Below are 230,686 nucleotides of genomic sequence, written 5' to 3' on the forward strand. Positions count from 1 at the left end.
ACAATCGCATGATCCATTATAACAGAGCCCATACCAATAAATGCTTTATCATGTATCGTGCATGCATGTAACACACAAAAATGTCCAACCGTCACCATACTACCAATAATCGTATCACCGCCTGGATTTCTATCTACATGAATTACGGTGCCATCTTGAATATTCGTTTCATCACCTATTTTGATTGATCCAACATCTCCTCTGATCACACAATTAAACCAGATACTCGCATTCCTTCCTATTTCAACGTTACCTATGATACGCACACCATCTGCGATAAAAGAACTTTCATCCATTTTTGGTTCATAATCTTTGTATTTTAAAATGTGATAGCTCATAATTTAAATAAGGTTTAATACATACTTGGATTCCAGTAGTCAAGTTACTCGGGTAAATATATTCTTGACTTATGATCCTTATGCTCCTAAAATCTTTATTTTTAGCTCTATTCATAATGTCAGTAACAGTACTTAGTGTACTTCAAATAATATTAGTTGTTGTATTGGTAATTTTAGTGCTCCTGCAGCCACCTGGAAGTAGTTCATTAAGTGGCTTTAGTAATTCACAACAGGGAATGAATTCAATAATTCCGATAAAGTCTTCTGAAAATCCACTCAGTAGAATAACTTCTATAGTTGCTGGGCTGTTCATTATAAATACACTGTTACTATCAGGATTATGTTCAAAAGATGTACATAAAAAATCAATTGCAGAGAAGATTATATCAGAAAAGAAGCAAGAAGGCCAATCAACTTCTGTTCCATTTGAAAATTAATGAAAGAAACCAAGTTTATCTTTGTTACAGGTGGAGTTGTTTCATCACTTGGTAAGGGTTTAGTTGCTTCAAGTGTGGGAGCACTTCTTCAAGCTCATGGATTCAATGTTCGCATCAGAAAGCTTGACCCATATCTCAACATTGATCCTGGAACAATGAGCCCAGCTCAGCACGGGGAAGTATTTGTTACTGAGGATGGTGCTGAAACTGATTTAGACCTTGGACATTACGAGCGTTTTACTAAAATTAAAGCAACCAAGGACGACAATATAACAACTGGTAAAGTATATAATAAATTATTAAAGAAGGAAAGGTGTGGTGATTATCTAGGCAAAACTGTGCAAATCATTCCTCATGTGACAGATTTAATCAAATCTTTCATTTTTAATGGTACAGAAGATTTAGATTTTGTAATATGCGAAATAGGCGGAACCGTAGGTGATATTGAAAGCCAACCGTTTTTGGAAGCTATACGCCAAGTTAATTATAAACTAGGAAAGCAAAAAGTTATCCTTATTCACTTAACTTTAATACCATATCTCACTGCAGCACAAGAATTAAAGACAAAACCGACACAGCATTCAGTTCGAGAGTTAAACTCTGCGGGGTTACAACCAGATATTATATTATGTCGCAGTGAAAAAGAAATTTCCGATAATCAAAAAGAAAAGATAGCCAATCTTTGCAATGTTTCTTTATCTAACGTAATACCTGCTCCTGATGTAAACCATATATACGAGTTACCGTCCTTGTATAATCAATGTGGGCTCGGGACACAAATTTTGGATCACTTTCACTTAAGTAAGCCAAAACCAAGCTTACCTGAATGGGACCAAATAGTACACTCTATGAAACATCCAACACAAGAAGTTATCGTTTCCATAGTAGGAAAATATACTGAATTTCCTGACGCATATAAATCACTGATTGAAGCATTAAACCATGGTGCAATTAGTAATAAAGCTAGAGTGAAGATAAATTGGGTCAACTCAAGAGAAGAGAATGGAAAATCTATAGATGCAAAGTTTATCAGAGAAAAATTACAAAGCTCTAATTCAGTCCTTGTTCCAGGAGGATTTGGTGATAATGGAATAGAAGGTAAAATATTAGCAATAAACTATGCCCGTGTAAATAACATTCCTTTTTTAGGAATATGTCTTGGTATGCAGCTTGCAGTGATTGAATTTGCTCGTAACGTTATTAAGCTTGAAGATGTACACTCTGAAGAATTTTATACTTGCAAACACCCAATCATCAAGCTCGCTGATGGTAAGAACGTTGATCTTGGTGGAACCATGAGACTTGGAACATACAAGTGTAATGTAAATCCAAATTCAAAAATGGCAAATGTGTATAGTAGTGTCACTATTTCAGAAAGACACAGACACAGATATATAGTTAATTTAGATTATAAAAATAACTTAGAAGAGAATGGAATGATATGCAGTGGTATATCAGAAGATAAAACATGCATAGAGGCAGTGGAGCTAAAAAATCACTCATGGTTTATTGGTGTGCAATTTCATCCAGAATTTCAATCAAGACCATTTTCTCCTCATCCTCTCTTTACATCATTTATTAAGGCAACTATTGACAATAGAGTTTAATAGAACTTAATAAACTCTATTCTAATAGAGAGGTAAAAATGTTACTAAGAAATAGTAAAGATAGCATTACATATGGATCTGCGACCTTCGAGGAATTGAATAGGCATGTAGAACAAATAATATATAAATTAGAGGAGGATCAAATTATAGAGGATATAATGGAAGAAGTAGTTGTAGCTATAAACGAACTAAAATCGGTAGAAGAAATAAAAAAATATTTAAAGCGAGAAATAGATAGCCTTGTAAAAAGGACAATAGTCCTTAGTGAATTCTATAACCTAGAAAAAATAGAAAAGCCAAGAAAAGAAAATTATATTTACCCAAGCACCTAATGTTTAAGTACCAATACATGGAACTTGCCATAGAGCAAGCAAAACTTGCTCAGAAAGATGGCGAAGTGCCAATAGGCGCTGTAATAGTTAATGGAAACAATATCATCTCCTCTGCACACAATATATCTAATGATCCAACTGCACATGCAGAAATGTTAACAATTAGACAAGCATTTTCAACTTCCACGCTTTATGAAGCTGAAATGTACGTAACGTTAGAGCCGTGCCCGATGTGCGCTCAAGCTATCTCTTTTGCAAAAATTAAACGTCTGTACTTCGGGGCTTACAATCCCAAAGGTGGAGGAGTTGAAAACGGCACTAGAATATTTCAATTCTGTAACCACATACCTGAAGTTTATGGTGGAATATTAGAAACAAAATGTTCTCTTTTGTTAAAAGATTTCTTTGAGAAATTGAGAACTTAGGGGAGTGGTTTAAGAAATGATAGATAGGAGATTATGAAAAGGGTTTAGCCGCATGGAAGTGGGATGAAAAGAAGCACTGGTTTCACATGCGTCTGAACAGACAGCATTTTAAATTTGTCCTGTGCAATGTTTGTACAGTTGCGATAAAAATTACTTGACAAATTTTGACAGCTTTGTTATTTTGATAGTGAAGATATTCTAGAGCTCGAAATCTATCTTCGTCTGCAGACTTTTCAACTTCATTAATTTATAATCTCTAGTTAAAGTATATTGGTATAGATAACTTCTATCATAGCTATATACATTTTTCTGAGTTTTTTTGTATTACTTAGGAGGATCATCATGTTTAAAATCATGGATTACGCATATCATTGACATAAATGCCTTAAAAGGACAAATGGTACCTACGTCCTCGTTATATAGATTATGTATTTGTTCAGATACGACTAAATTGTGTCTAGTGTAGAAAAAATTAGACAAATTCAGCCTTATATAGAACCAAATTCAACGAAAGTAGAATTATCCTCATTTTCATAATAATAAGGATTTGCTTCTTGCGTATTATTAACAGCAGTTTTTAATAGTACTTCCTTATCACTATCCCATGCAACTTTCTCCATAATTGCATTATAATCTTTACACTTTTGATCATTTCCACAGTCCCTGATTTTACCATTAAGCTTTAGATAAGGCTTTAATGAATTATAGTGTACTTGAGTATTATTGCCCTCTTTATCTATCATATTCCCTGCGTTATTAACAATTATCAATGGTGCAACTTGTTTCGCTTTCACAATATTTGCTCCACCGGGGTCTTTGATGAGATCAGGACATGATTCTCTAGAAAAAAAATTCTTGTTTAATTCTTTATTATCATAATCAGTGCCAAACTGGCAGAAACTCTTAACCTTCTCGTCCTGACAAGCTAACTCTAGTGGACTATCAATACATTTAAGACATTTCGTATTACTAAAGTTGGCTGCTGAACTAATATTATCAGTAAAGGCAAATTTAAAATTTACTGCACCATAAACACCCTCTGATCCCTTTTCTATATATGGCACAATTTTAGAATTACTATACATCTCAGGATAGAGTTCTTTTAATAAATCAGATGTATTAAAACCTTGACAACCTATCTTATTATTCGATTTATACAAAGTAGCCTTAGGCCCACAAATTCCTGGCAGGCTAAGATCTGGTGTTATTTCTCGAGATGTAATTTCTCCACTTTCATTCCCTACGGGAATGTTCAAAAAAGTGTGTCAAACCGAAAAAAAAGTAATAAATTGATATAAAAAATGGAGGTTTGATATGAGTCAAGCAAATAGAACTACTGGTTTGGTAGATTATAAAGAATTAGAAACAAATATCCTGTCATCTATACGAGAAGGAAGACCATTGACAGGAAGAGATGGAGCATTAACACCGTTTATAAAAAGGCTGCTAGAGGCAAGTCTGGAAGGTGAAATAGAAAGCCACATGTCAGCTAAAAGTGAAGAAAATAACCGAAGAAATGGAAGGAATGCAAAAACTTTACGTACAAGTTCAGGCTCATTTGAACTATTAACACCAAGAGACAGAGAAGGAAGCTTTGAACCGCAAATAGTCAAAAAAAGGCAAACAAGCCTACATCCAGAACTTGAAGCAAAGGTCTTAAGTACATACGCCAGTGGCATGGGATACAGAGACATAGCTTCACACGTTGAGGAAATATATGACCATAAAATATCAGCAGCAGAGATATCCAATATTACTGATAAACTGCTACCAATAATCAATGAATGGCGCAGCCGTCCATTGCAATCAGTGTATCCAATAGTGTTCATGGATGGCATGTTTTTTAAGGTCAAGGAGGACGGACATTGCGTAAGTAAATGCATGTATAATATATTGGGTATAAATCAAAATGGCAGAAAAGAAGTATTAGGTTTTTATCTGGCTGAAAGTGAGGGAGCTAACTTCTGGTTGGGAGTTTTAAATGACCTCAAAGAAAGAGGAGTAGAAGATATTCTGATTGCATGTGTAGATGGGCTAAAAAGCTTTCCTGCAGCCATCAACAGTGTATTTCCCAGTGCAGAAGTGCAGCTATGTATAGTACACCAAATAAGAAATTCTCTGAAATATGTATCCAGTAAAGATGTAAAAGTTTTCATGAATGATCTGAAAAAAATATATCGTGCTTCAAGTAAAGAAATTGCTGAGAATTATCTGCTTGAGCTGGAAGAAAAATGGGGAGAAAAGTATCCTTTAGTTATAAAATCCTGGCAGAACAATTGGGAAAACTTATCCAGTTATTTTAAGTATTCTGGGCCAGTTAGGAAGCTGATTTACACCACTAATCCAATTGAGGGGTTGCATAGACAAATCAGGAAATTTACTAAAACTAAGGGTTCATTTACTAGTACAAATGCCTTGTACAAACAGGTATATTGTGCTATAAAAAAGGTAGAGCAAAGGTGGATTATGGCTCTCCCTAATTGGGCTTTAACTATGTCTCAACTTGATATTTTCTTTCCAGATAGATTGAAAATTGAGTTGAACTAAAAATGCGGCTTGACACACTTTTTTGAACATTCCCAAAACTAAGGGTTCATTTACTAGTACAAATGCCTTGTACAAACAGGTATATTGTGCTATAAAAAAGGTAGAGCAAAGGTGGATTATGGCTCTCCCTAATTGGGCTTTAACTATGTCTCAACTTGATATTTTCTTTCCAGATAGATTGAAAATTGAGTTGAACTAAAAATGCGGCTTGACACACTTTTTTGAACGTTCCCTCCTCTTTTGCTAGTTTAGCTTCTAATTTTGCTTGTTCAGCTTCTGCTTTAATATCATCACATTTTTCCTGATTAATTGCCTGTCCACCGTTTTCTTTCATCTTCTCAGCATTTTTTTTACACTGTATTAACTCATTTTTTGTTGCCTCAGCTTCATTCTTAGTTTGTTCTACCTTCTCTCTTTCTTCTTGAAACTGTAATTTTAACTTATCAACTTCTGCTTTTGCTTCATTCTTAGTTTGTTCTACCTTCCCTTTCTCTTCTTGAATCTGTAATTTTAACTCATCAACTTCTGCTTTTGCTGCCTCAGCTTCATTCTTAGTTTGTTCTACCTTCCCTTTCTCTTCTTGAATCTGTAATTTTAACTCATCAACTTCTGCTTTTGCTGCCTCAGCTTCATTCTTAGTTTGTTCTACCTTCCCTTTCTCTTCTTGAATCTGTAATTTTAACTTATCAACTTCTGCTTTTGCTTCATTCTTAGTTTGTTCTACCTTCTCTCTTTCTTCTTGAACCTGTAATTTTAACTTATCAACTTTTGCCTCAGCTTCATTCTTAGTTTGTTCTACCTTCTCTCTTTCTTCTTGAACCTGTGACTTTAATTCACTAGCTTCTGCTTCTAATTTTGTAATTTCTCTTTGTGATTCCACAGCATCTTTTTTACACTGTATTAACTTATCTTTTGCCTTCTTAGTTTCATCTCTACAGTCACGAAGTAAATCTTCTTCTGATTTATCATCCTCTTTTTCCGCAACCTGATCTCCTAGATTTTCGACTTGCTCACCCTCTTCACCATAAAAAAGTTTGTTGGCATATAAATTACTATTATTAACTTGATCGCTATAGATATTGTTTGACATTGTGACCTCCTATATAGTCAAAACTGGAATTAAATTAGAGTATAAAAGCTAGGAATTCAACATGGGTAAAAGAAACCACAGCTCAGGAAATCTAAGGTTAACTCAGAAATTATTATAAGCCAAAATGATTAAAAATTTTATAACTTATATTGTAGATCTAGCATGATAACCAACAATTATTCAATTTCCACCTTACTCACCAGCTTGACACAGTCCATCTTTATTCATTAGAGAGCCGTGATTCCTCTACTCTCCAATGATTAATCACTTGTCAGTTTTGAGTGTAGTAGTTGATAGCCTGTACGTAAATACGTTGCTTTTGTCCTTTAGAAATTTTTAGTCTACTATCTTTATCCAGAAAAAAATTGTAAAATTTCTATAGTTATGGTATAATTGTAAATACCGCTTGCCAATAAGCTGAGTATAAAAATGCCGTTCGGACAAATCATTACATATAGCACGATATTACTTGCTATAATTGCAGTATCTCTCTTTTTGAGAAAAATATACAAAAATCATATTAGGAAAATTATATTTCCTCTAAAAGTTCTCAAAGAAGAGTGGGAAGAAAATAGAAGATTTAATGAATTGTATCAAAAAAATAAGCAAAAAGAGTTGATGAAACAACAGGAAATGCTAAGGGAGAAACAAAAGAATATGCAAGTTTACAAAGAAGATCTAGAAATAGTTGATATAGCAAAACCGTTAGGTAAATGGACAAAGATGGTTATGATGGGTAATAGTTTAATGAAACATTTTGCACAATTGATACACAGAGAAGGTGATAAGAAAGGATTTTGGGAGCTATTTATAAAAGCTCAGTCTTCAACTAAGGGTAAATATAAAGGAAAAGGCAGATAATCCATGCTTGAATGTAAAAATCTATCCTGTGCTCGTAATAACAAAGTATTATTTAAAAACCTCAATTTTAAAGCTGAGCCAAAATCAAAAATCTTAATCACTGGTCCAAATGGTAGCGGCAAAACCAGCTTAATCAGAAGTTTATCTGGACTCTTACCTCCAGTATCAGGCAATATAAGATACTACGGAAAAGACATATATGATGATCCAAAATCCTTTATATCTTCCATGGTTTACGTAGGACATAAAAACGCCTGTAAAGATAGCTTAACAATTGGTGAAAACATAGAATTCTGGGCAAGAATACGGAACACTAGAGAATCAGTTATGGCAGCTGCTTATTGTTTAGAGTTGCAACCTGTATTTAACATTAGATATGGTGAACTTTCTGCAGGCTGGAAAAGAAGAGTTGCGCTTGCCCGCCTTTTAATTTCTAATGCAAATATCTGGCTGATAGATGAACCTTTCTGTAATCTTGATAGCACAACATGTGAATTAGTATTGAACCTAATCTCAATACGCTCTGAGCAGAACGGTACAGTAATTATTACAGGACATAGCTCTACAGAACAATTGTGTGACTTCAAGACAATCGACATACGTGATTTTAACAGACCTCTTGTATAATTTTTGGCCTTATTGTACTTACATCAATAATTTATTATCACATTTAATATTACGCATTAAAATTAACTCATCTCTTTCAAAGGCTCTATATTAAAAATCGAAAGTCCAGAAGCAATGACGTGTGCTAAGGCTTGGACGAGAAACATTCTTGCAGCGGTGAGATTTAAGTTATTCTCCAGTATAAACCTCATATTTAAATCACTTTTGCCATATCCCCATAAAACGTGAAACGCTTCTGCAACTTCAAGTAAGTAGAAAGTAATTCTATGTGGCTCACAAAGCCTTGCAGATATTTCTACCACATCTGGCCACTTTGCTAAGGTTTTTATGAGGAATAGCTCCCCATCTGTCTTTAAAAGTGAAGGGTCTGCTGTTGGGAGCTCTTTTGGAGCATTACGCATTAACGAATGAGCACGGGCGTGCGCATATTGCACATAAAAAATAGGGTTGTCTTTTGACTGTTCTTTAACTTTAGCAAAATCAAAGTCCAAGACCATATCATTCTTGCGTGTTAACATTATAAAACGAGTTATATCCCTGCCAACCTCTTCCACTACATCCCTAGCTGTAAGAAAATTTCCTGATCTTTTGGACATCTTAACAGGTTTTTCATTCTCGAAAAAATTCACAATATTATGCAGTTTTACCTCTATTTTTGCTTGATCATCACTGAGCGCAGAGACGACTGCTTTTAGCCTTTTGACATAACCACCGTGGTCACTACCAAGCTCTACGATCATATTGTTAAAACCACGCGATATCTTATCAAAATGGTAAGCGATATCTGAGGCAAAATAAGTCCAACTGCCGTCCTCTTTCTTCAATGCGCGGTCAACATCATCGCCAAATTTTGTAGAGCGAAATAACATTTCTTTTCTGGAAGTCCAATTTTCACTTTCTTTGCCTTTTGGTTTCTCCAGGTACCCTTCATACACTAGACCCTTGTCAGATAATATCTTTATACTCTCTTCGATTTTGCCACGTAGCTCATACTCTGAAGTAAAGACATCATGATTTACTCCAAGCAAGCTCATGTCCTCCTTTATGAGTTCTAAAATAGAACTTAAAGTATATTCTCTAATTATCTGGTTATCTTCCTCTGCTCTAAGCTCCTTGCCATATTTTTTAGCTAATCCCTCTCCTATTGGCTTTAAATATTCACCTGGGTATAAACCCTTTTCAATGCTAATTTTTTCTCCCAGAGCTTCCTTATACCGCAAATATACTGACCGAATTAGCGTATCTATCTGTGCTCCAGCATCATTGATATAGTACTCCTTAGTAACATTATAGCCAACTTTCTTTAGTAAATTTGCCAGAACATCACCAAACACTGCTCCTCTTGCATGACCAATATGCAGAGGGCCTGTTGGATTTGCCGATACAAATTCAACATTGACAGCTTGATTATTTCCAATATTTAGAGTGCCAAACTCTGTTTTTAGCTCATTTATTTGTTTCAAAATCCCATGCCACACTTCTATTTTTAAGTGCATATTGATAAAACCGGGGCTTGCTATTTCCACTTCTGCAACTTCATCAAAAGGTTTAAATTCTCTTGCTAAGATCCCTGCAATCTCAATTGGATTCTTTTTTTCATGCTTTGCAAGCACCATAGCAACATTTGTGTAAATATCACCATGTGCTCTATTGCTTGGAGGTTCCACAATAAAATTTTCTGCACTTGTATTTATGACACCCCTTTGTTTCAACTCATTTAATTTGCTGGAAATTAGAGAGGAAATCTGCTTGAAAATGTTCATTCACTATACTGCTATAAAATCTATAGCAGTATAGCAAATAAGTGGGGCTAGTTGAAGTTATGATTTTCTCTCTACTCTTTGTTTGGTGTAAGGCAACCTTTTCTGGGTCTTTTGAAACCCAGAAAAATTATAGTTTACATTAAGTCGTTGCTGTCACTATAGTGACGGAAAGCCATACTTTCGCTTTCACTAAAATAAGCATTCCCTGTACCTCCATTTTTCTCTTTCTCCAGTTCATTCTTAATACTTTCTTTTAGCTCATTCTTAGTCTTACCACTAATCTCAAACTTAAGACCTTTTTCTAGTTCATTCTTAATATTTTCTATCAGTTCATTTTTAGTCTTATCATCAATCTCAAACTTAAGACTTTTCTCTAGTTCATTCTTAATACTTTCTTTTAGATCATTCTTAGTCTTATCACTAATCTCAAACTTAATACTTTTCTCTAGTTCATTCTTAATATTTTCTTTCAGTTCATTTTTAGTCTTATCATCAATCTCAAACTTAAAACATTTTTTCAGTTCATTCATAGTCCTGTCATTAATCTTACACTTAAGATCTTTACCACATTTATCATGAATCAACTTACTCTTATTGACTTTACAATCATCCAACTTTGTAAACAAATTAACTCTTACCATATCATTTACAAAACATGTATTAGTTGGCATTGGATGAGCATAGGCGCTTTTAAACATAAAATAACTCCATCAATAAATAAATTTATCAAACAATTAAACATAGAATAATGTGTGTACTAACAATACACACATTATATTGCTTTTATAGAAAATAAATATTCGAGTCTGCCGCTTGTGTATTGTGATCAGTAGCAAGAACCATGATTATGCTAGAGTTCAATGCATCCACACATTTATCACATTCAGTATTGTCGTAACATTTACCCACAATTTTGCCATCTGAAATCCTAAGGTCATTTCTAGTACTCGCAATAATTTCCCCACATTCCTTAGAACTCATACCTGTTTCATCAGAGGTTTTCAAATTGAGAATCTTATCCGTTCCTGGCAAGGTTGATATTGCAAGCTTTTTTATGTCAAATGGTATCGATTTATCATCATCTTTAGATTCAGGCTTAGGTTCAGGCTTAAGTTCCGGACAAGGTGGACAAGCAGGAGCAGGTGGACAATATGATATTATTATAAGTTAAAATAATTAAAGATTTAATAGTTTTAGTTATCAATCTAGCATAACAACCAACAAGTATGACTCAAATTTTCCTTCAGTTTTTACTATATCTTCACCAATTTTGCATACAGCCCATCTTTATTCATTAGAGAATCATGAGTACCAACTTCTTCCACTTTCCCGCAATTAATCACTATAATCTTGTCAGTTTTGAGTGCGGTTGATAGCCTGTGCGTAATTATAATTGTTGTTCTGTTTTGCATCAACTTGCTAAGTGCTTTTTGCACTAGGCTTTCACTTTTATAGTCGAGGGCGGAAGTTGCTTCATCCAGTATTAAAACCTGAGGATTTTTCAGTATTGCTCTTGCTATTATAATACGTTGCTTTTGTCCTTCGGAAAGCTTTAGTCCTCTTTTTCCTACAAATGTATCAAATTTATCCGGCAGCTTATCAATAAATTCCATTGCATACGCACTGATAGCTGCTTGCTTCACCTCTTCATATTCAGCATCTGGTTTACCATATAGTATATTTTCCATTATTGAGCAAGAAAATATCATGTGATCTTGTGGTACTAAGCCAAACAGCGATCTTAGATCATTTAGCGCAATTGTCTTAATATTCTGTCCATCGATAGTAATACTGCCTTCACTTGGATCGTGAAAACGGAGCAAAAGCTTTAAAATGGTGCTCTTGCCACTGCCAGATGGTCCAACAATTGATACTGATTGGCCTGCCTCTATAGAAAATGATACGTTATTTAATGCTGGCTTATCAGCATAAAAAAATGTTACATCGTTAAACGAAATTCCTTTTTGAACACTATTGATCCTTATAGGATTATCATTATCTAATATAGAGCTTTTCATGTTCATAAATTCAAATAAACGCTCTACAATTCCAAGACCTCGTTGCAAATCACTGATGTTATCGCTTAGATTGTTTACAGCCCCTGCAGCAAGTGCTGAATAAAACACAAATGAGGAGAGTTCTCCAATGGTCATATTATTACTTAAGACTTCTTTTATTCCCAAAAAAAGCAAAACAACTAGCGAACCTATCACACACGTGATAACTAGAGTTACTAAAATAGCACGCAAGAGTACTAATTTTACGTATGATTTTGATACTGAGTTTAGATGTTTCTGAAAATGGATTTTTTCATTTTCTTCGAGTACAAACGATTTGATAGTTACTATAGATCTAAAATTTTCCTCACTAAATGATGCAAGCTCACTTAATTTATCCTGAGCAAAGCGTGCATAATTGCGTACTTTTTTCCCAAGTGAAGTCATGACAATGAGCAGTATAGGTATTATTGCAGCTGCATATGCGGTTAAATGTAGATTTGTGTATAACAGCATTGCAACACTACCAGTTAGTACCACTGCATTCCTCAATATTGTCAATAAGCTGCTGTTTATTATCGATTGCAATGCAGAGGTATCAGTAATGAGTGCTGAGATAACATCTTGCACACCTGTATTCTCAAAGAAACTTGGTTGTAAATCAGTAATACTGCTATATAAGTCATATCTGATTCTTGCGATAACTTTTTCGCTTCCAATGCCAATGAAATATAACCGAATAAATGCAGTGAGAGAGATGCCTAAAACTATCAGTATTGCAACTAATAGATTAGTAGTAAAATTATGCTCTGCGCCAGAATCAATTATGTTGCTTAAGCCCCTACCAAAAAGAAGAATCGTTAAAGCTGAAAATAGAACTGCAATAAACGCTACGGTAAAATAATGTAAACTAGGTTTTATATAGTAAAATAACTGCTTAATGTTAGATTGCATTTTATTTTAAAGTTAAGTATTTAGCTTCAGGAAAAAGTTACAGCATTAGTCTACAGTGTACTTCCTTAGAACAATACGTTCAAGAAACTTTAGCTTCTGAAGGAAAAACGCTGCGAAATTACAGAAAGTTAGCAAAAAAACTACTGAATAGACCAGAGTTTATTTTGTTCCAATATGTAATGCTACTATTCCATAACTCATATTGTGGAACTCAACATTCTTAAAGCCTACCTCTTCAATTTCCATTTTAAAGTTAGTCTGAGTTGGAAATTCTCTTATGCTTTTTACTAGATATTCATAAGAACCCTTATCTTTAGCAACTATGCTGCCAATTTTAGGAATTACTTTAAATGAGTATAAGTCATAAAATTTGGTGAATATCTCATTTTGATAATGCATAGGGGCAAATTCCAAGCAGACAAATTGTCCATTTTGCTTCAATACCCTATATGCTTCACTTAAAGCCTTTTTACGGTCAGAAAAGTTTCGAATACCAAAAGCTACTGTATAATAATCAAATTCAGAATCTTCAAATGGTAAGCTCTCTGCATTTGCACATACCCAATTGAAATTTAGCTGATTTGAATTTATTGCTTTATCACGCCCTTTGTCCAGCATGTTTTGATTTATATCACATACTGTAACTTGAGCACTTGGTTCACCTCTTGCTATTCTTATAGCTATATCTCCGGTTCCTCCAGCAATATCCAAAACCTTGGAGTTCTTTTTAAAATGCACACTACTTACCATCTTCTCTTTCCATAGCCTGTGCATTCCAAGACTCATTATATCATTCATGATGTCGTAGCAATTTGCTACAGAATCGAAAACCTCTTTAACTAGTTGTGATTTATCCATATTTTATATAGAGATTGCTTACATAATTATTTTAAACTTTAGCAGTTAAATTAATATACTAATGAGAAAAATATACTACAATTAAACATATTTAATCCAGTAAATCATTAGTGTCGACAGCTTTTTCACAAAATATCATCTCTCTTATTATGATATTATCTGTAGCAGTTGTTGATATGGCAACAGACTTATACTCAGTTGCATTGCCAAGTATTGCCAACTATTTTAAGGTGAAAGGTAATATAGCGCAGCTTACGATCAGTTTAAATTTAGTAGGAGTTGCAATATCTGGATTAATTTATGGGCCACTGTCAGACTATTATGGTAGGCGCCTAATAATGCTGATTGGCATGGCAATTTTTACTTTGGCAAGTATTGTATGTTGCATAGCTGATAATATTATACTTTTAATATTAATCCGTTTTATACAAGGAGCAGGAGCTGGTGTTGCAGGCGTTGTCGGATATGCAGCAATCAGGGATATGTACTCAGGTAGTGAATACTCAAGAGTAATCTCAAAGTTAAATATGGTAGTAGCACTTTCACCTGGAATAGCTCCAGTGGTAGGCAGTTATATAATTTCACATGGTTATAGTTGGAAGTTTTTGTTTTTTATCATATCACTTGCCGCAATTATTATGCTCATTTTTATTTACTTGAAGCTACAAGAAACGCTGACCGTAAATAAAAGTAAAGCCAGTATTAATATCTTCAAGCAGTATATATTAATATTTAAGAATTATCGTTTCCTTGGGTTTTCAGCCATTCATGGATTAACTTTCATGTGGCTTTGGGCATACATTGCTAACTACCCGTTCATATTTGAATCAATGGGCGTTGAAGTACAATATTTTGGCTATCTCATATCAATCATAGTTATATTTTACATAATTGGAACTTTAATTAATAGAAGGTACGTACCAAAAATAGGAGTGAGCAAGATGTTAATAATAGGTTTGGTATTACCGATGATATCGGATGGTTTATTGGTATATTTTTATCTCACAAACAAGTTAAGTGTACTTATTCTTCAAGTTACTTGGATTCCGAGCAATATCGGGCTTGCACTCGTAATCAGCAATAACGTAACTTCTGCTTTAGAAACGGTCAAAAGTATAGGGCTTGGTAGTGCAGTTCTCTCATTTTGCAATATGATGTTTGGGGCTGTTGGAATATACATAGTAGGAAAATTCTTTTCTTATGGCATTTTACCAAATTTACTATTAACAGTTGTATGTTCTATAATTGCAATTCTTATATATAGTTTACTTAAATATACTGAAAAACACGAAGGATAATCATTATTTCTACAACCCAGATTTCATGAATTATTAATTACCTTACTATAGTAATGCAATTTTATAGAGAAGTGTTAAATGAATTATTCAATCAGAAATATAGATGCTGCTTTACTTGATGCTGCTTTACTTGATGCTGCTAAAAGAGGTGATCTTAATGAAGCAAAGCGCCTAATAATTGAAGAAGCTGATGTTAATGCATATGATGGATCTCAAGGTAATTCTCTATATTGGGCTGTTAAAAATAATCATTCTTATATAGCAAAAGTTCTATTAGATAATGGAGCAGATTTTATTGCTTATGACTCTTCTCGAGAACGCCACGTGTTAAATAAATACGAAGAAGTAAAAGCTGAGCATTGTAAGGTTTCTCTACATCTGGCTGCCAGACTTGGCGACTTGAAAGCAGTAGAAGACCTATTAAAGAAAGAAGCAAATGTTAATACAAAAAATGATAAAGGACAGACTCCTTTAGATTTAGCTAAGACAGAAGAAATAAAAAATCTATTACAAAGCATAAAAGATGCCAATGACAAATTGCTTGAAGCTGCTAAAAGCGGTAATATTGATGATGTAGAAAATCTGTTAAATAGAGAAGAAAAAGTACAGGTTAACGCAGAAAATGAATTTGAAGAGACCCCTCTACACTTATCTGCTCAAAATGGACATAAAGACGTAGTGGAATTTCTACTCAGCAAAGGAGCAAAAATTGATGCAAAAAATGAATTTGAAGAGACTCCTCTACATTTGGCTGCTCAAAATGGACATAAAGGTGTAGTAGAATTTCTATTCAGTAAAGGAGCAAAGGTTGATGCACAAAGTGATGATCTAAGCACCCCTTTACATTTTGCTGCTAAATATGGACATAAAGACGTAGTAGAATTTCTACTCAGCAAAGGAGCAAAGGTTGATGCACAAAGTGATGATCTAAGTACCCCTTTACATTTTGCTGCTAAAAGTAGATATAAAGATACAGAAAAGATAGTAAAATTTCTACTTGATAAAGGAGCAGACGTTAATGCACAAAATAATGCAGGAGAAACCCCTTTACATTTAATTCTTCAAAAAATAGACCTAGATATAGATACAGATAAATTCTATACTCTACTGAACAAAAAAGGCATCAATGTTAATCTAACAGATAAAAATAAAGAGACTCCTTTGCATTTTTTTTTAAAAAAGAAAGCGATGGAGATACCTGAATTGGACGATCTACTGAAAGTAGAAAGTATCAATGTTAATTTACAAAATATAGATGGAAAGACTCCTTTACACCTGGTAATTGAAAAAAACAACTGGAATACATTGCCTAATGTATCGTGGAGCCGTGAAAAGATGGTCGATATTCTAATAGGAATGAAGGCAAATGTTAATGCAGTAGATAAGGATGAGAGGACTCCTTTACATTGGGCTGCAGGATATGGTAGAAAAGAGATAGTAAAAGCTCTAATAAACGCAGAAGTAAATGTTAACGCAGTAGATAAGGATGAGAGGACTCCTTTACATTGGGCTGCAAACTATGATAGAAAAGAGATAGTAGAAGCTCTAATAAACGCAGAAGCAAATGTTAATGCACAAGATAAATATGGAAAGACTCCTTTAGATTTAGCTAGCACAGAAGAAATAAAAACTCTATTACTAAAACCCCCCAAAAAAATTGATGACAGTATAGCATCAAAAGATAATGAAGTAGGTCAAGAGGAAGATGCTGAGCAAGAAGGTAATGCCCAACTAAGTTTACAAGAACAAGAGGAAGAATCACAGGAGATCAGTGCAGAAGAAGAAAGTGAGGGAATGTTCAAAAAAGTGTGTCAAACCGAAAAAAAAGTAATAAATTGATATAAAAAATGGAGGTTTGATATGAGTCAAGCAAATAGAACTACTGGTTTGGTAGATTATAAAGAATTAGAAACAAATATCCTGTCATCTATACGAGAAGGAAGACCATTGACAGGAAGAGATGGAGCATTAACACCGTTTATAAAAAGGCTGCTAGAGGCAAGTCTGGAAGGTGAAATAGAAAGCCACATGTCAGCTAAAAGTGAAGAAAATAACCGAAGAAATGGAAGGAATGCAAAAACTTTACGTACAAGTTCAGGCTCATTTGAACTATTAACACCAAGAGACAGAGAAGGAAGCTTTGAACCGCAAATAGTCAAAAAAAGGCAAACAAGCCTACATCCAGAACTTGAAGCAAAGGTCTTAAGTACATACGCCAGTGGCATGGGATACAGAGACATAGCTTCACACGTTGAGGAAATATATGACCATAAAATATCAGCAGCAGAGATATCCAATATTACTGATAAACTGCTACCAATAATCAATGAATGGCGCAGCCGTCCATTGCAATCAGTGTATCCAATAGTGTTCATGGATGGCATGTTTTTTAAGGTCAAGGAGGACGGACATTGCGTAAGTAAATGCATGTATAATATATTGGGTATAAATCAAAATGGCAGAAAAGAAGTATTAGGTTTTTATCTGGCTGAAAGTGAGGGAGCTAACTTCTGGTTGGGAGTTTTAAATGACCTCAAAGAAAGAGGAGTAGAAGATATTCTGATTGCATGTGTAGATGGGCTAAAAAGCTTTCCTGCAGCCATCAACAGTGTATTTCCCAGTGCAGAAGTGCAGCTATGTATAGTACACCAAATAAGAAATTCTCTGAAATAGGGAACGTTCAAAAAAGTGTGTCAAGCCGCATTTTTAGTTCAACTCAGGGAACGTTCAAAAAAGTGTGTCAAGCCGCATTTTTAGTTCAACTCAATTTTCAATCTATCTGGAAAGAAAATATCAAGTTGAGACATAGTTAAAGCCCAATTAGGGAGAGCCATAATCCACCTTTGCTCTACCTTTTTTATAGCACAATATACCTGTTTGTACAAGGCATTTGTACTAGTAAATGAACCCTTAGTTTTAGTAAATTTCCTGATTTGTCTATGCAACCCCTCAATTGGATTAGTGGTGTAAATCAGCTTCCTAACTGGCCCAGAATACTTAAAATAACTGGATAAGTTTTCCCAATTGTTCTGCCAGGATTTTATAACTAAAGGATACTTTTCTCCCCATTTTTCTTCCAGCTCAAGCAGATAATTCTCAGCAATTTCTTTACTTGAAGCACGATATATTTTTTTCAGATCATTCATGAAAACTTTTACATCTTTACTGGATACATATTTCAGAGAATTTCTTATTTGGTGTACTATACATAGCTGCACTTCTGCACTGGGAAATACACTGTTGATGGCTGCAGGAAAGCTTTTTAGCCCATCTACACATGCAATCAGAATATCTTCTACTCCTCTTTCTTTGAGGTCATTTAAAACTCCCAACCAGAAGTTAGCTCCCTCACTTTCAGCCAGATAAAAACCTAATACTTCTTTTCTGCCATTTTGATTTATACCCAATATATTATACATGCATTTACTTACGCAATGTCCGTCCTCCTTGACCTTAAAAAACATGCCATCCATGAACACTATTGGATACACTGATTGCAATGGACGGCTGCGCCATTCATTGATTATTGGTAGCAGTTTATCAGTAATATTGGATATCTCTGCTGCTGATATTTTATGGTCATATATTTCCTCAACGTGTGAAGCTATGTCTCTGTATCCCATGCCACTGGCGTATGTACTTAAGACCTTTGCTTCAAGTTCTGGATGTAGGCTTGTTTGCCTTTTTTTGACTATTTGCGGTTCAAAGCTTCCTTCTCTGTCTCTTGGTGTTAATAGTTCAAATGAGCCTGAACTTGTACGTAAAGTTTTTGCATTCCTTCCATTTCTTCGGTTATTTTCTTCACTTTTAGCTGACATGTGGCTTTCTATTTCACCTTCCAGACTTGCCTCTAGCAGCCTTTTTATAAACGGTGTTAATGCTCCATCTCTTCCTGTCAATGGTCTTCCTTCTCGTATAGATGACAGGATATTTGTTTCTAATTCTTTATAATCTACCAAACCAGTAGTTCTATTTGCTTGACTCATATCAAACCTCCATTTTTTATATCAATTTATTACTTTTTTTTCGGTTTGACACACTTTTTTGAACATTCCCTCAACTCAATTTTCAATCTATCTGGAAAGAAAATATCAAGTTGAGACATAGTTAAAGCCCAATTAGGGAGAGCCATAATCCACCTTTGCTCTACCTTTTTTATAGCACAATATACCTGTTTGTACAAGGCATTTGTACTAGTAAATGAACCCTTAGTTTTAGTAAATTTCCTGATTTGTCTATGCAACCCCTCAATTGGATTAGTGGTGTAAATCAGCTTCCTAACTGGCCCAGAATACTTAAAATAACTGGATAAGTTTTCCCAATTGTTCTGCCAGGATTTTATAACTAAAGGATACTTTTCTCCCCATTTTTCTTCCAGCTCAAGCAGATAATTCTCAGCAATTTCTTTACTTGAAGCACGATATATTTTTTTCAGATCATTCATGAAAACTTTTACATCTTTACTGGATACATATTTCAGAGAATTTCTTATTTGGTGTACTATACATAGCTGCACTTCTGCACTGGGAAATACACTGTTGATGGCTGCAGGAAAGCTTTTTAGCCCATCTACACATGCAATCAGAATATCTTCTACTCCTCTTTCTTTGAGGTCATTTAAAACTCCCAACCAGAAGTTAGCTCCCTCACTTTCAGCCAGATAAAAACCTAATACTTCTTTTCTGCCATTTTGATTTATACCCAATATATTATACATGCATTTACTTACGCAATGTCCGTCCTCCTTGACCTTAAAAAACATGCCATCCATGAACACTATTGGATACACTGATTGCAATGGACGGCTGCGCCATTCATTGATTATTGGTAGCAGTTTATCAGTAATATTGGATATCTCTGCTGCTGATATTTTATGGTCATATATTTCCTCAACGTGTGAAGCTATGTCTCTGTATCCCATGCCACTGGCGTATGTACTTAAGACCTTTGCTTCAAGTTCTGGATGTAGGCTTGTTTGCCTTTTTTTGACTATTTGCGGTTCAAAGCTTCCTTCTCTGTCTCTTGGTGTTAATAGTTCAAATGAGCCTGAACTTGTACGTAAAGTTTTTGCATTCCTTCCATTTCTTCGGTTATTTTCTTCACTTTTAGCTGACATGTGGCTTTCTATTTCACCTTCCAGACTTGCCTCTAGCAGCCTTTTTATAAACGGTGTTAATGCTCCATCTCTTCCTGTCAATGGTCTTCCTTCTCGTATAGATGACAGGATATTTGTTTCTAATTCTTTATAATCTACCAAACCAGTAGTTCTATTTGCTTGACTCATATCAAACCTCCATTTTTTATATCAATTTATTACTTTTTTTTCGGTTTGACACACTTTTTTGAACATTCCCGTACAAACTAATGATAGCCTTCCTCCTTCAGATATAAGTAATGGAGATTTATCAGCACTACCAAATAAAGAGCTGGATGAAGCTTCATATTCAGAAGATTTTGGATATTCTAGTAGATGTTCTACTCCTAGATGTTCTACTCCTGTCTGATGCCACCTTGCATTTTGAGTTTAGTTAGAATATCAACTAAAGTTTATCACTGGTAAAATTGTGATAAGTGTTCTCCTCTACAGGTAAGACAATTTTAATCAATATATACAAGACTGCTGCAGTTTTGTGTATAGGTGATGAGCAATTTACTTAATAAATATAATACATTTTATTTTATAGCTAGTTCTCTGGCTACTCTCACGTTACTTACATCTTTAGCGCTTATTAATGTACCTAGTTCTTTAATTCTCGCTTTAGCTGTATTATCTGTTTTGGCTTTTATGATTTTGTATAAAATAATTATTGACACTAGTAAAGTGGAGAAGAAATTTGCTCACAAAGAGCGTGAGTTGACTCAAGAAAAGCACAATTTATACGAGGAAGAAAGAAAATTTGGTCAAAAAATAGAAACTGAGAGGAAATCTTTTCTTAAAGAAAAAAAATCTTTGGAGGAGAAATTAGAAGCAAAAATGATCCATATAATTGGAATAACAGACGAATTAGAAAAAGTAACGAAGGAGAAAGATGAGCTTGCTGCACAAGAAAAAGAACTACTCCATAAAATCTCATATTTGTGTAAACAGTTACAGGAAAAAGAAGCTAATCTAACTGAGAGGAAAAAACTTATAATCGAATTGAAAAGAAAAATAGACAATGATAAATATGAGGAATTATATAAGGAAGTAGAGAAATTATCTAAAGAAAAAGAGGAGTTATCTAAGGAAATAGACAAATTACGTAAAGAGAAACATATACTGTATATGAAAAAAGAAGAATTACATAAAAGAAAAGAAGAACTTTGTGTGAAATTAGATGAATTACAATGTAAATTTAAAGAAATTGATCAGAAAAATAAAAACTTATCTCAAGAGTTAAAAAGGAAATTTGAAGAGCTAGATAAAGCAGACGGTTTAATTAAAAATCAATCTTTTGAGTTAGACAGAATAAGACAAGATTGTAATAACGAAGTGAAAAATTTAAGAAATTCACTTTTAGAGCGAGACAGTCAAATAAAACAACTTCAATATGTGATAGATAAGATAGAAGAATCAATAAGAGAAAATGAAACAATTAAAGATTATAGCAAAAAAATAATATTAGGGGAGACTCAGAAAATAAAATTTATATTAGGGCAGCTTGTGCAATTCAAGCCAATGAAAGGTTCCAAAACATCGGAGGAAACGTCTGATTCTTTACAGGAAGATCTTGGATATGCCAGTCGTTCACCCACTCCGACCAGATTATCGTGTTCAGTGTCTGTACAAAGCATTGCAAGTGGACCAATCCCTGAATATGGATTGTAAAATGCAACAATTACTCTTATTATAAAAAAAATTATACAAGATAATGAACCCAATAATATGCGCACTGGATACACAAGATTTGAATGAAGCCATATCTTGGGCTAATGGTCTGCGTGATAAGGTTGGCATGGTAAAACTTGGGTTAGAATTTTTTGCTGCACATGGTCCTTCTGGAGTGAGAGAAGTTGCAAAATGCAATGTACCAATTTTTTTAGATCTAAAATTGTATGATATTCCAAACACTGTAGCTAGAACAGTTGAAGCAATAAAAGCTCTAGATGTTGAAATGCTAACATTGCATATCAGTGGTGGAACAAAAATGCTTAAAGAAGCACTAAGTATAGTGCAAGGAAAGAAAATAAAGCTAATTGGAGTAACAGTACTAACTAGTATGGGCAATGAAGATCTGAGTGAACTCGGAGTAGCAAGGGAGGCAAAATCACAGGTAATTTTGCTAGCAAAGCTTGCAAAAAAGATTGGACTACATGGAGTAGTTTGCTCTGCACTAGAAGCTCAAGAAGTGCGCCAAGAATGTGGTAAAGACTTTAAAATTATTACTCCAGGAATCCGTATGAATCGAGGTCATGATGATCAAAAAAGGACAGCAACACCAAAAGAAGCAATAAATTCAGGAGCTGATTATATCGTAATTGGCAGACCCATTACAGAGAGTAGCAATCCCGCAAGTAGTGCAGAGTTAATATTGAAATCCCTTACTGATTGAAGCAGGGCAGATAAGGTAGCATAGAGTAAAAGCAACAAACGGTATGTATCCGTTCAGCAGGGTGGCAAAACAAGGTAGACGAGAAAAGATAACTAAATGGGTCAGTGCTTGACCATTTTTCTTTTTTTTCTGGATTCCAGCGTCACGCACTGGAATGACAGGGCTGTGAGTGTCATCGAAGTAGCCGATACAGGCCTTTTTCTTCTGTCATCCCAGTGCCCTGAAACTGGGATCCAGTTAAATTTACAGGTATAAAAGTAATCAACGTTTCTGGTGATGATAGAAAAATGGATCCCAGCTTTATACGGCTACGTACTTTATTTGCACATTCTCCTACTCAGTGAAAAAAAGTGCTTGACACAAAAAAATGGATGCTGTATAGTACTGACAATTAAGTATAATACTTAGCGTGGTGTAATACTACACTGCTTTTTTTACTTCAACAAGTAATCATTATCATTTTTCTCCCGTTACCAAGCAGCTTACGTTCATTTGTATCTACCATGAAGCCAATGCTAGAATCCAGAAAAAAGACCGGTGAATGGCAGGTACGAGCATTATACGTCACAGTTGTATGAACGTTGTTTACCATGAGGGCGCCTCCCAGCACTGGTTGTAAACAAGCGTTTGAGTTATACTAAGCTGCCATTCACCGGTCTTTTTTCTGAATGCAGGTTGCATGACAACGCTGAGATTACTGATAAAGATTACCTTCAAATTACAATAACTATTCTAATTTTATTTTTAAAGGAGGCTATTATGTCACTTACTGATATCGCTCACCGTGTTAATGAACTTGCTTCATCATGGGAGCAATTTAAACTAATAAATGATCGTAAACTAAAAGAAATCGAAAGCAAAGGGCCTGAGCAGCTATGCAAGATAAATAGTAATATTGATAATTGCAAAGAGCGCTTAGATTTTATTGAAACCTCAGCTCAACGCCCAGAGATTAGCACAGATTTTAATACAGGTGATAAATATTTTTCTGATTATATTCGCAAAGGAATGGAAAACAGGTTATCACACAAAACCCTAAGTGGAGATGACAATGATATTGGAGGGTATTTAGTTACTCCTCATATTGTAAAACGCATAAACAAGCGTATAGCTGATTCATCTCCAATGCGGCAGATATGTTCCAAGCAAAAAATCTCTACTGAAACATTGGATTATATTATAGAAGATTGTGACCGTGCTGGTGCAGGTTGGAGTGGTGAAGTCGTAGAGGACGAAGATGGTGGCTATAAATCCAAGTATGATTTTGCACAAGACACAAGTACACCTAAAATTCAAAAGATTTCCATCACAACTTATGAGCTCTATGCTCAGCCGCAAATATCACAAAAATTGCTCGATGATGCATTTGTCAATGTTGAAAGTTGGCTTGTAGAAAAGGTTGCCGAAACTTTCAGTAAGAAGGAGAATGAAGCCTTTATTAAAGGTGATGGCACTTTTCAGCCTAAAGGAATTTTAACTTACGAAAATGGAAATGGTCATAATAAGATAGAGCAAATTAAAGCTGATAAGCTAGACAGCGACGCCATAATGATATTGTACTACTCTCTAAATGAACATTACTCTAAAAATGCATCATTTTTGATGAACAGGAGTACGTTAAAGGACGTGAGGCTACTAAAATCTGAAACAGGTCAGTATCTTTGGCAGCCGAGTTTATCGCTTGAAATACCAGATACTTTGATGGGAATACCAGTATATCAATCTGCTGATATGCCACCTACAATGATTGCAGTAGCGGATTTCAAACAAGCTTATAAGATCGTGGATAACAGAGGAATGAGAATATTGAGAGACCCTTATACAAACAAACCTTATGTTAGATTTTTTGTTACTAAGCGTGTTGGCGGGGAAGTTGTCAACACCAGCGCTATTAAATTGTTGAAAATTGCAAGCAAGTACTAAAATTTTTATGAAATAGTTGACATATTATACTTTTTATATAATAATTAAATTATTATTAATTTAAGGAGTAAAATATATTAAAAAAAATAAAAAACTTTTTTCAGTCGATTGCAGGAAAAATTTCATCAGGCTGGAATAGCATTAAAAACTTGTGGTCTAGTAAACCGCAAAAAAATAGTGTAATTGAACTAGTGAAGGGTGAATCCAATCATTGGGGTGTTATTAAAGAAAATGGTAATAAGCAGTTAGTACTGCATACAAACAAAAAGAATATACCAGGAATTATGGATTGGAGAAATATTAATTGTGAAGATCCATCAAAATATTGTGTATATGTCAAATATGACAAAGCTATATTCAAAATTGCTTACAGCCAACCTGTTGCCACGAACGATAATTCGGTATCCTTTATAGTGGACTCGGTAGATGATGGTAAAACTTCGTCTTGTGAATTAGAAGGAATGAAAAAGATGTTGGGTTTAAATAGTAAGCGTACAGTTGGTACTATAGATCAAATATCTCAGAAACCTGAAGTTGCAAGTTCTACATCTAAAGTGCCTGCAAGTGATAGCAAGGTACTAAGCTCAGAAGAACCTAGTAAGTTCATAAATAATCCATCTGAAAAACAACTTATGAAGTCAAAACTTAAAGAACAACTTATGAAGTCAAAACTTATTATACCAACTCTCTAAAGAGTATCTTTTCTTCACAAAAGAGCACCTCCTTTGGTGCTCTTGTTTTCTTTATAAGTTTTCTCCATAGGAGAAAATTGACAAGTTAAATTTTATATGTAATAATTAAGTAAATTCATTAAGGAGTAAAGTATGTGGAAAAGTATACAAAAGCTTTTTAAGTGGATTGCTGATCATACGGGAATTTCGTGGATTACAAAAAAAGTTTCATCAGGTTGGAATTGGTTGTTTAGTAGTAAAGCAAATGCTGCTCAAAAAAGTACATCACCAGAAAGACCTTTAGGTGAGAATGTAAATAAAAGTAATACGTTGCCAAAAACTCTAGATGGTAATCAACTAATACTGCCAAAGCAGATAGATAGACCCAAAGTTTGTCTTGAAGTTATCGATGGTGAACTACTATTAACTATGATAAATAAAAATTATAAAATCCTTGAAGAGAAACATAAGAATCCATGTCAATATAATGAATTTCATGCATTTGTAAGATGTGAAAGTGGAGATTTTCATATTACCGGCCCTTATCTCTCACAGAAAAGTATAGGTGGTGAGAGGAAGTCTGTGTCAATAACTTCAGTAAAGAAACAAATTGATGAAGGTTCTGTATTAAGTAATCCATTAGAAATGATACGTGTGTTGGGCTTAGGTGAAAACAAAGAGTTCGTTAAAGTGGATAAGATAAATTACAAGCCATTAAAAACAAAAAAAACATCAGTAGTAGGTGAACTTGAATTTGAAGGGAATAACTTTTGGTTAAATTTGGAAGAGTGTATAAACATTAAGGATTATAAAGATAGTTTAACCAAGGACGCATATCATCCTAAGTTTCTTGTATATCTAAAGTGTAATAAAGGAGAATATTGCATTACTGGTAGGAGTGTTAATTCTCCTGAGTATGTTAAACATTTAATTGTAGAATCAATAATAAAGAAGAACAAAGATGGGAAGTATATCGATGGCGATAAAATATTAGTTGAATATGATATTGAGCATGTGAAAAAAATGTTAGGATTGGAAAATGGTGTAACAAATGTTAAAGTAGATAGTATATCTAATCAGCCGTTTGGAGTTAAAACACCCACTACTATGGCACAACAAATGGTTAACAATACAACTATTGATCAACTAACACCATTGGCAGTAACAAGAGAATCTTCTACTATCAACATTTTTAACGGAAACTTAGAACTACGTCTTGCAGATGATATTCAACAAAATCTAGAGGATTATAAGCATCCAAGAAACAAAGGTAAATATCGTATGAAAATACACTGCAATAAAAATGATTTTAATATTAATTTTAGTAAAAGAGATAACGATGATGGTTCCGTATCTCTAATTATTAATATACTACAAAAAGATAAACTCCAACTTTTTCATGTATGGCAAATGAAAAAGTCCTTAGGCTTCAAGAAAGGTTCAACATTTGTTGTAATAGATTCTATTGAAAGTTTTAAAGCGCCAACAAATAATGGCGTGCCAAGTTCAGAAACTACTAGTCTGGAAGCAAAGAACGCTAACTGTAATAAATCTCTATTAGTTAATGCACATAAAGAAAAAGATGAGCATAATACTGATGCTAGTCACAAGATAATACAACAAGAGGTTAATAATGAGGATAATGAACAAGAGAAGTTTTATGATGCAGAAAAGGAATTAGATGGTGATTTTCATGATGCATTTTTTATTCCAGAAGAAGCAAGATTGAAGTTTTCTCAAGAATTATCTAACTACTTATCAAAAGCAAGAAGCTCAGAAATAAGAAGATTGCTTTGCGATGAAGTAGTACCAAATTCGTTACTTATTCGACTAATAGTTGAAGAAAAGCTTGCGAGTAATAATTGTTCTTGCTAGTTAATTTCATAAAAGAGCATCTTCTTTGTTGCTCTTTTTTTCTTTATAAGTTTTATTCATAGGGAAAATTGACAAATTAAATTTTATATATAATAATTAAATTATTAATTTAAGGAGTAAAGTATGTGGGAAAGTATAAAAAACTTTTTTCAGTCGATTGCTTATCGTACAGGAATCTCATGGATTACAAAAAAAGTTTCATCAGGTTGGAATTGGTTATTTAGCAGTAAAGCAAATGCTGCTCAAAAAAATATATCACCAAAGAGACCTTCAGATGAGAATGTAAATAAAAGTCCAACTGTTAGCACCCCTATGCAAAATGAGACTGAAGAATCTGTATCTAAAACAGATATAAACGTCGAGCCAGCAGAAAATTTTCCAGAAAGATTAAATGATGAACCTAAAGCGGTAGGTGAGATTAAATTTGAGGATAACCAATTCTTTCTTTCATTAAAGAAACCTTTAGCAGAAGGAGAGTATAAAAATCTCAATTGTCTCAGTGCTAAATCTAGTTTATTGAAAAAACTACTTGTATATGTAAAGTGCGGTAAAAATGAATATAAAATCGTTGGTAATGATACGGGCTTTAGTGAGATCAAAAATGTACTTATAGAAGAAGTAACAAAAAAGAATGAAAATGGCGAGTATTTAAATCTTAATAAAATTAAGAGTAAAAAAGATAACGCCTACAATATAAAAGAAATGTTAGGATTGAAAGATGATGTAACAGAGATTAAAGTAGATAGTATTATATCTAATCAGCCGTTTGAAGGTACAGCGTTGGATAAGCATAATCCTATTGCGGCACAACAAGATGAAAAAGGTACAAAACCAAGTCCAACAGTTGAAGTGCCAGAAGCACAAATATCTAATCCGATCAAAGTAAGAAACGGTTATTATTAAAACAAACCCTTCACAAAAGAGCACCTCCTTTGGTGCTCTTTTTTTCTTTATAAGTTTTCTCCATAGGAGAAAATTGACTAATTACAATTTTTCGTATCAATTTTCAATAGATTCATCGATGTATAGCTATAGTTTTATCAGTGTAAGGCTAAATATGCTAAGCTTATAAAGATGACAAAGCTTCAAAAAAAGCCTAACATAGTGGAAAAAGCTTTATGAAAATCAAAGTTGGAGTAATAGGCTGCTTAGGCAGAATGGGTAAGAAAATACTCAATGAATTAATTACGAATACCAAAGTGGAAATAGCAGGTGCTGTTGCTCGCTTGGGCAGTGAGTATATAGGCTTAGATATTGGGCCTATTGTAGGCAATAATTGCAATTTAGGAATCAAAATTACAAGTTCTATTAGTGAGGTATTTGAATCGTCCGATGTTGTAATAGATTTTACAACTAAAGAATGTATGCTAGAATGCCTTAAGGCGGCCGTGAAATTTAAAAAACCGCTAGTTAGTGGCACAACTGGAATAGAAGGTCTAAATTTAAAAGAATATGCTGCTAAAGTTCCAATATTATGGTCAGCAAATATGAGTATAGGAGTTAATGTGTTGCTGAAATTGGTAAAAGAAGCTGCCAAGCTTTTAGGTAATGAGTATGACGTTGAAATTTGGGAAATGCATCACAATTTAAAAAAGGATTCACCATCTGGAACAGCTATAGAGTTTGGTAAAGCAGTTGCTAACGCTGCAAAAGTGGATTTTGAGCTCAATCAATATTCACATAATAATTCAAATATAAGAGGGAAAGGAGGAATAGGCTTTGCAGTATCTCGTGGAGGTGGAGTAATAGGAGATCACAGTGTCATGTTTGTCAATTCCGATGAACGAGTAGAATTAAATCACAAGGCAATTGATCGTACAACGTTTGCTAGAGGGGCGGTTCAAGCAGCAATATGGTTGTGCGAGAATAAAACTCCAGGACTTTATTCAATGCAGGATTTAGTATGAGCGATAAATACGCTTTCGTTAAAAATTTAAATCTTTGGTATGGCTCTAAACAAGTTTTATTCGATATAAATTTGAATATTTGCAAAAAGAAAGTCACAACTTTGATCGGACCTTCTGGGTGCGGTAAATCGACATTTTTGCGTTGTTTCAATCGTATGAATGATTACGTACCTGGATGTAGAGCGACTGGTGAGCTGGTAATCGATGGGCTGGGTAATATATATTCACGTGATATGGATGTTGTATTGCTCAGAGCAAAAGTTGGTATGGTATTTCAAAAACCCAACCCTTTTCCAAAGTCAATATATGATAATGTTGCTTATGGGCCTAAATTGCATGGCATGGTGAAAAATAAGCAAAAATTAGATGAAATAGTAGAAAGTAGTTTAACTAAGGTTGGTTTATGGGAAGAGTTGAAAGATAGATTGCAAGATAGTGCACTAAATTTATCTGGTGGCCAGCAACAAAGATTATGCATTGCTCGTGCAATTGCAGTAAAGCCAACTATTTTATTAATGGATGAACCATGCTCTGCTCTTGATCCAATGGCAACCAACGCAATCGAAAACCTTATACAAGAGTTAAAATTGAGGTTCACCATAATTATGGTAACTCATTCGATGAAGCAAGCTAAAAAATTATCTGACAGCATAGTTTTCTTTTGCAATGGCAAGATTGTTGAATTCGGAAGTACTCAAGAAATCTTTGAAAATGCTCAGTCTCCTTTAACGAAGGAGTATATTCTGGATCATTAGCTTAATAATTGATATTTTAATTTTTTCTATGTATAATTTTATCAAGTTTATTGTGATAGGGGGTTAAAATGTTTAGTACAAGTGAAGCAACAAAAAAGTTGTTTAAAGCTATTGAATTTCAAAATGCTAGTGGTGAAAGAATAACACCTGAGGAAGCTTGGAATCATTTTCAACAAGCATTGAAAGAAGGAGCGAATGTTAACGCTTTTGAGGATGGGATGACACCTTTGATGTGCATTATTTCAGCTTTTGTTACTAGTAATAACGAGGAACATCAATATTTAGAGCTTATGGCTAAGTTGCTTGTACAGCATAAAAAAATTGATGTAAATATTAAAAGCAAGCAAGCTGTTATGGAGAGAAGACCAAAGGAACATGATGGTTATCCAGTTTACGAATTTGAGGAGAGAGAAGTAGTAGATAGGAGTCCATATCTTCGCTGCATATACCTTGACAATTCACAACCTGTTAATGAAGGATTTATACCTCAAAATTATGCTCGTGCAGAGGAGGAAATTAAGACCGGCAAGAAGGAAAAAAATACAGCTCTACACATTGCTTGCAAGTTGGGAAATGTAAACATGATAGAAATATTACTTACACATCCAAATATCAAACCTAATATTAAAAACTATGAAAACAAAAGTCCAAGAAATTGTATTGCAGGACATGTCAAGAAAGCAATAGAACCAGAATTCCTAAAGATAGAAGCAGTCGCTCAAAAAAGGAAACAAACTAATTATGCTTGTGCTTTTTTGTTATCTGGAGTATTTGCTGTTGGTCTATGTTTCGTAGTTGACAACCCAGTTCCACTTGCTGCAACTTCGTTGCTTTTTTTTGCAATAGGATGTGGTTTTCTGTATAGAGCAAATACAGTTATTAATGATGTAAGCTTCTCTCAAGTTATTGTGAACGAACGTGCTAGTGATTTATCTGTTCAGGTAAGGTGTCATTCCAGCACTTGATGCTGGTTTTCATTTAATCTCATTGAATTTAGCATAAGCTTTGTAAATTTTTCTGGATCCCAGTGTCAGCTACTAGGATGACAGGAGTATGAAATGGGTCTACTTGACCATTTAGTTGTCTTTTCTCGTCTACCTTATTTTATCACTCTGCTGAACGGATACCTTTACTTTTTATGATTTCATTGGCAAGAATACGGCTTTCAAAATCGACACTTATTATGTCAGATAGTGATTTAATATCAGAGTACTTGTCAAAATTTTCTATTGTTGATTTTACTACCTCTAATATTTCTAAGAAACCGATTCGTGACTTCAAAAATTCGTTAACAGCTATCTCATTTGCAGCGTTCAAAACAATACTATTTGTATGTGGAGAAGAAGAATTTAACACTTCCATGCTTAGCTTTAGTGAAGAAAAACATTTGTGGTCTGGTTCTTGAAAGGTCAATTTTTTTTGTTTTGTTAAGTCTAACTTGTAGTTCAAAGTTGATCTTTCTGGCCAAGACAAAGCATATGCAATGGGAATTTCCATATCAGTTTCTGCAAGCACAGCAAAGCTAAACCCATCCTGGTAAACTACAACTCCATGTACTATCGATTCAGGATGCACTACTGCTTCAATTCTATTTGGGCTAATTTTAAACAAATGATGTGCTTCTATTATTTCTAGTGCTTTATTCATCATTGTTGCACTATCAACTGATATTTTCTTTCCCATTTTCCAAGTAGGGTGACTTAGTGCCTGATTTACTGTGATATTTCTTAATTGTTCAAGGCTATAATTTAAAAATGGTCCACCAGAGGCAGTGAGTATAATCTTTTCTACACATTTATCATCATTTTGCAAAACTTGAAAAATTGCGTTGTGTTCAGAGTCGATGGGAATTATTTGTACGCTCCTTTCTTTAGCTTTTTTAAGTAGTAACTTACCACCGCAAACAATACTCTCTTTGTTTGCTAGAGCAATAACTTTAGTACCGCTTTCTATAACCTTTATAACTGGCTCAAGGCCTGCGATGCCAACTATTGCAATAACTGAGAGATCAACGTGTAGAGAAGCAACATTTGCTAGACCTGGAGCACCAACTTCTACTTTGACGTTTGTACCAAGTAGATCTTCTTTTAAATCTTTGTAGAACCTTTCATCAGAAATGGCAGCATATTTTGCATTAAGTAGATTTGCCTGTTGTGCTAGCAGAGCAAAGTTAGAATTGGCACTTAGTGCTTCCACCTGATATTCTTCCTTTCTCTTTAAGAGCAAATCTACAGTCTTTTTTCCAATGCTTCCTGTTGATCCTAAAACTGAAACTTTTTTCACTAATTACAATAAAATCTTCTTAGTTATTTAGTAACCAAGCTCATGATCATCACCAACAGATGGTGAAGGACCAGGTGAAAAAGATTGGCCATGATGATCACCTGCATCATGCATATCATGCAAACCATCAGCACTATGAGCCATTTCATTGCTAGCGTGGGGATAATCATCCGGATGATGCCCCTCATCACCGTAGTCCATACCCATTCCTTCTGATGGCATATCTTCTCCACCTCCACCTGAAAAATATTCAGCAAGACTTTCAAGAAATTTTATGCCAAACATATTACCTGATTTCCCAAATAACGTTACTAGACTGCTACCACTGACCAAACCTTCAAACACATTATTATAAGCAGCAATTGCTCCTTCATGAAAGTTGAACATCCACTTCATTCCATCCACAATTGTTGCAACAGAGTCACTATGACCAAGACCGAAACCACTTTTCTCACTAGCGGCTTCCTGGTGTTGCTGCTGTGCCTGCCATTCTGCAATATTTGGACCTTGTGCTTCACTCATAAACTTTTATTCTAAGCCTTAAGCTATTATTTTACCAAAAACACTGTAAAATATCAATTGTTTAAGAGAGGTTATTATAAAAATAGCTAACACTAAGCTATTTTTATGATTCTGAATACCAAAACATCGATAATGTGCTGTAGTAACAAAGTGATGACTTGAGGTTTAAAACAGCTTCTATTTCTTCTTAGAAGACTGCTCCTCTCTCTTTTCTTTTTATTTTATTATCTTAATATTAACTTACTCATAAATTATTGACAAGTACTAATAATTTAATTATCATTAATATTATATTAATAATGAGGAAGAAAAATGCTTACTAATGATTTATCTAATAGTAACACACCATCATCAGCTCCGCCACCGCCACCTCCTCCTTTACCATCCGGAGGTTTAAAGAATTGGAAACTTCCACAGGATAATAAAAAACCTTCTAATTTGGCTACATCAGGAATTAGCAGTCACACTGAACCAAAAAAAGGTCAATCTAAGAGTCCTGTTCAACAATCATCTCTTAATTTTGCAAACAATCCACTATTTAAGAAAAAACAAGAAGAACATAATGTAAATAGCGAAACTGCAGATGAAGGAAGCAAGAATAGTATTCATGTTAAGAATCCAGAAACCAAAAATAGCGCTCAGTCAAAAGAAGAAGATAATGCGAGTGACAAAACTAAAAATGATAGAAGCAATACTAAACAGGGTGTGCCGAAAAAACCTATGACTGAACAACATAATGGTGTACACTCTGATAGTGAAAATCAAAAGTCATCTGTAGCAGAACAAAAAAAGGCAACTGGCTTAAAATATTCAATTGCTATTTTGTTATTATTTACATCAGGTGCTGTAGCTGGAGTATGCACGTATTTTATGATTTCGGCTGTATCAAGTGGTGTTGCAGTACCAGTGCTTTTTGCAGTTATTGATTCTGTTTCTGCATTGGTTATGTTGAGCTCAGCTGTATATCTTATCAATTCACACATTTCTGCAATAAACAGCGAGAAAGGAGTTGATCCTGGTAGAAAACAATCACAAGATTTACAGAAAGCAAAAGGACTTGAACACAGCAATACTCATACATCATCACTTTCAGTAACGCTTGGAACATCCAGTGCACCAACATCACCTACTCTAAAGAATAATGCTAATAATAAATCCATACCCTCAGGAGGTGGCAAGCAACAAGGAAGTGGAGATTCGATGGCTGATGATTTGTACGAAAGGCTCAAAAAACAAAGAAAAGCAACTAATGGAGAGGACGACGTACAACAGCAAAACAACGAAGTATGTCAAAATCAATCACAAGATTTACAGAAAGCAAAAGAACTTGAACATAGCAATACTCCTACACCATCATTTCCAGTAATGTCTGGAACACCCAGTGCACCGCCACCACCACCTCCTCCATTGCCACAAAATGCTAATGAATCTGAGCATGATCGTTCTGCTCTGTTTGCGCAGATAAGAGAAGGACGTTTTAACTTGAAACATGTTAACAATAAGGACAACGTACAACAGCCAAGTAACCTGGACGGGGCATTCAATAAAATGTTAGCTATGATCCCACCACCACGGAGTCGTAGTAGTAGTGTATCGAGTAGCAGTAGTGAAGAGTCTGAACAAGATTGGAGCGATAATGAAAGTACATATTCAACACCTCTAAACCCTCAACTAGACAATAAAAAAAGAAGGGATAGTTCTGACAGTGGTCATGAATCTGATGATAATGTAAAACCTAAATCCACAACTCCACCACTCCACCACGTTCTACACTAAAGGCAGAGAAGCCACCGATATCGCCTAAGCCTGTTAATTCAAAAACGAAATCTGAAGCTTCTTCTCCAACAAAAACAAATACTGTGGAGCTAGCAAGTAGTGAGATGCAAGAATCGTCTACTGTTTCTGTTCAGGAAATCCGAAAGAGATTTGAATAATAAGGAAATGTCAAGAAAAGCACCATACACTTTCCTTCCTTTTTAAAATAAGTTTACCTAAAGGCCTGATTGTACTAAGATTGCTTAGTACAATCAGATTTATCAAATGCGTTTATCTCAATATTACCTACCAACTTTAAAAGAAACCCCGGCTGGTGCTGAAATTATTTCTCATCAATATTTGTTACGTGCGGGCTTAATCAAGCAGACAGCATCTGGAATTTATTCTTGGCTGCCGCTTGGTCTTTTGGTACTTAAAAATATTGAAAATATTATCAGAGATGAAATTGGTGCGATTGAAGTGTTGATGCCTTGTGTGCAGCCAGCAAGTCTTTGGCGAGAGTCAGGACGTTACGATGATTACGGCAAAGAAATGCTACGTATTAAAGATAGGCATGAAAGCGATATGCTTTTTGGTCCAACACATGAGGAGGTGGTAACTGATTTGATTAGAAATACGGTAAAAAGTTACAAAGATTTACCACTTTGTTTATATCAAATTCAGTGGAAGTTTCGTGACGAAGTAAGACCTCGTTATGGCGTTATGAGAGGCAGGGAATTTCTGATGAAGGATGCATACAGTTTTGATGTAGATTACGAAGGTGCACTGAATTCATATAATTTGATGTATAAAACTTACATAAAAATCTTCAAACGAATGGGGCTTACTCCAATTGGAGTGAGGGCAGATACAGGACCAATTGGAGGAAATTTAAGTCATGAATTTCATATATTGGCAAACACCGGTGAGAGCACTCTATATTATGACAATAAATTTTTTGAATTACTAGAAAGCGAAGATATTGAAAGCCTGAAGAGCATATATGCAGTTGCAGACGATATGCATGATCCTAAAATTTGTCCTATACCGCAAGAACAGTTAAATGTTAGTAAAGGTATTGAAATAGGGCATATTTTTTATTTTGGCGACAAATATTCAAAGCCTATGAAGGCAAGTGTTACTTCTCAAGATGGAAAAAATGTTAACATGCATATGGGTTCGTATGGTATTGGAGTTTCAAGGCTTGTTGGCGCAATAATAGAAGCTTTCCATGATGATAAAGGAATTATCTGGCCAGAGGCAGTAGCTCCTTTTAAAGTTGGTTTGATCAATTTACAAACAAAAGTAACGGAGGCTGCAGATAAAATATACAAAGCTTTGAAAAGCGATGAAGTGCTTTATGATGATACGGACGAAAGTGTAGGAGTGAAATTTGCCAGAATGGATCTGATAGGCTTGCCGTGGCAAATAATTATTGGAAAGAAAGCAGTAACTTCAAATATAGTTGAAGTAAAAAATAGGGCAACTGGAGAGGTACAGGAAATACAAGTTGAAGAAGCAATAAATCGTTTTAGCGCAAAATGATATACGGTATTGGCACTGACATAGTATATATACCCAGAATATTGAGAATATCACAAAAATACGGGGAAAAATTTCTCAATAAAGTCTATACTAAGAAGGAAATAGAGATAAGCAAAAAATATAATAGCCAAGAAGTAAGAGCAAAATATTTTGCTAAACGCTTTGCTGCAAAGGAAGCTTTTGTTAAAGCGCTAGGCACTGGATTCAGCCAAGGAATTATAATGAAAGATATAGAAATATACAGTAATATCAGGGGAAAACCACATCTTGCTATCACAAAGGATTTCATCTCGAAAGACTACAAGATACACCTTTCTCTAAGTGATGATCAAGATTATGCTACTGCGTTTGTTGTAATTTGCGTTGAGTAGATATTGTTTAGTACATATGATTTCAAAAATTTTTTTGAAATTATACTTTGACCTACACAGATCGACCTTTCTGTGAATCCTGGTTTCTGCTTTCTTCAACTTGTTTTGCAAAAGACGTCTCTTGTGTATTCATATGTTGAAGTGGTTTAGCAATTTCGCGCACAACAGCAGCAACTGCAGTTAAAAACGCCTTGAACAATCCACCTAAAACTCCACCAACTGCTTCTCTACCGTACATACGAGCTTGCTTTTCATTGTCATCAGCAGTTTCCCCTGCCCTCCTTCGTGGATCCATTCTATGAGCAATAACTGAAAACAACACCCCCCTAATTGAAGACTTCACTCGTGCTTTTGCCTTCTGAACATCCCCATCACTTGCTACTTCATGTTTTTCCCTACTATTCATTAGCTCCTTTTGTTGTTGAAAACTTAAGATCTCTTCCATCAGTTGTTTCTTTCTCTTTTCCAGAACTCTTTTCTTGGACTCTGATTTATCGCGAGTGTGTTTTGTGGTTTCAAGTTCTACATCAATATCCTCAGATGCTGCTTGGCTATATAAGGTTTCTATGAGCCTATCTATACTTCGCTTTACTTGCATAGTCCTTTCGTAACTATCTAAATTATCAACTCCTTCATCAATTTGACTTAAAATATCCTCGAAAGGTTTTAAATACTCTTTAAATTGCTCTTCGAGCTGATTTTCATTCTTCAAATTCCTTTCTCTTCTGTCATCGCTATTCTCTTCAACATTATCATCGCCTTCTTCGAAAAGATCCTCATCATTCATAATTTTTTTTAATTTATTCCCACTTATTATTATTGTATATGAAAAAATTAAATTAACACTAATGAAAAGTGTTCACAACTTCAGCACTGGCTAAAACTACAGTGAAGCTGTCAAAAGTGGCAGGATCATAATATCTCTCATACAATTCAACCGAACACCTGAGTTTTATCTTCTCCTTAGCATTAAAACTAATCTCATAATCATTATTAGAGTTTAACATTGCAGAATTACGCAATAATTCATCAGCCAATACTGAATTTAAAATGCCATTAATTTTTATTGTAATCTTTCTACTTCCAGCACAATCAAGCACTTTTCTCCAGCCAAAAGAGGAAATATCTTTCATCTCCTCTTTGTTATTACGCAAAGTAAACCTTAAGTTTCGTATATTATTCAGCACAACAAAATTATTGTCATGACCTTTAATTTTCAGCTGTAATTTGCTCATCGCTACCTCCTTGTATTAAAATATCAAAATTAATTGTTGAATGTAAAACTTCATCATGCTGATTTATAACACAATTACTTTCCAAAATGGTCTCACTACTAATGCTCTTTACCACCAAGCCAACATGCTTTATAGCAGCAAGCATGCTGCTTATATGATAAGTATATATGTCGCATGAAAATCTTACTTTTGTAGCAAAATTAGATAGCATATGCAGGTTAACATAATTTACTATGCGCAATCTCAGATAAGGAATAGTAACCTGCTTAGGCAGGTAATCATAGATGTTAGTAACATATTTCTTTAAATCAGAGTTTGCTTTTAATGCTGCATAAATACTATCATACAACTCATTTATAATTTGAATTTTTTCCATCTCACAGATACGTTTACGAAGATTGCAATTTGCAGGTACAACAGATGGTATCATCCTAGTGCTTACTGCACGAACATTATCTGTCAAGAAGATGTCATCCCATCCCCAGACACTGGTTCACTTTATAATGATGTCGTTCCAGTAGCTCTTTCTTGTAATCCCAGTACTGGGATCCAGGAATTTTATTAAGTTGGTAAGCATAAAAGTAGCCGTTTTATTTTAAAATACAACGTTTTGATGATCATGAAAAAACTGGATCCCAGTACTGGGATGACATCGAAGGGGCTACTCGGATGACACCATCTGTTGTATCTGCTATTGAATGACAAACAGGAACTACAAAACAACCTTTGGTTCGCGAAATGGAGAATACACCTTCTTTACCTCAGATAAATGGCTACTTACTTCTGATTCACGATTTTTATAGAGAGCAGAAACATGCTGTATAATACCTAGCTTTATTTGCTCAGGAACACTATCATAACCAGCTTCATATACAACATCAGCCCTTATTATGTTCAAATAATTGAAAAATTCAATATAGCTTCCTATATCACTAAAATAATAACTAAGTTTTCTATTCTTATCAGTAGCCAATATTATTTTATTCACAGGACCATAGCTTAAATATATTCTACGAGGTATATAACCTTCATATGAAACTTGCCACGTTTGCTTTACTAGAGACTTTTCCATATGCCACTGAGCATAATCAGTTGCCATAAAAATAAAACTTGAAATCAACTTATCATCTTGATCATTTTCAATTCGTAAAAAAGATTTAACCTCTCCTAAAGTTACTGGAAAAGATTTAGGCTTAGACTTACGTTGTATATTTATGATTGGATACTTTAGTCTTGTTGACATAACAACCCTCCTTTTCTATATATAGCTAAAATAAGTAAGACTTATCTATAAAAAATCTTACTTATTTTAGTTATCACTTAATATTAAATTGCAGCAGCAACTCTATCGTACAAGTATATTGAGAAGAGAACGTATTAACGCTGTTTCTCCTTTTTTTAGGCCGGATTTTAGTAGATTGACATTCTGAGAATGAATGTTATTGAAAGTGAAGTTTAGCTCTTTAGCAAGTAGACTGCGAAATTTCTGCACACTTTCATATGCGATATTTTCAAGTTCATGTGCAAACTTATCTTGAGCTACAGCTGATATGTCTTCAACTTTCTCATTGAACTCTTCTAGCCTTCTTTCCTTACCTTTAAAATTTTTCGTAAAAGTTTTCATATTAATTGGCCTCAACTATTCTTATAATTATAATGACAATAAAAAGACTACCGAAGTAAAAAATTAGCACTACAATACTGCAAACAACAGCAGCACACCAAACCGGTTCACTTTATAGCGTAAATTCAAGTATGTCATTCAAGTAGCCCTTTTTTGTCATCCCAGTGCCCAGACACTGGGATCCATGTTGCTCACAAGCAAACTAGCATAGAAAGGTGGTACAACGTTTTCGATGAGATTGCAGAAAGGCTGAATTCCAGCATCAAGTGCTATCTCTATAGGACTCCTCACTAATCCAAAATATTAATAAATTTACTAATTATAAAAAAGGCAAAAGGATCCCCACTTAGTGAGTTTGACCCTATAATAATTTAAACTGGCGCTGTAATAATGTGCTAACGCTTAAAATAAGCGCGTTTTGGCTGAATGTAGAAAAAATAAAAAAGACATGCAGCCGCTATAATTTTATGTAATCCGCCAATAAGTACCTTAAGTTTTTTACTGAATTTTTGTTATTGAGCCTGCAGGTCAAAAACAAGTTTTGAGTCATAAATACCCTCAGTGTCATAATAAGGAAAGTTGGCAATATTTGTCAAGTAGTTTTCTTATCTTTTACAGGCATAATTTACATGCTACAATCAAATTTTCATAACTGGTGAATAAAAATGCAAAGAGACAAAATTAAAGTAGAAATAAAAAAGTTATCACATGGCGAAAGCCTGCCTCTTCCCTGTTATGCAACTATGCAGAGTGCTGGCATGGATCTTTATGCTGCATTGAATGACTCTGCTGTTTTAAATCCACTTGAGAGATTACTTGTTCCAACTGGAATTGTGATTGCAATACCAAACGGTTTTGAGGGGCAAATCCGCCCACGTTCTGGGCTTGCTGCAAAACATGGAATCACTGTTTTAAATTCTCCGGGCACTATAGACTCCGATTATCGAGGTGAAGTTAAAGTTTGCCTAATCAATCTAAGTAATCAGCCATATGAAATAAAAAGAGGAGATAGAATTGCACAAATTCTTATCACTCCTGTACCTGAGATAATTTGGAACAACATAGAAGAATTCTATGCAAAAGAAACTGCTCGCAATGAAGGAGGCTTCGGCTCAAGTGGTAGATAATTTATTGTTTATAAGTTGACAATAATAATTCTTTACATACAACTTTAATTAATTTAAATGAGGCAATTATGTTAATTTTTAAAAACCACCGTGGCCAGCTCCACAAAACAAATACTGCACTTTTAGTACTTATACCAATTCCCACTATGCAAAGAACAGATAGACAATAATGGGAAAGAAGTGATAATAAAGTAGATAAAATAGAGAGGTATAAATGGCATTAAGGTCAAAACTATTAGACGAAAAAGTTGTAAATTTGGCGAAAGAAATGTTAAAAAAGGTCAGAAATAACGCATATGTTTCAAAAAAGTTACAAGCGGTGATAGCAGGAAAAGAAAGTAGTATAAGCGCTGTGGCAAGAATATGTAAAATTTCAAGGACTGCTTTGACTGAATGGATAAAGCATCTAAAATTTGGTAGAGTAGAAAGATTATTTGCCCCGTCTCAGCGGCGAAGAAAAAGCAAATTAAAGAAAAATCAACGTGAGCAAATTGAAATATGGGTAGAAAGAAATCCAAATATTACTATTAAGGAAGTGCAGATAAAAATCTCAGAGGAATTTGGCCTAAACATTAGCAAATCAACAGTGCACCGTGAGATACAAAGGATGAAATTTTCTTATATAACACCGAGGCCAATGCACCATAAACAAGATAAAAACAAGCAAGAAGAGTTTAAAAAATACTTCAATAAAATAGTCAATTCCCACCCTGAAAAAGAGGTGTTTTTTTGATGAATCACGATTTGGAACTCATTCAAAAATCGGACACGGATGGTTTAAAAAAGGGGTCAGAACGCAGGTTAAAATGAAAATTGGTAGACAAAATTTCTATATCTACAGTGCGGTAAATCCAAGAAGTGGTAAGAAAATCAGCCTACTTGCTCCATATGTAAACACTGATTGTATGAATATATTTCTGGAGCAGATGTCGAAAGATTTAGGCACGAAAAAAGCCTTTCTTGTAATGGATTGTGCAAGTTGGCATAGATCAAAAAGTTTGAAATTTCAGGAAAACATTACCATTATATACTTGCCTCCTTATTCACCGGAACTGAATCCTGTTGAGAGGTTGTGGCAATATATCAAATACAATACTTTACGTAACAGAGTCTACGATACCATAGGCTTACTTGCAGATGTTCTGTGTAATTTTATTGTCAGTATTTCCAGCACTACTATTAAACGAGTTTGTAATGTTTCTTATTTGTTCGATTAGTAATGGAATTTGGTATTACTTCTCTGTATGTTATAGGCGCAGCAGTAGCACTTTCATCACCATATTTGATGTCTTCAACTTATATACTTGCTCCACTTGCAGCTTTTGCAGCTACACCACTTGGAATGAGTGTTTTAGCATTTGTTACTGTTGCACTGATTAGTTTAGCAATATATTCCTTCATGAAAAATAATGAAATATCTGAACTTAAAGCTCCGAGAATTGTTGCTGGTAGCTCTCAAAGATACCTGATGTTGCAGGTAACAAATAAAGATCTTGAATTTATTGAAAAGAACTATAAGAACGAAAATGGTGAATATACTATAGATTTTACTAACTCAAAAGGCGAAGTATTCAAAGCTGAGAGTTATGGTCAGATCAGATATATTGATAATCCTGATCCAATCTTGCTTGGCAACACTAAACTCCTTGATATACATCAGCTATACAAGAAGAAAGGGGATAGTACATTTGAACAGATAAATTGTGGACAGGAGTTAAAAACGTTAGGTTTAAACGTTGAAGAAAATAATGTTCAAGAACTAACCATCGAATTTGTGCCAAGCTCAACTGTTAAATCATCAAAAGTTGAACAACAACAACAAGAGGAAGGAAAACCATTAAAAATTTTAGTATAAAATAGGCAGACTAAATAAGTCTGCCCTTCACTTTTTAGTGTTAGGTTACTTAAGCTTATTATAGAAGCTGTCTCAAAAAATAGATATTCACATACTTGTAAGAAATTTGCTAAGGATTTTTATTTAGTCTGACTGCATCCTTTACCTTATCTAACAACCCATTAATAAAGCCAATTTTGTTTGGAGCATCAAGTAAATCAGATGCAATGTTAGTATATTCATTAATAACAATTGGTGCTGGTGTATCAAAATCAATTAACTCACATACTGCAATACGCAAAATAGATAAGCTTATAAGATTTAATCGTGAAAGTGACCAGCTTGGGTGTAAATAAGACTCTATTATTTTATCATATTCTTCACTGCTTTTTATAACCTTACATAACAAGTTTTCTAAGAACTGATGTTCAAATTCTTCACATTCAAATATATCTTTCAACGTACTTATGTAGTCCTTAAGCTCACAATTTTCCAATTTAAAAGTGCTTTTGTTGTAACTTACAAAAATATTTGAATAAGCAATTTGTACAGCAAGAAATCTTGCCGTACTTCTTTTTATGCGCCACTTTTTATCTACTGGTTTTTCCTCCATTATTTTAATTTATTGTGTAGATCTATCATATGCAAAACAGTTGAGGCTGCATGGCCACCAACGTTCTTTTTATTTTTGTCAGCTCTAATTAGTGCTTTATCTTTACTATCTGCTGTGATTATTCCCATACCAAGAGGTATTGCATGATGCATAACAATTGCATTTAAGCCTTCGATTACTCCTTTACAAACGTATTTATAATGATCAGTTTCACCACGAATTACACATCCAAGAGCTAAATAACCATCATAATTAGTATTCTTGCCTTTGACCGCAAAAAGAATTGCAGCTGGTATCTCAAACGTACCAGGCGCTTTAATTATCTCGTAACCAATATTATTTCCTTTGAATTTATCAGTTGCACCCTCAAGCAAAAGGTTTGCTATTTCAGTATAATAAACTGAATTAACTATTAGTATTTTCGACATTCATTCCTACTTTTCTTGTTAAAAGCAACTTTATTAATGATTGTTGAACCAGAGTTATAATATTACTAAATATCCAATATATTACCAGGCCGGCAGGAAAAGAAGAAAAAATAAAGACAGAAATGTAAGGTAAAAACTTCATAACATTTACTTGAATATCATCTTTACTGGTTTGATCTTTCTCACTTAGCTTCTGCTGAATTATCATGGTAGCGCCGAAAATTATAGGTAAAATGCCTATAGAAATAGGAAAGTTATAATTAAACAACCCAAATAATGTAAAAATGTTTGTTGGATCAGAAGCTGAAAGATCCTTAATCCATAAATAAAAAGGGGCGTGTCTCATCTCTATAGTAACAAATAATACTTTATACAGAGCAAAAAATACTGGTATTTGTATGAGCATAGGGAAAATGCTCGACATTGGATTTACATTGTTTCTCTTGAACAACGCAATTGTCTCTTTGTGCTGCTTTAAGCTGTCATTTTTGTACAACTCTTTTATACGAGTTAATTCAGGCTGCAGGCTTTTCACCTTGAACATCGAAATATATGATCTATTAGATAAGGGAAGCATCAAAAGTTTGATTACTAAAGTTAGCAATAATATTGCTAAGCCAAAATTTTTCAAAACAAAGTTAAAATATTCAAGCAGTAAAAACACCGGCTTGGTTATAAAATAAAGAACACCAAAATCTACAGCCTTATCAAACAAAGGTATATTGAGAGTGTCTTTATAAGAATCAAGTAAATTCAATTTCTTTGCCCCAGCAAAAAAGTAGTTCAGAGTAGAAACACTTGCACCAGGGAGTATGTGTTTGTAAGGTTTAACAAAATCTACTTGAAACTTATCAATGTTATTAACATTCGTATGCTTAATACTTACATTTATTTGATCAGATTTTTCAGGTATGATAGCTGTAAACCAATATTTATCAGCAAAACCAAACCAACTTTTTTCACTTGTGCTGGCCTTTATTAAACGTTTCTTGGAAATATCCTTATATGTCCACTCCTCTAGTTTATTGTTAAATGCACCTAGTACTCCTTCATGTGATATCCAATAGGATTCGTTAATATTATCACGTTTACGATTGATTTTACCATAGGGAACCAAAACTACATTATCTTTTGTATTGTTTTCAATAATTTGCTCAACTTTAAACATGTAGTTATCGTCAAGGCTAATTTTCATTCTAAATAAAATGCCATTTTCATTATCCCAAAATAAATTGACCTCTTTTTGATTGAGTTTATCTGCTTGCCATACTGTTTTAGAATCTGGAACTTTAATCTTTTCATTCGGATCGAGCCACCCAAATTCTGCGAAATATACATCTTTTGATTCTGCAGGTGACAGTAACACCACTTGTGGAGAAGAAGAACTCGGTTCTAAGTGGTAGTTAGTTAAGATTAAGTCATCAAACCTTGCACCTTTCAGAGAAATTGATCCTTCAAGCATGTTATTGGTTAAATTAACTCTCTGTTCTCTAGTAGAATTAATAATTTCAGAACGATTTTGGTATATCATAGGAGCAAGGTCGTTAGAAGATTCGATATGTTCAATATTTTCAATCGATGGTTGGCTTTGGCTCGTGTTAAGAAAATTATCATAAATAATATGCCATAATACTATAATCAATATAGAAAGAATTGTTGCTAAAATTAAATTTTTTGCTTCTGACATGAAATTAAATCGAACATACCTCCTTAAAGTATATATTAAATATTGTACTAAAACAATAAAATTTACTTATTTTTAATAATAGCTTTTAACGCTAATCTTAAAAATTTACTCTTATGGCTTCAAATTTTAATAATATGAATGCAGCAAAAAATCTAGTTATTTGGCTACTGATAATAGTCATTACTGCAATGTTTATTGATTCACAAGGGGATAAACTAAGCAATAGGTTTCTGAGCACTTTTCTACCGTACAAAGGAAGGGTTCAAAATGGCGGAAGTATTGAATTTACAAAGTCATACGATGGACACTTTTATATTCAAGCTCAAGTCAATGATCGTAATATAACGTTTTTGCTTGATACCGGAGCAACTGATATTGTTCTATCGCAAAAAGATGCGTTACATGCTGGTATTAACTTACAAAACATTCAAGACTTTAAAATATATGAAACTGCAAAAGGTCAAATAAAAGCTGGTGTTGTTCACATCCCTCAAGTTAAAATAGGAAATTTTTTAATTAATGATGTACACGCTAGTGTTAATACTCACTCTATGTCCCATTCATTACTTGGTATGAGCTTTTTGAGATATTTTCATTTCACTATTAGGGATAATAAGCTAATATTATATCGTAGTTAAACGTTCTATACTCTACTTATCAACGCTCTGCAGGTCAATATAGGAGCAGAGATAAATATTGCGGAACAGGTGCCGATTGCAATGCCAAAAGAAATGATTAAGCAGAAGTCTCTGACCACACCTGTACAAATCAGCACTAAAGGAAGAGCAGCAAGAAGAGTAGTACCTGAAGTTAACATAGTACGAAATAGTGTAGAATTAATGCTAGCATCAACTATTTCATCCATTTCTACATCTTTTCTATTTTTTTTATACTCTCGAATCCGATCGTATATAACCACTGAATTATTGATTGAATAGCCAATCACGGTAAGTAGAGCTGCAACTGATGAAATATTAAACTCAATACTCGTTAAGCTGATAAAGCCAAGAGTTAAAATCACATCATGGATCAGTGCCATTATTCCACCAAGTCCACACTGCCAGCTAAATCTAAGCCAAACATAAAAAAATATTCCAATAATTGCAATTAACATGGCTGATATCCCTTCAAATATCTGCGTTGAGCCTATTTGTGGACCAACATAATCTATTTTACGATAAGTTACTAAATTACCTAATTTGCTTTCTAATATACTTTTAACCTTTTTAATTTTATCTTCATCTCCCTCATCTTTAAACCGCACAACTAAGTTATCACCAGCTTTTGAACTCTGTATCGTAAATCCACTCTCTTTTAATATACCGAGAATAGCATCATCCTTGCTTGAAGATTTTATCTCTATCAAAATTCCACCTGTAAAGTCTATACCCAAATTCATTCCACGCAGCATAAAAGTAAGCATTGAAAAAATGATAAGAATAACGCTAACAAGTGCTGTCAAATTTCTATATTTACTAAATCTTATATCAAGATTATCTGGAATAAGTCTAATTGCCATATTTCCTACTTAAATTGTGATTTTATATACTTTTTAAGCAATCGACTAGCTATTTTCTCTTAGCTTATACTAATAATGATCTTTGATTTACTTAATCTACTTGAACAAGATATTTGATCAAAAAAATGAAAACAGCCTGGTTGTCATTAATAAAGTGCTACTTAAACATCTTTTTTAATCGATTGATTTCATCAGCAAATTTTGGGTCAGTTCTTATGAAATTTTCCACTTGTTTGACTGCGTGTATAACAGTAGCATGATCTCTACCACCAAAATTTCTTCCAATATCTGGTAAACTTTTTTGCGTAAACTTCTTTGCGAAATACATAGCTATTTGTCTCGGCCTCGCAAGACTGCGGAGCCTTCTATTAGATTGCATATCTGCAATCTTTATATTGAAAAATTCAGCTATTTTTTTCTGTATTTCTTCTATTGTGATTGACCTATGATTTGACCTAAGAAGATCAATTAGGGTCTCACTAGCTGATTCTACTGTCATGCTTCTTCCAATTAAAGAGGTATGAGCAACCTTATTTAATGCTCCTTCTAGTTCTCTTATATTGGATTTTATATTCCTTGCCAAAAATTCTAGGACATCCTTTGGAACATACATATTCATTCGTTCCACTTTCGCCTGCAATATACCAAGTCTTAATTCAAAAGTTGTTTCATTAATATCTGCAACTAATCCCCAACCAAGTCGTGATTTTATTCTTTCTTCTACTCCATCAAGATCACTAGGAGACCTATCAGCTGATATAACCAATTGTTTATTTTGGTCTATCAATGCATTGAAAGTGTGAAAAAATTCTTCTTGTGTACTATCTTTACCACTGATAAATTGCACATCATCTACCATCAATACATCTACTGATCTAAATTGCTCTTTAAATAACATAATATCTTTGCTCCGCAGCGCCGTAATATATTGATACATAAATTTCTCTGCTGATAAATATACCACTTTTCTTTTTGCTGACGGAGAATTGACTATGTCCCAAGCTATAGCATGCATTAAATGTGTTTTACCAAGTCCCACTCCACCATATAGAAATAAAGGGTTGCTTCCTGATATTGGATCTATAGATTCCGCTACACGCTTTGCCGCTGTAAATGCTAACTCATTTGACTTTCCTACCACAAAATTATCAAAAGTGAATCTGGTATCTAGTGGTGAACCAAGATTATGATTATTTTCCTCTCTATTTTTTAGTATCGTATTAGAATTTGAATTTCTTTCTTCAATTAATTGAATATCAATAGAACATACACTTTGATCTTCGCTTTGCCATAATGACAATATTTTTTCCATGTAGTGAACTGTAATCCACTCCTTTATAAATCTTGTTGGTACAGACAACAAAACTTCTCCATTTCTGTTGCTGATAAATCTTAGTGAACTCAGCCAGCTGTTATATGTTGCTTCTCCATAGAGATTATGGAGATAATTTTGGATTTTTTCCCAAGTAACATTGTGGTCCGTTACTGTAATAATCTGATCAAAAAACATAGTAGAAACCTTAGGGTTAGTTAAGTTCATATACCACACCAAGAAAGAATAATAATCAGAAAGATGCAAGATAATCAATAGCTTACTGTAAGATAAAAAGCTAACACTACTTAATACATATCTAAAATTATGAGGATTTTTTGACGAGTTGTAAAGAGTATAAAAGCACTAAAATTGATCATTTTTTTGAAATAAAAACAATCAATTTGTAAATGTCGCTTGTACCGAGGATTAGAAGTATGTTATTAAAAAATAGTAATATATTATGTATAAATAAGATATTAAATTTACTGATAAATAAGTAAAGTACTTGTATAAATATAGCTGATTTAGTATAAATTTATTGAAGTAAATTTGTGATTATATTAAGTAATTTGAGTCATAATACTGTATTCGGTATTGAACTGGAGTTTTACACTGAGGGAATAAAAAAAGAATATTTATTTCTGAATAGCATCAAAAATAAAATAGCTTCTCTTGGATTTTTTTGTGAGAAAGAGAGTTCTTTAAACCAATACGAGATAAAAAGTAATTGTTATACGAGTCCTGATAATTTAATTATGCATTTTGAGTTAGTAAAAAAATTACTGATTGGAACAGCACAAGAGTTCGATGGTAATGTTTCTTTTAAAGCAAAACCTTATTTGGATAGAGCAGGCAGCGCACTAAATGTACATGTTAGCCTCATGGATTCAAATAATAATAACTTATTTTATGGCAATAAGCAAAAATATAGTGACCACCTGATTCACAGCATAGGTGGATTATGTGCAATGATGAAAAAACATATGTTGTTTTTTGCTCCAAATGATGATTCATATTTAAGATTTCAGTACCCAGATATTCATACTCCAACTACGATTAGTTGGGGAGTGAATAACAGAACTGCTGCGATAAGAATTCCCTATTTTGGCAACGATTCCAAAAGATGCCGCCTAGAGCACCGTGTTCCTGGAGCAGATTGTAACCTTGAAAAAGTACTCACAGCAATAACTGAAGGTATAGTTTTTGGTATAGAGAACAAAATTGCTCCGCCAAATAGAGTGTATGGCATTGCATCTGATCCTCAATATAAGATGGAGAGTTTGATATAGCAACTACCTGTTAAACCCTAACCCATTAAACTCCTTTGAGGTAATTGGCCATTCTAGCACTTTCCTCACATCATTATTTACATTCCCATACTGTAATAGCAAGTCTGCAGCAGATAGTTTCTGCGTACTTTTAGATGATCCAAGCCCTATATTGGTAAGGTTGCTCGGTGGCTGCTCAGGAAGTGGATTACCAAGTGCATCCATGTGTTTAGGTAAAGGTTCCATAACAATATTTGTAGCACTAGAAACGAAATGACTATCTGTAGTATCAGCACTTTTAGAAAGTGAATTACCTTTGAAATCCATATGTTTAGGTAGTCCATTTTTCATTTCTTCTTCTGCTCTTTTATTTTTTAATTCTTCTTCTAGCTCAGTTTCAGTTCTTTTTGGTTCTTTTACGGTATCTTTTTCTTCACCTTCATCAACACTGCTATACCCTTCATCTTCTGACATATCATCAGTTTTAACAGACTTAGGTCTTGCTTTATTAAGCAATGAAAGTAATGCGTAAGTAACTGCAGCAGCAGTAACTATAATGGCTATCTTTGCAGCAATGTGAATCACTGTCAAAAATACTAAGGTTGATGAAAGCCCAATCAACCCAGATACGATCACTTTATTCTTGCCTTCTGTCACACTTAAAACTGCTACCATAATAATCCCTCAAATACCATACTAAAGTCATATTATATAGAAATTTTCTTACGCTTGCAAAACTGTAAAAATTTTAATCATTTACATAAAGACATATAAGGATTAATTAATATATAATTTATCTTAGCTATAATATGATATAAATACGTATAATGTTTGGCATGAAAAGCTTACTTGTAGAGAGGAATAGAACAGTAATATTATTGCTTATCGTGATTTTTACCTTCGGCTCATACACTTATATAAAGATGCCAAGAGAAAGCAATCCTGATATACAGATTCCTATAATTAGTGTATTTGTCGGGTTTCCTGGTATTTCTGTCGAGGATAGTGAAAAGCTATTAGTGCTTCCTATAGAAAATGAACTAAGATCCATCGAAGGTGTAAAAGAATTGAGAGCTTTTGCAACTAATGATGGTGCTCACATGATACTCGAATTTAGAACAGAGTATGATAATAAAGAAGTGCTCGATAATGTCCGTTCAAAGCTTTTAAACATAAAATCAAAATTACCTATTGAAGCAGAATCTCCAATAATCAATGAAATAAACTTGAGCTTATTTCCGATACTAAACGTTGGCTTGATTGGTAATTTGCCGGAAAGAACTTTAACTGAAATAGCACGCAAACTAAAGAAAGAAATAGAATCTCTGCCAAATGTTCTTAAAGTTGAAGTAGCAGGTATGCGTAAAGAAACAGTGGAAGTTATAATTGAGCCCACAGTTCTAACAAAATATAACATTCAATCAAATGAGATATTTCAAGCTATATCAAACAACAACAGATTGGTAGGAGCCGGATCACTAGAAAATGATACCGGTAAATATTCGATTAAAATATCAGGGTTATTAAAAGACATAGAAGATATTATGAATATTCCTATTAGATCTCAAAGTGATGCAGTTTTGAGAATCAAAGATATAGCAAAAGTATACCTTGGGTTTGAGGATCACCAAGGATTTGCTCGTATTAATGGACTACCTAGCATTGTACTAGAAATTTCAAAACGTAATGGAAAAAACATAATAGACACGGTAAATCAAGTAAAATACTTAATAGACAAAGCAAAAGATCAATTACCTGAAAATTTAAAAGTAGTTTATTTGAATGACCAGTCAAAAAATGTACGTGATGTGCTTGACGACTTGGAAAATGGTATAATATTTGCCGTATTACTAATATTAACCATAATAATGCTCTTTATGGGAACAAGGGCTGCTATTCTTGTTGCACTATCAATACCTGGCTCCTTTCTAATAGGAATAATGGCTCTTTACCTCATGGGTATTACTCTAAATATAGTTGTGCTCTTCAGTTTAATTATGGCAGTTGGCATGCTGGTTGATGATGCAATTGTAATCAGCGAATATGCTGATAGAAAGATGATTTGTGGCATGGATAAAGTAGAAGCCTTTTGCACCTCAGTTCATGATATGTTTTATCCAGTTTTATCATCAACATTGACTAAATTAGCAGTGTTTTTCCCTCTGTTACTCTGGCCCGATACAGTCGGTAAATTTATGCAGTACATACCAATTACAATAATTCTAACTTTAACTGGATCGCTAATTATGGCTTTGGTTTTTATACCAACACTTGGTGCAATATTTGGTAAACCTTCAATAACTTCAAAAAAAGAAATAATAAGAATGAGTGCTATAGAAAGTGGTGAGGTAAAAAATACTGGGCTTATAATAAGAACTTATGTACGTATGTTAGAGAAAGTCTTAGATCACCCCAAAAAATTTGTATGTGTTGTTGTGTTTGTTTTATTTTTGTCTAGTATATTATATTTTACTTTTGGTCCTGGATTAAAGTTCTTTCCGAATGTAGATTCAGATAACATTTTAATCAGCGTTAAAGTAAAAGAAAGCTTATCAGCCAAAGAACGAGATTTGATACTTAAGAAAGTAGAAGAACGTATTTTGGGTGTTGAAAAGGAAATTTATGTTTTTTATGCTCGATCAGGAAAATTTTCAGACAACGTTATTGCCAAAATTCAATTGGAACTTGTAGATTGGCGCTGCAGGCGCAAAGCTACGCAAATACTAAATGATATAAGGAGTAGTGTACAAAACATAAAAGGAGTAATAATTGATGTACAGGAACAAAAGTCAGGACCATCAGCTGACAAGCCAATACAAATTAACTTAAGCGGAAGTGCATCCAACTTGAATTCAGTAGCAGAGAAAATCCTAAAAATTATGGACCAACCTTCATCTGGATTTATAAATATTCAAGATAGTAGATCAGCACCTGAAATAGAGTGGAATATGAGTATTGATAAGAGTAAGGCTACAAGCTCTGGAGTAAGTGTTGCAACCATCGGTGATTTTATAAAGATGGTTACAAATGGAGTATTAATTGGAAAATATAGACCAAATAACGCAGATGAAGAAATTGATATTGTACTACGCTTTCCCAGAAAGAATCGCAACATGAAAACTATAGATAACCTTTTTATTAATACAGCAAATGGACCATATTCTATGAGTAGCATAGTGAAATACGTTCCCGAAAAAAAGGCAAATAAACTAAGTAGGATTGATGGATCACGCACAGTAACAATCTCTGCTGACGTTGATACTGGCTATCTTGTTGATGAAAGAGTTAAGTTCATTCAAAATTCGATTACTCAAGACTGTAGTAAAGGAGTAAAGATTGATTTCAAAGGTGATAAGGAAGATCAACAAAAATCAGGAGCATTTTTATTAAAGGCTTTTATATTAGCAATTACATTGATGATATTGGTGCTAGTGGCACAGTTTAACAACATATACTATACATTTATCGTAATGACAGCAGTGTTTTTATCAACAACATGTGTATTTTTCATTTTCTTTCTTATTCAGAAAGTTTTTGTAGTTGTCATGTGTGGAGTGGGGATAATTGCTTTAGCAGGAATTATAGTGAATAATAATATACTATTGCTTGATGCCTTTCATCAGCAAATTAAGGTGCGCAAAAATAACATTAAGCAATGTATAATAAACGCTTCAATTTCTCGCATCAGGCCAATACTACTTACCGTTGCAACTACAGTTCTTGGTTTAATACCGATGATTACTAGGTTAAATATCAGTTTTTTTACGCTACAAATCACATATGATGCTCCATCAAGCCAGTGGTGGGTTGATATTTCAGCAACCATAGCAAGTGGAATATTGGCTGCAACGGTCTTAACTTTATTCTTTACTCCGGCATTGCTTATCATACAAAGACATGAAAAAACTTGACTTAAATTAGCAATCATTTAACATTTAAGATAGCGTTCTTTACCTGTTGAAGCTATAATTATAACTAATTAAATTGGATTTATTTATATGATTGCTAATCGTAAAAGCAGTGTTAAGCAGAAAAGCAACAAGAATAACATAGTTGGAAGCCTTGATGTAATAAAAACAGCGGGAGAGCTCTCACTTCAAAAAGGTTTGGATTTTAATATTATAATAAATGCACTTAAAAGTGCTATCGAAGCAGTAGCTCAACAAAAGTATGGTAGCAAAAGTAAAATTGTAGTTAATATAGATAGAAACACAGGCAAAGTTACCTCATATAGACAACTAAAAGTCATTAATGATGAATCAAATGAAAATGAGTGTGACTTAATTAAGTTGACACAAGCTAAGTTAATAAAAGAAGATGCAAAAGTTGGAGATACTATTAGTGAGTTGATTTCTCTTAACACTGATCTTGTTTCAGCAAGAATTGCCCAGCAAAAGATTTCTGAAATAATCAAAAATGAAGAGTTAAAAAAGCAATATGAGGAATTTAAAGATAAGGTAGGAGAAATGAGGTATGGCATCGTTAAACAAGTAGAATATTCAGATCTTATTATAGACATAAACGGAATTGGAGCATACCTCCCTTTACGAAACTTAATTGGTGGTGAGTCATTTCGTGAAGGCGACAAGGTTAAAGCTTACATACAGGCTGTTAAGCGCTCTGACGATGGACGTCAAATCATTCTTTCTAGGACTCATGAAGGCTTTTTAGAGGCATTGTTGAATCAAGAAGTACCAGAAGTTGCTGACGGATTGATAACAATTAAAGGTATAGCTAGAGACGCTGGTTCAAGATCTAAAGTTGCTGTTTTTTCATCTGATAAGAATATCGATCCAGTAGGTGCTTGCGTTGGAGTTAAAGGAGATAGAATAAAAACTATTATACACGAATTAAACGGTGAAAAAATCGACGTCATACATTACTCATCAGATTTGGGTCAATTTGTTATTAAAGCCATTACTCCTGCAGAAGTATCAAAGGTCATTATTGACGAAAATGAAAATTGTATAGAGTTAATAGTTGCTGAAGATCAATTGAGTTTAGCTATAGGAAAAAAGGGTCAGAATGTAAGATTAGCTTCAGAGCTTGTTGGATGGAAAATTGAGATATTAAGCACTCAGCAAGAATCAGAAAGAAGAAACAAAGAATTTAGTCAATGTTCAGTTTTATTTGCTGAAGCTTTAAACTTAGAAGAGATTATGGGCCAATTATTGGTAACAGAAGGTTTTTCAAGTGTAGAAGATATATCTAACACTTCAATTAAGGAACTTGCTTCAATAGAGGGCTTCAATGAAGATATTGCAAATGAACTTCATAATAGAGCAAATAATTACCTGAAAGCAGAGAATGATAGAAAAATAGAAGAGCTAAAAAATTTAGGTATGGAAGACGATGTAATCAACTTAGCCTTATCAATAGATAATAAAATTGCTCTTAGTAAACATAATATTAAAACTTTAGAGGACATAGCAGATTTATCAAATTATGAGTTTTATAGCATACTCTCTTCCTCAACTAATAATAAAGACAATCTAAAAGATACAGCAGATTTAATAATCATAGAAGCACGTAAAAAGCTTGGATTAATATAAAAACAATATGAATAATGAAGATATCAGTAATAAAAAATTAACCCTACAAGGCTTAAGCAAGCTTAAATTAGACATTAATTTAAACTCTTTAGATAGTCAAAGTACTGGTACTACAATAGTAAAAAAAAGAAGAAAAATTCATTCTGCAGAAGAATATAGTTTATTTGACGAGAGTAAATTAGGCTCTTTAACTGAAAAAGAACAAATTTCCCGCATTAATGCTGTACAGAATGCTACTTTGCTGAAAGAAAGGAATCAGAGAGAACAAGAAGAGAAAATAAAAAAAGAAGAAAGCAATCAAGAAGCTGAAGATAAAAATGAATCACACTCTGTACCTAAAGAAATAAATAAGGAAGTTTTAAGTAATACTAACTCAGTTGAACAAAAAGAAGATAGTATTGAATATGAGAACAATGATAAAAAGTCTTTTAAAGCTAGCAAAGATATATACTCTAAGCATTCTAAGCTAGTAATTACACAGGCAATAGATGAAAGAAATGAATACCTCCCTGTATTTAAGCAAAAATTTGGTATAAGAAGTAAACAATCAAAGTTTACTAAGGGTAAAAATATATCAAGAGAAGTTATTATACCAGACAAAATAACTATCAGGGAGTTATCTATTCGTATGGCAGAAGATAGCAAGAATGTGCTAAAAATGCTCAAAGAAGAAGTTGGGGAGAGCTATAGAGTAGATGATCTAGTAGATCCAGATATAGCATGCGAAATAGCAAAAAAATTTAATCATACGGCTAAACGAGTAAGTGATGCTGATAAAGAAAAGAATTTACTCTTCATAAGCAACAGAGAAAACTTACCTAAAAGACCAAAACCACCTATCGTTACTTTTATGGGACATGTGGATCATGGTAAAACATCATTGCTTGATGCATTTCGTGAATCCAATGTTGCAGAAAGAGAGTCAGGTGGCATCACTCAACATATAGGTGCTTATCAATTAACGACAAAAAATAAGCAAAAAATTACTTTCATTGATACACCAGGGCATGAGGCGTTTACTGCAATGCGTGCACGTGGTGCCAATATTACTAATATAGTTGTGATAGTAGTTGCAGCTGATGATGGAATCATGAAACAAACAGTTGAAGCAATAAACCATGCAAAAGCAGCAAATGTCTCTATTATAGTTGCCATTAATAAAATTGATAAATCACAACCTGGCGATGTAGAAAGAATAATTAATAGTTTGCCTCAGTACGACCTCATCCCCGAAGAACTTGGTGGTGATGTTATAATTGTGCCAGTATCAGCAAAAAAGAAAATCAACTTAGATAAACTAGAAGAGGCAATTTTATTAATTGCTGAATTAATGACGCTAGAAGGAATAGAGGATTGTCGAGCACTTGGATGGGTAATAGAGTCCAAAATAGATAAAGCTAAAGGAATATCAGCTACATTAATAGTTGAAGAAGGAACATTAAAGATTGGTGACATATTGATAGTTGGTACAACATACAGCAAAGTACGCAGTATGGTTAATCACCTTGGTCAAAGAGAAAAAGCGTCACTACCTTCTACTCCAGTTGAAGTTACTGGTTTAAATGGTGTACCAAATGCTGGAGATAAATTTGTTGTTGTAAACTCTGAAAGGCAGGCTCGTGAAATTGTTGAATACAGGTTAGAATTAATCAAGAAAAAGCAAGAAGATTTAGACGACAGTAATTTAGATATATTCAGTCGTAATGATAGTGAAACAGAAGAACTATCTGTAGTTTTAAAGTGCGATGTCACTGGTTCTATTGAAGCAATATCAAGCTCAATTGATAAGCTTGGTAAAGATCAAGTGAAATTAAATATTCTACACAAAGCAGTAGGAGGAGTAACAGATTCAGATGTGCTGCTTGCAGAAGCATCAAGCGCAGTAATTTTAGCTTTTAATGTAAAAGTGGATTCAAAAATCAGAGAATTAGCAAAACAAAAAGGTATAGAAATACATACTTACAATATAATATATGAGCTTATTGAAGACATGAGGATGTATCTAACTAAAATGTTAAAGCCTGTTACACGAGAGGTTCGTGTTGGTTCTGCATCTGTAAGGCAAATATTTAATTCATCCAAAGCCGGTAATATCATCGGATGTTATGTCACTGATGGAGTTATAAAAAAAGATTCTCTAATTAAGGTAGTACGTGGCAGCAAATTGGTGCATGAAGGAAAGTTAAAAGCACTACGTAGATTTAAAGATGACGTTAAAGAAGTGGGTGTAAATTTTGAATGCGGAATATCGCTAGAGGGTAATATCGATATTAAAGTTGGAGACATTTTGGAAGCTTATCAATTAGTGCAAGAAGAAAGGACGTTATAGTAGTTGAATATGAAAAAGGAAATTAGAAACCTAAAAGTAGCATCGGTATTACATAGGGCAATATCAAAAGTCTTAATGGAAGGTAATGTTCTTAATGAAAAAGTAGTAGTATCTGATGTAAAGCTAAGCAAAGATTTGAAGAAAGCAGATGTATATATTGTGTTATCTTCATTAAACATCCAAAATGATAATGATGATATCAGCACTGTTGTTAATGAAATGAACCAATCTGCATGGTCAATACGTAAATCTATATTGTGTTATGTTGATTTGCGATTTATACCTGAGTTAGTTTTTAAGCCTGATTTAGCATTCGATAATTTTGTCAATGTAAGCAAAATATTACATAATCACACTTAATTAATGTATTTCAACCATTATTTCTCATTAATGAGAATACACAGTTTAACAGGTTTGTGGCTTGTGCTATTTTCTAGCTTAAGCGGCATTCTTTTAGCCTCAACTTCTCTATCGTATCAGGCTCTTTTTCTCCTTGTTTTGTTTACTATAGGTGCATTTTTAATGAGACCCGCAGGGTGCATAATCAATGATATCTTCGATAGAGAAATAGATGCGCACGTTGAACGAACAAAATATAGGCCACTTGCAAGTGGTGCATTAAACATAAAGCAGGCTTTGGCTTTACTTTCACTGTTACTGTCTATTGCCCTGGTAATCTTATTATTAACCAATAAAACTACTCTTATACTTGGAATAATTTCAATGTGCATGATAGTTATCTACCCCTTGCTAAAGCGTTACGTTTGGTGGCCACAATTGTTTTTAGGGTTTACTTTCAACATGGGATCACTCATGGGTTCAGCAGCAATAACAAACCAGATTAGCATAGAATCCTTGCTATTTTATATAGGATGCGTCTTTTGGACGCTTAGTTATGATACTATATACGCTCATCAAGATAAAAAAGATGATGAGAAATTAGGAATGAAATCTACTGCATTATATTTTGGCAATACAACAAAATCTTGGTTGAAAAGATTTTATTTAATATCCTTAATGGCATGGTTGTACGCTGGTATACTATCATCATTAAATAACATCTTTTATATTGCTTTACTTGCCATAGGATTCATATTTCACCACCAACACAAAAATTTCAATCCAGACGATTCTAATCAATGCATGTCCATATTTAAAAATAATTCCCAGATAGGACTCCTGCTCTTTTTCGGTATCCTTTTAGATAGAATTCTAAATTCTACTTTTGTATCCGTTCAGATGCATGGCTAATGTGTAAATATCGAAGCAAAAATGGTGTCATTCCAGTGTCAAGTACTGGGATGACAGGGGATGACACCATTTATTTCTATGGCTGTCTTTTCTATCTTATTTTGTCACCCTGCTGAACGGATTCTACTTTTTATACCAAATTCCATTACTAATCGAACAAATAAGAAACATTACAAACTCGTTTAATAGTAGTGCTGGAAATACTGACAATAAAATTACACAGAACATCTGCAAGTAAGCCTATGGTATCGTAGACTCTGTTACGTAAAGTATTGTATTTGATATATTGCCACAACCTCTCAACAGGATTCAGTTCCGGTGAATAAGGAGGCAAGTATATAATGGTAATGTTTTCCTGAAATTTCAAACTTTTTGATCTATGCCAACTTGCACAATCCATTACAAGAAAGGCTTTTTTCGTGCCTAAATCTTTCGACATCTGCTCCAGAAATATATTCATACAATCAGTGTTTACATATGGAGCAAGTAGGCTGATTTTCTTACCACTTCTTGGATTTACCGCACTGTAGATATAGAAATTTTGTCTACCAATTTTCATTTTAACCTGCGTTCTGACCCCTTTTTTAAACCATCCGTGTCCGATTTTTGAATGAGTTCCAAATCGTGATTCATCAAAAAAACACCTCTTTTTCAGGGTGGGAATTGACTATTTTATTGAAGTATTTTTTAAACTCTTCTTGCTTGTTTTTATCTTGTTTATGGTGCATTGGCCTCGGTGTTATATAAGAAAATTTCATCCTTTGTATCTCACGGTGCACTGTTGATTTGCTAATGTTTAGGCCAAATTCCTCTGAGATTTTTATCTGCACTTCCTTAATAGTAATATTTGGATTTCTTTCTACCCATATTTCAATTTGCTGGGAACGTTCAAAAAAGTGTGTCAAGCCGCATTTTTAGTTCAACTCAATTTTCAATCTATCTGGAAAGAAAATATCAAGTTGAGACATAGTTAAAGCCCAATTAGGGAGAGCCATAATCCACCTTTGCTCTACCTTTTTTATAGCACAATATACCTGTTTGTACAAGGCATTTGTACTAGTAAATGAACCCTTAGTTTTAGTAAATTTCCTGATTTGTCTATGCAACCCCTCAATTGGATTAGTGGTGTAAATCAGCTTCCTAACTGGCCCAGAATACTTAAAATAACTGGATAAGTTTTCCCAATTGTTCTGCCAGGATTTTATAACTAAAGGATACTTTTCTCCCCATTTTTCTTCCAGCTCAAGCAGATAATTCTCAGCAATTTCTTTACTTGAAGCACGATATATTTTTTTCAGATCATTCATGAAAACTTTTACATCTTTACTGGATACATATTTCAGAGAATTTCTTATTTGGTGTACTATACATAGCTGCACTTCTGCACTGGGAAATACACTGTTGATGGCTGCAGGAAAGCTTTTTAGCCCATCTACACATGCAATCAGAATATCTTCTACTCCTCTTTCTTTGAGGTCATTTAAAACTCCCAACCAGAAGTTAGCTCCCTCACTTTCAGCCAGATAAAAACCTAATACTTCTTTTCTGCCATTTTGATTTATACCCAATATATTATACATGCATTTACTTACGCAATGTCCGTCCTCCTTGACCTTAAAAAACATGCCATCCATGAACACTATTGGATACACTGATTGCAATGGACGGCTGCGCCATTCATTGATTATTGGTAGCAGTTTATCAGTAATATTGGATATCTCTGCTGCTGATATTTTATGGTCATATATTTCCTCAACGTGTGAAGCTATGTCTCTGTATCCCATGCCACTGGCGTATGTACTTAAGACCTTTGCTTCAAGTTCTGGATGTAGGCTTGTTTGCCTTTTTTTGACTATTTGCGGTTCAAAGCTTCCTTCTCTGTCTCTTGGTGTTAATAGTTCAAATGAGCCTGAACTTGTACGTAAAGTTTTTGCATTCCTTCCATTTCTTCGGTTATTTTCTTCACTTTTAGCTGACATGTGGCTTTCTATTTCACCTTCCAGACTTGCCTCTAGCAGCCTTTTTATAAACGGTGTTAATGCTCCATCTCTTCCTGTCAATGGTCTTCCTTCTCGTATAGATGACAGGATATTTGTTTCTAATTCTTTATAATCTACCAAACCAGTAGTTCTATTTGCTTGACTCATATCAAACCTCCATTTTTTATATCAATTTATTACTTTTTTTTCGGTTTGACACACTTTTTTGAACATTCCCTTTCTCTTTGTTATTCTTCATATCCCTAGATAAAAATTTCTTCACTAATTCTTGCTCTTCAGTTTTTCTTAGTAAATTAAGTAGTTCACTATCTTCATTTGTTTTAGGTAGCAGAACTTTAATATTCACTGATAATCCTTCTGCTATTTGATATAATTTATCAAATGATATGGCAGTGTATCCTATTTCATACTCGTGTATTTCCTTGAGTGTTAAACCAACTTTGTTTGCTAAATCTTTCTGAGTATACCTTTTTATCAATCTCCATTCTCTTATTCTTTGCCCTACTCTGTAGTATATAGAATCAGTGCAGACTTCTTTCTCTGTATTATCATACTCGTAAATAGATAAACCCGTTGCCTGGGAAATAACATCAGTAGAAACTCCTTCTTTTACTAGATTTTTTGCTACCTCTAATCTTGCCTCTTCTTGATTAATTTTTTCGCTAATATGAACAAACCTGACTAATGAAGGTACTATTTTGCCTAACTTTTGATTCTCGTATATTTTTGTTAGATAGAGTATTTCCTCGTCTTCATAGCTGTCTTCCCTTACTATTACTGGTTCGGGTAATAAATCTATAGCATTAACTGACAATACTCTTGCTATTACATATAGTACTTCAATTGGAATAGGAATATACCCATTTTCATAGCTGTTTACTTCTTGGTATGTTAAACCTATTTCACTTGCCAATTCTACTTGAGTATGCCCTCGCATTAACCTGCTATCTTCTATTTTTTGTCCTATTTTGTAGCTTATAGAACTAATATCGCTTACAGAAACAAACATATATACCTTACTTAGAAATAAATTTTCATGCAATTTGATCAACGGATAAACCGATTATTTGCAAAATAATATCAATAGAAATTCCCCCTTTTACTAAATCCTTTGCAACTTTAATCCTTTCTATCTCTCTCACTTTCTCCTCACAAATCCGTATCCCTTCAAACAAAGACTTTATTAGTGCATGCCGTAGTTCTTGGCTCTCAATTTCTTTGTATTCTTTAATCAAATCAGGTAGCTCATTTTTCACTTTACTCCCTTCCTCTATTAGTAGATCCGTAATATTAATCGATAATGCTTCTGCCATTTCATATAATTTATCAAGTGGAACAGCAGTCCTTCCTTGCTCATAGTTGCTTATTTCGTCACGTGTTGTACTCATTTTTTCTACTAAATCTTTTTGAGTATACTCTCTCACTAGCCTCCATTCTTTTATCTTCTTTCCTATTTGGCAGTAAATAGAACCTCCTTTTTCTTCAACGCATTCATCAGCAGAGAGGCCAATTGTTTTTGCAACAACATCAACAGAAATTCCTGCTTTAACCAGACCCTTTGCAATTTTTATTTTTTCCGATTTTCTACTACTTTTTTCACTGACTTGGACAAATTTGGTTAGCAAACAAAACATTCTACGTAACTCCTGATCGTTAATCTTTTTATATTCTCTTACTAGATTTAATATTTCTCCTTCCTCATTTTTAAAGCCGATTTTCTCCTTTGATGCAGTAATGAGATCGGTAATACTTACTGACAATGCACCTGCTATAGCGTACAACCTTTCAATTGAAATTCTACGGTTCCCTTTTTCATATTGCAGTATTACCCAGTACTTTACACCAATTTTCTCCGCTAAATCCTTTTGAGTATACCCTCGCTCTAACCTCCAACTTTTTACTTTTTCCCCTACTTCACAGTCTAGACTTTTTTCCACAAAAATAACCATGCGTATAATATTTTCTACTATAGCTCAATTTTGTTAAGGCTCCAGATATAACGGTAAAAAAAACCTCTGGAACCTTAAAATTACCTGTAGACGCATTAAAGTTCCCTAAAGGTTTCTTTACTACCTCCACGTACCCTATTTACCCATGAAGACAATACCTCATCATTGCTAATCTCTTTTATAGCATACTTTTCGCTCCATATTCCGCACCTAGTGAAATTACCTCTTTCTACCACTTCCTTAAGCTTCACTCCCCCAAAGAGGCAATTTTTTCCTATTTCTTCGCCTCTTTTTTGTAACTCAGCCCACATTTCCTTGTTTTCTACTCTGACTTGTACTTGATCATATTTTTTTACATCGTGGTACAATATAACATTTAGCTTACCAATGCTTGTAGGAAATTCTAATATAATAGAGCTTTCATCTGACATATAGATATAGTTTCTTATACCTCCCTTCTCACTTTTAACCTCAACTGCATCATTGCCAATTTTTAAAATATTACTTCCTAGCTCTCTTTTTGCTTCCAGTATTTTGGCTACCTCTACCTTGCTATCCCCAGAAAATTCTATATACGATGTTGTATTATCTATTTCAACATCTATTAATTCTCCTTCTTGCACAGCACTTTCGCCAGCTTTCTCTAGTTCTTCTAGTCTCTCATCTATATGTGGCTGAACTTCTGGTTGTAGCTCATTATAGATTTCACCTATCAATTTATTCTCCAATAAAGTATCATGAAACTCTGCACCGTTTAGCATTAATTTACGTATTAGCTTTTTACGATCAGCCTTATCAAATTTATGAAAATGTGTGCCCAGTATCACATATTCCGCGAGGCTCCACTCTCCATCATTACATGCATTTAGCCTTGCTCCAGCAGCTAGTGCTTCGTCTACAACCTTGTGCAGTTCATTTGGACTTTTTGCTCTTACCACAGTACTCTTAAACCAGCTCAACTTTTCACTTTCACCTCTACTTGGCTTTATTTTTTGCAAGGCAGAGGTAAATGGATTTTTATCTTCTTGATCACTTATAGGTTTTGTGCCATATATATAATCAAGTCCTTTTCCGTAGTTGATTTTGTTTTCGCGAACGTTTTTGCTAGGAAAAGGCACCTCTCCAAGCCTTTTAGCCTTATTAATTTTACTTACAGAAGTAGACTGCTTTATATCAACGCCTTCAAGAGCACCAAACATTTTCTTCAATAACTCGTCCTTACTAGTCATATAACCCCCATATTAAAAATACTTTTTAAGTATATAAATCTTAGTTTATACATTCTATTACTCAGTATAAATTATAATGGGTAGATTTGCAAATACTTTCTACTATAACAATCCGTTTTCTCGAAAGCTGAAATAGCCTCCACTTGTGATGATAATATGGTCAAACAATTTTACGCTTACAGTACTACATGCTGCTGCTAAGCTCTTCGTTACTTCTTGATCTTCTTCTGATGGTTCTAAGCGTCCCCCAGGATGGTTGTGTGACATTATTACTAATGTTGCATTCTTTATTAATGCTTTTCTTATAATTTCCTTTATGTACACTGGTGCTTTTTCCATTTCACCAATATAGGATTCTTCTCCGATTAGTTGGCGCCTTTTATTCAAGTACAGTATTTTTACACATTCCCTCTCTGCATGACCTATACTTACGTTCAAATATTCTACTAGCCCTTGTAAGTCCATGATTGGTTCTCCCTTGAGCTTTTCTCTCAGTACCCTTTCTAGTGTTTCCTTAACGCACATAATCATTGCTACTGCAGAATCAGTTACTCCTTCTATAACTTTCAGGTCATCCATTTCTCTGCCTAAAATCCTTCCTACTCCTGTATAAGTATTCACCAGATTTTTAGCAATTTCTTGAGCTTGTGGCCTTTCATGTACTGCACTTAAAAATGTTTCCATTATTTCACGATCAAGTAGTGCTTTGCCTTTGCTTTCTAATATTCTGAATTCGATTTCTTCTTTACTTTTATTCATATAATTTACCTTTCACTAACAACAAACTTTTTTTAGATATTTACTGCTGTTTTTTATCAGCATTGGCATAGAGCCATAGCTTTCGAGTGAAGTCAAATCAATTTTTCAATCTTTTTTACTTATTTTTTCATCAAAAAGTGAAGATATTAATATATGATGATTTTTTATTGTTGAATTTCGCCTAAAGAGAGGCCTGTTATTTGCAAAATAATATCGGTAGAAATTCCTTCTTTTACTAAATCTTTTGCAATTTTGATTCTTTCTTCTTCTCTAATTTTCTCCTCACAAATTTGCATGCTTTTAAACATAGATTTTATTAGTACATTACGTAGTTCTTGGCTCTCAATTTTTTTGTATTCTTTTATTAAATCAGGTACCACTTTATCATCTGCATCTTCTGTTAGCTCAAGTAGGTCCATAATATTAATCGATAATGCCTTTGCTATCTCATATAATTTATCAAGTGGAACAGCAACCCTTCCTTGTTCATAATTGCTTATTTCATCACGTGTTGTAACCATTTTCTCTGCTAAATCCTTCTGAGTATACTCTCTCACTAGTCTCCATTCTTTTATCTTCTTTCCTATTTGGCAGTAAATAGAACCTCCTTTTTCTTCAATACATTCATCAGCAGAGAGACCAATTGTTTTTGAAACAGTATCAACAGAAACTCCTGCTTTAACCAGACCTTTTGCAATTTTTATTCTCTCCGTTTTTTTACTATTTTTCTCACTAACTTGAACAAATTTAGTTAGCAAACAAAACATCTTACGTAACTCTTGATCATTAATCTTTTTATATTCTCTTACTAGATCTAATATTTCTTCTCCCTCATCTTCAAGACAGATTTTTTCATTTGATACAGGAATTAGGTCTATAATATCAACCGATAACACCTTTGCTATAGCGTATAACTTCTCAATCGAAATTTTACGTGTTCCTTTTTCATATTGTAGTACTATTTGATACGTTACGCCGATTTTTCCTGCTAAATCTCTTTGAGTATATCCTCTCTTTAACCTCCAGCTCCTTACTTTTTGTGCTATCTGATACCTTGTTGAAATGTTTGCCATAAATATTATACAGGTTAATACTATCAAATAAAGATATACAAAATGTTTGCATTTTAGTTGAATATTTCTTCACAATTGTGTATAATTATTAATGCTTTTTATCTTACTTTCTCATGGCTCTTTCGAAGTTTCTCGATCCAAAAAATGATGTTGCGTTTCGGCGTATCTTTGGTACTGAAAAGAATAAAGATATCCTCATTCACTTCCTCAATGATATTCTGAGCTTTACTGGCAAAAACGCAATACAGGATATAGAGTTTTTAAGTACTATTCAAGATCCTGATATTGCCTCTAAAAAACAAAGTATTGTTGATGTCCTCTGTAGAGATTCTTCAGGTGTTCAGTACGTTTGCGAGATGCAGGTCGCTAAAACTAAGGGCTTTGAAAAACGTGCCCAATACTACGCTGCTAAAGCTTATTCGAGACAAGCTGATAAAGGTGATCAATACCATGACCTTAAGGAAATTATCTTTATTGCTATAGCAGATTGTATTTTATTTCCTGATAAGTCTGAGTACAAATCAAAGCATACTATTCGCGATGAAGATACTAATGAACATGATCTAAAAGATTTTTACTTTATATTTATTGAGTTGCCTAAATTTCCAAAAACCAAAGAAGATCAGCTTTCAAATATAGTTGAAAAATGGGTATACTTTTTCAGATATGCAGACGAAACTAGTGAAGAAGAGCTAGAGAGAATAATAGGAAGTGATCTAATAATTAAAAGAGCATATGAAGAACTCAATAGGTTCAACTGGTCAGAAAAAGAATTTATTGCCTATGAACAAGAGATCAAGCGTATTCGTGATGAACAGGCTGTCCTTGCTCAAAAACTCGATGATGCTAAACATGAAGGTAGACAAGAAGGCATCCTAATCGGCCATCAAAAAGGTAGGGAAGAGGGCGAAAAACAAGCTAAAATAGCTGTGGCCAAAAACCTACTTAAAGCTGGTGTCTCTACTGATATCATATCACAAACTACAGGTCTCTCTCATTCTGAAATTTTACAACTCAAAGAAAAAACATAATATTCCTACTTATCCACTTCAACATTGATGAAAATCTTTCCTAAGTTAGACATACCCCTTAATTAAGAGTCTAATGAACTATCTAAAACAGCTATAAAGACTGCACACAGAATTATATAAATTACTATCATAACGTTACTCAAACTTCTATATCAAAGCTACGTACTGTAAGTTCAATACATAATTTTTTAGTTGATATAATCTGCTAACAATACTATCATTAGCATTGTTAATATATGAGGTTAAAAATGAGCACTTCTAAAGCTTCGTCTCTATTAAAGTATTCTATTGCCACTTTCTTGCTATGTACATCTGCATTTACAACTGGAGTATTTATTTACCCTGTAAGTTTAGCAATTTTGAATGCTACTACGATACCACTGCTTTTTGTGGCAATTGCTTCTGTATCTGCAATAATTGCATTAAGTTCAACAGTATACCTTGTCAAATCAGCTATTTTTGCAATAAATAATAAAAATACGTGTAATATTCTTGAAGAGAAACCACATGGTAATGATACTAGCACACCATCTTTGCCTACTTTGAACTCTATTACTAATAATGACATTAGCACAAAAGCACCGGAAAAGATGTCTGCTCTTCAAGTACCACAAGTTAGTGTACCAGCTCCTCCACCTTTTCCAAATCAAGGTGTGAGTGTACCACCACCGCCTCCTTTACCAACTGAAGGTTTGAATAATTGGAAGCTACAAAAAGATAGCGCTATTAGTAAAAAACTTCTTGATAGTGGTTCATCAAAAAATTCCTCTTTTACTAAACCTAAGGACCACAGTGAAGGGTTACAGGAGGAATTAAAAAAATGTCTAGAGAATAGGAGAAAAAACAGTCAGCATCTATCGAATGTGGAAATAAAAGATAGTACTGAGCTCAAAACACAAGAAGAATATGCTATAAGAGTCGATAGCAAATTAGAGAAGAAAAAGAAGCATAATAGGGATGAAGGTACTCTTGCAGCTATTATTCGTGAAAAGGTGAATAGCATAAGGCAATGTGCTTCATTCTCAAGTAGTGAAAGCGAGCATTCTGGAAATGAATCTGGTTGGAGTGATGATAATCAAGATATTCAATCAAGCAAAAAAAAAGAAGGAAAAAAACTTATAGAGGCACAAAAATCTATGCCATCAACCACTACTTCCTCTAAAATAGAATCCAATAGCGCACCATTTATACCAGCTCCTCCACCTTTTCCAAATCAAGGTGTGAGTGTACCACCACCGCCTCCTTTACCAACTGAAGGTTTGAATAATTGGAAGCTACAAAAAGATAGCGCTATTAGTAAAAAACTTCTTGATAGTGGTTCATCAAAAAATTCCTCTTTTACTAAACCTAAGGACCACAGTGAAGGGTTACAGGAGGAATTAAAAAAATGTCTAGAGAATAGGAGAAAAAACAGTCAGCATCTATCGAATGTGGAAATAAAAGATAGTACTGAGCTCAAAACACAAGAAGAGTATATCGAAAGGGTAGAGAAACAACAAGAAGAGAAAAATCAGGTGGAAAGTCAGAATGATCATGACTTCATTCGTAGTATGATTTTAGAGTATATTTTGCCATCTATAAAGTTTACTGATACAAAAAAAGGGGAGAATAGCGAGCAGTCCTCTGGTTATGCATCTGATTTAGAAGAAGATCAACCTCCAAAATCAAAAAATCTACAACTATTGCCAACAACTGTAATGAAAATTGATAATGTGGATCCAATAAATAGTGAAGCAAAAAAATCATCTTTATGGAAAAATCTTTTTAAGAAACACAAAAAGAAAGCAGAGCAGAAAACACCGGAGTGCGTTAGTAAAGTATAAGGTAAAGGGAGAAGATTTTCCTCTTTTTGACTATAAAAGTTAAGTTAAGGGAAATCTTCCAATATAACAACATTTAAGAAAATGTACATGATATCAAAGAAGGAATAAAGTAGGAGATAATGCATATAAGTTAGATATATGAGAAGTGTATACCCAAGTGACATAAGTCGTGAAAAATTCAAGATAATTTTACCAGATCTAGAATCTTGTAGAAAAAAACAAAGCCAAGAAGACTTGATTTGTATGATGTATCTTGTGGAGTGCTGTATGTCCTCAAAAGCTGTTGCCAGTGGAGCACAAGAGTTTCCAAAATGGAGAAGTTGTTACGACTACTTTAAAAAATGGGAAGATAAAGAAAGTACTTTGGAGAGTGTTTAAAAAAAATTAGTTAGAAAGAACAATGGTAAGAAAGAGAAAACCAGTTTCTGTATAATTGATGCTCAAAGTGTTAAAAATACAGATAACGCTGAAAGTAAAGGCTATGATGCAGGTAAAAAGATTTCAGGTATAAAGCGTCATATCGTAGTTGATACACAAGGTCTTCCACACGCAATTCATATAAAACGGCAGAAGCAGCTGATCGTAGCAGTGCTATAAAAATGGTTAAAAATGCTAAAGCAAAACTCTCTGAAGTTAAAAATATACTAGTTGATGCTGGCTACACTGGAGAAAATTTTGCAACTCAAATAAAAGATACTATTGGTGCAACTGTTGAGGTGAAGTAAATTGCACAGGTTTTTCGTATTGCGCAAAAGATAGGTTGTGGAACGCTATTTTGCTTGGTTGGAAAAATGTAGAAGGTTATGGAAAAATTGCGAGCGTAAACTCAACACCACCTTACAAATGATCGTTCTGGCTTTTATTGCTTTGCTTCTCGAAAGATTATAAACAGGTTCTAAAACATGTCAATTAGTATTGTAGGATTTTTTCTAACCAAAAGTAATATTTTGATAAAAGGGTTTTAACAGGCTTAATATAAGGTTTTTTATTAACTATACACATTTTTAGAATTTGGTTTAATTTTTTTTAAACTATAAGTTCAACGTATATCAATAAATAGAGTAGAAGAGAATTAAAGTAACCTATATGATTAGGAAGAGATTTTTCTTATTTAATTTTATTTTGCAGATGTATAGTATTTCTTTATTTAGAATTTTGATCTTCGTTCTTTTTTTTAATTTGCAGCTTCTTGCACAGGAAAAACTAGATATGTTTTATGATCAAGAAAGTGATTTGCACCTACCACTACCTGGTAATATGATTATAGATGATGATAATACTGCCCTGATAGCTCATTACAAAAATGACTCTCTCATAAAAGACTCAAGAAAAGTTATCTCATTCGAAATTGATAAGTCTGATATCTACCACTATCGCATAAGAGGAGATGTGCTGATTAGCAAGGGTGATGTTTCAGAAGAAAGATGTTATAGTAGTTACCCAACATTCATGAATTTTAACAGTAAGGAAAAAGTGTTACCAGATAAAATATTGATAGATGGGTATCACTTTATATACCTTTATGCGGGTGAAGGTGCAGCAGGTACTGCTTATGATACATATATATACAGAGGTATGATTGATGGAAAGTGTGTTTTCTTTGACATTCACTCACGTATGCGAAATCCTTATCACTACTTCGTTGATGATAAAACTTCAGTAGAAAATGCATATCGCTCTTTTAATAATGATATTGAGACTGTAAATAATATTATAAGAAATGCAAAATTTAATATTAATAAATAAGTCCACTAAAAGGTAAAAATGGATTAATATCTATAAAAGATTTTACTACTTGTTGATTAAATTAAAGGGCCAGTAATATTATAGAAAATTTTAGACTTGCAATAATTTTCAATAAGAGCCTCTTGATAAGGTCAATCTGATCTTTCATTTTTTTTTAATTCTGTTTTTATCATACGCTTATTAATTCTTCCGCAAGTAAAATACTATTAATTTGGCAAGATATATGATTAAGATCTCAAGCAAATTAACCATTTCCAGTGCTCAAAATCAAGAGACGTGAGAAGAGTTTGTTTTGGAATGGATTGGTCTACCACTTGTTCTACGCGAATTTATATCAATTTATTACTTTATTTCTCTGTTTTTTTGAAATTCCCCTCATAAAATTAAATAGCTTACTGTAAAATTATAGTCTTAAGTCCTTGTTTGCAGGTTGTACAGAGACGCTGTTAAATGAAGATATAGGTGACCTATGAGTTAAGTTAACTGTGCTTTTATCTTCAAATTGCAATGCTTCACTTATATTTTTTAATTTTCTTTTTTTAGGTAGTGTATGTTCATCAAATGTCTCTAGGTTTCTTTTATGTGATTGTGTTTTTAAGTATGGAGCTGAGTACACAGTAGATTGAGGTTGATAGCAACAAATACTACTTGGGTAATAATTGTTAGTATAATGGTACAAATCATCGTTGAGTTCAAGTTTCACATTAGCTCCTTGTTCTAAAGAAAAAAGGGACCTAGCGCTGTCGTAGCAATGAAACTTAACATCGTAGTTCTGAGAAATATTATTACTAATATCCTCTAGATTCGTATTAACGTTATTCATTACAAGGTAGCGAACAGTGCTTGAGTGACCATATATATCAGCAAAGTGCAAAGGAGTCGTATGATCTTCATTCTGTAAATTTATATCAGCCCCATGCTCTACGAGGTAGCGAACAATTCCTAGGTAACCATACATAGCAGCAAAATGCAAAGGAGTCATACCATCCTCATCCTGTAAATTTATATCAGCCCCATGCTCTACGAGGTAGCGAACAATTCCTAGGTAACCATACATAGCAGCAAAATGCAAAGGAGTCATACCATCCTCATCCTGTAAATCTACTGTAGCCCCGTACGCTAGAAGGTACTCAAAAATCTCCAAGGAATTATGTTCAACAGCATAGTGCAAATAACCTTTACCTTCTCCATCTTGTAAATTTATACAAATCTCTTCTTCCTCTATAAAGTATCTAACGACCTCTAAGCAATTATTTTCAATAGCATAGTATAAAACAGTACTATCAAACTGAAAATGTTCGTTATCAATAAAATACCTAACTATTTCTAGTCGATTATGGAGAGCAGCACAGTCTAAAAGGGTAAGGCTCGGGTCATCACTTACCTTAAAATTAGCCCCTTTTCCTATAAAGTATTTAACTAACGCTAAATGACCATATATAACAGCATATTCTAAAGGAGTAGATCCATCTTTATCACCGATATTAACAATTTTACTTAATTTACTTAGATCTACATTCTCGAATATAAGCTTAATAACTTCTTCATTATCATCTATGGCCAGAAAATGTAAGATATTCATTCCATAATAATCAGATTCAATAAATTCATTAACTAACTTTTTATATTCACTTGCATAATTCCAAATGGATATGATATGGCTTACATTTTTACAGTTATTATTCATCAATGATGTCATTATTTTTCTTAAAAATTCTTCTTCTCTTTTTTCTTTTCTTTGCTCTAACCTTATAATTTTTTGTACTTCTTGATGAATTTTTGCTATCCCTTTCTCTAATCCAATCAATGAGAACTGATTAAGTAGATCAAGTGCATTCAAAACCCTTTGTTGATTTTCTTTTGATTCCCTCTTGAAAAAAATTTCTTTTGTATTAATTTGATTAGGGTCCAGGTAAGCCATGAATACTAAAATAACATATGCTTGCTGTCCAACATTTTTTTCTTCTTTTATTTTATCAATGTTAACCTTCAAAGCTTTAAAAGATTTTTTATTAACAACTTGTGTCTCCAAAAAATCAGTTTTTGATTGCTGAGCTACTCTATATTCCTCCAGATATTCTCTAATACTAAGACCTTTTTGTTTAATGCATGATGTTGCTGCTTTCAAATCTAATGGAAAACAATTAAACTCTTCTATTAACTCTGATATAGATTTACCTTGTGATTCATCTTCCCCTAAGGCTTTTCGAGTAAATTCCTCGGCTTCTTCTTTTTTTAAATTACCCAACTTTATTTCTTCTATATCTTCTATTTCTTCTTTCCAATTCTTGTTAGGAGAAGTAATTAAAACGTAAGGTTTTTCTCTATTAGAAAAAACAGGAAAGCTTGATGGCAAAAAATTTTCAATCTCCTTATAACTACTAGCATCATCGAAAACAAACAAACTTTTTGTGTCTTGAAGATACTCATATACATCCTCGACAATAGATTTAATGTTTCTCTCTCTCCTTTGCTCACTTTTTCTAGAAATCCCTAACCTTTCAGCCAACCCATGAAATGAATTTGAAAGCTTGTTATATGACGAGGCATCTATCCACATAATCCTTGCCCAAGTACCCTTACGCCTTTCACTAAACCCATAGCCTCTAGCAAGTTCGCTTTTCCCTATTCCAGACTTCCCACTAATTAAGACTACTCGTGACATTTTTACTTCTTGACTACTACTGTGTAACCTTAGGTTCAAATTTTTTACCACCTCTTTTCTTTCAATGAAATTTTCTGGTGTCTTGCCAAAACTATAGGAAAATTGACGCCTATCTTCATCTTGTTTTCTAAGATGTTCTTTTACATCTTCTATATCTTTCCTTTTCACAGGATCTTGTCCATTAATCTCCTTTAATATAAAACGAGCTAATTCTTCTTTTTTTTCATCATTTAAAATATACACATATCCTTCTATGGGTGCTTTAATGGATACATACTTTTGTTTTACCTCTTCCCACTTTCTTAACTCCCATTCAAAGGGAAGCCGATAGCCGTATTTTTCAGCACATCTATATTCCTCTAGATTATGTTCCTCAGAATTATATTGATAATAATTAACAGTTTCATCTTCTTCTTTTTTCTTTATTCCTACCCATTCATACAATTCTGAGGTTACTAAACTTTCACCACCTTGCTCATCTTTTATTTCATATCCAGGACGCGTAAAATATCCTTTCTTTTTTGACTTATCTAGAACAACACCTTGTGTTATAAGATCAACAGAAAAGTCTTGTTCCTCAGAAGTTAAAAGGTAATTCATTGTTCTATGTACAGCATCTATTGCTAACTTCTTAACTCTCCTATGATAAAAAGAGGGATTGATATCTACAACCTTTATGAATGGTTCCTCAAACCTGTGAAAAATTTCTAAGCCAGCTTTTACTAAAATCTCTCTCATTTCAGCTTTGTAGCAAGGTATAATTATTGTAAAAATATTTTTCGCTCTTTTCTTATGCTGTTTTCCTATAACACAATAATTGATACTCTCATTAACTTTAACACTAAATAATTTTAGTGGACTTGCTGGAATAGTATTATTCAAAATAGAATTAAAGCTGGCTGAAACTTTACTTATTTTTTGTATATTTGAATCTGGTTCTGCCTCCTCAAAATATTTAGATAATTTTTCCTCGAATTCTTTAACAAAAGTCTTAACAAAAAAAGTTGCTTTTTCCACTACTTCATTATCTGTAAGACTTATAACATTGGCTGTATCATTCGATGCGCTATACCATACACTACCGCTGCTTATAGATGAAGATCTTGTTACTCCAAGACTCTCTTGACTTGGTCCACACTGAAGTTCTCCACTAGATAATCTATCTTCATGATCAAGACCTCCTTTTGCTCCTATTGTTGACTCATCATCTACATAATCAATTCGATCATCTGCTACTTGTTCTCCTTTATTTCCTTTACCTAACATAAAACCCCCTATATTTTAATATTCATACTTGATTATTTTACCGTAAATCTCTTTTCTGAAGATTGGTTTTAATATCTAATTCATTTGATTCTTATACAGCTGTACTAAACTGCTCTACAAATTTACTGTAGAAACCTCACGGTAACCCCAGGTAACTTTAATTGCTGAGTAACAGTGTGCTTTTCTTTTGACTTCTGACTAAATTAGATATACTCTTAAAAAATCGAGAATTGCTTTCTGAGTGATATACATAATACAATGCATCTAACTCACACCTCATGTTTTCATTACGTTAGACTGCATTGTAGCTAAAAAGATCTAGCAAAGCAAGAATTTTTTTGCATACTTTAGCATCTTATTTTAGTTTTTATTTTAAAACTAAAGCAGCTCAGTTTCATGTACTTTTACTTCTTTATCGACTGTTATTTTTCTTCTTCAATGCACCTGTGAGTAATGATAACGTGGCAGTTAAAGCTTGTAAAGCAATTTTTATATAGCAAGATTCAGCTATTTAATAAAAAGATCGTGGCTAGACCAAAAAATATAAGAGCTGAGAGAATATCAGTTGTTGCTGATGTTAAGATTGAAGACGAAACAGCAGGATCGGATCTTAAACGATGAAGCATTATAGGAATAAAAGTGCCGATAAATGTTGCAATGATCGACATTGCAATCATGGAAACTACGAAAATGATCTCTACTTTTAAACTATGGAACCTTATTGCTAATACTACGAGCGAAATTGTAGATAAAATCACTCCATTTATAAGACCTATTAAAAATTCTTTCATCAGTATTCTTTTTGCATTTTGCTCAGTTAGATATTTTGTTGCGATTGCCCGGATAGTTAGTGTTACTGTTTGGGATCCTGCATTTCCGCTCATCGATGCAATGATTGGCATAATTATTGGCAGTACTATAAAACTTTGTATTACGTTATCGAAAAAGCCAACTACTATAGAACATATTGTTGCAGCTAAGAGGTTAAACAGTAACCAAGGTAGTCTTTTAATTATAGTTTTATGTATAGGGGCATTTATATCAGATTTAGAAGATACACCGCTTATTTTAAGCACATCCTCTTCTGCTTCTTGTTGAACAATTTTGATTACATCTTCAATAAGGATTACACCTATAATTTTACCATTCTTATTTACTACTGGAGCTGATAATAGAGAGTAATCTTTAAATATTCTTGCTACTTCTTCTTGGTCCATTCCAGTTTTAATTATTTTTATATCTTGACTCATTATCTCTTTTATTATTGTTTCTCCTGAGTGAGATATTACCTTATTTAAGTTGAAAATGCCTATGGGTTCTAATTTTGAGTTAATGATGAAAATTTGATAAAATGTTTCTGGTATTTTTTTATAGTTGCGCAAGAATTCCATTAGCTGATTTATCGTCCAATAATATGGAGCTATAACCATATTTTTATGTATCAACCTTCCTGCACTTTCTTCTGGGTATGATAACAATTCCTCTACTAATTTTTGAGTTGCATTGGGTAAGTAGTTAAGTATATTTTCTATAGACTTTCTATCTAAATCTTTCACTATAGCTACTATGTCTTCTATATCAAGAAGCATTAGTAACTTTGCTGTATTTTCTATTCCCAATATTTCTATGATCTCTACTTGTAAATCTGGTACTACATGTACTAAGGCATCACTTAACAAATGTTGATCGAGGATATTAACTAATTTCTCCCTGTGATCATTGATCGAAGTAGATAAAAAATAAGCTAACTGAACGCTATCTATCGTTTTTACAATATTACGAACATTCTCTAATTCTTGATTATCGAGAGACTCTATTAAATCATCAATAGCCTTTTTGTCTAAACCATAATGAGAACTTGTTTTAATATTCATTACTTTACCTTATTTTTTTAATAAATATACACACTTGATTTTATTGAACATTCAAGTATAATAAAATTATTTTGAATTAACTATTATATGGTTAAATTTCTATTTTGTTTGCTGTTATTGTTAGTGATAATAAATATATTAAAGTCTAAAGTATAATGAAAACCCATCCAGAAATCCTTGAATACTTTCAAGGCTTAAATAAAAGTATTTCTCTTATCAGGAGGTGTCTTTGACATAGAAAAATTGAAGTTGCGTCTTGAAGAGCTGGATTCTCAAGCGTCGAATGATAATCTGTGGCAAGATAATCAAAAAGCACAAGAGATTTTAAAAGAACGCTCTAAAATTAAGCATGAAATAGAATCGTTTTCAAAGCTAGAAAGCGATTACAACGATTCTATCAGCTTGATGAAATCTGCTATTGATGAGAATGATGAAGAATTTTTTTCTGAAGTTAAAGGTGAGTTAGTAAAGCTAGAGAAATTAATCAAACTTAAAGAGACAGAATCCTTATTTACTGGTGAAGCAGATAACAATAACTGCTTTTTAGAAATCCACTCAGGAGCCGGTGGAACAGAGAGCAATGATTGGACTGAGATGCTCATGCGCATGTATACAAGATGGGCAGAAATTTATCACAATTTTAAAGTTGAAGTTGTAGAAAAATTAGATGGTGATGCAGTTGGTATAAAATCTACAACAATAAAGATCATCGGAGAAAAAGCTTACGGGTGGGCAAAAAGCGAAAGTGGAGTTCATAGATTGGTTAGAATATCACCATTTGATGCAAATGGTAAACGTCATACCAGTTTTGCAAGTGTAGGAGTAACTCCAGTGATTGAAGATTCAATAGATATTGTTGTGGATGAAAAGGATTTAAAGATCGACACTTACCGTGCTTCTGGAGCAGGTGGTCAGCATGTCAATAAGACTGAAAGCGCGGTACGTATTACGCATATTCCAACAGGCGTTGTAGCTCAATGCCAAAATGGTCGTTCTCAACATAAAAATAAAGATGAAGCACTTAAACTACTTAAAGGACGTTTATATCAAATTGAATTGGAAAAAAAAGAACAGAAAATGGCCGAAGAATATGGCAAGAAATGCGATATAGGTTGGGGCAGTCAGATCAGATCGTATGTTATGCATCCATATCAAATGGTAAAGGATTTAAGGACTGGACATGAAGTTGGCAATATAAATTCCGTTTTTGATGGCAATATAGATTGTTTCATAGTTAGTGTATTGGAGTTAAAATGAGATTTATTAAAAAGCTAAGTTTTATGCTCTGCTAATAAGGGGAAAAGAAAACCAAAATCTATTGAGAAAAATGGAACAATTTTGTGAATATATCTATTATCCAAGTAGCTGATGAAAATGGCAACTCGTTTCTTATGGGCACAAAAATGTAATATGAAGAGAAATCTTCGTACATTAAGTTGTAGCCGCGCAACGTCTGCCATTGATGATTATTTCACCTACTGTAACTGCTGCTAAAATAAAGCAGTAATAAACTTGTGTTAACAAAGAAATAGGTGAGACAGAAGCAATGCTACCTGCTAGCAGCAGCTGGGAACCATAAGGCAAAATGCCTTTTGTAACGCAAGCAAAAATGTCTAACAAGTATGCACTACGGTATGACGGAATATTATGCTTTTGCGCGAGCCTTTTTGCAATATCGCCACTTAATAAAATAGCAATGGTATTATTAGCAACTAAAACAGTAAACATAGATGCTATGCCCGCTATTACAAATTCAGCTTTAGTTTTTGTGATATTGCTTTCATCGATAAGTTTGTGTAATGCCTTTTGACCCTGCTTGTACATTATATGACTCAATCCGCCAATAAATAGAGCAAATATCACTATCTCGTTTACTTTTTTGAAACCGTCATATATGTCATGAGAGAGTTGAATGATAGTATAGTCAAAAAAAGCCATCCCTAATACACTAGCAACAATTATATTTATAGTTATTGTTACTAAAGTAGTAACTTCAAATAACCCCATGATTATTAAAGAAATATAAGGAATAATCTTTATTACTGATAAATAATCTAAATTTGATGTAGGAATAATTTTTGTACTATCTGCCATAATTGCCAGATAGACAAGCGTTATAATGCTGGCAACAAATGCTACTTTAGAATTCACTTTAAGTTTATCCTTTATCGTGGCCCCCTGTGAAGAAACAGATGCAATAGTAGTGTCAGATATCATTGAAAGATTATCACCAAATACGGCACCTCCAACTACAGTTGCAGTTCCTATTTCAAGACCAAAAGCCCCATTTTTTGCTAAGTTAACAGCTATTGGTACCATTAATACAACAACTCCCATAGACGTACCAATTGCAGTTGATATAAAAGCGGAAGCCAAAAATACTCCAGGCAGTAGTAATCTTGCTGGAAGGAATTTGAGAATTAAATCAGCAACAGTATCTGCACTACCAATTGATTGAGTCACCACAGAAAATGCTCCAGAAAATAGAAAAGTTAAACACATAGTAAGGGTGTTTTTATCGCCCATACCCTCGATGACAGTATCGATGTGACGTTGAATTTTACCTGCACTGCATGCAACAGCAAAAAATAGCGCCGGTAGTAGGCAAATTACCGGTGAAACTTGGCGAAGCGGATTATCAATTCCAATAAAGAAAAAATAGACACCACTTCCAAGGTATAAGATTAAAAAAATAACCAAAGGAAAAAAAGCTGTCATTTTACTGCCTTAAAAGCTATGATTATAATCAATTAAGTGATTTCAGGCAAGCTTGGTTTTCTGTAAGTTAATAACAGTCCTTTTAGACTCTCAAGTTACGCTATGGAAAATGCGTTGACTATTCTACCATAATATATAGCATCAAAAAATACTCTATAGTATGAGGTAAAGCCATGGTAATGACATATGAACAGTGGAACATAATATTAGGTGTAATTGATCAAGAGGTAAATTTAAGTGAAGACAATGTAATTGAAAGAATAAAAGAGCTATTAAAGGAAGTAAAGATACTAGGGCAAGCAGAAATATTAAGAATGTTAGAAGAGATATCGCATGGATTAGAAGTACCAAGCAAGATTCCAAGAGTACAAGAGACACAAGAGCCATTAAAAAAGAGACTAAAGGTGGTAAATGTACCGCAGACAAAAGAAGAAGCAAAAAAGATACTAAAGGAGTCAAGGGTATCAAATGCTCAACAGATGGTAAAAAGAATGCTAAAAAGGTTAGGTGTACAAGAGACATCAGAAGAATCAAAAGCAGTGGCGCTAGAGGATGTGCTAAATGCACGAAAGATCTCAGAAAAGGTACCAGTGATGCTAGATGTAGGAAAGATATTAGAGACACTAAAGGCACTAAAGAGAGCAAGTAAAAATGTGTATAGAGAGTGGGAGAAAAATAAGTTTGATGTAAATCATTGGTTTAAAGTAGATTGTTTGCATGAACGCTTTTCATACACGTTATTGTATTTAGCTATTGATTTTAAGCTGAACAATTTAATAAATGCTATGCTTAAAGTAAAAGGAATCGATATTAATGCACCAAGTCCGTTTTCCGAATGGACTGCTTTACATTGGGCTGTTGAAGATAGGAACACAGAAGTAGCACGCAAGCTAATAGAAAAAGGGGCAAATGTTAATCAGTTGGATTCATCTCAACGAACTACTTTATATCAGCCAGCTGTAAATGGCGATATAGAAATAACAAAAATCTTAGTAAAAAATAATGCAGATGTTAATGCAGAGGATCTAGCGAGATTGACTGCTTTATATAAGGCTGCCGATAATGGCCATGAAGAAGTAGCAAAGTACTTAATGGAGAATGGAGCAGATGTTAAGAAGAATGGAGCGCTTAAACTTACTCCTTTACATATTGCTGTTGCAAATGTTGATGAAGCAATGGTGAATTGTATAATAAAAAATGATAAGAATATTGTTGAAAATATTGAGATAGTAGATGTATTTGGATGGAGTCCTTTATATTGGGCTGCTGCAAAGAATAATACATTAATATTAGAGATCCTATTACAGGCCACATCACGATATAGAGCAAGTGTTGATATAGAGGATAAGTTAATTGGGCGATCTCCCTTACATATTGCTGCTACGAATGATAATGTGGAAGCAGTAGAGCTCTTAATAAACTATGAAGCAAATGTTAACCATAAGGATGCATGGGGATGGACTCCTTTTAATTGTGCTGCCGCAAAAGGCAATAGAAAAGTAATGAATTATCTAATAGCCCATGGAGCAAGTATTGAGACAAATGATCCACAGAAAATATTACTTTCTATTTGTCCATATAATTATCTAGAAGCAGTAACTACTATAACACAACTTGGAATATGGAAGGATGTGATGAAATTGATGGTAGCTGAGTTTTTACGTTGTGCTGCCGGACATGGTGATACACTAATGGTACATGCTCTATTAGAATCTGGAATAAATGCTAATGCACGTGACGATTTAGAATCAACTGCTTTACATAAAGCTGCCAAAGGTGGCCATGCGGAAGTAGTAAGGACCTTAATTTTATATGGAGCAAATGTTAATGCACAGGATAGCTCAGGGCAATCTCCTTTAGCTTATGCTTTCGAACATAGACACTGGATAGTAGTAATGACTTTACTATGTTATGGCGCAAGTACTTTATTGCCTGATCACTGTGGTGAAACTGTAAGAGATTTAGCTGAACATCAAGGCATAAGTAATCTTCTAGTGGAAGCAGAACAAAGAGCACTAGATATACTTACGCGGCTTAACTTAGAATCAAGTATACTCAGAAACAAAAAATTAATGACAGTGCAACACATAGAATCACATATGTTGAGAGAAATAGAATCACATAATCTATCTATCAGCTTTGAACGTATGATAAGAGATCAAGCTAATCAAATTGAACAATTACAGTATAACGCTAAACTTAATGAAAAAGGAGTAGCATTTATAACTGACCACATTAAATGTGTGCAGTTAGAGACTAACACTAAAGCGTGTTCAGCTGAAATGGATGGAGTAAAAGAACAAATATTACATAGTCCTTGCAGGTGGTCATATCGCACTAAAAATGTTAATGTCAGAAGAGTAACATCTTTAGCTAACGGCATTGAGTGTATGAAGTTAGGGCCTAACACTGAAGCGTGTCAAGGCCCTAGTACTAAAGAGCCTAATACTCACCTCTCTATGATCGAGAAACTATCATTGTTACCACTTTACTCAGCTGTAGGAAAATATGAAGCCGTTATAAATAGTTAAATAATCCTCTAAATTCCAGCACGTAGCACTCGATGCAAGTAGCTGAAACTGAGAAGTACATTAGGTATGTTAGATTTTAGTTTACACAATAAAATTTTTATAAGTAAGATGTCAGAAGGTATCAAAACCATATTAGTAGAAGACAATAATGTTAGGCTCGATAGGTACATTAGAAGAATTTTTCCCAATTTGAAACAATCTGCAATTGAGAAGTCTTTAAGGAAAGGATTAATCAAGGTTGATAATTGCACGGCAAAATCCAGCGATAGGGTAAGCTCTGGGCAAACTATAATGATAAGATACTTAGACTATATTGAGAACACTAATTCTGACTGCAAATATAATGAAAAGTTAGTGAATCTACTAAGAGAGAACATATTATATGAAGACGAATATATACTAGCTATAAACAAACCCGCAGGGGTCATTGTTCAAGGCGGCATAAAGGTAAAAATTAGCATTAGTGATTTACTTGACCAAATAAGAGAGAGAGAAATATTTAAAATTGTTCACAGGCTGGATAGGGATACAAGCGGAGTAATAATATTCGCACGCAATGCCAGCGTTGCCAAATACCTTATGGAAGAATTTAAAGGACGGAGGATAAAAAAAACTTACCTAGCATTAACTTTTGGTATACCGAGCAAAGATAATGGAACAATAGACTATCCGTTGGTGAAAAAATATATTTCAGGGCAAGAAAAAGTAGTCGTTGAGGGAACGTTCAAAAAAGTGTGTCAAGCCGCATTTTTAGTTCAACTCAATTTTCAATCTATCTGGAAAGAAAATATCAAGTTGAGACATAGTTAAAGCCCAATTAGGGAGAGCCATAATCCACCTTTGCTCTACCTTTTTTATAGCACAATATACCTGTTTGTACAAGGCATTTGTACTAGTAAATGAACCCTTAGTTTTAGTAAATTTCCTGATTTGTCTATGCAACCCCTCAATTGGATTAGTGGTGTAAATCAGCTTCCTAACTGGCCCAGAATACTTAAAATAACTGGATAAGTTTTCCCAATTGTTCTGCCAGGATTTTATAACTAAAGGATACTTTTCTCCCCATTTTTCTTCCAGCTCAAGCAGATAATTCTCAGCAATTTCTTTACTTGAAGCACGATATATTTTTTTCAGATCATTCATGAAAACTTTTACATCTTTACTGGATACATATTTCAGAGAATTTCTTATTTGGTGTACTATACATAGCTGCACTTCTGCACTGGGAAATACACTGTTGATGGCTGCAGGAAAGCTTTTTAGCCCATCTACACATGCAATCAGAATATCTTCTACTCCTCTTTCTTTGAGGTCATTTAAAACTCCCAACCAGAAGTTAGCTCCCTCACTTTCAGCCAGATAAAAACCTAATACTTCTTTTCTGCCATTTTGATTTATACCCAATATATTATACATGCATTTACTTACGCAATGTCCGTCCTCCTTGACCTTAAAAAACATGCCATCCATGAACACTATTGGATACACTGATTGCAATGGACGGCTGCGCCATTCATTGATTATTGGTAGCAGTTTATCAGTAATATTGGATATCTCTGCTGCTGATATTTTATGGTCATATATTTCCTCAACGTGTGAAGCTATGTCTCTGTATCCCATGCCACTGGCGTATGTACTTAAGACCTTTGCTTCAAGTTCTGGATGTAGGCTTGTTTGCCTTTTTTTGACTATTTGCGGTTCAAAGCTTCCTTCTCTGTCTCTTGGTGTTAATAGTTCAAATGAGCCTGAACTTGTACGTAAAGTTTTTGCATTCCTTCCATTTCTTCGGTTATTTTCTTCACTTTTAGCTGACATGTGGCTTTCTATTTCACCTTCCAGACTTGCCTCTAGCAGCCTTTTTATAAACGGTGTTAATGCTCCATCTCTTCCTGTCAATGGTCTTCCTTCTCGTATAGATGACAGGATATTTGTTTCTAATTCTTTATAATCTACCAAACCAGTAGTTCTATTTGCTTGACTCATATCAAACCTCCATTTTTTATATCAATTTATTACTTTTTTTTCGGTTTGACACACTTTTTTGAACATTCCCGTCGTTGATGAAGATTCACCTCAAAATGCCACTACGCATTTTTTAATTATAGCAAGGTTAAAACATAATGTTGCTTATTTAAAATTACAACCAATTACTGGCAGAACTCATCAATTACGTGCACATTTAGCTCATATAAATTGTCCTATTCTTGGTGACGGTAAATATGGCGGTAAAAAAGCTTTTATTGATGGAGTAGCAAATCAGATTCACCTACATTCATATTCTTTGTCTTTAAAATTGCCAAATAATAAAGAAGTCACTATTACTGCTCCTGTCCCTAAACATATCGAAAAATCTATTGAAGCGCTATCTTTTGACTAAAGCGATTTCACCAATCAATTTTTTTGTCTTTGGCTTTAATTTGAAGTACAGATATTAGGCTAATCAATGCACAAACAGTAAGGTAAATCCCTGCGGCAAGTTTTGTTTCGGTTTTTTCTATAAGCCACATGCATATCGATGGAGAAAGGCCGCCAAAAATACCTGCAGATATGTTATGTGCGAGGCTAAAGCCGGTGCACCTAACTTTTGTTGGAAATAACTCGCAGGCAAGAGAATTATATATTCCAAAAGATGCACCTATCGGCACACTTATCAACAGAAAAGAGAGCGTGACAATATAGTGGTTATCATTTGATAATAGCGAAAGTACCGGCAAACCGGCGCAAGCTAGAGCTACTAATGTAGGAATCATTACATTTTTTCTTCCAACTTTATCAGACAGTATTGCAAATAGCACTGCGGACGTTCCAAATGTAATTTCAACTATAATCCTTACTACATTTTTAATATCAATACCTGACAGAGTAAGCGCTTTTACAGATATGTTATAAAACATTATTACCGAATAAACGATTGCATTTTGAGCGATACCAAGCCCAATTGCTAATATAAATGCTTTTTTGTAGGTTTTGATTAATTCTAAAAATGGAGAATCAGATAAGCTTCTATTTTGATCATGAATTTTATATGCTAAGCTCTCTTCCATTATATATCTTGTTAAAAAGCCTATTATGCCCATAATGAAGCAGAAATAGAAGGGCAACCTCCAGCCCCAAATTTCATAATTTTCACCTGTAAACTTTTTGCAAATAGCTATCATTACAAAGCATGTGATAGAACCGAGAGCACCACTAAACGCTTTCATGCTCCCTAAGAATCCTAGATTTTTTTTATCGCTTGAATGCTCTATTAAAAAAGCAGAGTTAACACTTGTTTCTCCACCTGCTGCCATTCCTTGTACTATCCTACAAAACAGAAGCAGTATAGGAGAAAATATTCCTATTTCTCTAAAGCTAGGTATAACCGCAATTGCAGTAGACGATATCGAAGCTAATATTACGGAAGTCAGTAAAATTTTCCTCCTGCCATACTTATCTCCAATGTAACCAAAAATAAACGCACCAAGTGGTCTAAATCCAAAGCCAATTGCAAAACTGCCAAGGAATTTGATTTTTTTTATGTAGTCGCTTTCTGATGAAAAAAAAACGTCACTTATTATATGCGTCAAAACTCCAAACAGAGTTATTTCATACCATATAATCATATTGCAGATTATACTTGATAGTATTGCTTTTTGAATATCGCTCATAATTTTTAACTCACTATAATTTAACTTACTAATAACAAGTATTTTTGTCTATAGATTGTAGTTTAGAACTTTGTAACTGTTTTAGTATAAAATTGTTTACAATATGCTCACAAGATATTCATTAAATTTTCACTATTATATTCTATATTCAACATTTATTGTAATTATGAGGTTAGTATGAGTGAAAAAGGTATAGACGTATCTCATTGGAATGGAGAGATTGATTGGTTGAAAGTTGCAAAGGATGAGGTAAGGTTTGCATTTGCCAAAGCAACTGAGGGAGAAACTTTTCAAGACACTAAATTTGGACAAAATTTTCAAAGTATGAAAGATAATAATGTGCAAGCTGGGGCATATCACGTATTTAGGATGACCTCAACACCTGAAGGTCAGTTGAATAACATAGTTAACGAACTTAAAAAAGCTAATTTTGAGCCAGGTACAAATAAGTTAGCTGTTAGTGCTACAACTGGTATTTGCGAAGGAAGAACAACAAAATGTGATGATCCTACAAAACACACTAACACACAGAGAGCCGAAAAACTTCATTCTTTATTGACTCAATTGAATGAAAAAGGATACAGTCCAATTGTATATGCTTCACCAAAAACGTGGAATGATTACTATACACAAGAAGAACATAATTTTTCTCACTACCCATTATGGGTTGCTGATTGGAGAGGAAGATCGGAGCCTGAATTACCTAAAGATTGGAAGGATGCGGGTAAAAACTATACTTATTGGAATTACACCTCTCAAGGAGAAGTAAACGGAATAGAGGGCCAAGTCCCGCTAGACCAAACTTTTTGATATCCTAAAACTATAAAGTAGTGCTAGGGCCTAGCACTACTTTAACAGAATTCAATATTCTTGTTTTTTCCCCACCTAAACTCAAGTTATATACAACTTTATTCAACAACCTTTAAAGACAACTCACGTAAATGCTTATCATCTACTTTAGAAGGAGCGCCCATTAGAACATCTTCTCCTTGCTGATTCATAGGAAAACAGATTACTTCACGAATATTCGGCTCATCTGCAAGTAGCATAACCATTCTATCAACCCCTGGCGCTATTCCACCATGAGGTGGCGCTCCAAACCTGAATGCACGCACAAGCGCGCCAAATTTTGTATCAACTTCCTCTTTACTGTAGCCTGCAATGGCAAAAGCTCTGTACATAATATTCAGTTTGTTATTACGAATTGCTCCACTTGACAGCTCTATTCCATTGCAAACAAGATCATATTGGTAAGCAAGGATATCCAGCGGATCTTTTTCTTCTAAATCTTTCAAGCCACCATGTGGCATAGAGAATGGGTTGTGAAAGAAATCTATTTTTTTGCTCTTATCGTCATATACAAAATATGGAAAATCAATAATCCAACAGAATTTGAAGATATCGTCATCTATTAATCCCAATTCTGAACCTAAAAGAGTGCGCACTTTCCCTGCAATTGTTGCTGCTTCATTTTCCTTATCAGAAGCAAAAAATACACTATCTCCGGGCTTTACATTCGTTATTTCTTTTATGGAATTTAGCCTATTGTCATCGAGGAATTTAGCAATTGGCCCTTTTGCGATGCCATCTTTATCAAACGTTATATATCCAAGACCTTTAGCACCGAATTCTTTTTGCGCATGTTCTATTTTTTTATCAAAAAAACTGCGTGGTTCCTCTGCTGTTTTAGGAGCAGGGATGGCTCTGACTACCATACCTCGCTCGATATTGCTTTTGAAAATATTGAACTCTGAATCACGGAAAATCTCTGTAACATCGCTGATTAATAATGGATTACGCAGATCTGGCTTATCAGATCCATATTTGAGCATTGCTTCTTTGTATGTAATACGTGGAAAATCTTTATCAACTGATTTGCGAGAAAATTTGGCAAACACTTTATATAAGGTAGATTCAATAACCTGAAATATATCTTCTTGAGTTACAAAAGACATTTCAAGATCTAGCTGATAAAACTCCCCAGGAGAACGGTCAGCCCTTGCGTCCTCATCACGAAAACAAGGTGCAATTTGAAAATATTTATCAAACCCTGAAACCATAAGCAACTGCTTAAAAATCTGTGGAGCTTGTGGTAATGCATAGAATTTACCAGGATTTAGTCTGCTTGGCACTAAATAATCACGTGCTCCTTCAGGAGAAGAGGCAGTAAGTATGGGAGTTTGAATATCTAAGAATCCTTGCTCTATCATGAGCCTCCTGAGCTCTGAAATGATCTGTGAACGTAGAATAATGTTATTACGAACCTTTTCACGTCTTAAATCAAGAAAACGATATTTAAATCTCATGTTTTCTGGGTATTCTTGCTCACCGGCGATACTTGCTAATATACTCCTTTCTTCTTTTGCTATTTCTTCATCACAGTGGAACTCAACTTCAGATTCAACTTGTAAATTACTAACTATAACTTCAATTTCTCCTGTGGAAATAGAGCTATTTACCGTATCTTCAGTTCTAGCTTTGACTATTCCTGTGACAGTAATCACACTTTCTGATTTTAAATTCGAAATTTCATCAAAAAAATCTTTATCGTTATTGAATACCAACTGAGTAATCCCATGAAAATCTCTTAAATCAACAAAGATTAGGTTACCATGGTCACGTTTACGGTACAGCCACCCAGAGAGAGTAACTTCCTTTTCTACATCATTCTTCCTTAATTCATTACACTCGTGAGTTTTATAACAGTTCATTTAATTGAAATTTCTAGAATACAAAAAGATTATAAAATAAATTAACCTTTGGGCAAGATAATATCTAAAGATCCTTTACAAGCAATTCTGATTTAGATATACTTTTTTATTATGTGTGTTGAGGTGTATTTATGAACCCTGAAGAATTAAAAGAAATTTTAGCTAAAAAAGAGAGGGTGAATGCTGTAATAAAAGATCTTGTTGATACTGTCACCAAAAATGATTTAGAAAAAGTAAAGTCAATTTTTGAGGAAAATAGTTCCATTATTCGAGATGTTGTCACTGAGGTTAATTCCCAAAGCGGTACAAATTTATTAAAGTGTTCTACTAATAACAAAATGGCCGAATATCTAATAGAAAAGGGTATAAGCTTTAGCGCTGCAGTCACAAAGGCAGTTAAAAGAAGAGATTTAGAGTCAGTAAAATCAATCTGTCAGATTAACAGCTTAATAGCTAAAGATGAGTTATCGCAAAATCCTGAGCCACTAGAATCTGCAACTTATGATCACAAATTTAATGATAAAATTGCAAGGTATTTGATTGAACAAGGTGCAAATCCTAATGCAACTGATCATCTTGGTCGTTACTTACTTCATCTGCAAACTGCACAAGGCAATTTCGAAGGAGCTAAGGCTTTAATAGAAAACGGTGCGGATGTTAACTTAATAAATCAAGAGGTAAAAAGCTATCAGAACTTAATTATTGGTGGTAGTGCGTTAAAGGGTCAAACTGCGTTGAATTTTGCAATTAGAATATATTACAGACATAAAGACATAGACGATCAAAAATCTGATAAAACCTTAAAATTTATAAGTTATTTAATAGAACACAAAGCAAACTTAAATATCAAAGATTTTAATGAGATGGTCCCTTTAGATATTGCTATATTTCATAATTCTCCAAAGATAGTAGAATTATTGATAAAAGCTGGTGCTGATCTTAATGTTGGAAGGAAAAAAGCAGAAGGTGTTTTAAAGTATGCAATTACTGAAGGGCATATAGATATAGGGAAAGCTACAATTCGATATATTTTGGAACATGACTCACACTGGTTAACAACTTCAAATAAACCAGATCTTCTCAATGACCAACAAGAGTTATCAAACTATTGGGATGAATATAAAGCTCAAGTTAAAGAGCTTCATGATATAGTGGGAGATAGAATTGACTTGACTGGTGACGGCTCTACCCGTCCTATAATGAGAACAGTGAGTGGCTTTTTAGATCATGAAAGTAGAAAAAATCTAGTAAAATCATCATTTATATCTAGTGCTGAGGCACCAGAAAATTTTTGTCCGAGAAAGCTGGCTGTTATAAGTGTAGCTGCAATAACTTGCGCTTTAGCATTATATTTTCTTGCTCCATTAATCATTGGGTCTTCTGCTGGAATTGGTACTCAACTAGCATTAGGAGCTGTAGGTGCAGTTGTAGGTGGTGGAATTGGAATCTTGACTAATGTGGCAATCGATCAATGCTACGTTAATTCAGTTACTCAGAAAGCTGACTAAAATTAAAGCGCCATAGATTGCTAAAATCCATAATTGTGGAGTAATATAATGTTACTTTCCTCAAGCCTTTAGCTCCTCAAATACTTCTCTTGCTCTGTTTAAAACAGAATCAGGAAAACCAGCAAGTTTTGCTACATGTATTCCATATGACTCATCTGCAATGCCTTCAATTACTTCATGTAAAAAGATGACTTCTCCTTTCCATTCTTTTATTTTCATACAAAAACATTTCACATTTTCTAAGTATTCACCTACTTTAGTCAATTCATGATAATGAGTTGCAAAAATGGCGCGGCACTTATTTACATTGTGAATATGTTCAATCACCGCCTGTGCAATAGATAATCCATCATACACCCCTGTGCCCCTACCAATTTCATCAAGTATCACCAAGGAACGGTCCGTTGCCTGATTTACTATCGTTGCTGTTTCGATCATCTCTACCATGAAGGTAGAATAACCAGCTGTTATATTATCCGTTGCGCCAACCCTGCTGAATATCTTGTCAATCACTCCTACATGCGCACTCTCTGCTGGCACAAATGACCCCATGTGAGCTAAAACTGCAATGAGAGCGTTTTGCCTCAAGAAAGTGCTTTTTCCAGCCATATTAGGACCAGTAATTAGATGTATACCAGCTAAATTGATGCTATTTGCAATGAATTTATCGTTAACTTCAACCACTGGGTGTCTTCCGCTACAGATATTGAACTCTTTGCTGTCATCAATAATGGGTTTTACGTAATTATTTTGCACTGCAAGCTCTGCAAATGCAGTTCTAATATCAAGTTTTGCCAAAGCATTTGCAGCAAGAGCAATTTTTTCAGATTCTTTAGCGACTTCACTACACAGTTCACTAAAAATTTTCATTTCTAAGCCGATTGCAGCATCACGTGCCGTAAGAATTTTATTTTCTAGTTCTTTCAATTCATTAGTAGTGTAGCGCATGCTATTTGCTAAGCTTTGTCTATGAATAAATATATCCGAAGTTATTTTGTGATTTGCCGACACTTCAACGTAATAACCAAGTATATTGTTGTGTAATATTTTGAGTGCAGCAATGCCAGTTAGGTCGCGATAAGATTCACGGAGCTTAGTTACCAACTTGTTACTGTTGTTCAATATATAAGATAACTCAGATAATTCTGAGTTGTATTTTGGATTGATAAATCCTCCTTCTTTTACGGAACTGAGGTTGTTATCAAGTATAGCGCTGTTTAGAAGCTCGAATAGATCTTTATGATTACCAAGACTTTTATGTATTGTGCTTAGTTCACTCTCGTCACTACTTATCACCTGAACTGGTTCCTTTTCTCTGGTCAAGCACTGGAATGACATCTGAGAGTTAATTTCTGATTTTTCACTTAAACAATAATTATGCAAGGTAGACAGAAACTCAGACAATTCTAAAGTCTTTCCTAGGCCTATTTTCAATAGGTTCATATCCTTTGGTGAACCACGCCCTAGTATTAAGCGCGATAAAGACCTTTCAATATCCGGAATGTTAGATAATATCTCTCGTATTTTTCTGCGTGAATCATGATTATTTACAAAAAATTGAGCGGTGCTGAGCCTCAAATTAATTGCCTTAGAGCAAGCAAGGGGTGAAGCGAGCATTTGTTTGAGCAGGCGTCCACCAGAAGCTGTAACTGTATGATCAATAACTGAAATTAGTGAACCTTTCTTTTCACCAAATTGAGTTGAAAACAACTCAAGATTTCTCCTTGCTGAAGCATCAATAAGCATGAAATTTTGTTGCTTATAGGTTTTTGGGAATTCAAGCCTTGGAATGGAGCCCCTTTGCGTTACTCTGACATATTCAAGCAGTGCACCACACGCCATGATTTCTACTTTGCTGAAATTTCCTATACTCCCAAGTTCCCTGATTTTATAAAACTCGCATAATGTTCTGTGAGATTTACTATACTCAAAAAAGCTCTGTGCGTGTTGCGTAATTGATATTTTATAATTTTTTAAAATCGATCTAATTTTTTCATCCTCAGTGAATTTTTCAGAAATTAATAATTCTCTTGGTGATATACGCAATAAATCACTATCTAGAGCTTTCAAACTCGTTAAAGTGTGAAAAAATTTTCCCGTCGATAATTCAAGCCAACTCATAGCATATTCGTCATTTTGTTCAACTATGGATGCGAGATAATTATTGCTTTTATCCTCCAGTAGTGAATCTTCTATAATTGTACCTGGAGTTACAACTCGCACTACATCACGCTTTACTATGGATTTATAGCCCCTCTTTTTTGCTTCATCAGCAGTTTCTAATTGGTCACAGATTGCTACTTTGAATCCTAAATCTATTAGCTTGTGTAGGTAAGATTCGCTACTGTGTGCTGGCACTCCACACATTGGTATTTCTTGCCCATTTGAATTGCCCCTCTTGGTTAGCACTATATTCAGCAATTTCGCAGCTTTAATAGCATCATCGAAAAACAATTCATAAAAATCGCCCAGTCTATAAAACAATAGATGATCCGTGTATTGAGCTTTCAAATTTAAATATTGCTCCATTACAGGGGTATTTTTTTCTCTTATTAAGTTCATAACATTTTTAAATATGTTAGCAGCAAACCACTTACTCTGGTGTTGGTTATTTTATTATGGATCAATAATTTTTTTTAGCTATAGTACAAAAACAAATAGTTTGAGGTAGAATTATGGAATATGAACGGTTGTTAAAAATATTAAGGACAATAAGTGACTTAAATGAGAACAATATAATCGAAAGGGTAAAAGAGGAATTGGAAAAAGAAGATCCAGACACGTATAAAAAGTGGCAAGATAATGGATTTAACATAAATTATACATTCGATGATCAAAGTACATTGTTACATATAGCTGCTAGAAATGATCTTGTAAAGATAGCAGAGCTTTTAATAAAAAAAGGGGGTAATGTTAATACAGCAGATCAAGATGGATGGAATACTTTACACTTTGCTGCTGCAAGTAGCAGTATAGGAGTGGTAGAGATTCTCATAGCAAACGGGGTTAATGTTAATGTAGCAGATCAAAATGGGTTTACTCCTTTGCATTGTGCTGCTCACAATGAAAATAAAGAGATAGTAGAACTCATATTAGACAAGGGGGCTAATGTTGATGCAGTAAATCAAAATGGGTGTACTCCTTTGCATTGTGCTACTATCAATGGACATGAAGAAATAGTAGAACTCCTATTAGAGAAAAGGGCTAATGTTGACGTAGCGGATGAATACGGGCGTACTCCGTTATGCTGGGCTATTAGAAATGGCTATTCAGAAATAGCAAGAATTCTACTTGAAAACAAAGCAGATCCTTTATTGGGACATAAAAGTTTTAACACATTAAAGCTTTTGATTGAATTAATAAAAAATGATTTTAAGCACTCTAAGAAAGCAGAAGAAACACAGCAACAAGAAGATGATGAATATGAATTGATTAAATACTCGTTGCTACTTCGCAATGACTGCTCCTTAACGGATGTTGTCGAAAGAAGTGCATTTGGCAAGCTGATATCTACGTGGCTTGTTGACATGTCCAACTTAACAGAGAGTCAGAAGGAATTGAATAAAAAATTCTTAAGTACTTTTAAAGACTTTCCACATGTTACTTATAAGGATTATAAGAACGATGTTGAAAAAATTAAAAAATTTTTACTAGATCATAAAAGTAATCAAGATCTAAAAACCATTCTCAACCTTAAAAGAGGAGAATCTAAACTGACAATACTGCATATTCTATCAAGTATGGAATGTAGCAATTCAGAAGAATGCATAGATTTACTGTTGAATTCAGGTGCTGATCCTAATGAAAAGGACGACACAGGAAGGACGCCTTTGCATTATGCTACTCGTTCTGGTCATTGTGATACAATTATCAAATTGCTTCTAAGGAAAGGAGCTAATCTTGATATAAAGGATAAAAAAGGTAAAACCCCAATAGAATTTGCAGTTAATAACCCCCACCTTAATATTAAAGAGTGCTTTTTAACTGATGATGTTATTTATGGAACTTTTCGTAAAAAAACACAAGCTGACTATAATGGAAAAAAGTATTTGCGCAAAAGTGTAAATCTATGGGGGAATGATTTTCTACTAGATGAGCAAGATCCAGATAAATATTTTTGTAAATTAGATGAAGTTCAAGACATAAATCAGCTAGAACAGGTTGTAAATGAAGCTATAAAATCTAGGGTAAGGTTCAATCTTACTTGTGAGGGAAATATATATGAAAATACTTATGAGAATAAGTATAATTTTACAGATTATGTAATAAGAAGAATTAGTGAATTAAAGATTTTTCAAGTTGAAAGGGACATAGAAGTTGCTAGTCGCATAGTATGTAATTTGGTAAAAAGAGGTGCAGTACTTGAAACTCTAAGTAGTATAATTGTAATTGATAAACTAGAGAAGTTTAAAGACCACAAAGCTAATCTGAAAGAAGCACGTAAAAGCTATATACATTATTCTCTAAGGTTTTTGGAAGCTGCAAAAAACGCAACTACTGGTAAGGTAAAAGAGGCAAAAATGGACAACTTCACTTTCTGCTTGAAATACTCAAAGAATAGTATAGTCGAGGTTGCAAAAATCATAAATGGAACAGATGAAAGCACAGAATTTCGAAGAGACGTGATAGCAATCGGTGAAAGCGAGATAGAAATTTTAACGGAAGGTGGGGTAAGAAATTATACTGACCTTATAGGTAATATAGTACTGACTTTTCATACTGATTTGGGAAAAGTAGATGCTAGATTGTATTCTGATGTGCAAGATGAAGGAAAAATTATAGTAGAAGTGAGTAACAAGGAGGAAATATTGGAAAAGTTTAAAAATTATAAAGAAGAGTTAGGTGAGAACTGCTTGCTTGGTGGTTCTTCTGTCTACGACGCTATTAAGCAGGGATATTTTAAAAGGCCTGAGGAAGTAGATTCCATATATCATGTAAGTTCTTCATTAGAAAATATATCTTTATTTCCTATTGTACAACAGAACACAGAGAAAATTCGCTAGCGAGGTTAGTGTTGCTTAGCTTAAGTTTAAATTGCCAAAAAATGCAAACTTTATGATACTGAAGGAACTACTTTTTTGGTAGAAGGCAAAGCAGCAAGGAGCGAGCCAAAAGCGATAAGAAAGGATCCTAGCCAGATTATAGACATTCCAGGTTTATAGTGCACTTTAGCTGCGATTTTGCTCTTACTCTTATCAATCTCTCCAATTACAACATAAATATCAGAAAATAAATTGTGGTAGATACTGCTTTCAACATTTTTCTGACCTTCCGCAAGGTAAAATCTATATTCAGGAGTTACTTCACCTAATATCTTATTATTCAGCAAATTCCTGATATCCATTGTACCCCTCACTGCATGGAAATTTTTTTCTTTTATTAGCTCAATATTTCGTAAAGTAACTTTAAATTTATTGACTGTTATGCTGTCTCCTATTCCCAAGTAGTTTTCTTTTTTCTCCTGCCAACCAACGGAATAAGATATACCAAGCACTAGAATTGCCACTCCAGCATGAGCAAGCATCATTCCATAGTAGGACTTAGAAACTCTTCTTGCTAATAAAATTGATTCACCAAATGCTACCTTAAATAAACAAATTCTTTTACTATATGCTTCTAAAACAAAGATTAATAATGCTATGGAGATGGTAATTGATAGCACAATCATTAGCTCCATGTGAAAGATAAACGGCAAAATAGCTGCAGCACTACAAAATGAAAATCTATATTCACGGAATATTGGCAATAGACTATTTCCCTGCCAACTGCAGTATTGCCCTATCATGGTGAGTACTAGAATAGCTAGTGCAATAGAGTTAAATAAAGAATTGTAATATGGTGCTCCAACTGAAATTAATTCACCGGTTAAATACTCAAGCACTGTAGGGTATAAAGTGCCAACGAACACGATGAAAAAGGCAGTGATGAATAATAAATTGTTCATCAGCATCATCGTAAGGCGTGAAAAGAATCTTCTACCTTCTGTCACTTGAGTAGCAGATTTCTTTTCAGATTCCAATATCGAATACTGGAAAGATGTGTGATTCTTTCTCGTAAACACTACAAATATTACTAAGCTACTGACTGTAATTACACCAAGTAGAGCTAATATATACAGTCCATATCTTGGGTCATCTGCAAACGTGTGCACTGAGGTAAGTATTCCTGAGCGGACTAGAAATGTTCCAGTCACACTCAATATAAAAGTTGTAAGCGTAAGTAAAATAGCGAAATTCCTTAAAGTATTGAAATTTCGTACAACGAGCAACAAATGTGTCAGCGCCACTGCAATTAGCCAAGGCATCAAAGAAACGTTTTCCACTGGATCCCAGAACCAAAATCCACCCCAACCGAGTTCACGATATGCCCACCAGCTACCCAAGCTGATGCCCAAAGTGAGCAGCGACCAAGAAATAAGTACCCAAGGCCTGACAATTTTAGCCCAAACATTTCCTTCAGTATTTAAAATTAATCCAGCTATAGAGAGCGAAAAAGGAATGCTAAATCCAAGGTACCCCAAATATAATACCGGTGGATGAATAGCAAGGCCTATATCCTGCAATATCGGATTAAAACCCAGTCCATCTGTTTCAATGCCTGGCATTTTAGTGAAGGGGCTGGATTCAAGTAAAGTGAACAGTAAAAAACAAAAGCAAATCAAGCCTTGGGTGATAAGAGATATTTTTTTTAATTTACTACCATTAGTTCGTTCTGGTGTCATTCCAGTGCTTGACACTGGAATCCAGTTTTTATTACACTGCCATTTGATGTACTCATTTGCAATTAAATTGTCTGGATCCAAGTAGTCAAGCACTGGGATGACAGAAGGTATATAAATATCCATTAGTAATAAATACATGACAAGCACTAAGGTCCAAAGCAACATAGACCCTTCTTTATTTCCCCAAACACCACAAATCTTATAGATTAAAGGTTTTGTTGTGTGTGAGTGGTAATATACGTTTTCAAGTGAGAAATCATTTTTAATGTGGCAGTAGATCAAAATAGCCATTGATGCTGACACACAAAAAAATATGGCAGAGGAGACGAATCGGTAAGAACTAAACGGTAGAAACAAATACGTTAAAGATAACAAACAGGCTACCAATAACAATATATTCCCAAATTCAGGCATAAGATTCATATAATGATATTACTAATAATAAATTGGGAGTTAAAGTTTTAATATAGGAACAAAGTTAATCTTCAATTATATTAATAGTAAGTAAAAATTAAGCATTAAGCTTTTATACTTTATATTATATAACATTAATATTGTGAGGTAATATTATGGGCACAACTAAGATTAGTGAATTTCTATTCAATATAAAAGGTAAAGTGGCAAAACAACATGCTGAACCAATAATTGAAAAAAATCTCTATACTATTTTAGGATTCAAAGATGTAGAAGATTTAGAACATAAGACAAGTAAGTCCGTTAACAAAAAAATTTGGCAGCTATTTATTGATTGCTTTACAAAGGAAATAGATTATGTAGCAACTAAGCAAGTTGTAAAAAACGTTGTTTGTAATATTGCCAAAAGTGCCCAAGGCAATGCTTTTACTGAAGCTGAAAGCTTAATCTTAAACGAAAAACAAGATAATAAAAAGAGAGAAAGAGCGATTAAAAAAGCTACTAGTATTTTAAAAAAAATCAATCCAGAAAAAGCCTTCAATGAACTTTCAGTAATAAAAAAACAAGCCGAAGATTTTTTACAAACCGATTTTTATAAGGCGCAGAGCAAACCACTGCCAGGATTTGCTACATCTGGTGCACAGCTTTTTGCGGAAACTTTGAAATATATAGAAACACTAGAAAAATTATCAGAAGTTAAAAAGGAAGATTTAACTAAGAGTTTCCTATTAAATTATATTAGTTCACTGAACAAAAAGTATCCTAAATCACAAGGTAAAAGGGAAGATGCTATACGAATACTATCAAGCGATGAGTTGAAGAATTTTTATAATAAAGGTGTAGAGGAAGGAATACTACAACCGCTGGTATCATATAAAGAATGCAGAAATCTGTATGATAAAATGAGCCAAACAAAGGATGAATGTATAATCAAAAAAGAAGAACATGAGAAAGCAAGTAAGTCAATAACCAGTATAATTAGTGACATAAAAAAATGTAGAGAAGCAGTCCTTAGTTGCAAAAATTTTCAGAGCTCCTACATAAAGGAAAAAGCAGAACACCCATTTAGAGGCACCTCATGTCAAAAAATGATTGATATATATCAAGAGAGAATTGCTGGATATCAGGAAAAAATTCGTCAAAACCTAAACCAAATAAGAGCAATATTAAAAGATACGCCGCAAGATGTGGAAAAATTTAAGGAAATAATCAATTGTGTGCATGAAGCAGAGCAGTATGATGAAATTTTTGATTCGGCTTTAATTTGTTTATCGAACATACAGAATAAGCTAGATATTCAACCAGAAAATCCCCTAACAGAACTCAGAGCTTCACAAATCAACGTTGAAATTGAGCTAACTAGGCTCTGTGAACAAAATATTAGAGTAAGCATGTGAGTGCTTCAACAAAATTCAAAAAACCAATAAAGACCTCATAAGTCTTATCAAAATAGGAGATTTCTAATAGTGGCAAATACCATGTATTTCTTTCAATTTGCCACTACCTAAATCACACATTGTCTTCCAGAAGGAAAATTTTTGTTCCACTGGCAACCACCTCATGTATAGCTTTACTTTCATAATAAGAAAAATGGCAAAAGCAATTTTAGATCTACTCTAATAAAAGCCTATTTTCCTTGAAACTAAAATAGCTACTAAATGTGATAATAATATGATCTATTAATTCTATTCCTATGCTTTTGCAAGCTTCTGCAAGCTGTCTAGTGAGAAACATATCGCTACTTGAAGGCTGTATATCTCCACTTGGGTGATTGTGGGATATTACAATCGATGTTGAGCCAATCAAAAGAGCGCGTCTTATGATCTCTCTAACGTAAATAGGAGTTTGATCTACTGTACCAAAGTTCTGCAGATCTTCCGCTATTAGACGATATCTTTTATTCATATAGATGACGCGAAAATTTTCTTTATTAAGGCTTCCTATACTTACTTTTAAATAATCAAGCAAATTTTCCCAGTTATTGATTATAGGTAGGTCCTTTATTTCTTCTCGTGCAGAACGAACAAAAGCCTGTTTCACACAAAAGATAGCAGATATGGCTGCATTATTAACTCCTTCAATATTTTGCAGTGCTTCTAAATCGGCATTAAAAACTTTATTTAAACTGCCCAAATTTTCTATCAAACTCTTTGCTACTGGCTTTACATCGATTCTACTATATGCTGAATATAAAATGTGTTCTAAAATCTCATAATCAAGCAATGATTGTCCGTTATCTAAAATAATTCTCTCTCTTAGGCGCTTTCTATGACCTTTTTTGTAATCTTTCATTATTCATGAATTGCTTATCTCTTATAATAAGAAATTGAATTTTTAAGTAAAATATTTAATAAAACACATGAAGCATAATTGTAAATTTTTGAAGACAGCAAATGAAAGTAGCCCCTCTCTTGTCATCCCCTGCTCCCTCCTTCTTGTCATTCAAGTAGCCTCATCCCAGTGTCCCTTCTATATATCATCCCAGTGCTCCTTCTATGTCATCCCAGTGCTTGACACTGGTTTCTTACCAACAAAAACCTAGCATAACTTTTGTGCTCAAAAAATTTCCAGTATCAAGTGCTGGCCTGAAGCTTTAGCTGTAAATGTTAAGAAATTTACCAAGCGAAAAAAAAAGGCAAAAAAATCCCCGTGTAACGAGTTTTGACCCTATAATAATGTAAATTGGCGCTGTAATAATGTGCTAACGCTTAAAATAAGCGCGTTTTGGCTGAATGTAGAAAAAATAAAAAAGACATGCAGCCGCTATAATTTTTATGTAATTTGCCAATAAATATCTGAGTTTTTTACTGAATTTTTGTTGTTGAACCCGCGCGGATCGAAAACAAGGATAAATACTCTTATTGTCATAATAAGGGGGCTGGCGCAGTTTGTCAAGGAAGTTTTATGCGAGAGATCTATTGAAATGCTCGTGCAAAATCATACTATTAATTAGTACACTATAAATTTAAAATTATAAATATGTTAAGCAAATTAGTAACTTTGCTATTAATTTTTATATTTCCTTTTTACTCATACTCATATCAGTTTAGAACCAAAGCAAAGCAAGCAATTGTCTTAGATTTAGCTTCAGACTCGTTCATTTTTGAACACAATTCCAGGGAAAAAATGGCCCCATCTTCAATGAGTAAGTTAATGACTTTATATGTAGCTTTTGACTATCTAAAAGCTGGAATAATAAAAATGGAAGATAAATTTCGAGTAAGTAGAAAAGCATGGGAAAGGAAAGGCTCTTCTATGTTTTTGAAAGAAGGTCAATTTGTTACGGTAAAAGAACTACTTGAAGGAATTACAATTGCCTCAGGTAATGATGCATGCATAGCGCTAGCCGAGGGTATCGCAGGATCAGAAGAGAATTTTGTTGCTGAAATGAATGAAGTTGCACAAGATTTAAATCTTAATGATAGTCATTTTGTTAACTCAAGCGGGTGGCCAGATGAAAACCATTTTATGAGCGCAAAAGACTTGGTAACACTGGCAAAAAGGATTTTTACTGATTTTCCTGAATACTATGATCTATTCTCTGAACAATATTTGACATATAACGATATTGTACAAAAAAATAAAAATCTTTTACTTTTCCATGATATTGGAGTTGATGGTCTAAAGACAGGTCATACAAGTGCTGGTGGTTATGGAATTATAGTATCTGCAAAACGGAACGATAGGAGAATTTTTGCTGTTGTGAATGGTTTGGACACCGAGAAAGAGCGAATAGAGGAAGCAAAAAGACTAATACAATATTCCTTAAATCATTTTAATACCAAGAAAATATTTGCTAAGGATAGCGTAGTTGAAGAAATAAATATTGTTTATGGAAAAGATAAAAAGGTGCCCGTTACAGTTGCAAACGATGTTACCATAACTTATAACCGCAGATTACATGATAAAATTAAAGTGCGTATTGAGTATAAAGATATGGTACCCGCACCAATTAAAAAAGGTCAAGAAGTGGGCAAAATTTTTGTAGAAATACCTGGTACTGAGCAACAAACTATACCTGTTTATACAGCAAATGATGTGCAGAAATTGAGCTATATAAAAAAAATTTTTAGAAAGTTGTTTTAATCAGCAAATGTAAGTTAAGGAGACCTGAAATACTAATCTACTTTCAACCTCTCAGCATGTAAACTGCGTGGTAAAGATTCCAACTCTTTTGCAGCAGTGAGTTCTTTATTTTTTGCATGTATACCAAGCTTATTGAATTCTCGGGCAGCAGGAAACACTCTTGCCTCAAGCGAACCAGCAGTTTTATTGTAATGATCAACAGCACTTTTTAAGCTTCTGCGTAAATTATCAAAATTTTCGCCCATTGTGCAGATTCGCTCATATAAAATATGGCCTAGTTCACTTATTTTCTTTGCATTTTCAGCTATCATCTCTTGCTTCCATCCATAGGCTACTGCCCTAAGTAGCGCGATTAAAGTGATTGGTGTTGCAATAATTACTTTTTTTTCTATTCCAATTTCTATCAAAGCTGGTTCACATTCTAGTGCTGCACTGAAAACCCCTTCTCCTGTTAAAAAAAGTACCACAAGCTCTGGCGTATTTTCAAATTGGTTCCAATATTCCTTTCTGCCTAGATCATTTATATGTTTTTTTATTGCCAGAGAATGATTCTTCAATTTTTCCTTTTGTATCTGTAAATCATTTTGCGACATAGCATCCATGTAAGAATCAAGTGGTACTTTAGCATCTATTATTATTTGCTTTCCTGATGGCATTTTTATTATCAAATCAGGACGCAACAAATTGTCCTCATTTTTATCAATTACTGAAGCTTGAGTCAAAAAATCGCAATATTCAATCATTCCCGCCATTTCTACTACTCTTTTTAGCTGCATTTCACCCCATTTTCCCCTAATGTGAGGCTTCCTCAGGGCGTTAGCAAGGCTAGAAGTTTGACTCATTAATGCTCCAATTTGCTCCCTTAAACCTTCATAGGCCCCTACCCTCTCCTTCTCTAGGTCACGTATTTCACTATCGAATTTTTCTAACTTTTCTTTTATTGGAGTGACAACTTCGTTGATCGTTGCTTGCCTTTTTTTGAAATCACTTTCTGTTTCTTTTAGCTTACTATCGATTACTTCCTTCGCTAAATTCAGAAAATTATTGTTGTTTACCTGCAAAGCATCAAGAGAGAGAGCTTTAAAAGTGTTTGTAAGCCTCTCCTCTGCTTTTGTTAGTAATTCTATTTCCTTTTTCTTTTCCTCACGCTCTTTTTGTAGAATTACTTCAAGCTCTGCTTTTTTGACTTTCAACCCAACTATCTCTTCATCCTTATTCAGTAAAGTTCGCTTTGCCTCTTGAAGCTCACGCTCTAATTTAAGTTCAAGATTTGCTTTCTCCTCACTTAGCTTTCTATTCTTTTTTACGACGAAAAAGAGAAATAACAGTAAAAAAAGAAAATTTAACCCGAGAACTATAGAATTGAGAAGCATCAGAATACAGAAAAAACCGCACTCACAATACTATCTAATTTTTCTATATATAAAAAAGAAAAAAGAGAATCAAATGAGGTACTCTTTTGTGAAGGATTTGGTTTACTAATTAATAATCGCCTACACTTGGATTAGTGACATAATGTCTTTTTATTAAAAATCTTATATAATAGTTATTTTTATCATATCAAATAGCACATATATTAACAACTCGATTTTACTCTCATTGCTTACTATTTACCACATTACAACACTTACAAACCGGTTATTTCATTAAAAACTTAGCTTCAGCCCAGCCAAAAGCACATACCCGGAGTTATTACTTTCGATTTCAGGTTCTTTGGTACTAAATTTTACAATATCGAAGTAGTATGAAGTGCCAAGAGCTAATGGATATTCAAGACTGAAAGCCTGTGATGTTAATTCGTTTGTACCTTTGCCTACAATATCCCTGCTACTACTAAAATATGTTAAGCTCACTTTACGAGAATCAGAATGATAAGCAACACCTGCATTTATATAATTCATATTACTTGTTTCAGGACTACGTTTCTCACCAGATTTACCGCCATTACCGTACGAAAAAATGCAATCAAGTTCAAAAAGTTTTAGCTTCAAGCCAAAATTCCAGTGTAGCAATTGATTACGGCATTTATAATTTTCAGAAGTACCATCCGAGCAATCAGTTAAATTTTCTCTTGCAAACTCACCAGTAAAAGCAGTAGTAAAATTTATTTCATCTGATAAGCCATTTTTATAGGAAAGACCAGCGGCTATTAGATTGTTATATTGCAAATTATTTTTTCCTGGAACATAACTGAGTCCAAGTTGAAAGTTATAGATTTCAGGAGAAATATAGTTTATCGTTGGTTGTTTTAACTTCAGCTCTAGTCCATTATAGTCGCTGTAAATATTGGGTTTTACCCAAAATACCTCATCTTTATCATACCCAGGATCATTATCTTTTTTTTCATTACCGTGCAAATTTGAGTAATTTGTCCAATGACCATTTATTCCTCCGGCAGCTGTGTAAATTTTTGAAGTGTTAATTAACATACTCTGACTAACTAAACTTCCTTTACCATATTCAATTGATCCAAATTCCTGGTTCTTTATGATAAAATACCACTTCTCCATTTCTAACTTTTCTATGTCTAGTGCCTTTAAGTTTGCAATACCAGAAACTCCTACCTTAACATTAAACCCCAGTTGTGTATTTGGATAAACTTGCTGCAAATAAAGAAAGCGCAGGTCTGAATAGCTTGAGGTCTTGTCTTTTGTAGAGCTAAAAGAATCTTTATTGAAAGCGTAGCCAAATCTTAAATCTACTTTTCCATCTAGTTCTACATAAAACATCTCCTTATCCAGAATTACCCTAGCGTTAGCACTTCCTCCCACAAGTAATGATAAAAATAGTGTGATTAGTAACCTCATAGGTAAGCTTAAATTCTTAATATAAGCTTAACAGAAATAAAAAACAATCCTTATATTGTGTAGAACTTAGATACTACAAACCAATTAATGACAAAAGCGTTTAAGCATTCTTCACACTATGTTTTTGAATTATATTTCCATAAATAATTGATATGCTTGATAGTTTTCGCTTTAATAACTGCTTGTTAATGGAAGAATGTATACGATTAACTATTTTAGATGTGTTATTTGCATCACAGTTCATCAAAATAAAAAGTACCTTATTCTCATCAATACATCCTAAAAAATCATCACTACGGCAATTTTTATAAAAATGTTCTATGATAATTTTTAGTGTATCATTTTCCTTATTACAACTGCTGTTTAAACCTATTATTCCTATAACTGCATTAATTTGATATTCAAAGGCAAAATTCAATATGACATATAACTCCAAAATCGTTGAATCATTGTCTGGTATATCAAACAAGTTGTGTTTTCTATATTTCTTACCCATCAGATATTTATCCCTAAACATTGCTAGCTTATGAAACAGGCTAATGTCACGTATCAATAGCTCATAATTAATCTTGCTATTAGTAAATTGCGTTGTGCGAAAAACTTTTACCTTTGTTTTTATATCTTCTCCTTTAGCGTCGATTAAAGAAAAGCCTATCACTTTTGGCAATATATCGGGCAAATCGCGCCCATCTTCAGTATACTCCAAATAGCTTTTCATATCTTCAGCTGCTCTTGCACTTAAAATATTGATTAACGGCTTATTAAGTAAATTCCCTTCTTCACATTTTAATAAATTCCTTGCTGCTTGATTGAGTCCCAAGATTAACACGTTTTTTTTCTCATTATCCTGAGAAACAGATATCACAGCATCATCTTTCCTTCTTGCCGTTATAAAATCTTCCATGCTTTCATTCTATAAAATGTATTTACCAGTATAATAAAGTTGTATTAAGATTTATTTACCTATTGATATACTTAATCAAGTATAGGCAAGCATAACATAACCAGCTATTTCTAAGTGATGATAAAGGAAGCAAAATTACAAATGTAATTTTGCTTGTTTTCTTTAATACCTTCATCACAACAACTGATTTTGCTGTATTGGATTAGATGGTTGAATATAACCTAAACTACTGTGACACGATTCTTCGTATGACGGTGGTGATGAACACGATTCCTCGTATGAAGGTAGTAGTTCCTCAAGCGGTGCTGAAGGTTGTACTTTTTCATAATTGTCAGAAGGAAAATTGTCTGATTCTTTATTATTAGTTGCTTTATCCATACATTTTACTGGTTGCTCTATATAGTCTTGTATTTCTTTTGTAAAACTATGATTTAGATAACAACTTGTTAAGTAAGCTACACCTGCTACTGTGAGTGCTAATGATGCAAAAACTAAAGGTGAAGCTCCTATACACCTAAAAACCTTTACTTTATACATACTCATATGAGCAGGTGGGTCAATGGTTGTTGCTAAAAAAATAAAAAAACCAAGTGAAAAAAATATTAACAAGCAAATTCCACACAATGAACAAGATCCTAACGCTACTTCTTTTAATGATTTTTCGTTTTTCTTTTTATTATTAAGGCTTCGATACATTTTATTAACGTTAGTATTGCTAATATAATCTTCTAGTTCTTTTAAAATTTGAGTCTTTAACTCTTCAATCTCATTATCTATTAACGAATAGTATTTTTTATACCGCTGCTTCAATTGAACGTCTAATACTGATTTACCACCATTGAGAAGATTTAAAATGTCTTTTTTGCATAACTCAATCTCCTGAGAAATTTTAGAATCGTTTTGTTCTTTTATATCTTGATCCATTTTAGCCTGTAGTTTTTGACCAAAATCTTTAAATACAGTTCTGCAAGAAAGGTATTTTAATATAATAGGTAAAGCCAGCTCATTTCCCTTACTAAGCAAAGATAAAAGATTCAAAGCGAAAGAATTAGGTACTGCTTCTCTTGGTAGAATTAAGTGAAATCTTGGAGAGTAGACCGGCGGAACTTCCCCAGTCAGTCTCTCGCAAAACTGTACGTAAATCTCTCGATTTATACAGCTTCCATTATTCAGCCTTTTGACCTAACCCTAATGTCCAGTGGTAGAAAGTCTTTGGATTCTCTTCTTTTATTGTCCCAAATTTGGGAGAAAAACCCTGGACTTGAAGTCCATCCTTTTAAGAATATAATTTTAAGGTGAAAAATCTGAAAGAATGTGGAATATTATAGAAAAAGCAGTCACTCTGTATATATATCACATAGTGTGGATAACAAAATATCGATATCCAGTACTAGTTGGAGATATTGGAAAGAAAGCTAAAGAAGTTGTACAAGAAGTATGTGCAAATAATCAAGTAGAAATTATCAGAGGTAGAGTTGCGTCAAGTCATGTACACGTATACGTTTCTGTACCCCCATACTTAAGTATTAGTAAGTTAGTGCAGTTAATAAAAGGAAAAAGTTCCAGAAAAATCCAGCAAAACTTTCCAGAGCTAAAAAAGAGATACTGGGTTGTGGGCAGTAGGCTACTTTGTCAGGACTAGCGGAAATGTAACTGACGAAATGATAAAAAATTATATTGAAAATCACTCTAAAAAAGAAGATAAATTTGGTGACTTTCAAGTCGAAAGTTAGCATTCTATGCTCTCTCTCAATCTTTGGATTTTAATCCATAGTGGTTGAATTTCTGGTGCAGAATACTTTTGTTGATATATTCCAGGAAGTACTACTCCTAAAGATAATTCTCCCAGCGGGGAAAGTATAACTACTTGCTCATCAATATCTGGCGGAGACCAATCGGGAATGTTCAAAAAAGTGTGTCAAACCGAAAAAAAAGTAATAAATTGATATAAAAAATGGAGGTTTGATATGAGTCAAGCAAATAGAACTACTGGTTTGGTAGATTATAAAGAATTAGAAACAAATATCCTGTCATCTATACGAGAAGGAAGACCATTGACAGGAAGAGATGGAGCATTAACACCGTTTATAAAAAGGCTGCTAGAGGCAAGTCTGGAAGGTGAAATAGAAAGCCACATGTCAGCTAAAAGTGAAGAAAATAACCGAAGAAATGGAAGGAATGCAAAAACTTTACGTACAAGTTCAGGCTCATTTGAACTATTAACACCAAGAGACAGAGAAGGAAGCTTTGAACCGCAAATAGTCAAAAAAAGGCAAACAAGCCTACATCCAGAACTTGAAGCAAAGGTCTTAAGTACATACGCCAGTGGCATGGGATACAGAGACATAGCTTCACACGTTGAGGAAATATATGACCATAAAATATCAGCAGCAGAGATATCCAATATTACTGATAAACTGCTACCAATAATCAATGAATGGCGCAGCCGTCCATTGCAATCAGTGTATCCAATAGTGTTCATGGATGGCATGTTTTTTAAGGTCAAGGAGGACGGACATTGCGTAAGTAAATGCATGTATAATATATTGGGTATAAATCAAAATGGCAGAAAAGAAGTATTAGGTTTTTATCTGGCTGAAAGTGAGGGAGCTAACTTCTGGTTGGGAGTTTTAAATGACCTCAAAGAAAGAGGAGTAGAAGATATTCTGATTGCATGTGTAGATGGGCTAAAAAGCTTTCCTGCAGCCATCAACAGTGTATTTCCCAGTGCAGAAGTGCAGCTATGTATAGTACACCAAATAAGAAATTCTCTGAAATATGTATCCAGTAAAGATGTAAAAGTTTTCATGAATGATCTGAAAAAAATATATCGTGCTTCAAGTAAAGAAATTGCTGAGAATTATCTGCTTGAGCTGGAAGAAAAATGGGGAGAAAAGTATCCTTTAGTTATAAAATCCTGGCAGAACAATTGGGAAAACTTATCCAGTTATTTTAAGTATTCTGGGCCAGTTAGGAAGCTGATTTACACCACTAATCCAATTGAGGGGTTGCATAGACAAATCAGGAAATTTACTAAAACTAAGGGTTCATTTACTAGTACAAATGCCTTGTACAAACAGGTATATTGTGCTATAAAAAAGGTAGAGCAAAGGTGGATTATGGCTCTCCCTAATTGGGCTTTAACTATGTCTCAACTTGATATTTTCTTTCCAGATAGATTGAAAATTGAGTTGAACTAAAAATGCGGCTTGACACACTTTTTTGAACGTTCCCGACCAATCTCTATCTTTTCCTGCTTTACTTGTTATCCATGGCAGATAATCTGTTACAATATCTCCTATTTTCACTCTTACTTTTGCTTTTTCACAATCTACTTCTTTTACAACTCCTATACGAATGATATTAGCTACTTTTCTCTGTAACTCTGCAATGGCAAAATTATTTTCTAACATGCATTTCTCCCACTGCTATTTTATGTGGTTTGATTTTCCCCTCTTCCCATACTGATTTACCTAAATGAAGCTGATGACTCCAATCAACCATCCACACCAAATATGCATCTAATTCGGGTCTAAATCCATCAGGCTCTGCAGAAAGAAATTCAGCCGGAGATACATTCTTTTCCCAGGTATTCTTGTTCACTACTCTTGCAACCTCAGCAGCGAATGTTCTGACAATAATAGGGGCATTTTCTATTGTGCTATCAATCACTATTCGTGCTTCAAATCTTGCTTTCAGCGCTAATTCCTCTGTTCCAGGATCTTTTCCCGATTCTAAACTCACAAACTCTACAAATAACGCTGGCGCTAATAATTCTTTTCTTATCGATGGATAAATTTCACAAGTTTGAATTGCTGATATTTCTCTCTTCAGCGTGGTACAAATTTTATCATGTAAATCTTTCAAATTCATCCTTTATAGCTCAATTCACGTTCAAAAAATTTTGTAAACACTTTCTCAACCTCATAATTAACAAGATTCCCTATGATCCTTGATGCTTCAGGTTCCAATGGCAATTTAACTTCCTTTATTGGCAATGCTGCTCTTCCTTCACGTTTAAACATACCGCTATTTCCTTTTGGCATAACTGCTGCAAATCCTCCTATAAACTCATGCTTTCCTACTTTCGATCCTCTTCTTGTTTTTTGTATTTTGCCAATTGTCGATGCTCTAATGTCATAGAGATTTGCTCTAATTAACACTTCTAATCTGTTAGTTTTTGCCTTAAAAATCCTTAATCTCTTTCTTATCAAACTTAATTTTATTCTCTTTTCCTCACTGATTTCCTTAGCTGCTTGCGCTTTTAACCATAGTGCCGTTTTGTTTAATGCCTTTACCGTTGCTAATTCTACTTTTCTTCTTTTAGCATTTACACTTTCTATTACCTCAACTTCTATATGAATAGACATTTTACACCCCAGACGCTTCGATTCGCCAGACCATTCCAGACTTGTCTCTAAGTGGCGGTGAGTGTACTTTATATCTTCGATCACCTATAACAAAAACATCTCCTACTATTGGCTTTAACACATCAAACGCACTTACTTCTAACGCTAAAGTTTCTTCCACAAATTGTCCTTCACCAATCTCGTATAATTTATCTGGCTGTTGCTTTAATACTTGTACCATGTATGAGTTATCCTTTGATTTATACAAAGCCACTTCTCCTAAATGGGCAAAACAATCTTCTAATAATCGCTTAATATTCTCTTGCATATTTCTTTTTGATATACTAACCTTTACATGCTAAGAAAGCGCATACCGGTAGAGTCGTTCTGTGCCTCACCAACTTGTAATTACTCTACCAGTATGTTATGCTATAGCGACTTTTACTAATACGCCAGGTCTGTGGCACATTGGCAGAGGATTTGACTGCGTATGTAAATCAGTCCCTCTATCAAACCTCCTTGGCTCTTGTTTTGCATAGAGTGGCTGTCCAAGAGTGTTTACTGTCTCATTAAAGTCTGCTGGTGCAAAATATGTTGTAAATGTGCTCGCTGTTCCTAGTGGAAAACAATGACCTGTATCTTTTTCTATAAATCTTCTCACGGTTCCTTCAGGATCAGTTGCTTGTCCTCTATATTCCTCAAATGTTATTCCACAGAACGTAAACCCTGACCTCATATCATTCCTTAGTGCTGCTCCTTCTTGCCATCTTTCATATGCTTCTTTCACTTTAGTATGAGAAGTGAGTGCATCAAAAAACTCAGGGCTTACCAAGGCATGAATTCCTGTCATATATTCACCACTTAGGTTATCTTCTATGTGCCGGAGTACTTCCAGACACTTACGCTTTACATCAGTTGTTGCTGTTCCAAGGGCAAAATTTACTACTTTTGGTGTGATTTCAAATTCATTGTACAGATTTAATAATTCTGACCCGTCAGCATCAAGAATGATTCCCTTTAGCGCTCCCATTCGTAAATGCTCTAATGTTATTGCATGTTTGTTTCTCATCAATTGCAAATGATCGGTTATTACATCTGCCAGCGCTTTAAGTTCACTCTCTGATCCAAATGCCCTTATTCCCTGTACTTCCTCTGGTAACACTACATCATCATGTGGAATATGTGGAATCGTAAATGTTCTTACCTTTCTTTTTCCTCTTTTTCCTACTGTTGCTGGCGCTCCGGGTAACTGAGTTGGTAGTAAACTTAATACTCCATTTTGCTCTTCTATGGTAATATGTCTAAATCTTACTGACCTACTTGGAAACAAATTTAAATTTTCAATTCGTCCATAATTTATCGGCAATATATTTATCGCATTTGTTAGTGCCGTCATGCTAAATGCTGTATTTGTAAATGGATTTTGCATTTTTTATTTCCCCCCTTTTGTGTTTTTAATAGTTTTTTTAAGCTCCCTTGCGGATGATGATCCCTCGTGCTTCAAGTTGCTTTATTGCTGCAGCTTTCTGCTCTTCAGTGATACCTGTTGGCCATACAATTGCATGATCTGCTAGTATTGCACCACGAGTAATAATTACTGCTTTGGCATTTTCTGTCGCATTTACATCACTTACTATTGCACCTATCGCTGTTTGTGTACCATCTGTGGCAGTTGGATTTATTATCTTAACCATGCTATCTTTATCGAGAGCCACTACTGTACCAAGCTTTAGGTTCTGCCCTTTTGCTACTGTTATTTGATCTCTTGAATACAGGCTTGATGCCTCATATTTTAATAGGTCACCTAGATTATTTTGTTCAGTTATACAATTCATAAAATTTCCTCATTTATTTTCTCCTTTAGTTCTACCGCCATGTTTGTAGTTATTGTACGCGGCGGTTATAAAGAAACTTAAATACTTGATTGCGCTCGAGTTTTAGCTACTTGTATAATCAAATCTTCTGATGAATTTTGTGGTAAAGCGCTGAAAATCTCAGCTTTTGCTGTTCGCTCTGCAAGTAACTCCATTAAAACTTCCCTTGCTTGCTCAACACTTACGCTTTGCTCAATAAATTCTCCTATCTTTTCTGGCATCTTTGATATATTACATAATCTTATTATCTCTAAAATTTCTCTACGACAGTTCTCGTAGCCTTCCTCAATAGTTGTCATACTAACACTCCTACTTTTATGATTGTTGATAAATTCAAAAAATGTTGTAACTCCATCTGCAAGACCTATTTCTACTGCTTTCTCGCCAAAATGTAGCCCTGCTTCCGTTGATTTGATTGCTTCTATAGAAAGGTTTCGATTACGTGCTATTAGCTCAACCAGCATTCCATACAAACGATTCACTTCGCTTTTCAGGTTTTCTAAACTTTCAGACGTTATTGGCTCATGCGGATTTAAATCATTTTTTCTACTTCCTGCAAATACTGTGGTATATTTTATTCCTTGCTTTTCATCAAACCCACTTTGATCTATATGACTTGCTATTACTCCTATACTTCCTACCCCTGAAGTTCTGCTCACAAATACCTTTTCAGCGCTAGAGGCTATAGCGTACGCAGCAGAATATGCATCATCATTTGCTATTGCAATAACTCTCTTTTTTGCTCTTGATTCATAAATAAAATCAGCCAAGTCGAAAATACCGTTTACTTCTCCTCCGGGGCTATCTATGTCCAAAAGTATTGTTTCAACTTCTTCATCCATTAAAGCTTTTTCTATCTCTTCTCGAATCTTCTCATATGAAGTCATCCCTAAAATATGATCAAAAGCTTCTGTTTTTTTAGTCAAAACTCCATAAATACGTATTATTGCTATTCCTTTTGGGTTTATATGAAAATGCTTTAAGTTCTTAAATATAGGCTGTTTTCCATTATATAGCGACAACAAGTCAAAGCTTTTTTGCTCTATCATCATCGGCTTGCACATCCAGTTGGTTTGTAAAATTTTCATAATGTAAATGAGATTTATTTTGTTTGTGTTCTGACATCAGAATCAAAGAGAAGGTTGAAAGAATCAGCACGCTTTTGATCTTCGGCAATCTCTTGATCAATTTCTTCTACATCGTAACCCATTTCTGATACTACTTCCGATCGACTCTTAAATCCATTCCTTACTGCCATTTGCTGTGCTTGCTGGTCTTTTAAAGGATCCACCCAATCAAATCCCTGTGGTATCCATTTTACTTCTTCTTTCGCTGCTTTTACTACTTTTTCATCTGTACTCAGTTCTCCAGAAAGTACTGCTAACTCTAGCCATCTACTCCATACTGGTCTGCAAAATTGAAATACCATAATGTTGTGTTGCAGCATAGCGCATCTACGACGAAACTCTATCATCCCTGCTCGAATGGATGAATAATTAACACCTGTTAAATCTCCTGTTAGCTGTTCATATGTTATCCCTGTACCAATCGCTATTGCCCTCAGTTGCTGTCTCATAAATGCTTCATAACTTCCCCCAACATCAGACGGCTCTGAAAATTTTATGTCTTCTCCTGGGTCTAAAAGCTGCATTGTTCCAGGTTCCAGTCCAGATAGTGCTACTCCTTGCTCATTACTTTCACCTTCTCCTAAAATATTTGCTTCTGGATCAAGTCTTGTAATAAACCCAGCAAACATCGCCGCTGTCTTTTTTCTCACTAATTCTGCATCATCGTATTGATCAAGCTCATAAAGCTTTAGCAGTATATTAGAAAGCCATGGTTCTCCTCTAATTTGCCCAGGTCTTAGTGGTCTATAGATATGTAAAACATCGTTTGCTGGTACTCTCACTGATTCTCCAAATGAGCCTTCTCCTGGATGTTCTCTAAATAAGTAATATGCTTCTCTTTGCCCAAGCTTGTTAAACTCAATCCCGTTTCTTATTACATTACCATTTGCTAAAGTTTGATTGCTCTTATTGTCTAAATGTTCAGACTCAAGTACTTGCAGTTGTAGTGGTACAGAAAATCTATCTTCCAGCTTTCTCGTTCTTAACCTTACAAAACATTCTCCTCCCTCTATCATACTTCTGCACACTAAAGCTTGTAATCCATAAAAATCACTTATTCCACAGCTATCTGCTTCATCTGTCCATTTTAGCCATAATTCTTGCACTTTCTTTCGAAATTCTCCATCTCTTGCTTTTGATTGTGGTTTTATTCCTGTTCCAATAGAGTTACTTACTATTGTATCAATGATATTTGCTGCATATGGATTTTTTCTCACCATATCACGTGATCGACTACGTAAGTGCTCAAGGCTTTGAGACAGCAAATTGTTTATGCTTCCTGTTTCTCCTTGCCAATACATTATCCTTCTTCCTGATCCTGCAGCGTCCCATGCAGAACTTTTTGGTTTTGGTTTATTGAATAGTTGCTTGAATGATTTGAGTAGCATTACTTTTCTTTATCTGAAACTTTGGATAACTCAGCCTCTAGCTCTTCTACTGTTGGTAAAGCTGCCTTTATATTCTTTGGTAGATTTTCAGTAATTTTATATTCTGCCAACCCTATCGGTTTATTTATGTCTTTCAGTGTATACTTAGCTAGTACGTTATCCTTTGACTTGCATAAAATTAATCCTATAGATGGTTGATCTGTTTCGTGCTTTAGTAAATCATCAACGGCTGAAAGATAAAAATTCATTTTACCTGCATACTCTGGCTTGAAATCTTTGTCTTTTAGCTCGATTACTACAAAGCAACGTAACTTTAAATGGTAAAACAATAAATCAATATAAAAGTCTTTATTTCCAACATCTAAGTGAAATTGCCTACCAACAAATGCAAATCCTTCCCCTAGCTCTAGCAGAAATTTTTCCACATGGCCTACAAGACCTTTTTCTACTTCTCTTTCGTGAGCATCGTCTCCTATACTCAAAAAATCAAAAATATATGGATCTTTTAATGTATAATGTGCTAAATCTGACTGCGGAGAAGGTAATTTATCTTTGAAGTTAGTAACAGCTTTTCCTTGACGTTTGTGCAATTCACGTTCGATTTGCATCACCATTATACTACGTGACCAACCGTGCTCTATAGCCTTTTGAAAATAGAATAGTCTTTCTTTTCGATCTTTTACTTTATCTAAAATAACTACAATATGAAACCAAGGCAATTGTGCAGCAACCTGCTGCGTAAATTCAGTATCTTGATATTCTGCAGCAAATTGGCGCATATACGTAAGATTCCTAGCACTAAACCCCTTCATTTCTGGAAATGCGCTTCTTAAATCCTTACTTAGCTGATCTATGATTTTAGCACCCCAACCATGTTCTTTTTGGCGCCTTAAGATCTCTGTACCAATATAGTGATAAAGCACAATGAGTTTGCTATTTACTGCTAATGCTGCTTTATAACGACTAGTAGCAATCTGCTCTTTTAGCTGCTCTAAAAATTCTGTGTATTCTTTTGCTATAACTTTTGTCATAAAATTCCTTTCAACGATTTTTATTATTATATGATCCCTTTACTCGTTGAAAAAATAATCTTTCTCTTCGGTTTCATTCCAACAATCTTTAGCTCAGCTTTAATACGTTGTCTTAAGTTTAGTAAATCATTTATCTGAACTTCAGCATATCTCACTACATGGTCACCATATGCAATTGATACTACTCGCTCTCCGTTTTGCAGCTTCTTTATCGCTTCTTCGACTTGAACTAAATACTCTTCGTTATACATTTTCCAGCCACTTACTCTGTCTTACTTTCTTAGGTTTTTTACTTCCTATTTTTCCACTCAAACTATTCCATTTACTCTCTGGCCAACGATCAATTCCAAGCGCAATAGATGCTGCTCTCGCATAAATTCGGCAATCTAGTACTTCATTTCTTTCTCTTACTTTTTGCCACTCTTGTTTGGTGTATCCTTTTACTACCTTGCTGACTAATTGCTCTGCCGTTAGTTGCTTAAAATATTCAGGTGCATACTCAGGAAAATGACAATATCCTGCTGGCACTTTTTCTTTTTCCCCGTTTTTTAAAACATTAAGTAATTGAAAAAGCTCTGACTTTAATATCGATACTCCTACTGGCCAGAGCTTTATTCCTCTCTTTAGCTTTTGACCACCAACTGTTATATCTACTCTACTTGGGCTACTAAGCGGCACTAGTGCTTTATTTACACCTTTCACTGCCATACTTCTCACCCAGTTGTAAACTTCCTGCGTTGCATACCCTGCATCAACTGCCATCATGCTTATCATATATTCAAGATCATTTTCACCGATAAAATGATGATTGATACCAAATTCCATTACTAATCGAACAAATAAGAAACATTACAAACTCGTTTAATAGTAGTGCTGGAAATACTGACAATAAAATTACACAGAACATCTGCAAGTAAGCCTATGGTATCGTAGACTCTGTTACGTAAAGTATTGTATTTGATATATTGCCACAACCTCTCAACAGGATTCAGTTCCGGTGAATAAGGAGGCAAGTATATAATGGTAATGTTTTCCTGAAATTTCAAACTTTTTGATCTATGCCAACTTGCACAATCCATTACAAGAAAGGCTTTTTTCGTGCCTAAATCTTTCGACATCTGCTCCAGAAATATATTCATACAATCAGTGTTTACATATGGAGCAAGTAGGCTGATTTTCTTACCACTTCTTGGATTTACCGCACTGTAGATATAGAAATTTTGTCTACCAATTTTCATTTTAACCTGCGTTCTGACCCCTTTTTTAAACCATCCGTGTCCGATTTTTGAATGAGTTCCAAATCGTGATTCATCAAAAAAACACCTCTTTTTCAGGGTGGGAATTGACTATTTTATTGAAGTATTTTTTAAACTCTTCTTGCTTGTTTTTATCTTGTTTATGGTGCATTGGCCTCGGTGTTATATAAGAAAATTTCATCCTTTGTATCTCACGGTGCACTGTTGATTTGCTAATGTTTAGGCCAAATTCCTCTGAGATTTTTATCTGCACTTCCTTAATAGTAATATTTGGATTTCTTTCTACCCATATTTCAATTTGCTCACGTTGATTTTTCTTTAATTTGCTTTTTCTTCGCCGCTGAGACGGGGCAAATAATCTTTCTACTCTACCAAATTTTAGATGCTTTATCCATTCAGTCAAAGCAGTCCTTGAAATTTTACATATTCTTGCCACAGCGCTTATACTACTTTCTTTTCCTGCTATCACCGCTTGTAACTTTTTTGAAACATATGCGTTATTTCTGACCTTTTTTAACATTTCTTTCGCCAAATTTACAACTTTTTCGTCTAATAGTTTTGACCTTAATGCCATTTATACCTCTCTATTTTATCTACTTTATTATCACTTCTTTCCCATTATTGTCTATCTGTTCTTTGCATAGTGGGAATTGGTATGAGTAACTCTGAAAGCTTTCCCCATACTTCTCCTCCTCCTGTATCTCCTTCAAATACTCGGTAGTCTATTGACCAACTTTCGCGGCTTTTTCCCCATGCTACAACTTCTACTTCTAAACGATCTTTTTGGACATCAACACCTGCTGTGAGAACCACTTCACCTTTTGGTACTGTGCCTACGGGAAAAAATTCTCTTCTGTTGAATAATTGCTTCCAGTCTGGTACTTCTCCCTTATCTACCCAGGTTTCTCCAAGCGTTGTGTTGATCCAAACTTTCAGTAATTGTTCACTTTCCTTTGCATGCAGAAAATCCTCTACTGCTTGTTGCCAACTATACCACCCAACTGGACTATAAAGACTTGAAAGATGAAATCCTTTTTTCTCCCCTTCTTTTGCCTCTGTAGCTCTCCATTCTCCACGTTCTAGCATCTCTGTCTTTTGATGATTTTCTATTTTGCCGCTACATTCAGTGCAGACATAATGTGCTGTTCTTGAGTCGTTGTTTTCCCATTTTATTTGTGACCATTTTAGAACTTGATAGTAATTACAATACGGACAGGGAACAAAAAAATATCTCTTATCTGTTGCTTCAAATTCTTTCTCAATTCTGCTTATTCCATAAATCGTTGGCGTTGATACTAAAAAAATCTTTCGTCGTGCAAATGTATTAGTACGGGCTATGCTGAGTAAAACTGGATCTCCTTCACCTCCCGAATCTCCTGGATAGGCATCTATCTCATCAAGAAAGAGGTATTTTACTGGCATAGATCGGAGGCCTACACTGCTGTTTGCTCCAGTTATTACTACTATTCCACCTGGAAATTCCTTACTTTGTACAGTATTGCCTGAATCTCTTGATCTTGGGTCTTTTACTTTACTCTTTAAACATGGCGTACTCTCTATTAACGGCGCAAATCTTCCCTTTGACCAACGTTTTCCCATTTCAACTGTTGGCTGTACTACCAGCATTGGACCTGGTGTCTGATCTATGATATAGCCTATCCAATTGTTACCAGCTTCTGTTCCTCCAATCTGCGCTCCTTTCATGAATACTATTTTTTCAGTTGGTGAAGAAGGAGATAGTGAATCCATGATTTCTTTAAGGTATGGCGTTCTCTCTGTTCTCCATTTTCCTGGCTCTGATGCTGCAGTTGGTGCTAGAACTCGATACTCATTCGCCCACTCTGATACTTTAAGCTCTGGATCTGGTTTTAAACCTTCAGAAAATGATGTGGCGTATATCATATTGCTAGCTCTTCACCATCATTAGATGATACTTCAACATCACTTAAATTAGGACTACTTGTTTTCTCACTTTCGAGTTCAATAAACATTTTCTTTTCAAGCGCTTCTTCTATATACTTCTGAATTAAATTACTCATTACTATTGCAGCTATGAGTGCAACTATTCCCACCATTACTGCAGCTATAATGTTAGGGTAAATTCCCACTATCGCTATTGCACATACTGTTATAGAAAAACAGATGATATTGATATATTTCTTTATTTTTTTGTCTGCTATTTTCCTTTCTTCAAAATATTTATTGCTCAATAAATGAAACGTTGGAAAGTTGTCATTTTTTCCAATTCAACCACTATGGATTAAAATCCAAAGATTGAGAGAGAGCATAGAATGCTAACTTTCGACTTGAAAGTCACCAAATTTATCTTCTTTTTTAGAGTGATTTTCAATATAATTTTTTATCATTTCGTCAGTTACATTTCCGCTAGTCCTGACAAAGTAGCCTACTGCCCACAACCCAATATCTCTTTTTTAGCTCTGGAAAGTTTTGCTGGATTTTTCTGGAACTTTTTCCTTTTATTAACTGCACTAACTTACTAATACTTAAGTATGGGGGTACAGAAACGTATACGTGTACATGACTTGACGCAACTCTACCTCTGATAATTTCTACTTGATTATTTGCACATACTTCTTGTACAACTTCTTTAGCTTTCTTTCCAATATCTCCAACTAGTACTGGATATCGATATTTTGTTATCCACACTATGTGATATATATACAGAGTGACTGCTTTTTCTATAATATTCCACATTCTTTCAGATTTTTCACCTTAAAATTATATTCTTAAAAGGATGGACTTCAAGTCCAGGGTTTTTCTCCCAAATTTGGGACAATAAAACTATATTTTCTTTGCTTAATAACTTTATCAGTTTTACGTTATTTGTTGTTATTGCGTACTGAAAAACATCTGTAGCATCTGCTCTTTTCTTTAGCAGTAATTTTACTATATTAAAATGTCTATTTATTGCTGCAAGATATATCGCTGATTCTCCTTTATTGTTTAAAATATCTACTTCAACTCCCTCTTCTAAAATCTCTTCTAGGAACTCCTCATATCCTTTTTTTGCAGCTAAATGAAGTAAACTGTTTTTATCTTCTCCATATTTACTACTCATTAAAATTTCCACTATATCTTGTTTATTCCTTTCTCTTGCATAACAAAATGGTGTTTTGCCTTTATCATCTCTAATCAAAGGATCTATATCTTCTCGCGTTAGTAAAACCTCTATTGTTTTAAGTCTTTCAGCATAATGTAATGGTGTTTTATTTTCATAATCTTGTAAGTTATAGCACTTCTCATAATAGTCCAAAAAAGGTAAGATATGGATTTATAGTAGTGATGGTAAGCATGCCAGCAGCATATAGTTATGACTTAAGGAAAAAGGTAATGGAAGCATTGGATGAAGGAGAGAGTGGAGAAACTGTTGCCAAGAGATTTAAGATTGGAAAAACAACTTTATATGAGTGGAAGAAAAGACGTGAGAAAACGGGAGATTTTCAATCAAAAAAGCTTGGAAGCGTGGCATAAAATTACCGACTGGAATGCATTTGCCGAATTTGCAAATGAGCAAGGTGGCAAAACTCAGTCAGAGATGCTGGGGCAATATTAGTAGACAAACAATTCATCGAGCACTTAAAAATATAGGATTCACAAGAAAAAAAAGACCTACGGATATAAAGAAAGAAATGAAGAAAAGCGAGCTCAATTTTCAAAGGTTATAGCAACAAAAGAACCTAAAGAATTAGTGTATATAGATGAGTCTGGCATTGATAACACTGAACCTATGGGTATTGCCAGAAAGGACAGCGGTTTTATGCCCTAAAATCTGGAAAGAAAACTCAACGAATTAGCATGGTTGCAGCCTTAAGTGGAAGAAAAATAATTGCTCCGTTAACCTTTAAAGGCCACTGCAATATGGATATCTTTAATAAATGGTTTGAGCAGTTTCTGACACCGATTTTGGAACCTGGACAAACTGTTATCCTTGATAATGCTACTTTTCATAAGTCTAATAAGATTTGCTAAAGGAGTTGGTGCAGAAATTTTATATCTTCCTCCATATTCTCCAGATTTCAACAAAATTGAGCATTATTGGTTTGCTATAAAAAACAGAGCCAGGAAAAACATTCCTCTATTCGAATCCTTTCGTCGTGCTGTTGATTCTGCCTTCCTATGACCTGTTCGGACTATATATGAGAAATGCTATAGATTTGGAAAATTTACTATGAACCCAGATAGAGGCAATATAAGATTAAGACATAAAGAAGAGCTACCTGACCTACCGCTCTATGTAGTTCAAGTTATTGAGAAAAATCCTCCTCCTGAATCAACACCACTAGAGTGGATGCTTTTAACGAATCTTTCAGTTAATACTTTTGATGAAGCTATTGAAAAAGTTATACCAAATTCCATTACTAATCGAACAAATAAGAAACATTACAAACTCGTTTAATAGTAGTGCTGGAAATACTGACAATAAAATTACACAGAACATCTGCAAGTAAGCCTATGGTATCGTAGACTCTGTTACGTAAAGTATTGTATTTGATATATTGCCACAACCTCTCAACAGGATTCAGTTCCGGTGAATAAGGAGGCAAGTATATAATGGTAATGTTTTCCTGAAATTTCAAACTTTTTGATCTATGCCAACTTGCACAATCCATTACAAGAAAGGCTTTTTTCGTGCCTAAATCTTTCGACATCTGCTCCAGAAATATATTCATACAATCAGTGTTTACATATGGAGCAAGTAGGCTGATTTTCTTACCACTTCTTGGATTTACCGCACTGTAGATATAGAAATTTTGTCTACCAATTTTCATTTTAACCTGCGTTCTGACCCCTTTTTTAAACCATCCGTGTCCGATTTTTGAATGAGTTCCAAATCGTGATTCATCAAAAAAACACCTCTTTTTCAGGGTGGGAATTGACTATTTTATTGAAGTATTTTTTAAACTCTTCTTGCTTGTTTTTATCTTGTTTATGGTGCATTGGCCTCGGTGTTATATAAGAAAATTTCATCCTTTGTATCTCACGGTGCACTGTTGATTTGCTAATGTTTAGGCCAAATTCCTCTGAGATTTTTATCTGCACTTCCTTAATAGTAATATTTGGATTTCTTTCTACCCATATTTCAATTTGCTCACGTTGATTTTTCTTTAATTTGCTTTTTCTTCGCCGCTGAGACGGGGCAAATAATCTTTCTACTCTACCAAATTTTAGATGCTTTATCCATTCAGTCAAAGCAGTCCTTGAAATTTTACATATTCTTGCCACAGCGCTTATACTACTTTCTTTTCCTGCTATCACCGCTTGTAACTTTTTTGAAACATATGCGTTATTTCTGACCTTTTTTAACATTTCTTTCGCCAAATTTACAACTTTTTCGTCTAATAGTTTTGACCTTAATGCCATTTATACCTCTCTATTTTATCTACTTTATTATCACTTCTTTCCCATTATTGTCTATCTGTTCTTTGCATAGTGGGAATTGGTATTAATTGGTATTGTCTTAGGTGGAAAATAGAAGTCTTACATAAAATTTTAAAATCTGGCCTTAAAGTTGAAGAATGTAGACTGGTAACAGCAGAAAGATTAATGCGATATCTAACAGTCATGAGTATTATTGCTTGGAGAATTTTCTTCATTACAACAATTGCAAGAACTGATTCAACACTACCATGTACTACATTATTAGCTGAAGAAGAATGGAAAGTTTTATACGTCAAAATACATAAAGTAAAGTCATACCCAAATATAACCCCTACTATAAAAGAAGCTGTTTCATGGATCGCCCAACTTGGAGGTCATTTAGCCAGGAAAAATGATCCAGAACCAGGTCCCATTACTCTTTGGAAAGGGTGGAGACGTCTTTTTGATTTAGCAGAAGGATGGAGACTTGCTACTGAACTTTATATTTGTGGGTAATAGTAAGCCCTATACCCCATGCCACTAGCGTATGTGCTTAAAACCTTTGCTTCAAGTTCCGGATGTAAGCTTGTTTGCCTTTTTTTCACTATTTGTGGTTCAAAACTTCCTTCTCTGTCTTTTGGTGTCAATAGTTCAAATGAACCTGCGCTTGTCTTCAAAGTCTTGCCATTCCTCCCGTTTCTACGATTGTTTTCTTCACTTCCAGCAGATAAATGATGTTCTATTTCACCCTCTAGACTAGCTTCAAGCAGCCTTTTTATAAATGGCGTTAATGCTCCCTCCTTTCCTGTCAACGGTCTTCCTTCTCGTATAGACGACAGGATATTTGTTTCCAACTCTTTATAATCTACCAATCCGTTAGTTCTGTTTACTATTTTCTGACTCATTTTCAAACCTCCATTTTTTTATATCAATTTATTACTTTTTTTCGATTTGACACACTTTTTTGAACATTACCTTGAAAATATTGGGTGTAAAATTTTGTTCTTACCTCCATACTCGCCAGATTTAAATCCTCACTTTTACCCACAATTTTGAGAGGTCATGATGTGAAGCATAACTATGCTCTCCTTAAGATTTTCATAGCCCCGCCATAGAGTCATAGCCCCTGGTAAATTATCACTTTTTCTATTCATAAATCCACCTAATTTTCCTAACCAAATAATAGCTTGTTTTATGTTTGGAGGTTCTTCTGGCAATATAGCTACTTTATGCTCACGTATGAAAAGGGCCTTCCACTCTTCATTGCTTAAAATTTTAGTACAGGTTTCCATGGGATTTGATAAAGCGACTTTTGTTAAATATAAAATTTTAAATGCAATAATGCTCTTTATAGCAATTAATTTCTGTAGCCTTTCCTTTGTAGTTAAACGAGAGCTTTCTATTTTACATCCTGATTTTAAAACCGTGAAATACTCCTCAATTTTCCATCTTAGCTTATACCAATTTATCCTTTCTATAGCATCTAAAGTGCTATTAACTGGTACATTAGTCAGCAAAGTCCAATCAATAGCTTCCAATCCTTCAGGAGGATTTGTTTCTTTTGCACTTACCACATATACAGGTATTTTATCACTTATTTTATGCACTGTGTCTTTTTATCCATAAATTGAAGAAGATCTGATAGGTATATAGCCTTTCATATACTTAACTTCAATATTAGTTTTCCTTGATCTTTGGTTTCTACCTTTATTAACTTCTAGAGAAATTTTCTTCTTTACTGGCAGTTGAGTGATGCGTGTTTGCAAATCTGTTTTTCCAATTTCAGTACAGATAAATCTTCTATTAGTTCGATTACGGATTACATAAAAACTACCTAATGTCTCAGTGATCCATAAAAATTTGAAGATATCTGCCTCTCTATCACCAAGGGTAACAAGTTATACATTTGCAGGAAGGTTGTTTATGCTTTCTTTGAGAGCTGTTATCCACTTATAACTTTCTTTTTCTTCTATGGAGGTACGGTATTTCCTGTTTGCTTTTTCTTGTGCCGTTTCTTTTTCCCTAATAGAACGTGCCCAACATTGTTGAGAGATAGACCTAAAGGTAATCCGTCTTTGCTGACTATTAAGACACTGTGCAACAGTAAACCCATTTTATGCTTCGTATAAGCTTTAGAAATACTACCTAGCCTCTTGGTTTTTATATGAGAGTCAAAATCCAAATAACTTGTATCTTGAACTGACAAAACAAACTGATTTCCTTTCATTCTCTCCATAGTTTCTTTGTAATGGGAAGAATAAATTTCCTTATCCTTAAGCTTTTCATTGCTAAATAATCTGTATGCACCCTTAGCTTCTTTCCATCCACTACAGCTTTGATTAATTGATCCAGACACCTTACCCTCTATACAATAGCCTGTTTTAATAAGTCTCTTATGAAGTCTTGTATCTCCTAAATTAACGTGTTTTAACTCTCTTTCCAGCCATTTATCCCCTAAGCCATCAGTATATTGCACATTTGTACTTACTTCACTCATTTTAATCCCAAATTTATTTGGTATCCATTTTACTCACTTTTTTATTTGTGGGTAAAAGTGAGATTTGAATCCGATTGAGAAGTTCTGATCAAGCACGCCATAAGAAAGTCTCTACAAACCTTTTGGCCCAATATTAATTCGGCTATTGATTTTGTCTTTCAGAGTGCTCGAGCAGATCTGACTTCGGTTAGCTATAGCAGCTATAATGTGCTTGCAACAACTAATTCACTACGGCAACTGCACCGTGACAGTGTTTGTATTTTTTTCCAGAGTTACAAGGGCACTTGTCATTTCTTGAAACTTTTGGAAGTCTGCTATTTTTAGTAGAGCGTGACCTATTGCCTATTTCTTGATTGTCTAGCAACTTAAAGTGCGCTAGGCGGTGAATGGTAAGCTCCCTCCACTTTTCAAGCATCGACTCAAACATTAAGAAAGCTTCGCGTTTAAATTCATTCAGTGGGTCTTTTTGCCCCATGGCACGCAAATTTATGCTTTGTCTTAGGCTCTCTAAGACCGAAAGGTGCTCCCTCCATAAATGATCAAGTGTCATGATCATCACTTGTTTCACTATCGTATTCCACAAATCTGTAGTTTGTTGACTATTGAAATATTTTTCTTTCTCAGTAAAAAATTCTTGTATTTTGTCATTTATATAATCCAAGGCTTCTTGTTTATTCAAAAACTCTGCTAGATTAAGCGTTATCCCGTATCTTATGTGGAATTCTTTTGCAATATCTTCAACATAATCTTCGTAATAACCACTTTGTACTATACCTTCTATTATATCCTCATTTACTTCACTATATACTTCAACTAAATCATTGATTTCATTGTTTAAAATATGATTTCTCTGCTTAAAAATAACCTTACGTTGATTGTTAATTACATCATCAAACTTTAGCAAAGACTTCCGCACATCATAATTTCTAACTTCAACTTTCTTCTGTGCTTTCTCAAGTGCTTTATTAATCCATGGGTGATGAATAGCTTCATTGTTCTTTAGTCCCACTTTTTGTAAAAAATTCCTCATTCTATCAGAGCCAAATATTCTCATTAAATCATCTTCAAGTGATAGAAAGAACTTAGAAAGTCCAGGGTCACCCTGACGACCAGAACGGCCACGCAGTTGATCATCTATTCTCCTGCTTTCATGCCTTTCGGTTCCGATAACACATAAGCCACCAGCTTTTATAGCAATTTCCTTATCTTTTTTTACTCTTTCGACTATTTCTTGATATTTTTTTTCTCTTTCATCAGCATTTTTTATTTTCTCGAGCTCTATTTTTGCAATCATTTCAACATTTCCACCAAGCTGAATATCAGTTCCACGTCCTGCCATGTTTGTTGCTATAGTAATGCTGCCTGGTATTCCAGCTTGCGCTATTATGTACGCTTCTTGTTCATGATAACGAGCATTTAGTACTGAATGCTTAAGAGAATAGCTTTGCAAAAGCGCAGAAAGTTTTTCAGAGTTTTCAATACTTAACGTACCAACAAGGATTGGTTGTAGGCGTTTGTGGCATTCTTCTATGAACTTCAATACAGCACTAAATTTTTCTTTTTCTGTGCCATAAATTTCATCGTCAACATCTATTCTTTTAACAGACACATTAGTTGGAATTTTTACTACATTTAATCTATATATATCATGAAACTCCTCTGCCTCTGTTACTGCTGTTCCTGTCATACCAGAAAGTTTGTTGTACATACGAAAGTAGTTCTGAAATGTGACTGATGCTAAAGTTTGACTTTCATGCTGAATTTCAAGATTCTCCTTTGCCTCCAATGCCTGGTGAAGACCATCAGAATATCTCCTACCTTCCATCATGCGCCCAGTAAACTCATCAATAATTACCACCTTACCGTTTTTCACTATATAATCTTTATCAGCAGTAAACAGCTTATGTGCACGAAGTGCTTGATCTATATAATGAGTCAGTATAATATTGCTAGTATCATAGAGCGAGGAATTTTCAGGAATGATGTTATACGATTTTAGTAATTCCTCCACTCGTGAAATGCCATTTTCAGTGAGGAACACTGCTCTACTCTTTTCATCGACTTCATAGTCAGAATCAACTAATTTGATTACTATTTTATTGATATGCTTATATATCTGATTATTTTCCTCAAGTGGGCCAGAAATAATGAGCGGAGTACGCGCTTCATCAATCAGTATAGAGTCTACTTCGTCTACTATCGCGTAATTGAAGCCTCTCTGAACCATATCTTCTTGAGAAAATTTCATATTATCTCGTAGATAATCAAAGGCAAGTTCATTATTTGTTGAGTATACGATATCTGCGCTATAAGCCTTTTTTCTCTCGTCGTCTGTCAAATTATTTGTAATAAATGCAACAGAAACTCCAAGAGAATTATATAATTTACTCATCCACTCTGTATCTCGTTTTGCAAGATAGTCGTTAACAGTTACGATGTGCACACCTTTTCCTTCTAAAGAATTTAGATATGCAGCTAAAGTTGCGACGAGTGTCTTTCCTTCTCCTGTTTTCATTTCTGATATCATGCCATTATGGAGAACCATGCCACCAATTAGCTGAACGTCGAAATGCCTCATGTTAAGGAATCTTCGTGATGCTTCTCGTACAACCGCAAATGCAGGTACGAGAAGGTCATTTAGTGTTTTTCCATTTTTCAGTTCTTGTTTTAATTCCGCAGTTTTACTAGCAAGATCCTCATCAGATAAGCTCTGCATTTCTTGCTCTAGCGCATTAATCTGCTGAGCAATTTTTCTGAAGGATTTTATTATCTTCTTGTTCGTTGATCCAAATATCCTTTTTATAAAAAAAAGTGACAACGTAAAGATGAAGAATATAAGAATAGTTGTTAAAACTAACGTAGAGTCTGGCATAAACTTAGGTAAAGTTTTATTTAATATGAGATTATATTACTAAACGTAACCTGCGGCAATTAGATTCAGAAAATCTTTATTTACAAACTAAGGAAAAGATTCTTGCAGATGAAATGTAAAAGAGTCTATTTATTTTATTAAATATTATAATTAATAATTAAACTTTCTTGATAAATTATTAAAATAGTCTTAAGCTACATGTATAAAACGGTTAGTGGAGTTACAATGTTAAGCAATATTATAAAAGTAAAATTAGAGAAAAATAGTTGTCCTTTTGAAGAATTAGAAGAATTTTTTGCTTCATTAAAATTTGGTACAAAAGGGTTTAAAGATTCTTCATTCAACCACTATGGATTAAAATCCAAAGATTGAGAGAGAGCATAGAATGCTAACTTTCGACTTGAAAGTCACCAAATTTATCTTCTTTTTTAGAGTGATTTTCAATATAATTTTTTATCATTTCGTCAGTTACATTTCCGCTAGTCCTGACAAAGTAGCCTACTGCCCACAACCCAGTATCTCTTTTTTAGCTCTGGAAAGTTTTGCTGGATTTTTCTGGAACTTTTTCCTTTTATTAACTGCACTAACTTACTAATACTTAAGTATGGGGGTACAGAAACGTATACGTGTACATGACTTGACGCAACTCTACCTCTGATAATTTCTACTTGATTATTTGCACATACTTCTTGTACAACTTCTTTAGCTTTCTTTCCAATATCTCCAACTAGTACTGGATATCGATATTTTGTTATCCACACTATGTGATATATATACAGAGTGACTGCTTTTTCTATAATATTCCACATTCTTTCAGATTTTTCACCTTAAAATTATATTCTTAAAAGGATGGACTTCAAGTCCAGGGTTTTTCTCCCAAATTTGGGACAATAAAATTAGTTTGCCAAGGATGGGGTGTGCCGTAGAGACACAAAGAAAGATCAGAAATGAGCAAACTAATACCAAATTCCATTACTAATCGAACAAATAAGAAACATTACAAACTCGTTTAATAGTAGTGCTGGAAATACTGACAATAAAATTACACAGAACATCTGCAAGTAAGCCTATGGTATCGTAGACTCTGTTACGTAAAGTATTGTATTTGATATATTGCCACAACCTCTCAACAGGATTCAGTTCCGGTGAATAAGGAGGCAAGTATATAATGGTAATGTTTTCCTGAAATTTCAAACTTTTTGATCTATGCCAACTTGCACAATCCATTACAAGAAAGGCTTTTTTCGTGCCTAAATCTTTCGACATCTGCTCCAGAAATATATTCATACAATCAGTGTTTACATATGGAGCAAGTAGGCTGATTTTCTTACCACTTCTTGGATTTACCGCACTGTAGATATAGAAATTTTGTCTACCAATTTTCATTTTAACCTGCGTTCTGACCCCTTTTTTAAACCATCCGTGTCCGATTTTTGAATGAGTTCCAAATCGTGATTCATCAAAAAAACACCTCTTTTTCAGGGTGGGAATTGACTATTTTATTGAAGTATTTTTTAAACTCTTCTTGCTTGTTTTTATCTTGTTTATGGTGCATTGGCCTCGGTGTTATATAAGAAAATTTCATCCTTTGTATCTCACGGTGCACTGTTGATTTGCTAATGTTTAGGCCAAATTCCTCTGAGATTTTTATCTGCACTTCCTTAATAGTAATATTTGGATTTCTTTCTACCCATATTTCAATTTGCTCACGTTGATTTTTCTTTAATTTGCTTTTTCTTCGCCGCTGAGACGGGGCAAATAATCTTTCTACTCTACCAAATTTTAGATGCTTTATCCATTCAGTCAAAGCAGTCCTTGAAATTTTACATATTCTTGCCACAGCGCTTATACTACTTTCTTTTCCTGCTATCACCGCTTGTAACTTTTTTGAAACATATGCGTTATTTCTGACCTTTTTTAACATTTCTTTCGCCAAATTTACAACTTTTTCGTCTAATAGTTTTGACCTTAATGCCATTTATACCTCTCTATTTTATCTACTTTATTATCACTTCTTTCCCATTATTGTCTATCTGTTCTTTGCATAGTGGGAATTGGTATAAGTGCTTAAGCTGCACAATAGATGAGGGAAAGGTCCCTCACAGTCGGCTTGCAAGAGCAGGCTTTAAACAACCATAAGCTGCTTTGATAAAGAGTCAAGGTAGTGAGAGTTATGGATAAAGGCACAAATACGTGTCATGTACGAAATAGAGAGGCGAATGAAAATGAACCACTGATGAAGTGTCGAAAGGGCTGAAACGACGTCAAAACCAGGAGCTCCCATCTCTCCTGGGATAGATCTACAAAGAACTTGCTTACTGGGTAGGTGGCGTGAAACTATGTAATAGTTTAGACTTAATCTGACAGGCATAAATTAACTGACAGAAGAATCGACGAAGTCAAAACCGATATCAGAATCTGTTTTAATGTTATCAATATTTTTTTGGTAAGCAATATGCATACTATCAAAAAAGGTCTGCATAGGAGTCTTACCATAGCAATATTTACCGGAATGAGGTCTAGCTCTATTGTAAGAATGCAACCAATGATCGATATCTAACTGGAGTTCTTCCAAAGTACTATAAATCTTTTTCCTAAAAATAATATTATAACATTCATCTTGCATAGTTCTATGAAGCCTTTCACATATACCATTAGTCTGTGGAGAGTAAGCTTTGGTTCTAGAATGATCAATATTTTCTACTCCCAAATATAACTGGTACGCATGATTTCCTGGCTTGCCACAATACTCTGTACCACGATCGGGAATGTTCAAAAAAGTGTGTCAAGCCGCATTTTTAGTTCAACTCAATTTTCAATCTGTTGGGAAAGAAGATGTCAAGTTGAGACATAGTTAAAGCCCAATTAGGGAGAGCCATAATCCACTTTTGCTCCACTTTTTTTATAGCACAATATACCAACTTATACAAGGCATTTGTACTGGTAAATGAGCCCTTGGTTTTAATGAATTTCCTGATTCATCTATGCAACCCCTCAATTGGATTGGTGGTATAAATTAGCCTTCTAACAGGGCCAGAATACTTAAAATAACCAGACAAATTTTCCCAATTGTTTTGCCACGATTTTATGACCAAAGGATATTTTTCACCCCATTTTTCTTCCAGCTCAAGCAAATAATTTTCAGCGATTTCTTTACTTGAAGCACGATATATTTTTTTCAAATCATTCATGAAAATTTTCACATCTTTGCTGGATACATATTTCAATGAATTTCTTATCTGATGCACTATACATATTTGTACTTCTGCTTTGGGAAATACACTATTTATAGCCGCAGGAAAACTTTTTAGACCATCAACACATGCAATCAGAATATCCTCTACCCCTCTCTCTTTTAGGTCATTTAACACTCCTAACCAGAACTTCACTTTCGGCTAAATAAAAGCCTAGTACTTCTTTTCTGCCATTTTGATCTATGCCTAATATATTATACATGCATTTACTTACGCAATGCCCGTCCTCCTTGACTTTGAAAAACATGCCATCCATGAATACTATTGGATATACAGATTGCAGTGGACGACTGCGCCATTCATTGATTAACGGCAGTAATTTGTCGGTGATATTGGATATTTCTGCTGCAGATATTTTGTGGTCATAAATTTCCTCAACGTGTGACGCTATATCTCTATAGCTCATACCACTGGCAAATGTGCTCAAAATCTTCGTTTCAAGCTCTGGATGTAAGCTTGTTTGCCTTTTTTTCACTATTTGTGGTTCAAAACTTCCTTCTCTGTCTCTTGGTGTCAATAGTTCAAATGAACCTGCGCTTGTCTTCAAAGTCTTGCCATTCCTCCCGTTTCTACGATTGTTTTCTTCACTTCCAGCAGATAAATGATGTTCTATTTCACCCTCTAGACTAGCTTCAAGCAGCCTTTTTATAAATGGCGTTAATGCTCCCTCCTTTCCTGTCAACGGTCTTCCTTCTCGTATAGACGACAGGATATTTGTTTCCAACTCTTTATAATCTACCAATCCGTTAGTTCTGTTTACTATTTTCTGACTCATTTTCAAACCTCCATTTTTTTATATCAATTTATTACTTTTTTTCGATTTGACACACTTTTTTGAACATTCCCAGTGAGAACTTTAATCTTTAATCCTCTTTAAAAAGTTATCTGAAGAAACGACTTTCACACCTCTAGCTTTTTCAAATGCCTCTCTTGCTGTGCCTGCGTTCTTACCTCCTTCCTTTGCCGCTTCTAAATTTTTATTATAGCCCTGTGCATCTTTATCTTTTATTTCATCAATGGTAGCCTGTTCTCCTAGCATGTTAAAAGTGTCATATGGTCTCTTAGTGGTTGTTTCCTCAAGCCTTTTATTTCCTTATGATGCTTTGTTTTTACTCCAAACGTTCCCTCAGAAATTACGTCTGTCAATATTGCGTATTCCCTACCTTCAATATACTTATTATTGTGGTCAGATATATTTCTGTTACCCCATTCTTTTGTTAGTTGATTTCTGACAGCTATCGATTCTATTCTCTTTTGTATCCATTCCTGAGGGTACCCTTTTGCAGCATAATCGGCATAGATTCGTTTGAGTGCAAGCTCAGGATTTTCATATTCTTGTAGCCTTTCATACCCGACTTTTGCAAGCCAACGTTTAAATTGTTCAACTCTTTTGGAAGGAATAGACTGCAAAATACGAAACAACCCCTCAACATTTGTACAATTAACATTCTGTTTACCACCTTTTGTTTTAATTTCAAGGGGGGTGACAAATTGTCCCCATCCTTCAGAAAGCCCTATATCTCTGCTTTTTATCTTTTTTAGATAGTCAGATGGGTTCTTACTACCTGTCAGAAAAGCTATTACTTCTGTTATTACGTACCACCATTCTCCATCGTGTAATACTCTAGTAAAATTGCTATTATCAAAAGCAGTAGTTTCAATATCTCCCTCTTTTAAAGTTAAAGTATCAGTCATAAGCAACCTCTATAAGTTAAGAATAAACATAAAAACTAAAAAGACACTATTTTAAAGTCAGAAAAACCATGACTTACAATTTAATAATTTTCCAAAATCAATTATGTGTGAAAAGTAACCACTATCTATAACATCATCACTTACATCATTAACGTGGATAAGGACTGGACGACATGAAAAGCCTTTTGGACGATTTAGTGCATCTATTTTCTTTTGTACCTCTTGTATTATTGAATGACCAATTTTATCTTTTGAAAATTTGATTTCGCAAATGTAGAGAGTGTTAAACTTCGTTTGAATCATATAATCAATTTGACAACCTGCACTATTACGTGTTCTTTTCTGAAAAAATGGATTCTCGCTTATTATTCTATCAATTCCTAAGATATTATGTATACTCTTTCTATTGTTCAGCACCAAATTTTCAAATTGAAGCCCAATAATTGTATACCACTCTGGTAAGAACCCTATAGAATAGGTGTCACGACTAATTTTTCCTAGATCTTTTTCGATATATTTTAGATAAAACCTTAAATAATTATCTTGAAGTCTGTACCTCCTGAGTCGTGAATCAGTACCAGTTTTTATACTCCAAGTATGATCCTTTGCAATAAAACCAGCAAGCTCAAGTTCATATAGATACTCAGAAATGCGTCCATGTCTTACGATATTTAAAGTAGCACAAATTTCTTCTTGTTCTTTAGCTCCAGTAGAAAGAGCTCTGACTATTTGCTTATAAAAAGCCGTTTTTCGCATGAATAAATCTGAGAATATTTGATTAAATTCTTCAACTAAAAACCCACCTTTTGTAAAACAAAGCCTTTTAATATTTTCTTCAGCGCTATGTTTAAAATTTACCTCCTCTAAATACTTTGGAATTCCGCCAGTTACTGCAAGCACCTTAAATTTTTCATATGCTGAAATATTTTTCGGCCAAAATTCATTGCAATCAGAAAGTGATAATTCTCCGAGTGTTAAAGTTAACGATATTCTCCCTACGAAACCAGTGCTGCTAAGTATATTTTTCTCGATCCAGGATGAAGCTGATCCACAAACAACGAAAATTAACTTGTTATTATTTTTTAGCTGCGTATCCCAAAAATTTTTTATTTTGCCTAAAAAGGTTGGATCTTTTGAGCCCATCCAAGAAATTTCATCAAACAGCAATAATGTTTTTCCTGATAGTAGACGTTCACCAACTGCCCATAGTAAATCGCTCCAGTCATCATACCTAGCAAAAGATGTATTAAATTGTCTAGCAACTTGTCTAGAAAATTCATTAAGTTGGTAGGACATTGTAGTATGCTTTTCTGGTGGCAAACCTATAAAGGAGTAATATTGCTCGAAGTATTTACCAAACTCTTGAATTAAACGACTTTTTCCTATACGACGCCTTCCTTTGACTACTACAAAAGATGCAGTATTTTTTTCTGTAAGCTCCAGTAGTTGTTTTAACTCAGTTTTTCTACCAATAAATAATGGAGACATAAAACACAAAATATAAATCTTTGTCTCCATTATACGAGATAAAATTAGAGACGTAAATAAATAAATTTAGATCTTTGTCTCCATCTTGAATTATTGAGAGGGTTTTGTAGCTTATGTTTATGGCAAAACTTTTTTCCTTTAGCTTCATCTACAAATTATTTATACAGATTACCTAAAAACTCAACTTAAGAATTTTAGATAAAAGTCGTTATATTTCAATAAGACCTCCAAAACCAGCTCTTGTTTCACCGAAATTACAAAAACTGTTCACTTTTTTGAAAAAATATTTTACAAGGAATAAAAAACATAATAAAATTGAACAGGGCTCTTTCTAGTAAGTGAAAGTTTAAGGTAAAAGATAATTTAGAAGTACCTCATAATCGAGTTTTAAGCTACCCTATGTGAGTAACTTAGGTCTTGGTGGTATAGTTGTACCCTGAGGTTGTAGAATCGCTTTAAAACCCAATTACGGGTATCCGTTCAGAGGTGCGGCTTAAGAGACAATAGATAAAAGGTTTTGAAATGGATTTAACTTTTTTTTGTCTCCAAGTGAGATACAGAGAAATTATCCGCTCAAGGAATCTATTCCCTCGCTCTGACTGTGCAAAATATGAATTCTTACGATAGACAACATAACGCCGTATTTGTCGTTCAACATGATTATTCGTTAATGGAATATTCTTTGGGTCATCCAAAAATGTCCACATCATTGGCTCGGATTTTATAATACCCTTTACCGTTCGTGAAGCTCCTTTTGCTTCAAGTATATAAGATATTTTTATCATGCAGTACTGCATAAATCTTCGCAACTCTTTAGATTGCTTAGTGAACTTTGAAATACTAATTTCATTTTCTGACAAAGCATTTTTTAATGCAAATAATCCATTAGCTGCATCTTTTAAACAATTGCCAAGTCTCATTACTTCACTATTCCAGCTATGAGATAACCTCTCGAAATTTCTCAACAAGTGAGCCCAACAAATTTGTCGTTTTTCATCACTGAAGTAGTTGTAAACTGCATATCTGTCGGTAATTACACGATTTTTGTAATCACAAAATGCACTATTCTTTAAAAACCTCATTCCTCTTGTATCTGCTAACTTCATAAGACTTGCGTTATTGTTGGCAAACATCCAGCACCATCCCAACTTGCCTTTGTTGTAGTGACTGATTTCATCAATATGCAAAATTTCGCTTGCTTTCATTTCTTCCTCTATTTGTTCATAGACTTCTTTACATTTTGATGAGACCCTTGCTTCGCTGTTGGACACACTACCAACACTTATACTCATGTTAATGCTGGGGTTATAACATTTCTCATACCAATTCCCACTATGCAAAGAACAGATAGACAATAATGGGAAAGAAGTGATAATAAAGTAGATAAAATAGAGAGGTATAAATGGCATTAAGGTCAAAACTATTAGACGAAAAAGTTGTAAATTTGGCGAAAGAAATGTTAAAAAAGGTCAGAAATAACGCATATGTTTCAAAAAAGTTACAAGCGGTGATAGCAGGAAAAGAAAGTAGTATAAGCGCTGTGGCAAGAATATGTAAAATTTCAAGGACTGCTTTGACTGAATGGATAAAGCATCTAAAATTTGGTAGAGTAGAAAGATTATTTGCCCCGTCTCAGCGGCGAAGAAAAAGCAAATTAAAGAAAAATCAACGTGAGCAAATTGAAATATGGGTAGAAAGAAATCCAAATATTACTATTAAGGAAGTGCAGATAAAAATCTCAGAGGAATTTGGCCTAAACATTAGCAAATCAACAGTGCACCGTGAGATACAAAGGATGAAATTTTCTTATATAACACCGAGGCCAATGCACCATAAACAAGATAAAAACAAGCAAGAAGAGTTTAAAAAATACTTCAATAAAATAGTCAATTCCCACCCTGAAAAAGAGGTGTTTTTTTGATGAATCACGATTTGGAACTCATTCAAAAATCGGACACGGATGGTTTAAAAAAGGGGTCAGAACGCAGGTTAAAATGAAAATTGGTAGACAAAATTTCTATATCTACAGTGCGGTAAATCCAAGAAGTGGTAAGAAAATCAGCCTACTTGCTCCATATGTAAACACTGATTGTATGAATATATTTCTGGAGCAGATGTCGAAAGATTTAGGCACGAAAAAAGCCTTTCTTGTAATGGATTGTGCAAGTTGGCATAGATCAAAAAGTTTGAAATTTCAGGAAAACATTACCATTATATACTTGCCTCCTTATTCACCGGAACTGAATCCTGTTGAGAGGTTGTGGCAATATATCAAATACAATACTTTACGTAACAGAGTCTACGATACCATAGGCTTACTTGCAGATGTTCTGTGTAATTTTATTGTCAGTATTTCCAGCACTACTATTAAACGAGTTTGTAATGTTTCTTATTTGTTCGATTAGTAATGGAATTTGGTATCATAATAGTCCGAACAGGTCATAGGAAGGCAGAATCAACAGCACGACGAAAGGATTCGAATAGAGGAATGTTTTTCCTGGCTCTGTTTTTTATAGCAAACCAATAATGCTCAATTTTGTTGAAATCTGGAGAATATGGAGGAAGATATAAAATTTCTGCACCAACTCCTTTAGCAAATCTTATTAGACTTATGAAAAGTAGCATTATCAAGGATAACAGTTTGTCCAGGTTCCAAAATCGGTGTCAGAAACTGCTCAAACCATTTATTAAAGATATCCATATTGCAGTGGCCTTTAAAGGTTAACGGAGCAATTATTTTTCTTCCACTTAAGGCTGCAACCATGCTAATTCGTTGAGTTTTCTTTCCAGATTTTAGGGCATAAAACCGCTGTCCTTTCTGGCAATACCCATAGGTTCAGTGTTATCAATGCCAGACTCATCTATATACACTAATTCTTTAGGTTCTTTTGTTGCTATAACCTTTGAAAATTGAGCTCGCTTTTCTTCATTTCTTTCTTTATATCCGTAGGTCTTTTTTTTCTTGTGAATCCTATATTTTTAAGTGCTCGATGAATTGTTTGTCTACTAATATTGCCCCAGCATCTCTGACTGAGTTTTGCCACCTTGCTCATTTGCAAATTCGGCAAATGCATTCCAGTCGGTAATTTTATGCCACGCTTCCAAGCTTTTTTGATTGAAAATCTCCCGTTTTCTCACGTCTTTTCTTCCACTCATATAAAGTTGTTTTTCCAATCTTAAATCTCTTGGCAACAGTTTCTCCACTCTCTCCTTCATCCAATGCTTCCATTACCTTTTTCCTTAAGTCATAACTATATGCTGCTGGCATGCTTACCATCACTACTATAAATCCATATCTTACCTTTTTTGGACTATTATGAGAAGTGCTATAACTTCTAAAGATGCTATCCTTTTTGGCTTGTTATCTCTAGCCGGAATTTCAACTTCTACTTTTCCAGTACAAGGAACCCTTTCTATAAATTGCCATAATTTTTCTTCTCGAGAATACCTAGATGTTTTATTTACGTTTCGGTTTCTACAAGCTCTTATCAAAACCGCTGAATTAAGACGGTAAGCAAGCTCAAAAAAATCATAAATATCTGCTTCTCTATCACATACCGTTATAGTTTCTGTTTGAGTTGAATCTATAATTTCATTTGTTTTCTTTAAACTTTCTAGCCACTTTATGCTTTCTTTATCTTCAATACTAACGTTTCTACAACGTCTTCTTTTTTCTAGCTCTTGGTCTTCTTTAGATATAGATGGTCTCGAGTAAAGCTTTTGGTCTAGTATTCCTAATGTCAAGCCTTCTGTACTAATCGCAAAAGCTGTGTGCATCATAATACCTTTACTTTGTTTTTTTGAAACAACTGCCAATCCTCTTATTTTTTCATGTCCCATATATGAAATGCAACTTGTATCCTGAATCACAAGAATCCTTTTATGAGTTTTTGTTCTTTCAACAGTTTTTGCAATATGCGATGTTAAGATATCACTTCCTTTTACATTCTCATTTTGAAAAAAACGATAAGCTGCTTTTGCTTCTGACCAACTTCCACATGCTTGATTGATTGAACTTTCAGGTAAACTTATTAAACTATCAGCAATATTTACTAATCGATCTGTCAGTCTTTTATCTCCAAGTGCAGCATCCCCCAATTCATTTCTAGCCCATTCATTACCCTTGTTTGCCATTTTTATACCCTCAATATTCACAAACTTTAATATTCTAATCCTTTATTTATAAGTCCATTTACATTTGTGGGTAATAGTAAGGGTATAGGGACATAGCATCGCATGTAGAGGAGATGTATGACCAAAAAATATCTGCAGCAGAAATATCCAATATCACCGACAAATTACTGCCGTTAATCAATGAATGGCGCAGTCGTCCACTGCAATCTGTATATCCAATAGTATTCATGGATGGCATGTTTTTCAAAGTCAAGGAGGACGGGCATTGCGTAAGTAAATGCATGTATAATATATTAGGCATAGATCAAAATGGCAGAAAAGAAGTACTAGGCTTTTATTTAGCCGAAAGTGAAGTTCTGGTTAGGAGTGTTAAATGACCTAAAAGAGAGAGGGGTAGAGGATATTCTGATTGCATGTGTTGATGGTCTAAAAAGTTTTCCTGCGGCTATAAATAGTGTATTTCCCAAAGCAGAAGTACAAATATGTATAGTGCATCAGATAAGAAATTCATTGAAATATGTATCCAGCAAAGATGTGAAAATTTTCATGAATGATTTGAAAAAAATATATCGTGCTTCAAGTAAAGAAATCGCTGAAAATTATTTGCTTGAGCTGGAAGAAAAATGGGGTGAAAAATATCCTTTGGTCATAAAATCGTGGCAAAACAATTGGGAAAATTTGTCTGGTTATTTTAAGTATTCTGGCCCTGTTAGAAGGCTAATTTATACCACCAATCCAATTGAGGGGTTGCATAGATGAATCAGGAAATTCATTAAAACCAAGGGCTCATTTACCAGTACAAATGCCTTGTATAAGTTGGTATATTGTGCTATAAAAAAAGTGGAGCAAAAGTGGATTATGGCTCTCCCTAATTGGGCTTTAACTATGTCTCAACTTGACATCTTCTTTCCCAACAGATTGAAAATTGAGTTGAACTAAAAATGCGGCTTGACACGCTTTTTTGAACATTCCCGCCTATTCGAATTTGCCTCGTAAATCCCTTACATCACACCTTCTCATTGGTAGCCATGCAACAAAGCCATCCAATATCTCCAACTAATACTGGATATCGATATTTTGTTATCCACACTATGTGATATATATACAGAGTGACTGCTTTTTCTATAATATTCCACATTCTTTGAGATTTTTCACCTTAAAATTATATTCTTAAAAGGATGGACTTTAAGTCCAGTGTTTTTCTCCTAAATTTGGGACAATAAAATCTAACGTGACTTCGCGCCAAATGTGATGCTGCTCAGCAGGTAAGCCAATTAACGGGCTACATTTATATACTGCACGCATTGCATTATCTGCTGCTGATCTAAAAAGAGGATTATTTTGATAAGAACTACTATCTGCTACGTTGGCTACAACGATCTCGCCTTTACTGGATAATAATAAGTTAATTTTTATACTAAAATTTTCTTTATAAACTATGCTCTCAGGAATGCTCCAACACTCTGTCAGTTTATCCCTTATAGAATTAATAATTTCTGTTACAGCCAATTCATCATCTTTGTTCTCAATATTTTTCTTATCTCTTATTTCATTTTTCACCTCTTTGATGTCTTCTCTTAGTTTTCTTTCTACACCCTTTTTTCTTTTGGGAATTGGAATACCCTCATCAATTTCCTGTATTTCAATAATTTGCCTCGGTTGTACTAACTCAACTAATTCTTTTTTTCTTTGTGGTATAGGAATAACTGACGAATCATCCGTTTGGGCTTTCATTGAAAAAAGCAAAAAACAACATAGAAACAAAAGAAGAGTATGATTAAAATAGAGAGGGCGCATATGTTAAGCAGCTTGTTTTACTGGTTTAAAGCTAATATTGCACATAAAGTCAATATATTTCAGTTGACTTAAACTCAAATTTGCTACACTAATTTTATTATCTCTATAATATCACATGGTCAATATACTCTGAATGAGATGGAAAGATGAAGGTGTTATTATAGCTGTTAAAAAATACGGTGATAAAAATTTAATTCTTTCTCTATTTACAAAAAATCATGGAAAGTGCAGAGGATTAACTAGGTTAACAAACAATAGCAATTATAAGTTTCAAATAAGTAATCTATTACATGCAGAATGGAGTGCTAAGCTACCTGAAAATCTAGGTTTTTTAAAGTGCGAATTGATTGAATCTCCATTTCATCATTTCTTTCAAGATAGGTTAAAAAGCATTGCTATTGTTTCTTTCTCGTCTATATTAGAAAAAGTGCTTCCAGAAAGTGAATCCTGCATCAAGTTATATGATAATTTTAGACACTTCATCGATGTAATAAAACATAATAGCCAGTTTTGGCAAAGTCATTACCTTAACTTAGAGCTTCTGCTTCTTACGCAACTTGGATTTAAGTTAGACCTATCAAAATGTGCTGTAACAGGTGTGAAAGAAAATCTACAATTTATTTCTCCAAAAACTGGTAGAGCAGTGTCAAAAAAAGTAGGTGACTGTTATGCAGATAAATTACTACCTTTTCCACAGATGTTGCATGATGTATACAATAACAACCTACAAAATAGCTACTCATATCAAGAATTCAGACTAGGGTTAAAAATTACAGGGTATTTTTTAAATAAATATCTATTTCTGCAGTTAAATGCGAAATTTCCGGAGTTGAGAAATTTTATGCTATCATTTGAATCTTAGTTACTACTTATTTGAAAGAACTTCAACCAGTAACCACTCTATTTCTACCACTGTTTTTTGCTTTATATAAATATTTGTCAGCACGTACTATAAATTTTTTAACATCATCAAGGTCAGATCTTTGCATTGCTGAAATTCCAATGCTCACAGTTACATTATGGGTTGTATTTTTACCCACAAGTATAAAAGGTTCTTTGGCAATAATTTTCCTTATTCTCTCTGCAATAGTATACGCATCTGATACATTGGTATCTGGCATTACAACAACAAATTCCTCACCACCAAACCTAGCTAATAAATCTGTCACTCTGATATTTTCAGAAATTCTTTTCTGTATTTCCTTTAAAAGTTCATCTCCAGCATTATGCCCAAAGTTATCATTCACCATCTTAAAATAATCTATATCAAGTATCATAAGAGATAAACTTCTATCTTTTTCCACAGAATCCTTAACAATATTTCTTAAGTGTGCATCAAAATATCTTCTATTATAACAGTTAGTTAATGGATCCTTTATAGACATTTCTACATTATTAAATAAATTCATTCTCAAGGCATCTTGATACCTTTTGCGTTTCACTTGCAAATTAACCCTAGCTATTAATTCACTCTCATCTAAAGGTACTGTTAAATAATCATTAGCACCTACATCAAGTGCCTTTACTAAATTGCTTTTATCATAATCTTCAGAAAGGATCAGAATTGGTGTATAACGTGTTTCTACTTTACTACGAAACTTAGAACACAACCGTAGGCCGTCAGTTTTTGAAAACTGCATGTCAGAAATAATCAGGTCGTAATTATCCTTAATACCAACCTTTAATGCTTCTTTTGGATCGTGCAGTATTTTAATTGATCTGAAGCGTTGCTTTAGAACATTGTGTATCTGCTCTGCTTGAAAGGTGTCCTCATCTACAACAAGTATGTTAGCATCAAAAATCTGATTAGAATAATCCATAATACTGCTTTCTGCTACTCCACCAATCTCAGCATTAGTTTCTCCTCTCAAGCACAACTCATCTATTATCATCTTTAAGCGCACAAGAGACTTAATTCTTGCAGATAAAGCAGTTTCATCTATCGGCTTAGTTAGAAAGTCATCCGCACCAGCATTAATTCCTTCCACTCTATCATGAGTGTCATGCAGCGCAGTTACCATAATGATTGGAATATAAGTCGTTAAGGGATCATTCTTTAGCTTCTTACAAACCTCAAAACCACTCATTTTTGGCATCATGACATCAAGTAAGATAATATCTGGCTGCTGTTCCGCTACTAAATCTATCGCCTCCTCGCCATCATAAGCTACAATAACTGTATAGTACTCTGCTTTTAGCTGAGCCTCCAAAAGCTTAACATTAGATGGTATATCATCTACTACTAGGATTTTTGCTGTCATTTTTTGTACTATCTACATTGTAAGTAGGATAAAGCTTGCCATCTTCACCAATTATGTAATTGACTTTTTCAACGTTATGCCCTTCATATAATTCTTTAATTCCGGTATCCTTCAACAATTTCCTAACTCTTGATTTTACAACCCAGAAATACCTATATATATTTTTAATAAGATTAAGAAATACAGGTACTTTACTTTTATCAAAAACAATTATACTCACTAAAGCTACAACTAAAATTTCTGAAAGACCTATATTAAACATTTTTCCTATGAAGCAAGTACTTTAATTCTCCTGATTATGAGTATTAATTTACTTAAATCAAGTTTAGAAGCAACCATCTCATCTAAAAAGCTATTGTAACGCTCTATATAATCCTTATCATTAAGAGCCCAAGTTTGAACCTTATCTATATGATTATCAGTAGCTTTTATAACTTTAACAGCTAGCTTATGATGATAATTGCTTAAATCATCTAATAAATCATTAATTAAGCTGCGATCCCAATAAGAAGAATGGCTTTTAATCTTGACAGCAATTGTTCTAATCATATCAAACCTTAGCAGCGACTTTAATTTAAAGTATATTCTACCAGCTTCAAAGATTGATAAAGATGTCTGTTCAGCAATAGATATAACGTCCAGCGCATAAATAAGAATACGTAAATCAGCAACCTTTTTTGCTAGATCTTTATTTATGTTAAGCTCTACCAAAGAGGTTAATCCATGATTATAGATCTTTAACAGGCGATCATCTAAAATATCATGGCCTAAAGTTTCAATTGCACCCCTAAATTTTGTAACACCATCTAGTTCTACAAGATTAAGCTTACCAAGATTTTTTACTAACCAAAATGATACCCTACCAATAAATTTTTGCACACTTCTCACTACTTGCAAATATGAATCAACATCAATTTTTCCATCCAATTCATCAATTTTCTGCCAAAGGCTACTTAAATTATATAGGTGATTAACAACGATATATATGTTAACTGCTTCATGTACTTTAATTCCAGTACTCTCAACCAAATTATTAATAAATATACAGCCCATCCTATTTACTACATCGTTTGTAATGCAAGTAGAAATAATTTCCCTACAAAGTTGGTGTTTCAATATGGAATCCTTGAACTCTGTTACCATCCTTTGTGGAAAGTAATTTAGTAAGTAATCACGGCACAAAAAATCTTTTTCAGGTAGCTCAGAGTGTATAACTTCATTTTTTATTGCTGTTCTTGCATAAGACATCAGAACAGAAAGCTGAGGAGAACAGAAACCTTCTCCATCAGTTAACATTCTTGCTACCTCTTCTTCAGCTGGAAGAAATTCTACATCTCGGTTTAGCAGCCCAAATTTCTCTAAACTGAGTAATAATTTATGGTGCTGCTCCAACTTTTCTTTAGCTTGCAAGCACTCAAGAAGCAATGCTTTTGTTTCAATCCTGTTATGGTTTTCAAGTACCTTAGATGCAACTTCATCTATCATGCTAGCCAGTATTTCATTCCTTTTTTCCAAGAAAATTCCCCCTTCTTTCATAATTGCAACAAAAGCAATCTTGATGTTAACTTCAAGATCAGAACATATTACTCCTGCTGAATTATCAATAAAATCTGCATTGATATACCCACCTATTTTAGCGTATTCTACCCTTCCAAGCTGCGTGCAACCAAGGTTGCCACCCTCTATAAACATAGAAGCTCTAATATCATGACCGTTTACTCTTAATTCATCATTTGCTTTATCGCCAACCATGCCATGGCTTTCACTTTTTGCCTTAACAAAGGTGCCAATTCCTCCATTCCATATGAAATCCACTTTTGCCTTGAGCAAATATCGAATCAAATCATTTGGAGATAATGTATCTTCCGTTATATCAAAGCACTTTTTCATTTCTTGAGAAATTTCTACTTGTTTGCTACTACGTTCAAATACCCCGCCACCATGAGAAATCAAATCTCTATTGTAATCCATCCAAGTGGAAAACGGTAATTCAAAGAGCCGTTTACGCTCCACGAAACTCTTTTCCGCATCAGGATTTGGATCAACAAAAATATGCATATGATTAAATGCTCCAATTAAACTCATATTTCTTGAAAGCAGCATGCCGTTCCCAAATAGATCGCCAGCCATATCTCCAATTCCAATAACAGTTGTATCCTGGTAAATATCCTTATTCATTCTCCAAAAATGGCGTTGTGCTGCAATCCATGCACCTCTTGCTGTAATACCCATCTTTTTGTGGTCATAACCTGCTGATCCACCAGATGCAAATGCATCTTCGAGCCAAAAGTTACATTCAGAGGATATTTCGTTTGCATAATCAGAAAATGAAGCAGTGCCTTTATCTGCTGCAACTACCAAATATGGATCATCTTCGTCATACCTAATCACATTTTCTGGTGGAGTTATTTTGCCATCAACTACATTATCAGTAATATCAAGCATTCCTCTGATGAAATTCTTATAGCATTCAACACCTTTCTCCCTTAAAATGTTTTTGTCTTTATAAACTTGCTTTATTACAAACCCACCCTTTGCGCCAACAGGTACAATGACCGCATTTTTTGTCATCTGGGCTTTCATGAGTCCCAAAACTTCAGTGCGAAAATCTTCCGTTCTATCCGACCATCTCAAACCACCACGAGCCAACTTCCCTCCTCTTAGATGTATTCCCTCAAAAAGGTTTGAATAAACATACAATTCACGGTATGGGCGCGGGTCAGGTAAACCATTTATTTTACTTGAATCAAATTTGATAGATAAGTATGGCTTATCATCTTGATAATAACTGGTTCTCAAAATTGCCATTATCAAGTTAAATATCGAACGCAAAACGTAATCATTTGAAACGTTGCTGATCTCTTTTAGTAGTTCTTCAATTTTTTCTATCAAAATGCTAGTAGTTTCTGCCCTATCAATATCTATTTTAGTATCAAATCTTGAATGAAATAATTCTACTAAATACCTTACTACTTTTGGATACTCTGATACTACTTTCTGGATATATTCTGGGTTATAGCTAAATGATGTCTGCTTTAGGTAGGCGCTTAGCGCTCTAATCAGAAGCACTTCCTTCCACTTGAGCCCAGCAATAATGATCAAGCTGTTAAAATAGTCATTTTTTATTTCCTTGCTGAACACTTTTACAAGTGTTACCTCAAACTGCTCTTTTAAAGTAATGTTGTCTATTAATTCATCAACTCTTGACAACACAAAATGATGTATCCATATTCCACCGTTGATTTCTATATAATAACCATTATGAGATAGAATCTTAGCCCCTAAATTCTTAGTAACCTTTAATATCTTTGACAATTCAAGGCCTCCGTTGCTTGGAGTGTAAACCTTCAATTGATAGTTGAGATTGTCACGAGTAAGCCTCAAATCAACTTCGCTGACTTTTTTCTTTCTCACTATCTCCAATTTTTTCATATCATAATACGCATCATGAGGTTCAAAATTCTCTTGATAACTTATCGGAAATGCCTTGCAATAGCGGATAAATATATCCTCAACAGTGCTAAAAGTATTATATAAATTGTCTATAAAACGATCTTCCCACTTTTCTGTAATGTTTCTTAACTTGTTTTCGATACGCAAAACTTCATCATCAAAAATGCTAGCGCTTTTGGTTCTTAGCACCACGTGTAATTTCATCAAATCATATTCATTGATAATGTGATTGTTATAAATATCTGAACTTTCTGCATTCGTTTCATCTTTCAATATATCGCGTATCTTAAACATTAGTCTTGCACTAGCATAACGCATCGGTATCAATACTATGCAACTAATAAAGTTCCCTACCTTTCTCAAAAATAATTTGACTCTTGGTCTAATCGCAAGAGACATGATCGAGGTGCAAATTTCAAATAACTCGTCTTCATTTGATTGGAATAATTCGTCACAAGAAAATGCCTGTAAAATGGAAATTAAAGCTTTATTGTTATGGCCACCAGGAACAAATCCTGCCTTTTTTTCTATTGTTGTAACCTTATCCTTTATTACCGGAATAGTTCGAATATCTTGCACTTCTGCTATAGAAGTAAATAGCCCAAAAAAATGCTGTTCCCTTATTACATCACCCTGATCATTAAATTCTTTCACTCCTATACAATTCATATAGGTACGCCGATGAACTATTGAGATTAGGTCTGATCTTAGTATGTATAAAGAATTCAAGCTTTCAGAAAAAATTGATGAATTTTGGTACTCTTCACTTGCTCTCATTAACCCGAGGCTCTCCTTACCACTTAGAGCAAGCTTCCCTTCTTTATTAGTAATGTATTCTTGATAACCTAAAAATACAAAATTGTTATTTTTCAACCAAGCTAGAAAATCTCTGCCTCCAGCATCCAATGCCGGATGCTCAAGAAGCTTCTTGAGCATCAATTGCCAGTCCTTTACAACGCAGTTAACTGCTTTTAGCGTCTTTCGTAGAGATTCTTCTAGTGTATCAACAAAGCTACCGCTTATGCCTTTAATAATTACATATATTACTGACTCTTTGATTCCATTACTTTCTTCTAAAAGATGAATTTTATCTATTAGGCTATTTTTTCTTTGAACATTAATTATGCTGTTACTATAATAGCATATAGTTAAACCGTTTGACTTAATAGTGGAAATGACAGAATCCACTAAAAAGGGCATGTCATAATTTGTGATTTTAATTATAGTGAAATTGCCTTCTATTCCTGAAATATCATTTACATTACTTACTGCCAATTTACTTTCTTCTTTTTCTTTTTTAAGAATGAAGTTGTATGCATCTTCTGCAATGTATAAAAGAAATTTATCGTTGACTTTTAGGTCACTATTATAAACAAAATTATAAAAGTACTGTATAAACTCTTTAATTTTTTCTTTCTCTTTTTTATTCCCTTGATCAACTAGCTTAAATAAAGACTCAACATTAACATTATGATTTATACACATTTTTCAAAACAAAAATACACAGCGAATCTAGATCTTTTTAACTAAGATTTCGTTACCAGAAGTATACACTATTAGCTCATCTCCTTCTACTATTTCCCCAGATAAAACTAACTTAGCTAGATTATTTTGAATGCATTCTTGTATTACCCTTTTCAGAGGCCGCGCTCCATATTCAGGGTCATATCCAGTTTGTGCTATTAGTCCTTTAGCTTCTTGCGATAAACTAATACTCAGTTTACGCTTAGCAAGCATCTTTTGTAAATAAGAGAATTGAACATCTATAATTTTATCAATGTCATCTTTGGTTAAGCTGTGGAATATAATAATTTCATCCAGTCTATTTAAAAATTCTGGACGAAACGCTGACTTAACTATTTTCATCACCTCATCTTTCACAGATTCGGTAGCTCCTCTTAGCATCATCTCAGCTCCAAGGTTAGAAGTTAAAATTAGTATGGTATTACGAAAATCAATTAATTTGCCATGGCTATCGGTTAGTCTACCTTCATCCAAAATCTGCAGTAGTATATTAAATATATCTGGATTTGCCTTTTCTATCTCATCAAACAAAATTACCTGATATGGTCTTCTCCTTACTGCTTCGGTTAATCTGCCACCTTGTTCATAACCAACATATCCTGGAGGCGCACCAATTAACTTTGAAACGGAGTGTTTTTCCATATACTCTGACATATCAAAGCGTAGAAGTGCTGATTGATCATCAAACAAAAATTCGGCAAGAGATTTTGCTAACTCTGTTTTTCCAACTCCGGTTGGACCTAAGAATAAAAATGAACCAAAAGGTCGATTAGTATCCTGAACACCAGAACGGGAGCGCCTTACTGCATTACTTATCGCTTCAATTGCATCTCTCTGCCCTATTACTCTTTTTCCTATTTCATTTTCCATGTTAAGGAGCTTTTCCTTTTCACTATGCATCATGTTATCAACTGGAATGCCTGTCCATTTTGAAACAATATTTGCAATATCACTCTCAGTAACTTCTTTCTTTAGGAAACTATCAGTAACTTTTTCCTGATTTTTTAACTCATTTTCAAGTTGAGGAATCACACCATACATCAATTCCCCTGCCCTTCCTAAATTTCCATTCCGCTGAGCCAATTCTAGCTCTTTCCTCGCATTATCCAATTTTTCAGCAGTTTCTTGTATTTTAGCTATTTTATTCTTTTCCATCTGCCATTTACTGCTTAAGTCAGCAAATTTACTGTTTAGACTCTCAATTTCCTCATTTATCTTTTTTAAACGTTGCTTAGAGTTTTCATCACTTTCTTTTTTCAAAGCCTCTGACTCAATTTTCAGCTGTATAATCTTTCTTTCAAGCTCATCAACAACCTCAGGCTTGCTGTCCATTTCAATTCTAACCCTACTTGCTGCTTCATCAATTAAATCGATCGCTTTATCAGGTAAAAACCTATCTGTTATATATCTATTAGAAAGCGTTGCAGCAGCGATTATTGCACCATCTGTGATTCTAATACCATGGTGCACCTCATACCTCTCCTTCAAACCCCTCAGTATTGAAATAGTATCAGTCTCAGTCGGTTGAGAAATAAACACAGGCTGAAAACGCCTTGCAAGCGCAGGGTCTTTCTCTATATGTTGACGATACTCATCCAAAGTTGTAGCCCCTATACAGCGAATTTCTCCACGCGCAAGAGCAGGCTTGAGCAAATTTGAAGCATCCATCGCACCACTTGTCGCTCCTGCTCCCACTAAAGTATGAAGCTCATCTATAAACAAAATAACTTTGCCCTCTGCTTTTAAAATCTCATTAATCACTGCTTTTAGTCTCTCTTCAAACTCCCCTCTAAATTTTGTTCCAGCAATTAATGCACCAAGATCCAAAGCTAAAACTTTTGCATCACGCAAACCAAGTGGTACATCATTTGCAACAATTCTGTTTGCTAAACCTTCAACTATTGCAGTTTTTCCAACACCAGGTTCACCTATCAGTACTGGATTATTTTTTGTTCGCCTCAACGATACCTGCATAGTTCTTCTGATTTCCTCATCACGACCAATTACAGGATCAAGCTTACCTTGCATAGCAAGCTCTGTAATATCTTTTGTATACCTCTTTGCCGCATTTAATTTTTCCTCGCTATTTGGAGAGTCTGCACTGCCACCTTTTCTCATTTCTGCAATAACTGAATTTAATTTTTGCGGTGTTACACCACCTTCTGCTAAAATTTTACCTACAATTTCATCTTTTTGTGCAGCAAGGCCCTGCAACAACCGCTCAACAGTAACAAATGTGTCTTTATTTCTCCTCGCAATACCAATTGAATCATCAAAAACTTTTGCTACCTCTCTTGAAAGCTGAAGTCCAACACTACCTGGTCCTCCAACCACTGGAAACTTTTTAATTGTACTACTCACAGCATCAGAAATATTCTGAACATTTCCACCACAGGTGCCTATCAAATCCTGAACTAAACCTGACTCATCTTCAAGCATTACTTTAAGTAAATGTTCAGGCATAAAAATCTGATGCCCAGCTCCCAATGCTTTCATTTGAGCTCTCTGGATTAGGCTTTTTGCTTTTTCGGTAAATTTATTCAAGTCCATAATACAAATTTAACTCATACTTGCTGATATATATAACAACTACTTTCTCAATTTTAAACTTAAAGTCATTCAGCATTCAACCACTATGGATTAAAATCCATAGTGGTTGAATATTTGATCGTAGGGCTTATCTTTGTTATGCCTTGACCTTAACACAGCTACATTTCTAGGTTTTTCCATCATCGTTTATAATGTTAGGATTAGCGCCTTTTTCTAGCAAAAATTTGATAATCCTTAAATCACTATAATATGCAACATTATGTAGTGCTGTGCTTACATACTTGTTAATAATGTTTACGTTAACTCCCTCATCTATTAAAAACCTAACTATCTCTAAATATCCCCTTCTGCAGCATAATGTAACGCAGTTAACTTAGGCATGTGTGTATCAGTATCTAATAAATTTTTTACTGAGAATTTTACAGTTTCTAAGTTACAATTTTGAGAAGCAATGCGTAATATCGTTTTATAATTATCTGCAGCTTTTGACTTCATGTAGTAATAGGTAGCAATAATACATACTATTAATGTTATAAGCCACCAAAAATGCAGCTTTTTTTTTGTATCTTGACTCAATTTATCCATATTCAACATCTTTTTAATATTAAATAGATCATTTACTCATTTTTTATTAACATTACTTACTCAAAGATGATGACAACATAGTAAGGTAACCTGAGTTGGCTTTGTTGCATAGCGAGTAGAGATGGGAGAAAAAAGGGAGAAAATCTAAAGAAAGTGGTTACTTTATTAAGAAATGAACATTGTGTAGAGTATATGCCAAAGAAGATGAAGGTCAGTAATCATTAAAGAGTATAATCAATTTTTAGAAAAAAGAGGAAATGTCTTTCATTTTATCGATGAAGCTATAGAAAACTGGTACGAAAGTTCAGAAAAAATTCCTGGAGATTTATAGCGATAAGGTTGTTATTGCAGTACGTATAGTCGTTAATCTATTTGGAATAGGCTTAAGGCAAGCAGTTGGATTTATAAAAGGATATTTACAAAGTATAGTGAAGAATCTCCAAGTATTCACAAGCTTCTCGTCAAACTTAATTTGAAACTATGTGACCACAGAACAGATAAAAATGACATAGAGAATATTGAAATTGCTATAGATAGTACTGTAATGCATATTTATAGTAACAGTACTCAACATAACAAAGATAACGCCAAGATAAGGAAGTATAATGGTACAGATCAAATAAGAAAGCTATATGTTGCTTTGGACGTAAACAGCAAAAAGGCAATAGCAGTTCGATATACTAATTTTCTTTCACATGATAGCATCTAAAATACTAAAGGAAATGGGTGATATCTATAAGATTAAGTCTCTGCGTGCAGATGGAACTTATGATACAGATAATTTATATAAGTTGTGCAATCAATACAATTTGAAACCCATCATAAAGCCAAGAAAAAATGCAAAAATCTGCAGCAATATAGATTATCTATCAGAAAGAAACAACAACATTAGTATAAGGAAAACTTACCCACTGGAAAAAGAAGACAAGGTATGAAATACGTTCACGTATCGAGAGTTTTTTCCTGAGGCTCAAAAAAACATTTGGATTTAGTTTTAAGAATAAATCTGAGGTAAATCGCTCTCAAGAGGTGCTTTTAAAATGCTATTTTATTAATAACTTTACTGATATAGGTATGCCTATTTTCAAATTTGCCTCGTAAATTCCTTTCATTACTCCTCCTTATTCCTTGCCATTCAACAAAACCTGGGAAGGGCTATACTTGGCAGTGGCTACACTTCTTACGGCAGAGCGATAAATGATTGCTGGTTAACCAAATGCTAGGAGAGGGTATGGGTAGTTTGATTTTTTATGTTGTTCTGAAAAGAAGATGTACTATATTTAGTATAAAATTCATAGTTACATGTTAATATTATACTAGTTTTTTAATTAAGGAGAATATTATGAAAAGTAATACAAAAAGTGCTGCTGCGTATAATACTAGAGAAGAAGCGTATGAACAATATTACCATTGCATACGCGCATGTCCTAAAAGTCATCAGGATAATAACGAACTACGTAGTGCATGCATTAGTAAATGTAGGGAAAGTGATTGGAGCTTTGAACAGGATGTAAAATTTAGTGATCAATTAAATTCTATTACGTCTCAGCTCCAGGAAGGGCTGAACGATTTATCTGAGTTGTCATCAGATCTAAATCTAATGAAACTATAAAAAAGAAGATACTTAGTATCTTCTTTGCTATGCAAGCTACTCTTATAGTTGAGTGTCACTAATTAGAGAAGTTTAAGCAGCGCATAACCTTGCTTATATTTTGCATAATATACATTTACGTATATTATAATAGGTATATAGATATTTTTTATTAAAAAGGAAGGGGAGGTGCCTTCGTGTGTTGACATCCTCCCCGCCCTAAAGGGCAAGGATTCCTACCACGTTCAGACCGAAGTCTGAATCATCTCGGTGGGTTCCTGCTTCATCGGGAGGCTAAATGCACTATCCCCTCCACAGGCACAACATGGCATGCCCTGCCGCTAAATCTATTATGCTTTTGTGCATATTCGGTGTCAACACCCGCTTCCGCCTTATATCCCCGCCCTGAAGGATGGGGTTTTACGGTGTTTTTTTGATAAGAAAAAGTCTTTTTCGGTGGTTACACCTATATTCTTTATTTCAGCTTTAAAACTGTTAAAATATAGCCCTTCCCATAATAGTCCAAAAAAATCATAAGAAGTAAGAATCGACAGCATGACGAAAAGATGTGAATAGAGGAATGTTTTTCCTAATTCTATTTTCTATAGCAAACCAATTATGCTCAATTTTGTTAAAATCTGGAGAATAAGGAGGTAGATATAAAATTTCTGCACCAACTCCTTTAGCAAGTTCAGTAATCTTATTAACCCCAGTTATGGATTAGAAAGTAGAATTAATAAAGAGAGGAATAGGGTAAACTCAGGTATTTTAGCAAAAATTAAGAGGTTATCCATGAAGAAAGATATTTTACTGTTTTATAGAAGATTTTTGTCACATTGCTGATGAAAAACTTTCAGAAAAGCTTCTATCAAGTGGCAAAAAAACAAAAAGAATACCTGAAATTACCGTGCCAGAAATACTTACTATAATCTTACTTTACCACAATCGCTGTGCAAAAATTTCAAGTTTTTTTACTTGAGTTATCTTAAATTATTGTACAGTTCTGAGTTTTCAAAACTCCCTTCGTATCATAGATTTGTTGCTCTAAAACTCAGGGTTTTATGGTATTTGGCAATGCTTTTGCAGTGGTTCTGCGAGCAAGCAAAAATCACTCTATATTGATACAACTGCAATCGCTGTTTGCCACACAAAAAGGATCGCAAAAAATAAAGTTTTCAAAGAGTTGGCAAATATAGGAAAGACTACCTATGTTCGGTTTTAAATTGCATCTGGTAATCAATGAAATAGTCGAAGTTCAAGTTATTACGCTAACTAAAGGCAGCGTTGACGACAGAAAACCTACACCAAATTTGACTAAAAAATTGACAGGACTTTTGTTCAGAGATAAAGAAGAAGGACCTCTTTGAGAAACTCTTCGATAGAGGTCTAAAACTCGTCACTCAAGTGAAAAAAGGCATGAAAAACGCACTGATTTCTTTAAAAGAGAAGATTCTATTGAGAAAAATTGATTATTGAGACAGTTTTTGGTTGTTTGAAAAATAAATTTGAGCTTCGGCACAGATCCCCCATAAATTTTTTGGTACATACTTTTTCAACATTAGTTTCGTATTCCATGCAGTCGAAAAAGTCCTCTATTTCTAAGCTTTATTGACTCGGATAATCCATAACTGGGGTTTGTAGCTTTTTGTCCACTGTTGTGTTATTAAAATAGCTTCTAGGTTTATTATCAGCAATGTCATTAGGTTGATATCCACCATTAACTATCTGCTGCTTATCAAACATCTTTTCAATATTGCCTTTTAAAATACTCAAAAACTTCTCATTTTCCGGATAGGCTTCTTCTGCGGCTGAATATAATGTACTTGGTATTTTAGAATATCTTTCGTTCCTTACATGACCTGCTATATCTGAATACACTTTAAAAAAGTCAAAACCTTTCACTGATACACCAGATTGTTTAGCTGTTTTTTTAAGTGTCTTTTTAAATTCTTCCATTATATTAAGTGTATCAGCCAGCACTTCTTCATGAGTAGCAGAACAAAACTTAGGAAGAGGATATTTTTTATCTAGGAAACTTTGTAATAAGAAGAATCCTAAACCAAAATTGTTACTGATACAAACTTCACTACTAAATTGGCTAGTACCAGATGTATTAGAATAATTTGCTGAAGTTTCAGGTAGAGCAGCTCTCGAATCTAATAACCCACTCACAGAGCTTTTTACCCAACCAAATAAATGATTTATCCACGAAGATGGTTTTGCACTGCTACTCACCATTCTACGGTTTCTAATGTGCTGCCTATGTCTATGAGGTTGATCAGATAACATGACTTCTGTAAACACATCATCGTACACTTGATCCTTATATTCTTTTTTCACAACATTAACGTCTCTTGCTGTACTTATTTCTTTCTCATAATCTTTTAACACTATCTCTTTATCAGTAAATTTTATTGATAACGTTTTCATCTTAGGTGTTTTATAGAATTTACTAAGTGTAATACTGCAAAAATCATCTTTAGTAATAGTCGAATCAAAAGCATTAGTTATTATTAGATCATGACCATTACTACGAACAAACGTATTGTTTCCTCCTTTTCTAGGCGTGATAAGCTCAGCATCTTTCTCCACATCTTGACCCGTTACCACAATAATTTCTTTATCCTTTTCAAAGATCAAAGGTAGTGGCTTTAATTCTAATTCAGAACTTATTTTCATAGGCGCACTATCTGAGATAATATGAAGATTTTCATACCAATCCAAACCGTCTTTTAATCTTACTGTTAGCACTTCTAATAAAAAACTTTGTCCCATTTCTGCTTCTAACCTAACTAGCAAATCATTTCCATCTTGAAAAATTCTTGGCAGATTAATATGTATTTTCAAATCATCTTGTATTATTTTTATCACGTTACGTAAATCTAACGTATCTATAGAACTTGCTTGATCAGGATTGTAGATGTTTATTTGTGGCATAGAAAAAATATTATGTTCATATCTTTGCTCACCTGAGGCTATAGTAATTACGTATATGTTTTTACCACCATTTCCAATTAAGTGACTGTTATAGATTGGATTATTGTAAATTACCTCACACTTCCCATAGCCAACAAGTATAGATTCATCACCATCTTGAACAGCGATAGTCATATTGAGTTTATTTGCTATAGCTGGGTAACTTTCTATAATTTCATCAATAGTTTTATTAGTATTCTGTATTGCATACAAGTTTCTTTCCTTACCTACTTTTATTTCAGCACTGTCTTTTAATTGATAGATTATATTGTTCATTATGTTATATGAGATAGATATACTAAAGTTACTATTTGCAACTTTTGAGGAAAAATCGAACTTTATACTATTGTGATCTTTAATATCAATACTCTGAATATCAGCAAGCAAGTAGTCGAATATAAACCTATGGTTATTTTCGAAATTAGCAAGTAATTTAACAGATGGACTACCTTTTTGAAATGGTACAATATAGTTAAAGTTACCTTTGAGTGCTAGATTATTTACTTCAGTGTAATTTCTAACTATTACTTGTATATCATAGACACAGTTATTATCTTTTATTTCCAAATAATCAAGTTGATCTTCCTTACCACCATTACCATCCAAGAATTTAGTTTCACATGCACTAAATATATGATCTGCCTTAGCTTTTCTACCAAGCACTCTTTCTACTGAATTAATTTGAAATCCAGAATAACCATATCTGTTGTACACAATAGTGCCAATATTTGTATTTAAATACACATTCACACTCACAGCTTCTTGAGCAAATCCAGTCAGATCTAAGGTATCAATTCCATCTTCTCCGTACAAGGACCCTTCTATCAGATCTCCCTGTAAAACAAAGATATCATTCTTATTTCCCCCATAATATTCTTTAGACCCATCATTCACTACAAATACGTTCGGACTATCCTTAAATCCCCTGGCATAATCTTCACCTTCTCCTAAATTAATTAGATTATATCCTTCTATCTTGTTATTAGATAAACCAATCGCATTTTCGCATAAATATGACCCATAATTTGGAGCAGGTTCGTCATTTCCCTGCGAGAAACAAAACAATTTTCCACCACTTGGATTATTCGGCCTTGCTCTACTCCATTTTATATCGATTCCTTTTCCATCAAGCAGTACTTTACTGTCTAAGTCTATCTTAAACTTAACTTTGCATTCTTCAGTGTAAAGTGTAACATTAATTCTTCTCATGCATAATTCTCCAAATCCAGCACCACCACACTGCCTTACTTGGTGTGGCACTGTACGACAAGAATTCACAACTGATTTACCAGTAGGGAATACATAGCTTTGAATATCACTATACTCCTTTAAATACTCAAATCCTTGCTTAACTAATTGGTTATAAAGTTGTTTTTCTTCCATTAACTCTTCTATATATTGTTCAGGTTGCATACCTATAAATACACGTAAACCTTCAATAAATTTTTCTCCTCTAGTTAAGTGAATAATTTCATCAGTTTTATCAACTCTCTTTACTGCCATATAAATATCAGTGTAAATAAATACTGCAGTGCCGACTCCTGCTCCAATAGGTCCAGTAATAGATGAAACTCCTTCTAATACTTTAAAACCTTCAGCAACTTCAATCCCAATCTCTGCAGCGTCAACTCCCAGGTAAATGCTATCTCCTACTACGCCAACCAATGCTCCTTCTGTACCATTTTTAAATGCTTTTACCTGATTTACTAAATCATAAATAATAAAGGCAGAAGTACCTCGAGCAAGAAAAGGTGATGCAACTCTTAAAGACCTACCAAGTAATACCTTTTCTTCTGAGAGCAAATTTAATCCTTTACGAGATGCAACTTCAGCAACTTTAGCAAACCCTTGACCACCGGCAATAAAGCCAACATTAATCGCTACACCTTGATAATCTCTGTTTAAAAAGTCAGCTAAAATATTTTTAGCTATCATTCCATGCATAGTTATGCTAGAGATTTTCTTTACTCTATTTAAATGATTCATGACCTTCTGATTACTGGTAAGCCTATTGACCAAATTGCTAAACCTACCCTTAACTTGCACTTTATCTGCTAGCTCAATTAGCTGAGAACGTTTTTCTTCTGGTATATCTTTTATATAGTCAATAAACTTTTTACTATCTATTTTAATTTTACTAAAATCTCTTTTCTCATCTTTTTCTGTATTGAATTCATCTACGTCTTCCCAAGACAGTTCACATTTCCCAATTTTTGCTTCTCTTCTGTTCCTTAATGAACTCGTACTCGGCAAACATTCTTCAACTTTACTCCTTTGATATATTGCAGAAGCCCTTTCTAGTAAATCTTTTGCTCTCTGAACATTACCTAAAGCTCCATCGGCAATAGCTAAATCTTCTAAGGTTATAGCTACTTCAAAATGATTTTCTCCATAATGCTTCTCTAAAATAGGTAAAGCCCTTTCTAGCAACTTTTTTACTCCCTGAGTATCACCTAAACCTCTATAGGCGATACTCAAATTTACTAATATTTTACTTACTTCAACATGATCTCTTTCATGATATTTCTCTAAAATAGATAAAGCTCTTTCTAGCACCTCTTTTGCTTCCTGATTATCACCTAAGGCTATATAATCAGTGCCTAAACTTTCCAGAATCATACCTATTTCAAAATGCTCTTCCCCATAGTGCTTCTCTAAAATAGGTAAAGCTCTCTCTAGCAACTCTTTTGCTCCTTGATAATTATCAAAGTATCTATAGATGGTACTTAAATTTACTAATATTTTAGCTACTTCAACATGATTTTCTCCATAATGCTTCTCTAAAATAGGCAAAGCTCTTTCTAGCAACTCTTCTGCTCTTCCATAATCATCTAAAGCTATATAAGTGATACCTTGATTTGTTTTAGCTATAGCTACCTGAAAATGATCTTCTCCATAATAATTTTCTAAAATAGGTAGTGCCCTTTCTAGTAACTCTTTTGCTGTCTGATAATCACCAAAACCTCTACAAGCAATACTAAGATTTACTAACATTTTAGCTGACTCAAAGTGCTCTTCTTCATAATTGTCACCTAAAATAGAGAATACTCTTTCTATTGACTTTTTCGCTCTTTCATAATCACCTAAAGATCCATAAGCAATACTCAGGTTTATTAGTACTTGAGCTAATGAAGAATGATCCTCCCGATAATGATTCCCTAAAATGGGAAAGGCCCTTTCTAGTAACTCTTTCGCTGTCTGATAATCATCTAAAGCTCGATAGCTGATACTCAGATTTACCAGTGTTCTAACTAATTGAAAACGCTCTTCTTCATAATCTTGCTTTTCAATTTTTAAAGCTCTTTCTAGCAAATCTTTTGCTCTTTGGTAATCACCTAAAACTAGATAACTGTTGCTTAGATTTACTAGTCTTTTAAATACTTCAAAATGATCTTCTCCGTAATGCTTTTCTAAAATAGGCAAAACCCTTTCTAGCAACTCCTTTTCTCTTTTGGGATTACCCAAATTAAAATACCCATCACTCATCCATGTCAACAAATTTTCAAGATAATCCTTTTCTATTTTTTCTTTATCTTGAGGGTTCTTTTTTAACCAACTATCTATACGTGATAAAAATGCCTCTAAGTGCGGTAATAATTCTCGTTTTTTTAAATAGTCTTCTAGTTTATCACTACCATAAGGGAAACTTGCTCTGAGTAGCTCGAAAGTCTCTTTCATAACTTCTTCGCTTTTACCCTCTTCTTCTAACGCTATTTTTGTCACTTCTTGAACTAATTTATGAATACTCAACACACCTTGCTCTTGTTCACCATTAACCATAGAATATTTTATAAGTAAACGAACAGCAGACCTTAATTCCTCTTCATTATTTCCTGTCAAATCTAAAAAGAATTCTCTACTAATATTGTCAGGTGCAAGATAAGAGATAACATCAAGAATCCTTAAAGCTAAATTTCCATGCTTTTCATTGCTTGCTATCTTATCGGTTATAATCTTCCAAGTTGTGAAAGTTGTTTTTGCATAGTTATTATCAATTCCTCTAAATCCTTCATAATTAAGCAAATCTTTCGCTTTTTTCTCATATTCCTTTAGGTAATCATCTATATCAAATTTTCTAGTAACTCTTTGATCTTCAATATATGATATTGCTTGCTGTATAGCTAAAGGAAAGTGTTGTAATTTCTCTACCAAAGCTTTTATCTTTTCATTTTGAGATTCATCTTCTATAATCAAGCCCTTTTTTACAAATTCTATCGCTTCTTCTGACTTTAATTCGTTCAGATTAATAACTTCTATCCCCCTTTCCCACTCTCGATTATGAGAAGTAATTAAAATATAAGGTCCATTACCACCCGGTAATGAATCATGAATTGGTAAAAACTTATTCAAATAATTACTTTTCTCGGCATCATCAAAAATAAACAAGCTTTTACTATTACTAAAAAAATTGTAAACTTCTTCTACGATAGATCTTATATCCTTTTCTTTTCCATTTGCATCTTTTGTATCAATTTTTAGCTTATCCTTCGCTAATCGAGTAAATGATTCAACAAGAGCTATCTCACTTTCAGCATTGATCCATATAACGTTGTCATAACAATCTTTACTATATTCTTGAACATATTGTCTAGCTAACTCAGTTTTTCCTATTCCTCCTAAACCGCTAATTGAGGTTATTTGTGATATTACTGTTACTTTTTCTGAATTAAGTTGTATCTTATTATGTAGGTCAATTAACTCTTCCCTTCTTCCAGCAAACAAAATTACTGGCTTTTTCACATTAAACCAAATAGGCTTTCTTACTTGCTCTCTTGCTACAACTGCATCATATATCTTATCAAGCTTTTTATCTATTTTCTCGAAACTTTTTTCACTTTCTTTCCTTCCTTCTACAATAGAATCTGCTATCTTGTGACGTTGCCTACTGGCTTCCTGATATTGACTCATTAATTCATCAAAGACTCCCTTAATCTCATTTTGATTACTTTCTATGTAACCTGATAACTCATTAAAATTCTTACCTATATAATCCTCTAATTCATTGAAGTTTTTTTCAGCTTCCTGTTCCATTTCTCCTTTGAATTTGCTTAGTAACCTCTCTTCGACTAACTTCGGATCTTGCTTATTAATCTCATTCAATAATTCATCTTCCCATTCTTCATTTGTTTTCCCATCTGACTTTAAAACATACCTATACTCTTCTCTGGGAGGATTTTCTTCACTGTATTCTTTCATGAATTTTTTTATTTTATTTTCCAACTCCCACTTCAAAAGAAGACGATAGCCATATTTGCTAGTATCACTCTTTCCGTCTATTCTCCTATAGTATTTATCAGCACGACCATCGCTCTTTATCGTTACTAATCCCGCTTTATCAAATATTTCTGCAGTATTCCATGAATTTTTACTTTCTAAAGTATGTCCTAGCTTAATATGAGGAACACCAGTGTAGGTTTGTTTATATCTTTTTGATTTTCCAAAAATAATACCCTCAGTAATTGAGGAAGCACAAAGCTCTTTTTCAGTATTTTTTCTATAGTAATCAACCACTCTATTCACAGCATCTTCTGCTAATTTTGTCATTGCTCTCCGCCAACTTCCTTCTGCTGTTACTTGTATAAATTGGCTCTCAAAACTTTGAAAGATTTCAATACCAGATTTTACTAACTCTTCCCTGACTTTGATTGGATCCTTTTTAAATATATACAATTGATCTATCAGCTTTTTAAGCTCTGCTCTATTATAACTACTACCAATGCTGGATATTGTTGCTCGAAGAATGTTAATTCCAATAAGAGGAATTACTTTTGATTCCGCTTCTCCTTGTTCTGTTCCACCTTTTCCTATATATATTATCATATTAACAAAATCAGCCCATTTACCTTGCTTTCCTCTTTGATTTTCTAGTCTCTTATAGTACTCTGATAAAGAGCGTTCATAAATAAAAACAAAATCTTCAACAAACTTTCTTAGCTTTTCATGTACTTCCTCCTCCTGTGCAGAAAGTCCTTTTACTTGATCAGAAAATTTTTTTAAATGTTCTTCTAGAGTCCTAATAATCTCTCCCTTATTTTGTTGCTTAGCAATATCTAGTGGAGTTTTACCTTGATTATTTTTAATATTTGGGTCTATACCAGACACATTCAAAAGAAGTTCAACAATGTCTTGATGATTTTTGCTTACAGCAACATGTAGTGGTGTATTACCACCATCATTGAGATCAATATCATTAATATTTTCTACTTGAGTAAGTAACCCTTCAATTTCACTAATCTTATTTAGCTGAGGATTATCCGTTCTATGCTCACGTATCGCAAGAAACAACTTGGCAATATTAATATCATTAGGGTTATATTGACGTCTTATTCTATTTTTAAATTGAAAAGATTTTTCTTCCCTATCTAACTTAACTGCTTGTGAATCTGTCCTGAGATAATCTATTACCTTCACCATAAAGTTAATTACTTATTTTATATTTAAATTTAAGATCATATTAGATTTTATTATATATTAGTAAATGAAATCGATAATACAAGTAACTTTTATAGATATTGTATCTTTAGGCTATTTTATTGTCCCAAGTTTGGGACAATAAAATAACCATTTCCAGCGCTCAAAATCAAGAGACGTGAGAAGTGTTTTTCTTGGAATGTGTTGATCTAGCGCCATTCTGTTAAATGAAGGTACGGATACCTTATCACTTATGCTCCTTCATTTTATTGCATGCACCAGTACCTATTGTCAACTAACTGCTGTGAGTCACTATTTTCCAATTGACTATTAACTTTTTCCTCTAACTTATTACAAATGTCACCTTGCATTCTATGATCAAGATCTTCAAATTGCATTGATGTGTCTGATACGTTATCTTGAAGCAGTTGTATATTCGGCGTATTTTCCTTAGATATTGCACTTGTATTTTCTAATCTTCTTTTCTTAGACTTACCTAAATGTATAGTTGTCTTCTGTTGTTTTCTATGTGATTGCACTTTTAAGTCTGAAGAACAAGGGCCTGAGGACATAATTGATTGCGCTTTAACATTTTGGTCATGAATAGCAATACAATAACGCAAAAGATCTTTGTATTCTAGATTCATAGTAGCCCCTTGCTCTAAAAGGTATTCAATAATATCTAAGCGACCAGCGATAACAGCGTATTCTAGAGGACTAACACCATTTCTATCCTGTAGATTTACATTAGCTCCTTTTTCTACAAAGTATTTAACAATATTTAGGTGACCAGCAATAACAGCATAGTGCAGAACCCCCCTACCACGCTTATCTTGTAGATTTATGCAAGCTCCTCGCTCTAAAAGGCTAGGAATAATATTTAAGAGACTACTGAATTTTAGATTCATATTAGCCCATTTATCTGTAAGGTATTCAATAATATCTGAGCTAGCAGTGACAACATAGTGTAAAAAGCTTATACTGTTTCTACAATATAGATTTACACTATCTTCATATAAAGTATTACCAACAGCAAAATCAATTACTTTGGATTGTGGAAGAAATGATTTTTTCTCTATTTCCTTTTCTAAACATTTTTTTCTTTCACTTTCAGTAGACATTTTTTGTGTAGTACCAAGATGATTTAACCCTATTCTTCTCTCCTGTAACTCTTGCATGTTTTTAAGTTCTTGTGATGCCCCTTTTTTTCCAAGATAGGCATACCCAACAGATAATTGTATAAGATTTTTATAAAAACCTATATGATTGCTTTCATACAACTCATACCAAATTCCATTACTAATCGAACAAATAAGAAACATTACAAACTCGTTTAATAGTAGTGCTGGAAATACTGACAATAAAATTACACAGAACATCTGCAAGTAAGCCTATGGTATCGTAGACTCTGTTACGTAAAGTATTGTATTTGATATATTGCCACAACCTCTCAACAGGATTCAGTTCCGGTGAATAAGGAGGCAAGTATATAATGGTAATGTTTTCCTGAAATTTCAAACTTTTTGATCTATGCCAACTTGCACAATCCATTACAAGAAAGGCTTTTTTCGTGCCTAAATCTTTCGACATCTGCTCCAGAAATATATTCATACAATCAGTGTTTACATATGGAGCAAGTAGGCTGATTTTCTTACCACTTCTTGGATTTACCGCACTGTAGATATAGAAATTTTGTCTACCAATTTTCATTTTAACCTGCGTTCTGACCCCTTTTTTAAACCATCCGTGTCCGATTTTTGAATGAGTTCCAAATCGTGATTCATCAAAAAAACACCTCTTTTTCAGGGTGGGAATTGACTATTTTATTGAAGTATTTTTTAAACTCTTCTTGCTTGTTTTTATCTTGTTTATGGTGCATTGGCCTCGGTGTTATATAAGAAAATTTCATCCTTTGTATCTCACGGTGCACTGTTGATTTGCTAATGTTTAGGCCAAATTCCTCTGAGATTTTTATCTGCACTTCCTTAATAGTAATATTTGGATTTCTTTCTACCCATATTTCAATTTGCTCACGTTGATTTTTCTTTAATTTGCTTTTTCTTCGCCGCTGAGACGGGGCAAATAATCTTTCTACTCTACCAAATTTTAGATGCTTTATCCATTCAGTCAAAGCAGTCCTTGAAATTTTACATATTCTTGCCACAGCGCTTATACTACTTTCTTTTCCTGCTATCACCGCTTGTAACTTTTTTGAAACATATGCGTTATTTCTGACCTTTTTTAACATTTCTTTCGCCAAATTTACAACTTTTTCGTCTAATAGTTTTGACCTTAATGCCATTTATACCTCTCTATTTTATCTACTTTATTATCACTTCTTTCCCATTATTGTCTATCTGTTCTTTGCATAGTGGGAATTGGTATCACCTGAGCTAATCAAGTTGTTGAACTCCGTTAACACTTCATCTAATAGATTTCTTTTATCTTTCATACTTATCATTTTTTCAATAAAAGGACTTCTAAGTATGAAAGGACTTTGCTTTTGGTATTTTAGAATATCAATTCAACCACTATGGATTAAAATCCAAAGATTGAGAGAGAGCATAGAATGCTAACTTTCGACTTGAAAGTCACCAAATTTATCTTCTTTTTTAGAGTGATTTTCAATATAATTTTTTATCATTTCGTCAGTTACATTTCCGCTAGTCCTGACAAAGTAGCCTACTGCCCACAACCCAATATCTCTTTTTTAGCTCTGGAAAGTTTTGCTGGATTTTTCTGGAACTTTTTCCTTTTATTAACTGCACTAACTTACTAATACTTAAGTATGGGGGTACAGAAACGTATACGTGTACATGACTTGACGCAACTCTACCTCTGATAATTTCTACTTGATTATTTGCACATACTTCTTGTACAACTTCTTTAGCTTTCTTTCCAATATCTCCAACTAGTACTGGATATCGATATTTTGTTATCCACACTATGTGATATATATACAGAGTGACTGCTTTTTCTATAATATTCCACATTCTTTCAGATTTTTCACCTTAAAATTATATTCTTAAAAGGATGGACTTCAAGTCCAGGGTTTTTCTCCCAAATTTGGGACAATAAAACTATATTTTCTTTGCTTAATAACTTTATCAGTTTTACGTTATTTGTTGTTATTGCGTACTGAAAAACATCTGTAGCATCTGCTCTTTTCTTTAGCAGTAATTTTACTATATTAAAATGTCTATTTATTGCTGCAAGATATATCGCTGATTCTCCTTTATTGTTTAAAATATCTACTTCAACTCCCTCTTCTAAAATCTCTTCTAGGAACTCCTCATATCCTTTTTTTGCAGCTAAATGAAGTAAACTGTTTTTATCTTCTCCATATTTACTACTCATTAAAATTTCCACTATATCTTGTTTATTCCTTTCTCTTGCATAACAAAATGGTGTTTTGCCTTTATCATCTCTAATCAAAGGATCTATATCTTCTCGCGTTAGTAAAACCTCTATTGTTTTAAGTCTTTCAGCATAATGTAATGGTGTTTTATTTTCATAATCTTGTAAGTTATAGCACTTCTCATAATAGTCCAAAAAAGGTAAGATATGGATTTATAGTAGTGATGGTAAGCATGCCAGCAGCATATAGTTATGACTTAAGGAAAAAGGTAATGGAAGCATTGGATGAAGGAGAGAGTGGAGAAACTGTTGCCAAGAGATTTAAGATTGGAAAAACAACTTTATATGAGTGGAAGAAAAGACGTGAGAAAACGGGAGATTTTCAATCAAAAAAGCTTGGAAGCGTGGCATAAAATTACCGACTGGAATGCATTTGCCGAATTTGCAAATGAGCAAGGTGGCAAAACTCAGTCAGAGATGCTGGGGCAATATTAGTAGACAAACAATTCATCGAGCACTTAAAAATATAGGATTCACAAGAAAAAAAAGACCTACGGATATAAAGAAAGAAATGAAGAAAAGCGAGCTCAATTTTCAAAGGTTATAGCAACAAAAGAACCTAAAGAATTAGTGTATATAGATGAGTCTGGCATTGATAACACTGAACCTATGGGTATTGCCAGAAAGGACAGCGGTTTTATGCCCTAAAATCTGGAAAGAAAACTCAACGAATTAGCATGGTTGCAGCCTTAAGTGGAAGAAAAATAATTGCTCCGTTAACCTTTAAAGGCCACTGCAATATGGATATCTTTAATAAATGGTTTGAGCAGTTTCTGACACCGATTTTGGAACCTGGACAAACTGTTATCCTTGATAATGCTACTTTTCATAAGTCTAATAAGATTTGCTAAAGGAGTTGGTGCAGAAATTTTATATCTTCCTCCATATTCTCCAGATTTCAACAAAATTGAGCATTATTGGTTTGCTATAAAAAACAGAGCCAGGAAAAACATTCCTCTATTCGAATCCTTTCGTCGTGCTGTTGATTCTGCCTTCCTATGACCTGTTCGGACTATATATGAGAAATGCTATAGATTTGGAAAATTTACTATGAACCCAGATAGAGGCAATATAAGATTAAGACATAAAGAAGAGCTACCTGACCTACCGCTCTATGTAGTTCAAGTTATTGAGAAAAATCCTCCTCCTGAATCAACACCACTAGAGTGGATGCTTTTAACGAATCTTTCAGTTAATACTTTTGATGAAGCTATTGAAAAAGTTAATTGGTATTGTCTTAGGTGGAAAATAGAAGTCTTACATAAAATTTTAAAATCTGGCCTTAAAGTTGAAGAATGTAGACTGGTAACAGCAGAAAGATTAATGCGATATCTAACAGTCATGAGTATTATTGCTTGGAGAATTTTCTTCATTACAACAATTGCAAGAACTGATTCAACACTACCATGTACTACATTATTAGCTGAAGAAGAATGGAAAGTTTTATACGTCAAAATACATAAAGTAAAGTCATACCCAAATATAACCCCTACTATAAAAGAAGCTGTTTCATGGATCGCCCAACTTGGAGGTCATTTAGCCAGGAAAAATGATCCAGAACCAGGTCCCATTACTCTTTGGAAAGGGTGGAGACGTCTTTTTGATTTAGCAGAAGGATGGAGACTTGCTACTGAACTTTATATTTGTGGGTAATAGTAAGCCCTATACCCCATGCCACTAGCGTATGTGCTTAAAACCTTTGCTTCAAGTTCCGGATGTAAGCTTGTTTGCCTTTTTTTCACTATTTGTGGTTCAAAACTTCCTTCTCTGTCTTTTGGTGTCAATAGTTCAAATGAACCTGCGCTTGTCTTCAAAGTCTTGCCATTCCTCCCGTTTCTACGATTGTTTTCTTCACTTCCAGCAGATAAATGATGTTCTATTTCACCCTCTAGACTAGCTTCAAGCAGCCTTTTTATAAATGGCGTTAATGCTCCCTCCTTTCCTGTCAACGGTCTTCCTTCTCGTATAGACGACAGGATATTTGTTTCCAACTCTTTATAATCTACCAATCCGTTAGTTCTGTTTACTATTTTCTGACTCATTTTCAAACCTCCATTTTTTTATATCAATTTATTACTTTTTTTCGATTTGACACACTTTTTTGAACATTACCTAGTGCATCAAATAAGGAACTCTCTGAAATACGTATCGAGCAAAAGTTTTCATGAATGATTTGAAAAAAATATACCGTGCTACAAGTAAAGAAATTGCAGAAAATTATTTGCTTGAGCTAGAGGAAAAATGGAGCGAAAAGTATCCATTAGTTGTGAAATCTTGGCAGAACAATTGGGAAAGTTTATCCGGTTACTTCAAGTATTCAGGTCCTGTTAGAAGGCTAATTTATACCACTAATCCCATCGAGGGGCTACACAGGCAAATTAGGAAATTTACCAAGAACAAGGGCGCATTCACCAGCATAAATGCCTTGTACAAGCTGGTATATTGTGCTATAAGAAAGGTGGAGGAAAAATGGACGATGCCTGTACATGATTGGGCATTATCTATATCTCAACTCTATATTTTTTTCCCTAGTAGATTAAAAATTGAGTTGAACTAAAAATTCGGTTTGACACACTTTTTTGAACATTCCCTTTTTCTATCAAATTTTTCGTCCTTGCAGATTTATAAAAGCTCGCATTGTCGAGAACAATAGTCTGTCCAGGTTTAAATACAGGAACAAGTACATTTATCTACATAAGCATCAAAAATCTCGCTGTTGCAGTAGCCATCAATTATCCATGGTGCTTTAACTTTTCCTTCATTCAGTGCTCCAATCATGCTTACCCTCTTTCTTTTAAACCCTGGGCAAATAACCTCTTGACTCTTTGAGACTACCCATATTCATAAAATTCATTGTCCTCTATTCCAGACTCATCTATGTATATCAAGTTTTCTTTCTTCTACTTTTTTTATGAACTCTTTGCGTTTCTCTTTCTCGATAAAGAAAAGTTTTTTTATATGTATAGTTTACTTTGCTAAGGTAGTTATATACTGTGCTTCTACACATATTACCAAATTCTTCAATTATCTTTTCAATTCTAATATCCATCCAGAAATTTGATAAATCTATCCATATCTTTAATCTTATGGCCATATCCTTTGTGATAGCCTGAAGATGGTTTCTGTTTCTTCTTTCCTTTTCCTCCACAAATATATTGTTTTTATGCTCACTTTGAATATTTGACTGATTTTTTTATCGTCATTGTTTTTTTATCGACTACTTTGAAAACACGTTCTTTCAGATCCTCACTATATGGACTTGGCATCTTCTTCTTTCTCATTACTTATTATACCATTATAACCAATTTTGCCATATAGCTAAACCTTTCTTGGGTTAGCTATAGATGATAAAATATTTGATTCTAGTTCTTTATAGTCTACTAATCCGGTAGTTCTATTTGCTTGACTCATTTCAAACCTTCATTTTTTATATCAATTTATTACTTTTCTTTTCGGCTTGACACACTTTTTTGAACGTTCCCCACTTTTTCTATCAACTTTTCAAATTCTTCTACAGTTAAGCCTGTTATATTACGAAAATTTCTTGGGTGTTTCTTTATATTGTAGTAACTAAAGCTCATTTTTTTACCTTACTCTATCTGCTTATTCCTCTTCTACCTCTCTCCCATCATTTTATCATTACCTTTTGCAGCAGGTCTATTGATGCATGAGTCTGGAATCTAGGAATTCTGATTATATATTAAGTTAGTAAGTATAAAAGTTATGTAAAAATACAACGTTTTTAGTGAGATTACGGAAAGCCAGCGTCACACGCTGGAATGACATCTTTCTTGGTGGACTCAAACCATAATGTTTGTACGGTTGTGGACTTATAACTAAAGCAATCTAGAAAATTAATGATATTTTATTCCCCGGAGAACGCTCTATTTTGTTTTCCAACTCTAGTTCTAAAAGAGCCATTAGAGCTATGTTGGCAGAAAGTCCGCTTGCTAATATAAGTTCATCTATATCAACAGGTACAGAGTTAATATGATCAACTATAACATATTTTGCCTGTTGCAATTTTTCTTGTTTTTGGTTAACAGCATAGTGCTCAACATTAAATAGGTTTTTTTGCTGCGGAGGTAAACTAAACCTAATACTCTCTATTATGTCATCAGCGGATTCGATAAGCTTAGCACCGTTTTTAATTAAATAATTACTACCACTACAGCGTGAATCTAGAGGGAAACCAGAAACTGCAAATACCTCTCTCCCTTGATTTAAAGCAAAATCTGCTGTTATTAGAGAGCCAGAACGTTTCGATGCTTCAATCACTACAACACCCAGCGATAGACCAGATATAATTCGATTCCTTTGAGGAAAATACTGAGGTTTTGGTTTAGTAGCAAATGGAAGCTCAGTCATTACTAATCCGCCATTTTCAGTAATTTTTTTGTATAGATCAAAATTTTCTCTTGGGTATACTACGTCAATTCCGCTTGCTGTAACAGCAATAGTGGGGTAATTTTTGTATATTACACTGTTTGCTGCAGTATCAATCCCTCTTGCAAGCCCAGAAATTATGATGAAACCAGCTTGGCTTAAATCGAGTGCCAACTTATTGGCAAAATTTCTTCCATTCATTGAAGAATTACGTCCACCGATTATTGCAATTATCTCACGACTTAATAATGATACATCACCAAGTGTAGTTATTACAGGAGGAAAACCAGAGATATTCCTTAAAATGTCAGGGTAATCTGGATCACATGCTGGTGTTATTTTAGCTCCAATTTTTTCTGCATTCTTAATTTCTTCTCGTGCATTTTGAATTCCATAATCCTTGTTAGTCAACTTATTAAGATATTTAAGCACTTCATATAGCGACCCACATGCTCTAAGTATACTAAAGAACTTTACTGGTCCCACAGTTCTAGCCAAGCTTAGCCATATTTCTAATTCTTCGTTATTTAATTTATTTATCTTCATAAAAGGCTTGAATTTCTTATCAATTTAGTGTACCCAAGATAATGTAAATATACAGTGTTTTATGACGCATTTTGTTACAGATAAATGCATAAAATGTAAATATACAGACTGTGTGGAAGTATGTCCCGTTGACTGCTTTTATGAAGGTAAAAATATGCTCGTGATTAACCCAGATGAGTGTATTGATTGTGGAGTGTGTATACCTGAATGTCCAGTAGATGCAATTGTAACTGATGATTCCATAAAAGATATTCTAGAGCTAGATGAAGGCTTACTGAATAATGAACAAAAAATCTTTAAATCATTTTACAATATAAACGTAGAATATTCGCAAAAATGGCCAAACATTACAGCTAAAAAGCAACCCCTAGATACAGCAGAAGAGTATAAAGAAAAAAAGGATAAGACAGCTTATTTTGATGAAAATTTAGGGTCATAGAGTACAAAAATAGACTTACATTTTTTTGATTAAATAGACATTGAATTGTAAGCGTCTATTTCATCTGCCATAGACGATAATTGTGCACTCTCAAAACGGAGATTGTTTGCAATATCTATTAATTTCTCACTAATTTGTGAACGAGGTTCAGGCACTGGAAAGAAAACGTCACATCTAGCCTTGCATAGAGGTTTGTCTGTTTCATTGAACGCCTCTTCACAGTTTTTGTGGCAAATATGAGATAGGTTACGTGCCTGAAACGTTAATGAATTCGAGTTTTGTGTAGGTATAACCATAATATACTCCTAAATTAAAAAACTAACGCCACGGTAGCATTTATGTGTTAATAAAATTGTAATATTTATATCAGCATAATTACTTTCCAGATAAGTTTACTTTATTGAAAATTTCAGGAAAATATTGTACAATTACTCATGAACTTTGGTAAAACTTACGGCAAACGCTAATGTATCTTTCAGTAAAAAAACCTTACAGCATTTTGCTAAGCTAGTTGAGTTTACTAAGCAGCCCACTCAAGAATTAGCAGAAAGACTATTTAATAGATCATGAAATGGAACTATCTGTAGTTGCTGATCAATATGACATTGAAGGTGTAGAAACAGTTGATTACAAAGATGTAAAGTGGAAATCAAGTGGATTACAAAATTAAATTTTTAAAGAATATTACTGAAAAAGATCTTCCAGTTTTACTTGCAATCTGGTGTCTGATCATAAAGGAACCAGTTTGCATGACACCATCTGCAAGTTTCAATATCTGTACAGCTGTGGAATTTTTCAAAGCGTTTTTTCTATTGAAGATAAAAGTATCTTTTATATATGATATATAGCAAAATATTAGGGTGCTTATGGTTCCAAATATAGCAATTTTAAGTGGTGGATTTTCTTGCGAAAGAGAAATATCGCTTATGAGCGGAAAAGCAGTAAAGAAGGCGCTTGATAGCCTTTCATATAATGCAATAGAAATAGATGTTGATAGCAATATTGCTCAAAAGCTTAAAAAAACTAATCCCGCTCTTGCTTTTATTGCTCTACATGGACCTTATGGTGAAGATGGCTGTATTCAAGGTTTACTGGAGATTTTAGGTATAAAATATACACACTCAGAAGTTATGGCTTCGGCTGTTGCTATGAATAAAGTGATGTCAAAGCATATATTCCATTCTCTTAATATCGACACTCCAAGAGGTTATGTAATTAGTCGAGAAGATGTGCTAAAAAATAATATTAAAGTTGATTATCCGTACGTCTTAAAACCGATTAACGAAGGCTCAAGCATTGGAGTACACATGATTTTCTCACATGAGGATTACTTAGAGCTGAAAAATAACAGTTCTACTATAATGGAAAAGATGATCATAGAAGAATACATACCGGGTATAGAGTTACATACTGCTGTGTTGCTGAATGAAGCAATTGGCACTATGGAAATACGACCAAAAAATAAATTCTATGATTATGAAGCAAAGTATACAGATGGATTTGCAGAACATATATTTCCTGCTAAAATTCCTGACAACATATATAGAATGACCTTGGAACACGCACTAAAAGTTCATCAATTTTTAGGATGCAAAACTGTTTCCCGCTCAGACTTCCGTTATAATCCCCAAAATAACACTTTAAAAATGCTTGAGATTAATACACATCCTGGCTTTACTGAATTATCGTTAGTACCAGAAATTGCAAAATTGACAAAAGGAATTGATTTTAATGAATTAATTAAAATTATTGTCAAAGACAGTTTACACCACAAGAATATTAGAGATCAAGCCGATGTTGAACAATGTTACTAGAAGCCAAAGGAGTTTTTTGCGCAAGTGTGCTTTCATGATTATAACTGCACTTTTCCTTACACTAGTACTTTATAGTTCACTTGATAAAATAACAAATCGATTCAATTACTACTTTACTTGGTGTAACGATCGCTTATCGAGCTTATTAATTAGCAATGGATTTTCAATCGACAAAGTAACCGTTACTGGAAACAAATTTACAAATGAACAGGACATTCTAAGTTTAGTAGATAGAACACAACCTATCATGTATGTATCACTCTCAAAACTAACAGATAATATACAATCTGTAAGCGAATGGATAAAACATGTAAGAATTTATAGGATTTTACCCAACACCTTACGCATTGATGTAAATGAACACAAACCTTTTGCTCTTTGGAAAGATGATAACAGGACTTCAGTAATTGACTCTGAAGGTAAAGTAATCGTAGATGATTACCAGATAGATAACCTCGTTATAATCAAAGGACAAAATTCGTTATCAAATCTAAAATTCATTAAAGATATACTAGAGAGAAAAACTCAATTAAGTGATCATATTTCTTCTTGTATTTATGTAGGAAATAGAAGATGGAATATCATACTCGATGACAGTTCCACAGTAAAATTGCCTGAAGATAATCCTTATAGCGCATGGGATTATTTAAGCCACTTGCAAAATACAACCGACTTTACTTTTAGCAATTGGAGCATAATTGATATGCGTGTTGCTGATAAGATCTTTGTGAAGAAGTGATCTGCTCGGTGCTCCTTTTCATTTCATGCAAGTAGCCCTTTCTCTGTCATCCGAGTAGCTTAAAACTGGAATCCAGATTGCAAGTAATTGATTGGGTTGGGTGAGTATGGGTTTTGCATTATAGAAGGAAGCATTAACCATTACTAAACAAAAAGCCTTGATCTGGAGTAGAATGTTTTAAAACAGAAACATCACAAAGATCTCTCTTAGACTGAGAGTTTTCTTTAGCATGTTTGAGTCGTTTAAATATTTCAGTGTCTGTACCTATATTCTTCTTAGCATAAGCATATAAAAGATCTAATAACTTTCCACCAGCTTGAATAGCAATTTCAATAGTCGTATTTTCATTATTACCATCTGGAGAGTAGTTTAAGCTTGGTTTGAAACCATGTTTATTTTTTGATTCCAGTAATTCTTCTATCTCTACAAGCAATTCATCTAGCTTACCCTTATCCTTTTCATTTGATGCTTCTTTTACCTTTTGAAACAAATTATAATCCTGTCGCAATTTTTGAGAAAATTTTTCTTTGCCTTCTTTATTTTCCTTGTTAATAGATGCAGCTTTTATAGAACCAACATTAATATTTGGGTCAGCAAGCAGAAGATCAACTATATCTGTGTGACCCTTTTCTGCTGCACAATGTAAAGAAGTAAGACCTTTTTGAGTCATAGCATTAACATCAGCTCCATGATTCAGAAGCAGTTTAACTACATTCCTCTTACCTCCATACGATGCAATATGTAAAGAAGTCATATTGTTCATGCACTTAGCGTTGACATCAGCTTTCTTGGACTCTAGAAGATCTTTTACTATCTCAGCTCGACCATTTGCTGCTGCCAAATATAAAGGAGTCATCTTTGCCAGATCCTTAGCGTTAACATCAGTTTTATCGAAATCTAGAAGAATTGTAATTATAGTTTGATGATTTTCTCGCACCGCCAAATGTAAAGGAGTATACTCCATATCATTCCGAGTATTAACATCAGCTCCATGCTTTAGAAGAAATTTTACTAGACTTGTACAACCTTTTTCTACTGCTTGTAAGAAAATAATATTTTCCTTTCCAGCCAAAAAGTTAGAGTTTTTCGAAGCATCTTTATTTTTGATTAATAACTCAATTATTTTAAAACTATTTTTTTCTAAAGCTAAAATGAATATTTCTTCTTCACTATATTGGGATATATCCATTCTTTTAAATTGTGTTATATTATCTTTACATATTACATTCAGTAACTCCTTATTTTTCTTTAATGGTTCCTTCTCCTGATCATTACCTTGGTTCTGTTCACGCTTTTCATTATGAGGCTTTTTGCTATTGTGTTTTCTATTAGTACTATCTTCTAAAGAAAGCTGTGGTTTTACCCCTTGAACTTGATGATATTTTTTAGCTTTCTTCTTTTTATTTTGATTATTTTCATTCTGAAGCTTGATAATATCATCATCTTTTCCTTCATGTTCTGAGCTTTGTGAAGACCTAGAACTTATATCACTCTCTAACACTGAATTTGTATACTTGTTCTTATCTAATACCAATTCCCACTATGCAAAGAACAGATAGACAATAATGGGAAAGAAGTGATAATAAAGTAGATAAAATAGAGAGGTATAAATGGCATTAAGGTCAAAACTATTAGACGAAAAAGTTGTAAATTTGGCGAAAGAAATGTTAAAAAAGGTCAGAAATAACGCATATGTTTCAAAAAAGTTACAAGCGGTGATAGCAGGAAAAGAAAGTAGTATAAGCGCTGTGGCAAGAATATGTAAAATTTCAAGGACTGCTTTGACTGAATGGATAAAGCATCTAAAATTTGGTAGAGTAGAAAGATTATTTGCCCCGTCTCAGCGGCGAAGAAAAAGCAAATTAAAGAAAAATCAACGTGAGCAAATTGAAATATGGGTAGAAAGAAATCCAAATATTACTATTAAGGAAGTGCAGATAAAAATCTCAGAGGAATTTGGCCTAAACATTAGCAAATCAACAGTGCACCGTGAGATACAAAGGATGAAATTTTCTTATATAACACCGAGGCCAATGCACCATAAACAAGATAAAAACAAGCAAGAAGAGTTTAAAAAATACTTCAATAAAATAGTCAATTCCCACCCTGAAAAAGAGGTGTTTTTTTGATGAATCACGATTTGGAACTCATTCAAAAATCGGACACGGATGGTTTAAAAAAGGGGTCAGAACGCAGGTTAAAATGAAAATTGGTAGACAAAATTTCTATATCTACAGTGCGGTAAATCCAAGAAGTGGTAAGAAAATCAGCCTACTTGCTCCATATGTAAACACTGATTGTATGAATATATTTCTGGAGCAGATGTCGAAAGATTTAGGCACGAAAAAAGCCTTTCTTGTAATGGATTGTGCAAGTTGGCATAGATCAAAAAGTTTGAAATTTCAGGAAAACATTACCATTATATACTTGCCTCCTTATTCACCGGAACTGAATCCTGTTGAGAGGTTGTGGCAATATATCAAATACAATACTTTACGTAACAGAGTCTACGATACCATAGGCTTACTTGCAGATGTTCTGTGTAATTTTATTGTCAGTATTTCCAGCACTACTATTAAACGAGTTTGTAATGTTTCTTATTTGTTCGATTAGTAATGGAATTTGGTATAAGATCTGATTCTCTTCATGATACCCCTTAGCTCTCAATACATTCATAATCTCTTCAGCATACTCTTTTTTTCCTTCGTTTTGCAATTTTCTTGCTATAAGTTCTGCTTGTTGCTCTATGTTTCCTTTCTCTATTAACTCTAGTGCCTTATTTCTCCATTCTTCAGGACTAGATTCTTCTTGCTCAATATTTACATTACCTTCTTCCCTTGGCTCTATTATTTTCAATAAATTACTCTCATCATCTATAATATATACACTATCAACAGCACGAGTAACTCCAACATACAGAGCGTTCATATAAAATTTATATTTCTCCAAAGACTTATCTTTCTTATCCTTATTTCTTGAAGTGTTAACTTCCCTTTCGTTATATGAATCACGAATTCTATTAATAGTATTATCTATCTCCCCCTCACTTTTATTTGGACATGCTATATTCCATATTTCATTATAAGCTTTACATGATGTAAACTTGTAAAGAATCACATTTTCAAATTCCAAGCCTTTGGCTTCATGTATATTAAACACAAGTGGAGTATCAAATAACTGACGTGCACTTTTTTTACTTTCATCATCCAGAGCTAAAACAGCACAATTTATAGATTCATTTACTTTTTTTGCTATTTCTTCTTTTTTATCATCAATAATAAAGCCAACGTTCCCTTTGTTCTTAGTCTCACTCTTCATGAGAAAAGCGTTGTCTACTGTTATTTTATCTTCTGAAGCAAAACAATAATTCTTAAGATGTAGTATACGATTGGCAAATTCAATAACTTGCTCGCTATTACGATAATTTTTCTCAAGGGTATAAAAAACTTCTGACCCTTGGTCAACTATATATCTATTTTGACAAAGAAAAGATTTTAACTTGGATAAAGAGAAAAAACTAGGATGTATTACTTGATTAACATCACCACATAGTAAAAAGTTACTCTTATTCTCATCTTTTAAACTCTTTAACACCAGATCTAATGTGCTCTCAGTTAAATCCTGAACTTCATCTACAACAATCGCATCATACATTCCTTCTGTAATGCACTTATTAGTAACAAGATTAGGATCATAATACTCTGAATCTTTTTCTATAAACTTCCTGTACTCTTTAAAAAAATCATAAACACTGTTCCTTTCGTCTACAGAAAACATAGATTGTCTGTCTCCTAATTTAGCATACCTATCTTTTCCATCTTCTCCTAATAAGCTTCTTCCACCTATCACAGCTGTAAATTCTTCGAATATTTTATCTCCGTCTTTTTTATACTTTTTAAATTTATCTTTTTTGCATATTTCGTTGAACCATAAAAAAAACTTATACCAAATTCCATTACTAATCGAACAAATAAGAAACATTACAAACTCGTTTAATAGTAGTGCTGGAAATACTGACAATAAAATTACACAGAACATCTGCAAGTAAGCCTATGGTATCGTAGACTCTGTTACGTAAAGTATTGTATTTGATATATTGCCACAACCTCTCAACAGGATTCAGTTCCGGTGAATAAGGAGGCAAGTATATAATGGTAATGTTTTCCTGAAATTTCAAACTTTTTGATCTATGCCAACTTGCACAATCCATTACAAGAAAGGCTTTTTTCGTGCCTAAATCTTTCGACATCTGCTCCAGAAATATATTCATACAATCAGTGTTTACATATGGAGCAAGTAGGCTGATTTTCTTACCACTTCTTGGATTTACCGCACTGTAGATATAGAAATTTTGTCTACCAATTTTCATTTTAACCTGCGTTCTGACCCCTTTTTTAAACCATCCGTGTCCGATTTTTGAATGAGTTCCAAATCGTGATTCATCAAAAAAACACCTCTTTTTCAGGGTGGGAATTGACTATTTTATTGAAGTATTTTTTAAACTCTTCTTGCTTGTTTTTATCTTGTTTATGGTGCATTGGCCTCGGTGTTATATAAGAAAATTTCATCCTTTGTATCTCACGGTGCACTGTTGATTTGCTAATGTTTAGGCCAAATTCCTCTGAGATTTTTATCTGCACTTCCTTAATAGTAATATTTGGATTTCTTTCTACCCATATTTCAATTTGCTCACGTTGATTTTTCTTTAATTTGCTTTTTCTTCGCCGCTGAGACGGGGCAAATAATCTTTCTACTCTACCAAATTTTAGATGCTTTATCCATTCAGTCAAAGCAGTCCTTGAAATTTTACATATTCTTGCCACAGCGCTTATACTACTTTCTTTTCCTGCTATCACCGCTTGTAACTTTTTTGAAACATATGCGTTATTTCTGACCTTTTTTAACATTTCTTTCGCCAAATTTACAACTTTTTCGTCTAATAGTTTTGACCTTAATGCCATTTATACCTCTCTATTTTATCTACTTTATTATCACTTCTTTCCCATTATTGTCTATCTGTTCTTTGCATAGTGGGAATTGGTATTACTTCTATTGATTGGCTTCTTTCTTTTTATATCTTCTGCTTGCTTTTCAAGAAACTCATGAAGAGATAAGAAATCAATTTCTTCTGGAGCAGCAATCTTGAACTCATCATCGTAGTATTCGTATTCAAGTAACTTTTTCGATTCTTTTACAAGATTTTCGGATTTGGTAATATATAGAATTTTTCCTCCCTCAAACTTCTCTTTTATCCTTTTTAGGCTCTCTAAAGCCACTGATGTCTTTCCACTTCCAGCAGCTCCATTGATAACTAAAGGTAATTTAACCCTTTCAACTATATCTTCTTGCTTTGCACTAAAAGTAATAAATTTACCGAGATAACTAACTTGTGGAGCATCTTCAATCTCCAATGTACTTACATTATCAGAAATTTCTTCATTGTTTTTATCTACTATTTCTATGTTTTTTATTTTTTCTCTATTTGTTAAAAATTTAGACTTATGATAATCATGATTCAGAATTACTTCTAAAATAACAAAAGCATCTTTGTTATCAATCTTTATACCTGTAAAGAGTAATCTGTCACTATCACTTAATTTAGCTCGAAAATATTCAATATTCCCATCACCTTTTATTAACTTTATATTCCCTTGGCTTGTACTGTTATTTTCCTCTAAATCTTTAATTATTTCATTAAACTTTCCCCTTAAAGGAGTTTTACCATTATCTAAAGCCTCATCATTAAACTTCTCATAAAACAATACAATACTCATAACTTCTCTTAATTACTTAATTATATTAAGAGTATAATAATATTATTAATATGTCAATATTTCTATTATTATATTAACCTATATTACTTATTAATACGTAATTCTTATCTCATCATTAAATAAGTAATACTGCAAAGTTGTGGAATAAAAGTTAATGAATTTACTTTTTAGGCAGAGCTCTAATATTATAGATCTTTAATAGTATAATCTTCCCATTTGTCCACTCTGGGCCATGTACGATTAGTAGAAGAAAATAAATTTATACTCATTCAGTATTAAACAACTTAAGTAATTTGGTCACTTCCAGCACCCAAAACCAGTTAGTGTGAAAACATTTTTTTTAGAATCAATTGGTGTACCATATAAACTTTTCAATATAGTGATTTTGCTATACCATGAAATCAGCTATATTGGTTTACTTTCACTAAATTTACATATGAACCAATTTGCCTAACTTTGTTGCAATGATTTTAGGCTTCCATTTTTACAACCATATTTTTATAGGCTTGTTTTCATAAAGGTAGGTACTTTTTTTGCGTTTTTGGAAAAATGAACATTAAAGATTTTTATGATTCTAATTTGCAGTATGTTTCTGAAACTAAAGTGAATATTAATAATCCTATATAAAATATAAAAAAATACATAATTCTTGATTTTCTCATAGATATAGTTAATAATTAAGCTATATTATTTTATTCAACCACTATGGATTAAAATCCAAAGATTGAGAGAGAGCATAGAATGCTAACTTTCGACTTGAAAGTCACCAAATTTATCTTCTTTTTTAGAGTGATTTTCAATATAATTTTTTATCATTTCGTCAGTTACATTTCCGCTAGTCCTGACAAAGTAGCCTACTGCCCACAACCCAATATCTCTTTTTTAGCTCTGGAAAGTTTTGCTGGATTTTTCTGGAACTTTTTCCTTTTATTAACTGCACTAACTTACTAATACTTAAGTATGGGGGTACAGAAACGTATACGTGTACATGACTTGACGCAACTCTACCTCTGATAATTTCTACTTGATTATTTGCACATACTTCTTGTACAACTTCTTTAGCTTTCTTTCCAATATCTCCAACTAGTACTGGATATCGATATTTTGTTATCCACACTATGTGATATATATACAGAGTGACTGCTTTTTCTATAATATTCCACATTCTTTCAGATTTTTCACCTTAAAATTATATTCTTAAAAGGATGGACTTCAAGTCCAGGGTTTTTCTCCCAAATTTGGGACAATAAAATAGAAAAACAAGAAAAATCTGCTAAATATAAGTGGTGGGTGGAGCTGAAAAAATATCTTGCAAAGCTGAACAAGCATTATCCAGAAGAAAGAATTATTCAATATTCCAATCAAGAGCTAAATGATTTACAAAAATTAAAAGAAATAGTAAATAAGTTTATTGAAGCTTCTGATTATCAGAATAAGCTGTGCCAAGATGAAAATTATCCAGCTCTTTCTTATTATAATACAGAAATAGACTTGGAAAGGTTAGAGCAAATAACACGTAAGTTTATTAACGATTCTGGTCACATATCAGAAAAGGAGGTGTTAAAGCAAAAAAAGCTTCAAATACCTTTACCAGGGGAAAAGCAATTGGTAGAAAATTTGAGAAAATTAGAAAAAAGAATATCTACTTTCATTCAATCTGTTTATGAAAAAACTGCACATGATGAGCAATATCCAGGCTTTGTTCGGTCCCCTAAAAAGAAAGACTTTATGATACTAGCACAAATAATACATGAGTTGTTTCTTGAGAAAGATGATTTCGAATCTGTAGATAAGGAAGAATTACCTAGTCCATATTTAGAAAAAGTTAAAGAGAAATCATATATTAGAGGGGTGCTTAGCTATTTAACTTGCTTTGTTGCATAACTGTTTATAAAGAGCAAGGAGTGTTCAATTGTATTAAATAAGAGTCTGATATTAGTTTTCAATTCTTCTATCAGTTAATTCATTCCCGTCAGATTAAGTTGTGTTTAGCACAATCTGTTCCACTGTTCTTCATCTAAAATTTCCACACCCAATTCCATTGCTTTTTTATATTTTGAACCTGGATCTTCTCCTGCAATTAAATAGTCAGTTTTAGTAGAAAGGCTTGAACTGATCTTTGCCCCTAAAACTTTAGCTCTTACTTTTGCCTCCCCTCTACTCATAGCACGTAGCTTACCAGTAAACACTATAATTTTGTTATTCAAAAAAGAATCGCTAGAGTTGGAGCTCACGGGAAGAATTTGCAGATATGCAGTAAGATCATTTAACATTTTAATGTTACGTTCCTGAGAAAAAAACGATTTTAAAGATTCAGCTACTTTTTCTCCTATACCATCTATACCTACCAACTCAACATCATTTGATGACATCGAATTATACCAGTTATCATAAGATACATAATAATTTGCGAGCAATTCTGCTACAACTTGGCCGATAAATCTGATACCCAAAGAAAATATGAACCTATCTAGAGAGATTACTCTTCTGCTTTGTATAGCACTTAATAGATTAGCTATTGACTTCTCGCCCCAACCATGATGCTCTTTTAAGGAAAACTCTTTTAATCTTTCCTCTAAAATAAAAATGTCTGGAATTTGTCTTATTAGTTCCAGATCATAAAAAAACTTTATTTGTTTTTCACCAAGGCCAACAATGTCAAATGCATCTTTTGACACAAAATGTTTTAGTTTTTCTACTATTTGAGCCTTGCAATTAAATTCTTCAGGACATCTTACTGCCACTCCTTCAATCTGCACTTTACTACCACATTCAGGACATATGTCAGGAAAAACAAATTCAGGCATATTTGTATGACGAGAACCTTCATCTACTTTGACAATTTGAGGAATTACATCTCCAGCTCTTTTAATTGTTACAACATCTCCTTCTCTTATATCTTTACGTTTTATCTCATCTTGGTTATGTAGACTTGCTCTGCTAACTAGCACTCCGCCAATATTAACTGGTACCAAATCTGCAACTGGAGTTAAAACCCCCGTTCTACCCACCTGTATAAATATTTTATTTAACTTTGTCTTCGCATAAATCGCAGAAAACTTATATGCAAGCGCTGAGCGTGGCGCTTTGTGTGTACTTCCCAGACGACTTTGTAGCACCAAATCATTCACTTTATAGACTATCCCATCGATATCATAATCCAAGTTATAACGACAATCATAGATCTCGTTATAGAACTTTAGCATTCCATTCAAACTACTTGTTAAGGAACGATGCTCATTTACGCAAAAACCAAGTTTCTCAAGTTTTTCTAGTACTTCACTTTGACTTTTCTCTATTCCACCAATTAAAGAATAAGCAAAATATCTAAGAGGCCTTTTTGCTGTAATGTTCGCATTCAATTGCTTTAAAGAACCAGCAGCTGCATTTCGAGGATTAGCGAATTCATTATTTTCATTTAACTTTAAAAAGTCGCTGTTACTGATATATATTTCACCCCTTACTTCTAGTCTTCCTTGCACATCTTGTAAAAACTTAGGAAAGCCTTTTATTGTTGCAACATTGTGAGTTACATCCTCTCCTACAAAACCGTCACCTCGAGTTGCAGCTTTAACAAATTTCCCATCTTCATAAATTGCAGAAAATGACAATCCATCAATTTTTGGCTCACATAATATCTCTATTTCATCTGCAATTAAAAATCTCTTTATTTTAGACAAAAATTTTTCTACACCTTGTTCATCATAAGCATTCTCAAGAGAAAGCATAGGTTCTTGATGTTCCACCTTAGAAAATCTCTCATCAGGCGGAGCACCAACACTATCTTGTGTTGCATAAGCTTCTGGCTCTATTGCAGCTAACTTTTTTTTCAGTTCATCATATTCAGCATCACTTATCTCTGGCTTACTTTTTTGATAATATAAGATATTATGATAATTAATTTGATTTTGCAGTTTTTCTCTCATCTTTTCCAAGTCAGTCATGATACCAATATAATGCTCTTTGCCGTCAAGTCATGAATTTTTTCAAAAGGTACTATAAATTTATACTACTGCCCTGAAAAGCAATACTAATATTAATATAATTTTTGTACTTGTATATTAATGTTAGTATAGTTTTTAAATTAAGGAGTACATTATGAAAGAATACAATTACAAAAATTTGGCTGACGAATCAAACTTCGGCTCTCAAGTGTATCGTGCAGGAATGTTTGATAAAATTCTTGGTATAAGCAAAACAGCAAAAGAAGCTGCGAATCAAGTAATATCTAAAATGGGTAACGATTTAAAACTAGAAGCTAGAAAAGCAGCTCAAGATGAAGTAAAAAAAATAGAAGGAAAAATGCTAACTTTAGCTGAAGAGAAAGCTATTCAACCACTATGGATTAAAATCCAAAGATTGAGAGAGAGCATAGAATGCTAACTTTCGACTTGAAAGTCACCAAATTTATCTTCTTTTTTAGAGTGATTTTCAATATAATTTTTTATCATTTCGTCAGTTACATTTCCGCTAGTCCTGACAAAGTAGCCTACTGCCCACAACCCAGTATCTCTTTTTTAGCTCTGGAAAGTTTTGCTGGATTTTTCTGGAACTTTTTCCTTTTATTAACTGCACTAACTTACTAATACTTAAGTATGGGGGTACAGAAACGTATACGTGTACATGACTTGACGCAACTCTACCTCTGATAATTTCTACTTGATTATTTGCACATACTTCTTGTACAACTTCTTTAGCTTTCTTTCCAATATCTCCAACTAGTACTGGATATCGATATTTTGTTATCCACACTATGTGATATATATACAGAGTGACTGCTTTTTCTATAATATTCCACATTCTTTCAGATTTTTCACCTTAAAATTATATTCTTAAAAGGATGGACTTCAAGTCCAGGGTTTTTCTCCCAAATTTGGGACAATAAATGCACTCCATTGCACCTTGCATGTATGGTGGGGAAAGTGGAAATAGTGGAAGAGCTAGTGAAAGCTGGAGGAGAAATAGAGCAAGCGGATAAATTTGGAATGACAGCGATGGATTATGCGAAAAATAGCAAAAAGATAACCGAGGTATTAAAGAAAGAAACAGACAGAATTGAAAAGCTATTTATGAAGGGCTAAAAATATGGAGGAAGAAGTAGAAAAGAAAGTAATGAATTTAGAGAAAAAACCTTTGGGTGAACTGAGAAAAATATGGAAGAAGGTATATGGGGAAGAGGCGCCTAGGTATTCAAAGAAATATCTGATACCAAGATTAGCTTATAGAATGCAGGAAAAAGCGTATGGAGAAATGTCAAGAAAGGGGACAAAAAGACTAGAGTATCTGGCAGATCGGCTAGAGAAGGGAAAAAGAATAAGTAGTGACAAACTTCCAGTAGCAGGAACAGAGCTAATATTAGAGAGAGGGGAAGAAACGCATGCGGTAATGGTAACAGACAAGGGTTTAATCTACAAAGAAGAGTTTTATACATCATTGTCAGCAGTGGCAGGAAAAATAATGGGAATGAGCTACAACGGACCTTTATTATTTGGAATGCGTGATAAAAGTGGAAATTGAGAATGCTAAAAGAGGTGAGATGTGCGATATATACAAGAAAATCAAATGAGGATGGGCTAGAACAAAAGTTTAATAGCCTTGATGCCCAGCGAGTAGCATGTGAAAAGTACATAAAGAGCAAAGAAGGCTGGGTAGCATTGGCAAAAAGGTACGATGATGGAGGCTTCTCAGGAAAGAATTTAGAAAGACCAGCAATAAAGGAATTATTTGAAGATGTTAAAGGAGGAGAAGTAGATTGTGTAGTAGTATATACGCTAGATAGGCTCTCAAGGGAAACAAAAGACAGCATCGAAGTAACGTCATTTTTTAGAAGGCACCGAGTAAATTTTGTAGCAGTAACGCAGATATTTGATAATAATACGCCAATGGGAAAGTTTGTACAAACGGTATTGTCAGGAGCAGCACAACTAGAAAGAGAAATGATTGTAGAAAGAGTAAAAAATAAAATAGCAACATCAAAGGAGCAGGGGTTATGGATGGGTGGAACTTTACCGCTTGGATATGATGTAAAGGATAAAGAATTAATAATAAATGAGAAAGAAGCAAAAGTGGTAAGTTATATATTTGAAAGATATTTGGAGCTGAAGTTAATGGCAGAATTGGCAAGGGAGTTAAATAGCCAAGGTTACAGAACAAAATCAGATATCTTTAAAAAAGCGACGGTGAGAAGAATAATAACAAATCCAATATATATGGGAAAAATAAGGCATTATGAGAAAGAGTATGAAGGAAAGCATGAAGCAATAATAGAAGAAGAAAAATGGCAAAAAGCACAGGAATTGATAAGGAATCAGCCATATAGAAAAGCAAAATATGAAGAAGCATTGCTAAAGGGAATAATAAAGTGCAAGAGCTGTGATGTAAATATGACTTTGACCTATGCAAAAAAGGAAAGTAAAAGGTATCGATATTATGTATGCAACAATCATTTAAGAGGAAAAAATTGTGAATCAATAAACAGAACTATAGTAGCCGGAGAAGTAGAAAAAGAAGTGATGAAGAAAGCTGAACAGCTATATGAAAAATGGAGAGAAAAGACCGAAGAAAAAATTGAAAAGTTATGGGAAAATTTAAGCTTTGGAAAGCAGAAAGAAGTAGTGAAAAAGTTAATAAAAGCAGTATTGGTGAGAGAGGATGGAATAGAGTTATATTCTGAATTAGAGGAAAAATTTATATCAATAAAGAAGAAGGGAAAGAAATGCACAGTAATTGAGCCAGAAGGAAAAACAAATAATGCGTTACTCAAAGCAGTAGTAAGAGCCTACCTGTGGAAACGGGAACTAGAAGAGGGAAAATATGGAAGTGTGAAAGAGCTGAGTGCCAAAATTAATATAGGTACAAGACGCATACAACAAATTTTAAGATTAAATTATTTAGCTCCAAAAATTAAAGAAGACATAGTAAATGGTAAACAATCGAAAGATTTAAAATTAGTTGATTTGAGAGAAATACCAATGTTATGGAGTGAGCAGATGGAGAAGTTTTATGTGTAACGCTTGATTGAGTAATTAATAAGTTATTAATGTAACTAATATATAAAAGCAAACATTGTAGAGGAATAGATATAATGTGTGTGATTCATATAGGTCATAACAACTGATTTGTCAGATTAAGTCTGAATTTTAAATAGTGTGTGATTCATATAGGTTATTACAATAAAAATGTAAGATCAAATAGAAATTTGTACTTGTGATAGTTTATATACCTTATTACAATTATGGTGGGAAGTATATCAACAATAAAAGCCGCAAGTAAATGGACTCTAAAGTTAAGCTACGCCTGAATTGGGTAAACCTATATAAAAAATTAGGTCATGCAGGAAGAGTATGTCAGCACTATAATATTTCACGCTTTACCTTACGCAAATGGTGTAAACGTTACAAGGAGTTTGGTGAAAAAGGATTAGAAAATCTTAGTAGCAGGCCTAAAACCTCACCTTTACAAAAAACCAATATATCTAGTGATCAACTTATTCTCCACTTAAGAAAAACTAGAAAATTAGGAGCAAGACGTATTCAAACTGAATTGAAACGTTTACATGATCTCTCTTTTTCATTGGCTACTATACACAAAGTTTTCAAAAAATATGATGTAAGTCTTTTACGTATTAAACGTCATTACCGCAAACAAATAAAGCGTTACAACTGTAAAGTACCAGGAGAACGTATACAGATGGATGTATGCAAAATAGCTTCTGGACTTTATCAGGGAACGTTCAAAAAAGTGTGTCAAGCCGCATTTTTAGTTCAACTCAATTTTCAATCTATCTGGAAAGAAAATATCAAGTTGAGACATAGTTAAAGCCCAATTAGGGAGAGCCATAATCCACCTTTGCTCTACCTTTTTTATAGCACAATATACCTGTTTGTACAAGGCATTTGTACTAGTAAATGAACCCTTAGTTTTAGTAAATTTCCTGATTTGTCTATGCAACCCCTCAATTGGATTAGTGGTGTAAATCAGCTTCCTAACTGGCCCAGAATACTTAAAATAACTGGATAAGTTTTCCCAATTGTTCTGCCAGGATTTTATAACTAAAGGATACTTTTCTCCCCATTTTTCTTCCAGCTCAAGCAGATAATTCTCAGCAATTTCTTTACTTGAAGCACGATATATTTTTTTCAGATCATTCATGAAAACTTTTACATCTTTACTGGATACATATTTCAGAGAATTTCTTATTTGGTGTACTATACATAGCTGCACTTCTGCACTGGGAAATACACTGTTGATGGCTGCAGGAAAGCTTTTTAGCCCATCTACACATGCAATCAGAATATCTTCTACTCCTCTTTCTTTGAGGTCATTTAAAACTCCCAACCAGAAGTTAGCTCCCTCACTTTCAGCCAGATAAAAACCTAATACTTCTTTTCTGCCATTTTGATTTATACCCAATATATTATACATGCATTTACTTACGCAATGTCCGTCCTCCTTGACCTTAAAAAACATGCCATCCATGAACACTATTGGATACACTGATTGCAATGGACGGCTGCGCCATTCATTGATTATTGGTAGCAGTTTATCAGTAATATTGGATATCTCTGCTGCTGATATTTTATGGTCATATATTTCCTCAACGTGTGAAGCTATGTCTCTGTATCCCATGCCACTGGCGTATGTACTTAAGACCTTTGCTTCAAGTTCTGGATGTAGGCTTGTTTGCCTTTTTTTGACTATTTGCGGTTCAAAGCTTCCTTCTCTGTCTCTTGGTGTTAATAGTTCAAATGAGCCTGAACTTGTACGTAAAGTTTTTGCATTCCTTCCATTTCTTCGGTTATTTTCTTCACTTTTAGCTGACATGTGGCTTTCTATTTCACCTTCCAGACTTGCCTCTAGCAGCCTTTTTATAAACGGTGTTAATGCTCCATCTCTTCCTGTCAATGGTCTTCCTTCTCGTATAGATGACAGGATATTTGTTTCTAATTCTTTATAATCTACCAAACCAGTAGTTCTATTTGCTTGACTCATATCAAACCTCCATTTTTTATATCAATTTATTACTTTTTTTTCGGTTTGACACACTTTTTTGAACATTCCCCTTTATCAGTATACCGCTATAGATGATTGTACACGTTATAAAGTTGTTACATTGTACCCAAGACGTACTGCAGAAAACACTCTAGATTTTCTTGAACAACTAAGAGAAAAAATGCCATTTCATTGTCAAAGAATTCAAACCGATAGAGGACAGGAATTTTTTGCTTATGGGGTGCAAGAATATTTGAAAAAATGGAAAATCAAATTTCGTCCTATCAAGCCATTTTCCCCGCATTTAAACGGTAAAGTGGAAAGAGCTCAGCGTACAGATTTAGATGAATTTTACAGTAGTGTTAACATCAAGGATCCTGACCTACAAATTAAACTCAGAGATTGGGAAAACCATTATAATAGACAACGTCCTCATAGCTCTCTTCAAGGGAAAACTCCATGGGAAAAATATAAAGAGCTAGAAAGTACAATTCCTTGTTTAAGTGAAGTGCAAAAAAATTACATTCCGTCAAAGGAGCCTTTTGTCATGCAAAATTACAAGCATGATCAAAGATTAAAGTCAATTCAAAAACACAACGTTACTTAACTATTTAAAATTCAGACTTAATCTGACAAATCAGTTGTTATGACCTATATGAATCACACAGATAAAATTAAGCAACTTGACCAGCAGAAGTAACTCCTCTCAGGCTCTTATTATCCGTAGGTTCTATAGTAATGCTGTTAAGTGAAGATATTGGCCGCTGTGACTTTTTCAAATTGCTATTTTCCCATTGTATAAATCTTTGTATTTGATCGTCATAATGATTCAGTTTATATTTCAGCTCAATGAGTGACCCTTCTCTGTCTAGTGATAGATTTACAGTCTTCTGAACACCTAGAGATGTCACTCTCATATTTTCCAAATTTCTTCTTTTAGGTGATATACACTGACCCTTCACTGAGCCTGATAAAGTACAATCTTGCAACTCTGAGACTTGCTGCTGATTATCCATTTTTCTCCTTTTAGTTTTTGTACTCTCTGTGTCTAGAAAACTTTTGTTTTCTAGCAGTAATTCTTCACTTGATACTGAAGAAGAACTTTCGCTATTTTTTTCTACATAAAGCTCTTTTAAAATTGAGACACCCTTAGCATTCAAATCAGATTTTTCAAATTGTAAGAGCGATTCTCTATAAAGCTCTTTTAAAATTGAGACACCCTTAGCATTCAAATCAGATTTTTCAAATTGTAAGAGCGATTCTCTTTTTTCTATCTCATTTCTTAAATATGTTAACTTGTCTTCACCTTCAGTAAATAATTCTTGTATAGCATTTACAGTTCCTAAAGTGTCAGGATGATTTACTCCTATCACTTTCTCCTGTAATTCTTGCAATTGTTGGAGTTCTTGTAATGCTTTTTCCTTATCCCCTAAGCAGCTATGTAAAACAGCTATATAAAACTTCACAGATAGTACGTTAGGATGATTATCTAAAAATCCATAATTTTTTTGTAGCTTCAGTACTTCCTCAAAATATCGCAATGTTTTTTCTCTTAATTCCCTCTGAATGACTTTTTCTACTTCTATTTCAACAAAATAAGGAGCAGGTTGTAAGTACTGACTACCTTCTTGATTTATTAGAACATCTTGTAGATTCCTAAATAAAGCTTGTATACTCAATTCACGAGGTAAATCCTCTTTATGTGATAACTCTCCTTCATTTATAGTTACTTTTTTTCTTTCTTGAACCATAAAGAAATATGCTAGGGCATAGATATATTTTGTATCTAAATTATAAAGTTCATATATCTCGGAAGGATAAAGATAAGGATCATCATCGGAGTAAAAATCACCTAGTTTAAGGAAAATTTCATCTCTCAGTCGTCTTACATAGTACAAAGTTGTAAATGCATCAGTATATCTTTTTTGCATCACAAATACTTCAGCTATAATAACTGCTATATCTAGATGTTCTTCCATAAGTTCCATGATGTCTTCTCCATATAAACTATTGACTATAAAGTTATTGTATTTAACGTATGACAATGCTTCTTTATAATTTTTTTGTTTGAGATAAGTAGAAAGTATTTTTTTATCCAAAGTAAGAGAAGGAAATGTATCATTTACCTTCTCGAGTTTTTTTAAATCCAGAAAGATTTTTAACGCTCTATCATATAGTCCCAAACCAGCTTGCGCGCAGGCAAACTCATATTTAATTAATCTTGAATATCTATCATCTACAGCAAGTAATTGATATAATTGTGACGTGAGATTGATAACTTTTTTATACTCATGTAACTCATTTAAGCTACTCAAAACTAAACAAGGAAAATTCTTATTTTCTTCTATTAGATAGTCATATTTTTGACTATGATCAAACAAAGATAAGAGATGAACTACATCTAAAAATCCTCCTTCAGCTTCAGATACCAGTTCTATGACACAACTTAATATGTGTTTTTCCTCATCTATGCTAAGCCATGAACGCACTACTTTTTTGACCGATTCATGCATAATGTAAACCTTGTATTTATCTGATCCTTCTACATAAATTATGGAATACTGCTCTAGCAATTCGAAAATGGAGTATAGTCCATCCTCATATCTAATCCAGGTAAGAAATAAACTGGGATCAATTGCACTATGATCAAAATAAGCCATAATACTTAAAATTTTTAGAATTTTCTCTCCAGAACTCATCTTTTCTATTGTTTCCATCGAGATTAGTAATGTTATTTGCAATATTCTATCGTATTCATTTTGTCCAGTGTTTCGTGGAAATTTCTGATTAAACCTTTCGTATTCTATTAAATATTCAAAAATTCCAAATGCTTCGCTCAAAGAGCTTGATCCTTTGTTTTTAATACATGCTGCTGCTAGATTTATAGCCAATGGAAAACATTTTAGTTTTCTTATGAGCGCTTTTATTTGTTCATCTTGCGATCTATCTGCCATCTCTAAAATTATTTTGACAAGTTGTACAGCTTCTTTTTCTTCAAGACTATCTAAAGATACTTCTGCTATATCTTGATAATCTTGATCAGAAGAAGTAAACAGGCAATCAAAACCACCTCTTTGACCTCTGATCTTTAAAATCCTCTCTAGATCTTCTTTTTTAACTCCCTGAAAAAGGAATAGGCATTTTTTCTTTTCTTTATTTCCTACTCCTCCTTCCATAAACATGGCTAACCTATCTCGGGTAAAGGAAGCAAAAGAACTTTCTATGGATAATATATCTTGAGTACTCACCTCATAGGCATGAAGATAAGCTCCTTTGTTTTCTTCAACAAACTTTCTAGCTAATTGAGTTTTACCAATACCAGATGGACCTACTATTACTACCGCTCCCCCCTGCAATTTTGTATATATCTCATCTATTTGTTCTTGCCTTCCAGTGAATTCTTCTACTGGATCACATACATCCTGAAAATTCATTTTACCAAATAGAAATCCTAATTTTTTTACATTTGATAATCTTTTTATACTAGACCGAAAACTCCTAGATCTTGCTGCATTATCATGCTCTGATTCAAGTAGGTTGCTATAGTCTTGAGCGACTGTTTCAGCATGCTTTACAAATGCTTCTTTTACTTTTAGATAATAAGATAAATTTGGAATTGTTTTTAAATTGTTTTCCATCGAATATATAACATCACTATTTTTTCCAGCCCTTTCTATTATCTTTTTGCCTTTCCTTATTCCTTCTCCTTCAACTAAGTATCTCATATTCATATCTAAACTTTGTTTGCATCCTTGACAGAAAAGTAAGATATACTCGCTTAAAACGCTTACCTCTTGTTCAATATGAGATTTAATTTTTACTATAAGATCCTCAATTACCTTTTTGCTTGGCATTTGGATTTCTTTATTGACAATATAAAATACCTGCTCCACTTTAGCCTTAAACTCTTGTATATTTAAGGCATCTAAAGTATACACATAATTTTCAAGTTCTACGTTTGTAGTTTCTACTCTAATATATCTTGTCTCATATGTTCTTTTCGACTTTTCACCCATAAGGGAACGGCGATAACCATACTGACTAGATTTATCTTCACTTCTTTTTCTATAATATATAAAAGAGCCTTCACTTCCTTCTGCAATTCCGATATTTTCATATAAATCTTTAAGGTTATAACTTATTTCTCCATACTGCGCAGACACCTCTTGCAAATATGTATTGAGAACAAGGGTTTCAGCTATCCCTAGCTTGCTCAAATCTCCCTTGTATTCTTTCTGAATATAATATTCGATGATCTTATCTACAATGTCATCTGCTATCTTTGAAACATGATCAAAGCCTATTTTCTCAAACTGCATTTCAAAACTTTGAAAAATATTGCATCCAGCATCTACTAATATTTTTCTAAAGCCCAGTTTATATTCATTAAATGTTTCTATTAAGTCTGATAGATTAATAAAATTTTTTGTCGCTTTTATTACATTACCTGTTCTCAAAGATGCCCTCATACCAAACATTGCCAAGTCATCTGTATGTATTGAACATCCAAAAATACTCCGCACAGATCTATTAGTGTTCATTCCATCAAAAAATATTCTGTTCCCCTCTCTCAGCATACTCGCAAGCACATCATATATAATGATCCTCGTTTCAAATGATTGAATGAAACTCAGAACAAACTTCATCAAATTTGAATACTCTACTTGATAAAATTGATAATGATTACCTCCTTTGTAGGATAAGTGTATTTTATTACAGTATTTTTTCTCTTCATTGTATATAAGATCTTTTGAATCTTTCTGAGACACTATTATCGCTGTATTTAGTAGATCAGACATTGAATTTATTTCATGCTTTCCACCCCAAACTCCAGTAAGTTCCATGCACTTTAAGTATGTGTCAAATACAAATTCTTGAACTTGATTACGTTTTTTTATCTTATTAAGTTCAGTACAAATTTCCTTTACTGCATTTTCGTCAAAAAAATTGGGTTGGAGTTTACTAATATCAATATTATACTGCTTAATTTTTTCAGCACCGAATTCATGTTCAAACTCTTTTTTAAAGGTACCTCCTGTAAAATAACTTCCACTGTGACTCTCAAAAAGATCCATAATTTCAACCTTATTTTCAAATCTTCTTTGGCTGAAATATACTGCATCAGCAACCTCACAACGAAATGTCTTCGTTACTAATTGCTTCATTACACTATCTTCATAAATATTTGCATTACTTTGCATTAGCCTTTGAATTGAATGTACATCATGGTCGCTCGCAAATAATTCTTTAAACCTTTCATGGAAGGCATAATCATCAAATTTTACGGGAGCTAAGTAAGCTAAAGCAACAGACCAAAATAAGCAGCTGCCATCTCCCGGTACATCAACTTCTTCATATGAAATAAGTGGTTGCAGTATCTTAGCGATATCTTTTCTGTTATTATCTTTAGCAATATCTATAGGAGTCTTTCCCTCTCCATCTAAAACATCAACTTGCGCTCCTATCTTTAGCAAAAATCTGACAATTGTTAACTCTCCCAGGCAAACAGCAATATGCAGCGGTGTATCACTGCATTGATTCACTCGAAAATTAACGTTTAGACTCGGATATACCTTAAAAAAACTTTTCAGCTTTTCAAGCTTTCTATCTTCTAGAATACTAGAATCCTCTATAATATTAGTAAACTCTCTTATTAATAGTGTCTCGCTCAAGATTGGCTCAAAATGGAAACCTCCTTTATTTATTATATGTATAGTATTTTTTTCATTATAATCTGTACTTACAGGTTTGGATGTTAACTCATCAATAAGATACCCTGACCATCCACATATATGAAGATCTTCAATAACATGCAGCTTAATATTATATTCATTACAAATCATACTTCCCTCAATTTCAGGCCTACCCCATATAGGAATCTGCAACGTACTTCCATACTTTAAATCAGTTAACAATAAAAACACGTCTTTATTGTCCCTCTGCATTTTTTCTATATCTTCAATACTGTATTCTATACCAATCAAATAAGTCTTCCATAATTCATCATCATTAATACCAGGCTCTGGGAGTATTACTGTAGAATCTTCACGGTTTCTAGCATCTGCTATAATCTTTTCTTTCATTTCTTGACTAATTAAAGCTTGCTTCCTACAAACTTCTCTCAAAGATTTCACAGTAAAGTTTGTTCCAGGATTTAATTGCTTAAGTCCCTGTGCAACTGCATCAAAGAAACAATCTCCTCCTCCAATTGCTTTTCCTATTGTAAAACCTTCTGGCAGCTTTAATATTTGCTGACTGCTAGATAGTAGTGTGTCTTCTTTTTGCATTCTTATTAACCTAGATTGATTATCTATTACTTGTTCCTTTGTATTTTCTTTACCTAACATAAAGCCCCCTATATTTTAATATTCATATTTTGATGATTTTGTCGTAAACCTCTTTTCTAAAGATTGGTTTCAACATTTGATTCTTATACAGCTGTACCAAAACAATTTGCTGTAGAAACCTTAAGTTAATTTCAAGTAACTTTGATTGCTGAGTAACAGTGTGCTTTTCTTTTGATTTCTTACTAAACTAGATATATTCTTAAAAAAGCCAGGATTGCTTTCTGAATGATGTACATAATACAATGCATCTGACTCAATACCCCATGTATTTATTATGTTAAACTCGACTATAGCTAAAGAAATCTAGCAGAACAAGAACTTTTTTCATGTTTTAATATTTTTTTAAAACTAAAGCCAGTGCTTGCAAAAATACTTCTATTTTTTTACTACAATGTACTTTTTCTATTTCTAAATACTAATTTAACAAAAACTAAAACAATTTCACATATCACTACAACCATTTCCAGCAACCAATACTGCTACCCGTGAGAAGACTTTTCTTTGGGATGGATTGGTCTACCAAACGATACATACGAACTTTTCTAGATAATAATTTCATTATACGCTGAAATCAGCTATATTGGCTCACTTTTACTAAACCTACGTACGAACTGTTTTGCCTAAGCTTATGAAAATAATTTAAACCTTCTATTTTTATAACCTTATTTCTATGCGGCTTGTTCTCGCAAATATACGACCTTTTTTGCAATTTTAGAAAGAGTCAATAATTCAAATTTTTGCAGCACTAAAATAGACGTTTCTTTAGTTACAACAAGGTCTATTTTTTCGTAAATAAAAATGTTTTATAATAATTAATTATTAGAATGAAAATATCATACTTGGCTCTCAAGAAATTTCCTGTTGTGCAGTGGTAAGGTTTGGAGAAAAAGATTGACTTGGCAACGATAATTTACTAGACTAAAGTTTATATTAAAATACAAAATGGGGTTGCGGGTATGGAATCTGGTTTGGATCACAATTACAATAAAATACTTGATATATTAAAAGGTGCTATTAAAGGCGACGATAATCAAGTTAAAGCAAGAAAACACCTTAGAGTAGAAAGATGGTTGAGGGCTTATATTCAATTAATTGAAGATTTTGATGAGGAAAAACTAATTTTTTTTTCTGATATATTCTCTGATAATTCTTGTTGGGATGGAATAAAATTAAAGAATAAAGCTGTTGGTGAAAGGCTAACTGAAGAAAAAAATAAAAATGGAAAAGAAAATCCGCTTGATCTTGCAGATAGATATTACTTGGCATGTAAATATTGTCTAGAAGATAAGATTCCTGGATTATTTGAACAAGTATTTATGAGATTTAAGAGAAGTGCCTTTGAAGAAGATGGATCTGATGATGATCTGAGAAGAGAATTATTGGAAAATATCGAAGAAACTAGCCCTATAGAAGCTTTCTGGTCTTTTCTTATTGATAAGCAGATTGGAAAACTAAACGAATATAAATCAGTTGAAGGTTTGCAAAAATCCATACAGATAAATTCTAATAAAAACTGGGAAGAAGGTATAGAGTTCTTCTATAATAAATTACACAATGATTCCAGTATTTCTAGTCAAGATAAAGATGATCTGTTAATTGAAGCAGCTTTATCTGCAGTAAAGGGTTACAAAGAAGTAGACACCATAGAGTTTTGCCTGTCTAAAATGGATGATGAGCAAAAGAAAAAATTACTAGATAGAGATTATAAGGAAAATACTTATTATGCAGTGTTGAATGTGCTAGTAGGTCAGTATTACTTTGATTCTTTTATGGAATTAATCCGATTGTGTAGTCAGATTGAATGTGAACGTTACACAACTTTTTTATCTTCATTATCAGATCAAGTACTGAAGAATCCAGATCTGTCTGAAGAAACAAAAAAATGTATGATGAATGTTTGGGAACGTATAATAAAATTAAAAACTCAAGACCGCGGGGAGCAATCTATTTCCTCTATTTTTGTAGACTATTCAGTTACATATACAATAGCAAATTTAATTGTGGATCCAAGTAGACAAGGGGTAAGTAAAGAAGAAATATTAGGGAAGATATTAAAGCACGTAAAAGAAATGAGTGGTGAAGAGATGATAAAGGTTAAAGATTCTGTATTAAGTAAAATTCAGTTATTTCATGGGGGTAAAAAATTGCAGTTAGGAGAACAAGTATTTTCTAAATTAGCTCAAGAAGCTTCTAAAGAATCAATTTTGCGTGAAGCTGGTGATACTTTGCCACAGTCAAGTCTCAGTACGACTGATACCCCATATAATATAAAATCTTTAAGCCATAGCAAATAGGAGTAATATGCCAAGTAATGTCAAGCCGCTTGAGTTGGTACAGCTTCTGTTAATGAGAAATAAATCAAAAGACGAGTTCCTAGATTTTCAAAAAAGGTTCCAATCGTTTATCAATCAATCTCCTTCTTTTTTGCATTCAGTTGGAAAGCCAGGCTTTTTCCCTAGTTTCTTTTTTGGTATGTTTGCTACTGTATTAGACTTGGAAAGCCAGGCTTTTTCCCTAGTTTCTTTTTTGGTATGTTTGCTACTGTATTAGACACAGAACTTGCTACTAAAATTGGTATTAAAAAACTTCATTTTCGTTTTGATGATAATAGAACTTTAAAAATAGCTATATTAACTAATGAGGGACTTAAGTGTATAACGATGTCTGATCAAGTTGATGGTAACATGCATCTAAAGTTCTCTCAAGGAGAGTTAGAAAAAATAGCACAGAAATGGAAAATGGGAGCAGAGTTTGATAAACTAGAAAAAGAAGAGCATGAAATAACAATTACAGGAAAAGAAGTAAAGTACGGAAAGGTTGATCCAGCTTTTAGTAAAAAGACTGATTATTCACAAAAAGGTTTTACAGAAATAGAAAAAGATCGTGACCAACAAGACCTAGAGAGCTTAATTTCAAAATTGAGTAATCAAGATTTCGAAGAAGTAAAAAAGAACGCTAGAAGAATGTTTAATTATATTACAAATGTCTATAAGAAATATGAAAAAGAAACTCTATTTAGCGGTAAAGAATCAAGTCATCATGGGTTTTTAGCTGGGTTTTTGATAAATTTTAAGTATCGTTTTCACCTAAAACTTTATCTCGAATTATTTGCTGGAAAAGGTTACGCAGACATTATTTTACTTGTGCGCGGTTCTGATAAGTCGCTAAGCTCTATTCCTATTATTATTGAGCTTAAAGCAGGTACTGGTGAGATAAGTACAGTGATAAAAGCATTGAAGCAAGCACAAGATTATGTTAAGGGCTCTTTTTCTAACTCTATAAGAATGATTACTATAGCTAATGAAGCTATTTGTGTAGGATTAAATTTTGACATGGTTCATCACGAAAATGTTAAAATTGATGTAGAAAATTTTCTTAGTCGAGAAGGTAATTCTGTAATAGAAAAGTTACTTGGCACTGAAGCAGCGAATGCTGAGGTGATAAGAACACAGCTAGAGTATCTTTACTATGGAATTGTTTGGAGCAATGGTGGAAGTGATAATATTAATTATGTCAGCAGAATGATCTTAGGTCAGCTAGTACTTATTTCTAATATTATTAAGCGTGAAAAGTTAGGTAAACATATTTTTATTTATGATCAAAATGATAAAATGGTTACTGGATCACAGAAACGCCCAGAAGCAGCAAAAGAAAGTATTGAGGATTGTGTTACAACTATAGTGCTAACTTTAGGTAAGAAGGTGCTTATACTCAACATAAATGAAAAAAATGAATTTGCATTGAGAGTGCCAGATAATAAAGGAATTCCTATTGAAAATATTAGGAGAATTCAAAACGTCAATGACATAAAGATACAAGAAATAACCTGTAACTTATACAGTACGCCTAGTAATAAGAATCCATTTGATCAGTACTGTAATAAGAATAAGGGAATTACAGTAAATACGTATGACTCATTGGACAAATACAAAAGAGGTAAAGAAATTTTACAAGGTAATTTTACTCGAATTGTGGAAAATAAAAAATTTAAAGCAGCTTTGAGCAAAGCTATAGAATCTGGTAAATATGATGATTACAAAAAACTATTTGAAGAAATTTCTCATATACTACATCCTTTCAAATCATTAATAAGCAATGAGGCTACATTTCAAGCTGTATTGCATGGTTTATTTAGTAGCTACGGAGAAGATAATATAAAAGTTATTACTGAATTTCAAATAGGTGGTGGAGAGAAGTTGGATGTTATTTTGGTTATAAATGCTACTGATCAAAAAAAAGAATACCCCCCAGTTGGAATAGAGCTAAAATTTGCTAAGAAAGGAGAATTGGATAAAAAAGAAAAAGATGCTAAGGACCAGTTGAAAAGATATAAAGAAGGTGAAGCGTATAAGGTAATTACTGATGCTGGCAAAGTGAAACTGATATATGCTGTTTTTAATAAAGGTGCAACAGATGAAGGTTCCCTTATAAAAATTGGTAATGAGTTTGTAGAGGTAGATGTAAGACATAGCTCTGTGGTTGCTTTTGGTCAACAGCCAGGTAGTCTCCAACAACCTTATGTTAAACAAGCAGGTCTATCTCGAGCAGTTAATCAGTGATCTAGTCTTAAGAAATAGTCATCTTAAGTAGGTTATGCTGTCGGGAAGTTTTGTGACAAAGTTATAGAAGGAAAACAAAATGATCCTGATACGAGTACATGGAGTGCTGTTAAAAGTTCGTTTTCCGATACATTTATTACTAAGCATAATATGAATTACATTTATAGTAATCAATCTCCAGTGAATTCCTTAGATAGCTAAGAGCTAAAAGTATGTATTGTGTAAATAGTTACCAAGGCTGGAAGGTTTTGAACTTTTTTTCACAACACTGATGTTCTTGCTAAAATATTTTTGAAAAAGTTAGTTGACTTATAAATAATTCTCTACTAATACTGGCATGTGTTTGTTTATTCTGCTGAAGTGGCTCCGCAGGTTACTGTATAAGCTTCAGCAGTTTCCGTGCTCCTTTAAAGCATCATGCTCTTATAGTAGTGATATCAAGTATAGGTCTTAACCATGTTGATTTATAGTAAAATTAGCTCAAATTTGGAGTCATAAGCAACTTTTAACCTCTCTATATACTCCATTGTTACTCACCATAAAAACTTAACAAAAGCTTAACGACGTGAGCAGTAAAAAGATTATGGTTATTGACTTAATGTTACATATCGCATACAATATATCATATATCTTAGCTTAAGGGGTAAGTATGAGTGAGTCTACTGGGATGGTAAAATCTATCATCAATCTACTAAAGCCAAAATCCAAATCAGAACTATATGATTTCGAATATGAGTCCATTATAGAACATCTATCATCTAAAGAGCATTTATTAAATGAGCTGATGAATGATATGTGGTACTCAGGAGACTTACCATCAGTCAGAAACTATAATGAACCATTATCTTTGATAGATAGCAAACTTGGATTAAGTGAACAAATTTGTGTTTGGTTTGCTCTGGACCATGATCTTACGCCAAGTCAAAAAATTTTAAACAAAAAGTTACTTAGTGCTCTAAAATGTTTAGCTTCTAACTGTGGTTCATTTGATAATACTGAGCCCCTTGAAGAATTTTTACATGATAATAAAAACAATAAAGATTTAAAAGTGATTCTTAACCTAAGAAGAGGAGAATCTCAATCAACAGTATTGCATGCGATTGCAGGAGCAAATATTGGTGGATTTCGTCGCATAGGAAATCAGGCTATAGATTTACTCTTAGAAGCAGGCGCAGATCCTAACATACAAGATAATAAAGGAAAAACACCATTATGCCTTGCTGCTGCCAAAGGTCATTACGATAATACAAACTCTCTCCTCTCAAAAGGAGCTAACCCTAATATAACAAGTAGAAAGGGTAAAACTCCACAACAAATAGCAACTAATAAACTCTGCTATAATATAGAAGAATTATTTTTAACTGATAAACAGAAAAAGATGAATAAGGAATTGTATGACTTACTTGCACTAGATTCAGACTGCACTAAAAATTTAAAGGAGTTTTTAAGTAAGCATAAAAGAGACTCAGACCTAAAAGTGGTGCTAAATATTCGGCACGGAATGGGTGAGTCAAAAGTGTTCTCATATGTTGAACGTTTTGCTTGGGACAATGAAGATCTTGCTCAAGAGTTAAGAAAAATATTTCTAGAAGCAGGAGCATTAGATTATGATAAAAATATTATTTATCGTCAGCAAAAGAAAGGACAGGTCAGCAAATTACTCGTTAATTTAACCTCAAATCAAAAGGAGAAGTTAAATAAGTTTTCTGATAAGATGTTTCAAGCTCAAAATATGGCTGAACTTGAAGAGATTGTAAACGATGCTATAAAGTCTGGTGTACGATTAAACTATTCTCTTTCACAAGATTTCTTTTCAGGTAATGAATACACTTTTACCGATTATGTGATGAAAAAAATCAGTGAGTTGGAAAAAAATCCTAAAGTTGCTAGTAATATAATATGTCAATTAGTATCAAAAGGGGCAGTGTTTGGTAATACAGTTGATGCTAACACACTGACACCAGAATTTAAAGAGCATAAAACTAACCTAAAAAAAGCTTATATAGATTATGTTAGCAATTCTCATAAGTTTATTGAAATCGCAAAAAATGCAACCAATAGCGAGCTAAAAGATGTAAGAGTAGACAACTCCGTTTTTTACTTAGAATATTCTAAAGATAGTAAAATAGACATTATAAAGATAACAGATGGGGTAAGGGATTTAGGTCTCACAGATGGGGATGTAAAGTGTGGAAGAAATATAGTAAGGATTGGTAATAGTGAAGTAGAAATTAAAACTGAAGATGGCATAAGGAATTATACAGATCTTACAGAAGGCAGCAGTATAGTATTAACTTTCTATACTAGTTTGGGAGAATTGGAAGTTAGATTATATCCTGATGAGAACAATAAAAAATTGATAAGAGTAGAAGTGAGCGATGAAGATCTATTTGAAGAAATAGCAAGTCATGAAGAAATAGGGCAAAATTGCTTATTGGGAGGTTTATCGGTTATTGAAGCTATAGATCAAGGTGTTTTTGCTAGATCTGGTGGATTAATGCATCCTGAAGTAATAAGCGAGTCTAACAACAAATGGACAGAACGTGAAGAGTTAAGAAGAGTTTCTGACTCTAGGGGAGAAATTGCTAGGTAAATTATGCAGCTAACCACTTTTGCATCTAGAGTGATTATGCTTTAGTATATAATCAAGTTCTGTAACACTGTTCTAACCCCAACTATGAATTAGATTGTAGGTAAATTATTGAAAATCACTACTTTTTTAGTTAAGTTTGATCAAATTTAAAAGTAGCGTATGCATCATGCAGCTAATACCAACACTCATTGTTGGGAACGCAAATGATAAATTTGTTTAACTTCTCAATTATAGGCAAAAACAGCTCTTTTTCATGTGTTTCATAACTAACGGAAATTGGTATTAGAAAAATTATACTTGCATTAGCTTTTATTCATGCTAATTATGTACATAATATATCTATAGATTGAGGGATTATGATATTAGAATATATTTTAGGAACTAAGCAAGTTCATGCAAATGGTGGATTAGCTACTGAAGAACAGCACATGGAACGTTTTGGTCAGCAAACTCTGGAGCCTAGTCCATCATTGTTAGATCAAGAACAAACTGATGACTGGCATGAGTCCGTTGTTGAAGACAACAATACTGTTGTTGAAAGTTCTTTTATTCCAGAGAACTCAATTTTAATGAATTTAGCAAATCTGTTAACTGAAAGCGAAAAAGTTTCGATTGATGAATTTCATGACAAGATGGAAAGTATAATGAAAGAGTTTCATGAAAATAGATACGAAAGTTCTGCAAAGGTCACTCTAGAAAAGATGGAACGTTTAATAGATGAACATTTGAAAAGAAAAATAAAGCTAAATTTACGCTGTGATCACTATGAACGTAGTGTGTCGAATTTTATATTTAAAAAAATAATTGACATTGCTAATGCTAGCAGTGTTATGCGTATAACTCCTACTACTATATCACGTTATAAGGACAATGGGGAAGAGGCAATAGATGAGTGGGAAGAGGCTTTAGAACCTTTATTCAATATTGTCAATAAGCTACTATTAGCAGGTGCAAAAATAGAGTCTGATTTTTACAATGATAGAATGATAGGTGAAACTATGTGGAGAAGTGATGAGCCTATTTTTACAGAGTGTAAAAAAATTAAGGACAAACTGAAAAGTATCGCATATGAAGGTTTAATAAATAAGAATGAACAAGTTCAAGATGATGATCTGCAAGTAGAAGTAGATAACAATCTTGTTCTTTTTAGGTGGCCAAAAAACAGTATTGTTGAAGTTGGAAAGGTTATGAATAGTAAGGTGAATGAAAACTTTAGTATAGAAAGTAGCATCCTACAGATTGGAGAGAGTATAGTAAGAGTTGAAAATATAGGAGGAAAAAGAAATTATACAGATGTCTTAGGAGATAGCATTGAAATGTCCTTTACCACTGAAGTAGGCGAGATTAGTATTCATCTGTATCCTAGTGATAGTAATATAATAAAAGTAAAGCTTGATGGAGAGAACCAGGAGAAGTTTAACAAATTAAAAGATAAATCAAGTCTAGGAGAAAGCTGCTTTTTAGGAGGAAAAAGTGTTCTACAAGCTGTTAACGATAAAGGTTTTGAAAGAAACGGTAGAATACTTATAGAGTCAGCTGAAACTATTAAACAATCAAATTTTGTAGTGAAAGAATCAGGTGTCCCATCTACTCTTATGAGGCCAATCGATAGTTTAGACCAGCTGCAAAAGGTGGGAGCTTCGAAAGAAATAGTAGTGTGTTAATGAAGTCAACTAAAATTAGTAAACAAAAGAAAGGTCTTGGAGGGTAAAAAAATTGATGTATCTTCAAAGTAAGATTTTCTTAGGTATAAACTATACTCTCAAGGTGAGAAGAAATAGTAGGGGGATAAGTGTTGACTTAATAATTTAGAGATTCTTCTAAAGAAATTATTTTTCTCTCTTGATGTTTATTCTTTTATAGGTATAGCCTTTTGTGTTTGATTGAATTGACTTTTGTGATACCTACAGAATTTCCTTTATCACCCCAACTATGGATTAAATAAAGAGATAAAAGTGCAGCTAAGAAGAGGAAAACAGGGTAAGCTCAAGTATTTTATCAATAATTAAGAGGTTACCCATGAAGAAAGATATTACAGAACTTTACTGTTGCGTCGAGGATTTTTGTCGCACAGTCGATGATAATTTTGCTAATATGCTCCTATCAAAAGGAAGAAAACCCACTAGAATAACGGACTTCGGAAATTCTCACCATAATTCTATTATATCATCAATCCCCTTGCAAAAGTTTCAAAGCTTTTTACCTACTTTATCTGCCACTTTATAAATCTGAGTTTTCTAAATTGCCAACATATGACCGATTTATCGCCCTTAAATCACGGGTTTTATGGATTACTTTTGCAATGGTTCTGCAAACAAGCAAAAATGACAGGTATTGCCTACATAGACACTTCTACAATCGCTGTTTGCCACAAAAAAAGAATCTCCAAGAACAAAGTTTTTGATGGTTTGGCAGAAATTAGTAAGAGCACATATGGTTGGTTTTTTGGCTTTAAATTGCACTTGGTAATTAATGAAATTGGAATCACTTACTCTAACCAAAGGTAACGTTGATGACAGAAAACCTGTGCCAACTCTCACTAAAAGACTGACCGGACTTTTGTTTGGAGATAAGGGCTATATAAAGAAAGAGCTCTTTGAGAAACTCTTTGATAGAGGCCTAAAACTCGTCACTAAAGTAAAAAAAGGTATGAAAAACGTACTCATTTCACTTAAAGAGAAGATTTTACTAAGGAAAAGATCGATTGTTGAGACTGTTTTCGACTCCTTGAAAAACAAATTTGAGATTGAGCACACAAGACACAGATCGCCAACAAATTTCCTAATTCATGTTTTTTCTGTTCTGATTTCCTATTCCATGCAGTCGAAAAAGCCCTCTATTTCTATGCCTTTCTTTGCTGGCTAATCCATAGTTGGGGTTTTATCAGACCCACCACATGATTCAGCGGGAGAAGGGCTATCAGGTTCTTACGCAATAACTTTGGAGTTCTGGAATCGTTTCATATGTATGTTTAAGATTATCACTATTTTTATTACATAGTTAAGTATCAGTTCCTGTAAAACTAGTTTACCTTAATTCTTTGTTTTAAAGTATTGGTTTTCTGGCACATAGTCTTTTCCATTGCCTATTGCTTTTGTAAATTGAGATTCTAAGCCGTAAAACTTCTCCAATTGGTCACTCCATAACATTGGTACTTCTCTTAAATAAGCTAGCTTCAAATCTCTTGGCTGTCTCCCATTTACTATGTCTTCCTTTATTTTTGGAGCTAAATAATTTAATCTCAAAATTTGCTGTATACGTCTTGTACCTATATTAATTTTGGCACTCATCTCTTTAACACTTCTATACTTTCCCTCTTCTAGCTGACGTTTCCATAGGTGAGCTCTCACCACTGCTTTCAGTAGTGCATTATTTGTGGGAACGTTCAAAAAAGTGTGTCAAGCCGCATTTTTAGTTCAACTCAATTTTCAATCTATCTGGAAAGAAAATATCAAGTTGAGACATAGTTAAAGCCCAATTAGGGAGAGCCATAATCCACCTTTGCTCTACCTTTTTTATAGCACAATATACCTGTTTGTACAAGGCATTTGTACTAGTAAATGAACCCTTAGTTTTAGTAAATTTCCTGATTTGTCTATGCAACCCCTCAATTGGATTAGTGGTGTAAATCAGCTTCCTAACTGGCCCAGAATACTTAAAATAACTGGATAAGTTTTCCCAATTGTTCTGCCAGGATGGGAATGTTCAAAAAAGTGTGTCAAACCGAAAAAAAAGTAATAAATTGATATAAAAAATGGAGGTTTGATATGAGTCAAGCAAATAGAACTACTGGTTTGGTAGATTATAAAGAATTAGAAACAAATATCCTGTCATCTATACGAGAAGGAAGACCATTGACAGGAAGAGATGGAGCATTAACACCGTTTATAAAAAGGCTGCTAGAGGCAAGTCTGGAAGGTGAAATAGAAAGCCACATGTCAGCTAAAAGTGAAGAAAATAACCGAAGAAATGGAAGGAATGCAAAAACTTTACGTACAAGTTCAGGCTCATTTGAACTATTAACACCAAGAGACAGAGAAGGAAGCTTTGAACCGCAAATAGTCAAAAAAAGGCAAACAAGCCTACATCCAGAACTTGAAGCAAAGGTCTTAAGTACATACGCCAGTGGCATGGGATACAGAGACATAGCTTCACACGTTGAGGAAATATATGACCATAAAATATCAGCAGCAGAGATATCCAATATTACTGATAAACTGCTACCAATAATCAATGAATGGCGCAGCCGTCCATTGCAATCAGTGTATCCAATAGTGTTCATGGATGGCATGTTTTTTAAGGTCAAGGAGGACGGACATTGCGTAAGTAAATGCATGTATAATATATTGGGTATAAATCAAAATGGCAGAAAAGAAGTATTAGGTTTTTATCTGGCTGAAAGTGAGGGAGCTAACTTCTGGTTGGGAGTTTTAAATGACCTCAAAGAAAGAGGAGTAGAAGATATTCTGATTGCATGTGTAGATGGGCTAAAAAGCTTTCCTGCAGCCATCAACAGTGTATTTCCCAGTGCAGAAGTGCAGCTATGTATAGTACACCAAATAAGAAATTCTCTGAAATATGTATCCAGTAAAGATGTAAAAGTTTTCATGAATGATCTGAAAAAAATATATCGTGCTTCAAGTAAAGAAATTGCTGAGAATTATCTGCTTGAGCTGGAAGAAAAATGGGGAGAAAAGTATCCTTTAGTTATAAAATCCTGGCAGAACAATTGGGAAAACTTATCCAGTTATTTTAAGTATTCTGGGCCAGTTAGGAAGCTGATTTACACCACTAATCCAATTGAGGGGTTGCATAGACAAATCAGGAAATTTACTAAAACTAAGGGTTCATTTACTAGTACAAATGCCTTGTACAAACAGGTATATTGTGCTATAAAAAAGGTAGAGCAAAGGTGGATTATGGCTCTCCCTAATTGGGCTTTAACTATGTCTCAACTTGATATTTTCTTTCCAGATAGATTGAAAATTGAGTTGAACTAAAAATGCGGCTTGACACACTTTTTTGAACGTTCCCGCCAGGATTTTATAACTAAAGGATACTTTTCTCCCCATTTTTCTTCCAGCTCAAGCAGATAATTCTCAGCAATTTCTTTACTTGAAGCACGATATATTTTTTTCAGATCATTCATGAAAACTTTTACATCTTTACTGGATACATATTTCAGAGAATTTCTTATTTGGTGTACTATACATAGCTGCACTTCTGCACTGGGAAATACACTGTTGATGGCTGCAGGAAAGCTTTTTAGCCCATCTACACATGCAATCAGAATATCTTCTACTCCTCTTTCTTTGAGGTCATTTAAAACTCCCAACCAGAAGTTAGCTCCCTCACTTTCAGCCAGATAAAAACCTAATACTTCTTTTCTGCCATTTTGATTTATACCCAATATATTATACATGCATTTACTTACGCAATGTCCGTCCTCCTTGACCTTAAAAAACATGCCATCCATGAACACTATTGGATACACTGATTGCAATGGACGGCTGCGCCATTCATTGATTATTGGTAGCAGTTTATCAGTAATATTGGATATCTCTGCTGCTGATATTTTATGGTCATATATTTCCTCAACGTGTGAAGCTATGTCTCTGTATCCCATGCCACTGGCGTATGTACTTAAGACCTTTGCTTCAAGTTCTGGATGTAGGCTTGTTTGCCTTTTTTTGACTATTTGCGGTTCAAAGCTTCCTTCTCTGTCTCTTGGTGTTAATAGTTCAAATGAGCCTGAACTTGTACGTAAAGTTTTTGCATTCCTTCCATTTCTTCGGTTATTTTCTTCACTTTTAGCTGACATGTGGCTTTCTATTTCACCTTCCAGACTTGCCTCTAGCAGCCTTTTTATAAACGGTGTTAATGCTCCATCTCTTCCTGTCAATGGTCTTCCTTCTCGTATAGATGACAGGATATTTGTTTCTAATTCTTTATAATCTACCAAACCAGTAGTTCTATTTGCTTGACTCATATCAAACCTCCATTTTTTATATCAATTTATTACTTTTTTTTCGGTTTGACACACTTTTTTGAACATTCCCTTATTTTTTTCCCTTCTGGCTCTACTACTGTGCATTTATTTCCTTTCTTTTTTATTGGTATAAATGTTTCCTCTGACTCAGAATGTACCTCTATTCCATCTTCTCTTATCATTACTCCCTTTATTAACTTTTTCACTACTTCTTTCTGCTTTCCAAAACTTAAATTTTCCCATTTTTCTTCGGTCTTTTCTCTCCAATTTTCATATATCTGCTCCGCTTTCCTCATCACTTCTTTTTCTACTTCTCCTGCTATTACATTTCGGTTTTCTGATTCACAACCTTTTCCCCTTAAATGATTGTTGCATACGTAATATCGATATCTCTTATTCTCCTTTTTTGCATATGTCAGTGTCATATTCACATCACAGCTCTTGCACTTAATTATTCCCCTAAGCAGTGCTTCCTCATATTTTGCTTTTCTATATGGTTGATTCCTTATCAATTCCTGCGCTTTTTGCCACTTTTCTTCTTCTATTATTGCTTCATGCTTTCCCTCATACTCTTTTTCATAATGTTTGATTTTTCCCATATATATTGGATTTGTTATTATTCTCCTTACCGTCGCTTTTTTAAAGATATCTGATTTTGTCCGGTATCCTTGACTATTTAACTCCCTTGCCAATTCTGCCATTGATTTTAGCTCCAAATATCTTTCAAATATGTGCCCTACTATTTTTGCTTCTTTTTCATTTATTATTAATTCTTTATCTTTTACATCATACCCAAGCGGTAAAGTTCCACCCATCCATAATCCCTGCTCTTTTGATGTTGCTATTTTATTTTTTACCCTTTCTACAATCATCTCTCTTTCTAGCTGTGCTGCTCCTGATAACACTGTTTGTACAAACTTTCCCATTGGCGTATTATTATCAAATATCTGCGTTACTGCTACAAAATTTACTCGGTGCCTTCTAAAAAATGATGTTACTTCAATGCTGTCTTTTGTCTCCCTTGATAGCCTATCCAGAGTATACACTACCACACAATCTACTTCTCCTCCTTTAACATCTTCAAATAATTCCTTTATTGCTGGTCTTTCTAAATTCTTTCCTGAGAAACCTCCATCATCGTACCTTTTGGCCAATACTACCCAACCCTCTCTGCTCTTTATGTACTTTTCACATGCTACTCGCTGCGCATCTAAACTGTTAAACTTTTGTTCTAGACCGTCTTCATTTGACTTTCTCGTATATATCGTGCATCTTACTTCTTTTAGCATTTTCAACTTCCATTTTTATCACGCATTCCAAATAATAAAGGTCCGTTGTAACTCATTCCCATTATTTTTCCGGCTACTGCTGACAATGATGTGAAAAATTCTTCTCGGTAGATTAAACCCTTGTCTGTTACCATTACCGCATGTGTTTCTTCCCCTCTCTCTAATATTAGCTCTGTTCCTGCTACTGGCAATTTGTCACTACTTATTCTTTTTCCCTTCTCTAGTCGATCTGCCAGATACTCTAGTCTTTTTGACCCTTTTCTTGACATTTTTCCATATGCTTCCTCCTGCATTCTATATGATAGTCTTGGTATCAGATATTTCTTTGAATGTTTAGGTGCCTCTTCCCCATATACCTTCTTCCATATTTTTCTCAGTTCTGATAACGATTTTCTCTCTAATAACAACACTTCCTTTTCTACCATTTTCTTCCTTTTCTCAATCAACTTCCATAACCTTCTACTAATTCTCTCATGATCTCTTCGCTATTTCCCATATATGCCAAATCTATCGGTGTATATCCTTTATCATCTTTCTCATTTACATCTCCCCTGGCTTCTAATATTGCTCTTACGTTCTTTATCTCCCTCATAAATACTGCTCCGTGTAGTGGCGTCCTTCCTATATAATTTCTAGTATTTACATCTGATCCTGCTTTTATTAGCTCCCTTACCGTTTTTTCACAGCTCATCATGCTTGCACAATGTAATGCCGTATATCCTCCATCATTTTTAGCATTTACTTCTCCTCCTCCTTTTATCAGTGCCTTAATATTTTCTACCTTTCCCAGAAATGCTGCTAGGTGTAACGGTGTATCTCCGCTATTATTTTCTATATTTATTTCTGCTCCCCTTTCTATCAGTAACTTGACTACTTTTTCATCAGAGAATTGTGCTGCTAGATGCAATACTGTATTACCACCTTCGTCTTTTTCATTTATTACATAAAATGAATTCTTCTTTAATTTTTCCAATCTCTTATTTAAATTGAACATCTTAGTTACCCCACCCATTTACCACCTTAAGTCTGTCTCATTAATCATTTCATTCACTTGGCTTATTATCTTGCTTGCTAAATTTTGACATTCCTCCTTTATTAGTGATTTGTCTCTTTTCCTTATTTCTCCTATCTCTATTATTTTTAGCTCCGGCATGTAGCTTCCATTCAACATGTCTGCTATTTCTCCCACTAGCCCCTCTATTCCATAGCAGGTCAGTTCTCTACTTTTTGTTATTCCTCCTTTTTCTCTCAAAAATTTACTCGCCTTTTCACTCTCTTTGCTATCACATAGACGATACTTTTCACTTTCCCATATGTAATACATTGGCGTTGCTCCGTACTTATTCAGTTGATTAACTTCAGCTCCAGCCTTTACCAGCTCTTTTATTATTTCAACTCCTGCTCCTCCTATTTTGCACGCAGAGTGCAGTGGCGTACATCCAGTGACATATTGAGTGGCATTTACTTCTGCTCCCGACCTTAGCAGCACTTTTACATTTTCTAAACTTTTTGCGAATACTGCACAGTGCAGAGGTGTATAACCATTTTTGTCTCTTGCATTAACCTCTGCTCCTTTTTTTATTAATAACCTTACTGTTTTGTAATCAGAGATTTCTACTGCTTGATGCAAGATCGTCTCTCCTTCTTCATTTCTTTTATTAATGTTTTTAAACCCGTTACTTGATACTTCTTTAAAAAACTTACTCTTGCTAAAACTCATTTCATACCTCACAAAATTAGCTTTTCTAGCGCCAGACAAATTTCTTATATTTACCTGCTGCTATTCAAGTCATGTCCTTTTTAGCATGAGAAAGCAAGTCCTTTTCTTTTTATTTCATACATTTTAACCTATTATTAATATAATATATGAGGATCTAAATATAAGTACTTAACTTATTATAGATACAACTTGACTACTTTTCCAACTTCTGTGCAAATGTCGATGTTCGTGCCATTTCAGTACTCCTGGGTAAAATACTAAAACCCCAGTTATGGATTAACCAAGGCAATAAAACTTAGAAATAGAAGGCTTTTTTGACTGCATGGAATATGAAATTAATGTAGAAAAAATATGTACCAGAAAATTTATTGGCGATCTGTGCCGAAGCTCAAATTTATTTTTTAAACAACCAAAGACTGTCTCAATAATCGACCTTTTTCTCAATAAAATCTTCTCTTTTAGTGAGACTAGTGCGTTTTTCATGCCTTTTTTCACTTTAGTGACAAGCTTTAAACCTCTATCGAAGAGTTCCTCAAAGAGCTCCTTCTTGATATAGCCTTTATCTCCGAACAAAAGTCCTGTCAGTCTTTTAGTTATAGTTGGCACAGGTTTTCTGTCATCAACGTTACCTTTGGTTAGAGTAAGTGATTCCAATTTCGTTAATCACCAAGTGCAATTTAAAGCCAAAAAACCAACCACACGTGCTCTTACCAATTTCTGCTAAACCATCAAAAACTTTGTTCCTAGAGATTCTTTTTTTGTGGCAAACGGCAATCGTAGAAGTGTCAATGTAGGAAGATTTTCGCTTGTTCGCAGAACCATTGAAGAAGTAATCCGTAAAACTCTCGGCTTTAAGGCAATAAATCTGTGATATGAAGGCATCTTTGAAAATTCTGATCTATAGAGTAACTTAAGGTAACAAAGATAAAAAGCCTTGAAGTTTTTACATGGCGATTGGTGGTATAACAGGATTATGGTTAGTATTTCTGAGTGCGCTATTTCTGGTTGGTTTTTTGCCATTTGATAAGAACTTATTTGCAAAATTTTCATCTACTACACGACAAAAATCCTCGACGCAGCAGTAAAATATCTTTCTTCATGGGTAACCTCTTAAATTATTGCTAAAATACTTGAGTTTACCCTATTTCCCTCTTTATTAATTCTACTTTTATCTGTTTTCTAATCCATAACTGGGGTTCTTAGAGCAATACAAGATAGTATAGCAAAACTCTCTAAACACTATAACCTCAACTCCAAAACTATTGTTAAGTGGAAAAAACGCTCATTCACTAAAGATGCTCAAACCATTCAATGCACCATAATTATGCTTTCAAACATATATTTGATCATGTTTATGAAGAAAATAATATCGAACATCGCTTAACAAAAGTCAGCCACCAGTCAACTAATGGGCAGGTTGAGCTTATTGAATAGAACACAATTCAACAGTCAAGAAATATTACTATAAGTCACATCAACAACTTAAAGAGCATCTCTATAACTTCGTTATAGCCTATCACTATGCGAAAAGACTTAAAACTCTCAAGGGTTTAAACACCTTTTGAATTCATATGTACAAAGTGGACAAAATCTCCAGAGTTGTTTATAGTTAATCCATGCCATCATATTCTGGGGCCATACATCTAAAAGGTTTAATATATTTTGCTCTATGGTTATCTTTTTAGATTCCTTGTCTATCCTATTCTGCCAATCTCCTGAACGGATACAAAAATAGTAATATCCTACATGCCTTGAAGCAGTTAATACATGTAAAGAGGCAAGCTCATCATGCAACTCAACCCACATAGACAAGGTTAACTGAAAAAATCAAGAACAGAAACAACAAGACCTCTCTTCACAATAAGTGATATTTTACCGCGCAAGATCCTTCTTAGATTCTTGACAACATTGTGCGTCCTGTAACATACCAGAGGGAACGTTATCAGAAAGAGAGGATATAGAATCAACATTACTTACACTAGCAACAGGTGATACATTTTCATCAGAATCAATATTACTTATACTAGTAGTAGAGCTAGCAAGAGGGGATACATTTCTAGAGCAAGAACTACTACCGTACAAGAAAGAAGTACTACCATGAACAATATCTGAAACAGGAGGAGAAGTAGGAAAAACATTAGGACGTCTAGAAAGATTAGGCATGCTATGGTAACTAGGCAAGAACTGGTGACGTGACATGGGAAATGGGAAGCCTTGAAAAGGTGGACGAAAACGATTAGGAAAGGGGTGAAAGGGCCTAAAAAATGGATGTAATGCAGGTGGACGGTTGAAATAAAGCGGGGGCTGGTACACTGAAAAGTGATCTCTATCCGCAAAACCTTGACGGCCACTTCTGCCTCCTACTCTATCATATGGCTTGCCAACATCAGAAAAACTCTCACATCTTTTATTTCTCACCTTTCCACGACTTTCATTACCACTCGAAGAGTCTTGTCGTGTAAAAAGCACTGTCCCATGTTCATCACTATCAGCCGCTCTGGACGAAGATGATTTACTTTCTGAACTTGGTTTCTCTTCGGAAATAGCACCCACACCATTAGAGACTGCCTTACAGTTTTCAGAACCCAACCTTTCACGATAGCTTTCACTCCTACTTGAAGAGTCTTGTCGTGTAAGAGACGCTGTCCTATATTTATCGCTATCAGCTGTTCTAGAGGAAGATGGCCTGCCTTCTGAACTTAGTTTCTCCCTAGAAATAGCACCTGTGTCCTTAGAGACTGACTTATGGTTTTCAGAATCCAACCTTTTACGGTAACTTTTACTCCTACTTGAAGAGTCTTGTCGTGTAAGAGAGGCTGTCCTACATTTATCGCTATCAGCTGTTCTAGACGAAGATAGTCTGCCTTCTGATCTTAGTTTCTCCCTAGAAATAGCACCTGTGTCCTTAGAGACTGACTTATAGTTTTCAGAATCCAACCTTTTACGGTAACTTTCACTCCTACTTGAAGAGTCTTGTCGTGTAAAACGTACTGTCCTATATTCATCGCTACCAGCTGTTTTGGAAGAGAATGGTCTACTTTCTGAACTTGATTTCTCTCTAGAAGTAGCACCCATGTCCCTAGGTACTTTTCTTCCTTCCATCTCCAGGAAACACAGATCAATTGCACGACGAAAGACTTGTTCCTTACTTTCCGATTTGGCAAATCTGAGCAGATTAGAAACATCTGACGAAGCATCACGGACAGAATGGATTAGCTTTTTGAAGGAAGAGTACAAGCGATCCCCTTTCTCAATGGAAGTCTCCAAACCCTCTACCATAGAAGAAAAAGTACTGATAGATTGAGAAAAGCTTTCCAAAAGACTAACAAAATCCTGCTTATTAGAATCAAATCGTGGTATTGATCCTAATGCTTCACCAGAGGAAACAAGCCTATAAAAATCCTCAGCATTGAAAGACACAAGCCCGGAGGATTCTTTCAGATTGTAGCACAAACTCCATAAAGCTCTAAAATCATTATCACTGGAACACTTTTGAATAAATTCATCTTTTGTCGCTAGCGCTACAGATTGCAATTGATCCACCTGTTCATTCAAACTTCTACTAACATCGAACAACGACTTAAGCTTGTTCTTCAAACAATTTAACAAGAAGAGAACTATACTATTGTCCATTTCTTTATACCTAATAACATACGTGCTCAGCTCATTGTAAGCCAATATCATAAGTACTTCAACAATTATTTTAAATTAACAATGTTTTATACCAAACATTCACTATTGGAAAAAAATGGAACAAGTTATAAATTTGCTTAACTCTCCAAATTAGAGGGAAAAAGAGCTCTTTTTCATTTGTTCTACTACCAATGAAACTTGGTATGAAACAGCTATATGCAGGTTTGCTGTAAAACTTCAGCAGTTTTCCACTCCTTTAAAGCATCATGCTCTTATAATAGTGATATCAAATATAGGTCTTAACTATTTTCATCTCAAGACCTTCTGCAAAAGGTGATTGAAAAAGTGATGTAAGAGAGGTAGAAGAAGAATAAGCAGATCAAGTAAGGTAAAAAATGAGCTTTAGTTACTATAAAATGAAGAAGCACCCAAGAAACTTTCGTAATATAACAGGTTTAACTATAGAGGAGTTTGAAAAGGTGGTGGAAAAAGTGAGGTCTGAGTGGAAAAAACTTGAAAAACAGAAAAAGTGCCATGGTAGAAGATCACAACTACCAACTCTGGAAGATAAGTTATTTTGCGTAATTTTGTACTGACCTTACCCAGAAAAAGTAGACAGGTAGTTAAGACGTTTTTTTCATGAAAATGATGAATCAAATTTTTCAGGAATGCAATAGTTAATAGTAGAATGTCTACGTTGTTTGTTATAAAAAATTGACCTTACCCAGAAAAAGTAGACAGGTAGTTAAGACGTTTTTGAAGTAAAATAAAACGTTTTTTCAAAGAGGTGTAGTATGACAAAAAGAAAAGAATATACAGCAGAATTCAAAATTGAAGCTATAAGACTAGTAAAAGAAACAGGTCAATCATCAGCAAAAATAGCAAGAGATTTGGGTATTAGCGGTGATTCATTAAGCAGATGGGTAAAAACATACAATGATAGAATGTCTGGAGTAGATGCGTTTCCAGGAAAAGGGAAAGTAGCTCATTGCGACAAAGAAAAGTTTGATTTAAAGAAAGAACTGGCAAGAGTAACTAGAGAAAGAGATATTTTAAAAAAAGCCCTGGGATATTTTGCAAACCAAAAAGAGTGAAATATTCTTTTATAAAAGAGCATGAAAACTGCTGTAAAATAAGAGAGCTATGCAGGTTTTTGAACGTATCTGCTTGTGGTTATTATAAATGGATTTCTAAGGAAAAAAGTAATAAAAAATCAACAAGAGAAGAGCTCATAAAAGATATTCAAAAGATATATCAAGCGTCACAATGCAGATACGGAGCTCCACGCTGAATTAAAGGTTTTAGGTAAAAATTATAACATCAAAACAGTGCAAAATGTTATGCAGGAAAATGGCATTCAAGCCCAACTTAGACGAAGGTTTAAGACTAAGAAACTTCAAACAGACAATAGAGTTATAACTCCTAACATATTGGATCAGAATTTCACCACTGATCAGCCAAACAAGATATGGGATTACATACATAAACACCAACGAAGGATGGCTATATTTGGCAGCAATAATAGATTTATATTCACGCATGGTAGTTGGTTGGTCAATGAGTAATTCAATAAATAAGCAATTAGTTATAGATGCTTTATTGATGGCTGTTGATAGGCGCAAACCCGTTAAAAATCTACTATTTCATAGCGATCAAGGATCACAGTACACCTCTAAAAATTAGAGATTTTTACTGAATACAAAAAGTATTATTTCTAGCATGAGTCACAAAGTTACGATAATGCTGTTTCGGAGAGCTTTTTTAGTTCACTAAAGAGGGAATTACTCATTGATACCTCACAACACTCCGCACAACAAGCTAGAACCGCAATATTTGAATACATAGAAATTTTTTATAACAAACAACGTAGACATTCTACTATTAACTATTGCATTCCTGAAAAATTTGATTCATCATTTTCATGAAAAAAACGTCTTAACTACCTGTCTACTTTTTCTGGGTAAGGTCAATTTCTTCATGTCCAGCTCCTGATGCTAAGTGTAACGGTGTATGTAGTAAAGCATTCTGCTCATTAACATTAACTCCTTTGTTGAGTAAAAACCTTACAGCATTTGCTTCATTCAACATCGCAGCTAAATGAAGTAAGCTATCTTTTCTTGCACAAGAGAGCGCACTTTTACCATCATCATCAGTGATCAGTGGATTAATATTTTTCCTATTGAGTAAGAGCGCAACCATACTAAGCTCGTTAATTTCTACTGCATAATGTAGCGGTGTCTTTCCATTTAATCCTCTGACATTAACATCTAATCCAGGTTAGACACTTTATTAATTCTAAACTTAAGTTAGCAGACATTATTTAAAACTTAATATTAGATAATTCTTGTAATGAGTTTGTAATCTCTTCGGTTAGCGCCATATGAATCTTTTCAGTGTCACTCAGTGATGCAAGTAGTGCTGACACTCTATTTGGAATATTAAGCAGATTATTACGGACAACTCTTGCTACATTAAATGCTTCAGTTTTTACTTCCTCTACTGCTACAAGTTCACCAATCTCAGCCCTAGCTTTTGCCTCAAGCAGTTTACCACGTTCCATTTCATTTTTTATTCTAGTTTTTAGCAACATCGTGGAAAGGTTACTTGTATTTTCGTTTTCTGGATTTTTCCTCCTCAGTGGCTGACTTGGATCTCTTATTGCCGCTACTGCTTCATTTGCTTGTTCTCTATTGATCAAACCATCCTCCAACTCAACTATTCCTTTCTTTACTAAATAACAGACATATTGCTTTGATACTCCTATCTCTCTTGCCCATTCTGTTTGTGTAATTTTCACTTTTTTCCTACTGTTTTTCTCCTTGAATTTCTGCAAAAGTTTTACCAGTACCGGCTAAAATGGCATCTCTTCCGGTATATATTTGCCAACGTTTTATGGTTACATCTACAAATTTTGAATCTAGCTCTATTGTTCTGCAAATTCTTCCTGTTCTCTCACATGCAATCAGTGTACTTCCAGAACCGCTAAATGGATCAAGTACTATGTCTCCTGGTCTGCTGCTGTTTACTATTGCTCTCTCCATTAGCTCTACTGGCTTCATCGTTGGATGTAGTGTATTATGCGTTGGCTTATCATAAAACCACAGATCACTTTGATTTCTACCACCATGCCACTCACGTTTATTGCCGCTTTTCCATCCATAGAGCATTGCTTCGTATTGTCTTTGATAATCAGACCTGCCTAGCGTAAAATGATTCTTTGCCCAAATGATAAATGTTGACCATTTTCCTCCTGCCTCTTCAAATGCTTTTTGCAACGTTGAAAACTCTGATGATGATATGCAGATGTAAATTGCACCTTTCGTATATGCTAAAATATGGGAACAGATGTCATAGAGAAAAAGTTCGTACTTTTCACCTTGATTATCATTTAATATCTTTTTGTCTTGGCTATTACCATAATCAACGTTATATGGAGGATCACAAACAGTAATGTCTGCCATTTTATCATCTAACAGCGCTTTATATGATTCAACTACAGAGCTATCACCACAATAGATTCGATGATCACCTAAAATCCATAAATCACCTGGTTTTGTTATTTCTACCTTTTTGTCATCAACAACTAAGTCAGAAAGATCTTCTTTTTCACTATCTAAATCATCAAGGAAATGTTGAACTTTTTCTAATTCAAACCCTGTCATTTTTAAGTCAAACTGTAAATCTTCTAACTCTTGAATTTCTACTTTCAAAAGCTCATCATCCCACTTTGCCCAATTAGCTGATTGATTTGCCAGCAATCGAAAAGCTTTGGTTTGTGGTTCATTTAGATTATCACTGAGGACTACTGGAATACTTTCCATACCAAGTTTTCTTGCTGCTTTAAGTCTTAAATGACCATCAACCACAGTTCCATCGCTTTTTGCAACTATTGGTATACGAAAGCCGAATTCCCTGATTGAAGCACACATTCTATTTACTACGTCATCATTTTTACGAGGATTACGCTTATATTCGACGAGGTTTTCAACAGGATAGTAGTGGATTGCTAAATTCATATAATTTAAATTCTTAATAATTAAAAGGTTAATATTCAAAATATGTCTGACGCTAAAGAAGGCCTGAGGTCTAACCCACCAAACCCGCCATTATGGCCGAAAGGACCCACTTTTTATGGGTTTTTGTCTTATTAATATCTTTACTAATATAGAACATTAATGCCAAAGCATCGGCCTCATTATCATCTCTAGGTGAAAAACTTTTTTCACGTATCGCTTCAATAACTTCACTCTTACTTGCATTGCCTTTGCCTGTTATAAAGCGTTTTATAGTTTTAACATTAACACCTTGGTAAGGAATATTGTTCTCTTCACACCAAGCAGACAGCACTGCAAGAAAACCACCATAGCAATGAGCTGCATCAGTTCCTAGATGTCTTCTCACTTCTTCAAAATACACTGCAGTGAACTCATGTTTCAAAGAATTAAGCCAATTACGAAAGTTTAAGAAACACATTCCACCTCCACTGAAACGGCTACCATGAAAGCTTTTGCTGCCACTTTCAATTACTCCATCTGTTAGAATTGCCCAGCCTGTCTGTTTACCGAGGTCCAGTGTTAGGATTGACATTATTTAAAACTATAAGTAGCACTGATTCCAAAATATCGTTTGGTTCCTCGAACGTACTATCAAAAAGCGGTTTATAGTTTTTTTGTTGGCCAACAACGGAAATTCGAGAATCATGTGCTACTGCAGAAAGTTGTTTTCTTGTTATATATATTCACCAAAATTACGAAAACTGTTCACTTTTTTTTTGCAAAGGATAAAAATCGTGTTAGACTTAAACGGAGATTTGTTCTGCAGTAGTAAGATTACCGACAATGCCATTTAATTAAATTTTAGAGGGTACTACGTGCGTTCTTTGGTGAATTGCTGTTGTTAATTATCTATAAAATCACATCTAGCTTTAAAACGAAGTTTTTACCTTATCTAAAAAAATACAAATCTACTCAATGTTTGTTTGCCGAGTTTCGGATTGACACTTAAAGTTTTTGTATTTGAAGCGCATCCACAAACTGCATCAATGCCCTTCTATAATATATATATACCGGATTTCTTACTACTTTTTCCGGGATTTTTTGAAAAAAAGTTAAAATAATTTCAAAACTGCTTACCAGCTAAAGAATAAAGTAGATAGTTCTCTATTTTTAGAGTTTTACAGTTGCTTGTCTTTTTTACAAATAACCTATATGCTATTTGAAGTAAGGTAGAGTAGATATGATAATAAATGAAAACGAAATTTTATTATATACAACTCCAGATGGAGATGTGAGAATTGATGTTTTGTATCGAGATGAAAACATTTGGCTTACACAAAAAAGAATGGCGGAGTTGTTTGATGTTAATATTAGAACAATTAGTGAGCATTTACAGAACATATTTGCTAGTCAAGAGTTAGATAAAGATTCAGTTATCCGGATTTTCCGGAATACTGCTGAGGATGGTAAACAGTACCCTACACAATTTTATAATTTGGATAGCTATTGGTTATCGAGTTAATTCTAAAAAGGCTACATCTTTTAGAGTATGGGCTACGAAAATTTTAAAGATCAAAGGATTTGCATTAGATAGCGAACGGCTAAAAAACGGCCCAAAGTTTGGTAAAGACTACTTCAATGAATTACTTGAAAAAATCAGGAGCATCCGAACGTAGGTTTTACCAGAAGATTACTGACATTTATGCTGAATGCTCTGCAGACTATGATCCAAATTCAGAAATAACAAAACAATTTTATGCAAAAGTACAGAATAAATTATATTGATGGCCTAACTGCAGCAGAGCTCTCGAGTTGACCACAAAAAACCAAATATTGGGCTAACTACATGGAAAGATGGTTCTGGCAACAAAATTCATAAGAGTGATGTGAGTACTGCAAAAAACTACTTGACTGAAAAAGAGTTGAGTGCATATTGTTTCCTAGATTATGCGGAACTTCAAGCAAGAAAGCATCGGCTAATAAAAATGCAGAATTGGGTTGAAAAGTTGGATGCATTTCTATTGTTCAATGATTATGAAGTACTTAAAGATGCTGAGTGCTGAAGTTGCAAAAGCTCTAGCTGAAGGAGAATACGAAAAGTATAGAGTTATACAAGATAAATTACATGAATCTGACTTTGATGAATTAATTAAAGCAAGTAAAGAAAGTGAGAAAATAACTACAACAAAAACCAGCTTGTAGTTGAGCTATCTGTGTTTGACATCTTGCTTTTGTTTTAATTTCAAGGGGGGTGAACCACCCTTTAGAAAGCCCTATCTGCCAATAAATAGTGAAAACATAAATCTTTGTCTCCATTATACTAGATAAACCTGGAGACGTAAATAAATAAATTTTGATCTTTGTCTCCATTTTAAGGTAGCTTCTGTTTCTTCTTTTATAGCAGCAACTCCAAACTTTTTTCCTTTAGATTCATCTACAAATTATTTATAGAGATTACCTAAAAATTCAACTTAAGAGTTTTAGATGAAAATAGTTATATTTCAATAAGACCTCCAAAATAACCAGCTCTGGTGATATATATTCACCGAAATTACAAAAACTGTTCACTTTTTTGAAAAAGTATTTTACAATAAATAAGAAATATGATAGAATAAGCTGAGGTTTTTTGTAGCAAGTAAAAGTTTAAGGTAAAAGATAATTTAGAAATGCCTCATAATCGAGTTTTAAGCTGCCTTACATAAGTAACTTAGTTCTTGGTAGTATAATTGTACCCTGGAGTCGTATAATCACTTTAAATTCGCACTAAATGCAATTGCCTCAAGGTTGTATTTTTTTCATTAAATTTAAGTAATGTTTTGTGGTAATCTCTCTAGGTCTTCTTCATTTCTATTTATCCAATATATTTTATATTTATTATTACTGTTATTATTTATTACTATTATATATATATAATATATAAGGGTTTTAGGAAGCTAGAATCCGCCTCACTGGCTGACTTTAGACATGTGGTTTCTAGGAACGCTTTTAGGAACGTAGGCAAAAAAGCTAGCTCTCACGCAGAATTTAGATTCCTGATTTCTAATTACTGATTTAGGAACCTAGGAATTAGGAATGTAATACAATCATTGATGGTGCTATTTCTTAAGTGCTAAGTTCTAGTTGAGTGGATGTAAATTGATAGTAGCTATATAGATTGAAATGGCAATAGAGAAAACTGGGTAAACTCTAAAATATTTTTACCCATAAAAAAAGACTTATCCTAACATTAAATTTTCCCTATAGCTAAAATCTTCAGCTCCAAGAGTGAATTTTCCTATACCACAAGCAAATGGTCCAGTTGGAATGTCAAGCCACTTATCCTCTCTTGAACCTGTAGACATCACTTTAACTAACTGCTTTACCTGCAAAAGTTCCTGTACCATACGCTCTAGTCTATCCCTTCCCATGCTGTGAAAAACTTCAGGTAGTCTATGGCGTTGCTTATACCAATTCCCACTATGCAAAGAACAGATAGACAATAATGGGAAAGAAGTGATAATAAAGTAGATAAAATAGAGAGGTATAAATGGCATTAAGGTCAAAACTATTAGACGAAAAAGTTGTAAATTTGGCGAAAGAAATGTTAAAAAAGGTCAGAAATAACGCATATGTTTCAAAAAAGTTACAAGCGGTGATAGCAGGAAAAGAAAGTAGTATAAGCGCTGTGGCAAGAATATGTAAAATTTCAAGGACTGCTTTGACTGAATGGATAAAGCATCTAAAATTTGGTAGAGTAGAAAGATTATTTGCCCCGTCTCAGCGGCGAAGAAAAAGCAAATTAAAGAAAAATCAACGTGAGCAAATTGAAATATGGGTAGAAAGAAATCCAAATATTACTATTAAGGAAGTGCAGATAAAAATCTCAGAGGAATTTGGCCTAAACATTAGCAAATCAACAGTGCACCGTGAGATACAAAGGATGAAATTTTCTTATATAACACCGAGGCCAATGCACCATAAACAAGATAAAAACAAGCAAGAAGAGTTTAAAAAATACTTCAATAAAATAGTCAATTCCCACCCTGAAAAAGAGGTGTTTTTTTGATGAATCACGATTTGGAACTCATTCAAAAATCGGACACGGATGGTTTAAAAAAGGGGTCAGAACGCAGGTTAAAATGAAAATTGGTAGACAAAATTTCTATATCTACAGTGCGGTAAATCCAAGAAGTGGTAAGAAAATCAGCCTACTTGCTCCATATGTAAACACTGATTGTATGAATATATTTCTGGAGCAGATGTCGAAAGATTTAGGCACGAAAAAAGCCTTTCTTGTAATGGATTGTGCAAGTTGGCATAGATCAAAAAGTTTGAAATTTCAGGAAAACATTACCATTATATACTTGCCTCCTTATTCACCGGAACTGAATCCTGTTGAGAGGTTGTGGCAATATATCAAATACAATACTTTACGTAACAGAGTCTACGATACCATAGGCTTACTTGCAGATGTTCTGTGTAATTTTATTGTCAGTATTTCCAGCACTACTATTAAACGAGTTTGTAATGTTTCTTATTTGTTCGATTAGTAATGGAATTTGGTATTATATACTCCTGTGCTTCCTGTGTGAGTAAATGGATGCCCTGAAGCAGCAGATCGTGTAACTGCATCGATAAGACATATTTTAAGGTCTTTTTCACTAGTATTTTTAACTGTTAGTTGTATTGTTATATCTTCTAGTAGCCCTGTTTCCTGATTTCTTAGGTAAGTTCTTACAGTACGATCAGCTAACCCATTGGCCTTCACAACTGCCCCATGAAATAAAGCATTCTGTCTTGGTGTTTCTCCTACTGCCTTAAAGATCTCTAGCCTAGCTGTATTTTCTATTGGCCAAAAAGCGTATGAGCATCTAACACCATTAACAAGAGCAGAGGTACCTCTTATTGCATCTCTTGCTTGTTCAACAGTTAGTATAGGTTTTTCTCCTTTTGGTTTTCTCATGTGGTGAGCAGTAACAATTGAAGCTCCAGTACTATTTGCTAGATCAGACAATAGACACATCAGATAATCCCCTACAGCTGGGTCAGCATTTATATCTGCATGGATAAATTAAGCAAGTGGATCAAATACTATCAATTTCAGATCTTTAATTTTCTCGAGCTGTTTTATTATAGATTCGAATTCAGGAGAAACTTCGACAACTTTACCACGAACGTTTCTTAGTATTGTAAGTGATCCTCTGACGTTTGGCAGTGGTACAATAAATAGTTTGTCTTTATATTTTAATCTTTCACATTTAGGGTCAAGTCGTTCTAAGCGGCGATGTACTTCACCTGCATCATCTTCTGCTAAAAAGACTACCACTGATCCATGTTCAGTCACAAGCGAACCAAAACCACATATTTGATCTGTATCATTTACAACTTTGAGAGCCAAATCAAGTAGCAGCATTCCTTTTCCTGTGTCTCCCATAGCAGCAACTATTGAAGTAACGCCCAAAGGAAATATCCCTTCAACAAGAAATTTTTGCTCTGGTACTGGACCTACAAAGCGCTCTGCACTCCAATCTAAAATATTAAGTGGCTGTTTTATGGGTCTTTCTAAACTTTTCATATTTGAAGTATCAGTAGTTGGAATATCAGTAGCAGGTAAATTTATACATGGAGTTGAAGTTAAAAACTCTTTGACATCTATACCTTCCTCTACACAATCAGCAGCATCCCAGCCTTTTGTTTTATTTTGTGGAATATTAAGAACAACAAGTGATTCAACTCCGATTTCTAAAAGCTTTTTTTCAGCATTTTTAGCATATTTCTTACCTGCTTCATCATTATCTGGCCATATAATAATGTGTTTACCTTTTAGCGGAGTCCAATCAGTTTTCTCAATAGGTGCATTTGCTCCAGACATCGCTGTTGTTGCAGTTATTCCCTTCTCTATCAGCGCTTCTGCACATTTTTCCCCTTCCACCAGAACAATTTTATCAGACTTTAAGATTTCTGGAATATTATATAGAGGCCTTATTTCTGGTGATGCAAACTTAGATTGTTTGATATCAAAAGGCTTGTATACTTTTTTCTTTCCAGGAGGATCAGAACGATAAACTTTTACAATCACCTGACCATTTTCATCATAATAATTCCAACTTTGGGTAATGAATTTCTCAAAGTCTTCATCAACATATTGTTTCTCTCTGTATTTTTTATTATTTCCGAGCCATTCACTTATTGAAGCTATTACCTCAGGAAACTCTGTCCTTGCATTCTTTCTATGTACAGCTGCCCAAAGGTCGATAATGTCACCACCTTCTCCAGTTGCAAAATCATTCCATAACCCGGCTCTACTGCCACTTAGTTCTACTCTTAAACTTTTTCCTTTATTACCCCATATATCACCTACTTGAAACTCATTTTTGTGAAAAGTTCCGTTAGGTAGCAAGTACAAAAGACAAGATCTTAAGTTTAATAGAAGTTGTGCTTTAAGTTCTTGAACATTGTATGAATCACTCATGAAATTACCTGTAAGTTGAAAGTCTTGTTCTATATATTCACTGGATTTACAAAAACTGTTCAGTTCGTAGGTGCATTGTCTGATCAAAGTTTTGAGTGTCTGAGGTTTGAAAAAAGATTCCAGGTTTTCAGAGGGTAAAAAACTCACGATTGTCTGAGGTATTTTTTTCATGTCCTACAATATTTACTAAGAAAGTTTCATCCTTAAGTCTTTCATTTAAGGACACATCTTATGAAATCTCGAAACTCTTATTCAGGTATTGATCCTAAAGTTGTTAATTTAATAAAATTTTACGCAAAATATTATAAATCGCTTACTGATCAAGATATTGAAGACATAGAACAAGACCTCTTCTGTGAGTTTCTTTCATGCATAGATCAGTATGATAAAACTAAGGGCAGTCTTTCAACCTTTGCTAAGCAAGTTGTTAAAAATCGTATTAATAATCTAGTCCGTAAACACTCACGTACTACTCCTAAGCTTGAAAATAATGTGCAACAAGAAAGTTACTGCTTTGAAGATGAAACGATACTACGTATTGATGTTGAGCAAATTATTTCAAAATTACCAAAGAAGTGGCAAGTTTTATGTGAACAACTTAAACATCACAGCATTGCTGAAGTTGCAGACATGAACAATATGTCACGGACTACTTTGTACAACATTTTCAAGAAAATGCGATCTAAATTTGCACCTGTTTACGGAAAAAAGCATAAGAAAAATTGAACAGTTTTTTGAAATTTGGTGAATTTATATATAAGTGCATATAGGTAAAAACATGAAAATAATAAACAGCGAAGAAAGAGCAAAAATAGTCACAGGTGTGAAGATAGTAATCTTTGGCCCTTATGGAATTGGTAAAACTAGCTTACTCAAAACTCTCGATGAATCAACAACACTTTGCCTTGATTTTGAAGCAGGACTTCTAGCTGTACAAGACTGGAAAGGAGATTCAATCAATATGCGCACTTGGAATGAGGCCAGAGACATTGCTTGTCTTATTGGTGGTCCTAATCCTGCATTAAGGTCTGATCAAGCGTATAGTCAAAAACACTATGAGCATGTCTGTAGCAAGCACAAAGATCTTCTTTCTAAAGTTTCTAAATACCGATGCATCTTTGTGGATAGTATAACCGTTGCCTCACGTTTATGTCTATTATGGGCAAGAATGCAACCTGAAGCTTTTTCAGATAGATCAGGGAGAGAAGATAAAAGAGCTGCTTATGGCACACTTGCTCAAGAGATGATGGCTTGGCTCAATCAATTTCAACACATCAGAGATAAAGACATTATCATAGTTGGCACATTAGGTCAATATCTTGATGACTGCAATCGTCCAACTTGGTTACCTCAATGTGAAGGGGCTAAAACTGCTAGTGAAATTCCAGGTATTGTTGATGAAGTAATTAGTATGGTTGGAATCAAGAAAGATGATGGCACAGAGAAACGTTCATTTGTCTGTCAGACTATTAACTCTTGGGGATATCCAGCTAAAGACCGCAGTGGCTGCCTGAATATGGTTGAAGAACCGCATCTGGGTAAATTACTTGCGAAAATTAAAGCCAAAACTTTGGCTCCTATTGCTTAATTAAAAATTGGAGAATAATTATTATGGAACAAAGCTTTTTCAATATCGGTCAAAAAGTTCCCTTTTTCAGTGTGAAAGAATATTTGGATGATCAATCACCGATACCAGAAGATATAATCTCACCAAGGATTCTGACAAAAAGAGGTCTATTAGTACTGGGTGGCCCTCCTAAAATTGGCAAAAGCGATTTTCTAATTTCATGGCTCGTCCACATGGCTGCTGGTAGATCATTTCTCGGTATGACACCAAATAAACCTTTGAAAATTTTCTACATGCAAACTGAAATTGAATATGAATATATGAAAGAACGGTTGCAACAACTTCAACTGAATAAAGAGCTTTTGGACATAGCTGCCAATAACTTAATTATCACGCCAAGAGTGCAATTATCATTTAGCAGTGAAGAAATAGATGAAATCAAAAATGTTGTCAAAGAGCGTTTTAAACCTGATATTATTGCGATTGACCCTCTTCGTAACATTTTTAACTCAAGTGAATATGGCAATGAAAACGACAATAGCGCTATGTTATTCTTCTTGCAAAAAACACTTGAAAGACTGAGAAATGTTATCAATCCAGATTCAGGCATAATACTCACCCACCATACAAAAAAACTATCCAAAAAAATGTTAGAAGAAGATCCATTTCAGGGTTTAAGCGGTGCTGGATCTTTAAGAGGATTCTACAGTACTGGCATGGTGATGTTTTCTCATGATGAAGAAAGCACTACCCGTCAAATAGTATTTGAGCTTCGTAATGGTGAACGTGTACCAAACAAACTTGTCGATAAGATAAATGGCAATTGGCAACTCGTAGACCAATGGAGTTGATTCTTTTTTTACTTAATTTATAGGAGACAATATGCTAGCAGATTTTTTAACTGATTTTAATAACGCAAAACTGCAAAGCAGTTTAATACCGAAAGGTACAATAGTCAAGGTAAAAATGGCAATAAAGCCTGGAGGTTATGAGAATTGGTTCACGAAAAGCTACACTACTGGTAGCATCTATTTAAACGCTGAATTTACTGTCACTGAAGGTCCATATGCAAAACGTAAGATTTATCAAGTAATTGGTATTAAAAGTGGCAAAGCAAGCGTTGAAGGAGAAGATACTTGGGGAGAAATGGGTCGTTCTATGCTTAGAAGTATTTTAGAGTCAGCACGGAACATTCATTCAAATGACACTTCAGAAAAAGCAGTTATTGCTAGAAAAGTCAACTCTATAGCTGATTTTAATGGGTTAGAGTTTACTGCAAAAGTTGGTATTGAGGCTGATCGATATGGAGAGAAAAACAAGATTGCTACGGTTATTACTCAAGAGCAACATCAAAATACTGAGCGTGATTGGATACCTTTCTAAAGCTGCTGTGTTTATTTGAAACAATTTTTATAGATGAATAAATCCCAAAAAACACTATTGATTTAAAGAATGTCTGTCTTATTTATCGCCTGGTATTAGTGATATGAATGCTGAACAACAGGTTTCTAAAGATAAAAACGGGGATATAGCTGAATTTTTGAGTTCAATTATAAGTGACATAAACCTTGTTAAAGAATTACTTATACCAAATTCCATTACTAATCGAACAAATAAGAAACATTACAAACTCGTTTAATAGTAGTGCTGGAAATACTGACAATAAAATTACACAGAACATCTGCAAGTAAGCCTATGGTATCGTAGACTCTGTTACGTAAAGTATTGTATTTGATATATTGCCACAACCTCTCAACAGGATTCAGTTCCGGTGAATAAGGAGGCAAGTATATAATGGTAATGTTTTCCTGAAATTTCAAACTTTTTGATCTATGCCAACTTGCACAATCCATTACAAGAAAGGCTTTTTTCGTGCCTAAATCTTTCGACATCTGCTCCAGAAATATATTCATACAATCAGTGTTTACATATGGAGCAAGTAGGCTGATTTTCTTACCACTTCTTGGATTTACCGCACTGTAGATATAGAAATTTTGTCTACCAATTTTCATTTTAACCTGCGTTCTGACCCCTTTTTTAAACCATCCGTGTCCGATTTTTGAATGAGTTCCAAATCGTGATTCATCAAAAAAACACCTCTTTTTCAGGGTGGGAATTGACTATTTTATTGAAGTATTTTTTAAACTCTTCTTGCTTGTTTTTATCTTGTTTATGGTGCATTGGCCTCGGTGTTATATAAGAAAATTTCATCCTTTGTATCTCACGGTGCACTGTTGATTTGCTAATGTTTAGGCCAAATTCCTCTGAGATTTTTATCTGCACTTCCTTAATAGTAATATTTGGATTTCTTTCTACCCATATTTCAATTTGCTCACGTTGATTTTTCTTTAATTTGCTTTTTCTTCGCCGCTGAGACGGGGCAAATAATCTTTCTACTCTACCAAATTTTAGATGCTTTATCCATTCAGTCAAAGCAGTCCTTGAAATTTTACATATTCTTGCCACAGCGCTTATACTACTTTCTTTTCCTGCTATCACCGCTTGTAACTTTTTTGAAACATATGCGTTATTTCTGACCTTTTTTAACATTTCTTTCGCCAAATTTACAACTTTTTCGTCTAATAGTTTTGACCTTAATGCCATTTATACCTCTCTATTTTATCTACTTTATTATCACTTCTTTCCCATTATTGTCTATCTGTTCTTTGCATAGTGGGAATTGGTATTACTAAACATAAAGGAACCATACGCTGGAAGAGAGAATATGATACTGTTTTACAGTTAATTAATGAGGAAGCGAGTAAGGGACGCTTTTTTACTAAAACCCAATTTTGCTATTTTTTTGAATGGTCTTAAGAGTCATCATTCTATTCTTAGATATATTAATGCCTTAGTTACTGAAGGTTATATAAAATTTCGTGAAAAAGAAGTACCAAGAAATAACAGACGCGTTAAAGTTATGTTACCATTAGACTGTTTTTAGCAATAGGGCTAGCTAGCACTTAAGTTAATGGTAGATGGATTAAGCCGATAGCCTGACCAGTTACACGCTTGTATCACATCATCGCGTTTTATATTTAGTCCCAAGGTGCTAGCTAGCTTTTCTGCTATTGTTTTTTGCATTCTGTTAAGAGGTCTGCGTACTTGCTGTTCTGGGTCTTCAATACCTAAACTATCTGCTATTTGAATGATACTAAGAAATTTATATTCTTTAACTGCTTCCAAGTCACGCAAAAATTGTTTAAGTAATACTCTAAAGATGCGGATGCTCGAAATTGCTTGTTTGCCTATAATTTCAATGTCATTAACATAAATAGTATTATCTTCAACTTTTAATCGCAGTATCTTTTTTTCTGGAAGAGTTGTTTCTTGCAGTGGAACATAAGGGAATGCTTGAAAAGAAACATTAGGTAATAGCTCTGGTACTCCTTTTTCAACTGCTTCGCTTAGTATTTGATTTAGAGTTTGATGTTTACAAATTAAATCAGCCATGGAAACAGTGTATAGGCTTAACAATATTTTTAAGTCTGCCTTTCCAAAAGTTATAAGAACAGCAACATTAGTTCTTAACCTATCTACAGTTAAATATGACTTATCAGTACATAAAGTTGGTATAATAACGCTTACTATTTTACTTTTAAAGCTTATATGATATATCCCATTTGCCGCCTTTTCCCATATGAGCCCTATTAATAGTTTTTCAAACCAACTTATAATTTTTTCCGTATTAAGTTTAATTGAAAGCACAAGATAACGCTGTTTTTTATAAGTATCAGGAAAAATATCACGACCACAATCCTCGCAAGCTAGATCATCACACTCTTCATCAAAATCATGAGAAATGATAACCTCGTTTTTGCAATAAGGATTTTGTATATTTGGAAAATCAAGATCTAAATCATTAGCGCAAATAACGAAGTAATGCTTCTCAAGTTTAACAAAATCAATCTGGTTGAGATACTCTGCAGCATCTATATAGTTCTCATCAGGATCTACCCAGGACCTATTTACTAACATAGTATCAATATCTTGAGAGTGTTTTCGACAAAACGGTAATTCCATAGCTATCTCTAATTAAAGACTTAAAATCATCTCGTTCTTTTCTATTGAGAACATATTCTGAGTAATCAATTTCTATATAATTTGCGTATTGCGTGTCTGTCTGAAAGGATAAAGTAACTTTTTTACTTTTGAACAATACTTTGATATGCTGAACAAGCGAAACATCATGCAGTACACTACCAACCGAAGGCTCTATCTTCTGCAACCACTCTTCAATATTATCCGTGTTTAACGTAAGATTAGTTTTAGATTTAGATGGACCAAATTTCAATTCAAATAGGCGAATATCAGGTACATGTTGTTTTACACAGTCATTCAAAAAAGTACTCACTTGTGCTGTTGTATTTTGGTGGCGCATGTTAGTAAATGAACATTCTCGTTGAAAATAACAGCTTACTATTTTATTTGCTATTTTTAATCCTTGATCAAAACTTTGAATAGATAGATTTACTTGGTTAGCATTTAAAGCAAAGTCAATAATAATTCTACTAGGTTTATAACCGTGTATTACCTTATTTGAACTCATTACCAAATCTTCATCTTTACTAGCACGTCGTATAAATAAGTAAATACTATTTTGGTAGTAAAAGAGTTCTTGAAACTGACTTTCAAAACTATCATTTTCGAATAGATCATGCTGTTTTAATATTTCCTGTATCGTACTTTTTGATAAAAAATCCTTAAATGAAGTGGACTTTTGTCTTGGAGGATTTTTTAATACGAAAGGTAAAAAACCTTTTTTCTGCACTTGATTAAAGCAGAAAATTTGTTTCAGTAAGTTATGATTAATTATAAAGAGAGTAAACAACAAGGACTTTTTGTCATATTTGTTATTTTGCAACAGAAATGATTTCAGAAGATCTTGGCTTAATACAGACTGTGCTACTTCAGCTATAGTTGTTTCTGATTTTGCACGACTAAAACGATTGACTAAGTAATAATCAAACAGAGATTCAGAAATTTTAATAAGCATCTTACGCTTTTGCTGAGTTGAAATATCATCGGATTTTTCGTAGTCTTTAAATAATTGCCTATTTTGCTTATTCTGAAAATAGTGGTTAAAAATCACACTTAATTGTCTACCAGAAAGAGAATTAAGCCAACTTTCACGTAAACTTGGATTTTGAAAGTCCTTAAGCAAAAAGGATACTGGCATTTCTAAATTATTTTCCCAAAATTCCTCACTAGCTATCATATATCTAAAAGTAAATATATTATGTCTAAAATAGATTAAAGATTAGTCAACAAAAATTTATTATGAAATAAAAGAAGAATTTTCCTAAAAAAACTGAACAGTTTTTGTAATTTTGGTGAATATATATACAGGAGTCAAATTTTCAAATGTCAATTCTTACACAGTCAGGAAGAGCAGCAATAGCAGCAAGCATAAAAGAGCAACCAATACATCTTGCTTGGGGCAGTGGTGATGCCAATTGGGAAAGTAGTCATCAAGTCGAAAAAGTTTTTGTTGAGGATGAAATAGCTCTAGATCACCATACTATTAAAGATGTAAGGGTTTTTACAGGACAAACAGTGTATCAATCCAGTATTGACTATATAGTTGAGAGCAGTAGTGGTATAATAAAACGTACGAAAAACAGCTCTATTGTAGAGAATAGTACAGTAACTATAGAATACATTCAAGACACACCACCAGAGTCCATTACATCTCAAAAACTGCTCAATGAGCTTGGCAGACGTACTGCAGATGAAGTGCTATTCTGCACAGGTGATGAAAACGGCGAACTTATAACTCCTTCTGGAAGGTTTAGGCCCTCAAATGTACCAACTAATAATCTTTTTCTCAAATTTACTTTCGATTTCACGGACGCAGCAAATCAAGTTATCAGGGAACTCGGGGTTATGGTTGGTACAAAGGTAAAGGAGAAAGCACCTCCTGGACAGAGATATTTTGAGCCAAAAGACGTGGAAAATCCTGGAATTTTGTTAGTTTTAGAACACACGGTACCACTGATCAGAACCGCAGCAACCCGGGAAACTTTTGCCTTTGTCGTTACATTCTGAAGAGGGGAAAAGAATGACTTTGAATAGCTATTATAATCGCTTTAATCCTGACAAAGAATACGAAAAAAGCTTATTTCTTGCAGGAAGAGGTCTACAGTCTGCAGAACTAAACGAGACTCAGGAATATGCTCTCTCTAAGCTTAAAGGTATAGGCGATGCAATATTTCGTGATGGCGATGTTATAACAAGAAGCAATTGTATTATAGATGGGGAAGCTGGTAAAGTTACACTTGAGTCAGGAAAAATCTATCTTCGTGGAGCAGTTAGAAAAGTAGAAGCAAAAGAGTTTGTTATTCCACTGAGTACCACAGTGCGTATCGGTGTTTATTATCTAGAATCTACGATTACAGAACTTGAGGACGAAAATCTTCGTGATCCTGCTGTTGGTACACGTAATTATCAAGAAGTAGGGGCAGCAAGGCTTAAAGTTTCCACCATTTGGGGATACCAAGTAGAAAGTGTTACTGTTAACTCTACAAATGGCGAATTTTACCCAATTTACAATATTGAAAATGGAGTATTGATAGAACATTCACCACCACCACAAGCAAATATAGTAACTACTGCTCTTGCTCGTTATGACAAAGAGGCAAATGGTTCCTACGTCGTAAATGGTCTTGAAGTAATGTTCCTGCAAAAGGAAGAGGGAGAAGGAGGAAAAAAAATATTTGTGATTAATGAGGGTAAAGCTCATGTTGATGGCTATGAGATTGAACTTCCTCACAGTATTCGTGTTTCTTTTGATGAAGATCCGGATATAAAATCAGTTGAATCAGAACCACATACTTTTCAGCCAAATAGCCAAAGAGTAATGGAACTTAAAGTTAATGATTTTCCAATAAGTGAAATCAAAAAAGTAGATATAACCGTTCAAAAAACCATTACCATTACTCATGGTTCATATTCAGGAGCTGTTGATCCAATACCTGACTCTGCGGTACTTGAGATTATTCAAATTAAACAAGGCAATGTTATTTATGAAAATAGTACAGACTATAAGTTAAATGCAGGAAACGTTGATTGGTCATTACCCAGCAAAGAACCAGCTCCTGGAAGTAGTTACCTAATAACCTATCGCTGTCGCACTCATGTAAGCCCTGAAGATATAAGTGAAGAGGGATGTAAAGTAAAAGGAGCAGTTGATAACAGTCTGGTTTTGATTGATTACACCTGGAAAATGCCCCGCTTTGATTTAATTACTATCGATAGCAAAGGAGTGGTAAGAAGAATAAAAGGAATTTCTCACCCTTGGCGACCATCAATGCCTAGAGCGCCTAGTGGACAACTTTTGCTCTGCTACATTCATCAGACGTGGAAAAAAGGCGAAGGGGTAAAAATAGTGAATAATGCTATTCATGCTGTACCGATGAATGAGCTTGA

The 230,686-nt window shown here is 33.9% G+C and carries 164 protein-coding genes and 50 pseudogenes (2 of these 214 only partly in view); 93 read left to right on the forward strand and 121 right to left on the reverse strand.

Annotated features, from left to right (window positions below; genetic code table 11):
- A protein-coding gene (locus tag OPR35_RS04105) for a gamma carbonic anhydrase family protein (protein WP_015588396.1) crosses the window boundary here: on the reverse strand, positions 1-338 show its 5' portion. Its footprint begins 187 nt before the window's first position; 338 of the gene's 525 nt are visible here — the first part of the coding sequence; its start codon is at positions 336-338; its stop codon lies off the left edge, out of view.
- 116 nt (positions 339-454) lie between these two features.
- Between OPR35_RS04105 and secG the strand changes: the two genes are divergently transcribed.
- The 4 genes from secG to OPR35_RS04125 are packed head-to-tail and all read left to right on the forward strand — an operon-like array spanning position 455 to position 3,139.
- The gene (gene secG, locus OPR35_RS04110; protein ID WP_214303352.1) at positions 455-775 is read left to right on the forward strand and encodes a preprotein translocase subunit SecG; all 321 of its coding nucleotides are present in this window, start codon (positions 455-457) and stop codon (positions 773-775) included.
- Positions 775-2,382: a CTP synthase gene (locus OPR35_RS04115; protein ID WP_052265041.1), complete on the forward strand. Its 1,608-nt coding sequence runs from the start codon at positions 775-777 to the stop codon at positions 2,380-2,382. The genes secG and OPR35_RS04115 overlap by 1 nt, the downstream gene beginning before the upstream one ends.
- Before the next feature lie 38 nt (positions 2,383-2,420).
- Positions 2,421-2,714 (forward strand): hypothetical protein, encoded by a 294-nt coding sequence (locus OPR35_RS04120; RefSeq protein WP_007302591.1) that lies wholly within the window; start codon positions 2,421-2,423, stop codon positions 2,712-2,714.
- Between the two features lie 17 nt (positions 2,715-2,731).
- The gene (locus OPR35_RS04125) at positions 2,732-3,139 is read left to right on the forward strand and encodes a nucleoside deaminase (RefSeq protein WP_010404879.1); all 408 of its coding nucleotides are present in this window, start codon (positions 2,732-2,734) and stop codon (positions 3,137-3,139) included.
- Positions 3,140-3,627: 488 nt separating this feature from the next.
- Here the strand turns inward: OPR35_RS04125 and OPR35_RS04130 are convergent, their stop codons facing one another.
- Complete coding sequence (locus OPR35_RS04130) at positions 3,628-4,395, reverse strand: hypothetical protein (protein ID WP_265024710.1); 768 nt, start codon at positions 4,393-4,395, stop codon at positions 3,628-3,630.
- Positions 4,396-4,453: 58 nt separating this feature from the next.
- Here OPR35_RS04130 and OPR35_RS04135 point away from each other — a divergent pair, with 58 nt between their 5' ends.
- Both OPR35_RS04135 and OPR35_RS04140 read left to right on the forward strand, forming a co-directional pair.
- The gene (locus OPR35_RS04135) at positions 4,454-5,686 is read left to right on the forward strand and encodes an IS256 family transposase (RefSeq protein ID WP_265024688.1); all 1,233 of its coding nucleotides are present in this window, start codon (positions 4,454-4,456) and stop codon (positions 5,684-5,686) included.
- Positions 5,687-5,708: 22 nt separating this feature from the next.
- The gene (locus tag OPR35_RS04140) at positions 5,709-5,885 is read left to right on the forward strand and encodes a hypothetical protein (protein ID WP_406848668.1); all 177 of its coding nucleotides are present in this window, start codon (positions 5,709-5,711) and stop codon (positions 5,883-5,885) included.
- On the opposite strand, the gene OPR35_RS04145 is transcribed toward OPR35_RS04140, so the two are convergent.
- Positions 5,826-6,776, reverse strand: coding sequence for a coiled-coil domain-containing protein (locus OPR35_RS04145; protein ID WP_265024711.1), 951 nt, complete (start codon positions 6,774-6,776; stop codon positions 5,826-5,828). The two genes, OPR35_RS04140 and OPR35_RS04145, sit on opposite strands and share 60 nt — an antisense overlap.
- Positions 6,777-7,205: 429 nt before the next feature.
- Here OPR35_RS04145 and OPR35_RS04150 point away from each other — a divergent pair, with 429 nt between their 5' ends.
- Together OPR35_RS04150 and ccmA are read left to right on the forward strand one after the other, a co-directional pair.
- Positions 7,206-7,637 carry a hypothetical protein gene (locus tag OPR35_RS04150; protein ID WP_052265043.1) on the forward strand — a complete coding sequence of 144 codons (432 nt, stop codon included), beginning with the start codon at positions 7,206-7,208 and terminating at the stop codon, positions 7,635-7,637.
- Positions 7,638-7,640: 3 nt separating this feature from the next.
- Positions 7,641-8,264: a heme ABC exporter ATP-binding protein CcmA gene (gene ccmA / locus OPR35_RS04155; protein ID WP_007302587.1), complete on the forward strand. Its 624-nt coding sequence runs from the start codon at positions 7,641-7,643 to the stop codon at positions 8,262-8,264.
- A 62-nt stretch (positions 8,265-8,326) separates the two neighbouring features.
- Here ccmA and argS read toward each other — a convergent pair whose 3' ends face one another.
- From argS to ubiE, 5 genes are all read right to left on the reverse strand, one after another.
- Complete coding sequence (gene argS, locus OPR35_RS04160) at positions 8,327-10,027, reverse strand: arginine--tRNA ligase (RefSeq protein ID WP_096097177.1); 1,701 nt, start codon at positions 10,025-10,027, stop codon at positions 8,327-8,329.
- 134 nt (positions 10,028-10,161) lie between these two features.
- A complete protein-coding gene (locus OPR35_RS04165) occupies positions 10,162-10,725 on the reverse strand; it encodes a hypothetical protein (RefSeq protein WP_006012452.1) in 564 nt (187 codons plus the stop codon).
- Between the two features lie 85 nt (positions 10,726-10,810).
- Complete coding sequence (locus tag OPR35_RS04170; protein WP_230609140.1) at positions 10,811-11,008, reverse strand: hypothetical protein; 198 nt, start codon at positions 11,006-11,008, stop codon at positions 10,811-10,813.
- Positions 11,009-11,280: 272 nt separating this feature from the next.
- Positions 11,281-12,978, reverse strand: a complete 1,698-nt coding sequence (locus OPR35_RS04175; protein WP_149168815.1) for an ABC transporter ATP-binding protein — start codon at positions 12,976-12,978, stop codon at positions 11,281-11,283.
- 159 nt (positions 12,979-13,137) lie between these two features.
- Positions 13,138-13,836 carry a bifunctional demethylmenaquinone methyltransferase/2-methoxy-6-polyprenyl-1,4-benzoquinol methylase UbiE gene (ubiE, locus tag OPR35_RS04180; RefSeq protein WP_006012444.1) on the reverse strand — a complete coding sequence of 233 codons (699 nt, stop codon included), beginning with the start codon at positions 13,834-13,836 and terminating at the stop codon, positions 13,138-13,140.
- 149 nt (positions 13,837-13,985) lie between these two features.
- Here ubiE and OPR35_RS04185 point away from each other — a divergent pair, with 149 nt between their 5' ends.
- The 3 genes and pseudogenes from OPR35_RS04185 to OPR35_RS04195 form a co-directional block, all read left to right on the forward strand.
- The gene (locus tag OPR35_RS04185) at positions 13,986-15,134 is read left to right on the forward strand and encodes a Bcr/CflA family efflux MFS transporter (protein ID WP_213863931.1); all 1,149 of its coding nucleotides are present in this window, start codon (positions 13,986-13,988) and stop codon (positions 15,132-15,134) included.
- Positions 15,135-15,212: 78 nt separating this feature from the next.
- The gene (locus tag OPR35_RS04190; protein WP_265024712.1) at positions 15,213-16,973 is read left to right on the forward strand and encodes an ankyrin repeat domain-containing protein; all 1,761 of its coding nucleotides are present in this window, start codon (positions 15,213-15,215) and stop codon (positions 16,971-16,973) included.
- Positions 16,974-16,994: 21 nt separating this feature from the next.
- A pseudogene (locus OPR35_RS04195) lies at positions 16,995-17,804 on the forward strand (IS256 family transposase); the annotation flags it as partial.
- Between the two features lie 83 nt (positions 17,805-17,887).
- Here OPR35_RS04195 and OPR35_RS04200 read toward each other — a convergent pair.
- Together OPR35_RS04200 and OPR35_RS04205 are read right to left on the reverse strand one after the other, a co-directional pair.
- The gene (locus OPR35_RS04200; RefSeq protein WP_265024688.1) at positions 17,888-19,120 is read right to left on the reverse strand and encodes an IS256 family transposase; all 1,233 of its coding nucleotides are present in this window, start codon (positions 19,118-19,120) and stop codon (positions 17,888-17,890) included.
- Positions 19,121-19,149: 29 nt separating this feature from the next.
- Complete coding sequence (locus OPR35_RS04205) at positions 19,150-20,418, reverse strand: IS256 family transposase (RefSeq protein WP_265024713.1); 1,269 nt, start codon at positions 20,416-20,418, stop codon at positions 19,150-19,152.
- Positions 20,419-20,476: 58 nt separating this feature from the next.
- On the opposite strand from OPR35_RS04205, the gene OPR35_RS04210 reads away from it, so the two are divergent.
- From OPR35_RS04210 to pyrF, 3 genes are all read left to right on the forward strand, one after another.
- A complete protein-coding gene (locus OPR35_RS04210; RefSeq protein WP_265024714.1) occupies positions 20,477-20,638 on the forward strand; it encodes a hypothetical protein in 162 nt (53 codons plus the stop codon).
- 137 nt (positions 20,639-20,775) lie between these two features.
- The gene (locus tag OPR35_RS04215) at positions 20,776-21,942 is read left to right on the forward strand and encodes a hypothetical protein (protein WP_214303371.1); all 1,167 of its coding nucleotides are present in this window, start codon (positions 20,776-20,778) and stop codon (positions 21,940-21,942) included.
- A gap of 43 nt (positions 21,943-21,985) precedes the next feature.
- Positions 21,986-22,666: an orotidine-5'-phosphate decarboxylase gene (gene pyrF, locus OPR35_RS04220; RefSeq protein ID WP_012481735.1), complete on the forward strand. Its 681-nt coding sequence runs from the start codon at positions 21,986-21,988 to the stop codon at positions 22,664-22,666.
- A 439-nt stretch (positions 22,667-23,105) separates the two neighbouring features.
- On the opposite strand, the gene OPR35_RS04225 is transcribed toward pyrF, so the two are convergent.
- Positions 23,106-23,258, reverse strand: a complete 153-nt coding sequence (locus tag OPR35_RS04225) for a hypothetical protein (RefSeq protein ID WP_156220886.1) — start codon at positions 23,256-23,258, stop codon at positions 23,106-23,108.
- A 167-nt stretch (positions 23,259-23,425) separates the two neighbouring features.
- Here OPR35_RS04225 and OPR35_RS04230 point away from each other — a divergent pair, with 167 nt between their 5' ends.
- The 7 genes from OPR35_RS04230 (at position 23,426) to OPR35_RS04260 (ending at position 30,762) form a co-directional block, all read left to right on the forward strand.
- The gene (locus OPR35_RS04230; RefSeq protein ID WP_265024715.1) at positions 23,426-24,589 is read left to right on the forward strand and encodes a phage major capsid protein; all 1,164 of its coding nucleotides are present in this window, start codon (positions 23,426-23,428) and stop codon (positions 24,587-24,589) included.
- A 149-nt stretch (positions 24,590-24,738) separates the two neighbouring features.
- Positions 24,739-25,281, forward strand: coding sequence for a hypothetical protein (locus OPR35_RS04235; RefSeq protein ID WP_265024716.1), 543 nt, complete (start codon positions 24,739-24,741; stop codon positions 25,279-25,281).
- Positions 25,282-25,413: 132 nt separating this feature from the next.
- Entirely contained in the window at positions 25,414-27,135 is a 1,722-nt protein-coding gene (locus tag OPR35_RS04240) for a hypothetical protein (protein ID WP_265024717.1), read from the forward strand.
- A gap of 123 nt (positions 27,136-27,258) precedes the next feature.
- Entirely contained in the window at positions 27,259-28,038 is a 780-nt protein-coding gene (locus tag OPR35_RS04245; protein ID WP_019236315.1) for a hypothetical protein, read from the forward strand.
- A gap of 215 nt (positions 28,039-28,253) precedes the next feature.
- On the forward strand, positions 28,254-29,042 hold the full coding sequence (gene dapB / locus OPR35_RS04250) for a 4-hydroxy-tetrahydrodipicolinate reductase (RefSeq protein ID WP_052264993.1): 789 nt from the start codon (positions 28,254-28,256) through the stop codon (positions 29,040-29,042).
- The gene (pstB, locus tag OPR35_RS04255) at positions 29,039-29,797 is read left to right on the forward strand and encodes a phosphate ABC transporter ATP-binding protein PstB (protein ID WP_265024718.1); all 759 of its coding nucleotides are present in this window, start codon (positions 29,039-29,041) and stop codon (positions 29,795-29,797) included. The genes dapB and pstB overlap by 4 nt, the downstream gene beginning before the upstream one ends.
- A 68-nt stretch (positions 29,798-29,865) precedes the next feature.
- On the forward strand, positions 29,866-30,762 hold the full coding sequence (locus OPR35_RS04260) for an ankyrin repeat domain-containing protein (RefSeq protein WP_019236312.1): 897 nt from the start codon (positions 29,866-29,868) through the stop codon (positions 30,760-30,762).
- A gap of 142 nt (positions 30,763-30,904) precedes the next feature.
- On the opposite strand, the gene dxr is transcribed toward OPR35_RS04260, so the two are convergent.
- Complete coding sequence (dxr, locus tag OPR35_RS04265; protein WP_265024719.1) at positions 30,905-32,080, reverse strand: 1-deoxy-D-xylulose-5-phosphate reductoisomerase; 1,176 nt, start codon at positions 32,078-32,080, stop codon at positions 30,905-30,907.
- 27 nt (positions 32,081-32,107) lie between these two features.
- The gene (locus OPR35_RS04270; protein WP_007302735.1) at positions 32,108-32,602 is read right to left on the reverse strand and encodes a hypothetical protein; all 495 of its coding nucleotides are present in this window, start codon (positions 32,600-32,602) and stop codon (positions 32,108-32,110) included.
- A gap of 312 nt (positions 32,603-32,914) precedes the next feature.
- Here OPR35_RS04270 and OPR35_RS04275 point away from each other — a divergent pair, with 312 nt between their 5' ends.
- From OPR35_RS04275 to OPR35_RS04285, 3 genes are all read left to right on the forward strand, one after another.
- Positions 32,915-34,378: a hypothetical protein gene (locus OPR35_RS04275; RefSeq protein WP_265024720.1), complete on the forward strand. Its 1,464-nt coding sequence runs from the start codon at positions 32,915-32,917 to the stop codon at positions 34,376-34,378.
- A gap of 264 nt (positions 34,379-34,642) precedes the next feature.
- Positions 34,643-35,902 (forward strand): proline--tRNA ligase, encoded by a 1,260-nt coding sequence (gene proS, locus OPR35_RS04280; RefSeq protein ID WP_265024721.1) that lies wholly within the window; start codon positions 34,643-34,645, stop codon positions 35,900-35,902.
- Positions 35,899-36,273: a holo-[acyl-carrier-protein] synthase gene (locus OPR35_RS04285; RefSeq protein ID WP_007302804.1), complete on the forward strand. Its 375-nt coding sequence runs from the start codon at positions 35,899-35,901 to the stop codon at positions 36,271-36,273. Before proS ends, OPR35_RS04285 begins: the two co-directional genes overlap by 4 nt.
- 52 nt (positions 36,274-36,325) lie before the next feature.
- Here the strand turns inward: OPR35_RS04285 and OPR35_RS04290 are convergent, their stop codons facing one another.
- The 5 genes from OPR35_RS04290 to OPR35_RS04310 form a co-directional block, all read right to left on the reverse strand.
- The gene (locus OPR35_RS04290; RefSeq protein WP_006013937.1) at positions 36,326-37,060 is read right to left on the reverse strand and encodes a hypothetical protein; all 735 of its coding nucleotides are present in this window, start codon (positions 37,058-37,060) and stop codon (positions 36,326-36,328) included.
- 58 nt (positions 37,061-37,118) lie between these two features.
- Positions 37,119-37,508, reverse strand: a complete 390-nt coding sequence (locus tag OPR35_RS04295; protein WP_007302803.1) for a phage tail tube protein — start codon at positions 37,506-37,508, stop codon at positions 37,119-37,121.
- A complete protein-coding gene (gene gp17 / locus OPR35_RS04300; RefSeq protein ID WP_033445336.1) occupies positions 37,483-37,884 on the reverse strand; it encodes a tail completion protein gp17 in 402 nt (133 codons plus the stop codon). Before gp17 ends, OPR35_RS04295 begins: the two co-directional genes overlap by 26 nt.
- Positions 37,885-38,220: 336 nt before the next feature.
- Positions 38,221-38,751, reverse strand: coding sequence for a head-tail connector protein (locus OPR35_RS04305; RefSeq protein ID WP_007302801.1), 531 nt, complete (start codon positions 38,749-38,751; stop codon positions 38,221-38,223).
- A gap of 102 nt (positions 38,752-38,853) precedes the next feature.
- Positions 38,854-39,132: a hypothetical protein gene (locus OPR35_RS04310; protein ID WP_264685020.1), complete on the reverse strand. Its 279-nt coding sequence runs from the start codon at positions 39,130-39,132 to the stop codon at positions 38,854-38,856.
- 665 nt (positions 39,133-39,797) lie between these two features.
- On the opposite strand from OPR35_RS04310, the gene dut reads away from it, so the two are divergent.
- From dut to OPR35_RS04325, 3 genes are all read left to right on the forward strand, one after another.
- Complete coding sequence (dut, locus tag OPR35_RS04315) at positions 39,798-40,259, forward strand: dUTP diphosphatase (RefSeq protein ID WP_052264873.1); 462 nt, start codon at positions 39,798-39,800, stop codon at positions 40,257-40,259.
- Positions 40,260-40,473: 214 nt separating this feature from the next.
- Positions 40,474-41,476 (forward strand): IS630 family transposase gene (locus tag OPR35_RS04320; RefSeq protein ID WP_230608967.1). Its coding sequence is split into 2 segments (ribosomal slippage): positions 40,474-40,983 and positions 40,985-41,476, totalling 1,002 coding nucleotides; the frame shifts between segments, so codons are not numbered across the junction.
- 2 nt (positions 41,477-41,478) lie between these two features.
- Positions 41,479-42,114, forward strand: coding sequence for a hypothetical protein (locus OPR35_RS04325; protein ID WP_265024722.1), 636 nt, complete (start codon positions 41,479-41,481; stop codon positions 42,112-42,114).
- A gap of 109 nt (positions 42,115-42,223) precedes the next feature.
- On the opposite strand, the gene nusB is transcribed toward OPR35_RS04325, so the two are convergent.
- The 3 genes from nusB to yidC are packed head-to-tail and all read right to left on the reverse strand — an operon-like array spanning position 42,224 to position 44,821.
- Positions 42,224-42,706: a transcription antitermination factor NusB gene (gene nusB, locus OPR35_RS04330; RefSeq protein WP_006014794.1), complete on the reverse strand. Its 483-nt coding sequence runs from the start codon at positions 42,704-42,706 to the stop codon at positions 42,224-42,226.
- Positions 42,706-43,134, reverse strand: a complete 429-nt coding sequence (locus tag OPR35_RS04335; protein ID WP_007302797.1) for a 6,7-dimethyl-8-ribityllumazine synthase — start codon at positions 43,132-43,134, stop codon at positions 42,706-42,708. Before OPR35_RS04335 ends, nusB begins: the two co-directional genes overlap by 1 nt.
- Positions 43,112-44,821 (reverse strand): membrane protein insertase YidC, encoded by a 1,710-nt coding sequence (gene yidC, locus OPR35_RS04340; RefSeq protein WP_007302796.1) that lies wholly within the window; start codon positions 44,819-44,821, stop codon positions 43,112-43,114. The genes OPR35_RS04335 and yidC overlap by 23 nt, the downstream gene beginning before the upstream one ends.
- A 113-nt stretch (positions 44,822-44,934) precedes the next feature.
- Here yidC and OPR35_RS04345 point away from each other — a divergent pair, with 113 nt between their 5' ends.
- The gene (locus OPR35_RS04345) at positions 44,935-45,459 is read left to right on the forward strand and encodes a TIGR02281 family clan AA aspartic protease (RefSeq protein WP_007302795.1); all 525 of its coding nucleotides are present in this window, start codon (positions 44,935-44,937) and stop codon (positions 45,457-45,459) included.
- A 5-nt stretch (positions 45,460-45,464) separates the two neighbouring features.
- Here OPR35_RS04345 and secF read toward each other — a convergent pair whose 3' ends face one another.
- Together secF and dnaA are read right to left on the reverse strand one after the other, a co-directional pair.
- Positions 45,465-46,340: a protein translocase subunit SecF gene (secF, locus tag OPR35_RS04350; RefSeq protein WP_007302794.1), complete on the reverse strand. Its 876-nt coding sequence runs from the start codon at positions 46,338-46,340 to the stop codon at positions 45,465-45,467.
- 157 nt (positions 46,341-46,497) lie between these two features.
- Positions 46,498-47,880, reverse strand: coding sequence for a chromosomal replication initiator protein DnaA (dnaA, locus tag OPR35_RS04355; protein ID WP_012481713.1), 1,383 nt, complete (start codon positions 47,878-47,880; stop codon positions 46,498-46,500).
- Positions 47,881-48,206: 326 nt separating this feature from the next.
- Here dnaA and OPR35_RS04360 point away from each other — a divergent pair, with 326 nt between their 5' ends.
- On the forward strand, positions 48,207-48,944 hold the full coding sequence (locus tag OPR35_RS04360; RefSeq protein WP_265024723.1) for a type I glutamate--ammonia ligase: 738 nt from the start codon (positions 48,207-48,209) through the stop codon (positions 48,942-48,944).
- 3 nt (positions 48,945-48,947) lie between these two features.
- Here the strand turns inward: OPR35_RS04360 and OPR35_RS04365 are convergent, their stop codons facing one another.
- Positions 48,948-49,598 (reverse strand): hypothetical protein, encoded by a 651-nt coding sequence (locus tag OPR35_RS04365; protein ID WP_265024724.1) that lies wholly within the window; start codon positions 49,596-49,598, stop codon positions 48,948-48,950.
- A 161-nt stretch (positions 49,599-49,759) separates the two neighbouring features.
- On the opposite strand from OPR35_RS04365, the gene OPR35_RS04370 reads away from it, so the two are divergent.
- The 5 genes from OPR35_RS04370 (at position 49,760) to ubiA (ending at position 58,055) form a co-directional block, all read left to right on the forward strand.
- Positions 49,760-52,834, forward strand: coding sequence for an efflux RND transporter permease subunit (locus tag OPR35_RS04370; protein ID WP_265024725.1), 3,075 nt, complete (start codon positions 49,760-49,762; stop codon positions 52,832-52,834).
- Positions 52,835-52,921: 87 nt separating this feature from the next.
- Positions 52,922-54,475 (forward strand): transcription termination factor NusA, encoded by a 1,554-nt coding sequence (gene nusA / locus OPR35_RS04375; RefSeq protein ID WP_264687125.1) that lies wholly within the window; start codon positions 52,922-52,924, stop codon positions 54,473-54,475.
- Positions 54,476-54,482: 7 nt separating this feature from the next.
- Positions 54,483-56,804, forward strand: a complete 2,322-nt coding sequence (infB, locus tag OPR35_RS04380) for a translation initiation factor IF-2 (RefSeq protein WP_052264741.1) — start codon at positions 54,483-54,485, stop codon at positions 56,802-56,804.
- A gap of 9 nt (positions 56,805-56,813) precedes the next feature.
- Entirely contained in the window at positions 56,814-57,164 is a 351-nt protein-coding gene (locus OPR35_RS04385) for a ribosome-binding factor A (RefSeq protein ID WP_006015187.1), read from the forward strand.
- 3 nt (positions 57,165-57,167) lie between these two features.
- Positions 57,168-58,055 carry a 4-hydroxybenzoate octaprenyltransferase gene (gene ubiA / locus OPR35_RS04390; RefSeq protein ID WP_007302787.1) on the forward strand — a complete coding sequence of 296 codons (888 nt, stop codon included), beginning with the start codon at positions 57,168-57,170 and terminating at the stop codon, positions 58,053-58,055.
- A 148-nt stretch (positions 58,056-58,203) separates the two neighbouring features.
- Here ubiA and OPR35_RS04395 read toward each other — a convergent pair.
- From OPR35_RS04395 to wmk (OPR35_RS04430), 7 genes and pseudogenes are all read right to left on the reverse strand, one after another.
- Positions 58,204-58,936 (reverse strand): annotated as a pseudogene (locus OPR35_RS04395) (IS630 family transposase); the annotation flags it as partial.
- A 33-nt stretch (positions 58,937-58,969) separates the two neighbouring features.
- Entirely contained in the window at positions 58,970-60,202 is a 1,233-nt protein-coding gene (locus tag OPR35_RS04405; RefSeq protein ID WP_265024688.1) for an IS256 family transposase, read from the reverse strand.
- 16 nt (positions 60,203-60,218) lie between these two features.
- Complete coding sequence (gene wmk / locus OPR35_RS04410) at positions 60,219-61,064, reverse strand: WO male-killing family protein Wmk (RefSeq protein ID WP_265024727.1); 846 nt, start codon at positions 61,062-61,064, stop codon at positions 60,219-60,221.
- A gap of 25 nt (positions 61,065-61,089) precedes the next feature.
- The gene (wmk, locus tag OPR35_RS04415) at positions 61,090-62,004 is read right to left on the reverse strand and encodes a WO male-killing family protein Wmk (protein ID WP_265024728.1); all 915 of its coding nucleotides are present in this window, start codon (positions 62,002-62,004) and stop codon (positions 61,090-61,092) included.
- 95 nt (positions 62,005-62,099) lie between these two features.
- Positions 62,100-63,203 carry a hypothetical protein gene (locus OPR35_RS04420; protein WP_458694760.1) on the reverse strand — a complete coding sequence of 368 codons (1,104 nt, stop codon included), beginning with the start codon at positions 63,201-63,203 and terminating at the stop codon, positions 62,100-62,102.
- Between the two features lie 132 nt (positions 63,204-63,335).
- Complete coding sequence (locus tag OPR35_RS04425; RefSeq protein WP_264735466.1) at positions 63,336-63,992, reverse strand: JAB domain-containing protein; 657 nt, start codon at positions 63,990-63,992, stop codon at positions 63,336-63,338.
- A gap of 164 nt (positions 63,993-64,156) precedes the next feature.
- Positions 64,157-65,065, reverse strand: a complete 909-nt coding sequence (gene wmk, locus OPR35_RS04430; protein ID WP_265024730.1) for a WO male-killing family protein Wmk — start codon at positions 65,063-65,065, stop codon at positions 64,157-64,159.
- 113 nt (positions 65,066-65,178) lie between these two features.
- On the opposite strand from wmk (OPR35_RS04430), the gene OPR35_RS04435 reads away from it, so the two are divergent.
- The 4 genes and pseudogenes from OPR35_RS04435 to OPR35_RS04450 all read left to right on the forward strand — a co-directional run bounded on the left by OPR35_RS04435 (position 65,179) and on the right by OPR35_RS04450 (position 69,665).
- Entirely contained in the window at positions 65,179-66,096 is a 918-nt protein-coding gene (locus OPR35_RS04435; RefSeq protein WP_265024731.1) for an Rpn family recombination-promoting nuclease/putative transposase, read from the forward strand.
- A 248-nt stretch (positions 66,097-66,344) separates the two neighbouring features.
- Positions 66,345-67,919 carry a hypothetical protein gene (locus OPR35_RS04440; protein ID WP_265024732.1) on the forward strand — a complete coding sequence of 525 codons (1,575 nt, stop codon included), beginning with the start codon at positions 66,345-66,347 and terminating at the stop codon, positions 67,917-67,919.
- Between the two features lie 138 nt (positions 67,920-68,057).
- A pseudogene (locus tag OPR35_RS04445) lies at positions 68,058-68,807 on the forward strand (IS5 family transposase).
- 198 nt (positions 68,808-69,005) lie between these two features.
- Positions 69,006-69,665, forward strand: a complete 660-nt coding sequence (locus tag OPR35_RS04450; protein ID WP_265024733.1) for a hypothetical protein — start codon at positions 69,006-69,008, stop codon at positions 69,663-69,665.
- Between the two features lie 403 nt (positions 69,666-70,068).
- Here OPR35_RS04450 and OPR35_RS04455 read toward each other — a convergent pair whose 3' ends face one another.
- Both OPR35_RS04455 and mgtE read right to left on the reverse strand, forming a co-directional pair.
- A complete protein-coding gene (locus OPR35_RS04455; RefSeq protein WP_264685019.1) occupies positions 70,069-73,596 on the reverse strand; it encodes an ankyrin repeat domain-containing protein in 3,528 nt (1,175 codons plus the stop codon).
- Positions 73,597-74,099: 503 nt separating this feature from the next.
- Positions 74,100-75,470, reverse strand: a complete 1,371-nt coding sequence (mgtE, locus tag OPR35_RS04460) for a magnesium transporter (RefSeq protein ID WP_007302783.1) — start codon at positions 75,468-75,470, stop codon at positions 74,100-74,102.
- A gap of 155 nt (positions 75,471-75,625) precedes the next feature.
- Between mgtE and prfB the strand changes: the two genes are divergently transcribed.
- A protein-coding gene (prfB, locus tag OPR35_RS04465; protein ID WP_230440360.1) for a peptide chain release factor 2 occupies positions 75,626-76,727 on the forward strand; the annotation gives its coding sequence in 2 pieces (ribosomal slippage) (positions 75,626-75,691 and positions 75,693-76,727; 1,101 coding nt in all).
- Positions 76,728-76,901: 174 nt separating this feature from the next.
- On the opposite strand, the gene OPR35_RS04470 is transcribed toward prfB, so the two are convergent.
- Positions 76,902-78,188, reverse strand: a complete 1,287-nt coding sequence (locus OPR35_RS04470; RefSeq protein ID WP_052264662.1) for a Na+/H+ antiporter NhaC family protein — start codon at positions 78,186-78,188, stop codon at positions 76,902-76,904.
- Between the two features lie 173 nt (positions 78,189-78,361).
- Here OPR35_RS04470 and OPR35_RS04475 point away from each other — a divergent pair, with 173 nt between their 5' ends.
- Entirely contained in the window at positions 78,362-80,719 is a 2,358-nt protein-coding gene (locus OPR35_RS04475; RefSeq protein ID WP_149168896.1) for an ankyrin repeat domain-containing protein, read from the forward strand.
- Between the two features lie 108 nt (positions 80,720-80,827).
- Positions 80,828-81,436, forward strand: a pseudogene (locus tag OPR35_RS04480) (RluA family pseudouridine synthase); the annotation flags it as partial.
- A 33-nt stretch (positions 81,437-81,469) separates the two neighbouring features.
- Here the strand turns inward: OPR35_RS04480 and OPR35_RS04485 are convergent.
- On the reverse strand, positions 81,470-82,702 hold the full coding sequence (locus OPR35_RS04485) for an IS256 family transposase (RefSeq protein WP_265024688.1): 1,233 nt from the start codon (positions 82,700-82,702) through the stop codon (positions 81,470-81,472).
- A 70-nt stretch (positions 82,703-82,772) separates the two neighbouring features.
- Here OPR35_RS04485 and OPR35_RS04490 point away from each other — a divergent pair.
- Positions 82,773-83,096: pseudogene (locus OPR35_RS04490) on the forward strand (pseudouridine synthase); the annotation flags it as partial.
- 7 nt (positions 83,097-83,103) lie between these two features.
- Here OPR35_RS04490 and OPR35_RS04495 read toward each other — a convergent pair.
- Positions 83,104-84,366 carry an MFS transporter gene (locus OPR35_RS04495; protein ID WP_007302900.1) on the reverse strand — a complete coding sequence of 421 codons (1,263 nt, stop codon included), beginning with the start codon at positions 84,364-84,366 and terminating at the stop codon, positions 83,104-83,106.
- 177 nt (positions 84,367-84,543) lie between these two features.
- Here OPR35_RS04495 and OPR35_RS04500 point away from each other — a divergent pair, with 177 nt between their 5' ends.
- On the forward strand, positions 84,544-85,176 hold the full coding sequence (locus tag OPR35_RS04500; RefSeq protein ID WP_007302899.1) for a glycoside hydrolase family 25 protein: 633 nt from the start codon (positions 84,544-84,546) through the stop codon (positions 85,174-85,176).
- Between the two features lie 98 nt (positions 85,177-85,274).
- Here OPR35_RS04500 and aspS read toward each other — a convergent pair whose 3' ends face one another.
- Positions 85,275-87,077, reverse strand: a complete 1,803-nt coding sequence (gene aspS, locus OPR35_RS04505; RefSeq protein WP_012481816.1) for an aspartate--tRNA ligase — start codon at positions 87,075-87,077, stop codon at positions 85,275-85,277.
- 131 nt (positions 87,078-87,208) lie between these two features.
- On the opposite strand from aspS, the gene OPR35_RS04510 reads away from it, so the two are divergent.
- Positions 87,209-88,585, forward strand: a complete 1,377-nt coding sequence (locus OPR35_RS04510) for an ankyrin repeat domain-containing protein (protein ID WP_265024734.1) — start codon at positions 87,209-87,211, stop codon at positions 88,583-88,585.
- A 60-nt stretch (positions 88,586-88,645) separates the two neighbouring features.
- On the opposite strand, the gene mutS is transcribed toward OPR35_RS04510, so the two are convergent.
- Entirely contained in the window at positions 88,646-91,147 is a 2,502-nt protein-coding gene (gene mutS / locus OPR35_RS04515; protein ID WP_264685017.1) for a DNA mismatch repair protein MutS, read from the reverse strand.
- A gap of 113 nt (positions 91,148-91,260) precedes the next feature.
- Between mutS and OPR35_RS04520 the strand changes: the two genes are divergently transcribed.
- Entirely contained in the window at positions 91,261-93,588 is a 2,328-nt protein-coding gene (locus OPR35_RS04520) for an ankyrin repeat domain-containing protein (RefSeq protein WP_264685016.1), read from the forward strand.
- Positions 93,589-93,638: 50 nt separating this feature from the next.
- On the opposite strand, the gene OPR35_RS04525 is transcribed toward OPR35_RS04520, so the two are convergent.
- On the reverse strand, positions 93,639-95,720 hold the full coding sequence (locus tag OPR35_RS04525; RefSeq protein ID WP_458694651.1) for a heme lyase CcmF/NrfE family subunit: 2,082 nt from the start codon (positions 95,718-95,720) through the stop codon (positions 93,639-93,641).
- A gap of 155 nt (positions 95,721-95,875) precedes the next feature.
- Between OPR35_RS04525 and OPR35_RS04530 the strand changes: the two genes are divergently transcribed.
- Positions 95,876-97,117, forward strand: coding sequence for a hypothetical protein (locus OPR35_RS04530; protein WP_007302893.1), 1,242 nt, complete (start codon positions 95,876-95,878; stop codon positions 97,115-97,117).
- Between the two features lie 214 nt (positions 97,118-97,331).
- Here the strand turns inward: OPR35_RS04530 and radC are convergent, their stop codons facing one another.
- Positions 97,332-98,012, reverse strand: coding sequence for a RadC family protein (gene radC, locus OPR35_RS04535; protein WP_019078756.1), 681 nt, complete (start codon positions 98,010-98,012; stop codon positions 97,332-97,334).
- 687 nt (positions 98,013-98,699) lie between these two features.
- Between radC and OPR35_RS04540 the strand changes: the two genes are divergently transcribed.
- Positions 98,700-99,806: a D-alanyl-D-alanine carboxypeptidase family protein gene (locus OPR35_RS04540; RefSeq protein WP_012482049.1), complete on the forward strand. Its 1,107-nt coding sequence runs from the start codon at positions 98,700-98,702 to the stop codon at positions 99,804-99,806.
- Positions 99,807-99,838: 32 nt separating this feature from the next.
- Here OPR35_RS04540 and OPR35_RS04545 read toward each other — a convergent pair whose 3' ends face one another.
- From OPR35_RS04545 to OPR35_RS04560, 4 genes are all read right to left on the reverse strand, one after another.
- Positions 99,839-101,179: a DNA recombination protein RmuC gene (locus OPR35_RS04545; RefSeq protein ID WP_007302846.1), complete on the reverse strand. Its 1,341-nt coding sequence runs from the start codon at positions 101,177-101,179 to the stop codon at positions 99,839-99,841.
- A 273-nt stretch (positions 101,180-101,452) separates the two neighbouring features.
- Positions 101,453-102,613, reverse strand: a complete 1,161-nt coding sequence (locus OPR35_RS04550) for a porin (RefSeq protein ID WP_265024735.1) — start codon at positions 102,611-102,613, stop codon at positions 101,453-101,455.
- 100 nt (positions 102,614-102,713) lie between these two features.
- Complete coding sequence (locus OPR35_RS04555) at positions 102,714-103,517, reverse strand: hypothetical protein (protein WP_007302848.1); 804 nt, start codon at positions 103,515-103,517, stop codon at positions 102,714-102,716.
- Between the two features lie 174 nt (positions 103,518-103,691).
- Positions 103,692-104,441, reverse strand: a complete 750-nt coding sequence (locus tag OPR35_RS04560) for a hypothetical protein (RefSeq protein ID WP_265024736.1) — start codon at positions 104,439-104,441, stop codon at positions 103,692-103,694.
- A gap of 390 nt (positions 104,442-104,831) precedes the next feature.
- Here OPR35_RS04560 and tnpA (OPR35_RS04565) point away from each other — a divergent pair.
- Positions 104,832-105,250 (forward strand): annotated as a pseudogene (tnpA, locus tag OPR35_RS04565) (IS200/IS605 family transposase).
- Between the two features lie 50 nt (positions 105,251-105,300).
- Here tnpA (OPR35_RS04565) and OPR35_RS04570 read toward each other — a convergent pair.
- Positions 105,301-105,414: pseudogene (locus OPR35_RS04570) on the reverse strand (phage baseplate assembly protein V); the annotation flags it as partial.
- Between the two features lie 70 nt (positions 105,415-105,484).
- Here OPR35_RS04570 and OPR35_RS04575 point away from each other — a divergent pair.
- Positions 105,485-106,717 carry an IS256 family transposase gene (locus tag OPR35_RS04575; RefSeq protein ID WP_265024688.1) on the forward strand — a complete coding sequence of 411 codons (1,233 nt, stop codon included), beginning with the start codon at positions 105,485-105,487 and terminating at the stop codon, positions 106,715-106,717.
- A 33-nt stretch (positions 106,718-106,750) separates the two neighbouring features.
- Here the strand turns inward: OPR35_RS04575 and OPR35_RS04580 are convergent.
- The 16 genes and pseudogenes from OPR35_RS04580 to OPR35_RS04655 form a co-directional block, all read right to left on the reverse strand.
- A pseudogene (locus tag OPR35_RS04580) lies at positions 106,751-106,930 on the reverse strand (phage baseplate assembly protein V); the annotation flags it as partial.
- Positions 106,917-107,390, reverse strand: coding sequence for a hypothetical protein (locus OPR35_RS04585; RefSeq protein ID WP_265024737.1), 474 nt, complete (start codon positions 107,388-107,390; stop codon positions 106,917-106,919). The gene OPR35_RS04585 and the pseudogene OPR35_RS04580, both read right to left, overlap by 14 nt.
- Entirely contained in the window at positions 107,387-107,887 is a 501-nt protein-coding gene (locus OPR35_RS04590; protein WP_265024738.1) for a phage tail protein, read from the reverse strand. Before OPR35_RS04590 ends, OPR35_RS04585 begins: the two co-directional genes overlap by 4 nt.
- 1 nt (position 107,888) lies before the next feature.
- Positions 107,889-108,194 (reverse strand): head-tail joining protein, encoded by a 306-nt coding sequence (locus OPR35_RS04595; protein ID WP_265024739.1) that lies wholly within the window; start codon positions 108,192-108,194, stop codon positions 107,889-107,891.
- A 96-nt stretch (positions 108,195-108,290) separates the two neighbouring features.
- Positions 108,291-109,295, reverse strand: a complete 1,005-nt coding sequence (locus OPR35_RS04600) for a major capsid protein (protein ID WP_265024740.1) — start codon at positions 109,293-109,295, stop codon at positions 108,291-108,293.
- Between the two features lie 37 nt (positions 109,296-109,332).
- The gene (locus OPR35_RS04605; RefSeq protein ID WP_265024741.1) at positions 109,333-109,701 is read right to left on the reverse strand and encodes a head decoration protein; all 369 of its coding nucleotides are present in this window, start codon (positions 109,699-109,701) and stop codon (positions 109,333-109,335) included.
- Between the two features lie 77 nt (positions 109,702-109,778).
- Positions 109,779-110,828: a S49 family peptidase gene (locus OPR35_RS04610; RefSeq protein ID WP_265024742.1), complete on the reverse strand. Its 1,050-nt coding sequence runs from the start codon at positions 110,826-110,828 to the stop codon at positions 109,779-109,781.
- A gap of 14 nt (positions 110,829-110,842) precedes the next feature.
- Positions 110,843-112,255: a phage portal protein gene (locus tag OPR35_RS04615; protein WP_265024743.1), complete on the reverse strand. Its 1,413-nt coding sequence runs from the start codon at positions 112,253-112,255 to the stop codon at positions 110,843-110,845.
- A complete protein-coding gene (locus tag OPR35_RS04620; RefSeq protein WP_253309293.1) occupies positions 112,255-113,286 on the reverse strand; it encodes a PDDEXK nuclease domain-containing protein in 1,032 nt (343 codons plus the stop codon). The genes OPR35_RS04615 and OPR35_RS04620 overlap by 1 nt, the downstream gene beginning before the upstream one ends.
- Positions 113,287-113,312: 26 nt before the next feature.
- Positions 113,313-113,537, reverse strand: a complete 225-nt coding sequence (locus OPR35_RS04625; protein ID WP_265024744.1) for a gpW family protein — start codon at positions 113,535-113,537, stop codon at positions 113,313-113,315.
- Positions 113,530-114,099, reverse strand: a pseudogene (locus tag OPR35_RS04630) (terminase gpA endonuclease subunit); the annotation flags it as partial. The pseudogene OPR35_RS04630 and the gene OPR35_RS04625, both read right to left, overlap by 8 nt.
- A 14-nt stretch (positions 114,100-114,113) precedes the next feature.
- A protein-coding gene (locus OPR35_RS04635) for an IS630 family transposase (RefSeq protein WP_230608967.1) occupies positions 114,114-115,116 on the reverse strand; the annotation gives its coding sequence in 2 pieces (ribosomal slippage) (positions 114,114-114,605 and positions 114,607-115,116; 1,002 coding nt in all).
- A gap of 83 nt (positions 115,117-115,199) precedes the next feature.
- Positions 115,200-116,444: pseudogene (locus OPR35_RS04640) on the reverse strand (phage terminase large subunit family protein); the annotation flags it as partial.
- Entirely contained in the window at positions 116,441-116,752 is a 312-nt protein-coding gene (locus OPR35_RS04645) for a hypothetical protein (RefSeq protein ID WP_230609094.1), read from the reverse strand. The gene OPR35_RS04645 and the pseudogene OPR35_RS04640, both read right to left, overlap by 4 nt.
- Before the next feature lie 84 nt (positions 116,753-116,836).
- Positions 116,837-117,255: pseudogene (gene tnpA, locus OPR35_RS04650) on the reverse strand (IS200/IS605 family transposase).
- Between the two features lie 81 nt (positions 117,256-117,336).
- Positions 117,337-117,792, reverse strand: a pseudogene (locus OPR35_RS04655) (ankyrin repeat domain-containing protein); the annotation flags it as partial.
- Between the two features lie 62 nt (positions 117,793-117,854).
- On the opposite strand from OPR35_RS04655, the pseudogene OPR35_RS04660 reads away from it, so the two are divergent.
- A pseudogene (locus OPR35_RS04660) lies at positions 117,855-118,683 on the forward strand (IS630 family transposase).
- A pseudogene (locus tag OPR35_RS04665) lies at positions 118,684-118,905 on the forward strand (IS4-like element ISWosp2 family transposase); the annotation flags it as partial.
- A 16-nt stretch (positions 118,906-118,921) separates the two neighbouring features.
- On the opposite strand, the gene OPR35_RS04670 reads toward OPR35_RS04665, so the two are convergent.
- A protein-coding gene (locus tag OPR35_RS04670; protein WP_230608967.1) for an IS630 family transposase occupies positions 118,922-119,924 on the reverse strand; the annotation gives its coding sequence in 2 pieces (ribosomal slippage) (positions 118,922-119,413 and positions 119,415-119,924; 1,002 coding nt in all).
- 81 nt (positions 119,925-120,005) lie between these two features.
- Here OPR35_RS04670 and OPR35_RS04675 point away from each other — a divergent pair.
- A pseudogene (locus OPR35_RS04675) lies at positions 120,006-120,437 on the forward strand (IS4 family transposase); the annotation flags it as partial.
- Between the two features lie 8 nt (positions 120,438-120,445).
- On the opposite strand, the pseudogene OPR35_RS04680 reads toward OPR35_RS04675, so the two are convergent.
- The 4 genes and pseudogenes from OPR35_RS04680 to secA all read right to left on the reverse strand — a co-directional run.
- Positions 120,446-120,826 (reverse strand): annotated as a pseudogene (locus OPR35_RS04680) (transposase); the annotation flags it as partial.
- A 135-nt stretch (positions 120,827-120,961) separates the two neighbouring features.
- A complete protein-coding gene (locus tag OPR35_RS04685; RefSeq protein WP_230609092.1) occupies positions 120,962-121,528 on the reverse strand; it encodes an IS4 family transposase in 567 nt (188 codons plus the stop codon).
- Positions 121,529-121,890: 362 nt separating this feature from the next.
- The gene (locus OPR35_RS04690; RefSeq protein WP_052264825.1) at positions 121,891-122,418 is read right to left on the reverse strand and encodes an IS4/Tn5 family transposase DNA-binding protein; all 528 of its coding nucleotides are present in this window, start codon (positions 122,416-122,418) and stop codon (positions 121,891-121,893) included.
- A gap of 220 nt (positions 122,419-122,638) precedes the next feature.
- Entirely contained in the window at positions 122,639-125,290 is a 2,652-nt protein-coding gene (gene secA / locus OPR35_RS04695; RefSeq protein WP_265024745.1) for a preprotein translocase subunit SecA, read from the reverse strand.
- A 225-nt stretch (positions 125,291-125,515) separates the two neighbouring features.
- Here secA and OPR35_RS04700 point away from each other — a divergent pair, with 225 nt between their 5' ends.
- Entirely contained in the window at positions 125,516-125,662 is a 147-nt protein-coding gene (locus tag OPR35_RS04700; RefSeq protein WP_007302910.1) for a hypothetical protein, read from the forward strand.
- Positions 125,663-125,678: 16 nt separating this feature from the next.
- On the opposite strand, the pseudogene tnpA (OPR35_RS04705) reads toward OPR35_RS04700, so the two are convergent.
- The 8 genes and pseudogenes from tnpA (OPR35_RS04705) to tnpC form a co-directional block, all read right to left on the reverse strand.
- Positions 125,679-126,097 (reverse strand): annotated as a pseudogene (gene tnpA / locus OPR35_RS04705) (IS200/IS605 family transposase).
- 168 nt (positions 126,098-126,265) lie between these two features.
- Positions 126,266-127,268 (reverse strand): IS630 family transposase gene (locus tag OPR35_RS04710; RefSeq protein WP_230608967.1). Its coding sequence is split into 2 segments (ribosomal slippage): positions 126,266-126,757 and positions 126,759-127,268, totalling 1,002 coding nucleotides; the frame shifts between segments, so codons are not numbered across the junction.
- Positions 127,269-127,664: 396 nt separating this feature from the next.
- Positions 127,665-128,060 (reverse strand): annotated as a pseudogene (locus OPR35_RS04715) (integrase core domain-containing protein); the annotation flags it as partial.
- Positions 128,061-128,088: 28 nt separating this feature from the next.
- Positions 128,089-129,319 (reverse strand): annotated as a pseudogene (locus OPR35_RS04720) (IS256 family transposase).
- Between the two features lie 81 nt (positions 129,320-129,400).
- On the reverse strand, positions 129,401-129,583 hold the full coding sequence (locus OPR35_RS04725; RefSeq protein ID WP_264706404.1) for a hypothetical protein: 183 nt from the start codon (positions 129,581-129,583) through the stop codon (positions 129,401-129,403).
- Positions 129,577-130,239 (reverse strand): BRO-N domain-containing protein, encoded by a 663-nt coding sequence (locus tag OPR35_RS04730; RefSeq protein WP_265024746.1) that lies wholly within the window; start codon positions 130,237-130,239, stop codon positions 129,577-129,579. The genes OPR35_RS04725 and OPR35_RS04730 overlap by 7 nt, the downstream gene beginning before the upstream one ends.
- Before the next feature lie 57 nt (positions 130,240-130,296).
- Positions 130,297-131,727: an AAA family ATPase gene (locus OPR35_RS04735; protein ID WP_052264913.1), complete on the reverse strand. Its 1,431-nt coding sequence runs from the start codon at positions 131,725-131,727 to the stop codon at positions 130,297-130,299.
- A 493-nt stretch (positions 131,728-132,220) separates the two neighbouring features.
- A pseudogene (gene tnpC, locus OPR35_RS04740) lies at positions 132,221-133,022 on the reverse strand (IS66 family transposase); the annotation flags it as partial.
- Between the two features lie 107 nt (positions 133,023-133,129).
- On the opposite strand from tnpC, the gene OPR35_RS04745 reads away from it, so the two are divergent.
- Positions 133,130-134,132, forward strand: a protein-coding gene (locus OPR35_RS04745; RefSeq protein WP_230608967.1) for an IS630 family transposase whose coding sequence is annotated in 2 segments (ribosomal slippage) — positions 133,130-133,639 and positions 133,641-134,132 — 1,002 coding nt in all. Because the reading frame shifts where the segments join, the coding sequence is not laid out codon by codon here.
- A 34-nt stretch (positions 134,133-134,166) separates the two neighbouring features.
- On the opposite strand, the pseudogene OPR35_RS04750 reads toward OPR35_RS04745, so the two are convergent.
- Both OPR35_RS04750 and OPR35_RS04755 read right to left on the reverse strand, forming a co-directional pair.
- Positions 134,167-134,995: pseudogene (locus OPR35_RS04750) on the reverse strand (IS630 family transposase).
- A gap of 62 nt (positions 134,996-135,057) precedes the next feature.
- Positions 135,058-135,861: pseudogene (locus OPR35_RS04755) on the reverse strand (IS4 family transposase); the annotation flags it as partial.
- Positions 135,862-135,941: 80 nt separating this feature from the next.
- On the opposite strand from OPR35_RS04755, the pseudogene OPR35_RS04760 reads away from it, so the two are divergent.
- Positions 135,942-136,800, forward strand: a pseudogene (locus tag OPR35_RS04760) (IS256 family transposase); the annotation flags it as partial.
- 103 nt (positions 136,801-136,903) lie between these two features.
- On the opposite strand, the pseudogene OPR35_RS04765 reads toward OPR35_RS04760, so the two are convergent.
- Both OPR35_RS04765 and OPR35_RS04770 read right to left on the reverse strand, forming a co-directional pair.
- Positions 136,904-136,997 (reverse strand): annotated as a pseudogene (locus OPR35_RS04765) (IS200/IS605-like element ISW1 family transposase); the annotation flags it as partial.
- Between the two features lie 49 nt (positions 136,998-137,046).
- Complete coding sequence (locus OPR35_RS04770) at positions 137,047-137,595, reverse strand: hypothetical protein (RefSeq protein ID WP_052265027.1); 549 nt, start codon at positions 137,593-137,595, stop codon at positions 137,047-137,049.
- Between the two features lie 196 nt (positions 137,596-137,791).
- Here OPR35_RS04770 and recO point away from each other — a divergent pair, with 196 nt between their 5' ends.
- Entirely contained in the window at positions 137,792-138,520 is a 729-nt protein-coding gene (gene recO, locus OPR35_RS04775) for a DNA repair protein RecO (RefSeq protein WP_007302913.1), read from the forward strand.
- A gap of 22 nt (positions 138,521-138,542) precedes the next feature.
- Here the strand turns inward: recO and OPR35_RS04780 are convergent, their stop codons facing one another.
- The 5 genes and pseudogenes from OPR35_RS04780 to OPR35_RS04800 all read right to left on the reverse strand — a co-directional run bounded on the left by OPR35_RS04780 (position 138,543) and on the right by OPR35_RS04800 (position 148,031).
- Positions 138,543-139,919 (reverse strand): PleD family two-component system response regulator, encoded by a 1,377-nt coding sequence (locus tag OPR35_RS04780; RefSeq protein WP_007302914.1) that lies wholly within the window; start codon positions 139,917-139,919, stop codon positions 138,543-138,545.
- Positions 139,891-140,181 carry a Sec-independent protein translocase subunit TatB gene (gene tatB / locus OPR35_RS04785; RefSeq protein WP_007302915.1) on the reverse strand — a complete coding sequence of 97 codons (291 nt, stop codon included), beginning with the start codon at positions 140,179-140,181 and terminating at the stop codon, positions 139,891-139,893. Before tatB ends, OPR35_RS04780 begins: the two co-directional genes overlap by 29 nt.
- Positions 140,182-140,186: 5 nt before the next feature.
- Entirely contained in the window at positions 140,187-144,857 is a 4,671-nt protein-coding gene (locus tag OPR35_RS04790; RefSeq protein ID WP_052264805.1) for an NAD-glutamate dehydrogenase, read from the reverse strand.
- Positions 144,858-144,884: 27 nt separating this feature from the next.
- Positions 144,885-147,446, reverse strand: coding sequence for an ATP-dependent chaperone ClpB (gene clpB, locus OPR35_RS04795; protein WP_019236519.1), 2,562 nt, complete (start codon positions 147,444-147,446; stop codon positions 144,885-144,887).
- 90 nt (positions 147,447-147,536) lie between these two features.
- Positions 147,537-148,031: pseudogene (locus OPR35_RS04800) on the reverse strand (ankyrin repeat domain-containing protein).
- 192 nt (positions 148,032-148,223) lie between these two features.
- Here OPR35_RS04800 and OPR35_RS07540 point away from each other — a divergent pair.
- Both OPR35_RS07540 and OPR35_RS04810 read left to right on the forward strand, forming a co-directional pair.
- Positions 148,224-149,132, forward strand: a pseudogene (locus OPR35_RS07540) (IS5 family transposase).
- A 241-nt stretch (positions 149,133-149,373) separates the two neighbouring features.
- A complete protein-coding gene (locus OPR35_RS04810) occupies positions 149,374-149,643 on the forward strand; it encodes a hypothetical protein (protein WP_019236515.1) in 270 nt (89 codons plus the stop codon).
- Between the two features lie 510 nt (positions 149,644-150,153).
- Here OPR35_RS04810 and OPR35_RS04815 read toward each other — a convergent pair.
- Positions 150,154-150,327, reverse strand: a pseudogene (locus OPR35_RS04815) (transposase); the annotation flags it as partial.
- A gap of 97 nt (positions 150,328-150,424) precedes the next feature.
- Here OPR35_RS04815 and OPR35_RS04820 point away from each other — a divergent pair.
- Positions 150,425-151,234: pseudogene (locus OPR35_RS04820) on the forward strand (IS982 family transposase).
- Here OPR35_RS04820 and OPR35_RS04825 read toward each other — a convergent pair.
- The 5 genes and pseudogenes from OPR35_RS04825 to OPR35_RS04845 all read right to left on the reverse strand — a co-directional run.
- Positions 151,228-159,012 (reverse strand): tetratricopeptide repeat protein, encoded by a 7,785-nt coding sequence (locus OPR35_RS04825; protein WP_265024747.1) that lies wholly within the window; start codon positions 159,010-159,012, stop codon positions 151,228-151,230. The pseudogene OPR35_RS04820 and the gene OPR35_RS04825 sit on opposite strands and share 7 nt — an antisense overlap.
- A 263-nt stretch (positions 159,013-159,275) precedes the next feature.
- Positions 159,276-160,331, reverse strand: a complete 1,056-nt coding sequence (locus tag OPR35_RS04830) for an ankyrin repeat domain-containing protein (RefSeq protein ID WP_265024748.1) — start codon at positions 160,329-160,331, stop codon at positions 159,276-159,278.
- Positions 160,309-161,311 (reverse strand): IS630 family transposase gene (locus OPR35_RS04835; RefSeq protein ID WP_230608967.1). Its coding sequence is split into 2 segments (ribosomal slippage): positions 160,309-160,800 and positions 160,802-161,311, totalling 1,002 coding nucleotides; the frame shifts between segments, so codons are not numbered across the junction. The genes OPR35_RS04830 and OPR35_RS04835 overlap by 23 nt, the downstream gene beginning before the upstream one ends.
- A 270-nt stretch (positions 161,312-161,581) precedes the next feature.
- A pseudogene (tnpA, locus tag OPR35_RS04840) lies at positions 161,582-162,000 on the reverse strand (IS200/IS605 family transposase).
- Positions 162,001-162,081: 81 nt separating this feature from the next.
- Positions 162,082-162,537 (reverse strand): annotated as a pseudogene (locus OPR35_RS04845) (ankyrin repeat domain-containing protein); the annotation flags it as partial.
- A gap of 62 nt (positions 162,538-162,599) precedes the next feature.
- Between OPR35_RS04845 and OPR35_RS04850 the strand changes: the two are divergent.
- Positions 162,600-163,428 (forward strand): annotated as a pseudogene (locus OPR35_RS04850) (IS630 family transposase).
- Between the two features lie 27 nt (positions 163,429-163,455).
- A pseudogene (locus OPR35_RS04855) lies at positions 163,456-164,079 on the forward strand (IS4 family transposase); the annotation flags it as partial.
- An 8-nt stretch (positions 164,080-164,087) separates the two neighbouring features.
- Here OPR35_RS04855 and OPR35_RS04860 read toward each other — a convergent pair.
- Positions 164,088-164,468, reverse strand: a pseudogene (locus tag OPR35_RS04860) (transposase); the annotation flags it as partial.
- 70 nt (positions 164,469-164,538) lie between these two features.
- Here OPR35_RS04860 and OPR35_RS04865 point away from each other — a divergent pair.
- A pseudogene (locus OPR35_RS04865) lies at positions 164,539-164,983 on the forward strand (transposase); the annotation flags it as partial.
- A 327-nt stretch (positions 164,984-165,310) separates the two neighbouring features.
- Here OPR35_RS04865 and OPR35_RS04870 read toward each other — a convergent pair.
- The 3 genes from OPR35_RS04870 to dprA all read right to left on the reverse strand — a co-directional run bounded on the left by OPR35_RS04870 (position 165,311) and on the right by dprA (position 167,358).
- Positions 165,311-165,574, reverse strand: coding sequence for a hypothetical protein (locus OPR35_RS04870; RefSeq protein ID WP_052264846.1), 264 nt, complete (start codon positions 165,572-165,574; stop codon positions 165,311-165,313).
- Between the two features lie 292 nt (positions 165,575-165,866).
- Positions 165,867-166,007, reverse strand: coding sequence for a hypothetical protein (locus OPR35_RS04875; protein ID WP_019078789.1), 141 nt, complete (start codon positions 166,005-166,007; stop codon positions 165,867-165,869).
- A gap of 265 nt (positions 166,008-166,272) precedes the next feature.
- Entirely contained in the window at positions 166,273-167,358 is a 1,086-nt protein-coding gene (dprA, locus tag OPR35_RS04880) for a DNA-processing protein DprA (RefSeq protein ID WP_007302781.1), read from the reverse strand.
- Positions 167,359-167,419: 61 nt separating this feature from the next.
- On the opposite strand from dprA, the gene OPR35_RS04885 reads away from it, so the two are divergent.
- From OPR35_RS04885 to OPR35_RS04895, 3 genes are all read left to right on the forward strand, one after another.
- Entirely contained in the window at positions 167,420-167,797 is a 378-nt protein-coding gene (locus OPR35_RS04885) for a ferredoxin family protein (RefSeq protein ID WP_254229739.1), read from the forward strand.
- 860 nt (positions 167,798-168,657) lie between these two features.
- Entirely contained in the window at positions 168,658-169,611 is a 954-nt protein-coding gene (locus OPR35_RS04890; RefSeq protein WP_052264848.1) for a D-alanine--D-alanine ligase, read from the forward strand.
- On the forward strand, positions 169,592-170,350 hold the full coding sequence (locus OPR35_RS04895) for a cell division protein FtsQ/DivIB (protein WP_096097266.1): 759 nt from the start codon (positions 169,592-169,594) through the stop codon (positions 170,348-170,350). Before OPR35_RS04890 ends, OPR35_RS04895 begins: the two co-directional genes overlap by 20 nt.
- 133 nt (positions 170,351-170,483) lie before the next feature.
- Here OPR35_RS04895 and OPR35_RS04900 read toward each other — a convergent pair whose 3' ends face one another.
- Positions 170,484-171,884, reverse strand: a complete 1,401-nt coding sequence (locus tag OPR35_RS04900; RefSeq protein ID WP_265024749.1) for an ankyrin repeat domain-containing protein — start codon at positions 171,882-171,884, stop codon at positions 170,484-170,486.
- A 76-nt stretch (positions 171,885-171,960) separates the two neighbouring features.
- Here OPR35_RS04900 and OPR35_RS04905 point away from each other — a divergent pair.
- Positions 171,961-172,963, forward strand: a protein-coding gene (locus OPR35_RS04905) for an IS630 family transposase (protein ID WP_230608967.1) whose coding sequence is annotated in 2 segments (ribosomal slippage) — positions 171,961-172,470 and positions 172,472-172,963 — 1,002 coding nt in all. Because the reading frame shifts where the segments join, the coding sequence is not laid out codon by codon here.
- On the opposite strand, the gene OPR35_RS04910 is transcribed toward OPR35_RS04905, so the two are convergent.
- From OPR35_RS04910 to tnpA (OPR35_RS04925), 4 genes and pseudogenes are all read right to left on the reverse strand, one after another.
- Entirely contained in the window at positions 172,874-174,331 is a 1,458-nt protein-coding gene (locus tag OPR35_RS04910; protein ID WP_265024750.1) for a 3'-5' exonuclease, read from the reverse strand. The genes OPR35_RS04905 and OPR35_RS04910 overlap by 90 nt on opposite strands.
- Positions 174,309-175,311 (reverse strand): IS630 family transposase gene (locus OPR35_RS04915; RefSeq protein WP_230608967.1). Its coding sequence is split into 2 segments (ribosomal slippage): positions 174,309-174,800 and positions 174,802-175,311, totalling 1,002 coding nucleotides; the frame shifts between segments, so codons are not numbered across the junction. The genes OPR35_RS04910 and OPR35_RS04915 overlap by 23 nt, the downstream gene beginning before the upstream one ends.
- Before the next feature lie 51 nt (positions 175,312-175,362).
- The gene (locus OPR35_RS04920) at positions 175,363-176,124 is read right to left on the reverse strand and encodes a DEAD/DEAH box helicase family protein (protein WP_265024751.1); all 762 of its coding nucleotides are present in this window, start codon (positions 176,122-176,124) and stop codon (positions 175,363-175,365) included.
- Between the two features lie 744 nt (positions 176,125-176,868).
- A pseudogene (gene tnpA / locus OPR35_RS04925) lies at positions 176,869-177,287 on the reverse strand (IS200/IS605 family transposase).
- A 127-nt stretch (positions 177,288-177,414) separates the two neighbouring features.
- On the opposite strand from tnpA (OPR35_RS04925), the gene OPR35_RS04930 reads away from it, so the two are divergent.
- Positions 177,415-178,008 carry a hypothetical protein gene (locus OPR35_RS04930; RefSeq protein ID WP_230609086.1) on the forward strand — a complete coding sequence of 198 codons (594 nt, stop codon included), beginning with the start codon at positions 177,415-177,417 and terminating at the stop codon, positions 178,006-178,008.
- Positions 178,009-178,112: 104 nt separating this feature from the next.
- Here OPR35_RS04930 and ligA read toward each other — a convergent pair whose 3' ends face one another.
- The gene (ligA, locus tag OPR35_RS04935) at positions 178,113-180,068 is read right to left on the reverse strand and encodes an NAD-dependent DNA ligase LigA (protein WP_007301909.1); all 1,956 of its coding nucleotides are present in this window, start codon (positions 180,066-180,068) and stop codon (positions 178,113-178,115) included.
- A gap of 154 nt (positions 180,069-180,222) precedes the next feature.
- Between ligA and OPR35_RS04940 the strand changes: the two genes are divergently transcribed.
- Positions 180,223-180,507 (forward strand): hypothetical protein, encoded by a 285-nt coding sequence (locus tag OPR35_RS04940; protein WP_096097260.1) that lies wholly within the window; start codon positions 180,223-180,225, stop codon positions 180,505-180,507.
- On the opposite strand, the pseudogene tnpA (OPR35_RS04945) reads toward OPR35_RS04940, so the two are convergent.
- A pseudogene (gene tnpA, locus OPR35_RS04945) lies at positions 180,504-180,922 on the reverse strand (IS200/IS605 family transposase). The gene OPR35_RS04940 and the pseudogene tnpA (OPR35_RS04945) overlap by 4 nt on opposite strands.
- 76 nt (positions 180,923-180,998) lie before the next feature.
- Between tnpA (OPR35_RS04945) and OPR35_RS04950 the strand changes: the two are divergent.
- From OPR35_RS04950 to OPR35_RS04965, 4 genes and pseudogenes are all read left to right on the forward strand, one after another.
- Positions 180,999-181,205: pseudogene (locus OPR35_RS04950) on the forward strand (ankyrin repeat domain-containing protein); the annotation flags it as partial.
- A 4-nt stretch (positions 181,206-181,209) separates the two neighbouring features.
- The gene (locus OPR35_RS04955) at positions 181,210-181,641 is read left to right on the forward strand and encodes a DUF2924 domain-containing protein (protein ID WP_052264947.1); all 432 of its coding nucleotides are present in this window, start codon (positions 181,210-181,212) and stop codon (positions 181,639-181,641) included.
- Positions 181,642-181,643: 2 nt separating this feature from the next.
- Positions 181,644-183,134 carry a recombinase family protein gene (locus OPR35_RS04960; RefSeq protein ID WP_230609075.1) on the forward strand — a complete coding sequence of 497 codons (1,491 nt, stop codon included), beginning with the start codon at positions 181,644-181,646 and terminating at the stop codon, positions 183,132-183,134.
- 262 nt (positions 183,135-183,396) lie between these two features.
- Positions 183,397-183,894, forward strand: a pseudogene (locus OPR35_RS04965) (helix-turn-helix domain-containing protein); the annotation flags it as partial.
- Here OPR35_RS04965 and OPR35_RS04970 read toward each other — a convergent pair.
- Positions 183,883-185,115, reverse strand: coding sequence for an IS256 family transposase (locus tag OPR35_RS04970; RefSeq protein ID WP_265024688.1), 1,233 nt, complete (start codon positions 185,113-185,115; stop codon positions 183,883-183,885). The pseudogene OPR35_RS04965 and the gene OPR35_RS04970 sit on opposite strands and share 12 nt — an antisense overlap.
- A gap of 70 nt (positions 185,116-185,185) precedes the next feature.
- Between OPR35_RS04970 and OPR35_RS04975 the strand changes: the two are divergent.
- Positions 185,186-185,722 (forward strand): annotated as a pseudogene (locus tag OPR35_RS04975) (integrase core domain-containing protein); the annotation flags it as partial.
- 67 nt (positions 185,723-185,789) lie between these two features.
- Here the strand turns inward: OPR35_RS04975 and OPR35_RS04980 are convergent.
- Positions 185,790-191,462, reverse strand: coding sequence for an ankyrin repeat domain-containing protein (locus OPR35_RS04980; RefSeq protein WP_265024754.1), 5,673 nt, complete (start codon positions 191,460-191,462; stop codon positions 185,790-185,792).
- Between the two features lie 956 nt (positions 191,463-192,418).
- Here OPR35_RS04980 and OPR35_RS04985 point away from each other — a divergent pair.
- The 5 genes and pseudogenes from OPR35_RS04985 to OPR35_RS05005 all read left to right on the forward strand — a co-directional run bounded on the left by OPR35_RS04985 (position 192,419) and on the right by OPR35_RS05005 (position 201,479).
- The gene (locus OPR35_RS04985) at positions 192,419-193,756 is read left to right on the forward strand and encodes a hypothetical protein (RefSeq protein ID WP_096097233.1); all 1,338 of its coding nucleotides are present in this window, start codon (positions 192,419-192,421) and stop codon (positions 193,754-193,756) included.
- Between the two features lie 237 nt (positions 193,757-193,993).
- Positions 193,994-196,021, forward strand: a complete 2,028-nt coding sequence (locus OPR35_RS04990) for a hypothetical protein (RefSeq protein WP_265024755.1) — start codon at positions 193,994-193,996, stop codon at positions 196,019-196,021.
- 649 nt (positions 196,022-196,670) lie between these two features.
- A complete protein-coding gene (locus OPR35_RS04995) occupies positions 196,671-198,614 on the forward strand; it encodes an ankyrin repeat domain-containing protein (RefSeq protein WP_264336127.1) in 1,944 nt (647 codons plus the stop codon).
- Positions 198,615-198,970: 356 nt separating this feature from the next.
- Positions 198,971-200,278, forward strand: a complete 1,308-nt coding sequence (locus OPR35_RS05000) for a hypothetical protein (RefSeq protein ID WP_265024756.1) — start codon at positions 198,971-198,973, stop codon at positions 200,276-200,278.
- A gap of 355 nt (positions 200,279-200,633) precedes the next feature.
- Positions 200,634-201,479 (forward strand): annotated as a pseudogene (locus OPR35_RS05005) (IS982 family transposase).
- A 239-nt stretch (positions 201,480-201,718) separates the two neighbouring features.
- Here OPR35_RS05005 and OPR35_RS05010 read toward each other — a convergent pair.
- Together OPR35_RS05010 and OPR35_RS05015 are read right to left on the reverse strand one after the other, a co-directional pair.
- Positions 201,719-201,991: pseudogene (locus tag OPR35_RS05010) on the reverse strand (recombinase family protein); the annotation flags it as partial.
- 34 nt (positions 201,992-202,025) lie between these two features.
- Positions 202,026-202,310 (reverse strand): annotated as a pseudogene (locus OPR35_RS05015) (transposase); the annotation flags it as partial.
- 71 nt (positions 202,311-202,381) lie between these two features.
- Here OPR35_RS05015 and OPR35_RS05020 point away from each other — a divergent pair.
- Positions 202,382-203,614, forward strand: a complete 1,233-nt coding sequence (locus OPR35_RS05020) for an IS256 family transposase (protein WP_265024688.1) — start codon at positions 202,382-202,384, stop codon at positions 203,612-203,614.
- Positions 203,615-203,646: 32 nt separating this feature from the next.
- On the opposite strand, the pseudogene OPR35_RS05025 reads toward OPR35_RS05020, so the two are convergent.
- The 6 genes and pseudogenes from OPR35_RS05025 to OPR35_RS05050 all read right to left on the reverse strand — a co-directional run.
- Positions 203,647-204,603 (reverse strand): annotated as a pseudogene (locus OPR35_RS05025) (IS256 family transposase); the annotation flags it as partial.
- A gap of 29 nt (positions 204,604-204,632) precedes the next feature.
- Positions 204,633-205,892 carry a recombinase family protein gene (locus OPR35_RS05030; protein WP_265024757.1) on the reverse strand — a complete coding sequence of 420 codons (1,260 nt, stop codon included), beginning with the start codon at positions 205,890-205,892 and terminating at the stop codon, positions 204,633-204,635.
- A 2-nt stretch (positions 205,893-205,894) separates the two neighbouring features.
- A complete protein-coding gene (locus tag OPR35_RS05035) occupies positions 205,895-206,317 on the reverse strand; it encodes a DUF2924 domain-containing protein (protein ID WP_019236408.1) in 423 nt (140 codons plus the stop codon).
- A gap of 17 nt (positions 206,318-206,334) precedes the next feature.
- Positions 206,335-206,904: an ankyrin repeat domain-containing protein gene (locus tag OPR35_RS05040; RefSeq protein ID WP_019236409.1), complete on the reverse strand. Its 570-nt coding sequence runs from the start codon at positions 206,902-206,904 to the stop codon at positions 206,335-206,337.
- The gene (locus OPR35_RS05045) at positions 206,905-207,612 is read right to left on the reverse strand and encodes an ankyrin repeat domain-containing protein (RefSeq protein WP_230609168.1); all 708 of its coding nucleotides are present in this window, start codon (positions 207,610-207,612) and stop codon (positions 206,905-206,907) included. It lies immediately after the preceding gene.
- Between the two features lie 276 nt (positions 207,613-207,888).
- Positions 207,889-208,702: pseudogene (locus OPR35_RS05050) on the reverse strand (IS982 family transposase).
- Between the two features lie 227 nt (positions 208,703-208,929).
- Here OPR35_RS05050 and OPR35_RS05055 point away from each other — a divergent pair.
- Positions 208,930-209,259: pseudogene (locus OPR35_RS05055) on the forward strand (IS481 family transposase); the annotation flags it as partial.
- A 225-nt stretch (positions 209,260-209,484) separates the two neighbouring features.
- Here OPR35_RS05055 and OPR35_RS05060 read toward each other — a convergent pair.
- Complete coding sequence (locus OPR35_RS05060; protein ID WP_230609167.1) at positions 209,485-211,245, reverse strand: hypothetical protein; 1,761 nt, start codon at positions 211,243-211,245, stop codon at positions 209,485-209,487.
- Between the two features lie 395 nt (positions 211,246-211,640).
- Between OPR35_RS05060 and OPR35_RS05065 the strand changes: the two are divergent.
- Positions 211,641-211,838: pseudogene (locus tag OPR35_RS05065) on the forward strand (IS5/IS1182 family transposase); the annotation flags it as partial.
- 201 nt (positions 211,839-212,039) lie between these two features.
- A pseudogene (locus tag OPR35_RS07545) lies at positions 212,040-213,170 on the forward strand (IS3 family transposase).
- Positions 213,171-213,213: 43 nt separating this feature from the next.
- Here OPR35_RS07545 and OPR35_RS05085 read toward each other — a convergent pair.
- The 4 genes and pseudogenes from OPR35_RS05085 to OPR35_RS05100 all read right to left on the reverse strand — a co-directional run.
- Positions 213,214-213,562: pseudogene (locus OPR35_RS05085) on the reverse strand (ankyrin repeat domain-containing protein); the annotation flags it as partial.
- 3 nt (positions 213,563-213,565) lie between these two features.
- Complete coding sequence (locus OPR35_RS05090; RefSeq protein ID WP_230609162.1) at positions 213,566-214,042, reverse strand: hypothetical protein; 477 nt, start codon at positions 214,040-214,042, stop codon at positions 213,566-213,568.
- A 7-nt stretch (positions 214,043-214,049) separates the two neighbouring features.
- Positions 214,050-215,261 (reverse strand): DNA modification methylase, encoded by a 1,212-nt coding sequence (locus OPR35_RS05095; protein ID WP_230609160.1) that lies wholly within the window; start codon positions 215,259-215,261, stop codon positions 214,050-214,052.
- 70 nt (positions 215,262-215,331) lie between these two features.
- Positions 215,332-215,832, reverse strand: a complete 501-nt coding sequence (locus OPR35_RS05100) for a crossover junction endodeoxyribonuclease RuvC (RefSeq protein ID WP_265024759.1) — start codon at positions 215,830-215,832, stop codon at positions 215,332-215,334.
- 648 nt (positions 215,833-216,480) lie between these two features.
- On the opposite strand from OPR35_RS05100, the gene OPR35_RS07550 reads away from it, so the two are divergent.
- The 4 genes and pseudogenes from OPR35_RS07550 to OPR35_RS07565 all read left to right on the forward strand — a co-directional run bounded on the left by OPR35_RS07550 (position 216,481) and on the right by OPR35_RS07565 (position 217,442).
- Complete coding sequence (locus tag OPR35_RS07550) at positions 216,481-216,762, forward strand: hypothetical protein (RefSeq protein ID WP_238580394.1); 282 nt, start codon at positions 216,481-216,483, stop codon at positions 216,760-216,762.
- Positions 216,704-217,025: pseudogene (gene rhuM, locus OPR35_RS07555) on the forward strand (RhuM family protein). The gene OPR35_RS07550 and the pseudogene rhuM overlap by 59 nt, the downstream one beginning before the upstream one ends.
- Positions 217,026-217,072: 47 nt before the next feature.
- Entirely contained in the window at positions 217,073-217,303 is a 231-nt protein-coding gene (locus OPR35_RS07560; protein ID WP_265025028.1) for a virulence RhuM family protein, read from the forward strand.
- Entirely contained in the window at positions 217,275-217,442 is a 168-nt protein-coding gene (locus OPR35_RS07565) for a hypothetical protein (protein ID WP_231115926.1), read from the forward strand. The genes OPR35_RS07560 and OPR35_RS07565 overlap by 29 nt, the downstream gene beginning before the upstream one ends.
- A 1,013-nt stretch (positions 217,443-218,455) precedes the next feature.
- Here the strand turns inward: OPR35_RS07565 and OPR35_RS05125 are convergent.
- Positions 218,456-218,689, reverse strand: a pseudogene (locus OPR35_RS05125) (AAA family ATPase); the annotation flags it as partial.
- Between the two features lie 77 nt (positions 218,690-218,766).
- On the opposite strand from OPR35_RS05125, the gene OPR35_RS05130 reads away from it, so the two are divergent.
- Positions 218,767-219,769, forward strand: a protein-coding gene (locus tag OPR35_RS05130; RefSeq protein WP_230608967.1) for an IS630 family transposase whose coding sequence is annotated in 2 segments (ribosomal slippage) — positions 218,767-219,276 and positions 219,278-219,769 — 1,002 coding nt in all. Because the reading frame shifts where the segments join, the coding sequence is not laid out codon by codon here.
- Here the strand turns inward: OPR35_RS05130 and OPR35_RS07465 are convergent.
- On the reverse strand, positions 219,766-220,242 hold the full coding sequence (locus tag OPR35_RS07465; RefSeq protein ID WP_406848669.1) for a hypothetical protein: 477 nt from the start codon (positions 220,240-220,242) through the stop codon (positions 219,766-219,768). The genes OPR35_RS05130 and OPR35_RS07465 overlap by 4 nt on opposite strands.
- A gap of 48 nt (positions 220,243-220,290) precedes the next feature.
- The gene (locus OPR35_RS05135; protein WP_406848670.1) at positions 220,291-221,691 is read right to left on the reverse strand and encodes an AAA family ATPase; all 1,401 of its coding nucleotides are present in this window, start codon (positions 221,689-221,691) and stop codon (positions 220,291-220,293) included.
- A 231-nt stretch (positions 221,692-221,922) separates the two neighbouring features.
- Here OPR35_RS05135 and OPR35_RS05140 point away from each other — a divergent pair, with 231 nt between their 5' ends.
- From OPR35_RS05140 to OPR35_RS05155, 4 genes are read left to right on the forward strand one after another with little or no spacing between them, the layout of a single operon-like run.
- The gene (locus tag OPR35_RS05140; RefSeq protein ID WP_213864031.1) at positions 221,923-222,417 is read left to right on the forward strand and encodes an RNA polymerase sigma factor; all 495 of its coding nucleotides are present in this window, start codon (positions 221,923-221,925) and stop codon (positions 222,415-222,417) included.
- A 52-nt stretch (positions 222,418-222,469) separates the two neighbouring features.
- Positions 222,470-223,279, forward strand: coding sequence for an ATP-binding protein (locus OPR35_RS05145; RefSeq protein WP_265024760.1), 810 nt, complete (start codon positions 222,470-222,472; stop codon positions 223,277-223,279).
- A gap of 23 nt (positions 223,280-223,302) precedes the next feature.
- The gene (locus OPR35_RS05150; RefSeq protein WP_265024761.1) at positions 223,303-224,109 is read left to right on the forward strand and encodes a helicase RepA family protein; all 807 of its coding nucleotides are present in this window, start codon (positions 223,303-223,305) and stop codon (positions 224,107-224,109) included.
- Between the two features lie 31 nt (positions 224,110-224,140).
- Positions 224,141-224,641, forward strand: coding sequence for a hypothetical protein (locus tag OPR35_RS05155; protein WP_265024762.1), 501 nt, complete (start codon positions 224,141-224,143; stop codon positions 224,639-224,641).
- Positions 224,642-224,859: 218 nt separating this feature from the next.
- On the opposite strand, the gene OPR35_RS05160 is transcribed toward OPR35_RS05155, so the two are convergent.
- The 3 genes from OPR35_RS05160 to OPR35_RS05170 all read right to left on the reverse strand — a co-directional run bounded on the left by OPR35_RS05160 (position 224,860) and on the right by OPR35_RS05170 (position 228,476).
- Positions 224,860-225,862, reverse strand: a protein-coding gene (locus OPR35_RS05160; protein ID WP_230608967.1) for an IS630 family transposase whose coding sequence is annotated in 2 segments (ribosomal slippage) — positions 224,860-225,351 and positions 225,353-225,862 — 1,002 coding nt in all. Because the reading frame shifts where the segments join, the coding sequence is not laid out codon by codon here.
- A gap of 348 nt (positions 225,863-226,210) precedes the next feature.
- Positions 226,211-227,281 carry a hypothetical protein gene (locus OPR35_RS05165; RefSeq protein ID WP_265024763.1) on the reverse strand — a complete coding sequence of 357 codons (1,071 nt, stop codon included), beginning with the start codon at positions 227,279-227,281 and terminating at the stop codon, positions 226,211-226,213.
- Positions 227,241-228,476, reverse strand: coding sequence for a hypothetical protein (locus OPR35_RS05170; protein ID WP_265024764.1), 1,236 nt, complete (start codon positions 228,474-228,476; stop codon positions 227,241-227,243). The genes OPR35_RS05165 and OPR35_RS05170 overlap by 41 nt, the downstream gene beginning before the upstream one ends.
- Before the next feature lie 146 nt (positions 228,477-228,622).
- Between OPR35_RS05170 and OPR35_RS05175 the strand changes: the two genes are divergently transcribed.
- The gene (locus OPR35_RS05175; protein ID WP_265024765.1) at positions 228,623-229,306 is read left to right on the forward strand and encodes a hypothetical protein; all 684 of its coding nucleotides are present in this window, start codon (positions 228,623-228,625) and stop codon (positions 229,304-229,306) included.
- Between the two features lie 13 nt (positions 229,307-229,319).
- Positions 229,320-230,686 carry the 5' portion of a DUF4815 domain-containing protein gene (locus OPR35_RS05180; RefSeq protein ID WP_265024766.1) on the forward strand. Its footprint extends 559 nt past the window's final position, so 1,367 of the gene's 1,926 nt are visible here — the first part of the coding sequence; its start codon is at positions 229,320-229,322; its stop codon lies off the right edge, out of view.

The sequence above is a fragment of the Wolbachia endosymbiont (group B) of Protocalliphora azurea genome (assembly GCF_947251865.1).
Classification (GTDB): Bacteria; Pseudomonadota; Alphaproteobacteria; order Rickettsiales; family Anaplasmataceae; genus Wolbachia.

What these genes read in the sequence shown, in the direction of transcription:
- secG (WP_214303352.1), top strand. Translation starts at nt 455, where the DNA reads ATGTCAGTAACAGTACTTAGTGTACTTCAAATAATATTAGTTGTTGTA.
- OPR35_RS04115 (WP_052265041.1), top strand. Translation starts at nt 775, where the DNA reads ATGAAAGAAACCAAGTTTATCTTTGTTACAGGTGGAGTTGTTTCATCA.
- OPR35_RS04120 (WP_007302591.1), top strand. Translation starts at nt 2,421, where the DNA reads ATGTTACTAAGAAATAGTAAAGATAGCATTACATATGGATCTGCGACC.
- OPR35_RS04125 (WP_010404879.1), top strand. Translation starts at nt 2,732, where the DNA reads ATGGAACTTGCCATAGAGCAAGCAAAACTTGCTCAGAAAGATGGCGAA.
- OPR35_RS04135 (WP_265024688.1), top strand. Translation starts at nt 4,454, where the DNA reads ATGAGTCAAGCAAATAGAACTACTGGTTTGGTAGATTATAAAGAATTA.
- OPR35_RS04145 (WP_265024711.1), bottom strand. Translation starts at nt 6,776, where the DNA reads ATGTCAAACAATATCTATAGCGATCAAGTTAATAATAGTAATTTATAT.
- OPR35_RS04150 (WP_052265043.1), top strand. Translation starts at nt 7,206, where the DNA reads ATGCCGTTCGGACAAATCATTACATATAGCACGATATTACTTGCTATA.
- ccmA (WP_007302587.1), top strand. Translation starts at nt 7,641, where the DNA reads ATGCTTGAATGTAAAAATCTATCCTGTGCTCGTAATAACAAAGTATTA.
- argS (WP_096097177.1), bottom strand. Translation starts at nt 10,027, where the DNA reads ATGAACATTTTCAAGCAGATTTCCTCTCTAATTTCCAGCAAATTAAAT.
- OPR35_RS04165 (WP_006012452.1), bottom strand. Translation starts at nt 10,725, where the DNA reads ATGTTTAAAAGCGCCTATGCTCATCCAATGCCAACTAATACATGTTTT.
- OPR35_RS04170 (WP_230609140.1), bottom strand. Translation starts at nt 11,008, where the DNA reads ATGAGTTCTAAGGAATGTGGGGAAATTATTGCGAGTACTAGAAATGAC.
- OPR35_RS04175 (WP_149168815.1), bottom strand. Translation starts at nt 12,978, where the DNA reads ATGCAATCTAACATTAAGCAGTTATTTTACTATATAAAACCTAGTTTA.
- ubiE (WP_006012444.1), bottom strand. Translation starts at nt 13,836, where the DNA reads ATGGATAAATCACAACTAGTTAAAGAGGTTTTCGATTCTGTAGCAAAT.
- OPR35_RS04185 (WP_213863931.1), top strand. Translation starts at nt 13,986, where the DNA reads ATGATATTATCTGTAGCAGTTGTTGATATGGCAACAGACTTATACTCA.
- OPR35_RS04190 (WP_265024712.1), top strand. Translation starts at nt 15,213, where the DNA reads ATGAATTATTCAATCAGAAATATAGATGCTGCTTTACTTGATGCTGCT.
- OPR35_RS04200 (WP_265024688.1), bottom strand. Translation starts at nt 19,120, where the DNA reads ATGAGTCAAGCAAATAGAACTACTGGTTTGGTAGATTATAAAGAATTA.
- OPR35_RS04205 (WP_265024713.1), bottom strand. Translation starts at nt 20,418, where the DNA reads ATGAGTCAAGCAAATAGAACTACTGGTTTGGTAGATTATAAAGAATTA.
- OPR35_RS04215 (WP_214303371.1), top strand. Translation starts at nt 20,776, where the DNA reads ATGAGCAATTTACTTAATAAATATAATACATTTTATTTTATAGCTAGT.
- pyrF (WP_012481735.1), top strand. Translation starts at nt 21,986, where the DNA reads ATGAACCCAATAATATGCGCACTGGATACACAAGATTTGAATGAAGCC.
- OPR35_RS04225 (WP_156220886.1), bottom strand. Translation starts at nt 23,258, where the DNA reads ATGGTAAACAACGTTCATACAACTGTGACGTATAATGCTCGTACCTGC.
- OPR35_RS04230 (WP_265024715.1), top strand. Translation starts at nt 23,426, where the DNA reads ATGTCACTTACTGATATCGCTCACCGTGTTAATGAACTTGCTTCATCA.
- OPR35_RS04240 (WP_265024717.1), top strand. Translation starts at nt 25,414, where the DNA reads ATGTGGAAAAGTATACAAAAGCTTTTTAAGTGGATTGCTGATCATACG.
- OPR35_RS04245 (WP_019236315.1), top strand. Translation starts at nt 27,259, where the DNA reads ATGTGGGAAAGTATAAAAAACTTTTTTCAGTCGATTGCTTATCGTACA.
- dapB (WP_052264993.1), top strand. Translation starts at nt 28,254, where the DNA reads ATGAAAATCAAAGTTGGAGTAATAGGCTGCTTAGGCAGAATGGGTAAG.
- pstB (WP_265024718.1), top strand. Translation starts at nt 29,039, where the DNA reads ATGAGCGATAAATACGCTTTCGTTAAAAATTTAAATCTTTGGTATGGC.
- OPR35_RS04260 (WP_019236312.1), top strand. Translation starts at nt 29,866, where the DNA reads ATGTTTAGTACAAGTGAAGCAACAAAAAAGTTGTTTAAAGCTATTGAA.
- OPR35_RS04270 (WP_007302735.1), bottom strand. Translation starts at nt 32,602, where the DNA reads ATGAGTGAAGCACAAGGTCCAAATATTGCAGAATGGCAGGCACAGCAG.
- OPR35_RS04275 (WP_265024720.1), top strand. Translation starts at nt 32,915, where the DNA reads ATGCTTACTAATGATTTATCTAATAGTAACACACCATCATCAGCTCCG.
- proS (WP_265024721.1), top strand. Translation starts at nt 34,643, where the DNA reads ATGCGTTTATCTCAATATTACCTACCAACTTTAAAAGAAACCCCGGCT.
- OPR35_RS04285 (WP_007302804.1), top strand. Translation starts at nt 35,899, where the DNA reads ATGATATACGGTATTGGCACTGACATAGTATATATACCCAGAATATTG.
- OPR35_RS04290 (WP_006013937.1), bottom strand. Translation starts at nt 37,060, where the DNA reads ATGAATGATGAGGATCTTTTCGAAGAAGGCGATGATAATGTTGAAGAG.
- OPR35_RS04295 (WP_007302803.1), bottom strand. Translation starts at nt 37,508, where the DNA reads ATGAGCAAATTACAGCTGAAAATTAAAGGTCATGACAATAATTTTGTT.
- gp17 (WP_033445336.1), bottom strand. Translation starts at nt 37,884, where the DNA reads ATGGAAAAAATTCAAATTATAAATGAGTTGTATGATAGTATTTATGCA.
- OPR35_RS04305 (WP_007302801.1), bottom strand. Translation starts at nt 38,751, where the DNA reads ATGTCAACAAGACTAAAGTATCCAATCATAAATATACAACGTAAGTCT.
- OPR35_RS04310 (WP_264685020.1), bottom strand. Translation starts at nt 39,132, where the DNA reads ATGAAAACTTTTACGAAAAATTTTAAAGGTAAGGAAAGAAGGCTAGAA.
- dut (WP_052264873.1), top strand. Translation starts at nt 39,798, where the DNA reads ATGCAAAGAGACAAAATTAAAGTAGAAATAAAAAAGTTATCACATGGC.
- OPR35_RS04325 (WP_265024722.1), top strand. Translation starts at nt 41,479, where the DNA reads ATGGAATTTGGTATTACTTCTCTGTATGTTATAGGCGCAGCAGTAGCA.
- nusB (WP_006014794.1), bottom strand. Translation starts at nt 42,706, where the DNA reads ATGGAGGAAAAACCAGTAGATAAAAAGTGGCGCATAAAAAGAAGTACG.
- OPR35_RS04335 (WP_007302797.1), bottom strand. Translation starts at nt 43,134, where the DNA reads ATGTCGAAAATACTAATAGTTAATTCAGTTTATTATACTGAAATAGCA.
- yidC (WP_007302796.1), bottom strand. Translation starts at nt 44,821, where the DNA reads ATGTCAGAAGCAAAAAATTTAATTTTAGCAACAATTCTTTCTATATTG.
- OPR35_RS04345 (WP_007302795.1), top strand. Translation starts at nt 44,935, where the DNA reads ATGGCTTCAAATTTTAATAATATGAATGCAGCAAAAAATCTAGTTATT.
- secF (WP_007302794.1), bottom strand. Translation starts at nt 46,340, where the DNA reads ATGGCAATTAGACTTATTCCAGATAATCTTGATATAAGATTTAGTAAA.
- dnaA (WP_012481713.1), bottom strand. Translation starts at nt 47,880, where the DNA reads ATGAACTTAACTAACCCTAAGGTTTCTACTATGTTTTTTGATCAGATT.
- OPR35_RS04365 (WP_265024724.1), bottom strand. Translation starts at nt 49,598, where the DNA reads ATGGTAGCAGTTTTAAGTGTGACAGAAGGCAAGAATAAAGTGATCGTA.
- OPR35_RS04370 (WP_265024725.1), top strand. Translation starts at nt 49,760, where the DNA reads ATGAAAAGCTTACTTGTAGAGAGGAATAGAACAGTAATATTATTGCTT.
- nusA (WP_264687125.1), top strand. Translation starts at nt 52,922, where the DNA reads ATGATTGCTAATCGTAAAAGCAGTGTTAAGCAGAAAAGCAACAAGAAT.
- infB (WP_052264741.1), top strand. Translation starts at nt 54,483, where the DNA reads ATGAATAATGAAGATATCAGTAATAAAAAATTAACCCTACAAGGCTTA.
- OPR35_RS04385 (WP_006015187.1), top strand. Translation starts at nt 56,814, where the DNA reads ATGAAAAAGGAAATTAGAAACCTAAAAGTAGCATCGGTATTACATAGG.
- ubiA (WP_007302787.1), top strand. Translation starts at nt 57,168, where the DNA reads ATGTATTTCAACCATTATTTCTCATTAATGAGAATACACAGTTTAACA.
- OPR35_RS04405 (WP_265024688.1), bottom strand. Translation starts at nt 60,202, where the DNA reads ATGAGTCAAGCAAATAGAACTACTGGTTTGGTAGATTATAAAGAATTA.
- wmk (WP_265024727.1), bottom strand. Translation starts at nt 61,064, where the DNA reads ATGTTTGTTTCTGTAAGCGATATTAGTTCTATAAGCTACAAAATAGGA.
- wmk (WP_265024728.1), bottom strand. Translation starts at nt 62,004, where the DNA reads ATGGTTATTTTTGTGGAAAAAAGTCTAGACTGTGAAGTAGGGGAAAAA.
- OPR35_RS04420 (WP_458694760.1), bottom strand. Translation starts at nt 63,203, where the DNA reads ATGTTTGGTGCTCTTGAAGGCGTTGATATAAAGCAGTCTACTTCTGTA.
- OPR35_RS04425 (WP_264735466.1), bottom strand. Translation starts at nt 63,992, where the DNA reads ATGAATAAAAGTAAAGAAGAAATCGAATTCAGAATATTAGAAAGCAAA.
- wmk (WP_265024730.1), bottom strand. Translation starts at nt 65,065, where the DNA reads ATGGCAAACATTTCAACAAGGTATCAGATAGCACAAAAAGTAAGGAGC.
- OPR35_RS04435 (WP_265024731.1), top strand. Translation starts at nt 65,179, where the DNA reads ATGGCTCTTTCGAAGTTTCTCGATCCAAAAAATGATGTTGCGTTTCGG.
- OPR35_RS04440 (WP_265024732.1), top strand. Translation starts at nt 66,345, where the DNA reads ATGAGCACTTCTAAAGCTTCGTCTCTATTAAAGTATTCTATTGCCACT.
- OPR35_RS04450 (WP_265024733.1), top strand. Translation starts at nt 69,006, where the DNA reads ATGATTAGGAAGAGATTTTTCTTATTTAATTTTATTTTGCAGATGTAT.
- OPR35_RS04455 (WP_264685019.1), bottom strand. Translation starts at nt 73,596, where the DNA reads ATGTTAGGTAAAGGAAATAAAGGAGAACAAGTAGCAGATGATCGAATT.
- mgtE (WP_007302783.1), bottom strand. Translation starts at nt 75,470, where the DNA reads ATGAATATTAAAACAAGTTCTCATTATGGTTTAGACAAAAAGGCTATT.
- OPR35_RS04470 (WP_052264662.1), bottom strand. Translation starts at nt 78,188, where the DNA reads ATGACAGCTTTTTTTCCTTTGGTTATTTTTTTAATCTTATACCTTGGA.
- OPR35_RS04475 (WP_149168896.1), top strand. Translation starts at nt 78,362, where the DNA reads ATGGTAATGACATATGAACAGTGGAACATAATATTAGGTGTAATTGAT.
- OPR35_RS04485 (WP_265024688.1), bottom strand. Translation starts at nt 82,702, where the DNA reads ATGAGTCAAGCAAATAGAACTACTGGTTTGGTAGATTATAAAGAATTA.
- OPR35_RS04495 (WP_007302900.1), bottom strand. Translation starts at nt 84,366, where the DNA reads ATGAGCGATATTCAAAAAGCAATACTATCAAGTATAATCTGCAATATG.
- OPR35_RS04500 (WP_007302899.1), top strand. Translation starts at nt 84,544, where the DNA reads ATGAGTGAAAAAGGTATAGACGTATCTCATTGGAATGGAGAGATTGAT.
- aspS (WP_012481816.1), bottom strand. Translation starts at nt 87,077, where the DNA reads ATGAACTGTTATAAAACTCACGAGTGTAATGAATTAAGGAAGAATGAT.
- OPR35_RS04510 (WP_265024734.1), top strand. Translation starts at nt 87,209, where the DNA reads ATGAACCCTGAAGAATTAAAAGAAATTTTAGCTAAAAAAGAGAGGGTG.
- mutS (WP_264685017.1), bottom strand. Translation starts at nt 91,147, where the DNA reads ATGAACTTAATAAGAGAAAAAAATACCCCTGTAATGGAGCAATATTTA.
- OPR35_RS04520 (WP_264685016.1), top strand. Translation starts at nt 91,261, where the DNA reads ATGGAATATGAACGGTTGTTAAAAATATTAAGGACAATAAGTGACTTA.
- OPR35_RS04525 (WP_458694651.1), bottom strand. Translation starts at nt 95,720, where the DNA reads ATGCCTGAATTTGGGAATATATTGTTATTGGTAGCCTGTTTGTTATCT.
- OPR35_RS04530 (WP_007302893.1), top strand. Translation starts at nt 95,876, where the DNA reads ATGGGCACAACTAAGATTAGTGAATTTCTATTCAATATAAAAGGTAAA.
- radC (WP_019078756.1), bottom strand. Translation starts at nt 98,012, where the DNA reads ATGAAAGATTACAAAAAAGGTCATAGAAAGCGCCTAAGAGAGAGAATT.
- OPR35_RS04540 (WP_012482049.1), top strand. Translation starts at nt 98,700, where the DNA reads ATGTTAAGCAAATTAGTAACTTTGCTATTAATTTTTATATTTCCTTTT.
- OPR35_RS04545 (WP_007302846.1), bottom strand. Translation starts at nt 101,179, where the DNA reads ATGCTTCTCAATTCTATAGTTCTCGGGTTAAATTTTCTTTTTTTACTG.
- OPR35_RS04550 (WP_265024735.1), bottom strand. Translation starts at nt 102,613, where the DNA reads ATGAGGTTACTAATCACACTATTTTTATCATTACTTGTGGGAGGAAGT.
- OPR35_RS04555 (WP_007302848.1), bottom strand. Translation starts at nt 103,517, where the DNA reads ATGGAAGATTTTATAACGGCAAGAAGGAAAGATGATGCTGTGATATCT.
- OPR35_RS04560 (WP_265024736.1), bottom strand. Translation starts at nt 104,441, where the DNA reads ATGGATCAAGATATAAAAGAACAAAACGATTCTAAAATTTCTCAGGAG.
- OPR35_RS04575 (WP_265024688.1), top strand. Translation starts at nt 105,485, where the DNA reads ATGAGTCAAGCAAATAGAACTACTGGTTTGGTAGATTATAAAGAATTA.
- OPR35_RS04585 (WP_265024737.1), bottom strand. Translation starts at nt 107,390, where the DNA reads ATGAATTTGAAAGATTTACATGATAAAATTTGTACCACGCTGAAGAGA.
- OPR35_RS04590 (WP_265024738.1), bottom strand. Translation starts at nt 107,887, where the DNA reads ATGTCTATTCATATAGAAGTTGAGGTAATAGAAAGTGTAAATGCTAAA.
- OPR35_RS04595 (WP_265024739.1), bottom strand. Translation starts at nt 108,194, where the DNA reads ATGCAAGAGAATATTAAGCGATTATTAGAAGATTGTTTTGCCCATTTA.
- OPR35_RS04600 (WP_265024740.1), bottom strand. Translation starts at nt 109,295, where the DNA reads ATGCAAAATCCATTTACAAATACAGCATTTAGCATGACGGCACTAACA.
- OPR35_RS04605 (WP_265024741.1), bottom strand. Translation starts at nt 109,701, where the DNA reads ATGAATTGTATAACTGAACAAAATAATCTAGGTGACCTATTAAAATAT.
- OPR35_RS04610 (WP_265024742.1), bottom strand. Translation starts at nt 110,828, where the DNA reads ATGAAAATTTTACAAACCAACTGGATGTGCAAGCCGATGATGATAGAG.
- OPR35_RS04615 (WP_265024743.1), bottom strand. Translation starts at nt 112,255, where the DNA reads ATGCTACTCAAATCATTCAAGCAACTATTCAATAAACCAAAACCAAAA.
- OPR35_RS04620 (WP_253309293.1), bottom strand. Translation starts at nt 113,286, where the DNA reads ATGACAAAAGTTATAGCAAAAGAATACACAGAATTTTTAGAGCAGCTA.
- OPR35_RS04625 (WP_265024744.1), bottom strand. Translation starts at nt 113,537, where the DNA reads ATGTATAACGAAGAGTATTTAGTTCAAGTCGAAGAAGCGATAAAGAAG.
- OPR35_RS04690 (WP_052264825.1), bottom strand. Translation starts at nt 122,418, where the DNA reads ATGAGTGAAGTAAGTACAAATGTGCAATATACTGATGGCTTAGGGGAT.
- secA (WP_265024745.1), bottom strand. Translation starts at nt 125,290, where the DNA reads ATGCCAGACTCTACGTTAGTTTTAACAACTATTCTTATATTCTTCATC.
- OPR35_RS04700 (WP_007302910.1), top strand. Translation starts at nt 125,516, where the DNA reads ATGTTAAGCAATATTATAAAAGTAAAATTAGAGAAAAATAGTTGTCCT.
- OPR35_RS04725 (WP_264706404.1), bottom strand. Translation starts at nt 129,583, where the DNA reads ATGCTAGGAGAACAGGCTACCATTGATGAAATAAAAGATAAAGATGCA.
- OPR35_RS04730 (WP_265024746.1), bottom strand. Translation starts at nt 130,239, where the DNA reads ATGACTGATACTTTAACTTTAAAAGAGGGAGATATTGAAACTACTGCT.
- OPR35_RS04735 (WP_052264913.1), bottom strand. Translation starts at nt 131,727, where the DNA reads ATGTCTCCATTATTTATTGGTAGAAAAACTGAGTTAAAACAACTACTG.
- OPR35_RS04770 (WP_052265027.1), bottom strand. Translation starts at nt 137,595, where the DNA reads ATGAAAGCCCAAACGGATGATTCGTCAGTTATTCCTATACCACAAAGA.
- recO (WP_007302913.1), top strand. Translation starts at nt 137,792, where the DNA reads ATGAGATGGAAAGATGAAGGTGTTATTATAGCTGTTAAAAAATACGGT.
- OPR35_RS04780 (WP_007302914.1), bottom strand. Translation starts at nt 139,919, where the DNA reads ATGACAGCAAAAATCCTAGTAGTAGATGATATACCATCTAATGTTAAG.
- tatB (WP_007302915.1), bottom strand. Translation starts at nt 140,181, where the DNA reads ATGTTTAATATAGGTCTTTCAGAAATTTTAGTTGTAGCTTTAGTGAGT.
- OPR35_RS04790 (WP_052264805.1), bottom strand. Translation starts at nt 144,857, where the DNA reads ATGTGTATAAATCATAATGTTAATGTTGAGTCTTTATTTAAGCTAGTT.
- clpB (WP_019236519.1), bottom strand. Translation starts at nt 147,446, where the DNA reads ATGGACTTGAATAAATTTACCGAAAAAGCAAAAAGCCTAATCCAGAGA.
- OPR35_RS04810 (WP_019236515.1), top strand. Translation starts at nt 149,374, where the DNA reads ATGAAAAGTAATACAAAAAGTGCTGCTGCGTATAATACTAGAGAAGAA.
- OPR35_RS04825 (WP_265024747.1), bottom strand. Translation starts at nt 159,012, where the DNA reads ATGGTGAAGGTAATAGATTATCTCAGGACAGATTCACAAGCAGTTAAG.
- OPR35_RS04830 (WP_265024748.1), bottom strand. Translation starts at nt 160,331, where the DNA reads ATGTTTCTTATTTGTTCGATTAGTAATGGAATTTGGTATGAGTTGTAT.
- OPR35_RS04875 (WP_019078789.1), bottom strand. Translation starts at nt 166,007, where the DNA reads ATGAGCTTTAGTTACTACAATATAAAGAAACACCCAAGAAATTTTCGT.
- dprA (WP_007302781.1), bottom strand. Translation starts at nt 167,358, where the DNA reads ATGAAGATAAATAAATTAAATAACGAAGAATTAGAAATATGGCTAAGC.
- OPR35_RS04885 (WP_254229739.1), top strand. Translation starts at nt 167,420, where the DNA reads ATGACGCATTTTGTTACAGATAAATGCATAAAATGTAAATATACAGAC.
- OPR35_RS04895 (WP_096097266.1), top strand. Translation starts at nt 169,592, where the DNA reads ATGTTGAACAATGTTACTAGAAGCCAAAGGAGTTTTTTGCGCAAGTGT.
- OPR35_RS04910 (WP_265024750.1), bottom strand. Translation starts at nt 174,331, where the DNA reads ATGTTTCTTATTTGTTCGATTAGTAATGGAATTTGGTATAAGTTTTTT.
- OPR35_RS04920 (WP_265024751.1), bottom strand. Translation starts at nt 176,124, where the DNA reads ATGAGTATTGTATTGTTTTATGAGAAGTTTAATGATGAGGCTTTAGAT.
- ligA (WP_007301909.1), bottom strand. Translation starts at nt 180,068, where the DNA reads ATGACTGACTTGGAAAAGATGAGAGAAAAACTGCAAAATCAAATTAAT.
- OPR35_RS04940 (WP_096097260.1), top strand. Translation starts at nt 180,223, where the DNA reads ATGAAAGAATACAATTACAAAAATTTGGCTGACGAATCAAACTTCGGC.
- OPR35_RS04955 (WP_052264947.1), top strand. Translation starts at nt 181,210, where the DNA reads ATGGAGGAAGAAGTAGAAAAGAAAGTAATGAATTTAGAGAAAAAACCT.
- OPR35_RS04960 (WP_230609075.1), top strand. Translation starts at nt 181,644, where the DNA reads ATGCTAAAAGAGGTGAGATGTGCGATATATACAAGAAAATCAAATGAG.
- OPR35_RS04970 (WP_265024688.1), bottom strand. Translation starts at nt 185,115, where the DNA reads ATGAGTCAAGCAAATAGAACTACTGGTTTGGTAGATTATAAAGAATTA.
- OPR35_RS04980 (WP_265024754.1), bottom strand. Translation starts at nt 191,462, where the DNA reads ATGTTAGGTAAAGAAAATACAAAGGAACAAGTAATAGATAATCAATCT.
- OPR35_RS04985 (WP_096097233.1), top strand. Translation starts at nt 192,419, where the DNA reads ATGGAATCTGGTTTGGATCACAATTACAATAAAATACTTGATATATTA.
- OPR35_RS04990 (WP_265024755.1), top strand. Translation starts at nt 193,994, where the DNA reads ATGTTTGCTACTGTATTAGACACAGAACTTGCTACTAAAATTGGTATT.
- OPR35_RS04995 (WP_264336127.1), top strand. Translation starts at nt 196,671, where the DNA reads ATGAGTGAGTCTACTGGGATGGTAAAATCTATCATCAATCTACTAAAG.
- OPR35_RS05000 (WP_265024756.1), top strand. Translation starts at nt 198,971, where the DNA reads ATGATATTAGAATATATTTTAGGAACTAAGCAAGTTCATGCAAATGGT.
- OPR35_RS05020 (WP_265024688.1), top strand. Translation starts at nt 202,382, where the DNA reads ATGAGTCAAGCAAATAGAACTACTGGTTTGGTAGATTATAAAGAATTA.
- OPR35_RS05030 (WP_265024757.1), bottom strand. Translation starts at nt 205,892, where the DNA reads ATGCTAAAAGAAGTAAGATGCACGATATATACGAGAAAGTCAAATGAA.
- OPR35_RS05035 (WP_019236408.1), bottom strand. Translation starts at nt 206,317, where the DNA reads ATGGTAGAAAAGGAAGTGTTGTTATTAGAGAGAAAATCGTTATCAGAA.
- OPR35_RS05040 (WP_019236409.1), bottom strand. Translation starts at nt 206,904, where the DNA reads ATGGGTGGGGTAACTAAGATGTTCAATTTAAATAAGAGATTGGAAAAA.
- OPR35_RS05045 (WP_230609168.1), bottom strand. Translation starts at nt 207,612, where the DNA reads ATGAGTTTTAGCAAGAGTAAGTTTTTTAAAGAAGTATCAAGTAACGGG.
- OPR35_RS05060 (WP_230609167.1), bottom strand. Translation starts at nt 211,245, where the DNA reads ATGGACAATAGTATAGTTCTCTTCTTGTTAAATTGTTTGAAGAACAAG.
- OPR35_RS05095 (WP_230609160.1), bottom strand. Translation starts at nt 215,261, where the DNA reads ATGAATTTAGCAATCCACTACTATCCTGTTGAAAACCTCGTCGAATAT.
- OPR35_RS05100 (WP_265024759.1), bottom strand. Translation starts at nt 215,832, where the DNA reads ATGTCAATCCTAACACTGGACCTCGGTAAACAGACAGGCTGGGCAATT.
- OPR35_RS07550 (WP_238580394.1), top strand. Translation starts at nt 216,481, where the DNA reads ATGATAATAAATGAAAACGAAATTTTATTATATACAACTCCAGATGGA.
- OPR35_RS07565 (WP_231115926.1), top strand. Translation starts at nt 217,275, where the DNA reads ATGAAGTACTTAAAGATGCTGAGTGCTGAAGTTGCAAAAGCTCTAGCT.
- OPR35_RS07465 (WP_406848669.1), bottom strand. Translation starts at nt 220,242, where the DNA reads ATGTGTCTATTGTCTGATCTAGCAAATAGTACTGGAGCTTCAATTGTT.
- OPR35_RS05135 (WP_406848670.1), bottom strand. Translation starts at nt 221,691, where the DNA reads ATGAGTGATTCATACAATGTTCAAGAACTTAAAGCACAACTTCTATTA.
- OPR35_RS05140 (WP_213864031.1), top strand. Translation starts at nt 221,923, where the DNA reads ATGAAATCTCGAAACTCTTATTCAGGTATTGATCCTAAAGTTGTTAAT.
- OPR35_RS05145 (WP_265024760.1), top strand. Translation starts at nt 222,470, where the DNA reads ATGAAAATAATAAACAGCGAAGAAAGAGCAAAAATAGTCACAGGTGTG.
- OPR35_RS05150 (WP_265024761.1), top strand. Translation starts at nt 223,303, where the DNA reads ATGGAACAAAGCTTTTTCAATATCGGTCAAAAAGTTCCCTTTTTCAGT.
- OPR35_RS05155 (WP_265024762.1), top strand. Translation starts at nt 224,141, where the DNA reads ATGCTAGCAGATTTTTTAACTGATTTTAATAACGCAAAACTGCAAAGC.
- OPR35_RS05165 (WP_265024763.1), bottom strand. Translation starts at nt 227,281, where the DNA reads ATGGAATTACCGTTTTGTCGAAAACACTCTCAAGATATTGATACTATG.
- OPR35_RS05170 (WP_265024764.1), bottom strand. Translation starts at nt 228,476, where the DNA reads ATGATAGCTAGTGAGGAATTTTGGGAAAATAATTTAGAAATGCCAGTA.
- OPR35_RS05175 (WP_265024765.1), top strand. Translation starts at nt 228,623, where the DNA reads ATGTCAATTCTTACACAGTCAGGAAGAGCAGCAATAGCAGCAAGCATA.